This is a genomic window from Oxalobacteraceae sp. CFBP 8761 (assembly GCA_014841595.1).
Lineage (GTDB): Bacteria > Pseudomonadota > Gammaproteobacteria > Burkholderiales > Burkholderiaceae_D > Telluria.
In genome coordinates this window covers 1-230,686 of the sequence record JACYUE010000003.1, presented here as the reverse complement: position 1 = coordinate 230,686, position 230,686 = coordinate 1, and the positions used below count along the sequence as shown (strand labels likewise).

At 62.2% G+C, this 230,686-nt stretch carries 196 protein-coding genes, 5 tRNA genes, 4 pseudogenes and 1 riboswitch (1 of these 206 cut by a window edge); of the genes and pseudogenes, 112 read left to right on the top strand and 93 right to left on the bottom strand.

The window, feature by feature from the left end; genetic code table 11:
• The 6 genes from phbB to IFU00_18905 form a co-directional block, all read left to right on the top strand.
• Nucleotides 1-218, top strand: partial view of an acetoacetyl-CoA reductase gene (phbB, locus tag IFU00_18930; GenBank protein ID MBD8544354.1) — the end only. The gene continues 523 nt to the left of window position 1, outside the view; 218 of the gene's 741 nt are visible here — the last part of the coding sequence; the start codon falls outside the window, past its left edge; it ends in the stop codon at nt 216-218.
• 130 nt (nt 219-348) lie between these two features.
• Nucleotides 349-1,227 (top strand): DUF429 domain-containing protein, encoded by an 879-nt coding sequence (locus IFU00_18925; protein MBD8544353.1) that lies wholly within the window; start codon nt 349-351, stop codon nt 1,225-1,227.
• Nucleotides 1,228-1,303: 76 nt separating this feature from the next.
• The gene (pip, locus tag IFU00_18920; GenBank protein MBD8544352.1) at nt 1,304-2,260 is read left to right on the top strand and encodes a prolyl aminopeptidase; all 957 of its coding nucleotides are present in this window, start codon (nt 1,304-1,306) and stop codon (nt 2,258-2,260) included.
• 53 nt (nt 2,261-2,313) lie between these two features.
• A complete protein-coding gene (locus tag IFU00_18915; GenBank protein ID MBD8544351.1) occupies nt 2,314-2,775 on the top strand; it encodes a DUF2721 domain-containing protein in 462 nt (153 codons plus the stop codon).
• 25 nt (nt 2,776-2,800) lie between these two features.
• Nucleotides 2,801-3,256 (top strand): hypothetical protein, encoded by a 456-nt coding sequence (locus IFU00_18910; protein ID MBD8544350.1) that lies wholly within the window; start codon nt 2,801-2,803, stop codon nt 3,254-3,256.
• 56 nt (nt 3,257-3,312) lie between these two features.
• A complete protein-coding gene (locus tag IFU00_18905) occupies nt 3,313-5,352 on the top strand; it encodes an NADPH-dependent 2,4-dienoyl-CoA reductase (GenBank protein ID MBD8544349.1) in 2,040 nt (679 codons plus the stop codon).
• A 9-nt stretch (nt 5,353-5,361) separates the two neighbouring features.
• Here IFU00_18905 and IFU00_18900 read toward each other — a convergent pair whose 3' ends face one another.
• Together IFU00_18900 and IFU00_18895 are read right to left on the bottom strand one after the other, a co-directional pair.
• Entirely contained in the window at nt 5,362-6,483 is a 1,122-nt protein-coding gene (locus IFU00_18900; GenBank protein ID MBD8544348.1) for a beta-ketoacyl-ACP synthase III, read from the bottom strand.
• A 136-nt stretch (nt 6,484-6,619) separates the two neighbouring features.
• Complete coding sequence (locus IFU00_18895; protein MBD8544347.1) at nt 6,620-8,044, bottom strand: S41 family peptidase; 1,425 nt, start codon at nt 8,042-8,044, stop codon at nt 6,620-6,622.
• A 654-nt stretch (nt 8,045-8,698) separates the two neighbouring features.
• Between IFU00_18895 and IFU00_18890 the strand changes: the two genes are divergently transcribed.
• On the top strand, nt 8,699-10,654 hold the full coding sequence (locus IFU00_18890) for a M13 family peptidase (protein MBD8544346.1): 1,956 nt from the start codon (nt 8,699-8,701) through the stop codon (nt 10,652-10,654).
• Nucleotides 10,655-10,730: 76 nt separating this feature from the next.
• The gene (locus IFU00_18885; GenBank protein MBD8544345.1) at nt 10,731-12,797 is read left to right on the top strand and encodes a M13 family peptidase; all 2,067 of its coding nucleotides are present in this window, start codon (nt 10,731-10,733) and stop codon (nt 12,795-12,797) included.
• A 608-nt stretch (nt 12,798-13,405) separates the two neighbouring features.
• Here the strand turns inward: IFU00_18885 and IFU00_18880 are convergent.
• Both IFU00_18880 and IFU00_18875 read right to left on the bottom strand, forming a co-directional pair.
• Nucleotides 13,406-14,368, bottom strand: a pseudogene (locus tag IFU00_18880) (hypothetical protein).
• 1,127 nt (nt 14,369-15,495) lie between these two features.
• A complete protein-coding gene (locus IFU00_18875; GenBank protein MBD8544344.1) occupies nt 15,496-16,377 on the bottom strand; it encodes a cytochrome c5 family protein in 882 nt (293 codons plus the stop codon).
• Nucleotides 16,378-16,554: 177 nt separating this feature from the next.
• On the opposite strand from IFU00_18875, the gene IFU00_18870 reads away from it, so the two are divergent.
• The 9 genes from IFU00_18870 (at nt 16,555) to IFU00_18830 (ending at nt 29,294) form a co-directional block, all read left to right on the top strand.
• Nucleotides 16,555-16,630: transfer RNA gene (locus IFU00_18870), tRNA-Arg, on the top strand.
• A gap of 1,000 nt (nt 16,631-17,630) precedes the next feature.
• Complete coding sequence (locus IFU00_18865) at nt 17,631-19,085, top strand: UbiA family prenyltransferase (protein ID MBD8544343.1); 1,455 nt, start codon at nt 17,631-17,633, stop codon at nt 19,083-19,085.
• Between the two features lie 23 nt (nt 19,086-19,108).
• Nucleotides 19,109-19,477: an EamA family transporter gene (locus tag IFU00_18860; GenBank protein ID MBD8544342.1), complete on the top strand. Its 369-nt coding sequence runs from the start codon at nt 19,109-19,111 to the stop codon at nt 19,475-19,477.
• A 10-nt stretch (nt 19,478-19,487) separates the two neighbouring features.
• On the top strand, nt 19,488-20,858 hold the full coding sequence (locus IFU00_18855) for a hypothetical protein (GenBank protein ID MBD8544341.1): 1,371 nt from the start codon (nt 19,488-19,490) through the stop codon (nt 20,856-20,858).
• 362 nt (nt 20,859-21,220) lie between these two features.
• Nucleotides 21,221-22,300 (top strand): acyltransferase, encoded by a 1,080-nt coding sequence (locus tag IFU00_18850; protein ID MBD8544340.1) that lies wholly within the window; start codon nt 21,221-21,223, stop codon nt 22,298-22,300.
• A 570-nt stretch (nt 22,301-22,870) separates the two neighbouring features.
• On the top strand, nt 22,871-24,274 hold the full coding sequence (locus IFU00_18845) for a TIGR03013 family PEP-CTERM/XrtA system glycosyltransferase (protein ID MBD8544339.1): 1,404 nt from the start codon (nt 22,871-22,873) through the stop codon (nt 24,272-24,274).
• Between the two features lie 97 nt (nt 24,275-24,371).
• The gene (gene prsK / locus IFU00_18840; protein MBD8544338.1) at nt 24,372-26,444 is read left to right on the top strand and encodes a PEP-CTERM system histidine kinase PrsK; all 2,073 of its coding nucleotides are present in this window, start codon (nt 24,372-24,374) and stop codon (nt 26,442-26,444) included.
• A gap of 13 nt (nt 26,445-26,457) precedes the next feature.
• Nucleotides 26,458-27,822, top strand: a complete 1,365-nt coding sequence (gene prsR / locus IFU00_18835) for a PEP-CTERM-box response regulator transcription factor (GenBank protein ID MBD8544337.1) — start codon at nt 26,458-26,460, stop codon at nt 27,820-27,822.
• 134 nt (nt 27,823-27,956) lie between these two features.
• Complete coding sequence (locus IFU00_18830; protein MBD8544336.1) at nt 27,957-29,294, top strand: right-handed parallel beta-helix repeat-containing protein; 1,338 nt, start codon at nt 27,957-27,959, stop codon at nt 29,292-29,294.
• Here IFU00_18830 and IFU00_18825 read toward each other — a convergent pair.
• From IFU00_18825 to IFU00_18795, 7 genes are all read right to left on the bottom strand, one after another.
• Nucleotides 29,243-30,196: a hypothetical protein gene (locus IFU00_18825; GenBank protein ID MBD8544335.1), complete on the bottom strand. Its 954-nt coding sequence runs from the start codon at nt 30,194-30,196 to the stop codon at nt 29,243-29,245. The genes IFU00_18830 and IFU00_18825 overlap by 52 nt on opposite strands.
• 173 nt (nt 30,197-30,369) lie before the next feature.
• Nucleotides 30,370-31,221: a hydrolase 1, exosortase A system-associated gene (locus IFU00_18820; protein MBD8544334.1), complete on the bottom strand. Its 852-nt coding sequence runs from the start codon at nt 31,219-31,221 to the stop codon at nt 30,370-30,372.
• On the bottom strand, nt 31,211-32,062 hold the full coding sequence (locus IFU00_18815; protein MBD8544333.1) for a hydrolase 2, exosortase A system-associated: 852 nt from the start codon (nt 32,060-32,062) through the stop codon (nt 31,211-31,213). Before IFU00_18815 ends, IFU00_18820 begins: the two co-directional genes overlap by 11 nt.
• Nucleotides 32,059-32,307, bottom strand: a complete 249-nt coding sequence (locus IFU00_18810; protein ID MBD8544332.1) for an acyl carrier protein — start codon at nt 32,305-32,307, stop codon at nt 32,059-32,061. Before IFU00_18810 ends, IFU00_18815 begins: the two co-directional genes overlap by 4 nt.
• 58 nt (nt 32,308-32,365) lie before the next feature.
• The gene (locus IFU00_18805) at nt 32,366-33,826 is read right to left on the bottom strand and encodes an oligosaccharide flippase family protein (GenBank protein ID MBD8544331.1); all 1,461 of its coding nucleotides are present in this window, start codon (nt 33,824-33,826) and stop codon (nt 32,366-32,368) included.
• A gap of 42 nt (nt 33,827-33,868) precedes the next feature.
• Nucleotides 33,869-34,789, bottom strand: a complete 921-nt coding sequence (locus tag IFU00_18800) for a hypothetical protein (protein MBD8544330.1) — start codon at nt 34,787-34,789, stop codon at nt 33,869-33,871.
• Between the two features lie 299 nt (nt 34,790-35,088).
• The gene (locus tag IFU00_18795) at nt 35,089-37,212 is read right to left on the bottom strand and encodes a hypothetical protein (GenBank protein MBD8544329.1); all 2,124 of its coding nucleotides are present in this window, start codon (nt 37,210-37,212) and stop codon (nt 35,089-35,091) included.
• A 657-nt stretch (nt 37,213-37,869) separates the two neighbouring features.
• On the opposite strand from IFU00_18795, the gene IFU00_18790 reads away from it, so the two are divergent.
• Genes IFU00_18790 through IFU00_18775 form a run of 4 tightly spaced genes read left to right on the top strand, consistent with a single transcriptional unit; the run spans nt 37,870 to nt 42,727 of the window.
• Complete coding sequence (locus IFU00_18790; protein MBD8544328.1) at nt 37,870-38,949, top strand: glycosyltransferase family 2 protein; 1,080 nt, start codon at nt 37,870-37,872, stop codon at nt 38,947-38,949.
• On the top strand, nt 38,946-40,667 hold the full coding sequence (locus tag IFU00_18785) for a hypothetical protein (protein MBD8544327.1): 1,722 nt from the start codon (nt 38,946-38,948) through the stop codon (nt 40,665-40,667). The genes IFU00_18790 and IFU00_18785 overlap by 4 nt, the downstream gene beginning before the upstream one ends.
• Before the next feature lie 6 nt (nt 40,668-40,673).
• Nucleotides 40,674-41,717, top strand: coding sequence for a polysaccharide deacetylase family protein (locus IFU00_18780; protein MBD8544326.1), 1,044 nt, complete (start codon nt 40,674-40,676; stop codon nt 41,715-41,717).
• A gap of 50 nt (nt 41,718-41,767) precedes the next feature.
• Nucleotides 41,768-42,727, top strand: a complete 960-nt coding sequence (locus tag IFU00_18775; protein ID MBD8544325.1) for a glycosyltransferase — start codon at nt 41,768-41,770, stop codon at nt 42,725-42,727.
• Here IFU00_18775 and IFU00_18770 read toward each other — a convergent pair.
• Together IFU00_18770 and IFU00_18765 are read right to left on the bottom strand one after the other, a co-directional pair.
• Entirely contained in the window at nt 42,724-43,764 is a 1,041-nt protein-coding gene (locus IFU00_18770; GenBank protein MBD8544324.1) for a GNAT family N-acetyltransferase, read from the bottom strand. The genes IFU00_18775 and IFU00_18770 overlap by 4 nt on opposite strands.
• The gene (locus IFU00_18765) at nt 43,761-44,975 is read right to left on the bottom strand and encodes a DegT/DnrJ/EryC1/StrS aminotransferase family protein (GenBank protein MBD8544323.1); all 1,215 of its coding nucleotides are present in this window, start codon (nt 44,973-44,975) and stop codon (nt 43,761-43,763) included. The genes IFU00_18770 and IFU00_18765 overlap by 4 nt, the downstream gene beginning before the upstream one ends.
• 172 nt (nt 44,976-45,147) lie before the next feature.
• Here IFU00_18765 and IFU00_18760 point away from each other — a divergent pair, with 172 nt between their 5' ends.
• Nucleotides 45,148-46,746 carry an acyl-CoA ligase (AMP-forming), exosortase A system-associated gene (locus tag IFU00_18760; GenBank protein ID MBD8544322.1) on the top strand — a complete coding sequence of 533 codons (1,599 nt, stop codon included), beginning with the start codon at nt 45,148-45,150 and terminating at the stop codon, nt 46,744-46,746.
• A 37-nt stretch (nt 46,747-46,783) separates the two neighbouring features.
• Complete coding sequence (locus IFU00_18755) at nt 46,784-48,031, top strand: pyridoxal-dependent decarboxylase, exosortase A system-associated (protein ID MBD8544321.1); 1,248 nt, start codon at nt 46,784-46,786, stop codon at nt 48,029-48,031.
• Here the strand turns inward: IFU00_18755 and IFU00_18750 are convergent.
• From IFU00_18750 to IFU00_18740, 3 genes are read right to left on the bottom strand one after another with little or no spacing between them, the layout of a single operon-like run.
• Nucleotides 48,028-49,365: a putative O-glycosylation ligase, exosortase A system-associated gene (locus IFU00_18750; GenBank protein ID MBD8544320.1), complete on the bottom strand. Its 1,338-nt coding sequence runs from the start codon at nt 49,363-49,365 to the stop codon at nt 48,028-48,030. The two genes, IFU00_18755 and IFU00_18750, sit on opposite strands and share 4 nt — an antisense overlap.
• Nucleotides 49,358-50,515 (bottom strand): glycosyltransferase family 4 protein, encoded by a 1,158-nt coding sequence (locus IFU00_18745; GenBank protein MBD8544319.1) that lies wholly within the window; start codon nt 50,513-50,515, stop codon nt 49,358-49,360. The genes IFU00_18750 and IFU00_18745 overlap by 8 nt, the downstream gene beginning before the upstream one ends.
• Nucleotides 50,512-51,696: a glycosyltransferase family 4 protein gene (locus tag IFU00_18740; protein ID MBD8544318.1), complete on the bottom strand. Its 1,185-nt coding sequence runs from the start codon at nt 51,694-51,696 to the stop codon at nt 50,512-50,514. Before IFU00_18740 ends, IFU00_18745 begins: the two co-directional genes overlap by 4 nt.
• A gap of 275 nt (nt 51,697-51,971) precedes the next feature.
• On the opposite strand from IFU00_18740, the gene IFU00_18735 reads away from it, so the two are divergent.
• Genes IFU00_18735 through IFU00_18725 form a run of 3 tightly spaced genes read left to right on the top strand, consistent with a single transcriptional unit; the run spans nt 51,972 to nt 55,224 of the window.
• A complete protein-coding gene (locus IFU00_18735; GenBank protein ID MBD8544317.1) occupies nt 51,972-53,336 on the top strand; it encodes a UDP-glucose/GDP-mannose dehydrogenase family protein in 1,365 nt (454 codons plus the stop codon).
• Nucleotides 53,336-54,331 carry an NAD-dependent epimerase/dehydratase family protein gene (locus IFU00_18730; protein MBD8544316.1) on the top strand — a complete coding sequence of 332 codons (996 nt, stop codon included), beginning with the start codon at nt 53,336-53,338 and terminating at the stop codon, nt 54,329-54,331. The genes IFU00_18735 and IFU00_18730 overlap by 1 nt, the downstream gene beginning before the upstream one ends.
• Nucleotides 54,332-54,339: 8 nt before the next feature.
• Nucleotides 54,340-55,224, top strand: a complete 885-nt coding sequence (locus tag IFU00_18725; protein MBD8544315.1) for a hypothetical protein — start codon at nt 54,340-54,342, stop codon at nt 55,222-55,224.
• 146 nt (nt 55,225-55,370) lie between these two features.
• Here the strand turns inward: IFU00_18725 and IFU00_18720 are convergent, their stop codons facing one another.
• The 11 genes from IFU00_18720 to IFU00_18670 form a co-directional block, all read right to left on the bottom strand.
• Nucleotides 55,371-57,386, bottom strand: a complete 2,016-nt coding sequence (locus IFU00_18720; protein MBD8544314.1) for an acyltransferase — start codon at nt 57,384-57,386, stop codon at nt 55,371-55,373.
• Nucleotides 57,387-57,469: 83 nt separating this feature from the next.
• Entirely contained in the window at nt 57,470-59,365 is a 1,896-nt protein-coding gene (locus IFU00_18715) for an amidotransferase 1, exosortase A system-associated (GenBank protein ID MBD8544313.1), read from the bottom strand.
• A gap of 20 nt (nt 59,366-59,385) precedes the next feature.
• Nucleotides 59,386-60,570 carry a TIGR03088 family PEP-CTERM/XrtA system glycosyltransferase gene (locus IFU00_18710; GenBank protein ID MBD8544312.1) on the bottom strand — a complete coding sequence of 395 codons (1,185 nt, stop codon included), beginning with the start codon at nt 60,568-60,570 and terminating at the stop codon, nt 59,386-59,388.
• Between the two features lie 17 nt (nt 60,571-60,587).
• Nucleotides 60,588-62,174, bottom strand: a complete 1,587-nt coding sequence (gene xrtA, locus IFU00_18705; protein MBD8544311.1) for an exosortase A — start codon at nt 62,172-62,174, stop codon at nt 60,588-60,590.
• Nucleotides 62,165-63,367 carry a TIGR03087 family PEP-CTERM/XrtA system glycosyltransferase gene (locus IFU00_18700; protein MBD8544310.1) on the bottom strand — a complete coding sequence of 401 codons (1,203 nt, stop codon included), beginning with the start codon at nt 63,365-63,367 and terminating at the stop codon, nt 62,165-62,167. The genes xrtA and IFU00_18700 overlap by 10 nt, the downstream gene beginning before the upstream one ends.
• 4 nt (nt 63,368-63,371) lie before the next feature.
• Nucleotides 63,372-64,472 carry a FemAB family PEP-CTERM system-associated protein gene (locus IFU00_18695; protein MBD8544309.1) on the bottom strand — a complete coding sequence of 367 codons (1,101 nt, stop codon included), beginning with the start codon at nt 64,470-64,472 and terminating at the stop codon, nt 63,372-63,374.
• A complete protein-coding gene (locus tag IFU00_18690) occupies nt 64,469-65,353 on the bottom strand; it encodes a DUF3473 domain-containing protein (protein ID MBD8544308.1) in 885 nt (294 codons plus the stop codon). Before IFU00_18690 ends, IFU00_18695 begins: the two co-directional genes overlap by 4 nt.
• A gap of 6 nt (nt 65,354-65,359) precedes the next feature.
• Nucleotides 65,360-66,400 carry an AAA family ATPase gene (locus IFU00_18685; GenBank protein MBD8544307.1) on the bottom strand — a complete coding sequence of 347 codons (1,041 nt, stop codon included), beginning with the start codon at nt 66,398-66,400 and terminating at the stop codon, nt 65,360-65,362.
• 17 nt (nt 66,401-66,417) lie between these two features.
• Nucleotides 66,418-68,004, bottom strand: a complete 1,587-nt coding sequence (locus tag IFU00_18680; GenBank protein ID MBD8544306.1) for a TIGR03016 family PEP-CTERM system-associated outer membrane protein — start codon at nt 68,002-68,004, stop codon at nt 66,418-66,420.
• A 19-nt stretch (nt 68,005-68,023) separates the two neighbouring features.
• Nucleotides 68,024-68,977 (bottom strand): tyrosine-protein kinase family protein, encoded by a 954-nt coding sequence (locus tag IFU00_18675; GenBank protein ID MBD8544305.1) that lies wholly within the window; start codon nt 68,975-68,977, stop codon nt 68,024-68,026.
• A 26-nt stretch (nt 68,978-69,003) separates the two neighbouring features.
• Nucleotides 69,004-70,539 (bottom strand): chain length-determining protein, encoded by a 1,536-nt coding sequence (locus IFU00_18670; protein MBD8544304.1) that lies wholly within the window; start codon nt 70,537-70,539, stop codon nt 69,004-69,006.
• A 399-nt stretch (nt 70,540-70,938) separates the two neighbouring features.
• Here IFU00_18670 and IFU00_18665 point away from each other — a divergent pair, with 399 nt between their 5' ends.
• The 9 genes from IFU00_18665 to pepA all read left to right on the top strand — a co-directional run bounded on the left by IFU00_18665 (nt 70,939) and on the right by pepA (nt 78,215).
• Entirely contained in the window at nt 70,939-71,706 is a 768-nt protein-coding gene (locus IFU00_18665; GenBank protein ID MBD8544303.1) for a trypsin-like peptidase domain-containing protein, read from the top strand.
• A 171-nt stretch (nt 71,707-71,877) separates the two neighbouring features.
• Nucleotides 71,878-72,495 carry a polysaccharide biosynthesis/export family protein gene (locus IFU00_18660; protein ID MBD8544302.1) on the top strand — a complete coding sequence of 206 codons (618 nt, stop codon included), beginning with the start codon at nt 71,878-71,880 and terminating at the stop codon, nt 72,493-72,495.
• 171 nt (nt 72,496-72,666) lie between these two features.
• On the top strand, nt 72,667-73,260 hold the full coding sequence (locus tag IFU00_18655; protein MBD8544301.1) for a hypothetical protein: 594 nt from the start codon (nt 72,667-72,669) through the stop codon (nt 73,258-73,260).
• Between the two features lie 37 nt (nt 73,261-73,297).
• A complete protein-coding gene (locus IFU00_18650; GenBank protein MBD8544300.1) occupies nt 73,298-73,543 on the top strand; it encodes an HPr-rel-A system PqqD family peptide chaperone in 246 nt (81 codons plus the stop codon).
• Nucleotides 73,531-74,448, top strand: coding sequence for an HprK-related kinase A (locus IFU00_18645; GenBank protein MBD8544299.1), 918 nt, complete (start codon nt 73,531-73,533; stop codon nt 74,446-74,448). Before IFU00_18650 ends, IFU00_18645 begins: the two co-directional genes overlap by 13 nt.
• A complete protein-coding gene (locus tag IFU00_18640; GenBank protein MBD8544298.1) occupies nt 74,445-75,545 on the top strand; it encodes a nucleotidyltransferase family protein in 1,101 nt (366 codons plus the stop codon). Before IFU00_18645 ends, IFU00_18640 begins: the two co-directional genes overlap by 4 nt.
• 148 nt (nt 75,546-75,693) lie before the next feature.
• Nucleotides 75,694-76,428, top strand: coding sequence for a GNAT family N-acetyltransferase (locus IFU00_18635; GenBank protein MBD8544297.1), 735 nt, complete (start codon nt 75,694-75,696; stop codon nt 76,426-76,428).
• 134 nt (nt 76,429-76,562) lie between these two features.
• Entirely contained in the window at nt 76,563-77,228 is a 666-nt protein-coding gene (locus IFU00_18630; GenBank protein ID MBD8544296.1) for a class I SAM-dependent methyltransferase, read from the top strand.
• Nucleotides 77,229-77,411: 183 nt separating this feature from the next.
• Nucleotides 77,412-78,215: a flocculation-associated PEP-CTERM protein PepA gene (gene pepA, locus IFU00_18625; GenBank protein ID MBD8544295.1), complete on the top strand. Its 804-nt coding sequence runs from the start codon at nt 77,412-77,414 to the stop codon at nt 78,213-78,215.
• Between the two features lie 127 nt (nt 78,216-78,342).
• Here the strand turns inward: pepA and IFU00_18620 are convergent, their stop codons facing one another.
• The 5 genes from IFU00_18620 to IFU00_18600 all read right to left on the bottom strand — a co-directional run bounded on the left by IFU00_18620 (nt 78,343) and on the right by IFU00_18600 (nt 86,770).
• Nucleotides 78,343-79,221 carry a ThiF family adenylyltransferase gene (locus IFU00_18620; protein ID MBD8544294.1) on the bottom strand — a complete coding sequence of 293 codons (879 nt, stop codon included), beginning with the start codon at nt 79,219-79,221 and terminating at the stop codon, nt 78,343-78,345.
• Nucleotides 79,222-79,299: 78 nt separating this feature from the next.
• Nucleotides 79,300-79,977, bottom strand: coding sequence for an N-acetyltransferase (locus tag IFU00_18615; protein MBD8544293.1), 678 nt, complete (start codon nt 79,975-79,977; stop codon nt 79,300-79,302).
• 141 nt (nt 79,978-80,118) lie between these two features.
• Nucleotides 80,119-82,893 carry a PEP-CTERM system TPR-repeat protein PrsT gene (prsT, locus tag IFU00_18610; GenBank protein MBD8544292.1) on the bottom strand — a complete coding sequence of 925 codons (2,775 nt, stop codon included), beginning with the start codon at nt 82,891-82,893 and terminating at the stop codon, nt 80,119-80,121.
• Between the two features lie 190 nt (nt 82,894-83,083).
• On the bottom strand, nt 83,084-83,404 hold the full coding sequence (locus IFU00_18605) for a hypothetical protein (protein MBD8544291.1): 321 nt from the start codon (nt 83,402-83,404) through the stop codon (nt 83,084-83,086).
• A gap of 66 nt (nt 83,405-83,470) precedes the next feature.
• Complete coding sequence (locus IFU00_18600) at nt 83,471-86,770, bottom strand: cobalamin B12-binding domain-containing protein (protein MBD8544290.1); 3,300 nt, start codon at nt 86,768-86,770, stop codon at nt 83,471-83,473.
• 201 nt (nt 86,771-86,971) lie between these two features.
• Between IFU00_18600 and IFU00_18595 the strand changes: the two genes are divergently transcribed.
• The gene (locus IFU00_18595) at nt 86,972-88,189 is read left to right on the top strand and encodes an HD-GYP domain-containing protein (protein MBD8544289.1); all 1,218 of its coding nucleotides are present in this window, start codon (nt 86,972-86,974) and stop codon (nt 88,187-88,189) included.
• Nucleotides 88,190-88,202: 13 nt separating this feature from the next.
• Here the strand turns inward: IFU00_18595 and IFU00_18590 are convergent, their stop codons facing one another.
• Nucleotides 88,203-89,237 carry a GGDEF domain-containing protein gene (locus IFU00_18590; GenBank protein ID MBD8544288.1) on the bottom strand — a complete coding sequence of 345 codons (1,035 nt, stop codon included), beginning with the start codon at nt 89,235-89,237 and terminating at the stop codon, nt 88,203-88,205.
• Nucleotides 89,238-89,597: 360 nt separating this feature from the next.
• On the opposite strand from IFU00_18590, the gene IFU00_18585 reads away from it, so the two are divergent.
• From IFU00_18585 to IFU00_18535, 11 genes are all read left to right on the top strand, one after another.
• A complete protein-coding gene (locus IFU00_18585; protein MBD8544287.1) occupies nt 89,598-89,792 on the top strand; it encodes a Flp family type IVb pilin in 195 nt (64 codons plus the stop codon).
• A gap of 58 nt (nt 89,793-89,850) precedes the next feature.
• The gene (locus tag IFU00_18580; GenBank protein ID MBD8544286.1) at nt 89,851-90,402 is read left to right on the top strand and encodes a prepilin peptidase; all 552 of its coding nucleotides are present in this window, start codon (nt 89,851-89,853) and stop codon (nt 90,400-90,402) included.
• 127 nt (nt 90,403-90,529) lie between these two features.
• Nucleotides 90,530-91,867, top strand: a complete 1,338-nt coding sequence (locus tag IFU00_18575; protein MBD8544285.1) for an ATP-binding protein — start codon at nt 90,530-90,532, stop codon at nt 91,865-91,867.
• Nucleotides 91,864-92,715 (top strand): Flp pilus assembly protein CpaB, encoded by an 852-nt coding sequence (cpaB, locus tag IFU00_18570; GenBank protein MBD8544284.1) that lies wholly within the window; start codon nt 91,864-91,866, stop codon nt 92,713-92,715. The genes IFU00_18575 and cpaB overlap by 4 nt, the downstream gene beginning before the upstream one ends.
• Before the next feature lie 20 nt (nt 92,716-92,735).
• Nucleotides 92,736-94,286: a type II and III secretion system protein family protein gene (locus tag IFU00_18565; protein MBD8544283.1), complete on the top strand. Its 1,551-nt coding sequence runs from the start codon at nt 92,736-92,738 to the stop codon at nt 94,284-94,286.
• Nucleotides 94,287-94,295: 9 nt separating this feature from the next.
• The gene (locus IFU00_18560) at nt 94,296-94,568 is read left to right on the top strand and encodes a hypothetical protein (protein ID MBD8544282.1); all 273 of its coding nucleotides are present in this window, start codon (nt 94,296-94,298) and stop codon (nt 94,566-94,568) included.
• 30 nt (nt 94,569-94,598) lie between these two features.
• Nucleotides 94,599-95,774 (top strand): AAA family ATPase, encoded by a 1,176-nt coding sequence (locus IFU00_18555; protein MBD8544281.1) that lies wholly within the window; start codon nt 94,599-94,601, stop codon nt 95,772-95,774.
• A gap of 38 nt (nt 95,775-95,812) precedes the next feature.
• Nucleotides 95,813-97,159, top strand: coding sequence for a CpaF family protein (locus IFU00_18550; protein MBD8544280.1), 1,347 nt, complete (start codon nt 95,813-95,815; stop codon nt 97,157-97,159).
• A 10-nt stretch (nt 97,160-97,169) separates the two neighbouring features.
• The gene (locus tag IFU00_18545) at nt 97,170-98,150 is read left to right on the top strand and encodes a type II secretion system F family protein (GenBank protein MBD8544279.1); all 981 of its coding nucleotides are present in this window, start codon (nt 97,170-97,172) and stop codon (nt 98,148-98,150) included.
• Nucleotides 98,151-98,157: 7 nt separating this feature from the next.
• On the top strand, nt 98,158-99,102 hold the full coding sequence (locus IFU00_18540) for a type II secretion system F family protein (GenBank protein ID MBD8544278.1): 945 nt from the start codon (nt 98,158-98,160) through the stop codon (nt 99,100-99,102).
• Between the two features lie 16 nt (nt 99,103-99,118).
• Entirely contained in the window at nt 99,119-100,021 is a 903-nt protein-coding gene (locus tag IFU00_18535; GenBank protein ID MBD8544277.1) for a LytR C-terminal domain-containing protein, read from the top strand.
• Nucleotides 100,022-100,026: 5 nt separating this feature from the next.
• Here IFU00_18535 and IFU00_18530 read toward each other — a convergent pair whose 3' ends face one another.
• Both IFU00_18530 and IFU00_18525 read right to left on the bottom strand, forming a co-directional pair.
• Nucleotides 100,027-100,800: a glycoside hydrolase family 16 protein gene (locus tag IFU00_18530; protein MBD8544276.1), complete on the bottom strand. Its 774-nt coding sequence runs from the start codon at nt 100,798-100,800 to the stop codon at nt 100,027-100,029.
• A pseudogene (locus IFU00_18525) lies at nt 100,780-101,610 on the bottom strand (polysaccharide deacetylase family protein). The gene IFU00_18530 and the pseudogene IFU00_18525 overlap by 21 nt, the downstream one beginning before the upstream one ends.
• Nucleotides 101,611-102,209: 599 nt before the next feature.
• Between IFU00_18525 and IFU00_18520 the strand changes: the two are divergent.
• From IFU00_18520 to IFU00_18510, 3 genes are all read left to right on the top strand, one after another.
• Nucleotides 102,210-105,146, top strand: coding sequence for a TonB-dependent receptor (locus tag IFU00_18520; protein MBD8544275.1), 2,937 nt, complete (start codon nt 102,210-102,212; stop codon nt 105,144-105,146).
• A gap of 140 nt (nt 105,147-105,286) precedes the next feature.
• Nucleotides 105,287-105,997, top strand: a complete 711-nt coding sequence (locus IFU00_18515) for a SapC family protein (protein MBD8544274.1) — start codon at nt 105,287-105,289, stop codon at nt 105,995-105,997.
• Nucleotides 105,984-106,994, top strand: a complete 1,011-nt coding sequence (locus tag IFU00_18510) for a cupin-like domain-containing protein (protein ID MBD8544273.1) — start codon at nt 105,984-105,986, stop codon at nt 106,992-106,994. The genes IFU00_18515 and IFU00_18510 overlap by 14 nt, the downstream gene beginning before the upstream one ends.
• A gap of 267 nt (nt 106,995-107,261) precedes the next feature.
• On the opposite strand, the gene IFU00_18505 is transcribed toward IFU00_18510, so the two are convergent.
• The 9 genes from IFU00_18505 to IFU00_18465 form a co-directional block, all read right to left on the bottom strand.
• The gene (locus IFU00_18505) at nt 107,262-108,569 is read right to left on the bottom strand and encodes a sugar MFS transporter (GenBank protein MBD8544272.1); all 1,308 of its coding nucleotides are present in this window, start codon (nt 108,567-108,569) and stop codon (nt 107,262-107,264) included.
• A gap of 10 nt (nt 108,570-108,579) precedes the next feature.
• Nucleotides 108,580-109,563, bottom strand: a complete 984-nt coding sequence (locus IFU00_18500) for a glucokinase (GenBank protein MBD8544271.1) — start codon at nt 109,561-109,563, stop codon at nt 108,580-108,582.
• Nucleotides 109,560-112,079, bottom strand: a complete 2,520-nt coding sequence (locus tag IFU00_18495) for an exo 1,3/1,4-beta-D-glucan glucohydrolase (GenBank protein ID MBD8544270.1) — start codon at nt 112,077-112,079, stop codon at nt 109,560-109,562. The genes IFU00_18500 and IFU00_18495 overlap by 4 nt, the downstream gene beginning before the upstream one ends.
• Nucleotides 112,080-112,124: 45 nt before the next feature.
• Nucleotides 112,125-113,489 (bottom strand): beta-glucosidase, encoded by a 1,365-nt coding sequence (locus IFU00_18490; protein ID MBD8544269.1) that lies wholly within the window; start codon nt 113,487-113,489, stop codon nt 112,125-112,127.
• A gap of 132 nt (nt 113,490-113,621) precedes the next feature.
• Nucleotides 113,622-114,674 (bottom strand): LacI family DNA-binding transcriptional regulator, encoded by a 1,053-nt coding sequence (locus IFU00_18485; protein ID MBD8544268.1) that lies wholly within the window; start codon nt 114,672-114,674, stop codon nt 113,622-113,624.
• A gap of 60 nt (nt 114,675-114,734) precedes the next feature.
• A complete protein-coding gene (locus IFU00_18480; protein ID MBD8544267.1) occupies nt 114,735-115,796 on the bottom strand; it encodes an ABC transporter ATP-binding protein in 1,062 nt (353 codons plus the stop codon).
• A gap of 5 nt (nt 115,797-115,801) precedes the next feature.
• Nucleotides 115,802-116,632: a carbohydrate ABC transporter permease gene (locus IFU00_18475; protein ID MBD8544266.1), complete on the bottom strand. Its 831-nt coding sequence runs from the start codon at nt 116,630-116,632 to the stop codon at nt 115,802-115,804.
• Nucleotides 116,629-117,522, bottom strand: a complete 894-nt coding sequence (locus IFU00_18470; GenBank protein MBD8544265.1) for a sugar ABC transporter permease — start codon at nt 117,520-117,522, stop codon at nt 116,629-116,631. The genes IFU00_18475 and IFU00_18470 overlap by 4 nt, the downstream gene beginning before the upstream one ends.
• A 4-nt stretch (nt 117,523-117,526) precedes the next feature.
• Nucleotides 117,527-118,789 carry a carbohydrate ABC transporter substrate-binding protein gene (locus IFU00_18465; protein ID MBD8544264.1) on the bottom strand — a complete coding sequence of 421 codons (1,263 nt, stop codon included), beginning with the start codon at nt 118,787-118,789 and terminating at the stop codon, nt 117,527-117,529.
• Nucleotides 118,790-119,148: 359 nt separating this feature from the next.
• Between IFU00_18465 and IFU00_18460 the strand changes: the two genes are divergently transcribed.
• The 3 genes from IFU00_18460 to IFU00_18450 all read left to right on the top strand — a co-directional run bounded on the left by IFU00_18460 (nt 119,149) and on the right by IFU00_18450 (nt 123,005).
• Entirely contained in the window at nt 119,149-120,180 is a 1,032-nt protein-coding gene (locus IFU00_18460; protein MBD8544263.1) for a response regulator, read from the top strand.
• Between the two features lie 448 nt (nt 120,181-120,628).
• Nucleotides 120,629-122,290: an MCP four helix bundle domain-containing protein gene (locus tag IFU00_18455; protein ID MBD8544262.1), complete on the top strand. Its 1,662-nt coding sequence runs from the start codon at nt 120,629-120,631 to the stop codon at nt 122,288-122,290.
• Nucleotides 122,291-122,624: 334 nt separating this feature from the next.
• A complete protein-coding gene (locus IFU00_18450) occupies nt 122,625-123,005 on the top strand; it encodes a hypothetical protein (protein MBD8544261.1) in 381 nt (126 codons plus the stop codon).
• Between the two features lie 1,423 nt (nt 123,006-124,428).
• On the opposite strand, the gene IFU00_18445 is transcribed toward IFU00_18450, so the two are convergent.
• Genes IFU00_18445 through tssI form a run of 4 tightly spaced genes read right to left on the bottom strand, consistent with a single transcriptional unit; the run spans nt 124,429 to nt 130,283 of the window.
• Nucleotides 124,429-124,686 carry a PAAR domain-containing protein gene (locus IFU00_18445; protein MBD8544260.1) on the bottom strand — a complete coding sequence of 86 codons (258 nt, stop codon included), beginning with the start codon at nt 124,684-124,686 and terminating at the stop codon, nt 124,429-124,431.
• A 31-nt stretch (nt 124,687-124,717) separates the two neighbouring features.
• Nucleotides 124,718-125,863 (bottom strand): hypothetical protein, encoded by a 1,146-nt coding sequence (locus IFU00_18440; protein ID MBD8544259.1) that lies wholly within the window; start codon nt 125,861-125,863, stop codon nt 124,718-124,720.
• Nucleotides 125,864-125,865: 2 nt separating this feature from the next.
• Nucleotides 125,866-127,680: a hypothetical protein gene (locus IFU00_18435; protein ID MBD8544258.1), complete on the bottom strand. Its 1,815-nt coding sequence runs from the start codon at nt 127,678-127,680 to the stop codon at nt 125,866-125,868.
• Nucleotides 127,677-130,283, bottom strand: coding sequence for a type VI secretion system tip protein VgrG (tssI, locus tag IFU00_18430; GenBank protein ID MBD8544257.1), 2,607 nt, complete (start codon nt 130,281-130,283; stop codon nt 127,677-127,679). The genes IFU00_18435 and tssI overlap by 4 nt, the downstream gene beginning before the upstream one ends.
• Nucleotides 130,284-131,192: 909 nt before the next feature.
• Here tssI and IFU00_18425 point away from each other — a divergent pair.
• The 7 genes and pseudogenes from IFU00_18425 (at nt 131,193) to IFU00_18395 (ending at nt 137,119) form a co-directional block, all read left to right on the top strand.
• Nucleotides 131,193-132,149, top strand: a complete 957-nt coding sequence (locus tag IFU00_18425; protein ID MBD8544256.1) for a hypothetical protein — start codon at nt 131,193-131,195, stop codon at nt 132,147-132,149.
• Nucleotides 132,146-133,099: an RNA-directed DNA polymerase gene (locus tag IFU00_18420; GenBank protein ID MBD8544255.1), complete on the top strand. Its 954-nt coding sequence runs from the start codon at nt 132,146-132,148 to the stop codon at nt 133,097-133,099. Before IFU00_18425 ends, IFU00_18420 begins: the two co-directional genes overlap by 4 nt.
• Before the next feature lie 281 nt (nt 133,100-133,380).
• Nucleotides 133,381-134,244, top strand: coding sequence for a hypothetical protein (locus IFU00_18415; GenBank protein ID MBD8544254.1), 864 nt, complete (start codon nt 133,381-133,383; stop codon nt 134,242-134,244).
• A gap of 95 nt (nt 134,245-134,339) precedes the next feature.
• Nucleotides 134,340-134,867, top strand: coding sequence for a hypothetical protein (locus tag IFU00_18410; GenBank protein ID MBD8544253.1), 528 nt, complete (start codon nt 134,340-134,342; stop codon nt 134,865-134,867).
• A 212-nt stretch (nt 134,868-135,079) separates the two neighbouring features.
• Nucleotides 135,080-135,238: pseudogene (locus IFU00_18405) on the top strand (transposase).
• Between the two features lie 766 nt (nt 135,239-136,004).
• The gene (locus IFU00_18400) at nt 136,005-136,895 is read left to right on the top strand and encodes an integrase domain-containing protein (protein MBD8544252.1); all 891 of its coding nucleotides are present in this window, start codon (nt 136,005-136,007) and stop codon (nt 136,893-136,895) included.
• Nucleotides 136,892-137,119 (top strand): hypothetical protein, encoded by a 228-nt coding sequence (locus IFU00_18395; GenBank protein ID MBD8544251.1) that lies wholly within the window; start codon nt 136,892-136,894, stop codon nt 137,117-137,119. Before IFU00_18400 ends, IFU00_18395 begins: the two co-directional genes overlap by 4 nt.
• Before the next feature lie 649 nt (nt 137,120-137,768).
• Here the strand turns inward: IFU00_18395 and IFU00_18390 are convergent.
• From IFU00_18390 to petA, 9 genes are all read right to left on the bottom strand, one after another.
• Nucleotides 137,769-138,707, bottom strand: coding sequence for a hypothetical protein (locus IFU00_18390; GenBank protein ID MBD8544250.1), 939 nt, complete (start codon nt 138,705-138,707; stop codon nt 137,769-137,771).
• Nucleotides 138,704-138,919: a DNA-binding protein gene (locus tag IFU00_18385; protein ID MBD8544249.1), complete on the bottom strand. Its 216-nt coding sequence runs from the start codon at nt 138,917-138,919 to the stop codon at nt 138,704-138,706. The genes IFU00_18390 and IFU00_18385 overlap by 4 nt, the downstream gene beginning before the upstream one ends.
• 196 nt (nt 138,920-139,115) lie before the next feature.
• A complete protein-coding gene (locus IFU00_18380; GenBank protein MBD8544248.1) occupies nt 139,116-140,180 on the bottom strand; it encodes a site-specific integrase in 1,065 nt (354 codons plus the stop codon).
• A 108-nt stretch (nt 140,181-140,288) separates the two neighbouring features.
• Nucleotides 140,289-140,364, bottom strand: a tRNA-Thr gene (locus IFU00_18375).
• 26 nt (nt 140,365-140,390) lie between these two features.
• Nucleotides 140,391-140,897, bottom strand: coding sequence for a ClpXP protease specificity-enhancing factor (locus IFU00_18370; GenBank protein MBD8544247.1), 507 nt, complete (start codon nt 140,895-140,897; stop codon nt 140,391-140,393).
• Between the two features lie 132 nt (nt 140,898-141,029).
• On the bottom strand, nt 141,030-141,641 hold the full coding sequence (locus tag IFU00_18365) for a glutathione S-transferase N-terminal domain-containing protein (GenBank protein MBD8544246.1): 612 nt from the start codon (nt 141,639-141,641) through the stop codon (nt 141,030-141,032).
• Between the two features lie 98 nt (nt 141,642-141,739).
• A complete protein-coding gene (locus tag IFU00_18360; GenBank protein MBD8544245.1) occupies nt 141,740-142,504 on the bottom strand; it encodes a cytochrome c1 in 765 nt (254 codons plus the stop codon).
• A gap of 30 nt (nt 142,505-142,534) precedes the next feature.
• Nucleotides 142,535-143,947: a cytochrome bc complex cytochrome b subunit gene (locus IFU00_18355; protein ID MBD8544244.1), complete on the bottom strand. Its 1,413-nt coding sequence runs from the start codon at nt 143,945-143,947 to the stop codon at nt 142,535-142,537.
• A gap of 2 nt (nt 143,948-143,949) precedes the next feature.
• Entirely contained in the window at nt 143,950-144,564 is a 615-nt protein-coding gene (gene petA / locus IFU00_18350) for a ubiquinol-cytochrome c reductase iron-sulfur subunit (GenBank protein ID MBD8544243.1), read from the bottom strand.
• Between the two features lie 224 nt (nt 144,565-144,788).
• Here petA and mscL point away from each other — a divergent pair, with 224 nt between their 5' ends.
• The 4 genes from mscL to IFU00_18330 all read left to right on the top strand — a co-directional run bounded on the left by mscL (nt 144,789) and on the right by IFU00_18330 (nt 147,478).
• Nucleotides 144,789-145,202, top strand: a complete 414-nt coding sequence (gene mscL / locus IFU00_18345) for a large conductance mechanosensitive channel protein MscL (GenBank protein ID MBD8544242.1) — start codon at nt 144,789-144,791, stop codon at nt 145,200-145,202.
• 68 nt (nt 145,203-145,270) lie between these two features.
• Nucleotides 145,271-146,410, top strand: a complete 1,140-nt coding sequence (locus IFU00_18340; GenBank protein ID MBD8544241.1) for a trypsin-like peptidase domain-containing protein — start codon at nt 145,271-145,273, stop codon at nt 146,408-146,410.
• Between the two features lie 28 nt (nt 146,411-146,438).
• Nucleotides 146,439-147,125, top strand: a complete 687-nt coding sequence (locus tag IFU00_18335) for a DUF2461 domain-containing protein (GenBank protein ID MBD8544240.1) — start codon at nt 146,439-146,441, stop codon at nt 147,123-147,125.
• Between the two features lie 11 nt (nt 147,126-147,136).
• Nucleotides 147,137-147,478, top strand: a complete 342-nt coding sequence (locus tag IFU00_18330; GenBank protein MBD8544239.1) for a hypothetical protein — start codon at nt 147,137-147,139, stop codon at nt 147,476-147,478.
• Nucleotides 147,479-147,578: 100 nt separating this feature from the next.
• Here IFU00_18330 and IFU00_18325 read toward each other — a convergent pair whose 3' ends face one another.
• The 4 genes from IFU00_18325 to IFU00_18310 all read right to left on the bottom strand — a co-directional run bounded on the left by IFU00_18325 (nt 147,579) and on the right by IFU00_18310 (nt 150,168).
• Complete coding sequence (locus IFU00_18325) at nt 147,579-148,607, bottom strand: NAD(P)-dependent glycerol-3-phosphate dehydrogenase (protein MBD8544238.1); 1,029 nt, start codon at nt 148,605-148,607, stop codon at nt 147,579-147,581.
• Nucleotides 148,608-148,832: 225 nt separating this feature from the next.
• Nucleotides 148,833-149,291 (bottom strand): protein-export chaperone SecB, encoded by a 459-nt coding sequence (gene secB, locus IFU00_18320; GenBank protein MBD8544237.1) that lies wholly within the window; start codon nt 149,289-149,291, stop codon nt 148,833-148,835.
• Nucleotides 149,292-149,461: 170 nt separating this feature from the next.
• Nucleotides 149,462-149,725 carry a glutaredoxin 3 gene (gene grxC / locus IFU00_18315; protein MBD8544236.1) on the bottom strand — a complete coding sequence of 88 codons (264 nt, stop codon included), beginning with the start codon at nt 149,723-149,725 and terminating at the stop codon, nt 149,462-149,464.
• 41 nt (nt 149,726-149,766) lie between these two features.
• Nucleotides 149,767-150,168, bottom strand: a complete 402-nt coding sequence (locus IFU00_18310; GenBank protein MBD8544235.1) for a rhodanese-like domain-containing protein — start codon at nt 150,166-150,168, stop codon at nt 149,767-149,769.
• Between the two features lie 89 nt (nt 150,169-150,257).
• Between IFU00_18310 and gpmA the strand changes: the two genes are divergently transcribed.
• From gpmA to IFU00_18230, 16 genes are all read left to right on the top strand, one after another.
• The gene (gene gpmA / locus IFU00_18305) at nt 150,258-151,004 is read left to right on the top strand and encodes a 2,3-diphosphoglycerate-dependent phosphoglycerate mutase (GenBank protein MBD8544234.1); all 747 of its coding nucleotides are present in this window, start codon (nt 150,258-150,260) and stop codon (nt 151,002-151,004) included.
• Between the two features lie 19 nt (nt 151,005-151,023).
• Nucleotides 151,024-152,508, top strand: coding sequence for a peptidoglycan DD-metalloendopeptidase family protein (locus IFU00_18300; protein ID MBD8544233.1), 1,485 nt, complete (start codon nt 151,024-151,026; stop codon nt 152,506-152,508).
• Between the two features lie 17 nt (nt 152,509-152,525).
• Entirely contained in the window at nt 152,526-154,004 is a 1,479-nt protein-coding gene (locus tag IFU00_18295) for a S41 family peptidase (GenBank protein ID MBD8544232.1), read from the top strand.
• Between the two features lie 39 nt (nt 154,005-154,043).
• On the top strand, nt 154,044-154,820 hold the full coding sequence (gene moeB / locus IFU00_18290) for a molybdopterin-synthase adenylyltransferase MoeB (protein ID MBD8544231.1): 777 nt from the start codon (nt 154,044-154,046) through the stop codon (nt 154,818-154,820).
• Between the two features lie 140 nt (nt 154,821-154,960).
• A complete protein-coding gene (gene gspG, locus IFU00_18285) occupies nt 154,961-155,416 on the top strand; it encodes a type II secretion system major pseudopilin GspG (GenBank protein MBD8544230.1) in 456 nt (151 codons plus the stop codon).
• Between the two features lie 18 nt (nt 155,417-155,434).
• Nucleotides 155,435-155,902, top strand: coding sequence for a type II secretion system minor pseudopilin GspH (gene gspH, locus IFU00_18280; protein ID MBD8544229.1), 468 nt, complete (start codon nt 155,435-155,437; stop codon nt 155,900-155,902).
• Between the two features lie 14 nt (nt 155,903-155,916).
• Nucleotides 155,917-156,303, top strand: a complete 387-nt coding sequence (gene gspI / locus IFU00_18275) for a type II secretion system minor pseudopilin GspI (GenBank protein MBD8544228.1) — start codon at nt 155,917-155,919, stop codon at nt 156,301-156,303.
• Nucleotides 156,300-156,962 carry a prepilin-type N-terminal cleavage/methylation domain-containing protein gene (locus IFU00_18270; GenBank protein ID MBD8544227.1) on the top strand — a complete coding sequence of 221 codons (663 nt, stop codon included), beginning with the start codon at nt 156,300-156,302 and terminating at the stop codon, nt 156,960-156,962. The genes gspI and IFU00_18270 overlap by 4 nt, the downstream gene beginning before the upstream one ends.
• Entirely contained in the window at nt 156,962-157,933 is a 972-nt protein-coding gene (gspK, locus tag IFU00_18265) for a type II secretion system minor pseudopilin GspK (GenBank protein MBD8544226.1), read from the top strand. The genes IFU00_18270 and gspK overlap by 1 nt, the downstream gene beginning before the upstream one ends.
• Nucleotides 157,934-157,950: 17 nt before the next feature.
• Nucleotides 157,951-159,168 carry a general secretion pathway protein GspL gene (locus IFU00_18260; protein ID MBD8544225.1) on the top strand — a complete coding sequence of 406 codons (1,218 nt, stop codon included), beginning with the start codon at nt 157,951-157,953 and terminating at the stop codon, nt 159,166-159,168.
• Nucleotides 159,165-159,683, top strand: coding sequence for a type II secretion system protein M (locus tag IFU00_18255; protein MBD8544224.1), 519 nt, complete (start codon nt 159,165-159,167; stop codon nt 159,681-159,683). The genes IFU00_18260 and IFU00_18255 overlap by 4 nt, the downstream gene beginning before the upstream one ends.
• Nucleotides 159,680-160,453 carry a type II secretion system protein N gene (gspN, locus tag IFU00_18250; protein ID MBD8544223.1) on the top strand — a complete coding sequence of 258 codons (774 nt, stop codon included), beginning with the start codon at nt 159,680-159,682 and terminating at the stop codon, nt 160,451-160,453. The genes IFU00_18255 and gspN overlap by 4 nt, the downstream gene beginning before the upstream one ends.
• Nucleotides 160,453-162,852 (top strand): type II secretion system secretin GspD, encoded by a 2,400-nt coding sequence (gene gspD / locus IFU00_18245; GenBank protein ID MBD8544222.1) that lies wholly within the window; start codon nt 160,453-160,455, stop codon nt 162,850-162,852. The genes gspN and gspD overlap by 1 nt, the downstream gene beginning before the upstream one ends.
• A 4-nt stretch (nt 162,853-162,856) precedes the next feature.
• Nucleotides 162,857-164,278, top strand: a complete 1,422-nt coding sequence (gene gspE, locus IFU00_18240) for a type II secretion system ATPase GspE (GenBank protein ID MBD8544221.1) — start codon at nt 162,857-162,859, stop codon at nt 164,276-164,278.
• A gap of 3 nt (nt 164,279-164,281) precedes the next feature.
• Complete coding sequence (gene gspF, locus IFU00_18235; protein ID MBD8544220.1) at nt 164,282-165,502, top strand: type II secretion system inner membrane protein GspF; 1,221 nt, start codon at nt 164,282-164,284, stop codon at nt 165,500-165,502.
• Nucleotides 165,503-165,546: 44 nt separating this feature from the next.
• Nucleotides 165,547-166,179 (top strand): hypothetical protein, encoded by a 633-nt coding sequence (locus IFU00_18230; GenBank protein ID MBD8544219.1) that lies wholly within the window; start codon nt 165,547-165,549, stop codon nt 166,177-166,179.
• 82 nt (nt 166,180-166,261) lie between these two features.
• On the opposite strand, the gene IFU00_18225 is transcribed toward IFU00_18230, so the two are convergent.
• From IFU00_18225 to IFU00_18190, 8 genes are all read right to left on the bottom strand, one after another.
• Nucleotides 166,262-166,993: a helix-turn-helix transcriptional regulator gene (locus IFU00_18225; protein MBD8544218.1), complete on the bottom strand. Its 732-nt coding sequence runs from the start codon at nt 166,991-166,993 to the stop codon at nt 166,262-166,264.
• A gap of 147 nt (nt 166,994-167,140) precedes the next feature.
• Nucleotides 167,141-167,344, bottom strand: a complete 204-nt coding sequence (locus IFU00_18220; GenBank protein ID MBD8544217.1) for a hypothetical protein — start codon at nt 167,342-167,344, stop codon at nt 167,141-167,143.
• Nucleotides 167,345-167,364: 20 nt separating this feature from the next.
• The gene (hslU, locus tag IFU00_18215) at nt 167,365-168,702 is read right to left on the bottom strand and encodes an ATP-dependent protease ATPase subunit HslU (GenBank protein ID MBD8544216.1); all 1,338 of its coding nucleotides are present in this window, start codon (nt 168,700-168,702) and stop codon (nt 167,365-167,367) included.
• Nucleotides 168,703-168,715: 13 nt separating this feature from the next.
• Nucleotides 168,716-169,252 carry an ATP-dependent protease subunit HslV gene (hslV, locus tag IFU00_18210; GenBank protein ID MBD8544215.1) on the bottom strand — a complete coding sequence of 179 codons (537 nt, stop codon included), beginning with the start codon at nt 169,250-169,252 and terminating at the stop codon, nt 168,716-168,718.
• Nucleotides 169,253-169,634: 382 nt separating this feature from the next.
• Nucleotides 169,635-170,894: a hypothetical protein gene (locus IFU00_18205; GenBank protein ID MBD8544214.1), complete on the bottom strand. Its 1,260-nt coding sequence runs from the start codon at nt 170,892-170,894 to the stop codon at nt 169,635-169,637.
• Between the two features lie 267 nt (nt 170,895-171,161).
• The gene (gene dksA / locus IFU00_18200) at nt 171,162-171,611 is read right to left on the bottom strand and encodes an RNA polymerase-binding protein DksA (protein ID MBD8544213.1); all 450 of its coding nucleotides are present in this window, start codon (nt 171,609-171,611) and stop codon (nt 171,162-171,164) included.
• A gap of 255 nt (nt 171,612-171,866) precedes the next feature.
• A complete protein-coding gene (locus IFU00_18195) occupies nt 171,867-172,946 on the bottom strand; it encodes a GTP-binding protein (protein MBD8544212.1) in 1,080 nt (359 codons plus the stop codon).
• A 144-nt stretch (nt 172,947-173,090) separates the two neighbouring features.
• Nucleotides 173,091-173,969, bottom strand: a complete 879-nt coding sequence (locus tag IFU00_18190) for an alpha/beta fold hydrolase (GenBank protein ID MBD8544211.1) — start codon at nt 173,967-173,969, stop codon at nt 173,091-173,093.
• A gap of 153 nt (nt 173,970-174,122) precedes the next feature.
• Here IFU00_18190 and IFU00_18185 point away from each other — a divergent pair, with 153 nt between their 5' ends.
• Nucleotides 174,123-174,830, top strand: coding sequence for an autoinducer binding domain-containing protein (locus tag IFU00_18185; GenBank protein ID MBD8544210.1), 708 nt, complete (start codon nt 174,123-174,125; stop codon nt 174,828-174,830).
• 35 nt (nt 174,831-174,865) lie between these two features.
• Here IFU00_18185 and IFU00_18180 read toward each other — a convergent pair whose 3' ends face one another.
• The 4 genes from IFU00_18180 to IFU00_18165 form a co-directional block, all read right to left on the bottom strand.
• The gene (locus IFU00_18180; GenBank protein MBD8544209.1) at nt 174,866-175,816 is read right to left on the bottom strand and encodes a tyrosine recombinase XerC; all 951 of its coding nucleotides are present in this window, start codon (nt 175,814-175,816) and stop codon (nt 174,866-174,868) included.
• Between the two features lie 5 nt (nt 175,817-175,821).
• On the bottom strand, nt 175,822-176,487 hold the full coding sequence (locus IFU00_18175; protein MBD8544208.1) for a DUF484 family protein: 666 nt from the start codon (nt 176,485-176,487) through the stop codon (nt 175,822-175,824).
• Between the two features lie 107 nt (nt 176,488-176,594).
• Nucleotides 176,595-177,875 carry a porin gene (locus IFU00_18170; GenBank protein MBD8544207.1) on the bottom strand — a complete coding sequence of 427 codons (1,281 nt, stop codon included), beginning with the start codon at nt 177,873-177,875 and terminating at the stop codon, nt 176,595-176,597.
• A 206-nt stretch (nt 177,876-178,081) separates the two neighbouring features.
• Complete coding sequence (locus IFU00_18165) at nt 178,082-179,131, bottom strand: porin (GenBank protein MBD8544206.1); 1,050 nt, start codon at nt 179,129-179,131, stop codon at nt 178,082-178,084.
• Between the two features lie 483 nt (nt 179,132-179,614).
• Here IFU00_18165 and IFU00_18160 point away from each other — a divergent pair, with 483 nt between their 5' ends.
• The gene (locus IFU00_18160) at nt 179,615-181,261 is read left to right on the top strand and encodes a sel1 repeat family protein (protein MBD8544205.1); all 1,647 of its coding nucleotides are present in this window, start codon (nt 179,615-179,617) and stop codon (nt 181,259-181,261) included.
• Between the two features lie 51 nt (nt 181,262-181,312).
• On the opposite strand, the gene dapF is transcribed toward IFU00_18160, so the two are convergent.
• Genes dapF through IFU00_18145 form a run of 3 tightly spaced genes read right to left on the bottom strand, consistent with a single transcriptional unit; the run spans nt 181,313 to nt 183,880 of the window.
• The gene (gene dapF / locus IFU00_18155; GenBank protein MBD8544204.1) at nt 181,313-182,164 is read right to left on the bottom strand and encodes a diaminopimelate epimerase; all 852 of its coding nucleotides are present in this window, start codon (nt 182,162-182,164) and stop codon (nt 181,313-181,315) included.
• 4 nt (nt 182,165-182,168) lie between these two features.
• Nucleotides 182,169-183,032, bottom strand: a complete 864-nt coding sequence (locus IFU00_18150; protein ID MBD8544203.1) for a lipid A biosynthesis acyltransferase — start codon at nt 183,030-183,032, stop codon at nt 182,169-182,171.
• Nucleotides 183,029-183,880, bottom strand: coding sequence for a lysophospholipid acyltransferase family protein (locus IFU00_18145; GenBank protein MBD8544202.1), 852 nt, complete (start codon nt 183,878-183,880; stop codon nt 183,029-183,031). Before IFU00_18145 ends, IFU00_18150 begins: the two co-directional genes overlap by 4 nt.
• A 184-nt stretch (nt 183,881-184,064) precedes the next feature.
• Between IFU00_18145 and IFU00_18140 the strand changes: the two genes are divergently transcribed.
• From IFU00_18140 to metF, 6 genes are all read left to right on the top strand, one after another.
• A complete protein-coding gene (locus IFU00_18140) occupies nt 184,065-185,231 on the top strand; it encodes a methionine adenosyltransferase (protein ID MBD8544201.1) in 1,167 nt (388 codons plus the stop codon).
• Between the two features lie 95 nt (nt 185,232-185,326).
• A complete protein-coding gene (locus tag IFU00_18135; GenBank protein ID MBD8544200.1) occupies nt 185,327-186,124 on the top strand; it encodes a PhzF family phenazine biosynthesis protein in 798 nt (265 codons plus the stop codon).
• Between the two features lie 30 nt (nt 186,125-186,154).
• Nucleotides 186,155-186,778, top strand: a complete 624-nt coding sequence (locus IFU00_18130; protein ID MBD8544199.1) for a glutathione S-transferase — start codon at nt 186,155-186,157, stop codon at nt 186,776-186,778.
• Nucleotides 186,779-186,874: 96 nt separating this feature from the next.
• Nucleotides 186,875-186,947: riboswitch (S-adenosyl-L-homocysteine riboswitch) on the top strand.
• 29 nt (nt 186,948-186,976) lie between these two features.
• The gene (locus IFU00_18125; protein MBD8544198.1) at nt 186,977-188,389 is read left to right on the top strand and encodes an adenosylhomocysteinase; all 1,413 of its coding nucleotides are present in this window, start codon (nt 186,977-186,979) and stop codon (nt 188,387-188,389) included.
• Nucleotides 188,390-188,478: 89 nt separating this feature from the next.
• Entirely contained in the window at nt 188,479-188,835 is a 357-nt protein-coding gene (locus tag IFU00_18120; GenBank protein ID MBD8544197.1) for a phage holin family protein, read from the top strand.
• Complete coding sequence (gene metF / locus IFU00_18115; GenBank protein ID MBD8544196.1) at nt 188,822-189,652, top strand: methylenetetrahydrofolate reductase [NAD(P)H]; 831 nt, start codon at nt 188,822-188,824, stop codon at nt 189,650-189,652. Before IFU00_18120 ends, metF begins: the two co-directional genes overlap by 14 nt.
• A gap of 69 nt (nt 189,653-189,721) precedes the next feature.
• On the opposite strand, the gene IFU00_18110 is transcribed toward metF, so the two are convergent.
• Entirely contained in the window at nt 189,722-190,327 is a 606-nt protein-coding gene (locus IFU00_18110) for a 5-formyltetrahydrofolate cyclo-ligase (GenBank protein MBD8544195.1), read from the bottom strand.
• 32 nt (nt 190,328-190,359) lie between these two features.
• Here IFU00_18110 and IFU00_18105 point away from each other — a divergent pair, with 32 nt between their 5' ends.
• From IFU00_18105 to IFU00_18085, 5 genes are all read left to right on the top strand, one after another.
• On the top strand, nt 190,360-192,384 hold the full coding sequence (locus IFU00_18105; GenBank protein ID MBD8544194.1) for a lytic transglycosylase domain-containing protein: 2,025 nt from the start codon (nt 190,360-190,362) through the stop codon (nt 192,382-192,384).
• A 150-nt stretch (nt 192,385-192,534) separates the two neighbouring features.
• On the top strand, nt 192,535-193,251 hold the full coding sequence (locus IFU00_18100; GenBank protein MBD8544193.1) for a glutathione S-transferase family protein: 717 nt from the start codon (nt 192,535-192,537) through the stop codon (nt 193,249-193,251).
• A gap of 3 nt (nt 193,252-193,254) precedes the next feature.
• A complete protein-coding gene (locus IFU00_18095) occupies nt 193,255-194,352 on the top strand; it encodes a multifunctional CCA tRNA nucleotidyl transferase/2'3'-cyclic phosphodiesterase/2'nucleotidase/phosphatase (GenBank protein MBD8544192.1) in 1,098 nt (365 codons plus the stop codon).
• A 110-nt stretch (nt 194,353-194,462) separates the two neighbouring features.
• On the top strand, nt 194,463-196,109 hold the full coding sequence (locus tag IFU00_18090) for a diguanylate cyclase (protein MBD8544191.1): 1,647 nt from the start codon (nt 194,463-194,465) through the stop codon (nt 196,107-196,109).
• A 48-nt stretch (nt 196,110-196,157) separates the two neighbouring features.
• Complete coding sequence (locus tag IFU00_18085) at nt 196,158-196,817, top strand: GNAT family N-acetyltransferase (GenBank protein MBD8544190.1); 660 nt, start codon at nt 196,158-196,160, stop codon at nt 196,815-196,817.
• Between the two features lies 1 nt (nt 196,818).
• Here IFU00_18085 and IFU00_18080 read toward each other — a convergent pair whose 3' ends face one another.
• On the bottom strand, nt 196,819-197,328 hold the full coding sequence (locus IFU00_18080; protein ID MBD8544189.1) for an Lrp/AsnC family transcriptional regulator: 510 nt from the start codon (nt 197,326-197,328) through the stop codon (nt 196,819-196,821).
• A 189-nt stretch (nt 197,329-197,517) separates the two neighbouring features.
• Here IFU00_18080 and IFU00_18075 point away from each other — a divergent pair, with 189 nt between their 5' ends.
• The 3 genes from IFU00_18075 (at nt 197,518) to IFU00_18065 (ending at nt 204,741) form a co-directional block, all read left to right on the top strand.
• Complete coding sequence (locus IFU00_18075) at nt 197,518-201,090, top strand: indolepyruvate ferredoxin oxidoreductase family protein (protein MBD8544188.1); 3,573 nt, start codon at nt 197,518-197,520, stop codon at nt 201,088-201,090.
• A 144-nt stretch (nt 201,091-201,234) separates the two neighbouring features.
• Entirely contained in the window at nt 201,235-202,848 is a 1,614-nt protein-coding gene (locus tag IFU00_18070; protein ID MBD8544187.1) for a PDZ domain-containing protein, read from the top strand.
• A gap of 129 nt (nt 202,849-202,977) precedes the next feature.
• Nucleotides 202,978-204,741 carry a M14 family metallopeptidase gene (locus tag IFU00_18065; protein ID MBD8544186.1) on the top strand — a complete coding sequence of 588 codons (1,764 nt, stop codon included), beginning with the start codon at nt 202,978-202,980 and terminating at the stop codon, nt 204,739-204,741.
• A 25-nt stretch (nt 204,742-204,766) separates the two neighbouring features.
• Here the strand turns inward: IFU00_18065 and pqqE are convergent, their stop codons facing one another.
• From pqqE to IFU00_18025, 8 genes and pseudogenes are all read right to left on the bottom strand, one after another.
• On the bottom strand, nt 204,767-205,939 hold the full coding sequence (pqqE, locus tag IFU00_18060) for a pyrroloquinoline quinone biosynthesis protein PqqE (protein ID MBD8544185.1): 1,173 nt from the start codon (nt 205,937-205,939) through the stop codon (nt 204,767-204,769).
• A complete protein-coding gene (gene pqqD, locus IFU00_18055) occupies nt 205,936-206,205 on the bottom strand; it encodes a pyrroloquinoline quinone biosynthesis peptide chaperone PqqD (protein MBD8544184.1) in 270 nt (89 codons plus the stop codon). Before pqqD ends, pqqE begins: the two co-directional genes overlap by 4 nt.
• Nucleotides 206,202-206,930, bottom strand: a complete 729-nt coding sequence (pqqC, locus tag IFU00_18050) for a pyrroloquinoline-quinone synthase PqqC (protein MBD8544183.1) — start codon at nt 206,928-206,930, stop codon at nt 206,202-206,204. Before pqqC ends, pqqD begins: the two co-directional genes overlap by 4 nt.
• On the bottom strand, nt 206,927-207,844 hold the full coding sequence (gene pqqB / locus IFU00_18045) for a pyrroloquinoline quinone biosynthesis protein PqqB (GenBank protein ID MBD8544182.1): 918 nt from the start codon (nt 207,842-207,844) through the stop codon (nt 206,927-206,929). Before pqqB ends, pqqC begins: the two co-directional genes overlap by 4 nt.
• Nucleotides 207,845-207,935: 91 nt before the next feature.
• Nucleotides 207,936-208,010 carry a pyrroloquinoline quinone precursor peptide PqqA gene (gene pqqA, locus IFU00_18040; GenBank protein ID MBD8544181.1) on the bottom strand — a complete coding sequence of 25 codons (75 nt, stop codon included), beginning with the start codon at nt 208,008-208,010 and terminating at the stop codon, nt 207,936-207,938.
• 191 nt (nt 208,011-208,201) lie between these two features.
• A complete protein-coding gene (locus IFU00_18035) occupies nt 208,202-208,783 on the bottom strand; it encodes a polyisoprenoid-binding protein (protein MBD8544180.1) in 582 nt (193 codons plus the stop codon).
• Nucleotides 208,784-208,882: 99 nt separating this feature from the next.
• Complete coding sequence (locus tag IFU00_18030) at nt 208,883-209,494, bottom strand: NAD(P)H-dependent oxidoreductase (GenBank protein ID MBD8544179.1); 612 nt, start codon at nt 209,492-209,494, stop codon at nt 208,883-208,885.
• A 60-nt stretch (nt 209,495-209,554) separates the two neighbouring features.
• Nucleotides 209,555-210,118, bottom strand: a pseudogene (locus IFU00_18025) (cytochrome b).
• 69 nt (nt 210,119-210,187) lie between these two features.
• On the opposite strand from IFU00_18025, the gene IFU00_18020 reads away from it, so the two are divergent.
• Entirely contained in the window at nt 210,188-210,934 is a 747-nt protein-coding gene (locus IFU00_18020) for an IclR family transcriptional regulator (GenBank protein MBD8544178.1), read from the top strand.
• A 103-nt stretch (nt 210,935-211,037) separates the two neighbouring features.
• Here IFU00_18020 and IFU00_18015 read toward each other — a convergent pair whose 3' ends face one another.
• A complete protein-coding gene (locus IFU00_18015) occupies nt 211,038-211,979 on the bottom strand; it encodes a LysR family transcriptional regulator (GenBank protein ID MBD8544177.1) in 942 nt (313 codons plus the stop codon).
• A gap of 137 nt (nt 211,980-212,116) precedes the next feature.
• Between IFU00_18015 and IFU00_18010 the strand changes: the two genes are divergently transcribed.
• From IFU00_18010 to leuD, 3 genes are read left to right on the top strand one after another with little or no spacing between them, the layout of a single operon-like run.
• Complete coding sequence (locus IFU00_18010; protein ID MBD8544176.1) at nt 212,117-213,079, top strand: tripartite tricarboxylate transporter substrate binding protein; 963 nt, start codon at nt 212,117-212,119, stop codon at nt 213,077-213,079.
• Nucleotides 213,080-213,104: 25 nt separating this feature from the next.
• Entirely contained in the window at nt 213,105-214,499 is a 1,395-nt protein-coding gene (gene leuC / locus IFU00_18005; protein ID MBD8544175.1) for a 3-isopropylmalate dehydratase large subunit, read from the top strand.
• Nucleotides 214,496-215,161 (top strand): 3-isopropylmalate dehydratase small subunit, encoded by a 666-nt coding sequence (gene leuD, locus IFU00_18000; protein MBD8544174.1) that lies wholly within the window; start codon nt 214,496-214,498, stop codon nt 215,159-215,161. The genes leuC and leuD overlap by 4 nt, the downstream gene beginning before the upstream one ends.
• 46 nt (nt 215,162-215,207) lie before the next feature.
• On the opposite strand, the gene IFU00_17995 is transcribed toward leuD, so the two are convergent.
• Complete coding sequence (locus tag IFU00_17995) at nt 215,208-215,732, bottom strand: histidine phosphatase family protein (protein MBD8544173.1); 525 nt, start codon at nt 215,730-215,732, stop codon at nt 215,208-215,210.
• A 48-nt stretch (nt 215,733-215,780) separates the two neighbouring features.
• A complete protein-coding gene (locus IFU00_17990) occupies nt 215,781-216,812 on the bottom strand; it encodes a DJ-1/PfpI family protein (GenBank protein MBD8544172.1) in 1,032 nt (343 codons plus the stop codon).
• Nucleotides 216,813-216,949: 137 nt separating this feature from the next.
• Here IFU00_17990 and IFU00_17985 point away from each other — a divergent pair, with 137 nt between their 5' ends.
• The gene (locus IFU00_17985; GenBank protein MBD8544171.1) at nt 216,950-218,056 is read left to right on the top strand and encodes an S-(hydroxymethyl)glutathione dehydrogenase/class III alcohol dehydrogenase; all 1,107 of its coding nucleotides are present in this window, start codon (nt 216,950-216,952) and stop codon (nt 218,054-218,056) included.
• Between the two features lie 19 nt (nt 218,057-218,075).
• Here IFU00_17985 and IFU00_17980 read toward each other — a convergent pair whose 3' ends face one another.
• Nucleotides 218,076-218,957, bottom strand: coding sequence for a LysR family transcriptional regulator (locus IFU00_17980; protein ID MBD8544170.1), 882 nt, complete (start codon nt 218,955-218,957; stop codon nt 218,076-218,078).
• A 104-nt stretch (nt 218,958-219,061) separates the two neighbouring features.
• Between IFU00_17980 and IFU00_17975 the strand changes: the two genes are divergently transcribed.
• The 3 genes from IFU00_17975 to IFU00_17965 all read left to right on the top strand — a co-directional run bounded on the left by IFU00_17975 (nt 219,062) and on the right by IFU00_17965 (nt 221,347).
• Nucleotides 219,062-219,844, top strand: coding sequence for a dioxygenase (locus tag IFU00_17975; protein MBD8544169.1), 783 nt, complete (start codon nt 219,062-219,064; stop codon nt 219,842-219,844).
• A gap of 35 nt (nt 219,845-219,879) precedes the next feature.
• Nucleotides 219,880-220,308, top strand: coding sequence for a DoxX family protein (locus tag IFU00_17970; protein ID MBD8544168.1), 429 nt, complete (start codon nt 219,880-219,882; stop codon nt 220,306-220,308).
• 187 nt (nt 220,309-220,495) lie between these two features.
• On the top strand, nt 220,496-221,347 hold the full coding sequence (locus IFU00_17965; protein MBD8544167.1) for a transposase: 852 nt from the start codon (nt 220,496-220,498) through the stop codon (nt 221,345-221,347).
• A gap of 89 nt (nt 221,348-221,436) precedes the next feature.
• Here the strand turns inward: IFU00_17965 and ttcA are convergent, their stop codons facing one another.
• The 3 genes from ttcA to IFU00_17950 are packed head-to-tail and all read right to left on the bottom strand — an operon-like array spanning nt 221,437 to nt 223,624.
• Nucleotides 221,437-222,390 carry a tRNA 2-thiocytidine(32) synthetase TtcA gene (gene ttcA / locus IFU00_17960; protein ID MBD8544166.1) on the bottom strand — a complete coding sequence of 318 codons (954 nt, stop codon included), beginning with the start codon at nt 222,388-222,390 and terminating at the stop codon, nt 221,437-221,439.
• Complete coding sequence (locus IFU00_17955; protein MBD8544165.1) at nt 222,387-222,785, bottom strand: dihydroneopterin aldolase; 399 nt, start codon at nt 222,783-222,785, stop codon at nt 222,387-222,389. The genes ttcA and IFU00_17955 overlap by 4 nt, the downstream gene beginning before the upstream one ends.
• Nucleotides 222,786-222,787: 2 nt before the next feature.
• Entirely contained in the window at nt 222,788-223,624 is an 837-nt protein-coding gene (locus IFU00_17950) for an SDR family oxidoreductase (GenBank protein MBD8544164.1), read from the bottom strand.
• 66 nt (nt 223,625-223,690) lie between these two features.
• Here IFU00_17950 and IFU00_17945 point away from each other — a divergent pair, with 66 nt between their 5' ends.
• From IFU00_17945 to tuf, 8 genes are all read left to right on the top strand, one after another.
• The gene (locus IFU00_17945; protein MBD8544163.1) at nt 223,691-224,839 is read left to right on the top strand and encodes an SAM-dependent methyltransferase; all 1,149 of its coding nucleotides are present in this window, start codon (nt 223,691-223,693) and stop codon (nt 224,837-224,839) included.
• Nucleotides 224,840-224,972: 133 nt separating this feature from the next.
• Nucleotides 224,973-225,908 (top strand): J domain-containing protein, encoded by a 936-nt coding sequence (locus IFU00_17940; GenBank protein MBD8544162.1) that lies wholly within the window; start codon nt 224,973-224,975, stop codon nt 225,906-225,908.
• A gap of 146 nt (nt 225,909-226,054) precedes the next feature.
• Entirely contained in the window at nt 226,055-227,707 is a 1,653-nt protein-coding gene (locus IFU00_17935; GenBank protein ID MBD8544161.1) for a response regulator, read from the top strand.
• Between the two features lie 2 nt (nt 227,708-227,709).
• Complete coding sequence (locus IFU00_17930) at nt 227,710-229,245, top strand: HDOD domain-containing protein (GenBank protein MBD8544160.1); 1,536 nt, start codon at nt 227,710-227,712, stop codon at nt 229,243-229,245.
• 168 nt (nt 229,246-229,413) lie between these two features.
• A tRNA-Tyr gene (locus tag IFU00_17925) sits at nt 229,414-229,498 on the top strand.
• A gap of 36 nt (nt 229,499-229,534) precedes the next feature.
• Nucleotides 229,535-229,608: transfer RNA gene (locus tag IFU00_17920), tRNA-Gly, on the top strand.
• A 39-nt stretch (nt 229,609-229,647) separates the two neighbouring features.
• Nucleotides 229,648-229,722 (top strand) — tRNA-Thr (locus IFU00_17915).
• An 86-nt stretch (nt 229,723-229,808) separates the two neighbouring features.
• Nucleotides 229,809-230,686 (top strand): elongation factor Tu (gene tuf, locus IFU00_17910; GenBank protein MBD8544159.1); only part of this gene is annotated, 878 nt, incomplete at its 3' end.

Sequence of the window (230,686 nt, the reverse complement as noted above, 5' to 3'; positions counted from 1 at the left end):
TGACCGTCAACACCATTTCGCCAGGCTATATCGGCACCAAGATGGTGATGGACATCCCGAGCGAAGTGCTGGAAACCAAGATCATCCCGCAGATTCCGATGGGCCGCCTCGGCAAGCCCGAAGAAGTCGCCGGTCTGGTTGCGTATCTGTCGTCGGACGAAGCAGCCTTCGTCACGGGCGCGAATATCGCGATCAATGGCGGCCAGCACATGTCTTGATCGTGCCAGATAGCATTCTGAAGCCGTGGCGACACGGCTTTTTTCTTTTGGGGACGACGTGAAGCACGCATTGCCATTGCCGCGCGTGATTGCGCACTGCGACTGGAGCATCCATCCCGGCAAGCGCTGGATGGCGGTGGCGCTGCGCGATGCCGACGGCGCCGGCTGGCAGATTGGCCTGCCCGAGCCGGTCGGCGTGACCGCCACGTTCCTGGAGCGGCTGGCGGCGCGTTCAGAGGCGCCAGGCCCGGTGCTGGTGGGCGTCGATTTTCCCATTGGCGTGCCGGCAGCGTACGGCGCGGCGACGGGGCTGGAGAATTTTGCCGCGCTGCTGGCCACTGTCGGCAGCGGTGCCTGGGAGCGCTGGTTCGATGTTTGCGATGACCGCGCCGACATCGGCATCCACCGCCCGTTCTATCCGGTCCGGCCCGGTGGCCGCCGGCGTGAGCACTTGCTGACGGGTCTGGGCCACGCCGATGCCGCCGACCTGCTGCGCGCCTGTGAGCGCAAGACCAACCAGCGACCCGCCGCGTGCAGCCTGTTCTGGACACTGGGCGGCAATCAGGTCGGCAAGGCGGCGCTGGCCGGCTGGCGCGAAGTGCTGCAACCGCAGGGCGCGCGCATCGCGCTGTGGCCGTTCGACGGCGCGCTGCACGACCTGCTCGGTGGCGAGCGCACGATCGTGGCCGAGACCTACCCGGGCGATACTTACCACCGGCTCGGCATCGGCCGCCGGCCTGTGTGGAGCAAGCGCAGCCAGGCCGGGCGCGCATCCGTTGCGCCCCCATTGCTCGACTGGCTGGCGCAGCGCGGGCACGCACAGGCGCCGGGCCTCGCGGATGCGATCCGCGACGGCTTCGGTACCCATGCCAGCGGCGAAGACCAGTTCGATGCGCTGGTCGGCCTGTGCGGCATGCTCGACGTGGTCGACGGCCACCGCGCCGAAGGCCTGCCGCTTGACGCGCAGGTGGGGCGCTGGGAAGGCTGGGTGCTTGGCCAGGCGGCGTGACCATGCCGTCTGCTTCTGCATCGCATGCCCGTACGTTACAATCGATTTTCCCATTCACTGACCGTCAAAGCCCCCAATGCCAGCTACGCCGCCGTCGCTGTTCCCGCCGCTCCAGCCGCTTCGCAGCGGGATGCTGGCGGTCGACGAACTGCACACGATCTACTGGGAAGAAGTCGGTAACCCGGATGGCATTCCCGTGCTGTTCCTGCACGGCGGCCCCGGCGCCGGGCTGTCGCCGCAGCACCGCCGCTTTTTCGATCCCGCGGCCTACCGCGTGATCCTGTTCGATCAGCGCGGCGCCGGCAAATCCACGCCGCTGGGCGAGTGGCGCAACAACACGACGCAGCTGCTGATCGACGACATCGAGCGCCTGCGCGTGCTGTTCGGCATCAAGACCTGGCTGGTGTTCGGCGGTTCGTGGGGCTCGACGCTGGCGCTGGCCTACGGGCAGGCGCATCCGGAGCGCTGCCTGGGCTTCGTGCTGCGCGGGATCTTCCTGTGCACACGCGCCGAAGTCGACTGGTTCATCAACGACATGCGCTGGTTCTATCCCGAGCTGTACGACGAATTCGTCGCGCCGATCCCGCTGGCAGAACGCGATGATTTACTGGGCGCCTACGCGCGCCGCCTGCTGTGCCACGATCCCGATGTGTTCTGGCCGGCCGCGCGCGCCTGGAGCCGCTTTGAAGGCCGCCGCGTCTTTCTGCTGCCGCAGCCCGAAGAAGCCGCCAGCGACACGCTTGACCTGGGCGTGGGCCGGCTCGAGGCGCACTACATGGTCAACGGCGCGTTCCTGGACGAAGACCAGCTGGTGCGCGACGTCGGGCGCATTGCGCATCTGCCGGCCGTGATCGTGCAGGGCCGCTACGACGTGATCTGCCCGCCGCTGTCGGCCTGGCGCCTGCACCGGGCCTGGCCGGGTTCGACCTTGCAGATGATTCCCGACGCCGGCCATGGCGCACTCGAAACCGGCATCGCGCGCGCACTGGTCACGGCCACCGAACAGTTCAAGCACCACCGGTGCTTTGAATGAGCGGCGGCTGTTAAACTACGCCAGACACACAACATCAAGACCAACGCGTTCTCATGAATATCCAGATCAGCGATATCGGCCACGTCATCCAGCTGGCCATCGCACCCGTATTTTTGCTCACCGGCGTGGCCACCAAGCTGACCGTGCTGACCAACCGGCTGGCCCGCATCATCGACCGCACGCGCGTGCTCGAAGACCGGCTCAAGGTCAGCCCGAACACCGAGTTTTCCAGCGAGCTCGAACTGCTGTACCAGCGTTCGCACCTGATCAACTTCGCGATTGCTTCCAGCACCGCCTGCGGCCTGCTGGTGTGCGTCGTCATCGCGATGCTGTTCGCGGGCGACACCACCGGCATCCCGCTCGACCAGTACATCGCCGCGAGCTTCGTGCTGGCGATGCTGGCCCTGATCAGCAGCTTCGTCTATTTTTTGCGCGAGATTTTCATCTCGTCGCGTTTCATGCGCATGCAGCACCAGCAAATCATGATGCAGCAACCGCCGGCACCGCTGCCGTAAGGCGGGTGCGGCCAGAAAGAATCCCATGCACGACTACCAACGCCCCCCGACCCTGCACCGCTACGCACTGCGCACCGAACTTGAAAATTCGCTGCGCCTTGGCCAGTTCCGCCTCGAGCCCAGCGGCGGCTTTCTGAACCTGTCGTTTTCCACCGCCTGGGACAAGGCACTGTTCGACATCATCACGCCGAGCGACGCGTGCCTCGTGATCCACAATAGCGAAGAATTCGGCGAGCGCCTGCACCGCGCCGTGCAGCGCATGCTGCCCAACTGGGCCGGCATCGACGGCGCCATCGAATACGGCAGCCGTTCGCCGCTGGGGGCCGCCTTCACCAAGAGCGCGGGCCAGGCGCGCGAAAAGGAATGGCAGTTCGCATGGCGCTCGATGTCGCCGGGCGCGAGCCTGAACCCGATCGTCGTCAAGATCGGCAGCATCGAGAGCTTCGCCGAGCTGCGCGACCGCGACAGCCACCTCGCGTAACACCCGTCAGCCGTGTTTAGACGCACGGCTCGACAAAATCGCGGTGTAATGCCGCGATGACTATCTCTTCTGCCTACGCGCACCTGCTCGCGCCGCTCGACCTGGGTTTTACCACGCTGAAGAACCGCGTGATCATGGGCTCGATGCACACCGGGCTCGAAGACCGCTTCTACAACTACGGCAAGCTCGCCGCGTTCTACCGCGAACGCGCGCGCGGCGGCGTCGGTCTGATCGTCACCGGCGGCATTTCGCCCAACCGCCAGGGCTGGCTGCTGCCGTTCGGCGGCACGCTCAATTTTATTGGTGACGTGCCGAATCACCGGCGCGTCACGCGCGCCGTGCACGAAGAGGGCGGCAAGATCGTGCTGCAGATCCTGCACGCGGGGCGCTACGGCTACCAGCCGTTCGTCGTGTCGGCGTCGAACCTGAAGTCGCCGATCTCGCGCTTCAAGCCCAAGGCGCTTTCCGAATCCGGCATCGAGTCGACGATTGCCGCCTACGTGCGCTGCGCGCGGCTGGCACAAAAGGCCGGTTACGACGGCGTGGAAATCATGGGCAGCGAAGGTTACCTGCTCAACCAGTTCCTGTGCGCGCGCGCCAACCGCCGTACGGACGGGTGGGGCGGCCCGATCGAACACCGCATGCGCCTGGCCGTCGAGATCGTGCGTCGTATCCGCGCCGCGGTCGGGCCGGACTTCATTCTGATGTACCGCCATTCGGTGCTTGACCTGGTCGACGGTGGCAACACGTGGGACGAGGTGGTGCTCGTGGCCAAAGCCCTGGAGGCTGCAGGTGTGACGATCCTGAATACCGGCTACGGCTGGCACGAGGCGCGCATTCCGACCATCGTCACGTCGGTGCCGCGTGCCGCGTTCGCGCAGGTGGCAAGTCGCTTGCGCGCCGCCGTCAGCATCCCGGTGGTGGCCTCGAACCGCATCAATATGCCGCACGAGGCCGAAGCCCTGCTGGCGCGCGGCGACGCCGACCTGGTGTCGATGGCGCGGCCGTTCTTGGCCGATCCCGAATTCGTGAACAAGGCGGCGGGCGGCCGCGCGGACGAGATCAATACCTGCATCGCCTGCAACCAGGCGTGCCTGGACCACACCTTTTCGAACAAGCGCGCCACGTGCCTCGTCAATCCGCGCGCCTGTTACGAGACCGAACTGGTGATCCGACCGGCCGCGCAGCCGCGCCGGATCGCCGTGGTAGGCGCCGGCCCCGCCGGTTTGTCGGCCGCGACGGTGGCCGCTGAACGGGGGCACCGTGTGACGCTGTTCGATGGACTGGACCGCATCGGCGGCCAGTTCAATGTCGCGATGCGCGTGCCGGGCAAGGAAGAATTCGCCGAGACGATCCGTTATTTCGGGCGCCGCCTGGCGTTACTTGGCGTCGACGTGCGCCTGAATACGGTGGTCACGCGCGAAGCCTTGCTGGCTGAAGGCTTCGACGACGTCATCGTCGCCACTGGCATCCGCACCCGCAAGCCGGCCATTCCCGGCATCGACCATCCGATGGTGCTCAGTTACCTGGACGTGCTGCGCGACGGTCACCCGGTCGGCGCACGCGTGGCGATCATCGGCGCCGGCGGCATCGGGTTCGACATGGGGGAATTCCTCGTGCACGACCCGCAGGTGCCGCTGCCGATGACGCCCGCGCACTGGATGGGCGAGTGGGGCGTCGATCCGCTGGTGGCCACGGCCGGTGGTTTGACGGCACCCGTGGCGCCGCATTCGCCGCGTCAGGTCTGGCTGTTGCAGCGCAAGAGCACGCGCCCGGGCGCGGGGCTGGGCAAGACGTCGGGCTGGGTGCATCGCGCAACGCTGGTGCGCAACGGCGTGACGATGCTGGCAGGTGTGCAGTACGACCGTATCGATGATGCGGGCCTGCACATCACCGTCGGTGGGCAGGCGCGCGTGCTGGCGGTGGATAACGTTATTGTCTGCGCGGGGCAGGAGAGCCTGGCCGAGCTGATGCCGGCCGAGGCAACCGGCAGCAGCGGGCCCGGTTTCCACAAGATCGGCGGCGCCGCGCTGGCGGCGGAGCTCGATGCCAAGCGCGCGATTCGCGAAGGGTTCGTGCTGGCCGCGCGCCTGTAAGGCTGGCGCTTACAGCTTGCGCACCACCACGCAGCCGATCGAATAGCCGGCGCCGAACGAGCAGATCACGCCATTGGTGCCCGCCGCCAGATCGTCCTGGTACTTGTGGAACGCGATGATCGAGCCGGCCGACGACGTGTTGGCGTAGCTGTCCAGGATCACCGGCGCTTCGCCGGGTTCGGCGTCGCGGCCCAGCAGCATGCGCACGATCAGCAGGTTCATGTTCAGGTTCGCCTGGTGCAGCCAGTAGCGCGCGACGTCGTCGGTGCCCAGGCCGGCGGCGCTCAGGGTGTCCTTGATCGTCTCGGCCGCCATCGGGCAGACTTCCTTGAACACCTTGCGGCCCTGCTGGCGGAACAGTTTGTCCGGCAGGCCTACGCCGGCTTCGTCGAAGCGGTTCATGAAGCCGAAGTTGTTGCGGATATTGTTCGAGAAGCTGGTCTTGAGACGGCTGTCGAGGATTTCCCACTGGTGCGCGCCGGTGGCCGTGGCTTGCGCCTCGATGATGATCGCGGTGCAGGCGTCGCCAAAAATAAAATGGCTGTCGCGGTCACGGAAATTCAGGTGGCCGCTGGTGATTTCGGGGTTCAGCACCAGCACTGCGCGGGCGCGCCCGCCGCGCACCGCATCCACCGCGGTGGCGATGCCGAACGTGGCCGACGAACAGGCCACGTTCATGTCGAAGCCAAAGCCGTCGATGCCGAGCGCTTCTTGCACTTCAACGGCCATTGCCGGGTAGGCGCGCTGCATGTTGCTGCAGGCGACCAGCACCATGTCGATGTCGTGTGCCTGTTTGCCGGCGCGCTCCAGCGCTTCGCGCGCAGCAGCCACGCACATCTCGGCCTGCAGCGAAATCTGGTCGTCCGGGCGGTCGGCAATGCGCGCCGTCATGTGGGCCGGGTCGAGAATGCCGCTCTTTTCCATCACGTAGCGCGACTGGATGCCGGACGCTTTTTCGATGAAGCCGCTGCTCGACGGCTCGAGCGCCGTCACCTCGCCGGCGGCGATGGCAGTCGCGTGTTCGGCGTTGTGCAGGTCGACGTAGGCGTTGAAGGCGGTCACCAGCTCGTCGTTCGAGATGGAATGCGGTGGGGTAAACAGGCCGGTGCCGCTGATGACGACAGGTATCATGTTCGGGAAACTTTCAAGGAAAATAAGGCCGCTTGGCCGCAAGATGCGCCGATTCTACACGCTCGGCGCGAGCGTGGGAATCGGGTAGAAAGCCGGGTAGAAAGCCGGGCAGAAAGCCGGCTGCGCTGCGCTGGCGTCAGCGCCCCTGGCGCGCCAGCGTCGTACCCTTGGCGCGGCCGGACAGCACCACCGGCTGGCCCTTCAGGTGGCGCAGCGCCTGGACCAGCTGGAAGTCGTCGGCGCTGCCGTAATCGAGCGGTTTACGCTGGCGCGCTGCGTTCAGGAGGCGCATCTGCTCTTCGATGTCGTCGTCGCGCGTGGCGACTTCGGCCCCGCCGCCATTGGACAGGTGGTGCTGCAGGTCGGCTTCGCGCATGCGCAGGGCGTTCAGGCCATCGCCGTCGGGATATTCATCGACCGGGACATCGGGCAGGATGCCGCGCGCCTGGATCGAGCGCCCGGCCGGCGTGTAGTAGCGGGCCGTGGTCAGCTTGACGGCGGCATTGCCGCCGATCGGGCGGATCGTCTGCACCGAGCCTTTGCCGAAGGTCTGGCTACCGAGGATGGCCGCGCGCTTGTAATCCTGTAGTGCGCCGGCGACGATTTCGGAGGCCGAGGCTGAACCGGTATTGACCAGCACGACCATCGGCAGCTTCTTGAATGCCGATGGCAGGCTTGCCAGCGGATCGGCGCCGCTGCGCAGCATGTAGAACTCGGGCCGGCCATAGAAGCGCTGGCGCGAGTCGGCCAGCTGGCCGTTGGTCGAAACGATTTCGGCGTTGTTCGGCAAGAACGCAGCGGCCACGCCGATCGCGCCCTGCAGCAGGCCGCCGGGATCGTTGCGCAGGTCGAGCACCAGGCCTTTCAGGTCGGGGTCTTCGCGGTACAGCGCCTGCAGCTTGGCGGCCATGTCGTCCACGGTCGGCTCCTGGAACTGCGCCACGCGCAGCCAGGCGTAACCCGGTTCGACCATCCTGGCCTTGACACTTTTCTGGACGATCTCGCGCCGCTCGACGGTGACGGTGAGTGGCGCCGGCGCCGACTTGCGCACGATGGTCAGCGTCACGCGCGTGCCTGGTTCGCCGCGCATGCGCTTGATGGCGTCGTCGATCGGCGTGCCCTGCACAGGGTGACCGTCGATGCGCGTGATCAGGTCGCCCTCCTTGATGCCGGCATGGTAGGCCGGTGAATCTTCCATCGGGCTGATGATCTCGATGTAGCCGTCTTCGCTGACGCTGATCTCGATGCCCAGGCCGACGAAGCGGCCTTCGGTGCCTTCGCGCAGTTCGCGAAATGCGCGCGCGTCGAGGTAGGCCGAGTGCGGATCGAGCGACGCCACCATGCCGGTGATTGCCTGCGACAGCAGGGCCTTGTCCTGAACCGGCTCGACGTAGCTGGTCTTGATGATGCCGACGACGTCGGCCAGTTCGCGCAACTCGGCCACCGGCATGCTCGATTCGAGCGACGGTTTGAAGGAGAGGGCGGAAAACTGCATCGTCAGGCCAACGCCGGCAACGATGCCCAGGCCGATCAGGCAGCCATTCTTGAAGGTGGAACCCATGTGATCCATTGTGGCAGCGCGCGCCGATCGTGGAACCCGCGGCGCTGTGGTATGCCTGAGGTTGCGCAAGCGGAGTATAAACCGGTTCGCAGGCTGTTGTTGGCAGTCCCCTGGTCCCCGCCATATCGCATACCGTTATCCAAATACGGAACATCGAATGAATTGGCACGAATAACGATTTGTTACACGCCGTTAGCGAGGGTAAGCAAATGTAAGATTGGCGCCCGGTACAACAGTGCGCACCTATAGTCGTGACTAGTTTTTCTCTCTCTCCACTCTTGAAGTGGTCTTGTCCCGCGGCTTTACTGCCGCGGGATTTTTTTTGCCTGTGTCATCCTGTTGTCACCTTCCAACACATGCATACGCGAGATTCACCCGCCTGCGTGTATCGAAAAGTAAAAAAATCATCACGGCCAGCGCCGTTGCAAGTCCACCCGCTAGAATGTTCTTTTGCCGGCACGCAGCAGGCGCGACCGGTCAGACGTTGTTTATCCCTGCGAACACTTAGCAACCAAGGACTTACCCGTGAAGCGACTTCTCCTGAGTACCCTGACTCTGTCCCTGGCGGCAGCCTTTGCCGCACCGGCGATCGCCGCCGACGCCGCGCCTGCGGCCGCTGCAGCGCCGGCCACTGCCACCGCACCGGCCGGCGTCATCTCCGGCATCGACACCCAGTACATCGACAACAGCGTGCGTCCGCAGGACGACTTCTTCACACACCTGAACGGCAAGTGGCTGAAAGAGACCGAGATCCCGGGTGACCGCTCGAGCTGGGGCACCTTCATGAAGCTGCGCGAAGACACCACGCCGCAACTGCTGGCGATCATCGAGGCGGCGCAGAAGGACACTGGCGCCAAGGCAGGCACCGAAGCGAAGAAGATCGGCGACCTGTACGCCAGCTTCATGGATGACGCGCGCCGCGAAGCGCTCGGCTACAAGCCGCTGACGGGCGAGCTGTCGCGCATCCGCGCGCTCAAGGACAAGAAAGGCATTCCGGCGCTGGCCGCTCACCTGGGCAAGATCGGCGTGGCCAGCCCGTACGGCATCTACGTCGGCCAGGACATGCGCGAGTCGACCCGCCACGCAACCTACATCAGCCAGAGTGGCCTGGGCATGCCCGACCGTGACTACTACCTGAAGGCAGATGACGCCAAGCTGGCCGAGATTCGCGCCAAGTACCAGGTGCACGTCGAGAAGATGCTGGCGCTGGCCGGCGAAAAGAACGCCGCCGCGCAGGCCAAGGCGATCGTCGACTTCGAGACCGATCTGGCCAAGGTCCAGTGGACCAAGGTCGAGAACCGCGATCCGGTCAAGCGCTACAACAAGATGACGGTGGCCGAACTCGCCAAGCTGGCGCCGGGCTACGACTGGAAGGGCGCGCTGGCCGCCGCCGGCGTGGGCAACAAGATCGATACCATCATCGTCAACCAGCCAAGCTACTTCACGGGCTTCGATGCGCTGCTGGCCAAGACCGACCTGGCCACGCTCAAGTCGTACTTCGAATGGCAGCTGCTGCGCGAATACGCGCCGTACCTGTCGAAGGCGTTCGTCGACGAGAACTTCGCGTTCTACGGCACCGCGCTGACCGGCGTGGCCGAGCAGCGTCCGAGCTGGAAGCGCGGCGTGTCGACCGTCGAAGGCACGCTGGGCGAGGCACTGGGCAAGCTGTACGTGGCCGAGCATTTCCCGGCCGAGCGCAAAGAACGTATGGAACAGCTGGTCAAGAACCTGATCATCGCCTACGGCCAGTCGATCGACAACCTGGAGTGGATGAGCCCGGCGACCAAGAAGGAAGCACGCGCCAAGCTGGCCAAGTTCACGCCGAAGATCGGCTACCCGGACAAGTGGCGCGATTATTCGCGCCTGACGATCAAGCGCGATGACCTGGTGGCCAATGCGATGCGTGCATCGACCTTCGCCTACAACTACAACATCGACAAGCTCGGCAAGCCGATCGACCATACCGAGTGGGGCATGACGCCGCAGACGATCAACGCCTACTACCGCAGCACGATGAACGAGATCGTGTTCCCGGCCGCGATCCTGCAGCCGCCATTCTTCGACATGCGCGCCGACGACGCGGTCAACTACGGCGCCATCGGCGCCGTGATCGGCCACGAAATCGGCCACGGTTTCGACGACAAGGGCAGCCAGTCCGATGGCGACGGCAATCTGCGCGACTGGTGGACGGCCGAAGACCGCGCCGCCTTCAAGGCCCGCACCGACAAGCTGGTCAAGCAGTTCAACGGCTACGCGCCGCTGCCGGGCTACAACGTGAACGGCGAACTGACGCTGGGCGAGAACATCGGCGACAACGCCGGCCTGTCGATCGGCTACAAGGCCTATAAATTGTCGCTGGCCGGCAAGCCGGCGCCGGTGATCGATGGCCTGACGGGTGACCAGCGCTTCTTCATGGGCTTTGGCCAGGTGTGGCGCTCGAAGATGCGTGAAGCGCAGCAGATCAATCAGGTGAAGACCGATCCGCACTCGCCGGGCCAGTTCCGCGCCAACGGCACCGTGTCGAACATGCCTGAGTTCTACGAGGCGTTCAACGTGAAACCGGGCGACAAGATGTACCTGCCGCCTGAAGACCGCGTCATCATCTGGTAAGGTTCCATGACAAGGGGCCGGCGTCACGAGCGCCGGCCTTTTGCATTGCACTCACAAACTAACAAAGAGAGATAACATGCAACGAAAACTGATCAGCGCAGCAGCGCTGGTATTGACCACGTCGTTCATCGCGCCGCTGGCGCTGGCCCAGGCCACCGCCGCTACCGCTACTGCGCCAGCCGGTGCATCGTCCGGCATTGCGACGCAGTACATCGAACCGTCCGTGCGCGCCCAGGACGATTTCTTCGAACACCTCAACGGCAAGTGGCTCAAGAGCGTCGAGATCCCGGCCGACAAGTCGACCTGGGGCGCGTTCCACCAGCTGCGCGATGACACGCTGCCGCAACTGCGCGCGATCATCGAGCGCACCGCCGCTGACAAGAACGCTGCTGCCGGCAGCGAAGCGCGCAAGATCGGCGACTTCTACGCCAGCTACATGGACGAAGCGCGCCTCGAGCAGCTGGGCGCCACGCCGCTCAAGGGCGAGATGAACAAGATCGCGGCGATCAAGAGCAAGGCCGAACTGCCGGCGCTGTTCGCCAACCTGAATCGTGCCGGCGTGACCGTGCCGTTCACGTTCTTCATCCACCAGGATGCCAAGGATTCGACCAAGTATGTCGCCGACCTGTACCAGTCAGGCCTGGGCATGCCCGACCGCGACTATTACCTGAAGCAGGACGACGCCAAGCTGGCGGACGTGCGCGCCAAGTACCAGGTGCACATCGAGAAGATGCTGGCGCTGGCCGGCAGCAAGACCGCCGCCGCTGACGCGAAAGCCATCCTCGACCTGGAAACCCGACTGGCCAAGGTGCAGTGGACCAAGGTCGAGAACCGCGATCCGATCAAGACCTATAACAAGGTCGAGTTCAGCAAGCTGGCCGCAATGGCGCCGGGCTACGACTGGAACACGTGGCTGAAAGCCTCGGGCCTGCAGGGCAAGGCGACGTATCTGATCGTCAGCCAGCCGACCTACCTGAAAGGGTTCACCGACGTCCTGAACAGCGTGCCGCTGGCGACCTGGAAAGCATATCTGCAATTCCAGACCGTCAACAGCTACGCGAACTACCTGTCGAAAGCCTTCGTTGACCAGCGCTTCTCGTTCAACGGCACCACGCTGGCCGGCATTCCTGAACTGGAACCACGCTGGAAGCGCGGCGTCTCGACGCTGGAAGGCAGCCTGGGCGATGCCGTGGGCAAGCTGTACGTGAAAGACCATTTCCCGGCCGAGCGCAAGGCGCGCATGGAAGTGCTGGTCAACAACCTGCTGGCGGCCTACAAGGATTCGATCGACACGCTCGACTGGATGAGCCCGGCGACCAAGAAGGAAGCGCAAACCAAGCTGGCCAAGTTCACGCCGAAGATCGGTTACCCGAACAAGTGGAAGGAATACACGGCGCTGACCGTCAAGCGCGATGACCTGGTGGGCAACGTGATGCGCTCGCGCGACGTCGAATACAACCGCGAACTGAACAAACTGGGCAAACCGATCGACCGCGACGAGTGGGGCATGACGCCGCAAACCGTCAACGCCTACTACAACCCGGAACTGAACGAAATCGTGTTCCCGGCCGCGATCCTGCAACCGCCGTTCTTCGATGCGAAGGCCGACGACGCAGTCAACTACGGCGGCATTGGCGCCGTGATCGGCCACGAAATCAGCCACGGCTTTGATGACCAGGGTTCGCAGTACGACGGCGACGGCAATATGCGCAACTGGTGGACCGAAGAAGACGGCAAGCGTTTCGGCGAAAAGACCAAGGCCCTGATCGCTCAGTACGCTGCGTTCAGCCCGCTCGAAGGCTATAACGTGAATGGTGAACTGACGCTCGGCGAAAATATCGGCGACAACTCGGGTCTGGCGATTGCCTACAAGGCCTACAAGATCTCGCTCAAGGGCAAAACAGCGCCCGTGATCGACGGTCTCACCGGCGACCAGCGCTTCTATATGGGTTGGGGCCAGGTGTGGCGCACGAAGATGCGCGAGCCGGCGCAGATCGCGCAGATCAAGACCGACCCGCACTCGCCGGCGCAATACCGCGCCAATGGCACGCTGAAGAACCAGCCTGGTTTCTACGAAGCGTTCAAGGTCAAGGCTGGTGACAAGATGTACCTGGCGCCGAAGGATCGCGTGATTATCTGGTAAGACTGCGCAGCCGGGAGTCTCCCGGCAGCGTTGTATCTGATAATGAATGCAGGAAGGGCCGCTCGCGCGGCCCTTTTTCTATTGTGCTGCCAAGCAGGTTACCGCGCCAAGCTCGAGTAGCTGCAGGTTTTGGCTGTACTCTTTTTTGGATCGCCGAATACGGCATTGGTGCAGGCAGTGCGTGACGTCAAGGTCTTGAAGTTGTAGTAGCCCGGTGCACCATAACGTACTTCACGGGTGCCAGTGAACGAACAGGTACCACCCTCGGTCGAGCAATGGGTCCAGGTGACTGCCGGCGTCGGGGTCGGGGCAGGTGCAGGCGCCGGTGCAGGTGCAGGCGCAGGTGCCGTCGATGCGGTGCCAGCAAAGCTGCACGTTTTGTTGGTGGCCTTCTTCGGATCGCCAAATACCGCGTTGTTGCAGAGGACCGAGCCAGTAAAGACTTTTGTATTGTAATAACCGGGCAAGCCGTAACGTACTTCGCGCGTGCCGCTGAAGGTACAGGTACCCCCTTCATTCGCACAGAACGTCCAGTCCGATGGGACAGGGGTCGGTGCTGGTTCCGGGGTTGGTTCAGGCGTTGGCGTCGGGACCGTCGTGGGGATACCAGCTTCATACGCACCGATATCGAGTGCACCGGATTGCGGACGGCCTTCGCTCGATGCCGTATGCCTGTATTGGGCAATTGGCGTCAAATCGACGCCGCTGGCTGACTTACCGGGGGCAGTACCGGCGTTAATCAAAAGAACATTGGCGAGCGGGTGCAGATCAAACAGGAGACGGTTGATGAATCCAGGCGCCACGGACTGGAAGTTACTTTTTTTGATCGCGTTTTCTTGACTCGTGACCGTGCCCGTACCGCCAAAAATATTATTTTGCAGCAGTACTGGCGTGGTGATCTTGTTGTTAACAAGCACGAACGTGCCGCGCGAGCTGTTATCGTTCAGGAAAGTGTTGTTGACAACATACAGGTCCTGGCCCGGATTGGTGGCGCCTTCAAGTGCATAGGCCAGCATGCCTGGATTGCTGTAGTTGGACGGCTGGTGAATCACGTTGCCAATCACATACGACGTGCCGCCGTTTGGCAAATCGATCTCGTAGCTTGGATTGCCCGTTGTGCTTGAAAAACGGTTGTAGCTGATCGTGTTGAGCTTGGCACGCGATTTCAGATTGTGGCCGACCTTGGCATCGTGTGAATAGTTGTAACGGAAATTTAGGCTGGCAACGTTACCCACATACAGATTATGGGTCCGGCCATCGCCAATGCCATTGAAGGCGAACTCGCTGTATTCCACCACGATGTTGCTGTTCGTATTAGCGTTAGTGAGGATACCGTTTTCATTGTTGTGCAGGTACGAAGAACGCAGCGTGAAGTGGGTACCCTCCAGACGAAGTGCAGCGCCATTCTGGTCAGGAACTTTTGCACCGTACATTTCTACGTTTTCAATCTTGATATTGTTGCCTTTGACAACCCAGATTCCCTTGCCCTGCGCATTTTTTCCAGCAGCATCAATTTTTGGACGGCCATTGACGCCACGGATAGTCAGATCGTTTGCGTTGATGGCGCACACATCGCCGCTATACGTCTTGTTGCCTGCAATCTCGACGATATCGCCAGTTTGCGCCTTGGCGAAAGCAGCACATGGTGCTGCGTAAGTTTTTCCTGGACCAACTGACAAGGTGGCGGCTGAAACGCTACCAGTAACTGCCAGCGACATCAGCAGCGCAGTGTAACGGAAAGTAGAAGAATTGAACTTCACGGTGCCGAGAGATTGCATGGGAATTATCCTATAAAAATTCCATGTAGGAATTTATCCGGTGGGAAAGTTTTTAAGAATACGATGTTTCTGACGGTCAGTTTGTAACGAATTGTGACTTTATATTCTTGTAATATTTAATAATTAACAATGGAAAGGGTAAATCGGCAACTAATAAACCCTATATTTTTGGCAAGTCATATGCCGGGATGAAAACGGTTTTCGCGCTCAATTTGATTGTTGAATCGAATTGCTTGTGTCCCGTGCGCTGATTGATTCAACGATTTTTATTAGCTGTCTAATACACTATGAAGATAGGAAATATATTGAACTCGGTACATTGAGAAACTGTATGAATTTCAGGGAGTGGCAAATCTGGGCAGGCGCCTGATGCACCGTTGTTCATCTTGTGCTAACGGTGGCAATGCCCTCCGCGAAGATGGCCAAGACCGGGCACGCCGTATGGCGTTGCCTATGAAAATGACGTAGTTTTACCCATTGCTGCCGCAGCCGGAGTACCGATGGCTGGGCGTAAGGGAACTCATGTGTGATTGATTGCGCCGTCGTTTTTTAATTAAAAATCAGGCGGCTGCATGGACACGGTTGAGCTGTTAATCAGGCGTTTTTTAGTTATCTGACCAGGCAGCAAATGCTGATGCAATCAATGCGATCGATCAGCGCGGAAGTTATCCGATCTGTTCGTTAGTGCAGGGGTGTGGAGAAATACCGGCCCAGCTGACATACGTGGGCGATCTTGAGGCAGTGACAAGAAAGTTGTTACTCTAGTCAGAGCGAAATTATTTCAGTCTTCGTCTCTAAGTTGCACGCATACAACATAAGATGTATTTGAACAATAATGAACATATTCAGTTGAACGTCTTTATTGGTCTGCTGAGAAACAATTGATCGATTCTGATGCGATGTGAATATGTGATGAACACTTACTTCAAAGCAGAAACCATGTAGTCCACTGCCGCCTTGACCTCGGCGTCGGGGAGAGTGCTGCCGCCTTTAGGCGGCATGACGCCTGCTTTTCCTTGAAAACCCTTGATCGCGTGCTCGTACATGACAGCAACCCCTTGATCAACTCGCGCGCTCCATGCGGACTTGTCACCGAATTTGGGCGCACCCGCGATGCCAGCACCGTGGCAGGCGATACATGCCGTGTCGTAGGCTTTCTTGCCGCTATGCGCGCTCACCACGGCAGGTCCTGCAACCGGCGCACTCATTGTGACGAGAGCCGAATTCACTGGCGCTGGCGCTGGCGCGGAGCCACTTTTTGAATCGGCCACGCTCGCCGGTGCAACGGTGCGCGCGGGTTCGACCGGCTCCTTGAAGCTTGCGCCACTCTGATTTGTCATGAACACGACGGCGCGCGCCACTTCCAGATCGTCGAGATCGGGGTTACCGCCCTTGGCTGGCATCGCGCGGATGCCTTCGACAGCATGTTTAAACACAGTGTCATAGCCTTGAGCCAAGCGTGCCGCCCAAGCATTGTTGTCGCCAGTCTTCGGCGCGCCCGCCAGTCCCTTGTCATGGCAAGCTGCGCATGTGGCGGCATAGACCGCGCTACCTGCCAGCAGGATGCGCGGTGCGTTGGCGTCACGCAGCGTAAAGTTTGCGTCGGAGACAGGGCGGATGCGTGCGGCGATCGCCTCGACGCTCTGGCTGTCAGTGCCCGCGCCCCTGGTTGAGGAGCTCGTCACGAAGGTAACTAACAGAATGATGCCAAGGACAATGACTAAGAAAAATCCCGCGACGGCGATGACCAGCTGTTTTGGCGTGCGAATGAGGGATTCGTGGTCGTGCTGTGCGTCGCTCATGATTTCCTTAATTCAATTAAAAAAACCGGCCACTGAGGCGCTGCGATCTAGTGGCTTTTTTGCAAGTGCCGTCGAGCATCTTATTATAGTGTAAACCTGTATTGATGCCAGGGTTTTTCTGGTGCTGCCCATGGACGTACTCGACGAAAGAATGTATCCTTCGCTACGCTTGACAGTGCGGCTGTAGCTCAGTGGATAGAGTATTGGCCTCCGAAGCCAAGGGTCGCTGGTTCGATTCCAGCCAGCCGCACCATTTCAACAAGAACATCGATACCTTGCCGGGCCGTTGATGGACAGCTTGCAGCCACGTGGCCTGTCATCACACCGAGTCACTGCGTCCCACCTGGTCTACACCCACTTCGCATTCAGCTTCTCAAGCTCCAGAACGCGACTCCCGTATGCAATTTGTCCATGCAGCCCTTAACGACTGTACTGGATGCGGTTGCGCAAAGACAGGTAGACAGACCTGCCACATCAAAAGCGCGATGCCTGTGCTGACCACCGTGTCATGCTTCTCTGCGCTTCAGCTATTCGCTCTTGAACCCTGAAGTTCAAAAATTGGACATGCGTACCCTGGGTTAAGCAAGTCGCCCTTGGCTTGGACGAGCAAGCGCTTGATAGAGTGTGGCTAAGCCAGACTGTAGGAAAATTTCTTTTATTAAAATATTCAAGACTTCTTTTCCCCACCTTTTAGCGGGATGGGAGCCATCATGTCTCGTTCTCCTTCACCTGCTTTAACAGCGTCTATTATTTCTTCGCAGGGGACTAGCGCAGTCAGATCATTTTTTCAAACGAGTTGACGGCAGCAGCCTATACCGAACTGAACTGCGATAATGACATTGGCCGCGTTATTTTCTGCAAGTAGTGCTCGGAGTTCTGCGGCATGGAAGCCTTGCTGACAGCACATCTAACAGAGCTGAGAAAGCAAAATTCATCTTTCAAGAAGATGTATGCCCAGTGCACCGCAAGATCGAATTCGTTGTCTGCGTGCTGACGAAAATCGATTCTGTGGTCTTCAAGAATCGCTCAGCCGGAGGTCCGGATTTCCACCCACCTTGGAGAAGTCTCCTACGGCAGCTGTGCACTTTTAATGCGAAAAAATTAAATAGGGGTGCACAATTTTTTTCAAAATTGTATGAGCGTGCGATAATCCACGTGCTGTATCTGGCACATGTTAAATTACAACGCCGGCGAGACACGATTTCGCCGCTCATAAAAAGTCAGTCATACATATGTTTTCGGTTAATGCGGGCATGGATCGTCTTTCACTCGAACGCCAACTGACGACGGAGCCATTAATCGTCGATCTCGACGGTACGCTGGTGCGAACCGATACGCTGTTCGAGTCGTTACTGCTACTGTTTCGCAACGCGCCGTGGCGGCTATTTGGCGCAATGTCTGCATTGTTACGTGGTCGTGCTGCTTTCAAAGCTTATGTTTCACAGTTTGTTATTCTCCCGGCAGACTCTCTTCCCTACAATCATGATCTGCTCGACTACCTGCGCTCGCAGCGTGCGACCGGTCGGCATATAGTACTCGCCACGGCCGCTCATCACTCGATCGCGGGTCGCGTCAGCGATTATTTGGGATTGTTCGACCACGTCTTGGCCACTCAGGATGGCGCCAACCTCAAGGGTCATGCCAAGTTGGCCGAAATTCGCAAGTTGGTGGGTGCAAAGTTTGTCTATGCTGGAGACAGCAATGCCGACTTGCCAATCTGGTTGGAGGCCACTGGCGCTATTCTCGTCGGGGTATCCCCAGCGGTTGCCCGGCAGGTCGAAAAAACCTGCCGAATCGAACAGGTATTTGCGCGCTCGAACCTATCCATGCTGGTTTGGATGAAGGCGTTTCGTGTTCATCAATGGCTCAAGAATACCCTGATTTTCGTTCCCCTACTTACCGCCTTTTCGTTTAACAATGTATCGAAGTTGATTCCGGTAATCGCAGGATTCATTGCGTTTTCTCTGGCAGCTTCCGCTACCTACATTTGGAACGATTTGGTCGATCTTGAAAGCGACAGGCGCCATCCGCGCAAATGCAAGCGTCCAATGGCCAGCGGCGCGATCTCGATCCCAAGCGCGATCCTTGCAGCTTGTGCACTGATGAGTACTGGCCTTGTTCTTGCCTGTTTGATCTCCACACAGTTTCTGACTATCTTGGTGGCATACATTGTTCTGACTACCTCGTACAGCCTGGTTCTCAAGCATTACGTACTGATCGATGTACTTATGCTTGCTGTTCTCTACACAGTTCGTATTCTTGCCGGCGCGCTCGCGCTCGAGGAAACAGTCAGCACTTGGTTACTGGCTTTTTCCCTGCTCATCTTTTACAGTCTGGCCATTCTAAAACGTTGCGCCGAACTGATCTCCCTGCAGCAATGCAATGGCAAAGTGACGGCTGGCCGAGATTACCGTGTGACTGACCTCGCTGTCCTGTGGCCCCTCGGGATTGGCGCGTCTCTCTCGTCGGTCGTCGTATTTTGCCTGTTTATTCAGGCCGCTGATACCCAGTCAAATTACGTCAACCCCACGTTGCTTTGGGGAGTTGTTCTGGCGATGCTTTATTGGTTATCGCGTTTATGGGTAAAAACTTCACGCGCCGAAATGCACGACGACCCGTTGGTCTACGCAATCAAGGATCGGGGCTGTCGCATGACAATTGCTGCAATGGTTGCCTTTACTATCGGAGCACGCTTCGTTTCGATTTGATATTTGATTTCTCGGGGTTTTGCATGGCATTCAGTACTTTTATTCTTATCTTCAGTAGCGTGCTGATTTCAGCGCTCGCGCAGATAGCACTCAAGCAGGGTATGTCATCCTCGACAGTCTCGGCTGCATTGGGGCAGGGCACGGCATCAACGATAACTGCCATTGCAACCAATCCTTATGTGATCGGCGGCCTGTCACTTTATGCACTGGGTGCAGTGCTTTGGCTGTTCGTTTTGTCACGTGTCGATGTCAGCGTCGCTTACCCGTTTGTCGCTTTTGGTTTTATCGTCACGATGGGATTGGCGATCGTCTTGCTTGGCGAGCCGCTGCAGCCCCTCCGCGTGGCAGGTACGTTACTCGTGGTTGCCGGTGCAGTGCTTATCACCCGTTAGTTTGACAGCCATGACTACCACGCATATGCACCAATCCTGCATTGGCCCAATCAAGCCGATCGAGCGGACGCGCCAACTGCTTCTCCCTTTGGCTATTTTCCTATTTTCGTTTGTATTGATATTTTTTGCGACAGGCTATTTCTCGCCCACCCGGTTCCATCTTGGGCTTGACAATGTCTGGTTTGATGCTGACGTACCTCGGTATCTTTGTCAGATGGTTGACCGTTATGCCAACGACCACTGGCGCAACAAGGTGCATCCTTTGTTTTCATTTTTAAGTTATCCCATCCCTAATCTGCTCGCCGCCATGCAGATTGAGATTGGCATGGCAGTGCGAGTACAGGTCGCGCTAATTCCCGCAGTCGGTATGGCTTTTCTCTTCTCGGCGCTCAATCTGGTTGGTTTGAACAGGCTGAACGCGGTGTTGCTTACGGGTATTGCACTGACGAGTTCATCTTCCTTCATGTGGTTTACCATCCCGGAAAGTTATGCATATACGTTTACGGTATTTTCGATTGTGCTGTACTTGGCCGCGCGCGAAGCAAAGCAAGAAAAGGCAACGCTGACAAATTGGGTCGCTGGCACTGCACTGGCATTCTCCGTTACCGTCACCAACCTGGTGGTGGCGCTGTTCATCGCGCTCCAATCTCAGGGGATCAAGCGAACCGTGCGTATCGCGATCTTTGCGGTAGCTGTGGTTGGCATCTTGTCGGTACTGCAGCGACTTGCATTTCCCCGCTCGGGCTTGTTTTTTCTGCCTGCGGCTGTTCAGGAGGAAACCACCTTCTTCGTCGGCCTGTCCGTCGACCGCATCCGTCAGGTTCTATCGATCCTGTATCTGGGAGGTGTAGTGATGCCTGACTTCTCCCGGCATGCAATGAACGCTACTGAGACGGTACTGACCGTGCAGCAAGCCAGTTGGCGTCAGGCTGGCACGACGGCTTTTGTAGCCCTCTCACTGGTGGCTATATTTCTTTTGGCTGGGCTGGGCACCATCGTCATGGCGTGCAAGAGGACTTTACAGAGGTCTGATGATGGCGCCTTGTTCACGCGCGCTACCGGTCAGGACAGACTGCTGTTGGCGATAGCCGGGTCGTTGGCTTTCTTGACTGCACTGCATGTCATCTATGGGCAAGAGACATTTGTTTATGTTGGTAGTGCGCTGCCGTTCTTGATCGTCGTATTTGCATATGGCGCGCTGGCCATTTCCCGTTATACCCGTGCCGGGGTCTCCCTGCTGCTGATCGGGTTATTATTAACGGGGGGATATCACAATTTCGTCCATTGGAAGACTGCGATAGCTGAAATTTCCGCTCTCAGTGCGCCTCCCAGCAGCAAGGTGATGAGTCGCAACACTTGTACGTTTGTTAAAAATTACTGATCGCTCTCACTGAATTTGCGGCTTCCAGGCACCTGCTAATGTCATGCCGGCATGATTTCCCGTATTGCAGCATGGATCGTATTCCTGGTGTTGTCGTTTTGCCCGTACGGTCTGAGGCCTTGTAGCCGCACCGATGTCCGTAACGCTTCTTCTCTCGTGCCCTGACCGTGTTTTCGCGAACAGCTTGTTTGTTCGCCATTCCTGTTTATCTGTGTAAATATGCGCACAATTGACATTTAATATGTCTACAGCTATTGTGCTCTTCGCAATATCATGTCGATGTACAGGTTGTTGAGATCACCTGGATACTCGCGTCACCATGTCCGCCTTGCGGCACTCCCCTGTACCTCGAAAGGCCTTTCATGACGATTGCCCATGGCGTCCGTGACCGTATCGCGCTGCTGCGCTTTGTCATGATCTTTGGCGTCATCGTGCTGCATACACCTGCCTATGTCCCCATGGCCGAAGTCGGCCCTGGCTGGTTTGACACAGTCAAAGCATTTTTCCAGTTGGCTGTATTTCGGGCCAGCGTCCCGGTCCTAACGGTCATTTCAGGCTTTCTGCTGTTTGGTTCGGGCATCGACTGCGAACCCGCACGTTGCATCACCAAGAAAGCGCGCACTATCCTGGTACCGTTCTTGATCTTTAATTTGACCTTGCTGCCACTCGCCTTGAGCGCGGAAATGTTTGCAGGAATGGAGTTGTCAGCAAATTTGTGGCCATTCGATCCAGTGCGCTGGCTCAATGCCGCGTTTGGGCTGATGGGGTCGCCGATCAACTATCCTCTCAATTTTCTTCGTGATCTGATCGTGTTGATCCTGTTGGCACCACTGTTCGGGTGGTTGCTGCGTCGTTACATGTGGCTGGGACTGGTGCTCGTGTCGATCATCTTCATGGGCAATTTTGATGGCAATCTGCTGTTGCGTGACCTGATGGCGGTGTTGTTCTACGTGGGTGGCATGGTGGCAGTGCGTCGCTGGAATTTGTGTGCGCTCGATCGTTATGGCGCAATTTGTTTTGTTGCCTTTGTACTAGCCTGCGCCGCTGTCGTGCATTTTCGGGTTGGAAATACTACTTACCTGCGCCTGGTGGCGCCATTTCTGATCTGGCCTGCTACCGTCTGGATCGTGCGTACGCCGCTTGGCGCATGGCTGGTTGGCATGAGTAAATATAGTTTCTTTCTGTTTCTGGCGCACGCGCCGGTATTACTGCTGACTTGGGTCGTGTACGGGCGCTACGGCAGCGCTATCCCTTACCCGGTGTACTGGGTATTGGCGCCGATCGCCGTGAGCGCCTTGCTGATCGCTGTGTACAAGGTGGCCATGGCCACCATGCCGCGGGTGTTCGAGGTCATGATCGGTGGGGGCGCCAGAGCACGGACGCCTGTCTCAGGAGCGCAACGCAGCAATAGCGACGATCCTGCCACGGTTGTGAAGGTCTAAGAAATGTCTGCGGTAGAGATCAGCCTGGCGCCGGATAGCAGCGCACGATTGCATGTCTTCCAGTGCATGCTCAACAGTCAGTGCTAAAATCTTGAACTTTATTGCACTACGGAATTAAGCGAGGTAGTTGTAGTAACATCTCGTTGGTGAACGATGTGGTGATGTGTGTTGCACCAAGCTGACGCGACAGTACAGCGTCGTTGAGTAACAAGGTGTTTCCATGCTATATTGAATGTTAAAAATATGTCAAAAGAGTGAAGCGAAATCAATGTTTAAAAGAGTATGGTCTGACGATGTCGGGCCAGCCATTACATCGATCTAGTTGACCGGTTCTCTTGCCTGACGTCGTCGCGGTACTTGCCCTGCGCCTGAAATGATGGGGGCTTTGCTCGATCGTACCGGCATGGTGCCGATGCTGCGCAATGCCGTGATTAATTGCTTCAACAAACAACTCAATGCATCTTGTTACTACCGGCATCATCGACGGTAGGGAGACGGTCGTGTGGCGCATGCAAAGCAAGCGCCTGGCTTCTCAGCAGGCAAGCGTCATAAACAATTCTGGGGAATAACATGTTTCGGATCTCTAACCACTACGTGTCGAAGATCGTTTTCGTCCTGCTATTTGTGGAAATATTGATCCTGTTAGGCGCTGCCTATGCAGGCGCAGCCATGCGTTTTCTCGACATTGGCGCACCGCTCACGAGCGACCAGTTTGATCACTTCCTGGCTTCGGCCGTCGCGTTTGCCGTGGCGGTCAGCTTCAGCATGAGCGCCATGGGCATGTACCAGCTCGATTTCGACGAGGGCTTGCGCCATCCGTTCTTCATGAAGCTGATGCCGGCATTCCTGATGGGTTTCCTGATCCTGACGCTGGTGTTCTATGTGGCGCCCGACTTGTACTTTGGTCGTGGCATCCTGTTGCTGGGCTTTGGCCTTGCAGCGGCCGGGATCTTCGTCGCGCGCATCATTTTCTTCAAGACGTCTGAACTGCGCCTGATGCAGTCGCGCATCCTGTTCCTGGGCAATGGCGCGCTGGCCAAGGAATGCAGTGACCTGGCTGTCAACAAGAACAGCTACCACCGCTACAAGGTCGTCGGCTTCATTCCAGTGGGTAGCGATGACATGTGCGTGCCGGCCGCTGACGTGCTCAAGGTGCGCGAAGGCGACTCGCTCGTCAAGATGGCGACCCAATATGGCGCGCAGGAAATCGTCGTATCGGTGCAAAACAAGCGCGGCAGCTTCCCGATCAAGGAACTGCTCGATTGCAAGCTGCAAGGCGTGAAGGTCACCGATGCCGCCACGTTCTTCGAGCGCGAAACCTGCCAGATCCGGGTTGACTCGCTGCAGCCGAGCTGGCTGGTGTTCGGCGGTGGCTTTGACCAGAGTTTCATCCGCATCTTCATGAAGCGCGGGTTTGACCTGATCTGCAGCACCCTGATCATGGCCGTCACGTTCCCGATCATGCTCGGCGCAGCGCTGGCCGTGTGGCTGGAAGACCGCAACCCCGTGTTCTATTCGCAGGAGCGGGTCGGCAAGGATGGCAAGATTTTCCGTGTCCACAAGTTCCGCAGCATGCGCGCCGATGCCGAAAAAGGCGGCACGCCACAGTGGGCGGCCCAGAACGATCCGCGCGTGACGCGTGTCGGCAACTTCATGCGCAAGACCCGCATCGATGAGCTGCCGCAAATCCTGAACGTGTTCAAGGGCGACATGTCGTTCGTGGGCCCACGGCCGGAGCGCGCCTACTTCGTCCAGCAGCTGATCGAAGTGGTTCCATATTACAATGTCCGTCATAGCATCAAGCCAGGCATTACCGGTTGGGCCCAAGTGCGTTATGGCTATGGTTCGTCGGCCGAGGACGCGTTGCAGAAATTGCAGTACGATCTCTACTACGTCAAGAACAACAGCCTGTTCCTGGATGTGCTCATCCTGATCAATACGCTCAAGGTCGTGCTGTTCCGTAGCGGACGCTGATCATCCCGGATCGGCTTGCGGTGTGCGCATCGCAGGTCGATGGCTTTAACGTTTCTATCCCGAATTTTTCAATGGTCGTTTTCATGGATGGCATACGTTGACCACCATTGCCGTCTATAGCTATAGCGTCGCCGCCATCGGTTTCTTGTTGCTGATCGGCCTGCTGTTTACCATCTGGCGCGGCCGCACACAGGTTGCCGCCATTGCCATCGCGTGCGGGTTCACCGCGCTCTGGTCCGCCGCCCTGGCCGGGCAGGCTGCCACTGGCCACGAACTCTGGTCAGTCTGGACCGACACCCTCGAAATCCTGCGCAGCGCCGCCTGGTGCATCGTGCTGTTGCTCTTGCTGGGCAACTCACGCGACCCGGCCAGCCGCTGGCCGTTCAATCTGCGTACACCCATCTTCATCGGCGCGGTCTGTTATGGGATTTTGTTGCTGGTGACGGTGTTCGTGCGGACCGACCTGATGCTTAATCTGGACGGGGGCCTGCTGCCCAACGTCACGGCGCGCGTGTGCCAGGCAGTGCTCGGCATGCTGCTGGTCGAGCAGGTGTACCGCAACAAGACGATCCAGGAACGCTGGGCCATCAAGTTCGCCTGCCTCGGCATCGGCGCAATGTTTGCCTACGACTTCTACATGTACAGCCAGGCGCTGCTGTTCCACGACATGCACCCGGATACCTGGGCCGCGCGCGGCATCGTCAATGCGCTGGCCATGCCGCTGATCGGCACCGCCGTCAAGCGCAGCACGTCGCGCTCGAACGCACTGGTGGTGTCGCGCCGCGTCATGTTCCATTCGACTGCACTGTTCGGCTCGGCGATCTATCTGCTGGCCATGGGTTTCGCCGGCTACTACCTGCGCTATTTTGGCGGCAGCTGGGGCGGCGTGATGCAGGTCGCGTTCCTGTGCGGCGCCTTGCTGCTGCTGACCGGAACCCTGTTCTCGGGCACCTTCCGTGCCTGGCTCAAGGTCTTCATCAGCAAGCATTTCTACAGCTACGGCTACGATTACCGTGAAGAATGGATGCGCTTCACCCGCACCCTGTCGTCCGACAGCACGCACATCGGCGAGCGCGCGATCGAGGCGGTCGGCGCGCTGGTCGAAAGCCCGGGCGGTGTGTTGTGGCAGCGCCGCGACGGCGATGGCGGTCACTATCAACCGGTGGCGGGGTGGCAAGCCACCAGCACCGCGACCGAGCCGGCCGACTCGAATTTCTGTCACTTCCTGGAAACCACCCAATGGGTGATCGACCTGCGCGAATATGCGGCCCTGCCCGAAAAATACGGCGAGCTGGTCTTGCCAGCGTGGCTTGTCGCATTTCCACGCGGCTGGCTGGTGGTGCCCTTGATTCTGCACGGCAAGCTGTTCGGCTTCGTCGTGCTGCAAGACGCGCGCAGCGCCGTGTCCCTGAACTGGGAAGTGTTCGACCTGCTTGAAATTGCCGGCAGCCAGGCTGCCAGTTACCTGGCGCAGCAGGATGCTGCCAACGAGCTGATGGTGGCGCGCCAGTTCGAGTCGTTCAATCGCATGTCGACCTTTGTCGTGCACGACCTGAAAAACCTGGTGGCCCAGCTGTCGCTGATGAATGCGAACGCCGAGAAGCACCGTGACAATCCCGAATTCCAGCGCGATATGCTCGATACCGTGACGCACTCGGTCGACAAGATGAAAATGATGCTGCAAAAGCTTAGTCGCAACGATGCGCCGGAACGGCCGTTGCCACTGCGCGTCGAGAACGTCGTGCGCCAGGCGATTGCGCTCAAGAGCGCATTCGAGCCGCATCCGGTGCTGGACGTGATTGATGGCGGCCTCCTGGTACTGGCCGACGGCGAACGCCTCGAGCGCGTGCTGGGCCACCTGATCCAGAACGCCATCGAAGCCACGCCGCGCAACGGCCGTGTCAGCGTCTCGATTGCCCGCACGGGCGGGCAGGTCACGGTGACCGTGGCCGATACCGGCGCCGGCATGAGCGAGGAATTCATCCGCGAGCGGCTATTCAAGCCCTTCGAATCGACCAAGCCGGCCGGCATGGGCATCGGCGTGTTCGAAAGCCGGGAATACATCCACGAATTGGGCGGGGCGCTGGCGTTGAGCAGCGTACCCGCACAGGGAAGCACATTTACCGTCACGTTGCCGCTGTACCGCGAGGCTGGCGAGCGCGCTGCGTGATGAAAGGACAACTGTGAGTCAAAACAAACCGAAACTGCTGATCATCGAAGACGATCCGGGCCTGCAAAAGCAGCTGCGCTGGAGTTTCGACGCGTATGACGTGGTGGTCGCCGACGACCGCGAAAGCGCGCTGGCGCAGATCCGCCGCCATGAGCCGGCCGTGGTCACGATGGACCTGGGCCTGCCGCCCGACCCGGACGGTTCGACCGAAGGCCTGGCCACGCTGAAGCAGATCCTGGCGCTGGCGCCGGAAACGCGCGTGATCGTCCTGACCGGCAACCAGGACCGCGCCAATGCGGTCAAGGCAATCGCCATGGGCGCCTACGACTTCCACCAGAAGCCGCCCGAACCCGAGGTGCTCAACCTGGTCATCCAGCGCGCGTTCTTCCTGCACAATCTGCAGGAAGAAAACCGCCGCATGCAGTCTGGCCAGGCCGACTCGCCGATGGCCGGCGTGATCAGCCGCGATCCCGGCATGCTCAAGCTGTGCCGCAGTATCGAGAAGGTCGCCCCCACCTCGGCCTCGGTGATGCTGCTGGGTGAATCGGGCACCGGCAAGGAAGTGCTGGCGCGTGCAGTGCACGCGATCTCGCCCCGCGCCAAGGAGCGCTTCGTGGCGATCAACTGCGCCGCGATTCCCGAGAACCTGCTCGAGAGCGAATTGTTCGGCTACGAAAAAGGTGCCTTCACCGGCGCAGCCAAGCAGACCAAGGGCAAGGTCGAGCTGGCCCACGGCGGCACCTTCTTCCTTGATGAAGTGGGCGACCTGCCGATGGCGCTGCAGGCCAAGCTGCTGCGCTTCTTGCAGGAGCGCGTGATCGAGCGCATCGGCGGCCACGAAGAAATCCCCGTCGACGTGCGCATCGTCTGTGCAACGCACCAGAAGCTCAAGGAATTGTGCAGCACGGGGCGCTTCCGCGAAGACTTGTATTACCGCCTGTCCGAGATCGTCGTGACGATTCCGCCGCTGCGCAACCGCCAGGGCGATGCGGCCCTGCTGGCGCACCACTTCAAGAACAAGTTCTGCGCCCAGGAATCGCGCCCGACACTGCACTTCTCGCCGGACGCAATCGCGGCAATCGAAGCCTATGCCTGGCCGGGCAATGTGCGCGAGATGGAAAACTGCGTCAAGCGCGCCGTGATCATGGCCGACGGCCCGACCATCGTTGCCGACGACCTGGGCCTGCCCGAAGGCGACACGCCGGTCGAAGAACCGCTGAACCTGCGCCAGGTGCGCGACGAAGCGGAGCAGGGCGCCATTGTCAAGGCGCTGGCGCGCGCGGACGGCAATATCGTCAAGGCCTCGGAAATGCTGGGTATCAGCCGTCCGACCATGTATGACCTGATGAACCGCCACGGTATCCGGGGCGCCGGGTGAGCCGCAGCAGGAAGCGTCCCGCGGCCGATGGCGTCAACGGGCGCCCGCGCGCGCGCTCCCTGCTGCTGGGCGGCCTGATTACGCTGGCGCTGGGCGCCGGGGTGCTGGTCTACGCCATCGAGCAGGTCGGTGTGATGCCGCGCACGCTGGCGCCGTATATCGAACGGCGCGCCAGTGGCCATAACCCGACAATTGTACAGACCGGCAGCCTGCTCAGCCGGACCCTGCTGACGCTGGACCGCGGCCCCTACCACGGCGCAGTGGCCGGGCTGCCTTCATCCCTGGGTGTGCGCCCCGAGCCGGCCGGCGTGATCGGCGCGCCCGGCCTCACAGTCACCACGCCCGACGAATTGCGCGCCGCGCTGGCCCGGGTCGAACCCGGCACGACCGTGACACTGCTGCCGGGTACGTACCGCGTACGTGGGCGCGCGCTCGACGCTAACCGGCCCGGGCGCGCCGATGCACCGATCGTGGTCCGCGCTGTGCAGCCAGGCAGTGTAGTGCTCGAACTGGACCTCACCGAAGGTTTTCGCGTGTCCGCACCGCACTGGCGTTTCGAGAACCTGGATATTCGTGGCGTGTGCCGCGACGATCAATGGTGCGAGCACGCGTTTCACGTGGTGGGAGAGGGCAGTTATTTTACGGCGATAAACAACCGTATCAGCGATTTCAATGCCCATTTCAAGATCAACGGCCGGCGTGGACATTTCCCCGACCATGGCTTGATCGCATCAAACACATTGTTCAACACGCGCGTGCGGCGTACGTCCAATCCGGTCTCGCCGATCGACTTGGTCGCAGCAAGCGGCTGGACGATCCGGGCGAACGTCATCACGGATTTTGTCAAGGATGGCGGCGATCGGGTCAGCTATGGCGGATTTGCCAAGGGCGCTGGCAGCGACAATGTGTTCGAGCGCAATCTGGTGTGGTGTGAACAACGCCTGGCCGGTGCGCCGGGGCAGCGTGTCGGGTTGTCGCTGGGCGGCGGAGGAACCGGTGCCAGTGTCTGCCGCGATGGCAAGTGCATCGTTGAACAGGAACGGGGCACATTGCGCGCCAACCTGATCGCGGGTTGTTCCGATGTCGGCATCTACATCAATGGCGCCGCAGCGAGTCAGGTTGCCGACAACACGGTGGTCGATACGGCCGGCATCGACGTGCGCTTTCCGAACAGCAGCGCGCAGTTGGAAGGCAACCTGGTCGATGGGCCAATCCGCAGCCGCGATGGTGCCTTGCTGCATCTGGGTGAGAATCGCAGCTCGCCGTTATGGCAAGCGTTCGTTGGCATGCATCCGGTGCGCAACCTGTTTGCTGCGCCGCTCGAGGGCGATCTGCGTTGGGACGGCGTCGCGCCACGCCGCGTCGGCAAGCCGGCGCCGGGTCCGGGGTTGTGTGGCACGCCCCGGACCACCAGCGCAGCCTATGGCGCCTTTGACGACTTCAATGACTGCTTGGGATCCGCCGGTCGCTGAGCGGCATCAGTCGGCACGGGTTCTGCAGGCTTTTCACGCAAGCGTTTCAGGTAGTCAAAGCATGTCTGCATCGCGCCATACATGCGTGACATGCGTTTCTTGGCCGGGGTCAGGCGCACGATCGAGGCAGTTTGCAGGGAATAATGTCCCTTGAACACGCCGACGTGGACCTGTTCGCCATAGACAGTGTATTCCAGGCCCATGTCATTGCGTCCGTCCACCACGCGATGTGGGTGTGCATCCATGAGGCGTGAAATGGCCATCGTGTACGGCACCGGGCCGGTCACTCGCAGCACCCCCCGCTTGCCGGTCTGGTGCAGGTAGGGGTCATACGTATCAATGTTCTCGAAGACCGTTTCCAGGACCTCCTTGAGGAACGGATGGCCCGGCGAGCAGATGATGTGCCATTGCTGGTATTCGCCGCCATCGAGGTGGCGCAGGTCGTAGACCACACCGAAGTGTTCGAATTCACCGTTGACGTCACGCCATTTTGACAGGATGAAGCGATCATCGGGTTTGAGAACCGAGTCGAGTGGACGGTTGGCCGAGCTCTTGATGTCCAGATACACACCGCCGAGCTTGTACAGAAGCAGGTAGCGGAAGATATCTGCGCGCGCTGCACCGTAGACCGGATCGATGCGCTGGTAATACTCCCAGACTACGGGCGGGTAGTTACTTTTGATGAAGCTCTCGATATCGGCGTCGTCGTAAAACCGGTATTCCCACCCCGGATTGAGCTCGCGCAGCCGGTTGACGTTCGCTTGCAGCCTTTCAGGAAGATTGCGGTCGTAGAAGGTCTGATGGATGATCCTGGGAATCGTCTGCCCCACGGGCAAGGCGTCGAGCAGCTGGCGCTTCGGCGGATTATTCAGGGCAGGAATGAGCAGGGATTTAAGCGACATGGGTGACTGAACAAAAAAGACATGGACGAGGCAGGTAACAGCCCGGATGCAGTACGGTACGATCACCGTCAAGCTTGTTAAAATTTTATCATGGCTGCATTGACTGTCACGCTTATATTCAAGGGCGGCGGCCTCCGTTGCCAGCGCGTGGCGCTGCAGCCACTGCCCATGACCTACCAGGAGCGCATCCAGTCGCCAGTCCAGCGCGCTACTTGGTCGCGCCAGGCCTGGCGCGAGAACGTATGGTCCGCCTGATCCAGCTGAAAACGGGTGACGCGGCGGGCGCCAAGCAGGCGCTGCCACTTTGGCGTGGCCTGCGCCAGATCGCAAAATTCCCGAGCCGTGAGATCGGCGCCACTGAGTACGACCAGCACGGGGCCGTCGAAGGCATGCATGCCTGCATACATCCGGTCCGGAAGAGCATCCTGGTCCGATGCCTTGGCGCGCGCGCCAGACGGTGAACCGAGCGCCATGCGCGCCAGCTGCAGCATCGATTTGAGGGAACGCGTGTAACTGAGCTTGCCACGCAAGACATCGCGCCAGAAGGCCGCGTCCATCAGGCGCTCGCGGTAGTAATGCTTGAGCGTGGTGCGTGCGATGCCGTTGTCGGTGCGCACCCAGGGGTTGAGCAGCACCAGGCCGCGCACGCGCGCATCGGTGGCGGCATACGTGACCGATGCTGATGCGCCGTCACACAAGCCCCATAGCACAATGTCGCGCAAGCCCGGAACGGCGCTGGTAAACGCGTCGATGGCCGCACGCAGGTCGTCCTCGACCGACAGGAAATCGCGCGGCTCTCCCTGGCTGTCGCCCATGCCGCGGTAATCGAAGCGCATGGCTGCAATGCCGTTTTGCGCCAGGCTGCGCGCCAGCAGCGTGAACTGGCGGTGGCTGCCGGCCCGGTATTGCGGACCACCGACCACAATCAGGACCCCGCGTGTGCACTCGCCTGGTGGCAGGCTCACGACGCCATACAGCCAGTCCTCGTGGCAGCGAAACGCCAGCGCGTGTTCTTCAATCGTCATGGCGGCCCATGCGCAATGCTGCAGAAGTTGCTTCCAACCAAGCCGGGCTGATCGTAATTTCTGACGTTGACCAGAATGGCGGGCAAATCACGGCCTGAAAATGCAGGTCCACACCGGCATTGCGCCAGCTGGCTGCGGCCTGCAGCACGCGCGGCGACGGTTCCTGTCCGGCTGCTGCGATGGCCTCAAACCAGTGCACAGGACAAGACGGTGGCATTGAATAAAGGGGTGGAAGTGCATCAATGGACGCCGCCAATGCCGGCGCCAGGCGGTAACCGGCCACTTCGACAGCCTGGCCGGTTTGCAATGTCGCACGCAGGGCATTCGTGCCTTGCTGGCCCGCACCATCTTCGCCCAGCAGGGCGCCAGCCACGCGCAGGCGCAGGAACTGGGTCAGGTAAGCGTGGGCGCTCAGAATTGGCTGCCACAGGAGCATTGAGGCCACCGGATGGGGCGCTGTACGCGCGTAATCGAGGGCCAGCAGTACGCCCAGGCGTGAGCCCCACAGAATGAGTGGCTGGCCCAGGCGTTCGTGCAGCCAGGCCGCGCCAAGGGCCAGGTCGTGTTTCCAGGTGTCCCAGCGCGCATCCATGAAATCGCCGCTGCTGTCGCCGCAGCCGTGCAGATCAAGTTGCAGGACACCATAGCCAAGCTTGGCGAGTTCGCGCGCTTGCAGGGCAGCCATCCGACGCGAACGATTCATTTCTTCGGCAAAGGGTGACACATACAGCACTGCGCCAAGGCAGGCCCCGATGGGCGCGTGGAACAGGCAAAAGCGTGTCCCGCCGGCAGTCTTGAGAAAGAACGGTTCTGCGGCCGGTGCACCGCCGGAGGCGGTCATTCGGGGCGGTGTTGAGCGACGAACTCGGCCAGAGTACCCAAGGTCTCGAACGTTCGCGCGCTGATGTCGTCGTCGTTGACAGTGATGCCGAAATGCTCTTCGAGCGCAGCCAGCAGAGTCACTACCGCCATCGAGTCAAGCTCGGGAATGCTACCAAGCAATGGCGAGTTAGCATTAAGACGCTGTCCAGCGTCGCCCAGGTTGAGCACATTCGTCAGAATTGTTCTTACTTCATCGAGGTACATATGCGATTCCAGTCCAGGGGATGCATGGCGTCCGGAAAATGAGCGACACCATAGTTCATTATACATTCGGTAGGAAGCGGACAAGACGCGCCTTGACGGGCGCAGCCAGTCGATGAACTTCTTCCAGCATGGCGTGGCGCGTCAGGCGCAGACACAGGTACCAGACGGCCGCCAGTGGGACTGCCATGATCAGCAAGCGCACCATCGATGGCAGACTGGCCGGCAGCAGCCATGCCAGCAGCATGGCTGGCACGACAGTGCCGATCGTGACCACGAGGCTCGGGATCATGGAGCGCAGCATGTTGCCATTGTTGACGCCAAGATTGCGATGCTGTTGCAGGGCATTGATGGGCGCAGTAACGATCGTCGCCAGGCACAGGGCCCAGGCAAATCCGCTCAGGCTGCCGTCATACAACAGCAGGCCGAAGCCGATCCTGGCCAGCAAGGTCACCGTGGTCGGCACGGCACTGAGGTAGGGGCGACCGATGGCCATGACGCCGATCGGGACATAATGGAACATCATGCCCACCGCAGCTGCCAGTACCAGCGGCGCGATTGCCGGTACTGCGGGCAGCCAGGTCGGGCCATACAGCGCGAGGATGATGTCTTGGCCGAGTACGGCAGTGAGCGCGAGGGCAGGCCAGCCGATCCCGGTAAGCAGAGAAGTAGCGCGGGACATGATCGGGGTCAGCGATTCACCACGATAATGCGCCTGTGACAGATACGAAACAGCGCCATAGCTGACGGTCGAACCGGCTACATAGCTGAAGATGGTAACGGTGGAATTGGCGCGGCTCAGAAGGCCGACCTCGCGCGCCGAACCCAGTTTGCCCAGCAAGATGTCGGGAATGGCATTGTTGAGCGCACCGAGACAACTTGAAATAAGCGAACCCACGCCGAAGTGGGCCACGCCGCGCCAATGGTGGAAGGACGGCATCCAGGGCAGGTTTTTCGGGCGGAACGGCACCAGAGCGATCGCGCAGGCAATGATATTGACCAGGTTGCCCCAAGCCAGGCTCATGCTGCCGAAGCCGAGCTTGGCAAGTGTCAGGCAGGTAATGCAGAAGCTGATCGTGCCCACGGCCTGGACCACGGCCTGCTTTTCAGCTGCGAATTCACGCGACAGCATGGCATTGGTGACAGCCCCGAACGGAATCAGGAAAAAGCCCGCTGCCAGCACCTGCATCACGGGAATGATCTCCGGTTCGGCGAACCAGCGGCCGATCGCATTGCTGGCCAGTAGCATGCTGGTGCCTATCAGCCAAGACGTTGCAAACACGATGCCGGTGGCCGAGCGGATTTTTTCCGGTGTGAGGTCCGGTTCGCGCTTGAGATAGGTGGAGACACCAAAATCCCGGAAGACGTGGGCAAAATTGACGAATACCAGCGTCATCGAATACACGCCAATCTCGCTGGGGCTGAGCATCCGCGCCAGCAGCACGCTGACCAGGAACTGCAGCAGAGCCGCACCGGAAGACGAAAAAAAATTGATGACCAGCGAACGCCGCAAATTTACCATGATGGACTGCTCAGGTTCGGGGTCGGGGTGAAGCGGGGCGCGTCAGGCGGCGCCGGCGAGCAGGCGCAGGGCCTGGCGCGACGTCGCTGCATACTTGCCGTTAATGAAACGCATGGAACCAATAAAATGGAAAAATGCCGTCTGGTCGGTGCTGCAATCGGGCGTGCCATACTTGGGAAATGGCAGTGCCGCCGCACCGGGCATGTTCGAGGCCAGGTAGTTTGACGTGACCTGCTCCGTGCCCCAGCGGGTCCAGTCCGCGCCAAGCTTGGCTGTCATACGGCGCGAAAAATCGGCCATGGCCTCGGGCATTGCGTCAGAGCGCGGAAAACCGGTGAAACCGGAACAGCCACGGATATAGCGTGCATCCTCCGGCAGGCCGACATTGACCATCTCGGTCTCGGCGATCCCCTGGATATGCGCGCCCGGCCTGATCCACGGCAGCGCATTCTCACGCGTCTGAGCCAGTGTGCGGATTGGCGTGTCAGGCATTTCGCCCAGCACGAAACCGGTACCAGCGCGGATTGCTGCGAGCACTTCCGGAATTGGCTGCACCGTCAAGGTGTCTGCATCGAGCTGGACCACATAGGTGTCGCGCGCAAAGCCGGCGATGGCATACAAACGCTCCCAGGTGCCGCCACGCGGCATGTCGGGATGAGTGAACTCGTCTGCAGCGCGTAATTCGACATGCGGCAGGTGGTGTGTGATGAGTGCCCGATCCGCCTGGTCGATCGACGGGTCGCAAACGACCACGATACGGCTGGGATTGAGGAAGTGGCAGAACGATTTCACGGCAACCAGGTAAGAATGGACGTCACGCTGCTGAACCATCGAAAGCAGCATGAACGGCACATCGCCACGTTGGACAGGAGGTGTTGCCAGGACTCGACTGGCAATCTGGCGGTACTGACGTCGGAAATAATCCCGCTTTACGCGCTCGATTACCCTGCTGACTAGTGACATTCCCACCGACTCCCTTATATCTGCACGCTGTGTCTATTGGCTGCTGTGCACTGATTTGAACGAACGATTTGCTGGCGCAACGACGAATCCTTTGCATACCACCAACCATTATATGCTGCAACTGCGAAGGAATGCATTCCTGTAGAACATGTTTATTCGGCGTGCGATGGTTGCCGGCCCATAAATCCGTGCAGGGTAGACGTATGCCGCTTGCGGATCGAGCCTGGGCCGCAGAGTGTTGACTGCGCCAAAAAAAAGGCTCTGCCGAAAGCAGAGCCAATGTTGCAGTGCGAGATCGATCAGCGCGGTACGATCGCAAACTGCGGCGCCGTCGAATAGTCCGGCTTCATGCTGCGGTTGTTGAACACGTCCCATGCCCTGGCCGCTTCCGGAATACCGGCAGCACGGGCAACAGCCAGCGCCGGTTGCAGGTTCGCTGGGTAGCCCAGCGTTGAGCTGGCGTAACCCATCATCTGGCCGACCAGCCATTTCCTGCCATTGGCAGCGGTCAGCCAATCGGCCTGCGCCTGGCTGGCGCAGGGCTGGTCGATGAAGCGCGAGCCATCCGGATTGCGTACGTCCTTGCGTGAATCGTTCTTGATGGTGGCACCGCTGAAATTGGCCGCATACAGCTCAGCGAACGTGGCGTACGCCGGCGCCGCTGAGCTGGGACGGAAGTTCAGGTAGTATTCGGCGCCCGAAATCCAGCAATAGCCTGGTGCAGTCATGCGGCCTACCGGGTACTTTGCCTTCCATTGCAGGATTGGTGCGGCTTTTTCAAAGCCAAGTTCGGCCAGGTAGCCAAAGCTCCAGGTCAGGTAGTCATCCTGCCATGGCGCCGAGCCGTCCACCCTGAACGCGTTGCTGCCGGAACCATCGTACAAGCCGAGCTGATTCGGGTTACCTACAACATAGGTCTGGTGATAGAACGCCAGATTGTTGTCGAGCTGCTTGGTGAAGTACGCCTTCAGCGGATGTGCGTCCGGCGTGATGTAGGCAGCATGGCCCAGCGTACGCAGTGACCACGCCTGGCCGCGTACCTGCTGCCAGCGAACCAGGCCCTGGCCATCGCCGTGGCCGCCCGGGGCAGTTGCCAGCGGGTTATGCGATGCCCAGAACTGCATCTCTTCCAGATAGTAATAATCGCCAGTCAACAGATACGGTACATAGGCCAGCGATGGCTGGTGTGCGGTATCCGATGCATTGGGCGTGTCGCAATTGGCATCGGCAGCGCAGCGCGGTACCGGCAGCGGACCTTTCTTGGCCATATTGCCATGCAGCGAAATGAACTTGTTCTTGTCGTTATCCGTACGTACCGGCTGGCCGGTATTGTCGTCGCGGTAGTGGATTGACCAAGTGCCGGAGCCATCCGCGCCCGCCTTTGTAACGTCCCAGGCACGCTTGTCCATCGACAGCAAGTGCATGACGGTCCAGGTGGGCAGGGGACCGATATCGCCGCGACCGCCGGAAGTGTGCATTGCGCGGTTGGCAGGGCCGATCGTCATCGGGCCGGAGTTCGTGTCATTGAGTTGGTAGCCGGCCAGTACATTTTCTGCAGGAACGATGCTCTGGTCATAGTTCGGCACTGCCTTGGTAGAAATCAGGTAAGCCGTATTGTGGCGGAAATTGACTGCCGGTTCGCTGGCAGGATTCCACCAGGCGGTCTTGTGCCAGCGCGAGTGGTGATAATGGGTCAGGCCTGTCTTGGCATAGACCGTGCGGCCACCGACATCGACGTTGACGTCATAGGTCAGCGTGCGACCGCTCACGAAGGTTTTGGTGTTTTCCACGATGACATCTACCCGTGCCTGCTTTTCCAGGGCGGGATACCAGCGTACCGCAAAGCGCGCAGTCAATACGGGATGGGGGGCACCGCTGCTGTCCTTGAGTGGCGCATCGGCAATCCACTCGTTGGCGACATTGCCAGCCAGCCAGGTCAAGCGGGCCGGATTGGTCATGGCGTCGCCCAGCGTGGCGGTGTACCTGATATTGTGTGCAGTAACGGTGACCTGGCTGTTCAAACCCTTCTCGAGCAGGCCTTGCGGCGTCGCGGTGATTGTGTCGGCGCGTTGCGCCTTGAGCAGTTCGAGCGGCTGAGACTGGCGGACGGCCAGCGCTGGCAAGACGCCCGAGATGACGACGTGGCGTACCGAGCCGTCGGCATGGGTAGCCTTGACATCGGTCTGAAGGTTCAGCACAGTACCATCCGCAAGCTTGGCCACCAGGCCATCTTTCGGGCTCATGGCACCGGCAGCAATGACCTGGCCAAACGTGAAAGGCACGTTGGTTTGCGCCGCACCGGTATTTTGCAGCTGGATGTCGGTAATCTTCGCGCCAATTTTGATTGTGCTGCCGCTGCCTGGCAGCGGGGCAAAGCTGGGGTTGTTGTTGTTCGTCGTCGTGGATGGCATTGTGGACGACATCCCGCTGCCTGACGTACCAGATGACACTGGCGTCGCAAGCGCAGGCAACGACGCTGATGCTGGGGTTGGCGAGGTCGACGTTCCCGCAGGCGTTGCAAGTCCGTTGCTGGCAGGTGTGACGGCAGTAACGACGCCGGGAGACAAGCTGCTATTGAGGCTGCCGGCAGACGTAGAGACCAGCTCACCACCGCCTCCGCCACATGCGCTCAAGACCAGGGCGGCTGCGCCACAACCCGCATACCGCGTCAATCGATAACTTGGGACGGTTGACTTGACAGAAGTCTTTACCGAGACGAGAAGAGGAGTCATGTTCGTAGCCATAAGAAAAGTTGATCTGTGAAAATTGCCTTGCAGAACCAAACTGTACCGTGAGTAATTTTTCCCGTAACCATTAATTGCCCAAAAGAAGCTATTTATGCGAGAAAACAACGGAAATTCCTGTACAAGATTGGCTTTTGTCAAGTAAAACTAGTGGCATTTGCATAAAGAATTTCTTAGAAACAACAAATGTTAAAAATTATTAACATGCGATGTCATGTTGAGATAGCGGGTGTTGTGACCGCGGACTGCAACGCTGCGGCAACGCTGTAGGCAATCGAATGGGACTGGGTCAATGCGTTATGTTAGGATTGCAACATTTATGCAACGCAGCATCAGTTGACGCGTTCACCAGCACAGAAGGCACAGAAATTGTCATTCCCAGGCGTCGACCGCCCTCCCTCCAGCGATAGTGACCCGGGCCGCCACGACCGCGAGGCGTTCGTCATATCGATCATCGTCCCGACCCGGAACCGCCCTGTGCTGCTGACGCGGGCACTGGAATGTATCCAGTCTCAGACATTCGGATCCTTTGAAGTCATCGTCATTGACGATGGATCGAGCGCATCCACGCGCGCGGGATACACAGCGCTGTGGGAGGGCCTGGATGACCGTTTTCATCTGCACTTGCTCGGCACTCCCGATGGCCCTGCAGTCGGGCCATCGGTCTCGCGCAATACTGGCATCGAGGCCGCTCGCGGTGAAATCCTGACATTCTGTGACGATGACGATTTCTGGACCAGCAACGAGCACCTGGCAAGCATGGCAGACGTTTTTACCGCCGATTCGCGCGTCGACCTGTACATCGCCAACCAGAATGCAGTCGCTGCCAGTGGCGTCGTGGAGCGGGCCGATTGGCTACCCGCATTGATGCAGCAGGTAAGCAAGCGGACGCGCAGCCATCCCCTTGGCCATGTCATCGACCTGGACCAATTGATTGCCAGTGGAGGTTTTGCCCAACTGAACATCGTGGCGCTCCGCAAGGCAACCGCTACCGCCGTCGGCGGCTTCTGGACCCGCACCACTTATGAGGAAGACCGTGACTTCTTCTGGCGCGTGGCCGATGCTGCGCGCACGATTTTCTTCAATCCCGCCGTGGTAGCGCAGCACAACGTGCCGGATCCCACACGGCAGACCAATCTGTCGCGCAGCGTGTCCCCGGCCGAGCGCTGGTTGTTGTCGGTATTGGTGTCCCAGCACATCACGATGAGTGTACGCAGCGCTGCCATCCGCAGGCTGTGCCAGTCATATGAAGGCGATATCCTGCGCCATCTGTCGCGCTACTGGTCGAATGAAGGCAGACATGAACTTGCTCTGCACTATGCGCGCCGTGCGCTGGCTGCCCGTGCTTCGCTCAAGTGGGCCTTGTATACGGTCGCACTGGCCGGTCGTCATCTGATGCGCGGAAGGACAGCATGAGCACACGACATAAAGTTCTTGTGATCGGCGATGACACGCGCAGTTTCCTGTCGACCGTCCGTTCGCTTGGCCGCCAAGGGCTCGAAGTGCACGTGGCGCCGTTCAATTTTCGCGCCACTGCGCTCAAGTCGCGTTACATCCGCGCGGTGCACTTTCTGCCGTATTACCTCGACGGCGGGCACGAATGGCTCGCGGCGATCGGTGCGCTGCTGCGCGAGCACCGTTTTTCACTGGTGATCCCGTGCGACGAGCGCGGCCTCCTGCCGTTGTGCCTGCATCGCGATGCGCTGGCGCTGTTGAGTCCTTTGGCAATTCCGTCGCCCGATGCACTCGACATCTTCTTCGACAAGGTCGGTACGCGCGCGCTGGCTACCTCGGTCGACGTGCCGGTTGCCCCCGGGCGCATGCTCGATGCCGCCGATACGGTCGAGCAAATCGTGGCCGATATCGGTCTGCCGGTGGTGATCAAGGAGCCGATGTCGTACGCCTTGCCGGAGCTATATGTCCGCACCAGTACCCGCATCATCCAGGAGCGGACCGAATTGCAAGCCTGGCTCGCGCGCCGCGTCGCCACGGGCGAAACCGGTCCGATCCTGCTCGAACAGATGTTCCCCGGCTTTGGTTTGGGCGTCTCCGTGCTGTGCCATGAAGGCGAAATCCTGCAGGCGTTCGAGCACCACCGTGCGCATGAATTGAACGGCAGCAGCTATTACCGCAAGAGCGCACCGCTCGATCCGCAGCGCCTGGCGGCGGTGGAGCGCATGGCGCGCGCCAGCCGCTACACGGGCCTGGCCATGTTTGAATTCAAGGTCGATCCGGCCAACGGCAGCTGGATCCTGATCGAAGTCAATGCGCGTCCGTGGGGATCGCTGCCGCTGCCGGTCTCGATCGGCGTCGATTTCCCGTATCGCTTGTACCAGCTGCTGGCGCTTGGCGAAGCGACGCCCCCGCGCCCTTATCCGGCCGGGCGTTATTGCCGCAACCTGGTGCTCGATATGTGGCAGGCCAGGGTCGGTGCCGCGAACCTGGTGCGTCGGCCCGCCAGACTGGCGCTGCACTGCGCTGCCTGGGCCTGGAGTTTTCACCGCGTGCTGATCGGGCGCGAGCACAACGACACGCTGGTGCTGGACGATCCGCGGCCGGGCTTGCAGGAACTGCGCGAACTGGTCGCCAGCCGGCTCGCGTCGCGTCGCGCCCCGGCGCCGGCGCCGCTGGCGCCGCGCCTGGCCGAACTGTTCGCAGCCAAGCGTGGCCACCCGGTCAAGGTGCTGTTTGTCTGCCAGGGCAATATCAACCGCAGCAGCTATGCGGAACTGAAAAGCAGCCAACTGTTCGGCACCGTGGCGCACTTCAGCTCGGCCGGCATGCTGCCGCGCAACCAGCGGGGTTCGCCGGCAGTGGCAATCGCGGCGGCAGCGCAGCGCGGCGTCGACATGACGGCCCACCGCTCGCGTCATGCGAGCGCAGCTTTGCTGGAAAGCGCCGATCTGGTGATCGTCTTCGACCGCATCAATCTCGACAGCATCGCGGCGCGCTACCCGGACTTGAAAAACAAGGTGTACCTGCTCGGCGAAACCTGCGCTGAGGCTGGCGCCGACTGCCAGATCCTCGATCCCGAAGGTAAGGACGACCGTACTTTCCAGGCAACCTACGAGCGCATTGACACCTGCCTCGAACAACTCGCCCGGACGGCGCCTGCGCCTGCCACACCCCGGTAATTACAGATGCTCAGACAATCCCACCACCGTCCGGCGCGCCTTGCGCCGGGCACCCCGCCGGTCCTGCTGGTCATTATCGATACCGAGGAAGAATTCGACTGGGGCCAGCCGTTCGATCGCGCCAGCACCGGCACGACGTCGATCGCCGGCCAGCCGTTGATGCACGAGCGCGTGTTCGATCCGCTGGGCATCGTGCCCACCTACGTCATCGACTGGCCGGTGGCAACCACGCCGGCGTCAAGTGCGGTGCTGCGTGGCCTGATGGAAGCCGGCCGCTGCGAGATCGGTACGCACCTGCATCCGTGGGTTTCGCCGCCGCACGATGAAGAAGTCTCGCGCAGCAATTCCTACGCCGGCAACCTGCCGCGCGAACTCGAGTACGACAAGCTGCGCATGCTGACCGAGGCCATCACACGCTCGTTCGGACGCGCCCCGGTGACCTTCAAGGCCGGCCGCTACGGGCTCGGCCCGCACACTGCTGGGTCGATTGCCGCGCTGGGCTACCAGGTCGACGCCAGCGTGGTGCCGTACAGCGCCTTCCTGGACGATGGCGGCCCCGATTTTCGGGCATTCGACGAGCATCCCTACTGGTTCGAAGCCGGTGGGCGCTCGTTGCTCGAATTGCCCGTCACGACCGGCTACGCCGGCTGGATGCGCAGTCATGGACCGGCGCTGTACGAAGCCGCCCAGCAGAATTGGGCGCGCAAGGCGCGCCTGGGCGGCATCCTGTCGCGCAGCGGTGCGCTCGAGCGTATCCGGCTGAGTCCTGAAGTGGCCACCGGCGCCGAAATGCGGCGCCTGAGCCAGGCCCTCCATGGCGATGGCTGCCAGGTCTTCACGCTGACCTATCACAGCCCGTCGATGGTGGCGGGCCACACGCCCTATGTGCGTACCGCTGCCGAGCTGGAGCGCTTCATCACGACCGTGTACGATTACTGCACCTGGTTCCGTGACGAATTGGGCGGGCAGTTCCTCAGCGTCTCGGGCCTGGCCGCGCGCCTGCAGGCCGAGTCGGCCCATGCCAGCACGCCGCATCAGGCAGCTATTTGAACAACCAGCAGCCGTCAGCGGCGCGAACGACTTTCGTGGAGAGCCCGACCTTGCCGACTTTCTCGGTCATTATCGCGACCTACAATAACGCCCCGACGCTGGCGCGCGCTATCGCGTCGGTCCTGGCCCAGACGCATGCAGCGCACGAGATCATCGTCATCGACGACGGCTCTACCGACCATACTGCCGAGGTCGTGCAACCTTTCGGTGACCGTATCGTATATGTGCGCCAGCCCAATGCCGGCGTCGCCGCGGCGCGCAACAAGGGCGTGGAGATCGCCACCGGCAACTGGCTGGCCTTCCTCGATGCGGACGATGAATTCACCCCCGAGCGGCTGGCGCTGCATGCCGACTGGATCCGGGTCGAGCCGGATCTTGACTTCGTGGTCTCGGACCAGGAAGCCTGCGAGCCTGACGGCAAGTACGTATGCCTGTTCCTCGCCGGCTGCACATCGGGAGGCAAGCTGCTAGCCAAGCAGCCGGGCGCGCAGCGCATCCGGATTGAGGAAGCCGATTTCGAGGACCTGATAGGCGACGGCTTCATGGAAACGCGCACGATGAGCATGCCGCGCGCGGCGTTCCTGCGCCTGGGCGGCTTCTCGGTGGAGCACAAGGTGGGCGAAGACCTGCACCTGTTCATCCGCCTGCTGGCCGAGAGCAAGAAGGGCGGCATGGTGCCCCAGGTCGTGGCCAAATACTATATTTATCCGACCAGCACCCTGCGCAAGGACCCGGTGGTGGCCGAGGCGCGCTATGCGGCCGCGCTCGAATCGCTGGCGCCGCTGCTGCGCCGCGCGTCCACTCCGGTACGCCGGGGCTACCGCGCCAAGCGCCACGTCGTGCGCATGCGCGCGGCCATGCTTTACCTGCGCACCGGCCGGCGCCGCGAAGCGTTCAGGATGGTGCTGCCGTCGCTGTTCGATTCGTTTTCGCTGAGCACCGCGCATGACGTCATATCGATCGCGCGCGGCTGGCCGAAACCGCGCAAGGCCCCGTCGCGCTCTGTCTAGCCGGCGGCCGGCGGGTGGCGCCCGGCCACCAGTGCGCGCAGTCGGCCCAGCCAGGGCCAGCGGTACGCGTTGAGGTGATACATGATGCGCACTTCGTCGGTCCAGCGCAGGTGCCATTCCATTACCCGGCCGTAGAACTCGATGCGCGCGAAGCGCCCGGCCTCGAAGATCGCGCGCGTGGCTTCCTCGCGCATCAGAAGCGCCGGCGAGAGCCCATTGCCAATGCTCTCGTCATACGCCGTCTTGAGCACCACCACGCAGCCACCGCCTTCGATGCACAAGTCCATTGCCGCCAGCCTGTCGGCGATCCAGTAGCGCATTACGCAGGCCGCGCCATGGCCGGCGTATGCCTCCAGCATCATGCGGTAGAAGCGCCCTTGTGCATTGCCGGCCTCCACCGCGGTGCCATCCCTCGACTTCCAGCCGGCGCTTTCGAGCCGTCCGTAATCGGCCACCGCATCGGCCATCTCGTGCACGTCGCGGCTCATCTGCAGGCGCAGCAGTACGCCCTCGTCGGTCAGGCGCTTGCGCTGCTTGCGCAAGTTGGTTCGTAGGTTCTTGCCACGCGTGTTCCAGTAGTCATCGAAGCTGCCGGCCAGGGTGATCCGGGCTGTCTGGATATAGTCGAGGGTGCGCACGGCGTCGGTGTCCGCCGGCCGCGCCATCAGCATCGGATCGCACTGGGTCAGACCGAGCATGACGCCAGCGCCGGGAAGGGCGCGCAACAGGGCCGCCAGCTGCCCCGTGCGCGGCTGCGCGTCGCGCTGCAGCCACAGGCCGACCGGCGCCTGCGCCGGCTGGAAGGTCTGCCAGGCGCCGGCCCCGGCCGGGGTCAGGATCGCCATGATGTCGGTCTGGCCGTCCTGTTCGTGCCAGGCCAGCTGTTCGCGTCCGTTGCCAAAGACAGCCAGTGCGGTCGTGACGAAGTCGAGCGTGAGCAGGGGCGAGCTGCCGGCTGCGGCATGCAGGGCGCGCCAGCGTGCGCAGTGGGCGGGATCGGCATCGAAGCCCGCCGCCGGGATCACCGTCCAGCTCATGACGCCGCTGCCTGCTCGAGCGCGCGGCGCACGGTCGCCGCAAGCCAGGTGCGTTCCGCATCGTCGAGCGCCTGGTGGCAGGGCAGGCCGAACAGGCGTCGCCCCAGTTCCACGCTGTTGGCGCACACGCCGGCATCGACGCCGGGCCACAGGTGCGCGCCAAAGCGCACCATCGGTACGCCAGCAGCACGCAGGTGCTCGAACAGCGCCTCGGGGTGCTCTGCCAGCAGCGGGAATACCCAGGGACAGGCGCCGTCGGGCAGCGCGGGAAACAGAGCGCGCCAGCCGGGGGCGCCGGCCAGGGCGCGTTCCAGCGCCAGGTAGTGATGGCGTCGGCGCTGCACGAGGCGCGCGCGCGCGGCGCGGCGCAGCACGGTGCGCGAGAACCATGACGAGCGCCGGTCGATCCAGCGCGGATCGAAGTCGAAGCTGCTGTCCGACGATGCCGGGGCCAGCGTTGTCGGGGCCGGCCCGTCGGCTGTTGCTGCGCGCCGCTTGACCCGGTTCCACAGTGCGGTGCGCAGACGCAGCGGCAGGACCAGGGCGGCGTGCAATAACGGAAGGCGCCCCTGGGCAAAGCTGGCCTCGAGGGCATTGAGTGCGGCCTTGGCCTCGAAACCGGCGCCGGCGCTGCGCAATTGCCGCAACGGCAGCCGGTGCCGGTACGAGACCAGGCAACCGCCTTCGAAGATCGGAAAGAATTTCATGCTGCTGCCGATTGCATAGTCGCCGCTGCTGCCGATGTTTACGCCGCCGTGCGCGCCGAAGAAGCAGTGGGCGCAATCCTCGACCAGCCCGATGGCGTGCGTATCGCACAACGCGCGCAAGGGCGCGAGGTCTTGCGGAAAGCCGAAGAAATGGGTCGCCATGATCGCTTTGACACCCGGACCGATCTTGCGTGCGATATCGGCCAGGTCGATCGTGGTGTCGGGGTGAACGCGGTAGAACACGACTTCGGCGCCCCGCCAGTGCACCGGCGGGATCATCGACAGGCTGTGATAGGCCGGAACCAGCACCGTGTCGCCCGGGCCCACGCCCAGCGCGCGCAGCGCCATGCCGATCGCGATCCGTCCACTCGAAACCAGCTGCACCGCAGGCGCGTCGTCAAGCGCCGGCAAGGTCGGGCCATCCGACGCGAAAGTGGCCAGTGAAAGGACCGGAACGGCAGGGATGGCGCGCATGGGTGTGCTGTTGTTGTTTATTCGCTGCATGATTTCAATATAGCATGCGTTCCCGGCGTTCCAGCATACCGGCGCCCCTCCGGCCGGGCCGGCGCGCGGGTGGCGAAACGGCTGTGCAAGCGCTTGCAGTCAAGCCCGAACTGGTAAGATGGCGAATGCGCCGCGCTACTCCCACCTCAGGCGGGCACCAGATCCGAACCCGATGAATTATCTGATCCACGACAGTATTTTCGAGAGCGCAGCGCGCACCCCGGATGCCGAGGCCCTGGCCCATGGCGCTTTGCGTTGCACCTATGCCCAACTGGCGGAGCAGGTGCGCGCCGCGGCTGCCCTGTTCCTGGCGCATGGCCTGCAGCCGGGCGAGCGCGTTGCCGTGTACATGGAAAAGCGCATCGAGAACGTGGTGGCCATGTTCGGTGCCGCTGCCGCCGGCTGCGTGTTCGTGCCGGTCAATCCGCTGCTCAAGCCCGAACAGGTAGCCTACATCCTGGCCGACTGCAATGTACGCCTGCTGGCGACCACGCCCGAACGCCATGCCCAGCTGGGCACGGCGCTGGCCGGCTGCCCCGACCTGGGCGCGTTGCTGCTGACCGATGGCGCCGCAGCCGCCACGTCCACGACGTCCCCCACGGATACTCCCACGGCCCAGCCCGCGATTCTGCGCTGGGCGCAGCTTGAAGGCAGTGCCGCCGGCATGGCCGTCGCGCCCCATTCGCGCATCGATACCGACATGGCCGCTATCCTGTACACCTCGGGCAGCACCGGTGCACCCAAGGGGGTGGTCCTGTCGCACCAGAATATGGTCGCGGGTGCTGCCAGCGTTGCCAGCTATCTTGACCTGTCTGCCGCCGACCGCCTGCTGGCGGTGCTGCCACTGAGCTTTGACTATGGCCTGAGCCAGCTGACCACGGCGTTCCTGCGCGGCGCGGCAGTCGTGCTCATGAATTACCTGTTTCCGAAGGATATCGTCGCCCTTGTGCAGGCCGAGCGCATCACCGGCCTGGCTGCAGTGCCGCCATTGTGGATCGCCCTGTCGCGCCTGGCGTGGCCCGAGGCTTGCTCGCTGCGTTTCATCACCAATTCCGGCGGCGCCATGCCGGTCGTGACGGTCAGGGCACTGCAAGAGGCGTTGCCAGCGGCCGAGATCTTCCTGATGTATGGCCTGACCGAGGCGTTTCGCTCGACGTACCTGCCGCCGGCCGAGCTGGCGCGCCGCCCGGACTCGATCGGGCGCGCGATCCCCAACGCCGAGGTGCTGGTGGTGCGCCCGGACGGCAGCCTGTGCGACCCGGATGAGCCGGGTGAGCTGGTACACCGCGGCGCGCTGGTGGCGCTGGGCTACTGGAACGACGCGGCGCGCACCGCACTGCGTTTCCGGCCTTCTCCGGGCCAGCATCCGGCCCTGCCGTTGCCCGAGCTGGCCGTATGGTCGGGCGACACCGTGCGCCGCGATGCCGACGGCTTCCTGTATTTCATCGGGCGTAGCGACGACATGATCAAGGTTTCCGGCTACCGCATCAGCCCGACCGAAGTCGAGAGCGTGCTGCATGCAAGCGGCCTGGTGAGCGAAGTGGCCGTGTTCGGTGTTGACGACCAGCAGCTGGGCCAGGCCATCGTCGCCGTGGCGGTTGCCGATCCCGCAGTGATCGACCGCGCGGCCTTGCTGGCCGAATGCCGCCGCCGTCTGCCGGCCTACATGGTCCCGGCCGACATCGTGTTGCGCACCGAAGCGCTGCCGCGCAATCCGAACGGCAAGATCGACCGCAACCTGTTACGCCAAACCATCCTGCGCAGCGTGTGACGCCGCGCGCCCACCCATTCGTTTCGTTCGCACGCTCATGACCGGCACCAAGCCCCAGCACGCTCCCCAGATCCACTTTCCCGTGGTCGACGATGTCCTCCAGGTAGGCGGCATTGCGCTGCCCCGGCTGGCGCAGCGCGTCGGCCGCACGCCGTTCTATGCCATCGACCGCGCCGTCTGCAGCGCCCAGGTTGCCGGGCTGCGCGCCGTGCTGCCGCCGGCGGTCGCGCTGCATTACTCGATCAAGGCCAACCCGATGCCGGCGCTGGTGCAGCACATGGCCGGTATCGTCGATGGCCTGGACGTTGCATCCAGCAGCGAATTGAAGACCGCGCTCGATACCGGGATCGATCCGGCGCGCATCAGCTTTGCCGGCCCGGCCAAGCTGGAAGCGGAACTGAGCCAGGCGATCGCCAGCGGCGCGTGCCTGAATATCGAATCGGAACACGAACTGGCGGGTGCTGCGCGCGTCGGCGAGCGGCTCGGTATCACGCCGCGCGTGGCGCTGCGCATCAATCCCGAGTTCGAACTGAAATCGTCAGGCATGAAAATGGGCGGTGGCGCCAAGCCGTTCGGCATCGATGCCGAGCTGGCGCCGGACATGCTGCGCCAGGTCGCGGCGCTGGGCCTGGATTTCCAGGGTTTTCACATTTTCAGCGGCTCGCAGAGCCTGCGCCTGGACGCTATCATCGAGGCGCAGTCGCGCAGCATCGAGCTGGCGCTGCGCCTGGCGGGCGAGAGCCCGCTGACGGTGTACCAGGTAAACATCGGCGGGGGGCTGGGGATTCCCTACTTTCCCGGCGAAACGCGGCTCGATCCGGCCCCGATGGGCGAGCACCTGGCGCAATGGGTGCCGCGCCTGGAGCAGGCCCTGCCGCAGGCCCGTCTCGCGATCGAGCTGGGCCGCTACCTTGTCGGCGAAGCCGGTGTGTATGTGGCGCGCGTGATCGACCGCAAGGTGTCGCGCGGCGAAGTATTCCTTGTCCTCGATGGCGGCATGCACCATCATCTGGCCGCCTCCGGCAATCTGGGGCAAGTGATCCGCAAAAATTATCCGGTTGCGATCGGCAACCGCATCAACGCGCAGAATGACGCACCGGACAGCGGCCCGGCATCGGCCACGGGTCCGCTGTGCACTCCGCTCGACATCCTGGCCGAGCGTATGCCACTGGCGCATGCCCGCATTGGCGACCTGGTGGTGGTGTTCCAGTCCGGCGCGTATGGCGCCAGCGCCAGTCCGGCGGGCTTTCTCGGCCATCCGGCGGCGCTGGAAGTGCTCGTTTAACGCCGTTTCGGCGCCGCCGCAGCGCGCGCCTTGGCGCGCTCGCTGGCACGCTGCTGGTAGCGCTCCAGGAATGGCAGCCGGATCGGCGGCGTATTGTCCGGTTGCGGGTCACGGATCAATACCTTGTCGAGCGTGATCAGGATCGCGATGATGTAGTAGATCAGGTCATAGTAGGCCAGCGTCAAAAATGCGCCTGCCGTCATGTAGCCGATGATGCTGACCTGGCACATGCGCGCGAGCATGGCCGCCCAAGCCAGTTCTTCCTTGTCGCGGCAATGGCGAATCACGCGTGAGCCGGTACGCCAGGTCACGACGAACAGGGTCAGGAACAACAGCAGGCCAAAGTAACCGAGCTCTCCCAGGACCTGGAAATAGATGCTGTGGGCATCGTAGAAGCGGGTCGGGTCCGGCGCATAGAGCTGGAACATGCTCGGCGTGAAGACGTTGGGACCGCCCCCGAGCGGATGGGCATTGGCTATATTGATCGCAAAATACCAGGAGTTGATGCGGCCCGTGGCCGAGGCATCTTCGTCATAGGTCTCGATCGTGTGCATGCGCCCCATCCATTCGGGTGGCATGCTCAGCAGGACGAACGGCACTATCACGGCGAACGCCACGCCGATCCTGACCTTGTGCGCCGATTTGATCCACAAGAAGAAGCCCATGGCAAACGCGCCGAGCAAGGCACCACGCGAATACGAGCCGATCGCGGCCAGCGTGGTAAGCGCCGCCATCCCGATCACTGCGCGCTTGAGCCACTTCGATTCGACCAGGGTGATTACATAGACCAGCAACGGGGTAATGGTGACCAGCGCCAGCGCCAGGGTGTTGTTGTCGCTGATGAAGCTACTGCGCGGGCCGAGCATACCTGCGCCACCACCGCTGACGATCACGAAGATGCCGCTCTTGATGCCCCAGAAGCCGAGCGAGAGCGCGACTGCCAGCGCCAGTATCTTGACATCGTTGGCGGTGCGCACGGTCAGGAGCGTGACGAAGACCATCAGCATGATCTTGCTGGTACGGTCCCAGTCAATCCAGGCCTCGCTTGGCAGCTGGGCGAAGATGGTGGCAATCGTGATCCAGATACAGAACAGGATCAGGACCACGGTTGGCGCCGACATCGGGAGCTTCTTTTTCTCTTTCGAGATCACGACCGAGATCAGGGTCACGACGCACAGGATCAGCGCAAACTGGAACGACTGGGCAAAGCCGTACGTCAAGCGATGCGGATTCATCAGGCTGAACACCGCATAGGCGATGGCGCCCACCACCGGACGCTTGAAGATGAAAGGAATGACCGCAAGAAAAGCGGCAAACAGAATCAGGTCACGCACGGCGCTGCAGCCTCTCGAACAGTGCCACCGCGCGGCGTGCGTTGGCACGCCAGGTCAGTTGCTGCTCGTCGATGGTGGCGCGCGCATTGGCTGCCACTTTGGTGCGCAGCGCGATGTCGTCGCACAAGCGCTTGACCGCGCCAGCCAGGCCGGCCGGGGTTTCGGGATCGAACAGTACCGCGTTGTAGTCGGCGCGCAGGATTTCGCGGATATTCGGCTGGTCGGGACCAACGATGGCCTTGCCCAGTGCCAGGTACTCGAACAGCTTCAGGGGCGAGGCATACTTGACCACGGCCGGCTGCAGAGCAATGTCGAAGGCGGCCACATGGCGCGCCACGTCGTCGCGCCCGACGATGCCGGTAAACTTGACCCGATGCGCGACCCCAAGATCGCGCGCCTGCTGCTCGAGTGTGGCGCGCACCGGACCGTCGCCGACCACCAGCAGGTGGCGGTGGGCGTCAGGTGGATCCTGGGCGATCAGGTCGATCACCTTGTCCAGACCGTGCCAGTCGCGTACGAAGCCAGTAAAGCCCAGCACCAGGTATTGCTCCAGGCCGAGTGCGCGTTTGGCGGCCAGTACGTCCGGCGCATTGGCGAAGCGCTCGGGATCGATGCCGTTCGGGATCACCTCGATGCGCTGGGGATCGACGCCGTACGATTGCACGATATCGCCCAGCACCCGGGTCACCGGCAGCACCATGTCGGCATTGCGCCAGGCATACGCCTGCGACCAGCGCGCCAGTCCGGTGAGCGCCAGACCGTCGTAGCGCGCGCGTTCTTCGAGGATTGGGGCATTGACTTCGAGCAGCATTGGCAGCTTGTACTTGCGCGCCAGCCAGATACCAGCCGGCAAGAAGAGATTGTAGCGCTCGTACAGCACGTCCGGCCGATGCTGCTTGACGGCCTTCGCCAGGCGCCGGTAGGCAACCAGCGAATAGGACAGCTCCATCAGTTCATAGAACGTCTTCGGCAGATGGCGCTTGAGCCAGGCGACCGGCCCGGCGTCCGAGCCAAACGATTCGGTCTCGGCGCTCGGCGGCGCAACGATCACGACTTCGTGGCCTTCGGCACGCAGGGCGCGGATCATTTCTTCGATGTGGACGTACTGGCCGTCCTTGGAACGGGTGCGGTGATGGTAAAGGATTTTCACGCGGCTTTTCTCGCCATGATGGAGTGGAACAGGTCGATCTGGCCCTGGGTGGTCGGTTGCCAGCCGAAGTTTTCGGCATAGCGGCGGGTGGCGGCGTGTTCAGGGTAATTGGCGCGCAATTGGCCCAGGGCCTGAACCAGACCTTGCGGGGTACGCTCCGGCATCAGGACGCCCGCGTCGGGCGACGCGACAACTTCCGGCGTGCCCCACACATTGCTGGCCACCACCGGGGTGCCGCACGCCATGCTCTCGAGCAGCACATTGGCCCAGCCTTCACGGCTCGAGGCCAGCACCAGCGCGTCGGCCGCGTTGTAGTAAGTTTTCAGTTCGGTTTGCGGCACGGCGCCCAGCAGCTTGACACGCTCCTGCACGCCAAGTTCACGCGCCAGCTGCACCAGATTGTTCTTCTGCGGGCCGATACCGGCGATCAGGAGGTCGACCTCCGGCAGCAGCGGCAGCGCGCGGATGATCAGGTCGTGCGCCTTGCGCGGATCGAGCAGGCCCACCGAGAGCAGCGTGAAGCGACCCGGCGCCAGGCCGATGTTCGCTCTGGCCTGTGCACGGTCGGCCGGCATGAAGCGCTCCAGGTCGACGCCGTTGCGCAACGGCGTGATGTGGGCGGGCGCAACACCGAGCTCGACCATTTCGTCCTTGAGCGCCTGGCAGACGGTGATGACGCCGTCAGCGTCGCGCGCTGCCTGCAAGATGAGCTGGCGCGGGCGCGCGTACTGCGGAATCAGGTTGATGTCGGTACCGCGGGCGGTCACCACAACTGGTTTGTTGAAGTACTTGCCCAGCATGACGGCCGCTACGCCGTCTGGATAGAAATAATGGGCATCGATGGCATCGAAATCATAGCCTTCGTCGAGGATGCGGCCCACTTCCTTTTTCGCGGCGTGCGCCAGCGAATACGGCGTCAGGTTCATGCCAAACCGTGGCACCACCAGGTAGCGCGGGTGGGTGACGTGGATGCCGTTGCGGGTTTCCTGGCGCGGCACCTTGGCCAGTGTGCCGTAATGGCCGAAGCTTTCTCCCTTGAGCGGGAACCATGGCACCGGGGCGACCACACGTGACTCGACCTTGCCGCTCGCAATCAGGTAGCGTAAACGGGTTTCTACGAAGATGCCATGATTGGGCTGCTGCGCGTTGGGGTAGAGAGTGCTGAAGGTAAGTAACTTCATCGGGAGTGTCGAATGCCTGGTCAGTGCGCCATCCGATGTGCAATTCGGGCGGGTGATTGGGATGTGCTGTCGTGATTATGCGAAAAATTTTGCCTAGCGGCAGTACGATTGGCAGAGGACGCATAAATTTTTGACAAGCATGATACTATAATTCAAGTTCTGTTCCGCACTTGTTACGTGTGGCAAGTTTTTTACTTTATGTGGAAAAATAGCCAGCTTCGCCGCGCTGCTCTGCCGGTTCTTTTTGTTCAGTTACTCCATCTCCCTATTACATTATGAAGATTACTATCATTGGCACCGGTTATGTCGGCCTAGTTTCGGGCGCTTGCTTCGCCGACGTCGGCAATACCGTGCTGTGCCTTGACGTCAACGACGAAAAAATTGCGATGCTGAAAAACGGCGTCATTCCGATCCACGAGCCAGGCCTGGACAACATGGTCGAGCGCAACGCCAGCGCAGGTCGCCTTCTGTTTTCGACCAGCTATGACGAAGCAATTGCGCATGCCGAATGCGTATTCCTGGCAGTGGGCACCCCGCCGGATGAAGACGGCAGCGCCGACCTGACCCATATCCTGGCCGCAGCCCGCTCGATCGGCCAGCGCATCGAAAAACCAATCGTCGTGGTCGACAAGTCGACCGTGCCGGTCGGCACCGCCGACAAGGTACGGGCCGCCATCCAGGGTGAACTCGACAAGCGTGGCAGCACCGTGTCGTTCTCGGTGGTGAGCAATCCCGAATTCCTGAAAGAAGGCGCGGCCATTGACGACTTCATGCGTCCGGACCGTATCGTGGTCGGCAGCGACGACGCCGTCGCCACCAAGCTGATGCGCCAGCTGTACGCGCCGTTCAGCCGCAACCATGAAAAGCTGGTCGAGATGGACGTGCGCAGCGCTGAGCTGACCAAGTACGCCGCCAATGCGATGCTGGCTACCCGCATCAGCTTCATGAACGAGCTGGCCAACCTGGCCGAAGTGCTGGGCGCCGACATTGAAGCCGTCCGTCACGGCATGGGCCTGGACCCGCGCATCGGCTCGCAATTCCTGTACGCCGGCATGGGTTACGGCGGTTCGTGCTTCCCGAAAGACGTCAAGGCGCTGGTCAAGACCGGCGGTGACCACGGCCAGGTGCTGCACATCCTGGAAGCGACCGAACTGGTCAACGACAACCAGAAGAACGTGCTGTTCAAGAAGCTCGAGCGCTTCTACGGCGGCGTGGCTGCCCTGAAGGGCAAGACCATCGCTGTCTGGGGCCTGTCGTTCAAGCCGAATACCGACGACATGCGCGAAGCGCCAAGCCTGGTGCTGCTCAAGGAATTGTTCGACGCTGGCTGCCACGTGCGTGCCTACGACCCGGTGGCCAGCACCGAAGCGCTGCGCGTGCTCGAGCGCGAACACGGTGCTGAACGCGTGACCGAGCTGCTGACCATCGTTACTTCGGCCACCGCTGCGACCGATAATGCCGATGCACTGGTGCTGGTCACCGAATGGAAAGAGTTCCGCGCGCCGGACTTCACCGCGCTGGCTTCGATCCTGCGCGACAAGGCCATCTTCGACGGCCGCAACATCTATGATCCGCTCGAGGTCGCTGCAGCAGGCCTGTCGTACGAGGGAATCGGGCGCGTCAGCCGGACAGCTGCCTGATGCTCTCCGGTCACCATCGTATCCTGGTCACGGGCGCTGCCGGCTTTGTCGGCAGTTTCGTGGCCGCGCGCCTGGCGGCCATGGGCCATCAGGTCGTCGGCTGCGACAACTTCAACGATTACTACGATCCGCGCCTCAAGCATGATCGGGTGGCGGCGCTGCTGGCCCCGGCCGGCATCGCCTGCCATACCGTCGAACTGAGCGATGTGGCCCAGGTCGAGGCGCTGTTTGCGCGCGAACAGCCCACGCTCGTGGTGCACCTGGCCGCCCAGGCCGGCGTGCGCTACTCGCTCGAGAATCCGGCTGCCTATGTGCAGTCGAACCTGGTGGCATTCGGCAATATGCTCGAAGCATGTCGCCAGCACGCGATCGAACACCTGCTGTATGCCAGCAGCAGCAGCGTGTACGGCGCCAATGCCAAGGTGCCGTTCAGTGAAGACGACCAGGTTGATGCGCCTGTTTCACTGTACGCCGCCACCAAGAAATCGAACGAACTGATGGCGCACTCGTACAGCCACCTGTTCAAGCTGCCGGCTACCGGTTTGCGTTTCTTTACCGTCTATGGTCCATGGGGTCGGCCCGACATGGCGTACTTCAGCTTTGCTGAGAAGATGATGCGCGGTGACACGATTCCAGTGTTTGCCGAGGGCTTGCTCACGCGGGACTTCACCTATATCGACGATATCGTTGAGGGCGTGGTGCGGCTTCTGTTCAAACCGACGCCAGGTACCGCCACGTCGGCGCCGCATTCGGTGTTCAATATCGGTAACCACAATCCGGTACGGGTGCTGGAATTCATCGAGACGCTGGAAAACGTGATGGGTGTGCAGGCACGCAAGGAATTCCTGCCAATGCAACCGGGCGACGTGCCGGCCACGCATGCCTCAATCGACAAGCTCAAGGCCTGGGTGGACTTTGCCCCGACCACGTCGCTGGAGACCGGCCTGGGCCAATTCTGGGCCTGGTACCGTGAATGGGCACCGGACCGCGTCTAAGAAGCAGCATGCAAGAGCAAGAACAGATCCTGCTATTCCAGACCACTGATCCGGTCAGTGTGCGTAAGCGCTTGTTACGCTTTCGCGAAGCGTTCCTGCGCCAAGGGCCGCACTGCCGCTTTGCCGCGGTGTCGTACACCGCGTCAGCCAAGACGACCGTGAATCGGATCGTACTGGACGGTATCGAAATCGAGCACCACGTCTTTGGTCCGGACGCGATCGACACTTTGGCCTATCCGGTCAAGGGCGCTGCGCGACCGTTCAGGCTTATTCCCGGCAACTGCGATCTGGTTCCGCTTCTGTTTCGGCGCTGGCATACGCAATATGCCCAGTACTGGGTGGTGGAGGACGATGTCGAATATTCCGGCGACATCCACACCTTGTTTGCAGGCTTGGCTGACCGTGAGGGTGACCTGCTCGCTTCGCATCTCGCGCGCGGTTACGATGACTGGACGTACGCATCGATGCTGCGGGCTCCAGTCGAAGCCATGACGCCAGATCGCAGCTGGCTGGTGTTTCTGACCTTTTTCCGGATCAGCGGTGCTGCACTCGACATGATCGACGCATACTATCGCGCCGGCTGGTCCGCGCACAGTGAAAATGCCTGGGCCACTATTCTTAAACACGGTGGCATGACGGTCATCGATTTCGGTGGCAATGGCGAATTTGTAGCCGAGGAAGACCGTAACCAGCGCTATCTTGGACTGGCCAACGATGGCTTTAAAAAGCAGGGCAGTTTCGGCACGATGAATATTCGCTTGCGTCCGGGCCGCAGGCCGCACGTGCTGTGGCACCCGATCAAACCACCCAAGGCGTGGCTGCGCCAGACCCGCAAACGATGGATATCGATCGCCATGTGGCATTTTGACAAGGTCAGGCAGCGCTTCAGGTGATGTTGTTGACGTCGTTAGCCGCGTTTGCGTATAACGCGGTGACTTAAACGATGTATGTCGTTCTCGCTGACGCCGGTGAAAGTGAGTCCTGTTTGAACGGTCTACCGCTTCAAACATCGGGTACCACATCTCACGACAGCTGCCGTTCAATGAGCGTCGAAAATCTGTCGAAACATTGGAATCAAGAAGGTATTTCCATATTGATTCAGATGGCCATGATCGTAGAACAAAGGGCGACCGTTGACGCTACCCGGGCAGATGCCGTCGTGGCATAGGTAGGGGATGGGGTCCAGCAAGCGCACACCGCACCGCTTGCTGGCCTGATCCTGCGCTTCCCGAATCCAGCCGTTGCGTCGTTCATACTCGGACAGCGATATCGACACCATGGGGTCCAGTCCCAGGGCCAGTCGGCGCGACATGTGCAGTGGCACATTCACCGGCATTTCGGGCAGGGGGCGCATCATGTACACCGTGCGGGAACGCGCCAACTCGCAAGCCGAATCGATGATCGCATCGCCGAAGCGTCGCAGGAATGCCGGTGTCGTACGCGCCTCGATGTCAGTGCCAAAGTAGACTTCTGGTACACCATGTTCCACGGGCATCTCGTTGGGACCCATTGCATAGCGTGCGTAGCGTCCGATCAGGAGCACCGGAATATCCTTTGGAACCTTTTCAAGTTCTGCGTTGCGCTGCTGATTGAAGCCGAAGCAGTCACTGCCCCGGCTCAGGCGCTTGCTGTCGACGTGACGCATGCCGGGCAGGTAAATGCAGCTGTCATACGACCATTGCTGCACGCCTCGCTTGGTACCTGACGCAGCCTGGGTAATGGCCGACATCAGCACGCCGGCATGGCTGTCGCCAAGCACGATCACGCCAAGTTGCGGTGCGCCAAACAGGCATGACGGCGATGTCGTCCCTTCGCGCTGCTGGCAGCGGGCATGGTCGGGATTTCTGTCCAGGGCACCTTCCGCTGCCAGTTTGACCTCGGGACCGAAACGCTCCTCGATCCCACCCATACGCCATACGAGCATTGACGGTGCCAATACGCATAAGCATGCGAGGCATATTGTCATTGCGGCGAGAGGCTGGCGCATCCGGCTCAATGCGCGGCGTGACCGCGTTTCGACCAGTGTGTAGGAAAGCCCCCCTAGCACAACGCTGGACGCAATACCAATTCCCACTGCAAGAAGGTCAGTCGATCGCTGTGCATATTCGAGCAGGACGACAACAGGCCAATGCCACAGATAGATCGAATAAGAACGGTCACCGATCCACTGTAGCGAGGAATGATTTGTCAGTATAAAGGGGCGATTGGCAAGCAGGATGAGCATGGCGCCGCCGACCGGAAGCATTGCACGCCATCCTGGCCATGCACTGGCTTCTGTAAACAGCAAGATCGAAAGGGCGATCATGCCCAGTCCCAATCGCGCTGTTATTGCGCCATAACGCGGGCTGAGACGCTGCCGAAGTCCCAGGAAATACACCAGTCCTCCGGCGAGCATTTCCCATGCGCGTGTATGCAAAAGAAAAAATGCGGAGGAAGGATCATGCGCTGTAGTCCAGATGGAGGCGCCGAGCGACAATGCAAATGCGAACCCGCAGACGATGACGAGCGTCGAGCGGTGAGGGCGTATGCGCCACACGAACATCAGGACGATGGGCAGGATCAGATAAAACTGCCACTCTGCTGAGAGCGACCAGGTGTGCAGCAGCCACTTCTCTTGGGAAGAGGTATCGAAGTATCCGGCTTCCTTCCAAAATTTGATGTTGGTAAGGAATAACAGACTATGGATGCCGTGGGTACTGAGGACACGATAATCCGGCGGTGCCAGGAAAAAGTACCCCATCACGATCAGCGTTGCTACCAGCACGAGCAGGGCTGGCAGGATGCGCTGGGCACGGGCCAGGATGAAGGTCAGGATGGAAAAATTGCCTTGCTCGAGGCCACGCACGGCGATGCCGGTCATCAGGAAACCGGAAATGACAAAAAACACGTCAACACCGACGAAGCCGCCGCGCACTTCCAACGCCCGAAAGTGAAACAGGACAACCGCAATGACTGCCCAAGCGCGCAAGCCGTTGATGTCGAGGCGAAAAGTGCGTGCTGCGTGCTCTGGCGGCGTACTTTCTGAACTATCTTTCAGAAGCACTGTATTTTGCATGAGTCCGCATCCAGGCATGTGTTATCGGTCGATACAAGCTGCCAGCAGGGTGCGATGACTGGATCGTAAGGTAATCAGAGACGTCAGGCGTTTGCACTCACCCGCAAGAAGGTCTCGAACATCAACACTGACCACAGCGCCACGCTGTGGTCGCTCGTCCCCGCGATATGCTGGTCGACCATCTCGCGCAAGAACCTCTCGTTGAAGATGCCGGTATCGAGCAGCAGCGGCGAGAGCGCCGCTTCGCGCAGTTTGTCGCGCAGCGGCCCGCGTAGCCATGCCGCCAGCGGAATTGAGAACCCTTTTTTCGCGCGGTACAGCACATCATGCGACAGGAACGGCTCGAGCGCCTTCTTGAAGATGTACTTGCCTTCGCCACCACCGAGCTTGATGTCCGGTGGCAGGCTGGAGGCCCACTCCACGAAGGTATGGTCCAGCAGTGGCACGCGCACTTCAAGCGAGTGCGCCATGGCGGCGCGGTCGACCTTGGTGAGAATGTCGCCTGGCAACCAGGTCTTGAAGTCGAGGTACTGGAGCAGCGACAGTGGATCGTCGGTCGGCGAGCTGGCAGCATGACGGTGGAACACCTCGATCGCGCTGTAGCCCTGCAGCTCGCGCTTGAACGAATCCGAGAACAACTGCGCCCGCACGCGGTCCGGCATCTTCGACACGCCATGAAAGTAGCCCTCGACCGTGTCGCGCGCCAGTGCCTCGAAGGTGGTCTTGGCGCGGAACATGCGCGGCGCCCAGTCGGCCTTCGGATAGAGCTTGCCAAGCGTGCCGAACACAGGCTTGCGCAGGCCCGCCGGTATCTTGTCGCGCACGCGCTGCTCGGCCATCGCGAAGCGATAGCGGCGATACCCGGCAAAGCTCTCGTCGCCGCCGTCGCCCGACAGCGCCACGGTGACATGCTTGCGGGCGAGCTGGCACACGCGGTAAGTGGGGATCGCGGAGCTGTCGGCAAACGGTTCGTCGTACAGGCGGCCCAGCGTGTCGATCAGGCCGTAGTCGTCCTTGTCCACGATCTGCGCATGGTGGTTCGTGCCGTAGCGCGTGGCCACCTCGCTGGCGAACTTCGACTCGTCGTACTCCGGATCGTCAAAGCCGATCGACAGCGTGGTCACCGGATCGGGATTATTCTGCGCCATCATCGCCACGACCGCGCTCGAATCGACGCCCCCCGACAGGAAGGCGCCCAGCGGCACGTCGGCCACGGTCTGGCTCTGCACGCACTCGCGCACGCGCTCGATCAGCTCCTGCTCGATCTCCTGCATCGGCTGCTGCGGGGCGCGCTTGAACGGCACGTCCCAATACTGCTCGGGCGTGACCTCGCGTGCGCCCGCCTTGATCACGATGCGGTGGCCGGGCGCCAGCTTGTACGCATTGTGGAAGATGGTGTGCGGCTCGGGCACGTAGCCGAACGCGAAATAATCCTCGACCGCGCGCGGATTGAGTTTGCGCGACAGCTCGGGGTGGGTCATGATCGATTTCAGCTCGGAGCCGAACACGAACAAGCCATTCGGGAGCAGCGAGTAGAACATCGGCTTGACGCCGACATGGTCGCGCGCCAGGAACATCGTCTGCTTCTTGCGGTCCCAGATCGCGAACGCAAACATGCCGCGCAGGCGGTATACGCAATCCGGGCCCCAGGCCTGGTAGGCGTGCAGCAGCGATTCCGAATCCGATTTGGTGCGAAAGACAAAGCCCAGCGCCTCCAGTTCGACGCGCAGCTCGCGGTAGTTGTAGATCTCGCCGTTGAACACCATCACCACGTCGCGCTCGGCATTGACGATCGGCTGCTGGCCGCTGGCCAGGTCGATCACCGACAGGCGGCGGTGGCCCATGCCCATGCTCGGTTCCAGGTACAGCTCGCCCTCGTCGGGGCCGCGGTGGTGCTGGCTTTCGTTCATGCGGCCCAGGGCCGCGCGGTCGATCTCCCGGTTGCCGAGGGTATCAAAAATGCCGACTATTCCGCACATGCTGTCTGGTTCCGCTGAAGTTAAGAGTTGACGATGGGACGCAGCCGCGCCGGCGCCTTGCGCGCGCACAGGCCGTCGTACAGCGCGGTGTACGCGCCGAGCATGGCGGCCATGCTGTACTTGTCTTCGATGCGCGCGCGCGCGGCCGCGCCGTGGCGTGCCCGCAGGGCCGGGTCCTGGACGTAGCGCGCGAGCGCCCCGGCCAGCGCGTCGACCTCCACCGGGACCAAGATACCATGCACGTCATCGACGACGACTTCGGGGATCCCGCCCACGCGCGAGCATACTGACGGCAGGCCGCAGGCCATCGCTTCGAGCAGCGACACGGGCGTGCCTTCGGCCAGCGAGGGCAGGGCGAAGATGGTAAAGCCATGCAGCAGGTCGGCCACGTCGGCGCGCGCACCGGGCAGCCACACGACGTCCTGCAGGCCGGCGTCTGCGACCTGCGCCTGGATCTTGCCGAACAGCGGGCCGTCGCCGACGATCGACAGGCGCAGCCGGTCGCGCAGGGCCGGCAGGCGCTCGCGCAGCAGCGCAAACGCGGCCACCAGGCTGGCGTGGTTCTTGACGTCCTGCACCCGCGCCACCGCCCCGATGACGATGTCGTCGGCGCCCCACGGCGCGGCCGTCACCGCTTGCGCGCGCGGGGCATAGCGGTCGGTATCGACGCCATTCTTGATCAGATGGTTCTTGGCCGCAGGGATGCGGACAACCTCGCTGAACCAACGCTGCAGATCGTCCGACACCGGCACATAGCAGTCGATGAACGGCGCGAGATGGTGCCGCAAAAAATTGTGCTTGGGGTTCAGGCCGTGCGGATCGGAGGCATCGCGGCCATGCTCGGCGTGGATGCGCACCGGCACGCCCGCAGCGGCTGCCGTGAAGCAGTACTCCATCGCCGACAGGTTGTAGGTGTGCAGGATCGTGGGCCGCAGGCGCCGCATCAGCTTCCAGAAATCGACGTGCACGCGCAACCCGTTCCCGGGCGGCTTGTTCAGCGCATACAACGCGACGCCCGGTTGCGTGATCTTGTCCGCGAACGCGCTGTAGCGGGTCAGGCAGACTACCGCATGCCGGTATTTTTCGGCCGGCATGCGGTTGATGCAGTCGACCAGCAGCGTTTCCAGCCCGCCGACATCAAGGGAATACACCAGGTGAATAACGAGGGGTCGCTGGGCGTTCAGCACCGCCAGATCACTGTGCATGGTCCGTACGTTCCCGTTCAATGCGCGCGCGCGTGCTCGATGGCACGCTCGATCGCCTGGCCTTGCACCGTCATGAAAGCGCGCAGTGCAGCGCGCGCAGCGTCGGGATCGTCGCCCACCGGCGCCGACAGCAGCACGACGGCGCCATCGTCACCGCGGAAGCGCAGCTTGGCCTGGGCCTGCAGCAGCTTGCCGACGTAGTTGTTCGAGGTCAGGTGGCCGTCGATCGACATCCATTGCCACACCAGGAACTGGCCGCCCGGACCGGTCATCCGCGTTTCACGCAGCGCGACCGGTTTGCCGGCGATCGTTTCGCTGCGTCCCGAGCCACCCAGTGCATGCCAGGCGTCGTCGGGCGCGGCGAGCATATTGATGGAGCTGATCAGGGCCTTGCCGTTGCGCTGGTTGCGGTAGTAGATGATGTCGAGCGAGACCGGCACGCTGGCGTCGGGGTTGCGGAAGGTGGCGCGGTAAGTGGCGTCCGGCGCGACCCAGCGCGGCGTCCAGCCGGTAAATGGCGCCGCCTGCGGCCAGCCGACCGCCACGTTCGTCAGCTCTACCGGCCGGGGATTGAGATTGGCCGCATCGTTGTAGCGGGCAAAGCCTGGCCACAGCGCGGCCAGCGCCACCACGGCGGCGCACATCGCTGCCATGCGGGCCGTGCTGACCGGGGGCAAACCATCGCGGCGCGTGCGCGCCGCGACCGGCAGTTCGCTCGCCGGGAGCGGATCGTCTTCGCGCCAGAAGCTGCCGATCCAGAACATCAGCAGCATGACCAGCCCGAAGAAGACCCAGCCGTAGATCAGGTGATCCACGCCCGTGGCCAGTTCCATGCCGGACAGGTGGCCGATCATCACGATCATGTACGCGCGCAGACCATTGGCGATGACCGGCACGACGATCGATACTGCCACGAACATCAGGCGCTTCTTCGTCGACTGGTAGGTCAGGTAAGCGTACAGGCAGCCCAGCGTGACCGACGAAATCAGGTAGCGCACGCCGCTGCAGGCTTCCACCACCGACCACGAACCGGTCGGCAGCTCGAAGCGGGTGCCGTTGCGCAGCACCGGGATGCCGGTGGCCTGCACGGCCCACACGGTGAAGTCGGCAGTCAGGTTGATCAGCGGGCCGACGAACACTTCGCCGAACGGGACCGCCAGCAGCAGAAAGAGAAGCGGAAACGCGAGCGCCCCGGCCAGGCGCGGGCCGAGCATGGCCAGCGCCACGATCGGGAACATGGCGACAAACGCGTATTGCATCACGACCTGCACTTCGCCCATGCGCGCCAGCAGCCAGCCGGCCCCCAGCATCGCCAGGAGGAGCAGCGCGGGCGCCCAGGGACGCGCGGGAATCGCGTCGAACACGTCGCGCCGGCGCCAGATCAGCCACAGGCTGATCGGCAGGATGGCGTAGCCGTGGGCGAAGGTCTCGGAGCTGTTCCAGATCGCGACCAGCGATTCGGCGGTGCCCAGGTACAGGAAGAAGGGCGCGAGCAATGCCAGCGCGATCAGCATGGCGCTCGAGCGTGCCAATGGCGTAGGAGCAGAGACCAGCGCGGCGTCCAGCTTGGCGCCGGCAATGCCGGATGGGGGTGTCACGTGCATTCCAGTCGCTCCTCGATGCAGGCCAGGTTGCTTGGCCAACTATAGTGATCTTCGACCCGCGCGCGTGCGGCGCGGCCCATGCTTGCGTTCTGTTCGTGCTGGCGCGCCAGCAGCGCGCCCACGGTCTCGATCCAGGCAGGTGCGCCGTCGGCCACTGCCAGCTCGCTGCCCGGGGCCGCGTCGATGCCTTCGAGCGCCTGCGGCGAGACCACCGTCGGCGTGGCCATGGCCATCGCTTCGAGCACCTTGTTCTGGATGCCGCGCGCGATGCGCAGCGGCGCCACCGCCACGCAGCCGTGGCGGATATACGGGCGCACGTCGGGCACGGTGCCCGTTACGGTCACGCCCGGCAAGGCGCCAAGCGCCTGGACCTGGGCATTCGGGCGCGAGCCGACGATGTAGAAGGCCAGCGCCGGATCCTGCGCGCGCAGGGCAGGGAAGACCTCGTCGCAGAACCACTGCACGGCGTCGACGTTTGGCCAGTAATCCATCGCGCCCGTAAACACCAGGGCGCGTTCGCCCGCGGCGTACGGGCTGGCAAAGACATGTTCGGGCGAGAAGTATTCGGTATCGACGCCGTTGCTGAAGTGGCCGATGCGCGCGACGCTTTCCGGCGCCAGCTTGCGAAACAAATCAGCCTCGGGCGCGGAGACGAACAGCGACGCGTCGTACTGGCTGGCCACCTGGCGCTCGTAGCGCAGCAACTGGCGCGCTTCGTGCCGGTACAGCCAGCTCATGGGCGGCGACTTCTTCTCGGCATACTGGCGCCATTTATCGGAATCGACGTCGCAAAAGTCGATCACGCGGCGCGCATCGCCCAGCTTGTCGGCGTATTGCGCCATGGGTGACGAGAACACCATCACGCGCTGGATATCGTGCGTGGCGACGGCCTGGTCGACCCAGCGCGCCAGTCCGGCATCCTGGTAGTAGTCGAGCGACAGCGAGCGGTTCTTGACGAGCGCGCCCAGGCTGCGCACGCGGGCACGCAGTGGATTAAGAGGGGCGAAATGGCTGCTGGCACACAGCGCCTCCACCGCCGGCACGTGCTGCCAGTCGTCGGCATCGTCGACGAACGTGGCCAGGTGCACGCGGTAGTCGCGCGCCAGGTGCTTGAGCAGGTGGTAGGAGCGGATCTTGTCGCCCTTGTTGGGCGGGTAGGGGATGCGGTGAATCAGCAGCAGCAGGTCTTGCACGTTGTCAGCCCAGGTTGCGCACGATGTAAGGGCCCAGGAAGTTCGCCACCGGCAGCGGCAGCTTTTTCCACACCTTGATGAACAACTGGTACTTGGGGTTCAGCGGATTGTTGTCCGGCAGCGCATCGGTGGCGTACAGCTTGTACTCGTACGGCAGCGGCGTGGCAACAAAACCCCAGTTCTTCTTGAAGTCGTAGGCGCCGGTACCCAGCTTGCTGCGGCCGAAGTCGAACAGGCGGCAACCGCGCGCAGCAGCCGCCTGCATCAGGTTCCAGTACATGAAATCATTGCCCGCCACTTCGCGCGCCAGGTCCATGCCGCCGCCGTAGTACGGCACGACTTCGTCGCGCCAGTAGAACGACAGCACCGAGCCGACCAGGCGGTCGTCGCTGGTATAGATCGAGCGCACTTCGCATTCGGCGCCGAAGGTCTTCTGCAGCAGCGCAAAGTACTTCTTCGGGAACACCGGGGTACCCAGGCGCAGCACGCTGTGGGCATACGCCGTGAACATATGGTCGACGTTGTCCTCGACCACGCCTTTCAGGCCCAGCTTGATCCCCTTGCGCACCATGGCGCGCTGCTTGCGCGGGATGGCGTTGAGGTTCTCGTCATCCACCGCGCTGATCTCTTTGCGGAACGTGACGTACAGTTCCTTGGTCAGCCAGCTTGGGTCGTGCGGGTGCGCACGCTCCATGGCGCGGTATTCGAGGTGGCCCACGCCGAGCTGGCGCGCCAGCGCATCGGCCGCGCCATCGAGCAGCACGCGCGCGCCGTCGTCGATGGCCGCCACGCCGCCGTAGACGCAGAACGGCATCGCGCCGAGCGAATGGCCAAACAGGCGGCTCTTGATCTCTGCCAGCGGCAGCACGCCCTGGATCTGGCCGTCCTGCTCGACGAAGTAGAACCAGGTCTTGATGCCGAACGATTGCTCGATCACGGACTGCCAGCCGGACAGGTGGAAGAACGTCGCTTCCGGACAGGCCCGTACGAATGCATCCCAGCGCGCCGCGCTCTGCGGCGTCATCAAATGCAGCGTCTGCGGACCGGCCGCAGCGGCGACGGGCGCCGCGCGCCGGGCCTGCGCCGCTTCGATGATCGAATTCATGGCTTGTCCAGGAAGATGCGGTCCATGCGGTCCCACTTGAAATCACGCGCCAGCTGTTCGAGACGGCGCTCCATGCGGTCGATATTGACGTAGTGACGGAACTTCGCCTTGGCGCCCAGGCCGTCGGGCCGTGGCTGGTCAGTGTCGATTTCCCACGGGTGGAAGTAGAACAGGGCCGACTCGCCGTCTTCGCGGTTGACCTTTTCCATCATCCAGCGCGACAGCGCATACGGCAGCAGGCGGAAGTAACCGCCGCCGCCGGCCGGCAGGTGACGGCCAGCCATCTTCACCGTGGTGATCGGCACTTCGAGGATGCCGTCCGGGCCGTTCGGGTAGAACGCGAAACGCGGCGCGTCGGGCATGCCGTAGTGGTCGTGCGCGATCGGGTAGATGCTCGAGCTGTACTTGTAGCCCGCTTCGTGCAGTGCGTCGAGCGCCCACAGATTGCCGTGGCCGATCGAAAAACTCGGCGCGCGGTAGCCGACGACGGCCTGGCCGCCGATGTCTTCCAGCAGTGCCTTGGCCGAGCGGATATCGTTGTCGAATTCGGCGCGGCTCTGGTCCGAGGCGCGCAGATGGCCATAGCCGTGGCTGGCCAGTTCGTGGCCCGCTTCGACGATGCGGCGCACCATCGCGGGATAGCGCTCGGCGATCCAGCCCAGCGTGAAGAAGGTCGCGCGCACGCCTTCGCGCTCGTACAGCGCGAGGATGCGTTCCATATTGGCTTCGACGCGGCATTCGCGCGTCGGCCAGCTGTCGCGATCGATGTACGGGGCAAAGGCCGACACCTGGAAGTAGTCTTCCACGTCGCAGGTCATCGCATTGCGGATTTTTTCACCCGGCGCTGGACGCGGTCGGGCTGCGGGAGCGGTCATTTTCATGGCGGGTTATTCCTGGTGGTCCGGGTGGTGGGGCGCGGCGCCGGAGGCGTTGGGTGGCGTGGCGGCGATCTTTTTCAGGATCGACAGCACCGACACGATCGATTTCTCGAGGCGCATCATGCGCTCGTCGAGCTGCTCGACGCTGGCGCGGCGCTCGCCCGGGTGTGGCTCGTTGCCGTGGTCGCCGCCGATTTTCTGGTCGTTTGCATCGCCCAGGTCGTCGGTATCGGGCGCGTCGAATTCTTCCGAGATGTCGCGCACCACGTCGTTGATGTGCGCTTCGGTGAACGCCTGCAGTTCTTCCAGGTAGCCCATCAGGAGCACGCGGTCCATCAGCGTGTTGGTCTTGCGCGGGATGCCGCCGCTGTAGGCGTAGATCGCACTGTAGGCGCCGTCGTCGAACGATGGCGTGCCCTGCCAGCCGACGGTGCTCAGGCGGTGCTCGACATACGCGCGCGTCTCGGCCGCATCCATTGGGCCCAGGTGGTAGCTGGCGATGACACGCTGGCGCAGCTGCTGCATGCCGGGGCTGTGCAACGTGGCGCGAAACTCGGGCTGGCCCAGCAGGAACGTCTGCAGCAGCGAGCGTTCGTCGGTCTGGAAGTTCGACAGCATGCGCAGTTCTTCAACCGTGCGGGCGTTGAGGTTCTGGGCTTCGTCGATCACGAGCAGGGCGCGCTTGCCCTGGCGGTCGACCGTGCGCAGGAACTGTTCGAGGCGGTTGAGCAGCTCGGCCTTGCTCTGGCCTTCGTACGGCAGGCCAAAGCTCGACACCACCATGCGCAGCGTGTCTTCGGGATCGAGGCTGGTGTTGACGATGTGCGCGGCCACGATCTGGTCGAGCGGCAGTTTGCCCAGCATATTGCGCACGAGCGTGGTCTTGCCGGCGCCGACTTCGCCCGTGATGACGATGAAGCCCTCGCCTTGCGACAGGCCGTACTCGAGGTAGGCCATGGCGCGCTTGTGGCCCTTGGACCCATAGAAGAAATGCGGGTCAGGGCGGAGCTGGAAGGGCTTGGCCGACAGGCCGTAATAAGATTCGTACATCGTGATTGTCGCTGTTTTTAGAACTGCATGGACAGGGTCGCCACCATGGCGTGCTCGGTGTAGGTGCCACCGCCAATATCGCTGCGGTCGCTGTTCCAGCGTCCGACGTCGCCGCTGCGACGGCGCAGGTCGACCGCGCCGAGCAGGTCGCCGAAACGGCGTGATACGCCAAGACGAAGCGTGCTTTGCTGGTCTTCAAGACCGACCGAGCGGGATTCGCTCTGGTCGAAGTTGTAGGAGGCAGTCAAATTGGAGCGCGAACTGAGACGGTATGTATAGTTAGCGTTGAAGCCACTCTGTCGCACATTATCGTTCAGGCCGATTTGCTGGCTGCCCAGCAGCGGACTGTCGCTTTGCTGGGAAGACAGCGCATTGCGGTCGGTGGCATATACCGAGAACACGGCGTTGCTGAACCCCCTGCGGTATCCCACCGATGCGCGCAGCGATTTCTGGCGCAGGAACCGGTTACTCAGGTAGTTGACGCTCTCGGTCAGCGATGGCGGCAGACCGTTCGCCTGGATGTAGGCTGCGACGATGCGTTGGCGCTCGATCGGATCGGGATAGGCCGTGGTGAACATGCTGTCGAGCAGGCCTGCTGTATCGAAGGTCGAGGGCAGCAGGAATTGCTGGCGCGACGTGGTTACCGCATCGTCGTAGCTGATGTTCCAGGTCGTGTGACGGGACCGGTGCAGCACGGACAGCGTGCCGGTGGTGCCGTAGAAGTGACGACCCAGCGTCGCCTGGACATTGGTGCGCAGCGATGGCGACCAGGCAAAGCCCAGTGACCAGTTGGCGCCCTGGTCGCCATCGCCCAGTCCCTCGTACCGGTAACGGTCATAGCCGGCGTTGGCCAGCAGCGACAGGCGCTGGGTGAGGACGTACCGCAGATTGCCTGACAGGTTTTCGGTTGACGAATCGCCATACTCGGCGCCGCCCAGTTCCTGCTTGAGATACGAGATGCCCCAGCCAACTGTCCGGAAGCCTCGGCCGCTGTTGAGTGTGGCCTGGATGGTGTCGCCACCGGTGCCGCGATAACCGAGGGTATCGCCACCGCCGACCGAGTCACGCGTGTAGCGCAGTGTACCTGCCGCAACATTGCCGAACGTATGGGTCAGGTAGGGGCTGATACTCCAGCTGTCGATATCCGCACGGTTGCGGTTCGAGTACATGTCGTTGCCGGCGCGCGGACCGAAGGCCGAGACGCTCCGCTGCCCACGTGAGGCGCTGGCGTCGATGAAGAACAGGTCGCGCACGACTTCGCCGTTGAGCGTGCCACGGTAGGTGCGCTGCGTATTCGAGGTATTGAAGTTCTGGCCGATGACATCAGGGTCGGACCGATCGCGGTTGTCGTTGCCGTGCAGGTACGCGAACGCGTGCAACTGTGCGGTGGCCTCGACTTTCAGGCGCCGGCTGCGGTTGAGCACCGTAATGCCGGGCGATACTTGAGTGATCAGGTCGCTGTATGCGAGCGCGTCTTCGGTCAGGTTGACGTTATCCGTCCAGATCTCACTGACGAGCAGCGTCGGCGTGACTCTCCATTCGGCCTGCGCCGGGAATGCGGCCAGCAGCATCGCAGCCGCCGCCAGCGGCGCCAGGCGCGGCATGGCACGGCCAGCGCGCCCTTTAGCCATAGTGATAATCATACGTTTCTTCAATGCCAGGAATATCCCTGGTCTTGTTGTACAGGAGATTGACGTTTGCCATTCCTTCGAGCTGCTGCAGGGCTTCCTTGACTGCGTGCTGGGTCGTGGTCTGGGCTTCTACCACCACGACGATCTGGCCCATGTGGCTGGCCAGCACGCGCGATTCACTGGTGAGCATCAGGGGCGGCGAGTCGAAGATGATCACGCGGTCCGGATAGCGGTGCGCCAGCTCGTGCACCATCGCTGTCATCGTCGAGCTGGCCAGCAGTTCGGTCGCGCGCGGCGTGCTGGTGCCGGCCGGCAGAATGGACAGCGTGTCGACGTTGGTGCGCAACATGACGTCCGACAGATCGAGCGTGTCGTCCAGCAGGATGTCCATCAGGCCGCGCTGGGCGGGCAGGCCGAGCGTGCGCAACACCGAAGGGCGCGCCACGTCGGCATCGACCAGCAGGACGGTGTGATCGAGCTCCATGGCAATGCTCATGGCCAGGTTGATCGCGCTGTAGGTCTTGCCTTCGCCCGGCAGCGAGCTTGTCACCATGATCAGGTTGCCCGGATTTTCCTTGGGACCGCGTTCGGCAAAGGCGCGCTTGAGCAGCGGGCGCTTGATGATGCGGAACTCTTCCAGCAAGTTGGTGCGTCCACCCGCTGCCGTCACCATGCCCAGCTCGCGCATGCGTGCCAGGTCCAGTTCGATGCGGCGGGTGCTTTGGCGCCCGGCAAGTAGCTCCTCGCGGGGGGCATCGGACGCCGGGGCGGTGGTCAGAACCGGTTCCGCACGGACGGCATCCTGCGATGCCTGGCGCGCCGGGATGAATTCGGGATTGGTGACGATTGGATCGCTCTGATCCGCCGCGGTACTGGCAGCGGGAGTGGGAGCAGCGTTCTGGCGCTGCTGGTCAATGCGGCTGGCCGCTTTTTCGATAATGCTCACATTTGCTCCTTGATGGCCAACCGGCCTTACATCGTCGTGCGAACCAGGATGGCGGCGACGCCGGCACCATACAGGCCGAACAGCACCAGCACCGAGGCGGCCAAGGCGAGCAGGCGGCGCTTGCGCAGCACGGTCTGTTCGGCGGTCCAGTTCATGCTCACCGACCCGAGGATCGGCAGACCCGTTGCGTCACGCAGCGCAGCCTGGCTCAGGAAAGTCGGACGCAGCTGGCTCAACAGGAACGCACCGGCCAGGCCGGCGAGGAGGGCGGCGACAAAGACCAGCGAGAACAGTCGCAGACGGTTCGGGCCGCTTGGAATATTTGGTGCCGTTGGCGGGTCAATCACGCGGAAGGTGAGCATGTCGGTGGCCGACGACAGGTCCCCCGACAGCTTGGCCGACTCGCGGCGCTCGACCAGCTTCTGGTAGTTTTCGCGATTGACTTCGTAGTCGCGGTTCAGGCGTGCCAACTGGGCCTCGATCTCGGGCACCTGCTCGCCCTGGCCGCGCAGGCGACCGGAACGCGAACTGAATTCGGCCACACGCGCTTGCAGCGAAGCGACGCGCGCTTCGGCATCGGACAATTGTACAGTCAACTGCTGCAACATCGGGCTGTAGCTCGCACCCGGATCCAGGCTTGGTTTGGTGTTCTTGGCAGCCTCGGCGCGGCGTTCCAGCAACTGCTCGAGCAGGCGGCGATTGGCGACGATGTCGGGATGCTGCTCGGTGTACTGGGTGCGCAGTGTGTCGAGCGTCTTGTTGACGTTGGCGATGCGTTCGTCCATGACCGGATCGACGAAGATCGGCGCAGCACGCGTGCCGCTGCCGCCGCGGTTGTCGCCCGAAATCTGGCGGCGAATTGCATTGCGCGCCTGTTCTGCCTCAGCCAGTTCCAGACGCGCCTGGTTCAGCGCTTCATTGGTGGCCATCATGCGCGAGCCGTAGTCGGCGCCTTGGCTCGGCAACATGCCGATGTTCTTGATCTTGAATTCCTTGAGCGCGTTCTCGGCTTCGGCCAGGCGTTCTTCGTAGCTACGGATCTGGTCGTCGATGAATTCGACTGCCTTGTCGGAATCCTGCTTCTTGCCGCCAAAGCTGCCTTCGACGAAGATCGTCAGGAAAGCCTGGACCACGTCCTTACCTTCGCGCGCGCTGGTGCCCGTGTAGCTGATGGTGTAGATGTCATCGCGTTCAGTGCCGGCAATCTTGATGTTGGCCATCATGTCGTCGACCAGCTTGTTCATTTCCTTCGCGTCGCTCGCTTTGACATCCAGGTCAACCTCGCGCACGACGCGTTCCACGTTCGGACGGCTGATCAGCGTGCGGCGCATGAACAGCACCTGCTGCTCCAGGTTGGGCAGCATGGTCATGCCGGAGAGCAGTGGCTTGAGGATGCTCTGGGTATCAACGTAAACGCGAGCCGAGGCCTGGTACTGATTGGGTAGTGTATAGACGACCAGCCACCCGGCCAGCGCCACTACCCAGGCGATGATGACCGCATGCCAGCGGTACTTGCCGATGGCTTTTAATAAGTTAAGAATCTGGGAAGTAATTTCAGCCATCGTATCGGTCTCGCCGGTCAGGTCCCGGTTCCTAAAAAACCAGGCTCACAAATAAACAACGTGCATGATCGCTTGTACCCTAAGCAATTGCAATTGAGGGTTAGGAAATCCAGCGATTCTGGGTAATTGGTACCATTGTTTGCAACACATCCGCAAACAGCGGTCGGGAATCTTAAATAAATTTCATTAGTGCACGCTTAATTGTTGCATTATCGCAAACATTTGATGAACTTGCTTGGTGTATTTTTTTGAACCGTTGCTGCTGGATCGTGATGAAGCAGGAAGAAAGGCGTGTTGCTCAAATTCAAAGGTTCTTATTATAATGGCTAAATTCCGAAATGGTCCGTACGATTGCTTCCGTTGTGCAACTACACTACACAGAGAAGTCGAGAAGTCCTGATGATGCGTCGAATGATTGGAATGAAGCTGGCAGCAGGGGTGCTAGCCTGGAGCATGGGTCTGCCCGCAATCTCCGCGACTCTGGTTCAGACGGTGGCAGCGGTCAAGCCTTCGATCGTGGGCATTGGCACGCAAATGCAGACCCGCAGCCCGGCCATCGTGTTCAGCGGCACGGGGTTTGTGGTCGGCGACGGCCTGAGCGTGATCACAAATGCTCACGTCGTGCCGAATCAGCTTGATGGGGCAAGGCTCGAACAACTGGGTATTGTCATCCCTGATGGCACCGGTGTACGTTTTCGCGCGGTCCAGGTGATCGGCGTTGATCGCCAGCATGACCTGGCGCACCTGCGCTTTGAAGGGGCGCCATTGCCCGCAATGCGGCTGGGCGAGGCGAGCATGGCGGCCGAAGGGCAGGCGCTGGCATTCACCGGATTCCCGCTCGGCATGGTGCTGGGGTTGTATCCGGCGACGCACCGCGCGCTGCTGGCGGCAATCACCCCGGTCATGCAGCCATCGCTTAGTGCGCGCCGACTCGATGCACGCGCCGTGGCCCAATTACAACGCACGGCCTTCAGCATCTATCAGCTTGATGGGACTGCCTATCCGGGCAACAGTGGCAGTCCGCTATATGACCCCGACACCGGACAGGTTCTGGGGGTGATCAATATGGTGTTTGTGAAGGGCTTGAAGGAAACCGCAATCACGGCGCCGAGCGGGATCACCTATGCGATCCCCGTGCGCCATGTAAAAGAACTACTGGCACGGTAGGCAAGGCGGTCGTCTGAAAGTCGCAACACCAAAGTATTTCAACTGTGCATGGCTTGTTTCATTCGAGGTCTGCGCTACAATAGCGTAGGTCATGATGCCGAAATAACAATTATTGATGTGCGCCGTACGCCATTTAGCAAGTAGAGCACGCGGTGCAATAGGACTGAAGCGATGATGAAACTGACAAAATACCTGGTAGCCGCTGGTGCTGCTGCCTGCATGCTGATCCTTGGCGGCTGTGCCACGCCTGTGGCGCCGAGCAGTGCTGCCATGGCGCCGATCAATCCGGATTACCTGATCGGCCCTGGCGACAGCGTTAATATCATTGTCTGGCGTAACCCTGAAGTATCGATGTCGGTCCCGGTTCGTCCGGATGGAAAGATCACGACGCCATTGGTAGAAGACTTGCCGGCCGCAGGCAAGACCTCGACCCAGCTGGCGCGCGATATCGAAGGCGCCTTGGCCAAGTTCATTCAACAGCCAGTGGTCACCGTCATCGTCACCAGTTTCGTCGGTAACTTCAGTGAGCAGATCCGCGTGATCGGCCAGGCTGCACGTCCACAAGCGCTGCCGTATCGCCGCGATATGTCGGTGATGGATGTCGTGATCGCTGTCGGTGGTGTGACAGAATTTGCCTCGGGCAACAAGGCCAGTATCATTCGCAACGTCGATGGCAAGCAAGAAAAATTGATGGTCCGACTGGACGACTTGATCAAGGATGGCGATATATCAGCTAATATCATGATGCGTCCCGGCGATATCCTGGTTATCCCCGAAAGTTTCTTCTAAGCTGTTGTCGGATATTCTTACACACTGTTTCTCGTGTAGCTTGTCAATGTACTAAAGCAAGTTTGAGTATCACTTAAGTAATTGTTTTTTATAAAATATTCCCGCAGGAACTTTTTTGGGCACGAATTTTGCTCGTTCATCTGCGTGCGCAATTGAAATCGAGGACTATCCGTGGCTAATGATCAACAACAAAGCGGTAACGAGCCGCAGCAGCTACCCCCACCGGTACCGCCAGCAATGCCCAAGCACGGCGCAACGCGTCGTCGCCTGGCCAAGGCAGGCCTGGGTGCAGCTGGTGTGTTGTGGACGCTCGAGAGCCACGCGACGCTCAGCAAAACCGGTTTCGTGTGCGAGTCGCCGTCGGCGTACGAATCGGCTGGCCTGAACAGCAACATCGCCACCGAGCAGCGATGCCGTCCCTTGTCGCCAACGATGTGGTGCTTTATCCAGAGTGGCTGGCCTTGTAACAAGACAAAGCGCTTTGCCGAGGTCTTCTCCTGCAATGAGCGTCGTTTTGCAACAACGTACTACAGGGATAGCCTGCTTGCAGTGATGAAGGCAAGTTACGACAGGGATAAAATCGGCTGCCACCTGGCGGCGGCTTATCTCAATGTCATTTCCGAGCGCGTTCCGGTTCTCACCGTACCCACGCTCAAGCGCATGTGGAGCGAGCTCAAGGTAAGTGGTTACTTCAAGGTAGACGCCAATACCTACTGGTCCGTTGCCGAGGTCAGAGATTATCTTGTCTCTATCCACGGCCGGTGACCGCACCGGGTCCTGGCGCCGTCCCGGGGATGCAGGCTTGCATTTCCGTCAGTTTCAGGATGAAGTCGTATTGTTCAATTCGCTGTCCGGCGCCACCCATCTGCTGAGTCCTGAGGCGCTCGTCGTGCTTGAACAACTCGGTGCGGGCCCGCTCTCCGAATCGGCCCTGACGACGGCGCTGCGCGATCGCTTTGAAGTGGACGATGCGACCCTGTCCGACGACGTGGCCAACCTGCTCGGACAACTTGCCAGCCTGGATCTCATTGAACAATGTCCCTTGTAGCCGATCTGGGCCGTGCTGAACTGGTGCGGCGTCTTGACGGTCCCGGTCTGTTACTGCGTACTGGACCTTTTGTCAGCCGTATTCAATCAAATATTTCACTCGTCGCCGATGGGATAGGGTCTCTGTATCACGACTATCCGATCGAAGAGGAGGGGGGCTTCGCCGATTTTCAGGTGCGTCTGCGTCAGCCCACCGGCCTGCGCCGCTGGTGGCATCCCCAGGTGCGCTTCGATTACGATGGCCGCCAGCCATTCGCCCCGCTGCCGCTGGCCCAGGCTTGGCCGATGTTCGAATGGGTCATGAACTGGTGCGTCTCCAATCGTGCTCACCGCTACCTGATCGTGCATGGGGCCGTTGTCGAGCGTAACGGGTGCGCGATCGTCTTGCCAGCGCCGCCCGGTTCCGGCAAAAGCACGCTGTGCGCGGCCCTGGTCTGCCGTGGCTGGCGTTTGCTCTCGGACGAATTGACGCTGGTGCGGCGTGGCGATGGCCTGCTGGTGCCGCTGGCTCGTCCGGTCAGCCTCAAGAATGCGTCGATCGATATCATCCGCGCTTTCGCGCCCGATGCTTTCCTGGGTACGCCGGTGCCTGGCACCACAAAGGGGACAATTGCGCACCTGAAAGCGCCGCCCGACAGTGTTGTGCGGTTCAGCGAGCCAGCGCGTGCACGCCATATCGTGTTCCCCCGCTATCAAGCAGGGGCCGTCACCACGCTCACCTCCGTTTCCAAGGGCCAGCTATTCATGCAGGTGGCCGACAACGCGTTCAATTATTTCGCACTCGGGCCGGATGGCTTCGACTGTCTGGCAAATCTGGTCGATGATTGTGATGGTCACGAATTTATCTACAGCCAGCTTGATGAAGCCATCGCCCTGTTCGACCGCCTGGCGGGAGTGGGGTCATGATGTCGCCTGCCTCATCGCTGCTGGTCGAGGTCCTGGCCACGCCGGGCCGCGTCCGTTTTCTCGACCTGCCTGGCTGGGAGCGCTTGCTGCGCCAGGCCAACAGCGCCAATGTCGGCGCAATCCTTGTCTATTTGCTGGAAGACAACGGCCTGCTCAACGATGTGCCGCCCAAACCGCGTGAGCACCTGGAAGCAGCGCGTATCGTGGCCCTGCGTCACCGGCGCCTTGCCGGCTATGAGGTTGGACGAATTCGCAGCGACCTGGCCGGTCTCGGTCTGCCATTAATTTTGCTCAAGGGCGCGGCGTATGCAATGGCCGGCCTGCCATCCGGGCGTGGCCGCCTGTTCTCGGACATCGACATTCTGGTGCCGAAGGACAGCCTCGACCAGGTAGAGCGCGCGCTGATGGTTCATGGCTGGGCCAGCACCCACCATGACGCCTACGACGAACGCTATTACCGCACCTGGATGCATGAGCTGCCGCCAATGGTGCATTTGCGCCGCGGTAATGCAATTGATGTTCACCACGCGATCCTGCCCGAAACGGCCCCGGTGCGGCCCGATCCGGCACTGTTGCTTGCGGCAGCACGGGAGATTCCTAGTGAGCAGGGCGCGTTGGGTATCTACACGCTATGCCCACACGACATGTTCTTGCACAGCGCCGTGCACCTGTTCTTCGGTGGCGAATTCGACCAGGGCTTGCGCGACCTGTTCGACCTGCATCGCCTGGCGCTGCATTTTGGCACCGAGCCAGGGTTCTGGGATGGCCTCGTGGCACGCGCCGATGCGCTGGAACTGACGCGCCCGTTGTTCTACGCACTGCGTTACATCACCCGCACGTTCGGGACGCCGGTGCCAGCCGCAACGCTGGCTGCTGCCGCGCCGTTTGGCCCGACGCGCTTGTTGTTGCCACTGATGGATGCGCTCTTCCTGCGTGCGCTGTCGCCATTGCACCCGGAATGCGCTACGCGCTTCGACGGTGCAGCCCGCTTTGCCTTGTATGTGCGCGGAAACTGGTTGCGTATGCCACCAGTGTTGCTCGCGCGCCACTTGTTTCACAAGGCTTTCTTGTCGCCACGTACCGCAGAGGCCGCTTGAGCTGCTACTCTTTACTTTCTAACGAGTTTAGTAGCCCTGGTGCCAGAAAAAGTTCATTTTGGTAACCAAATTTATAAATTGTAATTATTGATGCTATGATGATCACATTTCATTAATACATCACATCGGTTTCGCCTGGAGGAAGTATATGATCGAGACATTAGCGCCAGCCGTTTCTTGCGCAGGTCTGGGCAGCGATGACTTCGCTAAGGGTGGAATGAATCCCAGCATCATCGACGTCACCATCAACGAACGCGTATTCGGCATTCGCGCGGCCGATATTGATACCCAGCGTAACTCCGCAAGCATGCTCATCAGTAAGATGTACGCCTGGCGCGGCTATAGCGGGAATCACCAGATCGGCAACGACCCGAACCGGATCACGCTGACCGCTTCGGACCACGGGCAGGTGTTCGGCACATTGAGCTTGGGCTTGGACTCCGAGATCGGCCTGATGGCCGACCAGGTGTTTTCCGACTACGTGGATACCCAGCGCAGTAGCGGCAAGGTGTGCGAAATCATCAAGCTGGCTGTCGATCCGGCGATCAAATCCAAGGCCGTGCTGGCCTCGCTGTTTCACGTGGCCCTGATCTATGCCCGTGACCTGAACGGTTGCAGCCATATCTTTATCGAGGTCAATCCACGTCACCGTCGGTTCTATGAAGCCATGTTGGGCTTCCAGACAGTGTGCGAAGCGCGGCCCAACCCGCGCGTCCAGGCGCCGGCAGTGTTGCTCAGTGCCGCTACAGCCTATGGGACCGAGCAGGTGGCCAAGTGGGGTGGCATGCAGGACAAGGCAGTGGGCGAGCGCTCGCTGTTTCCATGGTTCTTTTCGCAGCGCGAAGAGGCCGGCATCATCAACCGTTTGCGCCAACTCGGTTAATCGCTCACCCGTCTGCGGTCCATCCAGAAGGGCCCCGGCAGCCTGCCATACTTTCTCTGTTGCATTTGTTCCTTGCCTGCTTGGCAGGAACGTCCTATATTCAGCGCTCTTGTATTTGACAATGAGGGTGCGCCATGACGACAGGTAAGACCAGGGACGAAATCGCCGAAGCCTATTCCTCCGAGCCGTGGTGGTACGACCTGCGCGGTTTCTTCATTCTGACCTTCGCTTATAACAGCACCATCGGCACCCAGATGCGCTTCTTCGGACCGAACTTCGGTCCGGAACACCTGGAAGTGGCATGCGGCACCGGAACGCTGCTCGAGATGGTGCTGAACTGGCGCCGTCGCCGCAAGCTGCCGCAAGTCAAGGTGACTGGTATCGACTACGCCCCGTCGATGCTGGCCGGTGCCAAGCGCCGTTTTGCCAATAATCCCCAGGTTGTTGTCCAGCACGCCGATGCGGCACAGCTGCCGTTTGCCGACAACAGCTACGACACGGCCAATATCGCCAACTCGATCCACTGCTTCCCGACGATCGATGGCGCCTTGCGCGACATCCTGCGTGTGCTCAAGCCAGGTGGCACCATGGCGGCAAACGTGTTGTTGTATCCAACCGGATTCGCACCGCTGCGCTGGGCAGCGCAAAAAATCAATGACTGGGGAATCCGCAAGGGCATTCTTTACAGCCCATTCCATATCGAAGAACTACGCGCCAAGATGCTGGCAGCAGGGTATGAGATTCATTCGGAATTTACGTCTGGAAATACATGGAATGTAGTTGTGCGTAAGCCGGTGTAGGACTGCTCTGACAGCATGTTCGTCATACAGTAAATATGCTGTCGGTATTTTTTACACTGGTGTTTCGTGTTGATCATCAAAAAACGCTAACTGTTTGATTTAAAACAGATCTCTTTGGCTGGCACGGTGATTGCTTATATACCTCCGTGAGCAGTACCCCAGACAACCCAGGAGATCTACAAAATGAACGCCTTCAAGAAAACCATCGTCGCCGCATCGATCGCAGCTGCTTCCCTGTTCAGCATCAATGCAAATGCCGCGCTGTTCAACGAGTTCAGCGTGTCTGTCGAAGGCAAGAATTTCAAGGCTGACAAAATCGGCGGCAACTACGTCGAGCTGGCAACCTTCAACCCTGACGGCACGTTTAATGTGTCGCTGCTGTGGAACGCCGGTCAGTTCATCACCGGCGGCGGAACCCAGAACGTGCGCAACACGGGTTTGGACAATGACTACGGCATCTACGCAATCTACAAGGCATCGGGCAACTACACTACCACTGGCGGTGCAACCACCTTCAACTTCCTGCCAGGCTCGGGCGCTCTGCAGATGTTCCTGGACGTGAACAACGATACCGACCGTACTGTGCCAACGACCGGTTCGGGCAACTTCGTGTTCACCAGCTCTGGCGATGACCGCCTGCTGGCAACCGGAAATGCACTGTCTGGCGAAGGCACGTTGAACCCATCGCTGAGCACCTGCGGCGATTCGAATGGCCTGAACTGCGGTAGCTTTGGTTCGGAAACCACGTTCAGCCTGACGCCTTTCGGCAAGACCATCTTTGTCGCACCGAATCCGTTCTACAACATGTCGTTCCAGTCGGGTAACCTGAACAACTTCACGCCAACCGGTACGGTTGAAATCAACGGCGGCTTGAACGTAGTGTTCTCGCGCGCAGCTGAAGTGCCAGAGCCAGCATCGGTTGGCCTGCTGGGCCTGGGCATGCTGGGTCTGTACGCAGCACGTCGCCGCAACAAGAAAGCTGCCTAAGAATAATGGGCCTGCTGCGCAGGCCTTCTTCTTAAGCAAGAAAAAACCACTACCGGAAACGGCAGTGGTTTTTTTTCGTTGCCTGATTCGTCAGCATGATGCGCCGATGAGCCGACGCACCAATCGTTCAGCGGCCGGCAGCCGCCATGCGCGCGAATTGACGCCGGCCAATGGCAATTGCCAGACGCTGGATCGGATGCCGGTTGCCGCCCGGCCGCCACGTGCGCTTGAGCTTGTTGCGGTAGGCATCGAACTGCATGCCCCACGGCGCCGCCAGCACGTCGCCGCGGCCTAGCAGGATCTTGAGCGACTCAGTGGCAATGATGCCCGCGCACAGCTGGCAGGCCATGAAGGTCGACGGGCCGCGCCGCTCGGCGAAGTTCACCGCTCCCGGCACCATCAGGTAGTTGCGGTGCAGACCGGCCGGCGCCAGGCCGACCACGAAGCGGATCGCTTTTTCCTGCTCCGGCAAATCGCCCCAGCCAAAATACTCTTCGAACGTCATCTTGCCCGGCATGAAGTTGAGCAGAGCGGCGCCCATGCCCAGTGGCGCTGCCGTGGTGGCCGGGATACCGCGCCGTGCGCAGGCGGCAAAGGTCTGCTGGCGCGCATCGAAAGCGAAGAAGTCGAGCGCATCGACGTACAGATCGACCCCGGCCAGGAATTCATCAAGATTGTCGGCATGGACGCCTTCGGCAAAGATCCTGATGTCGATGTCGGGGTTGATGTCGCGCGCCATGCGCGCCAGCACATCGGCCTTGGGCTGGCCGACTGTCGACATCATCGCGCCGACTTGGCGGTTGAAGTTGGGAATGTCGAACGTGTCGAAGTCGGCAATGTGAAAATGCGTGACGCCCAGGCGGACCAGCGTCAGCAGGTGCACGCCACCAACCCCGCCGCCGCCCGCGATGGCAATGCGCTTGCCACGCAACTGCTGCTGTTCGGCAGGCGTGACCCAGCCAATATTGCGTGAAAACGCCTGCTCGTACTGGAACGGATTGCTCATCGGGGACATTGCGAAAAAGTAGGGACAAGCTGGTCGGCGCCGCGGGAAGAGCAGGGCGCATACCGGCGGCGCGGTCGCTTACGCCGGATGTGACTCATCCATGCGCAGCAGGCGGTTGATGATACCGCGTTCCTCGCGGGGCGAGAAGAAGTATGGGTAGAACGAGCGCTCTTCGGTTTCGCCATCGGCGGCAAAGGTGCCGCCAAAAATGCTGATCTGCTCGGTTACGTAGTTGAGGTTTACGCGCAGCAGGTAGGCTGGCGCATCCACCCGCGTGTTGATCTTGAGGTCCCCCTCTTTGCGAAACCCCAGCATCCGCTCGTAGAAGCGGCGGTGGCGGGGGTTGACCTCGATGATGATGTCGGTGCAGCCATGCATGTCGCGGGCGTAGATGACGGCCAGGTGGAACACGTTGGCCAACGCGGTTTTCGAGCGTACCGACGGATCGAAAGCAAATTTGGTGAATTCGCACAGGCGCGCGCCATTGGCGCGGTGTGCATCGAGTTCAACGCCGAAGACTTCATCGGCCATCAGCCCGACCTCGGAATCGATGCCGATGCTGAGAGTGCCGACGACGTCGCCTTTGTCGGTGGCGGTCAGCGTGATGCGATTGGGGTCGTTGCTCGGCCGGTGATCTCCGGAATAGCCACGCCAGGCGTACATCCTGTTGATCAGCATGCTGGCCGAGTTGCGACCGTCCGAAGTATCGGTAAGCCGGATTCCGTATGAATCGTCGTTCACGATAAACATCCTTATTTATGTCATGACATCTTATCTCGACATCAATAAATTGAGCGTTCGATAGGATGAATAAATATCATCGCCAGGATGCTGTATGCAACGGTAAAACAAAGCCGCCGCAAGCCATGTGATGGCGTGCGGCGGCAACATGCCACCTTACAGCGTCTTGAGCAGCGCGCGTGCCTCATCGGCTTGCGCGAATGGCGTGTTCGCTGCCAGCAGCTTGTCCAGTTCGCGCTTGGCGCCGGCCTTGTCGCCACTCTTGTTCAGCGCCTGCGCCAGGTGATAACGGATCTCCATGGCATTCGGTGCCTGGGTGCTGGCTTTTTGCAGCAGTGGCAGGCCGCGTGCGACATTGCCCTGTTCCACCAGCATCCAGCCCAACGTGTCCATCACGCCCGGATTGTCGCTGGCGACCTTGAATGCCTGCTCGGCGGTTGCCAGCGCGCGTGGATCTTTCACCTGCTGGTAAGCCCAGGCCAGGTTGTTCAGCACCATCGGGTTGTCCGGCGCCGTCTTTTGCACCGATTCCAGACGGGCGATGGCTGCCTTGTAATCCTTGCCCGCCATATTGATCTCGGAAACCATCATCGCCATGCGTGCATCGCCCGGGTTCTGTACCAGCCACTTCTCGGCGCGCGCCAGTGCCTCCTTGCTCTTGCCGCCCGCCTGCATCGCCTGCACGACCTTGGCATTCAGTTCCGACGACGGCGCCAGTGCCACGGCTTTTTCATACGCCTGCAGGGCTGGTGCGCTCTTTTGCTGGCTCATCAGGATGTCGCCCTCGAGCACGAAGCCGAGCGGCGCTTTCGGCGCGGCCTGCTGCACCTGGCGCGCCGCTGCCAGTGCGTCGTCCGGGCGCTTGGCGCGCATCGCCATGTCCACCTGCATCAGGCGCGCAGGCATGAAATCAGGTTGCAGGTCGACCGCACGCTTGATATGGCCGGCGGCTGCACTGTCATTCTTGAGCAGGCGCTGTACCTCTGCCAGGCGAATCTGGGCCGGCGCCGATTTCGGCAGCACATTGGCCAGTTTGCTGTAGGTATCGAGCGCACCGTTCAGATCCTTGCTAGCGACCTGCGACTGGCCCAGCAGTTCAAGCACGCCGGCATCGGCCGGATGCGTGGTCTGGAACTTGCGGGCCAGCGCCAGCGCTTTTGGCGCCTGGTCGGTGCGCAGGTAGTGCGCACCCAGCTTCAGTGCCGGGGTGGTTGCCTGCGGATTGGCCGTGCTGGCTTTTTCGAACCAGGTGGTGGCCTCGGCCGTGTTCTTTTGCAGCAGTGCCAGCTCACCCAATGCCGCCATCGCATCGGCATTGTCCTTGTTTTTCTCGAGGAAGGCCGTGAAGCGCGCCTTGGCAGCGTCCGGCTTTTTTTCCTGCATGTCCAGACGCGCGAGATTGGTGACGGCTGGCAGGAACGTCGGCTGCAGCTGTACGGCTTTTTCAAACGCCGTGCGCGCTGGCGCATTCTTGCCCTGGACCATGTACACGGCGCCCTTGAGCTGCTGCACCTGCGCGCTGTCAGGCTGCTGCTTTTCGAGCGATGCCACGGCGGCCTCGGCCCGGTCATAGCGCTTCATGCCCATCTCGGTCTGCACCAGAGCCATCGTCGCCTGGATCGATTTCGGATCGAGCGTGGCGGCTGCTTCGAGCTCGCTCAGACCACGGGCCTGGTCGCCCTGCGCCAGGCGCGACAGGCCAAGCGAGGTGCGCACAGCGGCAGCTTGCGGCGCCAGCGTGGCGGCCTGCTGGAGGTAGCTGCTGGCCTTGTCGAAGTCGCGCACCTGCATGTACGACTCACCCGCCAGTGCCAGCAATTGCGCATCCTGCGGCGCGTCTTTCAGGGCCGGCGCCAGGGTTGCGGCGGCATCGGCTGGCTGCGAATTGCGCAGTTGTGCCTGGGCCAGCAGCTTGCGTGCATAGACATTGTTCGGGTTACTTTGCAGGTATTTGCGCAGATGCTGCTCGGCCTGCTGGGTCCCGCCCAGGTTCAGCTCCGATGCGCCGGCCAGCAGGATGCTCGGCTGGTGATCGGGCGCGATCTTGAGGATTTTGGCCAGCGCGTCTTTCGCTGCCGAGTATTTGCCTTGCGAGAACTCGAACAGGGCGCGGGTGTACACCACCAGCAGACTGCCCGGCGAATTCTTTTCGGCTGCCTCGACTTCGATCTTGGCCGCATCGAACTTGCCGCGGGCGATCTCGACATAGGCCTTTTCAATGTGGGCGCCGCGGTGATCCGGCTTGAGCTTGAGTGCCTGGTCATACGCGGCCAGGGCTTCGTCCGGCTTGTTCATCATGCCCAGCATCGAGCCGCGCATCATGTAAACTTCGGGATTCTTCGGATCCTTGGCAACAGCGTCCTCGACATAACGCTGTGCTGCTTCGCGGTCGCCTTTGGCGGCGGCCATGCGCGCCATGCCCATCAGGGCCTCGCCCGAATTGGCATCGGCCGCCAGCGCGGCGGTGTAGGCCTGCTGCGCTTCGTCCGGCTTGCCGCTGCCCAGCAGGGCATCGGCGCGCAGGCTCAGCAGTGGTGCCGAGCCTGCCGCTGCTTCGGGCGTGATCTCGGTCAGTACTTCCTTGAACTTGCCTTGCTGTGTCAGCGCTTGGCCGAGCAGCGGCAGCACGCGCGCCGCCGGGATGTTCAGCGAACGGGCGCGGCCGAATTCTTTTTCAGCCGACACGGCATCGCCGGTCGACAATTGCAGGGTCCCCAGCGCCATGCGCGCTTCGCCATTTTCCGGGCTGTTTGCCACGGCATTCTTCAATTGGATCAGCGCCGCCTTGATATCGCCTTTTTGTTGATAGTTAGTGGCTTCGGCCAGCAGGGTCTCGGTCGACTGGGTGCGGTTGCAACCGGACAGGCCGGCAGCAAGGATGGCGCCGGACAGCAGGGCGGTAAGAGTAAGCTTGGTAGCGTGGCGCGACATGTGGGATTCCTCAGGCAGTGGAGTTCGTTGTTTCGCCAGATAGCGAAATTCCTCAACAACAAATAATACCTGAAGGAACAGCGTCGCCAACGTGCAAACGGGTGCAATTGTTGCAAATTCCAGCCATAGGTAACAGCAAAAAAGTGAGAGCAATTGTTACCGAGACAGGAGGCGACCGGCGCAGCCCTTTTCACTCCTTTTCGGTGCCGGGGCCCTTGCTCAGACGTTGCAACAAGGCATCGACATGTTCGCCCACGGGCAAGCCGTGGCGCCGCAATAACTGGACGTGGAGCACGAGGTTTTCCAGCACCAGCTTGGCCGACACGGCAAGCAGGGTCATCAGGCGATCTTCGTGGCTGAAGTTCTCCATCGCCCCCGCCATCTCACACAGGTGATTGGCGACGAGGTCGCGCAGTTCGTCTTCGGGGAAGGGGAGGTCGGCGAAGTCGATCGGGTCTTCCTGTTCGACTTCGCGCATCAAGGCGGCGAGTTGTGCGGGGCGGATCGGCATGAATGACTCCGTGGTGGTCACTATCGTAATCACTAAGCCATTCTAGGCCGTTTGCAGACGGCGTTATTACATATTGCGCCGATACTGCCCACCCACTTCAAACAGCGCCGTCGTGATCTGCCCCAGCGAGCACACGCGCACGGCGTCCATCAGGTGCGCAAACACGTTCTGGTTGTCGATTGCGGCCTGGCGCAGGGCGGCCAGAGCGGCCGGCGCGGCATCCGCATGACGCGTGTGGAAGGCATCCAGGCGCTGCAGCTGCGACTGCTTTTCGTCGTCGGTCGAACGTGCCAGTTCGATGGTCGCCGGCGCGCCCGATCCCTTCGGGTTGCGGAAGGTATTGACGCCGATGATCGGCAGCGTACCGTCGTGCTTCTGGTGCTCGTACAGCATCGACTCTTCCTGGATCTTGCCGCGCTGGTAGCCGGTTTCCATCGCGCCCAGCACGCCGCCGCGTTCGGCGATGCGCTCGAATTCCTGCAGCACCTGCTCTTCGACGAGGTCGGTCAGTTCGTCCATGATGAACGCGCCCTGGTTCGGGTTCTCGTTCTTGGCCAGGCCCCATTCGCGGTTGATGATCAGCTGGATGGCCAGCGCACGGCGCACCGATTCATCGGTCGGCGTGGTGATCGCTTCGTCGTAGGCATTGGTGTGCAGCGAGTTGCAGTTGTCGTAGATCGCGATCAGTGCCTGCAGCGTGGTGCGGATGTCATTGAAGTCGATCTCTTGCGCGTGCAGCGAACGGCCCGATGTCTGGATGTGGTACTTGAGCTTTTGCGAACGGTCGTTGGCGCCGTAGCGCTCGCGCATCGCCACGGCCCACAGGCGGCGTGCGACGCGCCCGAGCACCGTGTATTCCGGGTCCATGCCGTTCGAGAAAAAGAACGACAGGTTCGGCGCGAAGTCGTCGATGTGCATCCCGCGCGCCAGGTAGGCTTCGACGAACGTGAAGCCGTTCGACAGCGTGAAGGCCAGCTGCGAGATCGGATTGGCGCCCGCTTCGGCAATGTGATAACCCGAGATCGACACCGAGTAGAAATTGCGCACGCCGTGGCGCACGAAATATTCCTGGATGTCGCCCATGACCTTCAGCGAAAAATCGGTCGAGAAGATGCAGGTGTTCTGGCCCTGGTCTTCCTTCAGGATGTCGGCCTGCACGGTGCCGCGCACGCTGGTCAGCACCCAGGCGCGGATCTTTTCGCTTTCATCCGGCGTGGGCTGGCGGCCGTTGTCGTGCGCGAACTTGTCGATCTGCTGGTCGATTGCCGTATTCATGAACATCGCCAGGATGGTCGGCGCGGGGCCGTTGATCGTCATCGACACCGACGTCGACGGGCTGCACAGGTCGAAGCCGTCGTACAGCACCTTCATGTCGTCCAGCGTGGCAATCGACACGCCCGAGTTGCCCACTTTGCCGTAGATATCGGGCCGCAGCGCCGGGTCGGCGCCGTACAGCGTGACCGAATCGAACGCGGTCGACAGGCGCTTGGCGTCCATCCCCGTCGAGACGAGCTTGAAGCGTTTGTTGGTGCGGAAGGCGTCGCCTTCGCCGGCGAACATGCGGGTCGGGTCTTCGCCTTCGCGCTTGAACGGGAACACGCCGGCCGTGTAGGGGAACGCGCCCGGCACGTTCTCGAGCATCAGAAAGCGCAGGATTTCGCCATGGTCTTCAAAGCGTGGTAGCGCGACCTTGCGGATCGGATTGCCCGACAAGGTTTTTGTGACCAGGCGCGTGCGGATTTCCTTGTCGCGCACGTGCGTGACGTAGTCGTCGCCGGCATACGCGGCCTGCAGCGCAGGCCAGGCCGCGACGAGGTTTTTGGCTTCGCCATCCATCGCGTTGTCGCGTTCGGCCATCAGGCCGTCGAGCGCGTCGCCCGTGGCAGGGCTCTGGCCAGCGGCCAGCAGCATGCGCTTCGATTCGCCCAGTTGCTGGCGCTCGCGTGCGAGTTTCACCTGGCGTGCCACGTGGCGGTGGTAGCCGCGCACGGTGTCGGCGATCTCGGCCAGGTAGCGGCTGCGCGCCGGCGGCACGATCACGTTCTTGCCGCTCGAGTAGCGCAGCGCCGGCGCGGGCAGGCTGCTCGCATCGATCGGCAGGCCAAGCGCCGCGAGCCGGGGCAACAGGCCGTGGTACAGCGCCGTCACGCCATCGTCGTTGAAGCGCGACGCCTGGGTGCCGAACACAGGCATCTGGTCCGGACTCTGGCTCCACAATTCGCGGTTGCGCTGGTACTGCTTGGCCACGTCGCGCAGCGCGTCGAGCGCGCCCTTGCGGTCGAACTTGTTGATGGCGATGAAGTCGGCGAAATCGAGCATATCGATTTTTTCGAGCTGAGAAGCGGCGCCGAACTCCGGCGTCATCACGTACATCGACGTGTCGACGTGCGGCACGATGGCGGCGTCGCCCTGGCCGATGCCCGACGTCTCGACGATCACCAGGTCGAACCCGGTCACCTTGCAGGCCGCGATCACGTCGGGCAGCGCCTGCGAGATTTCCGAGCCGGCGTCGCGCGTGGCCAGTGAGCGCATGAAGACGCGCGTCTGCCCGTTCCACGGACTGATTGCATTCATGCGGATGCGGTCACCCAGCAGCGCGCCGCCGGACTTGCGGCGCGACGGGTCGATCGAGATCACGGCGATGTTCAGGCGGTCGCCCTGATCGAGGCGGATGCGGCGGATCAGTTCATCGGTCAGCGACGACTTGCCCGCGCCGCCGGTGCCGGTGATGCCCAGCGTCGGCACGCGCAGCGTCGCGGCGTGTTCGAGGATCTGCGCGCGCAGCGCGGCGTCGACCTTGTCGTTTTCCAGCGCCGTGATCAGCTGCGCCAGCGGGCGGTGGCGCGCGGCCAGCTCGCCCTGCTGCAGCGCCGCCAGCGTGGTCGGGGCGTACGGCGACAGGTCGACGTCGCAGGCTTGCAGCATCGCGTGGATCATGCCGACCAGGCCCATGCGCTGGCCGTCTTCCGGGCTGAAGATGCGGGTGACGCCGTAGGCATGCAATTCGTCGATCTCGTGCGCGACGATCACGCCGCCGCCGCCGCCGAACACCTTGATGTGCGCGCCGCCGCGCTCGCGCAGCAGGTCGATCATGTACTTGAAGTATTCGACGTGGCCGCCCTGGTAGCTCGAGATGGCGATGCCTTGCGCGTCTTCGGCCAGCGCCGCCGTGACGACGTCATCGACCGAGCGGTTGTGGCCCAGGTGGATGACCTCGGCGCCATTCGATTGCAGGATGCGCCGCATGATGTTGATCGAGGCGTCGTGGCCGTCGAACAGCGAAGCGGCGGTGACGAAGCGCACCTTGTTGGCCAGTTGCGGGGTGGCGGAGGCAGCCAGGTTGGCGGCAGTGGTCGTATCGTTCATGGTAGCGGTCCTTGAAGGCGTGAGGACGAGGAGTGCTGGTACGGTATCTGACGTTAACGTTAACGTCAAGCTGAAGGCGCGATGTCCCGGTATGTGTACCGTGCCTATAGGGCAACAACAGGTGATTAAAAGAAATCTCTTCGTTATACTGGTGGCATAACGACGCGCAGCGTCGGCATCTCGTAATGAAAGAGGCAGCAGATGTTAAAAAAAGTCGATGCGTCACAGCTCCGGGTGGGCATGTTCATTCATGACCTCGATTGCGGGTGGATGGAACACCCCTTCGTGCGCAGCAAGTTCCTGCTGTCCTGCGAGAGCGAAATCCAGAAGATCCGCGATGCGCGCATCCGCGGCGTCGTGATCGACTGCAGTCGCGGCATGGATGTCGACGCGCCGACGCTGGCGCAAGCGCAGGCGGCCACCGAAGCCGAAGTGACGGCGCTGGCCACCACCCTGACCAGCCGGGTACGGGTATCGGTCGGCGAAGAGCTGCGCCGCGCCGCCACGGTGCGGCGCGAGGCGGTGGGTGTGGTGCGCACGGTGATGCAGGATGCGCGCCTGGGCAAGGCCGTCGAGCTCGAGCAGGTCGGGCCGGTCGTGCAGAACATCACCGAATCGATCCTGCGCAACGCAGGCGCCTTGCTCGGCCTGTTGCAGATCAAGAACAAGGACGATTACACGTTCCTGCATTCGGTGAGCGTGTGCGCGCTGCTGGTGGCGTTCTGCCGCTCGCGCAATCTGGATGACGAGCGCATCTACCAGGCCGGCATTGGCGGACTGCTGCACGACACCGGCAAGGCGCTGGTGCCGGATGCGATTCTGAACAAGGTGGGGCGCCTCACGGACGCCGAGTTCGAGATCGTCAAGCGTCATCCGCGCGATGGCCACGACATCCTGCTGCGCACGCCAGGCATCGGCGCCATTCCACTGGACATCACGCTGCACCACCACGAACGGCGCGACGGCAGCGGTTATCCGGACCGTCAGGCCGAGGACGCGATCAGCGAACTGGCGCAGATGGCGGCCATCGTCGACGTATACGATGCGATCACGTCGGAGCGCTGCTACCACAAGGGCATGCCGGCGGCCGAAGCGCTGCGCAAGATCCACGAATGGAGCAAGTTCCACTTCAATCCGGGATTGGCGCAGGAGTTCATGCGCTGTGTCGGTATCTATCCGGTGGGCACGCTGGTGCTGCTGGAATCGGGCCGCCTGGGCGTCGTGATCGAGCCGCATGAAACAAGTCTGCTCACGCCCAAGGTCAACGTGTTCTTCCACACCAAACAGCAGCGCTACATCAAGCCCGAGACCGTCGATCTGTCACGGCCGCTGGGCTTTGGTGGCGGTGACCGCATCGTGCGTCACGAATCGGCCGAGAAGTGGCAGGTCGAACCGCTGCGCTTCATGCAGGTGGCCTGAGCGCGCAACGCGTTCAGAAGAATTCGGCGGTGTCGTTGGTGGTGACGGTCTGCAGCAGGCCGCCATCGACCAGCGCTTCGTAATGGCACACGCGGTTGCGGCCGTTGGCCTTGGCGAAATACAGCGCCTGGTCGGCGTGGCCGAGCGTGACGACCGGCGAATCGGCCGCGCTGACACCCGTGAAGCCAATGCTGACGGTGACTTGCCCCACCTGCGGGAAATGGTGGCTTTCGACATCGAGGCGAAAGCGCTCGATGATGCGGCGCGCGTTCTCGAGCGTCGTCGAGCGCAGCAGCACCACGAACTCTTCACCGCCAAAGCGAAACACCCGGTCCTGCGTACGGAATGACGACTGCAGCAGGTTGGCGATCAGGATCAGGACCTCGTCGCCGTACAGGTGACCGAAGCGGTCGTTGACGGTTTTGAAGTGGTCGACGTCGACCACGGCCAGCCACTGCGCCTCCGCCCCATGCTGTCCGCGCCGCTCGGCCAGGCCGGGCACGACGGGATCGACATCAGTGGCATGCAGCATGCGCGCCAGCTGGTCGTCGAAGGTCTTGCGGTTGAGCAGGCCCGTGAGCGAATCGCGCTCGCTGTAATCGAGCAGATTCTGGAAGTTGCGGTACACGCTGACGATGCCGCTGACCATGTACAGCGCCTCCGGCGTGAATGGGGTGTCGTGGACGATCTCGAGGCAGGTATCGGCCCGCTCGCCGAACCAGATCGGCAGCCACAGGCGGCGCAAGCCGTCCTGACCCATGCCTTCGGCGCGTGTGGCGTGCTGGCGCAGGCACGCCTCGAGTTCAGGGTAGGTGGCGATCGGCTCGCCCGGGCCGCTGTCCTGCGGTTCTTCCGGACAGGCAACGCCGCCAGCCTGGATGCAGGCGCGCGAGCGCACGAACAGCTGGTCGCCAACCGTGGAAATGCCCAGGACCCGGGTCTGGTTCGCGCCCGATAGTTCCTGGACCGCCGAGATCACCGAGATGTCCAGCATCGCATGATCGCGGTGGCCGGTCATGTCCACCATGTGTCGCAGCAGGGAATCCATGTCGTCGTCGTCAGGCCAGCCAAAGCACGAAAAAAAAGACCCTGCAGATGGCGTGGGATGACGCGCAAGAGGGCCAGAAGTGCCGCATTTTTCAGCGGCCAAGCAAAACAGCATAATGCTTTTTTGTACTAGCGGCAACTATTCTTGGCGATTTTTCTCCTGTGTCATCGGGTCGTGACCCATCGGCTCGTGAACCTTGTTTTTCCTCACGCAGAAAATATTTCCATGCGGAAATCTGTGCATCGTCAAATTGCCGTGCGGCATTAATGCCTATAGTCAACTTACTGGCACAAGTCATAGAGCAGGGGCGGCCGGGCCCGGTCGCAGCCAGTATTTTTCAACCATTAAAGGAGTTTTGTCATGAGCACGATTACCTCCGCCATCAAAGCCTTCATCGCAGACGAAAACGGTGTGACTGCCATCGAGTATGGCCTGATCGCTGCACTCATCGGCGTCGCAATGGCCACCGTGGCTGGCGAGGTCGGTACTGGCATCAAGGAAACGTTTGAGTACATCCAGGCGCAGTTGGACGGCGCTCTCCCGACCGCGCCGTAATGCGCGTGCCCCCCGGGTCGCAGTCCGGCCCCGGGGGGCATTTTTTCTGGAGCCGATCATGAATATCGCACCCTACCTCGACACACTGCTGCTGCTGCTCGTGACGGCCGCCGCGATCAAGGATCTGGAAAGTCGGCGCATTCCCAATGCATTGCTGCTCGCTGGCGTACTTGGCGCGCTGCTGCTGCACCTGCTGTCGCCCCAGCCAGTGACGGCGCTGCTATCCGCGTTGGGTGGCTGCGCGACCGGTCTGGCGGTGCTGCTGCCGTTTTATCTGCTGCGCGGCATGGCCGCCGGCGACGTCAAGATGATGGCCGCCGTTGGCGTCTTCACCGGCGCGGGCGACGCGCTGCGCATCGCCATCCTGGCCTGGTGCGCAGGCGGCGTGATGGTGCTGGTGGTTCTCATTGTCAGAGGGCGGCTGCGCCTGGCCCTCGCCAATCTGTGGGCCATGTTGCTGCCCATCCTGCTGCGCTTGCAACGTTTGCCAAGCCCGGGTCAGGACTCCGGCGGCCGGCCCAGCGCCGGCTCGATTCCGTATGGCGTGGCCATTGCTGCGGGGACCATCGTGCATCTGGTCGGCCGTTACGGCGCCACACACCTCGCTTGATCGCCGGGGCCGCTCTTGTCAGGCATCAAGTGCCCAAAATAGATGCTCGTTAGAATCAATTGAGGTTTTCCCAGAACCAACTTCCGCCGCAGGAGACGTCATGATCGGAGTGTTATCGGCCGCCGCGCTGACAGGACCGGAGGCATCGTTGTCCCTGCCTGCGCCGGGTTTTGATGCGGATGGCAATCTCGCCGCAGTGCTGCCGCGCCAGCCGCGCACGGTGCGCGATACGGGACTCGACGCGCGCCTGGTGACGGCGCTCGTGGTCAAGACCCTGCATGCCGACGGCAAGACGCCGCTATCCCAGTTGACTGGACGCCTGCGGCTGTCGGTCAGCGTGCTGCGCGAAGTGTTGCAGGCCCTGGTGGGCACCCAGCAGGCCGAAGTCGCGTATTCGGGCGACAGCGATCTCGATGTGCATTATCAGTTGACCACCCTGGGCCAGCGCGCCGCCGGCGAATACCTGGCCGAATCGCGCTATGTCGGCCCGGCGCCGGTGACGCTGGCAGCGTGGCGCGCCGTGGTCACGCGCCAGTCGCAGCGCCAGCCCGATGCCGCGCGCGTCACGCGCACCGAGCTCGATGCGGTGCTCGACGGCGACGGCCTGGCGCCGGCCATTCGCGAGCAGATCGGCGCCGCGCTGTATTCGGGCCGCCCGCTGCTGTTGTACGGTCCGTCCGGCAGCGGCAAGACGTCACTGGCGCGCAAGCTCGCGCGCCTGCGCCAGGATCCGATCGCGGTGCCGTATGCGGTGCTGGTCAACCATGAAATCATCCAGCTTCACGACCTGGTGCTGCACCCCCTCCCGTTGCACGTACGCGCCCTTGAAGAGCGCCGCAGTGGTGATGCACGCTGGGCCCTGAGCCAGCGTCCGCTGGTGCACGTAGGGCCGGAGCTGGCGCGCGACATGCTGGAGCTGCGCAGTGATCTGGGCAGCGGCGTGCTGCACGCGCCGCCCCACATCCTGGCCAACAACGGTTTACTCGTGGTGGACGATGTGGGCCGCCAGCGTGTGCCGCCGGGCGAACTGCTGCACCGCTGGCTCGGCGCGCTCGAAGCAGGCCTGGACCATGTCACGGTGCCGGGTGGCGCCACGCACGTCTTGCCGTTCGATGTGAGCCTGGTGCTGGTCACCAGCCTGACGCCGGAATCGGTGCTCGACGACGCCTGCCTGCGCCGCATCGGCTACCGGATTCCGGTCGGACCGCTGTCGGAGCAGAGCTATCGCGCACTGCTGCGGCGCCAGGCGCGGCAGCGCCGGATCGATCTCGATGACAGTGCCATCGCGTTCCTGATCGATCACCTGCACCGCCGCACCGGGCGCGCGCTGCTGGCCGCCTATCCGCATGAGCTACTGGGCCGGATCGCCGACTTCGCCGGCTTTACCGGTCAGCCGCCGTGCTGCGACGTCGATGGCCTGACGCGCGCGTGGTACAGCCTGTTCGGCGAAGGGGACGCACCATGAAAAACAAGCGCGCCGTGATCATGATGGGGCTGGCCGTGGTGCTCGGCCTGCTGGCCGTGGCGCTGGCCGCGCGCTGGTTGCTCAATGCGCCGGTGCCCGCGGCCGGCAGGATCGTCGTCGCGAACAGCGACATCGACATCGGTCAGCGCTTGACCCCCGCGCTGTTCATCGTGGTGGATTGGCCCACTGCCAGCGTACCCAAGGGCGCGTTCACCGATCCCGGGCCGCTGAACGGCCGGGTCTTGCGCAGCAGCCTGCTCGCCGGCGAGCCGGTCAGCGAAGCCAAGCTGGCCCCGGTCGGTACGCTGGGTGGCCTGTCGGCCCTGATCACCGAAGGCAAGCGCGCGATCACGGTGCGCGTCAACGACGTGATCGGCGTGGCCGGTTTCGCCCTGCCGGGCAACTATGTCGACATCATCGTCAGCACCGAAACGGCGCCCGATCCGAACGCCCCGCAGGCCCGTGCGCACAGCATCTCGAAGATCGTCCTGGAGCGCATTCTGGTGCTGGCAGTGGCCCAGGAAGTGGGCCGCGACGAGACCAAGCCCAAGGTCGTCAATGCCGTCACGCTCGAAGTCACGCCCGAACAGGCCGAAAAGCTGGACCTGGCGCGCAGCGTCGGCACGCTGTCGCTGGCGCTGCGCAACCAGATCGATCCCGCCGCCACCGCCACCACCGGTGCGACCAAGGAGAACCTGCTGCCGGCGCCACCCGCCGCGCCGGTCGTGCTGCGCGCTGTGCCACCACCGCGGGTGCAGCTGGTGCGGGCGCCGGCGCCACCGCGGGCGCCGCACCGCGAATGCATCAGCGTCATCAACGGCCTGCACGCATCGCAGGAATGCTTCTGATGTCTTTCACTGGACCGATCATGCACCGACATTCCACGATCGCACTGCGCGCCTGCCTGGCGGCTATGTTGGCAGGCCTGAGCGCACTGGCCCTGGCTGCCCCGGCAGGCAAAAAAGCTATCGTACCCGACACGGCGGCGCAGCCCGGGCTGCAACTGAACGGCAGCTGCCAGGGCGAGGCTGCGAGGCCAGCCACCATGGCACTTCAGATGGGCAAGTCGACCATGCTGCGCCTGCCCGAAGCAGTACGCCGGCGCAGCGTCGGCAACCCGGCCGTCGTGCAGGCGATGCTGGTCGCAGCGGACACGCTGTATATCGCCGCCGTCGATGTCGGCACCACCAATATGATCGTGCAGGGCCGCAGCGGCGCGTGCAGCGTGATCGACATCACGGTCGCGATGGACCCGGCCAGCCTGCAAGCGATGCTGGGCGTCGCCATGCCGTACGAGAAGGATATCCGGGTGATGGCCGCCAATGACACGCTGGTGCTGACCGGTACCGTCAGCGATGCTGCCGCCGTCAACCGCGCCGTGGAACTGGCCGGCGCCTATGTGCGCCGCCCGCTGCGCCAGTTGCCGGCGGCCGACAAGGACAACGCAACCGACGGCGTGATCCAGGTCGGCAATGGCAGCGGAGGCGGCGCCGCTGCCGGGGCAGGTGGCGCCAGCGCCCGCGTGATCAATCTGCTGGCGGTCAGCGCGCCCCAGCAGGTGCAGCTCGAGGTCAAGGTGGCCGAGGTCGCGCGCACGCTGCTCGAGCGGCTTGAAACCGGGGTGCGCCTGAGCTTCGGCTCCGGCAGCTGGACCACCACGCTGGCCACCGATTTTCTCAGCGGCCTGGCGCGCGGCGGCCTGGCCGGCCTGAAGACCAACGGTAACCGCTTCGGCATCGACACCGACAAGCTCGATGGCCTGGTGCGCATCCTGGCCGAACCGAACGTGCTGGCCATCAGCGGCCAGGAAGGCGCGTTCCTGGCCGGCGGCAAGTTCTTCATCCCGGTGGCGCAAGACAATAACAAGGTGACGCTGGAAGAGAAGGAATTCGGCGTCGGCCTGCGTTTCACCCCGACGGTGCTGGGCGGGGGCCTTATCAACCTGAAGGTCGCGCCCGAAGTATCGGAGCTGTCGCGCGAAGGGATCGGCATCAGCGCCGCCGGCATTGCCGGCACCGCGATCATGCCATTGTTGACCACGCGCCGCGCCAGCACGACGGTGCAGCTGCACGACGGCCAGAGCTTCGCCATCGGTGGCCTGGTGCGCAACAACCTGGTCGCCAACCTCAAAGGCTTACCGGGACTGAGCGACGTGCCGATACTGGGCGCGCTGTTTCGCAGCACCGATTTCCAGCAGGAGCGCACCGAACTGGTCTTCGTCATCACGGCGCGCCTGGTCAAGCCGCTGGCGGCCGGCAGCCTGAGCTTGCCGACCGATCGTTTCGACCCACCGTCGCGCGCCGGCGTGCTGCTTGGCGGCCGCCTCGAAGGCACGCCAGCCTCCAGCACGCCCGCCGCTGGCACGGCGCCTGTCCCACCCGCACCGGCGCCGGCCGCCGGTGGTCCCGAACCGGAATAGGAGAGCAGCATGGCATCCACATTCACACGCCGGGCGGCGCTGGTGCTGCTGGCCTGCGGCGCGCAGGGCTGCATCTCGACCACGCCGCAATGGGACAGCCAGTTCGGCGCGGCGACCCGTGCCAACCTGGCCGCACAGACGATCCACCCGGCAGCGGGTGCCAGCCGCAACCCCGCCGCCGGGCTCGATGGCCGGGCCGCGCGCGCGGCCATCGACAACTACGAGCGCTCGTTCGCACAACCGGACACCGGCCAGCCGGCGCCCATGATCCGTTCGCGGTAAGCGCGCGGCTTTACCCTTACCGAGGATTTCATGAGAGCGCTCCTGATCAGCCGGGACAGCCATCTGTACGCGGAACTGGCCGCCCAGGGCGCCGCGCGGGTGCCGCCCCTGCACCTGGGCGCGACCCGCGCCGGCCTGCGCGAGGCGCTCGACCGCCCCGATCCCGACGCGCCGCAACTCGTGATCGTCGATGCCAGCAACCTCGAACCGTCCGAGGCCAGCCTGCTCGAGCGCCTGGGCCGGCAGTATCCGACCGCGCAACTGATGCTGCTGACTACCCAGCACCAGCCCGACCTGTTGATTACCGCGATGCGCGCCGGCGTGCGCGAGCTGCTGCAACTGCCGCTGGTACACCGCGCCTTTCATGAGGCGATGGACCGCATCGCGAGCGCCGCCGGCATGTCGACCATGCGCGACGGGAAGGTGCTGGCCTTCATCGCCTGCAAGGGCGGCAGTGGCGCCACCTTCATCTCGACCAATTTCGGCTACGCGCTCGCCTCGCTGGCGGGCAAAAAGGTGTTGCTGATTGACCTGCACGGTCAGTTCGGCGACGCCGCCCTGTACGTGTCGGACCAGAAGCCGGCCATGACGATGTCGGACGTGTGCGCCCAGATCGCCCGCATCGACGGGCCGTTTCTCGAATCGTGCCTGGTGCACGTCACGCCGGGCTTCGGCGTGCTGGCGGCGGCCGACGATCCATCCCACGAGCGGCAGGCCAAGCCCGAACACATCGACACCATCCTGCGCGTGGCGCGTCAGCACTACGACTATGTGCTGCTCGACGTCGGGCGCCAGATCGACGCCGTGTCGCTGCGCGCGCTGGACGTGACCGACACGATCTACCCGTTGCTGCAACTGGCGTTGCCCGATATCCGCGATGCGCGCCGCCTGCTCGACATCTTCCGCTCACTCGGCTATGTGCTCGACAACATCCGCCTGATCGTCAACCGCTACGAAAAAGGCGGCAAGCTGCGCCTGCAGGACCTGCATGCGGCGTTGGGCTGCGAAGTGGTGCACACCTTCCCCAACGACTACATCGCGGTCACCGATTCGGTGAACCAGGGCGTGCCGGTGCTGCAGTTATCGCGCTCGAGCGCCGCCGCGCGCAGCCTGGCCGACCTGGTCGAGCTGGTGACCGCGCAGCGGGTCCACGAAAGCCGCGGCCTGCTGGGGCGCCTGTTCGGGCGCCAGGATCACGACGACTGACTCGTTCCCCACGCTCGAACCACGCACCGGAGACATCGATGTCCCTTCGCGAACGCCTTGCACTGTCCGACCCCGAGCGCCCGACCGGCGCCGAATCGCATGACGCCCCGAATCAGGCCTACCAGGAGCTCAAGAAGCTGATGCACCAGATGATCCTCGACCGGATCGACCTGGAACGCCTGAAGCGCCTGACCGCCGAACAGTTCAAGCACGAACTGGCGCTGCTGGTCCAGCGCATCATCGAAGACGAACGCATCGTGCTGAACCAGCACGAGCGCCACCACCTGGTGCTCGACATCCAGCACGAAATGCTGGGCTTTGGCCCGCTCGAGCCGCTGCTGGCCGATCCGACGATCTCGGACATCCTGGTCAACACCGCCAGCAAGGTCTGGGTCGAGCGGCGCGGCAAGCTCGAACTGACCGACGTCACCTTCCACGACAATGCCCACCTGATGAAGATCATCGAAAAGATCGTCTCGCGCGTCGGGCGCCGGGTCGACGAATCGAGTCCGATGGTCGATGCGCGCCTGCCGGACGGCTCGCGCGTGAATGCCATCATCCCGCCGCTGGCCGTTGACGGGCCAATCCTGTCGATCCGCCGCTTCGGCGGCAGCCCGCTGACGGTGCACAACCTGCTCGAGTACAAAAGCATGGCACCGCCGATGATCCGGGTGATCGAAAGCCTGGGCATGGCCAAGGTCAACATCCTGATCTCGGGCGGCACCGGCAGCGGCAAGACCACCTTGCTCAACTTAATTTCGGGGTTCATCCCGGCCAGCGAACGGGTGGTGACGATCGAGGACGCGGCCGAGCTGCAACTGCGCCAGCCGCACGTCGTGCGCCTGGAAACGCGCCCGCCGAATATCGAGGACAAGGGCGAAGTCACGCAGCGCGCGCTGGTACGCAACGCACTGCGCATGCGCCCCGACCGGATCATCCTGGGCGAAGTGCGCGGCGCCGAGGCGCTCGACATGCTGCAGGCGATGAACACGGGCCACGAAGGCTCGCTCGCCACGATCCACTCGAACACGCCGCGCGACGCGCTCTCGCGCCTGGAAAACATGGTCAGCATGGCCGCCGTGAACCTGACGCCGCGCGCGATCCGCCAGCAGATTGTTTCGGCGGTGACGGTGGTGCTGCAAGTCTCGCGCCTGACCGACGGCACGCGCAAGCTGGTGAGCATGCAGGAGATCACCGGCATGGAAGGCGAGGTCATTTCGATGCAGGAGATCTTCCTGTTCGAACAGCGCGGCGTCGACCCGCAGGGCAGGGTGCTCGGCCACTTCAGCGCGACCGGTGTGCGGCCGCGCTTTGCCGACCGCCTCAAGCTGTTCGGGGTGCCGGTGCCGGACGACACGTTCGATCCCGACCGCGTATTTGATTGAAGGATCGGTCATGGACATCCTGTTCTACGGTTTCGTCGTGGTGCTGTTCGCCGCCGTCATCCTGGCGGTCGAAGGCTTCTACCTGTGGTGGATGAGTACCCGCGGCGCCGCGGCGCGCCGCATTGCACGCCGCCTGCAGGTCATGTCCAGCGGCACGCAGACACGCTCGGGCGAACGCATCTCGATCCTCAAGCAGCGCCCCTACAGCCGCCGGCCTGCACTGGACCGGCTGCTGCACCGGGCGGCCCTGGCCCAGCGCATCGATGCGCTGCTGGTGCAGGCGGGGGCCCGCTGGACCGTCAGCCACTTCATTGGCGCCACCTTCGGCTGCGTGATCACGGTCCTGGTGGCGTGCACCATCTGGGCCTTGCCGCTGCCGGTGCGCCTGCTCCTGTGCGTGGCCAGTCCTGGCCTGCCCTGGTGGCTGCTGCAGCGCATGCGCAGGCGGCGCCTGATCCGCATCGAGTACCAGCTGCCGGAGGCGGCAGACTTCATCGCGCGTGCGCTGCGCGCCGGGCACTCGTTCATCAACGTGCTGCAGATCGTCGGCAATGAAATGCCCGAGCCGCTGGCCGGCGAATTTCGCATCGCGCGCGAAGAGATCAATTACGGCGTACCGATGAACGAAGCGCTGCACGGCCTGGCCGCGCGTATTCCGCTGACCGACCTGCGCTACCTGGTGATTGCGGTGCTGATCCAGCGCGATTCGGGCGGCAACCTGGCCGAAATCCTCGGCAATATCAGCGGCATCATCCGCGCCCGCCTGAAACTCGTGGCCCAGGTGCGGGTGCTGTCGGCCGAAGGCCGCATGTCGGCCTGGATTCTGGGCTTGCTGCCATTTGGCGTGATGGGCGTGATGACGCTGAGCAGCCCGCAGTATGTCAGCATGCTGTGGACCGACCCGAGTGGCCAGCGGCTGCTGTGGTACGGGCTGGGCATGATCATCTTTGGCGTACTGTGGCTGCGCCAGACTATCCGCATCCGCGTATGAGGCCGCGATGAATACCATGCAACTGTTGTTTTTGCTGATTGTCTTCGTTGTCGTGTGCGCGCTGTGCTGGGTCGCACTGGCCCTGTTCGCGCCGGTGGCCCTGCGCGAGCGTCTGCGCCGTCTTCTCGGCCAGCGCGCGGTGCCGGGCATTGGTGACGCGCCGCGCCTGCGCTGGATCGAGCGTGTCGCCAGCGTTGCCCGGCCGCTCACCCGGCTGTCGATCCCCGAAGAAGGCTGGGAAAAATCGACGCTGCGCACCCGCTTCATGAACGCCGGCTGGCGCAACCCGGCGGCGCCGACGCTGTACTTTGCGGCCAAGACGGCGCTGGCGCTGCTGGCGCCCGCCGTGCTGGTGCCCGTGATGCTGTTGCGCGGGGATATGTCGGTCCGCATGGTGCTGATGATCCTGCTGTGTGGCGCGGCGCTTGGCTACTACCTGCCCAACGCCATACTGGCGCGCCGCGTCAAGCGGCGCCGGCGCGAGATCTTCGAGACCATTCCCGATGCACTCGACCTGTTGACGGTGTGCGTCGAAGCGGGCCTGAGTCTGGAGCGCGCACTGGTCAAGGTGGCCGCCGAAATCCATATCAAGAGCGTGGTGCTGGCGCAGGAGATGCAGATCGTGCTGATGGAAATGCGCGCCGGCTTCAGCAAGGAAAAGGCGCTGCGCAATTTCGCGCTGCGCTCCGGCGTCGACGATGTCGATACGCTGGTGGCCATGCTGATCCAGTCCGAACGCTTCGGCACCAGCGTGGGCGACGCACTGCGCGTGTATGCCGACAACCTGCGCCACAAGCGGCGCATGATCGCCGAAGAAACCGCTGCGCGCATCGGCCTCAAGCTGCTGTTCCCGCTGATCTTCTGTATTTTCCCGACGCTGATGATGGTTCTTCTGGGACCGGCGGCGATCCAGATTTCCCGTGCCATGAGCGCGCTGGCCAGCGCGCGCTGAACCCAAGGAGGCTGCCATGCGCCTGACCATTCACCGGAGCACCCGATTCACCAGGCTGGCCTTGCTGTGCGCGGGCCTTGCGGCGTGCGCGCCGCTTCAGGCGCCAGTCGGCGCGGAGCCAGGATCGCTTGCTGTCTGGCGCGACCTGGCCGCGTCGCAACCGGCTGATGCCGGACCGGATACTGCCTACCGGTTCACCGATCTGGGTAGCGCGTATCTGCGCAGTGGCGATTACGACGCTGCCCGCGTGGCGCTGGAACGGGCCTGCCTGCTCGACCCGCTGGTCGCGCATTCGTGGGAGTTGCTGGGCGAAGCGCTGGCGGCGCTGGGGCAGGATGCCCGCGCGCGGCAGATGCTGCGCCAGGCTGCGTCGCTGCGCCAGCACGACTTGCGCGCCGACTTCGCTGCGACCGGTGGCCAGACGGGCGTCGCCGCGCTCGGCCAGGCCATGGAAACGCCACAGCCCGGCTGGGCGCAGGCGCAGATCCACGTCGGCGTGGACGGCATGATGGAACTGCGCCGCATACCGGCCAGCGCGCCTGTTGTGCCGTCTGCCTCGCAGTCTGCCTTGCAGCCGCTGTCACTGCCTCCGGCCGTGGCGCGCCTCGAGATCAGCAATGGCAATGGCGTGACCGGGATGGCGCGCGCACTGGCGCGCCGGATCGACGCACCTGGCCTGCGGGTCACGCGCCTGTCGAACCAGCCCGGCTTTGCGGTGCGCCACACGCGCATCGAATACGACGCAGCCCACGTCGATGCGGCCCGGCGTCTGGCGCAGCGCGTGGGCAGCGTGCATCTGCAGGAAGTCGACCACCCCGCGCCCGCCAACCTGCGCCTGGTGCTGGGCCGCGACCTGGCGCACCGCGGCGCCATGCTGCATCTGAATGCGGACGGGGCAGAGTCGCTGGCGCTGCGTTGAACCGGTCACGGCGCCGGCGCTGCATCCTTGCGGTACACCCGCACATAATCGACCAGCATCCGGCGTGGGAACGCGGTCGTGCTGTCCGGATAACCAGGCCAGTAACCGCCGACGGCAAGGTTCAGCAGCACGAAGAACGGGTGCTCGAATACCCAGTCGCCTTTCACCAGGGCCGGCGTGGCAGTGTGGTAGTGGACGCCGTCGCGGTACCAGCGGATCGCCTGCGGTTCCCACTCGACGGCGAACACGTGGAAGTCATCGCCATAGTCGGCGTCGTCCAGCGCGATCGGTTTGCTGAACGCATGCTCGCCGGAGTAGCCCGGCCCGTGCAGCGTGCCGTAGGCATTGCGCGGTTCCTTGCCGATGATTTCCATGATGTCGATCTCGCCGCTGCGCGGCCAGCCGACCTTGCCGATGTCAGCGCCCAGCATCCAGAACGCCGGCCAGATGCCCTGGTCCTTCGGTACCTTGATGCGCGCCTCGAAGCGCCCGTACTGCGTCTCTTTCAGGCCGGCTGTCTTGAGCCGCGCCGACGTGTAATCCTTGCCTTCGTAGCGTTCCTTGCGCGCCTCGATGATCAGGTGGCCATCCTCCACGCGCACGTTCTCGGGCCGCGCCGTGTAGAACTGCATCTCGTTGTTGCCCCATCCATGGCCGCCCGTCTCCAGTGTCCAGATCGTGCGGTCGAGCGTCGCGCCGCTGAATTCATCGCTCCACGCAAGCGTCCAGCCGGGCAGGCGCGCCTGCGTCTGTGTAACTTGCTGCCTGAGGTGCTGCATGATGTTGATGAACGTATCGGTCCAGACCACGTCACGGTGCGCAGCCAGGTAACGCACCAGTTCTTCATGCGCCTGGGACGACACGCTCAGGTGGTCGCCCCCGATGCCGTGGAAGGTGAAGGCGACCATCGTGCCGCGTGCGACGGCTTGCTCCACCAGCGCGATCAGTTCCGCACCGCTGGCGCCCACCGGGCCGACCGAGGCAACCTGATACGGGTCGATCGCCGCCATCGAGGCCGGCACGCCTGGCCCGTTGCCCGCCTTGATCGCGACGAATGCCGGGCGCAGTGCGGGCAGGTAGTCGCCGCCCAGCGCCTGCACGTCGCCGCAGGGCGCCGTGTAGGTGCGCTCGCGCCGGCCGTCGATCGCTTCGAGCATCGTGTTGGCCAGCAGGACCTGGTCGACCATCTGCGCGCGGCTGGTCGTTGCGAGGTCGCGATGGGGAGCGACCCAGCCGCGATCCGAGCCTTTGCTTGAGCACTGATGGAACAGGCTGTGGTTGCCCAGTTCATGACCGCGGGCAGCGGCGGCGCGCCATGCCGACAGGCGCGCCGCCACCGGCGGGCTCGATAGCTGCAGGTAGAAGGTGCCCTTGATGCCGTGGCGGTCCAGCGTGGGCAGCGCGTTGTCGAGTTGCGAGTCGAGCGCGTCGTCGTAGGCGAGGCTGACCGCAGCGCGCGCGCCGCCGGGCCAGGCAAAGGCGGGCACCGGCGCAGCAGCATGCACGGTACCGCTGAAAGCGACACAGACAGCGGCGAGCAGGGTGCTGCGGGAGACGCGTCGTGCGCAAAGGGCAAGAAAATGGTGCATGCATGCTCCAGTTTGGAAACGTTACCAAAACGTCAAGCTGACTATAGCCCGCCGAAGACATCCCGTCAATGCAGGCGGTGCGCCCGCCACGCACGTCTGGTGAGGACGGGCGGCGGTGCCTGCGCACCAAAGTGTTGCAAAACTACGTCACACCGGTTGACGAGGTAACGGAATATTCCGTTGACAATTTATTTTCATAACTCTAAGATTCAGATCACTGCATGGAAACGTTTCCATGTGACGGATAAATTCCCTTCGATCCCCGATTGGCGCAACCCGCCAAGGAGCCGAGGACACATGACACAGTGCAGCGCGCACCCGGCGATTCACGTAGCGAGGCCATCGGCACTAGCCGATCGGTCTCGCTGCACCACATGGTGGCGTGTAGCCGGGCAAGGAGGCGCCCGGGTTTGAAAGGCAGTACCCGGGGGCAGCGGCGACGCATCCGGATGGCGGAGACACCGTGTCTGAGCACGGTCATATTTATAAAAACAGGAGAAGACATGTACTACCCAAAGGCTAAACAGACCTTGATCAGTCTGGCAGTTGCCAGCGCATGCGCGGCGTTCATGCCGGCGTTTGCCCAGGAAGCGGCCAGCATGCCGCCAGCCGAAACCGCGACCAGCGCCCCCAACCAGGCAGTCGACGCGGCCAGCAATCCCACCGCATCGATCACCGGCCCGGCCCAGAACGGCACGCAGACCGTCGTCGTGACCGGCCTGCGCGCCAGTCTCGAATCGTCGATGAACCTCAAGCGCAATGCGCAGGGCTTCGTGGACGGCATCGTCGCCGAAGACATCGGCAAATTCCCCGACACGAACCTGGCCGAATCGCTGCAGCGCATCTCGGGCGTGTCGATCGACCGTGAAATCGGCGAAGGCTCGAAGATCACCGTACGCGGTGTTGGCCCCGACTTCAACCTGGTGCTGCTCAATGGCCGCCAGATGCCGGTGTCGAACCTGGGCGACCGCAATGGCCGTGCGTTTGACTTCGCCAACATCGCCTCGGAAGCCATCTCGCAGCTGCAGGTCTACAAATCGAGCCGCGCCGAAACCCCGACCGGCGGCGTGGGCGCGACCATCAACGTGATCACCGCGCGGCCGCTGTCGCGCCCTGGCATGCAGGCCAGCATCGGCATCAAGGGCGTGCATGACACGTCGGCCACCAACCTGCCGGACGGTCTCCAGCACGGCAACAAGGTCACGCCGGAAGTCTCGGGCATCTACTCGAACACCTCGGCCGACGGCCGCTTCGGCATCGGCCTGTCGGCCAGCTACCAGGAACGTAACCTGGGCTACAACCGCGCGTCGGTGGCCAATGGCTGGAAGGGCCCGTTCCGCGGCGACCAGGCAACCTACGGTGCGATCCCGCTGCCAGGCCAGCCTGGCTCGGAGCTGATCACCAACCGCCCAGGTCCGACCGACCTGTATCAGACCCCGCAGAACCTGAACTACAACCTGAGCGGCGTGCAGCGCGAGCGCACCAACGGCCAGGTCGTGTTCCAGTTCGCACCGAACAAGTCGATCACCAGCACACTCGATTACACCTATTCGGAAAACAAGATCCACACCCGCCGCAACGACATGTCGGCGTGGTTCAACTTCGGCCCGTCGTCGAGCAGCTGGACCGATGGCCCGATCGCCGGTCCGCTGACCTACACCGAGTTCATCCCGGCCGGTAACGCCGACATCGCGATGGGCGTGTCGGACTTCGCCACCCGGAGCGAAAACAAGTCGCTGGGCTTCAATACGGTCTGGCGCGTCAATCCCGACCTGCGTTTCGAGCTCGATGCGCACAGCTCGTCGGCCGAATCGACCCCGAACAGCCCATGGGGTTCGAGCAACGTGATCGGCACCGCGAGCTTCAGCCGCGGCAACACCACCGCCGACTTCTCGCAAGACTTCCCGGTCCTGAGCATCCAGGGCGCCGACTACGCGCGCGCTCCGCAGCAGGTGACCGGTTCGGTGTTCGAGAACGGCTACATGAAGACCGAAGTCGACCAGATCCAGACGCACGGCAGCTGGAAAGTGCTGGAAGCATCCGAAGTCAAGTTCGGCCTGGGCGCGACCAAGGTCGATTACCGCTCGGCGTTCTCGGTACAGCAGCGCGACACCTGGGGCGGCGCGACGCAGGCATCCGACTACCCGGCCAGCCTGTTTACCGTCGATAGCCTGAGCAAGTACTTCGACCAGGTCAACGGCAGCAACAACCCGGCCCTGTTCGACCGCTTCCACACCTTCAACTTCAGCCAGATCCGCGACATCGTGGCCCAGGCCTCGGGACTGCCGCAGCTGTACGTGCCGAAGACCACCTACGACACCGACCGCCGCACCGAAGAAAAATCGAAGAGCCTGTATCTGCAGTTCAACACCGAGTGGAACACGCGCTACCCGATCAATACCTCGCTCGGCGTGCGTTACGAGAAGACGGACGTCAGCTCCACCGCGCTGGTGCCGACCCCGATCGCGATCAGCTGGGTCTCGCAGAACGAACTGCCGGTGGTGTTCGGCCAGTCGGGCTTCACGACGCTGACGGGCAAGTACAACCACGTGCTGCCAAGCTTTGACGCCGACATCGCGCTGCGCGACGACATCAAGGGCCGCTTCAGCTACGGTCACACCATCGGCCGGCCACGCTACGACCAGATCGCCGGCGGCCAGGTGCTCGACACGCTGGCGCGCGTCGAAGGCGGTACCGGTTCGCAGGGCAATCCGGCGCTGGAGCCGGTCAAGTCGAAGAACTTCGACCTGGCGCTCGAGTGGTACTACGGTCGTCAGAGCTTCATCTCGGTCAACCACTTCCGCAAGCAGCTCGAGAACTACGCCGGCCAGTCGCAGATCATCGCCCAGCCGTTCGGCGTGCGCACGCCGGTTGGCGGCGCCTACTGGAATGCGGCGCTGGGTAGCTGCACGACCGCGGACACCACCTGCATCCGCAACTACATCTTCCGTAACTTCAACGGCCAGCCGGGCGTGGTTGCGGGACCGAACAATGCGTCGGGCGATGCCACCGGTACCATCACGGCCATCGGCACCGATCCGGTCGCGAACTTCCGCATCACGTCGTATTCGAACCAGAAGAAGGCGAACATTCGTGGCCTGGAATTCAACCTCCAGCACATGTTCGGCAACAGCGGCTTCGGCGTGCAGGCCAACTACACCTACGTCAATTCGGGCCTGAAGTACGACAACGGCAGCGTGGGCGAGCAGTTCGCACTGGTCGGCCTGGGCGACTCGGCCAACCTGGTGGGTATCTTCGAGAACGACAAGTGGAACGTGCGCGCGGCCTACAACTGGCGCGACGAGTTCCTGTCGTCGACCTTCGACGGCTCTGGCCCGAACCCGAACTACGTCGAAGCGTACGGCCAGCTCGATCTGAGCGTCGGCTACAACGTCAACAAGAACCTGTCCGTCTCGTTCGAGGGCATCAATCTGACCGACGAGATCCAGCGCACGCACGGCCGCACCAAGCAGCAGGTGCTGTTCGTGACGCAGTCGGGTCCGCGTTACATGCTGGCAGCGCGCTACAAATTCTGATCGCGCAGCATCTGGCCGGCGCCGGTATTCGGGAGTAGACTTCCCGCACACCGGCCCTGCAACCGCAGCGGCGGGTCGGCATCAGCCGGCCCGCCGCTGTCGTTTCACCGCGTGATTCCAATAACGACAACGAGACGTCCATGCCCAATATCGCCCTGCTGAACAATATCGAACACAAGGACCTGCGCATCATCGCCGGCCACCGCCCCGGCCTGGGCAGCGAAGTCGCGTGGGTGCCGACCTTCGCCGACGAATTCCGCTCCCTGCAGGGGATCTATCCGATCATCTTCCGCCAGCTCGAAGACGGCGCGAACTTCGAAGCCATCGCGTTGATGGGCTTTACCGAAGACGAAAACCTGTTCCTGCGAGACGGCCGCTGGGATGCGCCGCTCGTGCCATGGATGCACGAGCGCCAGCCGTTCTACATCGGCCGCAATGGCGACGAGCTGATGATCCAGGTCGACCTCGACCACCCACGCGTGAGCACGACCGACGGCGAGCCGGTGTTCAAGCCGCATGGCGGCAACACCGAGTACCTGGAAAAGGTCAGCACCATGCTGTCGAACATCCACAACGGCGTGCAGGCCAATATCGGTTTTCTCGAAGCGCTCAAGCGCCATGATCTGCTCGATGCGTTCGTGCTCGACATGGAATTCGACAACGGTGCGCAGAACCGCCTGGGCGGCTTCTTCACGATCCACGAAGAACGCCTGGGCGCGCTCGAGGCAGGCGCCATCGCCGAACTGCACGCCGCGGGCTACCTGGCGCCGATTTACTTCGCACTGGCCTCGCTGTCGAACTTCCGCAACCTGATCGACCGCAAGAATCACCGCGATGCTGCCGGCCGCTAACGCCATCCGCGAGCTCGCCGGTGTGACGCCGGCCGATCTCGATGCAACGATCCTGGCCTCGACCGAGCCGCTGCTGCTGCGCGGCCTGGTGGCGCACTGGCCGGTGGTCGCTGCAGGGCGCCAGTCGCAGCAGGCAGCGCTCGACTATCTGCGCCGCTGGTGCGGCGACGCCACCGTCAATGCGATGCTCGGCCCGCCCGACATCAAGGGCCGCTTCTTCTACAACGCCACGCTCGACGGCTTCAATTTCCAGTCGCTGCGGGTGCGGCTCGATGCCGTGCTCGATGAACTGGCAAAGCATCTGGCCACGCCGGCGCCGCCCGCCATCTACGTCGGCTCGACCACGATCGATGGCGCGCTGCCGGGCTTCAGAGGCGAGAACGATGTCGACCTGGGCGCGCGCGACCCGCTGGCGTCGATCTGGATCGGCAACCGCACCCGCATCGCCGCCCACTACGACCTGCCGGACAACCTGGCCTGCATCGCGGCCGGGCGACGCCGCTTCACCCTGTTCCCGCCAGGGCAGCAGCACAATCTGTACATCGGCCCAATTGACCTGACGCCCGCCGGCCAGCCTATCAGCCTGGTCGACTTCGCACAGCCCGACCTTGCGCGCTTCCCGCGCTTTGCCAACGCGCTCGCACAGGCGCAAAGCGCCGAACTGGCGCCGGGCGACGCGCTGTTCATCCCCAGCATGTGGTGGCACCACGTCGAGGCGCTGGACGACGTCAATGTGCTGGTCAATTACTGGTGGCGCCAGTCGCCGGACTGGATGGACACGCCCAACAACGCGCTGATGCACGCCCTGATGACGGTACGCGACCTGCCGCCGGCGCAGCGCACGGCCTGGGCCGAGCTCTTCCGGCACTACGTGTTCGAGGCCGATGACGAGACAGCAGCGCATATCCCGCCAGGCGCACGCGGCCTGCTCGCCCCGATGAACGACAACGCCTCGCGCATGATGCGCGCCCAACTGCTCAAGCGCCTCAACCGCTAACACCTGCTGAAAAGCCGGGGTCAGGTCTGACATTCGGACACGATCTCGACAGTAGGCTAGCAAAAGCCGGGGTCAGGTCTGACATTCGGACACGACCCCGACAGTAGGCTAATCGGAACTGGCTGGCACCGGGCTATGCCAATTCGGGCAAGGCGCCATTGGAAGTGGCTAAGGCTGAGTTCGTGTCCGAATGTCAGACCTGACCCCGGCTGTGCCCAAAAAAATGCCCGCATCGCGTGCGGGCATTTTCGTTGATGACGGCGACGTTTATTCCGTCCCCACCTTCTGCTTGTGCAGATCGGCGTACTTCACGCCGTAGTACAGGATGAACAGGTAGCAGGCCGCCGGCACCAGGAACGAGATCTGCAGGCCGATGCTGTCGGCCAGGATGCCCTGGATGAACGGGACGATCGCGCCGCCGACGATGGCCATGCACAGGATGCCCGAACCCTGGCCCGTGAACTTGCCCAGGCCGTGCAGCGCCATGCTGAAGATGGTCGGGAACATGATCGAGTTGCACAGGCCCACGGCGATGATTGCCCACATCGCCAGGCTGCCATCGGTAAAGATCGCGGTGAGCACCAGCGCCATCGAACCCAGCGCGGTCACGGCCAGCGACTTGCCAGGGCTGACGTAGCGCATCACACCAAAGCCGATGAAGCGGCCCACCAGCGCGCCGCCCCAGTACAGGCTGACGTAGCTGGCTGCGTCGGCGTGCGACAGCGCTGCGATGTGCGGCTCGCCGATGAAGTTGATCAGGAAGCTGCCGATACTGACTTCAGCGCCCACGTACAGGAAGATGCCCAGCGCGCCGAGCACCAGGTGGCGGTAGGCCATCGCGCCGCCCTTGCCGTCGACGGCAGCGGTGGTGGTGTCCTGGAACGCGATCTTCGGCAGGCGCGCCAGTGCGAACAGCACGGCCAGCAGCGCGAGCGCCGCGGCCAGGCCCAGGTACGGGCCCTGCACGGCAGCTGCTTCGGCCGCGCGGTGCGCGATCCGATCGGCTTCCGGCAGCAACGCCAGCTGGTCGGCCGACAGTGCCACCGTCGACAGGATCAGGAAGCCGCCCAGCGCCGGCGCCACCGTGGTGCCGAGCGAGTTGAAAGCCTGCGTGAGCGTCAGGCGGCTGGCGGCGGTGCGCGCAGGGCCAAGGACGGTAACGTACGGGTTGGCGGCGACCTGCAGGATCGTGATCCCGCTGGCCAGCACGAACAGCGCGAACAGGAACAGGCCGTAGCCGCCGTTCGACGCCGGATAGAACAGCGCGCAGCCGGTAGCGGCGACCAGCAGGCCGGCGACGGCGCCGTTCTGGTAGCCGAGGCGGCGGATCAGCGCGCCGGCCGGCAGCGAGACGACGACGTAGGCGCCGAAGAAGCACAGCTGCACCAGCATCGCCTGCATGTAGGTGAGGGTGTAGATCGATTTCAGGTGCGGGATCAGGACGTCGTTGAGTGACGTGATCAGGCCCCACATGAAGAACAGGATGGTGACGATGAACAGCGCCCCGGTATGCGTATTGCGTTCGCCGTCCGTCGCTGCACTGGCCACGGTCGGGGTCTGGATGGGATTCTGCATGGTCTCTCCGTTATTGGTGCAGACTAAAAATTTGATCCGACAGCATAGCCGAAACACCGCGCAAGGCGGGATATTGTTCAGTAATCAAGTAGGTCGGTATGCGCGCCAGATAATCACCCAGGCGGCCCTTGTCTTCGAAGCGCGCGCGAAACGCCGATTGCTCGAACAGCACGCCCAGGCGCGGCACGATGCCGCCGCCGATATACATGCCGCCGGTCGCCCCGAGTGTGAGCGCGACATTGCCGGCCACGCTGCCCAGGATGGCGCAGAACACCCGCACTGAGCCCTGGCACTCGAGACATGACCCATCGAGGGCCGCCGTGGTGATGTCGGCTGCCTTCATGCGCCGGCTGGTGCGCGCCCAGTGGATCAGCTCCAGTCCCATGCCCGACAACAGGCGCTCGGCCGAGACGTGGCCGTACTCGCTCCACAGCGCCTCCAGGATCGCCACCTCATCGCGGTTGACCGGCGCGAAGCTCACGTGGCCGCCTTCGCCCGACAGCGCAATCCAGCGCCCGCCGGCCGGGACGACGCCCGAGACACCCAGGCCCGTGCCCGGGCCGATCAGGCCGATGGTCCGGTTAGGCAGCTCGATGCCGCCACCGATGCGCTGGCGCCCGGCCGGCGGCAGGTGCGGCAGCGCCATCGCCAGCGCTGCGAAGTCGTTGACCATCAGGAGCGTGGTCAGTCCCAGTTCCTGTCGCAGCGCCTCGATCGAAAAGGCCCAGTGATGGTTGGTCATCCGGATCTCGTCGCCCTCGACCGGATTGGCAATCGCCAGCGCCGCATGGCGCACGCTGTCGACTGCCATCCCGCGCGCACGCGCGCCGTCGAGGTAGGCGCGGATCGCATCACCCAGCGTCGGGTAGCTGGCGCCGGTCAGCACGTCGACATCATCGAAGCCGCCAGCCGGATCGGACTGCAGCGCGAAGCGCGCATTGGTGCCGCCGATGTCGGCCAGCAGGTGCAGGCCGTGCGTCACCTCTGCCGTCATTTCAGGTCCTCGCAGCGCACGGCGTCGGCCTCTTTCGCAGCGCCACCGGCGATCTCGATGTTCGCGAAGGCAGCGGTGAACGGGCCGTCGCTGGTTACGCTGAACGGCGTATCGACCCTGGCCAGATCAATCCCCTTGGCCTGGAAGCAGGCGAGTGGGATCGAGACGGTGTGCTTGCCGCCATCGGCCAGGCGCTTGAACAGGCTCGTGGCGTCCAGCGCGGTGTCGTTCGCACCCTGGCGCATCGCGAGCATCACCTTGCCGGTGGGTGCCTTGGCGACCATGGTGTCAAAGCGCAGCGCGCCATCCTTCGCCGCCGCTGCCGGCACGACCATGGCGCGCGCACCGCGTGCTTCGAGCGTGGCTGGCCCGGTCCAGGCGCCCATCTTGGCATCCTGCTGGGTGTTGACCTGCGCGGTCGTCACGACGATGCCCGGCAGCGTGAAGCTCGCATTCAGGTCGGCGCCCAGCACCGTGGTTTGCCCGCCGCTGCGGATCGCCAGCGGGAAGCTGGTACGGTCGGCCTGGCTGAACACGGGGAAGGTATTGCCGGCGCTGCAGCCGCCTTGCGGGATCGTCTCATCGAGCTTGCCGAGCCTGGAGCGCGTGCCCGCCTTCAGGCCGTAGCCATAGGCGAACAGCGGTGCATACGCCTTGTCGCCGACATTGAGCTTGACCTGGCAGGCCGACTTGGGCCACGAGAACGGCAGCGTGCCGCGGAAGTCGTAGCGCTTGCCGCCTGCGATCAACAGGTCCGACACGCCCTTGCCCTCGGAGCCCGGCAACCAGGCCGAGATGAAGGTGTCCGACAGATTCAGCAGGTCGTTGCCGTACACCGGCCGGCCCGTGACCATCACGGTAATCACGGGTTTGCCCTTGCCGGCCACCGCCTGCAGTACCGCCAGGTCTTCCGGATAGCGGCTGCTGTGGCGCAGCGTGCCGGATGGGTGGATGTCGCCATCGCCTTCCGCATACGGACGCTCGCCGATCACGGCAATGACTGCGTCGAACTGCGTCACGTCGACGTCTTTCGCGTCAACGCTGAAGCGGACATTGTCGCTGCCTGCCGCGTCGCGAATGCCGGTCAGGATCGTGTCGGCGTTCTTGAAATCGGCATTCGTGGTGGCGGTGCCCTGCCACGTGATCGACCAGCCGCCGCTCTGGTTCGACAGCTCGTCGGCGCTCTTGCCCACGACGAGGATTTTCTGGCCGCGCTTCAGGGGCAGGGCCGGGCCTTCGTTCTTGAGCAGCACGAGCGACTCGCGCACGGCCTGGCGCGCCAGCGCGCGTGCCTGCATCGCATCGTCCTTGCCGGCATACGCATTCTGGGCCGGGCTCTTGTCGAACAGGCCGGCGCGCAGCTTGACGCGGATGATGCGGGTCACGGCGTCGTCGATGCGCGCCATCGGGATTTCGCCCGACTCGACCTGCTTGATCGTGTTGGCGATGAAGGCCTTCCAGTCGTCCGGCACCATGAACATGTCGTTGCCGGCGTTGACCGCCTGGGCGCAGCTGTCGTTGCGGCAGCCTTTCACTTCGCCGATGCCGTTCCAGTCGGTGACGACAAAGCCGTCGAAGCCCATCTTGTTCTTGAGGATGTCGGTGATCGCCACTTTGCTGCCATGCAGCTTGCCATGCTCAACGCCGGCCGCTGTGTCGGTCCAGCTGTTGAACGACGTCATGACCGTCTGGGCGCCTGCGCTCAGGGCCGGTGCATAGCCGGCGCCATGGATGTTGATCAGGTCAACGGCGCTGGCCTCGGTCACGCCACGGTCCTTGCCGTTCTTGGTGCCGCCGTCGCCGATGAAGTGCTTGGCGGTGGCGATCGTGTTGGCATCGTCCTTGAAGGCACCCTGCATGCCGCGTACGTATTCGCCCGCGTAGCTGCGCACGACTTCCGGATGCTCGGCATAGCTTTCATAGGTGCGGCCCCAGCGATCGTCGCGCACGACGGCCAGCGTCGGGCCGAACACCCAGGCGATGCCGGTCGCGCGCACGGCTTTTGCCGTGGCCGCGCCAATCTCGCGCATCAGCTTCGGATTGCGCGCCGCGCCCAGTCCGATATTGTGCGGGAACAGCGTGGCGCCCGGCACGTTGTTGTGGCCATGGACCGCGTCGGTGCCCCACACGACCGGCACCTTGATCGCCATGTCGGTCTTCATCGATGCGTCGTGGTACGCCTGCGCCAGCGCCAGCCATTCCTTCGCGCTGGCCGCCTTGTTCCCGTTCGGCCAGCTGCCGCCGCCATTGAGCACCGAGCCCAGATAGTATTTGGTCACGTCGGCTGGCGTGGCGGTCTTGATTTCGGGCTGCGTCATCTGGCCGATCTTCTGGGCCAGCGTCATCTTGCTGACGATCTCTTGGACGCGCTTCTCGAGCGCGGCATCCTTCTTGATCGCGCTGGTCACGCGCGGCCAGTCGGCCAGGTTGGTGTCGACCGGGGCGGCATGCGCGAAGGCGGGCAAGGCAAGGGCGATCGCAAGGGCGAGCAGGGAAGGGCGAAGCGTGGCTGTCATGGTTTGTCTCGTTCGTTGTCGTTGTATGGATTCATGCATAGGAATTCATGCCTGGCGCAGGAACGCGCCGTACCATTTGCCGCTGCTCTTGAGGCGGCGTTGCTGCGTAGCGTAATCGATGTGCACCAGGCCGAAACGCTTCAGATAGCCTTCGGCCCATTCGAAGTTGTCGAGCAGGCTCCAGGCGAAGTAACCCTTGACTGGCGCGCCGCCGTCGATCGCGGCCTTGAGCGAGGCCAGGTGGCGCATCAGGTAGTGGCGGCGCTGTACATCGTCGATCTCGCCGTCGGCGCCTATCACGTCGTCAAACGCCGAACCGTTTTCGGTCACGTACATCGGGCCCGGGTGGTAGTCGTTCTCGATGCGCAGCAGGAGTTCGGCCAGGCCTTCGGGCACCACGGGCCAGCCCATCGCGGTGATTTCGCCATCGGTGGGTGGCAGCACCTTGGTGTCCAGCGGCGCGTGCCCGGCGGCATGCGCGACGGTTTCAGGAAAGTAGTAATTCACGCCCATGAAATCGGTCTTGACCGCGATGGCCTCCATGTCGCCCGGCGCGACGTCGGGCGCTGCAGCGCCGACCTGCGCGAGCGTGTCTTCAGGATAGCCACGGCCGAACAGCGGATCGAGGAACCAGCGATAGCGCAGGCCGTCGTGGCGTTCCTTTGCCGCGATGTCCTCGGCGCTGTCGCTTGCCGCGCGCAGCGGGTGCAGGCTGACGGCCATGCCGACCTGCGCATCCGGCACATTCGCGCGGATCAGCGGCACCGCCTTGCCGTGCGAGACGAGCACATTGTGCGCGACCTGCAGCGCGGCCTTCAGGTCGGTCTTGCCGGGCGCATGCCAGCCTTCGAAGTTGCCGATGATCGCCGTGCACCATGGCTCGTTGTGGGTGATCCAGTGCTTGACGCGGTCGCCGAGCGTGCGCGTCATGGCGTCGGTGTAGTCAAGGAAGGCGTCGATCGTCGCCCGGTGTTCCCAGCCGCCCGCGTCCTGCAACGTTTGCGGCAAGTCCCAGTGGTACAGCGTGGCCCATGGCTGCAGGCCGCGTTCGAGCATGCCGTCGACCAGACGCGAATAGAAGTCCAGGCCCTTCTGGTTCGGCGCGCCGCCGCCTTCGCTATAGATGCGCGGCCAGGCGATCGAGAAGCGGTAGGCGTTCAGGCCCATGCCGCGCGCGATGTCGAAGTCTTCCGGCCAGCGGTGGTAATGGTCGCAGGCGACCAGGCCATTGGAGCCGTCACGGATCGTACCGGGCGTGGCGGCAAAGCGGTCCCAGATCGATTCCACGCGGCCGTCGTCGCGGCCGGCGCCTTCGATCTGGTAGGACGATGTGGCGCAGCCCCACAAAAAATCGCGGGCAAAATCGCTGCGCTGCGGCGCTTGTGGCTCGGGGCGGTTGGCAGTGGTCATGGGTTTCGCTCTATCTGGTCAATAAGGTCTGATTGAAAATTTTCAGGAAAACATCCAAGTCATTTGGAAAGCTTTCCAGTTCGTGTCCAAAAAAATGGCCGCGCGCGGCCGGTGCTGGCTGGGCCAGCGATGTCATGTTTTCTTGCCCTCGTGTTTGGCTTTGGGCTTGGCCTTGCTGCCAGCGGCCCTGGCCAGCGATGCGCGCATCGTCACGCTGACGGGAAGCGTGCGCGCCACCGGGCGGCTCAGGTCATAGCAGCGATTGAGCAGGGCGTTGATGCCGGCCAGCGTCATCTCGCGCCACGGCATGTGCACCGACGTCAGGCGCGGCGCCGCGAATTCGGCGCTGGGCGTGTCGTCGTAGCCGATCACCGACAGGTCGCGCGGCACGCTGATCCCGGCTTCCTGGAAGTACGACAGCGCGCCGACCGCCATCTCGTCGTTGGCGCAGAACAGCGCCGTGCACGGCGTTTTCGATTCGACCAGCGCCTTGGCCGCCAGCCAGCCGCCCTGCGGCGAGAAGTCGCTTTCGGCGATCCAGACCTTGTCGGTATCGAGGCCTTCGGCCAGCAGTTCGTGCATGAAGCCATCGACACGCGCCACGTTGTCGACCAGCGCATTCGGGCCGGCGATGACGGCGATGTCGCGGTGGCCATGATCGAGCAGCGCGCGCGCCGCAAGGCGCCCGCCCTGCGCGTGGTCGACCGTGAAGCACTGGCCGAGCAGGTCGGTGAAATCGTGGTTGAGCGAGACGATCGTGCGGCGTTTGGCGCCCAGCGCGGCGATGTCGTCATCGGTCAGCGCGCTGGTCATCATGATCAGGCCATCGCAGCCGCGCTCGATCAAAAATTCGATGCCTTCGATGGCCTGGTTGCGCGCGTCGCCCAGGCCCACGCCAAAGGCCACCACCATGTGCAGGCCGGCGGCGCGCAGTTCGGTATCGATGATCTGCAGGATGGGCGTGTAGAAGGTGCCCGACAACACCGGGATATACACACCGACCATCCGGCTGGTGCCCGACAGCAGGGCGCGCGCCGCGTGCGACGGGCGGAAACCCAGCTCGTCGATCGCCTTGCGCACGCGTTCGAGCGTGGCGGGCGAGACCGAGCCTTTGCCGCTGACCACGCGCGAGGCGGTGCCGAGACCGACGCCGGCCAGCCGCGCTACGTCCTTGATTGTCGCCACGTGCGATTCCTGTTCGATGAGTGGATCAAAATAGCCGCCAAGCATACTGTATTCATCTGACTATGGCATCCCTGATTGCAGCCGATTGCCGGTGGAGCCATCGAACAACGACACCCGCTGCGCATCGATCGCAAAGCGCACGGATTGACCGGCTGCCAGCGGCCGCGCATCGTGCACGATGGCGGACAAGACCTGGCCGGCGCAGTCGAGCCACACCACCTGGTGATTGCCCATCGGTTCGACCAGCGTGACGCTGGCCTGCAGCGCGCCATGCCCGTCGATCCGGAGATGTTCGGGGCGCGCGGCCAGCGTCACGGCGCCTGCCGCAACGGGGCCCGCGAGCTGCAGCCTGACGCCTCCGGCGCTGAAGCGCCCGGCCGCATCGATGCTGCCGTCAATAAAATTCATCGAGGGCGAACCGAGAAAGCCTGCCACGAAGCGGTTTGCCGGCGTGTCGTAGACCTCGGCCGGGGTACCGATCTGCTGGATGCGGCCACCCTGCATCACGACGATGCGCGTGGCCAGCGTCATCGCCTCGGCCTGGTCGTGCGTCACATAGATCATCGTTGAACCCAGGCGCTGGTGCAGCAGCTTGAGTTCGCGCCGCAGTTCGGCGCGCAGCTTGGCGTCCAGGTTCGACAGCGGCTCGTCGAACAGGTACACGCCCGCTTCGCGCACCAAGGCGCGCCCGATCGCCACACGCTGGCGCTGGCCACCCGAGAGCTGCGCCGGCTTGCGATCGAGCAGGGCGCCAAGCTGCAGCATCTCGGCCGTGTGGCGCACGCGGCGCGTCACTTCGGCCTTCGGCGTGCCGGCGATGCGCAGGCCGAACGACATGTTCTTCTCAACCGTCATCGTCGGATACAGCGCGTACGACTGGAACACCATGCCGATCCCGCGCTCGCTTGGATCGGCGTGGCTCATGTCGCGCCCGCCGATTTCGATGGCGCCGCCCGAGACATCGATCAGCCCCGCGATGCTGTGTAGCAGCGTGGACTTGCCGCAGCCCGATGGGCCGAGAAGCACGAGGAATTCGCCCGGTGCGATTTCCAGATCGAGGTCGCGGATGATCTCGTTATTGCCGCGGGTGATGCACAGTTTGCGCAGATGGACATTCGACATGAGGGTCAGCCTTTCACGGCGCCGGCGGCGATACCGCGCACGAACCAGCGTCCGGAGATGAAGTAGATCACCAGCGGCACGGCGGCCGTCAGGATGGTGGCGGCCATGTTCACGTTGTACATGCGGGTGCCGGTAGTGGTGTTGATCACGTTATTGAGCTGCACTGTCATCGGCAGGTTCTCGCGGCCAGCGAACACCAGGCCCAGGATGTAATCGTTCCAGACACCCGTGACCTGCATGATCGCAGCCACCACGATGATCGGCAGCGACATCGGCAGCATCACCTGCAGGAAGATGCGCCAGAAGCCGCCGCCATCGATGCGCGCGGCCTGGAACAACTCGTGCGGCACGGACGCATAGTAATTCCGGAACAGCAGCGTCATGAGCGGCATGCCGAAGATGACGTGCACGACGACGATCGCCGGCAGCGAGCCAAAGACGCCGGCATGCGCCATCATCCACACCAGCGGATAAATCATCACCTGCACCGGAATGAAGGCGCCGGCCAGCAGCACGCCGAACAGCAGGTTCGCGCCACGCGGGCGCCAGAACGACAGCGCGTAGCCATTGATCGCGCCGAGCAGGATCGGGATCACGGTGCTGGGGACGGCGATTGCCACCGAGTTCCAGAAACCCTGGCTGACCGCGCCCCAGGCTGCGCGCCATGGATCGAGCGTGGCCACGCCGGGCAGGGCGAACACATTGCCCATCCTGATCTCGTCCATTGGCTTGAAGGACGTGATGACCATGACGTACAGGGGCAGCAAAAAGAACAGCGCGGCGCTCAGCAAAAAAGCGTAGATGCCGATGCGGGCCGGCGAGAGTCGCGCTGTCATGCGTGCCCTCCGCTCAGGCGCGCGCGGCGGCTGCGCGCATAGGCATATGGCGCGAGCAGGGCCAGCACCGGCACCAGCAGCGTCACGGCGCCGGCCGACGCCAGGCCAATGTTCGAGCGCAGGAACAGATGGTCCATGATGAACTTGGCCGGCACTTCGCTGGCGATGCCGGGGCCGCCCTGCGTCATTGCGACGACGGCGTCGAACAGCTTGACGACCGCGGTCGAGAGCAGCAGGAATACGGTCGCCACGGTGGGGCCGAGCATCGGCAGCACGATCTGCAGGTACACGCGCCAGGCCGGAATGCCATCCAGGCGCGCAGCCTTGTAAATCTCGGGATCGATGCCGCGCAGGCCGGCCAGCATCAGCGCCATGACCAGGCCCGAAGCCTGCCATACGGTGGCGATGACGACGGTGTAGATCACCAGGTCCTGGTGCACGATCCAGTCGAACGAAAAACCGGGGAAGCCCAGCTGGCGCACGGCCCCTTCGATGCCGCTGCCGGGCGCCAGCAGCCATTGCCACACGAGGCCCGTGGCGATGAACGACATCGCATACGGGTACAGGAACACGGTGCGCAGCAGGCCTTCACCCTTGACGTTCTGGTCGATGAACACGGCCAGCAAAAAACCGATGACCATGCAGGCGACGATGAATACCGCGCCGTAGACGGCCAGGTTATGCAGCGAGAGCAGCCAGCGCTCGTTGTCGAACAGGCGCACGTACTGCGCCACGCCGATGAACTTATCGGACGGGAAGGTGCGCGAGGCGGTGAACGACGTGCGCAGGGTCCACAGCGCGCCGCCGACGTAAGCCAGCAGCACCGTCAGCGCCATTGGCAGCAGGGCGATATGGGGACTGAGGTGCCGGGAGAGTCGGGGTGCGTGCATGGCGTCAGTATTTGAGGGCGCGGGCAATGCTGCGCTGGACCTTCTCGACGCGCGTGTCCATATTCCAGTACGCGGTCAGGATGTCCTGCATTGCCCCGTTCTGGTCGGGCGTCAGATAGACCTCGGTCACGCCGACTTGGCGCGAGCGGTCCTTGATGATGGCAACGCCCTTTTGCGCGCACAGGTCGAGCTCATTGGACTGGGCATCCAGGCGCACGGGGATCGAGCCTTTCAGCTTGCTGAACGCGATCTGCAATGCGGGCTGTGAGACGACTTGCGCCAGCAGTTGCTGGGCCTTGATGGCGTCCGGCTTGTCTGTGCGCGGGAAAACGAAGACGTCGCCCTGCATCAGGTACGGCGTGTCGGGCTTGAGGCCGGCGATGCAGCCATAGTGCTTTCCGGGCAGCTGGCCGGCATTGGTAAATTCGCCCTTGGCCCAGTCGCCCATTACCTGGAAGCCCGCACGGCCACTGATGACCAGCGCGGTCGCGTCGTTCCAGTTGCGCCCCGGTGCGCCCGGATCGACGTACGACTTCATGCGCTTGAAGGCCAGCAGCACGTCGCGAAACGCGGGCGAGAGGATCGTGGCCTGGTCACGGTCACGGATCACTTTCAGGTACAGATCGCGTCCGCCGATATTGGCGAGTAATGCCGAGAACAGCACGGTTTCCTGCCACGACTGGCCGCCGTGGGCCAGCGGGATCAGACCTGCGGCCTTGAGCTTGTCGAGCGCGGTGAAGAGTTCCGGCATGCTCGCCGGTTCGCGCGTGATGCCGGCCTTCTTGAAAGCGGCTTTCGAGTACCAGATCCACGTCTGCATGTGGATATTGAGCGGTACCGCGTAGTAGTGGCCATCGTGCTTGATGACGTCGATCAGCGGCTCGGGCAGGATGCGGTCCCAGTCCTGCGCCTTGGCGACGGCGTCGACGTTGTTGAGCATATTTTGCTCGATGACGTCGGTGAACTGCCTGGAGGTGTTGAACTGCGCAGCGGTCGGCGGGTTGCCACCGATGATGCGGTTGATGGTGACGGCGCGCGACTGGTCGCCGCCCGCGATGGCGCTGTCGACCCACACGCCGCCGGCATTGCGAAACGCCTGGGCGACCTGCTTGACGGCGTTCGATTCGCCGCCGGAGGTCCACCAGTGGATGACTTCTGCTTTCGGTGCGGCCGCACTGGCTGGCGCGCTACCGAGCACGATACTCAGCGCACCTGCAGCGGCGCACAACCATGCGCAGGCTGCTGCCAGGTTGCGGAATTTGACCATCTTGTCTCCGTTCAGTGCCATGTTTTTTTGGCACGTTGGAAACGTTACCATTGGCTTTGCCCGACTATAGCATCGGGTCAATTGACGGTCAAACTAAACTTGCCGATTCAGGCAGCGATCGAAGCGGAAAAAACGCACATGGTTTTCTTCCTCGTGTAGAGTAATAGTTAATCTTTCAAGCGGCGAAAAAGGTGATTGCCGCACCTGGCGGTTGCATGACGCTTCGGAGGCATGTTGAGAAATTCGAAAATATTTCCACGTGTACGATACCTCGGGACCTATGTTGATCGGGCAGGCCTGTTTGCCTGCCACGTCCGCCCAACATCAATCGCGCTGACCATTGCGCATGGTAGCCGCCCATGAGTCGCCCGGTCATTTTACTTGTCGATGATGAGCCCGCGAACCTGGCCATGATGCGCAAGGTGCTCAGCGATGACTACACGCTGGTGTTTGCCCGCAACGGCGCCGAAACAATGGCGGCGCTCCACAAGCATCGCCCGGCCATGGTGTTGCTGGACATCGGCCTGCCAGACATCAACGGCTACGACCTCTGCCTGAAAATCAAGCAGAGCGATACCACCGGGACCATCCAGGTCATCTTCGTGACGGCATACGCCGACCCCGTGAATGAAGCCGCCGGATTCTTTGCTGGCGGGGTCGACTACATCACGAAACCCGTGTCGCCGCCGATCGTGCGTGCGCGCGTCGCCAGCCATTTATCCCAGGTGCGGGCCGAACTGCTGGCCAGGAGTTACCGCGAAGCGATCTCGATGCTGGGCCAGGCGGGGCATTTCAACGATACCGATACCGGTGCGCATATCTGGCGCATGGCTGCCTACGCAAAGGCGCTCGCCAAAGGAGCAGGGTGGAGCGCCGAAGACAGCGAGCAGCTCGAACTGGCGGCGCCGATGCATGACACCGGCAAGATAGGCATTCCCCAGGCCATCCTGCGCAAACCCGGTCCACTGGACGACGCCGAGTGGGCCATCATGAAAACCCATCCGCAGATCGGCTACGACATTCTGAGCAAAAGCGCCGCGCAGGTGTTCCAGCTCGCCGCCGAGGTGGCGTTGTATCACCACGAAAAGTGGGATGGCAGCGGCTATCCGGCCGGCCTGGCCGGCGAGGCCATCCCCCAATCAGCGCGCCTGGTGGCGCTCGCCGATGTGTTCGATGCCCTGAGCATCAAGCGCCCATACAAGGAAGCCTGGCCTGTCGACAAAATCGTGGCCTATGTGGATGGCCGCTCAGGGACGGATTTCGATCCGGCGCTGGTGGCGGTGTTTCACAGGACGCTGCCGGAGTTGCTCGACATACAGCAGACGTGGGACGCGCGCGATGGCGAACTGGACGGTGCGTCGGGGATGATCCAGAAAAAAAGCACACGCTGAAGGCTGGCTTTTTTGAACATGGTGACGAGACACATGGCGTGGTCGCTACTGAAAGCCACACGAGGATAACGTCCAACACTGAACCGCATTTGTCGGACTTTTGCTACAGCGCGCCAGGCTGATGATGTCGACGTGAAACTTTCCCGTTAGAAATTGAGATAAGCTTGGGGCATCGTCACCGCTGACATTCACGCGCTGGGACATTGATGCCACAAGTGCCTTTTCGTATCTGCTGCAATCGCAGCGTCTATCCAAAATCTGCCCCTGTTGGAAATTCATTGGGAACGCCGAGCATTTGTTTCGTGCCGGCTTTCTGATGTTTCTTTTAATTTGACAAGTTCCTAAAAACGCTCTGGTTTCACGAACATAAAATCGGCCTGTCGGTCGGTGTCATTCCTGTATGGGAATAAACGCCCGACAGCGTGGTACTTTTTAATTCGGGGTCATCATGTACTTTTTTAAGCAGCGCCTTAGTCGACAACTGACAATCGCTTTTGCGACGCTCGTCTCAATCATTGTGGCGATATCTTCGCTGGCAGTATTCAGCTTGAGTGAAGCCCAATCCAACTTTGACGGGTTTGTTGGTGATGAGTTCAATCGCGGCAGCGTTGCGCGTGATGTCAGGTCGGCAGTAAGCGCAAGGGCAATCGCAGCGCGCAACCTTATTTTATTGAATGCGCCTGCCGACATCGCTGCAGAAAAGGCTGCAGTGATGGCCGCCCATGAGCGCGTCAAAGACCGCATGGCGTTGCTCAAAAAATTGCTTGATCTGGATAAGAAAGCGACGCCAAGAGAGCATCAACTCTATGACGAATTGGTCAGTATTGAGCAGCGTTATGGCCCTATTGCGCTTGCAATTGTCGACATGGCACTGAACGGCAAGAAACCTGAAGCCATTGAAAAAATGAATGCCGAGTGCCAGCCACTGTTGAAGAAGCTGATCGCCACGGTGGGCGAATATGCGAAATTGATTGCCAGCTCAGCAGAAGCTGAAATCCAGAAATCAGCTGAAAAATTCCGCGCCAAGCGTTTGTTGTTGATCTGCGTGTCGCTGGTTGCCGTTGTCACGGCGATTGCCCTTTCACGCTTGATAAAGCGCAGCTTGCACCGCTCTTTGGGCGCCGATCCGCACGATTTGAGAAAAGCCGCGAATCAAGTCCGGTCGGGAGACCTGGGTACGTTGCCGGAAGCAGCGACCGCGCCGGCAAACAGCGTCATGGCATCACTTGGAGACATGCAGCAATCACTGGCAACCATCGTACATAGTGTTCGTCGCTCCTCCGATACGATCGAGTCTGGTTCAACGGAGATTGCTGACAGAAATAAAGATTTATCGGCACGGACTCTGGAGCAGGCAAGGCAGTTGCAGGAAAGTGCAAACGCGATGGAGAAAATCACCGGGACCATACGCGTCAATGCGGACACAGCCGCCCGTGCCAGTGATTTGGCGCTGAGCGCGCGCGCCTCTGCTGAAAACGGCGGTGCGATGGTCGACGAGGTTGTCATCACGATGCAAAAGATCACGGCAAGCTCCAGGAAGATCGAAGACATCATTTCAGTGATTGATGGGATCGCTTTCCAGACCAATATCCTTGCACTGAACGCAGCAGTTGAGGCGGCCCGTGCGGGTGAGCAGGGCAGAGGGTTTGCCGTCGTGGCGAGTGAGGTCCGCGCACTGGCGCAGCGTAGTGCGCAGGCGGCCAAGGAAATCAAAGTGCTGATTGTTGACAGCGTCGGCATGATCGGATCGGGCGCGGACATGGTGTCAAACGCTGGTCAAGCAATGACTGCGATCGTCAGCGAAGTAAAGAGCGTCGCCGAGCTGATCAGCGAAATCAGCACGGCCACCCGTGAGCAGACCATGAGCATCAGCAGCGTTGGCGAGACAGTCATGGCGCTGGATAGCGGTACCCAGCAAAATGCATCTCTGGTCGAGCAGATGGCTGATGCCGCAGATGCCCTGAATCAGCAGGCACATAGTCTGGTGTCGGCAGTGTCAGTATTCAAAGTTGCAGGTGGCAGCGATATGACGAGTGAGGCAGGCAAGCGGAGGCCCAATGGAAATTCCCCCACAAAACGAGCGCGATTAGAAGTAGAGTTTTCTTCTTGAGATACAGAACGCTTTACATGAATACATCCTGCTTTACCGACAGCCAGATCATCGCCATCCTCTAGCAGGCCGACGCCGGCAACCCGATGCCGGCGCTCTGCCACGAAAGCGGCACCAGCAACGCCACGTTCTACAAGTAGTGTTTCAAGCTTGGCGGTATGGATGCCTCGCTGATGGCCTGCACGAAGGAACTGGAAGAGAGAAGTCGGCGCCTTACGAAGATGACGTCGAGGAGCGCCTGAAGGCCGAAATCGTTGCTGAGGAGCTCACAAAAAATGGTAGTTCCATCCCAACGGCGGGAGATGGCACAGCGGCCGTGGCGGAACGGTCAACCATGGTCAAGCTGGCGTGCAAAGCATTTGGCATTAGCCAGACCTGCTGCCGATACGAAGCGAAACTGGATGCGGAATACAACGTCATTGCCGATTGGCTGCCGCGGCTGATGAACAACCAGCGCGCCGGGATTTGGGTTGTGCTTCCTGTACGTGCGCAACGTGAACCGCTTCCAATGGAATCACAAGCGCGGCTACAGAATTTGCCGCGAACTTGGGCTGTACCTGCGGATCAAACCGCGTCATCTTCTGTACGTGAGAAACCGCTACCGCTGGCAGTGCCAACTGCGATCAGCCAAGTGGTTGTAGACCTAAATCACGACCAACCCAACATGTCACCCCGCGGCATTCCACTAAAACAGCAACTTGTCCTTACCGCTTAATCCCTACTTTTAGCTCGCTTGAAAAAAGGTGGATTGCCGGGCGACCTTCTCCTTCTTCATTGACGTTTCGGCAGCTTTTGGGTTGACCACGACCTGCACTTCTGTCAGGGGAATCGCGATGAGTTGCACAGACGCAAATTGCACCCTGAACGATGCTTCGACAATGCGATATTGAAGTCGACGTTACTGCTGTTCCAAGCTCGCGCCCAGGCGCCAACCTCAGCAAACAAATACGGGCATCACCATGGCGATTGTATTTTCCAGTCAGCTGGTCGTTCCTGCATCCATCGTAGCGCTACTGAGCGCCGTCTACCTGGTTCGCCACACGGAGCGCATGGTCCGCGCCCGCTATCAGGCGACGCTTGGATCAACTGCTTTCGGCATGGTGGCGACTGCATGCCTGATTCTGCCAACGCTCTGGTATGCAGTATTCTACGAACGCTGCAACGGCCCAGGACGCGAAATGATCCATATGCTTTGTGTGGGAGGTCTCAGCGTCTCAGCGGTCATTTTTGCACTCGTCAACTTTTCAACAATGCGCCGTACCGACGCTGTTCTCTGCACAGTTGCACAGGTACTTCTGGCTGTGGCCGTTCTTGGGGTGGGATCGGTACCGCCTTTGCTGTGGGATGTGTATCAGGACGCTCGCCACTGGCGGTGGGATCCGTGCCCTTCAAGACGGCCATGATGTGCGCGCCAATCGACGGATCGTCCGTAAAGAATAAAGCCGTCTGTTAAATGGGACGCGCTGCAAGGCGTACGTGAGCAGAACTACCTCCGCCCGCCGCTTGATTCGCTGCGTGTCTGGCATATGAAGGTCGAGGCGTGGATACTCGAGCAGGCTGGGATAGTCTTAGCGCTGGCACCGGCAGATTTGCGTGTCGTCGCTCCCCAAAAGACCTGAATGCATAAGCTAGCGGAGCTATGAAATAGTTGCTGAAAGACTGCCGATCAGCTTGCATCCACATTCAGTCGTCGCAGGTCATTGTGGATGCGCTTGGACACTTCTTCGCCGCAGATGAGTGGGGCGAGATGGCAGTGGTGGCGCGCCAGATAAGTCTCGTGCTTGCTTGTCCTGATCCACCAAGGCAAGGGCAGGCATTGGTAGGTAGGGGCCTAGTGTCCGGTTGTAGTAGAGCTTTTATGTATAGAGCCCGTTCTTTTCTTCCATACCCATTCAATTACTCTCAAGCTTGTGCACTGCCAAAGATTCAACAAAAGATGAAGGGGTCTGGATTGCCTGATTACGAAGCGGCCAAGATCTTCAATATCTTACAGGCGACCGCAGTTAAACTGCCTAATACGACAACGTGCAAGACCGCTTGTATCGAGTCCACAGGCTGAGCGTGAAAAATACTTCTTTGCAGACGTGATCGTCGCAACATTTACGTTATTACCCTTTGAAATCCGCCAGAAAAATGCACTAGACGAGAGAGCTGATCAGGCGGGCGCCACACTCCGTAACGTCGCCGTCGTAAGCGTACGGCTTGCCTTTGTGCTTTGCGCCTGAATCATCTGGCTTGATCGCAAATTTTCCCTTACACGTTGGGCAGAAAGTCATGTCGTTTTGGATTGCCGCAGCCTTTCCCATGGCAATTGTTTCCGACGTGGCGCTAACGACTTGGCCACCATGATCAGTCTTGTCGTTCAGGCGAATCACTCCGCGGCCTTGGTGTTTCATACTCACTCCTAATTGAGATTCTGCTTTCTCGTTACTCAGCGTTAGTTGTGCTTGATTTATGCTCGGGGAGGTAGTACGAACCCTCAGGTGCGCCGGGCACCTTGACCCTAAATTTTAGGCCAGAGAGGAGCCTGTCCCAGAGTGCAACTGCCTCGTCGTCGGTGACCGATGCTTTTTTAGCGGCACCAACCAAGTTATGTTCTACTTTGGTGTACATATTGACAATAAATTCAGATGGGTTTGCGACGTCCTTTGGGGTTCCCACGAAGCCCCACTCAAAATCATGTACGCCATCCAGTCGTTTAATAAGCGACTCCTCGCCGTGCCAATGCTGAACAGCACGCTTTCCTTCACGGAGGACTATTCGCTGCGGATACATAGTTCCCTGTTCTTCTTGGGCCTTGCGGATACGTGTTAATAAAGATAATTCTTCTCTTTTTTCTTTCTCAAATTCTTCATTTGGATAATCAGCATATGCGTCCTTGTTTGAACTGATCGAAAAAGTCACATCGGGCAGGCTTGGAAGATAAATTCCAATTTCTACCATTTCTTGATCCCCGTAGAACGAACTCGCCATGAAGGCGTGCTCGATACAATATCCTTCGGTAGGCGATATAATACCGTCGTCTAAACGCAAGTGTAAGCTTTTTGACCGGCTTTCCTCCACTGCAGCGATCTGCTCTTCAGACTGCCCTTCGTCGACAGCGTTCCCAAGGCGAAAAATGATGTTGCCTTTACTAACGTAGGTGTTGAAAAAAAGAAGATTAAGCTGTTTTGCTGCTTTGCTATCAAAATAACGAATTTGCCAGCTCAATTCGATAGGCCCTGACTTGTCGTAGGTAATCTCAGCACCCTTATCGTCGTATTTTATTTTTTCAATATCTTCTTCTGCTTTTTCCCTCAAAGTCTCTACGCTACCAAGAAATGAAGAAATTTTGGATGGAAAATATGTGCCACCCCAGACAATTTGTGCCTCCTTTGGTACTGCCAGTGCGTATCGCCCAAAACAAACAAGCTTGGTAACTTGGAATAATTTTTTTAGTCGGAGAGTTAGGGAAATCTGTTCTGGCACAGCATCCTCCTTGTAAGAATATTTTTTTGAGCAAGCAATTAGTGGTGCTGCGAGAGCAAGCGTGAAGAAGATTCTGAATAGTAATTGCCGGCTGTTTATAGGCATATTCACTCCCATTCTGCAGAACCAGCTATTTTCACAATAGAATACAACATGGATGCTAAGACATTGGGATTCGAGTAACTATTTTGATGTTCATAGCCAGTACCCTTGGTTTTTCCATGAGTGAATAAAGTGCCTGCTATTTTAGAGGCTGAACGCTCCGCCGGAACGGTTTCGTCACCGACCGCTTCGACAGGTTGTAATTTAAGAGTCAATACTTTTTTACCTGCTTGAACTGTTAATGTTCCCTTCTTATCATCAGTCAAAAGTTTCCATGTGTCCGCACTTGGGAGGGAACTTTGACGCGCATCCCAAACCTCCGGATTCATCACTTTGAAGACCAGGATTCCATAGCTCTTGTGTTCCTCTGATGAGCAAAAACTAGCGTAGCAATTTGTAGGATGAAAAGTTTTTTCAATAGAATCGAGAAATAAATTTGCCTTGATCAAGCGTTTTTTTACATTGGCCAACCCCGCGCCATCCTTATTTTTCCCATTAGCTGGATTTACCCAACTAGGGTTAACGAGACGCCACCAATTCATCTCGGGTTGAAGATAAATGCTGTCAAGCGCATTTTGGTTTCCTTGCGGCCAACTTAGGATGGTCTTCCCGGAACCATCGACGACTTTTAGCCAATCCTTACCATATCCCTCGGCTGGTAGCATCTCTAGCGGCGCCGGCGTGTTTGCCAAAATAGCGGTAGCATGTTCTCCATCAATCCCTAAAATTTCAGCACCGATCTCATCCTTTAAACCTTCTTTTTCTAGAAAACCAAAACGCATACGTTTATAAGCTGCTGCCGCCCCGAGCGTTGGCATTGCGTTATGGTATATTCCTAAAACTTTTACATCTGGATCGCTCAACAAGTTCCCATAATCTGGATGTATTAGAGCACGCCCCACAAGCCCTCCCATGCTATGTGTAATGATAATCACTTCTTTGCAGCTGAATCCACGTTTTTGGTAACCCTGTACGAGGCCTCTGATACGATTAGCTATAACTTTGGCGGAGTCCCCATTGCTCTTTAGGAAGTTATATCCCATTGCGTGTACTGGATACCAGCAGTTTGCAATTTTCTTCAGGTCATCCATCTTTAAATCTAAACCAGATAATGGGCCAAAGAGCGACATTTGGTATTTCGTATTCCAAATCCCGTATGGATCTAGTCGTCCCCCGCGCGAAATATTGTTGAGATATTTTTCAGCGATTTTCAACATTCCGCCATATGCGCCGGCAAAAAGTACCTCGCTCCAGCCTCGCCAACGCGCAATTTGAGCAGCAGTCGTATACTTGCGAGAAAGTTTCGGTCCGCTAGGAGGGCGAAAATGATTTTTGATCAAGGGTGGAATAGAGTTTAAGGAATCGGGGACATTTCGATGGCGTGCATCAGCTGCAAGGGTTTCCTTACCCTCGGGGTCAAATCTTCCTTGGTCCTCGGTATAGTGGTAATACTCGACTTCGGTCTCATTGGGGTCAAATACGAGCTGACGTTGAGCTGGCGAGGCCTTCCGAAAAAAGCCACCCATTCCCTGTTTAGTCGCAACTGATATTGTGCTGGAAACAAGGTCATCTGGGCGCCAAGCGCGATTATCTTCTCGTTCTAATTTTTCCTGCCGAGTCTTGCTCATGCGAAGGTTGCTACCCATTACTCCTGGAAGGAAAATGACCGGAATAACTTTTCCTGGAGGAACCTTAACGTCATGTCTGACCATATCGCTCGTGTCGGTCATGTGTACGGTGTACTCGGCCCAGCCGCCAACACCTTGGCCAAATTCTCGGTCATAGTTTCCGCGGTCGTTCAAGTTATTTGTATCGCTCATGGAAGTTCGCCTTTCCAACGGATCGTGTAGCTGTCTATTCCTGGCCCTTTTTGAACACTGGTACTTCCGTCGACGCTAGTCGTTCCTGCGATAACCGTTGCATCGTCGCGTATCAGCTCGTAAGCAACATTGTTCTCGGGTTTTGTGTCGGCATTGACGAAGTTTACTTCTTGGTCGAATTGATAATCGGACGAGCGTTCGTTAAATTCCTGCGACATACTCTTTGATGGGAGCGTCTCCAGGTTGCCGTGAAATAGCACAGGCGACAAAGTGAAAAACTGCACTTTCTCTCCGATCTCGACCATGTTATTAACGCCATGTAGTCGCACGCCTTTCTTGCCGCGGACGTTTACCCAGTCTGTCTCGCTAAGCAGTTCGAGCACTTTGTTGGCAATGACTTCGACGTTATCGCTTTGCGCCTGCACGGACACTTTGCCACTTGCGGCTACAAGCTTCATTCCCGCTTTATGCACGAAGAGCCTGAAGGTCTCTCCGACACTAGCGAACAAGCTATCGACGCTTCCGATCGACAAGCTTTTTCCGCTGGTGATGGCGGTGTGGCGACCGCTGGCAATATGTGTCGACTGAGCGGTTGTAAGCTCGATCCCGGCAGGGCTTGCCATGACGAGGTGCGGTTCGGCGAGCTCAGGAAATGCCCCTTTCACTGCGCCACGAATGTCCGAGTGCTGGGCTTTGACGTCCTCGGCGGCTTCGTCCTGCTGGCCCTTTTCCTGGGCATCGTGGTCGACCGCCATCGACGCCAGCTGCTCCTGGATCTGCGCCGCCGATGCCAGTCGCTGCACGGTTTCGCCCATGTCTTTGATGTGGGATGCCGCATTCTGTCGCGCTTCAGTTGTGATGAGCATGCCTTGGGCGGCTCGAGCGACGCCCCACGCGTCGGTCGCCAGCTCCCATCCTTCACCCCGAGCATCCTTGCGGCCGGTAGGGTCTTCAATGCGGGTAATGTGGCCTAGCGATAGTTGACTGCACTGGTGGTCGCTCTTCAACTGTGCCTGTATTTTCCCCGCAGTGTCATCAAGGACCAAGTGATTGCCGCGCTGGCTACCTTCCAACTCCCGGCTTCGCAGACCGGTGAGCGCAGACTGCTCAGGCAAGTTCCACGGTGGCATATGCCTGCCGTTGTAGAGCGCCCCCAGGATGAGCGGATGATCGATATTCCCGTTCGCATAAACAACCGCCACTTCCTCGCCAACACGCGGCAAACGGATCTGCCCGAACTCGTCGCCGGCAGCCGGTGTCATCACCCGGATCCACGGCGAGCTGTTCTCGTCGTACTTGTCCAGCCGGTTCCAGTGAAACTGCAGCTTGACCCGCCCGTAGTCGTCCGTATGAATGTCAGCGCCGGCCGGGCCAACCACGATCGCCGTATGCAGCCCCATGTAGGTACCGGGCTCGCTGTTGTAGTTGCGGCCCGGGCGCCAGCGGATATCCTTGCGAATGCAGGTCAGCCGGTTTTCGTAATGCGACGGTGCGCCTGGCCCGGCCTGGTAGTTGTTCGCCACCTCATGGTCGACAGAAAGGATGAGGTAGAAGCGGTCGTCGATGCTGCGGCGCGGTTCCGGATCGTATTCGGGTGATCGTGGTTCGGCACTGAAGTGTCCGCCGAGCTTGAAGGTACGCCCCGGCAGCACGCTCCGTTCATTGCCTTTTGCCTCGAAGTACTGCGTGTCCTTGTCCGCCTCCTCCATGCGCCGCGTTGCCAGCTGCTCGCCATCGTCGCGTATGCGAAAGCCGTAAGAACCTGTGTCTTCGTAGACTTCGTAGCGAAAGATATCGCCTTGCCGGTTGGCTGAAATGCCTTTGGCGCGCTGCGCGCTAGGGCTCTTGTAATCGAACGTTGCCAGCGTTGTCTGGCCCGAGCCGAGGCGTCGCACCGCCGTCCACTCGTGAATGCCGTCGTCCTCGAGCGATCCACTCTTCTTGTGGAACGGGATCACGTACGCTTCCTCATCGATCCGCTCGGACAAGAAGCTGTTGTCAGAGATCATGAGCCGGTGGCGGCCAAATTCGTGCTCGTACCAGTAATGCAAGCCGAGCGCTTCCCAGCGCCGGTGCAGGTGGTTGTAATCGGTCTCGTTATGCTGGTTGGCGACGGTCAGCTTTGCCTCGTCGATTGGGTACATATGCCAATCGGCCTGGCGATAGTGCTTCAGCGTTTCTTCGGTGATCTCCCGTACGCTTTTACCGTGAAACGACACGTTATCCTTGCGCAGCCGCGCGAACGCAAGCCACGGTTCGAGCACCATCTGGTAGAAGGCGAATCCGCCATCGGTGCGCAGGAAACGGAACTCGGTGATATGGCCGTTGAAGTAGCGCAGCGATCCGTCTTCGCGCACCAGGGAGATCACTACCATCCGGCCCATCAGCATTTTCAGGGGGATGCGTGCCTCGTCCGACAATACTTCGACGATAAAGCGGAACCCCCGCGAGACTTCTTCCCGGGCGACGAGCGTGTTTGGCAGCAGGATGGCGGGCGGCCCATCCTCGAACGGAAAATCCAGCCGCATCAGGCGCTTGTGTTGCGAGTTTCCGCTGAACGCCGACAGTGCGGCACCGGCCGCAATTACCTGGCTTAAGCCCATTGACTGCCTCCGGTAGCCGCTCGGCATCGCCGTAGCGCAAGTGGAAATTGTCCAGCGGCTACGTTACCTCGGTGTCGCCAAAGCGAAATTGATAGCAATCAATACGCTTCCCAGAGCCATTTTCTGATTTGGCCAGTCACCAGGCTCGAAGAGGCTAATTCAGCTAGTTGGGGGGCAGCTGTTACACGCGCCCAGATAGCAAAAAGCCCAATCCTGAGAATTGGGCTTTTTGCTTGACTAACTGGTGCCGGCTGCCGGTTTCGAACTGGCCACCTGATGATTACAAATTAGCAGAGGAAACAGTATGTCTTTGATTATTAAAGGAATTTAGTCGAACTATAGCGAAGATAAAAGTACTTTAGTTTCAGTAACTTAGCGTAATTTGTCGGGCAGAGCAATAACTGATTGATGTACCGCAGCTGTACCTGATTAGCTAAACCATACATCCATATATGCACCATGACGTATGAACAAATGCTAAGCAGAGAACTTCATGCCCCAGTTGCCGTCAATGGCGCACAACGCGCTAGTTCAGAGCGGACCCTCACGTTCGACCTGCGCATGCAACGGCCTCATTCCAAGCTAACGCTAATGCAAAATGCAAAATGCAAAATGCAATAGGGCAACGTGCGATGACCTCTTCAACGGCTTGTTGCAAACGAGCTTCAGGCAGGGTATGCTTTCCTTACCTTACGCGTAGGGCAGATTCGTAGTTGGTTGCATTTGTCCTTGTCGGGCGATTAGCCAGACACAAATTTATTGAGGATATTTAGGTTGCGTCAAGAGCTCGCCTAACGATCCTTCGAAACCCCACCTCAGGAGCGTTAGTCAATCTCTTAACGCATCCTTTAGGTAAGGAAACACTAAGACGGCCTCCTCGCGAGGCCGTCTTTTTTACTACTTCGCTCGATGAAGAAGTTTGAAGACCAGCTAATTGTCGAGTTCCAAGGCTTCGAACACGCCAAGTTCAATGTCTCATTTTTGCCGCCCCGTGTGTTTCTGTGTGGCGGAGAAGTTGATATAAAGGCAACTTTTCCGCGCAGTGCTCGTCAGCGTTTAATCGAATACTTTGCGGCCAGCGAACCTGATCTTCACAATGCATGCATCCAGGCCGAGGACTTCAAGGATTACTTCAAGGAAGGGGCCTATTCCGACCTGCTTGAGTTTGAGTCCGACATTGCCAGTGTCGCGACTTTAATCGTTGTATGCCTTGAGAGCCCAGGTTCGATGGTTGAGCTCGGCCTGTTCTGTATGGACCCCAAAGCTACAGGTAAACTACTTGTTTTCGCTCCGCATGAAAAAGTAGCCGCGGAGGATTCGTTTATCTATCTAGGGCCGCTGGCATATATCAAACGCCAAGATGCTGACTCAGTTTTTATTTACCCTTGGCCAAACGATAGCGAAAGCGAGTATGAGCACCTGAAGTTAATGGTCGGGGACATCAAGCAAAAACTTGAAAAAACGCAAAAAACTCAAAAATTTTCGGCTTCCAACCGGGCGCATATTGCATTGCTCATTCATGATATTGTGATGCTGGCGCATCCCATTACGGTGACAGAAATTGAATACGCCTTGTTGGCATTTAAGGTCGATCAAGAGCTAAAAACTGTTACACGTTTGCTATATCTGCTTGAAAAACTAGGCTTGGTGGGGCACGTTGTGTACAGCGGCGTTACCTATTATTTTGATAGGCCTGGAAGTGTGCGTAGAATCAAATTTGGCACGGATATTAAAGGGAAAACTCGCGATACCCAAGCGATTTCAATGGCATTTAGATCTGTCTATATCTTGGGTGATGACGAGCTGTCGAAGAAACGTACATTGGCATTAAAGCAGATTAACAAGCTGAAGGCGGAGATGAAATGAGCATATTTTCCACATTGGCTGACAAACTTCTGATGTCTGAGGAAGAATTGCTTCGATTCGCCTTAACGATGCCACGCCGGTATAAAAAATACGAAATTCTTAAGCGGAACGGCATTGACACGCGGCAGATTGCCCAGCCATCCAGAGAATCAAAATTCATTCAACGAATGATAATTGATGAACTTAGAGGTGTTCTGCGAGTACATAAAGCAGCAACCGCCTATGAAAAGGAAACGGGCATACGCTTAAATGCACTCCGGCATTTGAATAGTCGTTATCTGCTAAAGATGGATTTTAAGAATTTTTTTCCTAGCATTACCCCAGAACTTTTTTTCGCTGTTGCAGAGTCCTCGGGCGTTGATTTCGAACAAGCTGACAAAGTGTTCTTAGAGCATGCCCTGTTTTTTCGAGCAACACGGCGATCACGGTTGCGAATGAGTATTGGCGCACCAAGTTCGCCATTCATTTCAAATTTCGTAATGAACACCTTTGATCATGCGATGATGAAATTTTGTGTTGAAAGGAATATTTCTTATACACGATATGCCGATGATCTGACGTTTACGACTAATGAGAAAAACATACTTTTCGATCTCCCCAAAATGGTCGCGACTCTTCTTGCTGAATATTGCTTTAAAAAGATAAGGATAAACAGTAGCAAAACGGTTTTTTCGTCGAAACGATTCAATCGCCATGTGACCGGTATTGTTCTAACCAACAATAATGAGCTTTCGATTGGGCGAGCACGCAAACGTGAGATCGCATCACTCATAAATTCGTTCAGATATGGAGCCCTTTCTGAGGATGCTACATTGAAGCTAAAGGGTTTGATGGCTCACGCATATCACATTGAACCAGATTTTATCGCAAGAATGAAGCTGAAGTATTCATATGAAGTAGTGAATGCAATTCTACGATATCCATTAGCTATACAAACGTTAGAGCAATAGCCTTCCATTCTTGAGAATGAGCATTATCTTGGATCCGGACTGGCGGCGGACTTGCTTTAATGATGAGATGGCACAAGACTCAAATCGGCCTGCGTGACCGTCTGCTTCAGGTCGTAGGTGGACGCTACAATAGGTCCGCGGTTGGCCAAAGCAGAAACATGGCTTAACGTTCCGAGATAAATATTGGCAGACGAACCCTATGCATCTAACCTATGATTATCTTAAATTTCGAGGTCGAGCTAGTTTTGAAGCGGCTGATCCTGTGATCTAAGGATAAAAAATTGATTACCGAAGGCGATGTTTTTATGGATGCGAAAACGTACAATAACATCAGGCGCATAATTTTTTCGACTGCTAACAACCCGAAGAAGGGGTTTGGTTTAGCTCGGCAATATTTAGAAAAAACGTACCGCGCGAAGTTGGGTCAACGAAGTTATGTTGGCCTGTTGGCAGAACTCAAGTTCTACGAACGACACAGAAAAGAATTCGGTCTTACGGTTGCAGGCGATATGGGCGAGCACGCTGATTTTGCTGGCGTCTACGACAAAGGCGCTACTCGCTTCGACGTGACAACAAATTTAGAATTCAAGCGGTTCAGCACGTATGAACCTTTTATTGGCGAAGGCATGCGCTATCAGATCGCATTGTTAGATAGTACTAATTTCGAAATCATCGACATAATCGACCTGGCATTTAACCGGTGTAAATGTGGCGGATATCTTCTCCCGTTCGTTACGGTTTTCGACCTAGGAGGTCAATCGGATAATGGGTATGTTATGAATGTATGCTCAGGATGTAAATCGGTGGTTGAATTGGATGACAATGTTCGTCGTACAAATATGAGCTTAGCAGAATATGCTAAGAGTTCCTTATCTACTGGCTTTTCTAGCAATAAGCAGTCATATGATACCTACAGCGTAGATCAATATAAGTATCTTCGTAACCAACATCCCGAAGATAACTTGATGGGCATCGCCTTTCCCCATTATTTGGCAGGAGACCCCTATGCTGTAGAGTTAACCTTCTGCAACAAAGTTATTGACATCGATTTGTCAGGCGAACTGGTGATCGATAATTGGGTGGATGATATCGCTAACAAAGAAGAGAATGCAAATCTTTGGGTTGATGATTTCATGCAACCTTAAATTAGATTTTTTACGGGATGGATGAGTCCCGCACGGTTGGCATCTTTCGGCTGATGGTTGCAAGTGCGTCTGCGCTTGTACTATAACAAGCAACTGTGACAACCTCTTTTAAGCCGCAGGCTGCCGACACTTTTATGAAGCAAGTTTCTTTGCCCGATTGGGCTGATTTTGAGGATTCGCTGCGCGCTGAACTGACTGCTCTCGGATACACGGGAAAGGTGGTGGCGCGAAACTTTTCTTTGACTACATTCGACGCAGATCACACCGAAATCGACAGGCTCGCTATGGTCATCAATACAGGAACTGACCGCAGCCCGGACAGCCCTTTTTGGAACGAGCCGGGATTTGACCATGATCATGATGACGATCCCAGAGGCAAACAAGCCAATGAGATCATCTACGCCTTTACCCTCGACTTGCAGGTCAAGCCTTATCTGGTTCTCCATGACGTCAATCCCACATCGTTTGACATCACCGAAGGATTGAGTCCATACGACGGCATCGTGATCTATGACCATTGCAGCCTAGACCGGGTATCTAAGAACGAATATTGGTTCAACTGCAAGCCGTTGAACGCGGCTCTACTGGCGTTTACGCTGGCCAATGTAGACGGCGAGGCCTAACGTCCGCTGGCACTTCGTGTCGATTCGGTTTATTAAATTAACTATACAACGATAAACCCGACTAGCCGCAGGTATAGTTCTGCAATTCTGCTGAAGTAGACCGCTCAAGTAAACTTCGGCTTCCGGCCAGGAGCCGACGCTCACAGAGACTTTACAGCGGTAGACGCGCACCGCCCAAACAAGCGCGCTACGGCGTGGAGTCGCGCGAAAGGCTTGGCCGATGGCGTTGGGTCGTCGAGCGTACCTTGGATTGGCTACTCCGCTTCCGCAGATTGCGTATTCGACATGAGCAGCGAGCAGACATCCACCAGGCGTTCCTTTCGCTTGCCTGTTCGCTCATCTGTTGGCGGTATGTCGAACGGTTTTGTTAGGCGTTCTTAGTAGCACGGCTGCACGATGCGCGGTTGCCTGTTTCGCTGGCAAAAGCGATACCCTGTTGCCCGAAGACCGCACATCCATAGTAAGCGGCGTGCAGACATTCAGAAACGTTCTTACGCCTGTTTTCTCAGTAGGGGTTTCCATCAAGGAATATTTTCTATACAATTCCTTGTCGGTATCCGGCAACTTCTCCTCACAAACTCTTCCATCGGATGTTTCCGTTGAAAGAGCATCACCGCTAAGATTTCTTAACGCTTTTGCGGCACAAATCTGAATAGCCTCATGGCTTTCGCAATCTCCGGCGCTCGGCCGCCAAATGTAATCCCGACGTAGTCTCCATCGCCCGATCTTGTGCTGACAAGCTCGCTTGCGATCTTCCACGTCTTCCTTCTTAACGCGTCACTACCTGGTAGTGACGCGCGTCCCGATACCTCCGCAAACCTAGTGTCTATGCGGGTTCCAACAGGCGAACCCGAAGTGACAACCTAAAAATGTCATTTTATGAAACCCAAAACGGCTGAAAAATTCAGATTCTGAACTTTTTTACACGTCAGAAAATCCAAAAAAGCAATCCAGAAAGGAGTCTTCGCAAGAGCCCCGCGCGGCGCATAGCGCACCTGTTCAGCATGTTTTACCAGGCCGAAGTACCCCCGTCTGCATGACGGCAGCCGCTCCCATCTAAACGACGTAGGACCACCTTGCATGCAGTGCGGTGTTGTAGTACTAGGATTTTTTGTCACGAACTCGTGAGACTTTTTTATGGCTAAGACGTACAAGCAAGGCGATTCCACAACTGCGAAGTTCATGAAGGCGGCCTTGGTCGACAAAGGCGCAGCGACGCTAACGAAGACCAGGATGCAGACCACGTTTAAGGCGATTGAGGTCTTTGGAAAGCAGCAGCGGTGGGGATCGGTCGATCCGGCTTCGCTTACGGCTAAGCAGCTCAAGGGTTTTGTGGCGGCTCGCATCGAAAAAGGTATCAGCGCCCGATCGATCCAAAACGAGATGAGCCATGTGCGGCGCGCCCTGGAGGGAGTTGGGCGCGCTGAGTTCGCCCAAGACGTTTGCTCGAACAAGGAGCTCGGGGTACCGTCTGGGAGCCGGATCGGATCCGGCAAAGTGGTTGAGCCTGAACTGCTGCAGCACGCGTTAGAGCGAGCGCCGGCGGATACTAAAGCGCTCATCGAGCTGAGCCGTAGTCTAGGCCTGCGAGAGCGCGAAGCAATCCAGTCAGCCAACTCCTTACGGGAGTGGGGGCGGGCTCTATCTCAAGGACAGCCCATCATTGTTAGGGATGGGACGAAGGGTGGACGAGCGAGATCCGTCGTAGTGGCCCCAGGAGGGCTAGAAAGGGCCGTAGAAGCCGTTAAAGCGGCGCAGACCGTGTTGGGGCAGCAAAAGCAATTGGTGATCAGCAGGAGCCTAAAAGCGGCCATAGAGCAGCATTCTGATCGACTGGCCAAGCTCGGCCTGAAAGGCGAGAACTCATGCCACGCTCTGCGGCGCGCCTTCGCCATGGACCAGTACAAGCACTATCTGGCTGCTGGCAGTAGTCAGAAGGTCGCTTTGTCCAGGACGTCGAATGACCTGGGTCATGGCGACGGCCGCGGGCGGTGGGTCTTCAACAACTACATCAGGAATTCGCTGTGAACGAGGTCTACACCACGCACAAGATGCCAGTTGGCACCTTCTGGAAGGCAGCGGAAGAGACTTGCGGTGGAACGATGCTGCAGCAGCTCGAGCCGCCGAATGAGGATCTGGCCAAGGTCAGGTTTGCGCACTCGGTCTTCGAGGTGTTGAAGACCAAGCGGAAGAGAGGAGAGACAGTACGCCAGACGCTCGAGCGAATCATTCTCGCAGCGTCACCTAGTTGAAAGGTGTCCTTTTTTGATAGGCAAAACGTCGAAAACGACAGAAAGATGCTCGTTCGTACTAGTAGGTGACTGTAAATTCCCGCACATTGCTAAGAAAATCGAATTTGAAGAACAGTTAAGCACCGAAAAGGCAGGGAAAATCCCACTTCTTGAAAAGCCACTAAGAAGCCTATCAAAAACGTACACCTTTCGTGTTTGCGTTCCGGCGCCGGTTCTGTCAATTCTTCCTATGAAGTTCAGTACGAAATTCCTGAACTGCACAGCTAAAGGGCACCAAGGAGTCGATGAAGTCTTGGCGAAGCAATTGTCGAGTATGAGCCCAGAAGCTCGGCGCCAGAGGCTGAGGCTCGCGACTCCGGAGAACCTGCCACGAAGTGACAAAGAAGCCCCTGAACGGGGCAGTGGCTAAGCGCCCAACGCGCTTGAGTCGAGAGGACACAGACATGATTCTCCCTGATTACCAGTGTGGAAAGCGGCTAAGTACCAGATGCACGAGCGCCTTATAGCAGACCTTTGTGTGCTCAGTATATCGTCGTTCTTGAGTTGGTGGGTGCGCGCTTGTTGGGCGCTGAGGGGACTGTCATTCCGTTATACGGACGAGTGAGCGACGTCTCGTATGAAAGGAAATGGGGGCCACGTGGCCCCCAAACTAGCTCATACCAGGACTTTCCTTCAGTCCATCGCGCATCTGCTGCGCCCGTTTGGGAAAGAGCTTTTCTATAAGCTCTGCAGAGGGTTCTGATGTCACCAAAGTGACCTTTGACCGTGCCACGGCCGCTTCGTTCTGCTGTCGCCTTGCACGCTCAGCCTGAACAGCATGTCCTTTTACAAGCGAAAAGCCTCCTTCGTTGGCCTTTGCGACAAGTGTCCGTGCTAAACCTACAATTCCACTTCTCAGCTTTCCGGATCGCCTGTAGCCCTCCAGCTCATCCAGGACGTCCTGCCGTGCGTGAGCGTTGCAATCAAGAATTAATCGCTGTAGCTCGACCATTTCAGCCGCAGTCACATCTGGGTATGTGAGCAGTTCGCATCGATCATTAAGCTCGACGTTCTGGCGGCGTCCGGCTTCGTCTGGTCGCTGGATGGTGTCTTTGGTTGTGGTTATATTTTTTGTTGATTGTTTTCTCCTTGGTACTACGTTATGTACGTGTCCACCAGACACGGCAGAACCGTCTGCGGCGCGACCGGGGGTGGCTGAACCGTGGGTGGAAAACCCGTCCATGGTGAGTGACCGTGAAACTGGCGTAAAAATGATCTCCCAAGTCCACAGACCTCCTGCGCCGTTTATCTTTCTGCGTGATAAATACTCAGCTGCTTCCAGCTGTTCGGCAATGCGTTTCCAGCGTTCCTTACTAAGGATCTTGCCCTGTTGGGCGAGTCGATTGCGAAGCACACTTATGCTGATCTGCCAGCCATCTTGCTTGATGGCAAGCCAGGCAGCCACAGCTCGGGTATCGAGGTCGAGGCGCGGATCTTCAAGTAGCGCTTCAGGTACTATGCCGAAACGATATGTGTGATGGATCTGTACAACTCCGCCGCTATGGTGCTTGAATTTGTTGTCGCTCTTCGGCGCTGCGGCGTTGCTCATGCTTGATCAATGATCCTGGCGATCTGGACGGTTTTGAAGAACACACGTCGGCCGATCTTCACGCGAGCGGCATTCAACTCTAAGGACCCGGGTGACTTGTTGCTGAGAGAAATTCGTAGCCCATCTGGGCTACGGTTGAGGATTTGAGCGAGTTGCGTCAGCGTGAGCAACGGTGAGCGGTACTGGTTGAGCAAAATTTCTTCTGTGGTCACTTCTGATCCTTTCGTTACGGTGGGTATCGAAAGAATACGAAGCTTTTATGCTGGCGCAACTTCAAATCCTGCTGCATTTTGTGAAGAATTCGCTTGAAGCGATAAATTTTGTCCGCCATCGCTGTGGCGCGGGCACGTTTGACTGAGCCCACGCGTGGGAGCGCAATTTTGTGCAAAATCAAGGTAGAGTCTGGCGCTAAAGGTCTTGCGGAGCCGGAGGATTTTTTTTCAAACGATCAAGCTTTGTGACCAGGTCCTCGGCTCGAAGGTGCGTATATCGTCGAAGCATCTGCATGGACTTGTGCCCACTAATCGAAGCCACCTCCTGATCACTGAGCCCTCCTTCAACAAGGCGGCTTACTGCTTCATGGCGCAGGTCATGGAAGTGGAGGTCAGCGATCCCGAGAGCGTCTTTGATTTCGGCCCAGACCTTCGTGAACTGATAGGGGCGGCGCTTCCCGTCTTTGCCTGGCTCTCCGAAGAACACGAGCTCGCTATCCTTCGGTCGCAAGGGATTTTCGAGTGCTGCCTTGAAGGCTGCTGTGGCGGAGATCGTCAGCGGGACTGTACGCGCTGAATCGTTCTTGGTGTCCGAGAGCCGGACAACACGAGCAGTCAAGTCCAGCTGCGGTTTCCGTAGGTTCAGGATTTCAGACTGACGCATGCCTGTCTCGATCGCAATGCGGACGATCCAGCCAAGCATGGGATTACTGTACTGGTCGACCGCGTTCAATAAACGCTGTTCCTCGGTTGCATTCAAGCGACGGTCACGTCCTTTGCCAGGACTGGGCTTTCGGATTGCAGCGACTGGGTTGTGAGAAAGCCCAAGGCCCCACTCCTGAATCGCGATCGTGAACAGATTGCTTAGCAAGGCCAACTCTATACGCACGGTGTTGTTCGACTTGCCGGCGCCAATACGATGATCACGATAGGACGCGACCAGGTCGCTCGAGAGGGCAGCCATTGAGTACTTGCCCAGAAAGCCGGTCAGGTGCTCGGCTGTGATTTTCTCACTGCGCTGAGTAGTCGGCTTCTTGGTAGGCGTGACCTCCAACAAGTACCTTTGCAAAGCGTCTTTGACTGTCAGACGCTCTGCACCGGTCCTCGAGATATAGACACCGCGTACCATGCCATCTTCGGTGTTGCGCGCCCAGTCTGTGGCGTCTCGTTTGGTACGAAAAGTTTTTGAAGTAATGGGCCATCCTTGCTTGCGGATGATGGCTTTCCATGTACCTGAGTCGGTCTTGACGAACGTTGCCATTGAACCTCTGTGATCTGTAGCTGTACCTAAAGTGTACCTGTTGAAGATTCACAAAGACAAATGCCTTAGGTGAAAATCACCTAAGGCATTGTTTTCAAAGCTAAATTTTGGTGCCGGCTGCCGGTTTCGAACTGGCCACCTGATGATTACAAATCAACTGCTCTACCAAATGAGCTAAGCCGGCGTGATCTTTAGAGCAAGAATTATACGCTATTTGATCCGCGTGAGGGTCGGTCGTCCACCCTTCTTCGGTGGCTCGTCATCGCCACCCGATGGCGGGGCAGACACTTCCGTATCCGGCACCACCGGCGAATCCACGCCCTTTGATGGCACCGCCGACAGCGATGGCCCCGCAGGCGCCGTACCCACTTCAGGCGACGACCCATCCGACGACGCAGCAGGCAATGCACCCACTTCAAACGCCATCCCCTGGCCATTCTCGTTGGCATAAATCGCCAGCACATTGTGCACAGGGATATAGATCTCGCGCGACACGCCGTTGAAGCGTGCACGGAAGTGAACAGCGTCGTTATCCATCTTCAGTGCCGAGGTGGCGCCGAAGCTGATGTTCAGGATGATCTCGCCCTTGCGGACGTATTCCATCGGCACCGTCGTCGATCCATCGACCTTGACTGCGAGGTAAGGCGTAAAGCCACTGTCGGTGCACCATTCGTAGATGGCGCGCAGCAGGTAGGGTTTGGTGGAGATCTCTGACATGGTGGTATGGGCTAGCAATACAGGCAAAACGGGCGTTCGCGCCAGTCTATCGGATTCGCCCGAAGAACGTCCGATTCCGGCGCGTACGGTGCGGCTGAGGACAGGGGCGGCAACAAGTCCGCCCCAGGTCCATCAACGACGCATCACTTTCTCGGACGGGGTCAGCGCCTCGATGTAGGCAGGGCGCGAGAAGATGCGCTCGGCGTACTTCATCAGCGGTGCAGCCGTCTTCGACAGTTCGATGCCGTAGTGGTCCAGGCGCCAGAGCAGCGGTGCGATGGCCACGTCGAGCATCGAGAACTCGTCACCCAGCATGTACTTGTTCTTCAGGAACAGCGGTGCCAGCGTGGTCAGGCGGTCGCGGATTTCGGTGCGGGCCTTGTCGTGGATCTTGTCGTTCGACTTGTTGCGCTCGCTTTCCAGCGTGTGCACGTGGACGAACAGCTCTTTTTCAAAGTTGAACAGCATCAGGCGGGCACGGGCGCGCATCAGCGGGTCGGCCGGCATCAGTTGCGGATGCGGGAAGCGCTCGTCGATGTACTCGTTGATGATGTTCGATTCGTACAGGATCAGTTCGCGCTCGACCAGGATTGGGACCTGGCCGTACGGGTTCATCGTCGAAATATCTTCCGGCTTGTTGAACAGGTCGACGTCGCGCACTTCGAAGTCCATGCCCTTTTCGAACAGGACGAGGCGGCAGCGTTGGGAGAACGGGCACGTGGTGCCGGAGTAGAGAACCATCATGGTTTATAGTTCCTTAAGAAACAAAGGGGTGCAGCGCCGAGCACTCACCCCAGAGAAATGATTGCCCGTATTATAGCCAACCGGACAACGAAAGCGAATTACTTCACTTCTTTCCAGTACGATTCATTCAATCGCCAGGCCAAAAAGGCGAAAATCGTCAGGAACAGGAGCACGAATGCCCCCAATCGCTTGCGTGTTGCCTGCGCCGGCTCGGCCATCCAGACCATGTAGGCAACCAGGTCGGCGGTGGCGGTGTTGAACTCCTGCTGGGTCATGGTGCCGGGGTTCACTTGCTCGAAGCCGGCGAAGGTGTGGACCATCTTGCCGGGCTCATGCGGATCGGGCTGGTTCGTGAACTTTGCCGTGCGGATCCCCTGCTGCAGCCACATCGCGTGCGGCATCGCGACATTCGGCACCACCATATTGTTCCAGCCGGTCGGGCGCGTCTCGTCCTGGTAGAACGTGCGCAGATAGGTGTACAGGTAGTCGGCGCCCGAGCCGCCCGGCGACGCCTTGGCCCGCGCAATGACCGACAAATCCGGTGGCACCGCGCCGAACCAGGCCTTGGCATCGTTCGGGCGCATGGCCGTGGTCATCATGTCGCCGACCTTGTCGGCAGAAAACAACAAATTTTGCCGGATCTGGTCGTCTGTCAGGCCCAGGTCGCGCAGGCGGTTGTAGCGCATCGACGCAGCCGAGTGGCAATTCAGGCAGTGGTTGACGAACAGCTTGGCGCCGTTTTGCAGCGATGCCAGGTCGGCGCGGTCCGGGGCGCGGTCGAGCGGGAAGCTGCCTTCGGCGGCGAATGCCAGGCCGGGCGCCAGGGCCAGGATGGCGAGCAGTTTTTTCACAAGCAATGTCATGGGATGTCCTTGTGCGCGGGTCCGAAGGCGTCAGTGCGGGGTGAAGGTGACACGGGTCGGCACCGGCTTGAAGGTGCCCATCGTGCTCCACCACGGCATCAGGAGGAAGAACCCGAAGTACGCCAGCGTGCACACTTGCGAGATCAGCGTGAACGCGGCCGTCGGCAATTGCGTGCCCAGGTAGCCCAGCGTCACGAACACCACGGCAAACACCGCATACACCCACTTGTGCCAGTCGGGACGGTAGCGCAGCGAGCGGGCCGGCGAGTGATCCAGCCATGGCATGCCGGCAATGATCATCACCGACGAGCCGAACAGCACCACGCCCCAGAACTTGGCGTCGAGCACTTGCGGCAGCATGCCGATGACCAGCAGCAGGCCGACCACGGCGATGATTGCCTTGGTCGTGAAGGCCAGGCGCGACTTGAACCAGATGAAGACGACGTAGGCCGCGACCGCTGCCATCAGCACGTACATGAAGTCGGCCGTCGTGGCGCGCAGCACCGAGTAGAACGGCGTGAAGTACCAGGTCGGCGCGATGTGCGACGGGGTTTTCATCGAGTCGGCCGGCAGGAAGTTGTTGTACTCGAGGAAGTAGCCGCCCATCTCTGGGGCGAAGAACACGACCGCCGAGAACAGCAGCAGGAACACGCTGACGCCGAACAGATCCTTGGTGGTGTAGTACGGGTGCGACGGGATCGTGTCGAGCGGGTAGCCGTCCGGGCCGATGTGGTCCTTGACTTCGATGCCGTCCGGATTGTTCGAACCCACCTCGTGCAGCGCCGTCAGGTGGGCCACGACCAGGCCGATGATGACCAGGGGCAGGGCGATCACGTGGAAGGCGAAGAAGCGGTTCAGCGTGGCGTCCGACACCACGTAATCGCCGCGGATCCACAGCGACAAATCGCTGCCGATGACGGGAATCGCGCCGAACAGGTTGACGATCACCTGCGCGCCCCAGTACGACATCTGGCCCCACGGCAGCAGGTAGCCGAAGAACGCCTCGGCCATCAGGCATAAAAAGATGCCGAAGCCGAACAGCCAGACCAGCTCGCGCGGTTTGCGGTACGAGCCGTACATGAGGCCGCGCGCCATGTGCAGGTAGACGACGATGAAGAAGGCCGACGCGCCGGTCGAGTGCATGTAGCGCACCAGCCAGCCCCACGGCACTTCGCGCATGATGTACTCGACCGAGCCGAAGGCCAGCGTCGCGTCGGGCTTGTAGTGCATCGTCAGGAAAATGCCGGTGACGATCTGCAGCACCAGGACCAAGGCCGAGAGCGAACCGAACAGATACCAGACGTTGAAATTCTTGGGCGCGTGGTACTTGCCCCACTGATCGTTCCACAGCTTGGTGGCCGGAAAGCGGTCGTCGACCCAGGCCAGTGCCTTCCGGGCCGCCGGTGCATCGGCGGGCAGCTTTGTCTCCTTGAACGCGCCCATGGTTATGCCTCGCCTTTCTCGTCTTTGCCGATCACGATCCTGCTATCGGAGAGATACATGTACGGGGGAACGTCCATATTCGTCGGCGCCGGCTTGTTCTTGAAGACGCGTGCGGACAGATCGAAGGTCGAGCCATGGCACGGGCACAGGAAGCCGCCCGGCCAGTCGTTGGGCAGGTTCGGCTGCGGGCCGGCGGCCAGGCGCGACGAGGGCGAACAGCCCAGGTGCGAGCAGATGCCCACGGTGACCAGCACTTCCTTGTGTTCGACGCGCGAGCGGTGGGGGTTCTTGCAGTATTCCGGCATCTCGAGCTGGAATATCTTTTCGGAGGCGGGGTCGGCCAGTTCGTCCTGGTCTTTGTCGAGCGTGGCCATCATGGCCGGGGTACGGCGCAGAATCCAGACCGGCTTGCCGCGCCATTCGACGACTTTCATTTCGCCGGGGGCGACGTCGCCGATATCGACTTCAACCGGTGCGCCTGCGGCCTTGGCGCGCTCGGATGGCTGGAAGGTGCTGACCAGGGCTCCCGCCGTGGCCACGCCGACGACGCCGCCTGCGGCGCATGTCGCGACCAGCAAGCCCCGTCGACCAGGATCGACCTGCTTTTGAGTACTCATACCAACCCCACTCCGTGAATATACGAATTATAAGAATTAAGTCCGAGCTTCCAGCTTGCAAAATTATATGTGAACGGCAACACCTATAGAAAAAATATTGTCTTGCCTACACGCCTTGCAAAAATGGTCTTTTGCACCACACTTGTGCCTCGGTTGACGCCGCCACCGAAAGGCATCGGTTATCATGCAACGACTTATTTCAACAACAATGAGAGGGGTTAGTCATGGCAATGATGGACGAATTCAAGAAGTTTGCGATGCGCGGCAATGTGATGGACCTGGCCGTCGGCGTGATCATCGGTGGGGCCTTCGGCCGTATCGTCGATTCGCTGGTCAAGGACGTCATCATGCCGCCGATCGGCGCGATGTTCGGTGGTCTTGATTTCGCCAATTATTACATCCCCCTCAATGGCCAGGGCTATAACCTACCACTTGCCGAGGCGCAAAAGGCAGGGGCCGTGCTGGCGTACGGTAATTTCTTGACGATCATGCTGAACTTTATCCTTCTTGCATTTGTCATCTTCCAGATGGTGCGCCTGATGAACCGCCTGCGTGGCCCCGTCGAAGCACCGACACCGGCCGCCACGCCTGAAGACGTACTGCTGCTGCGCGAGATCCGGGACGCCCTCAAAAAGTGAAAGATGACATCGTCCGCGACATAAGGCCCCCGCATCCGTTGCGGCGTTTCTGGGTCCGTTCCTGGCTGCTGTTTGCGCAAACGGTTACGGTAGCGCTGGCCATCTGGTTTGTCGTGGCCGCGTTGCGGCCGGGCTGGCTCGAATCGACGCCGGCACCGAAGCAAGTGCAGGTGGGTACCCCGGGCAAACCGGTGCCCATGCTGCAGGCGCCACCCCGGCCCGCCACCGGCAGCTACCGCGACGCTGCCGCCAAGGCGATGTCGTCGGTAGTCAATATCTACACGAGCAAGGCGTCGCGCGAGGCGCATCCGCTGCTGAAAGACCCGCTGTTTCGCCGGTTCTTCGGCGGCGACCGCGCGCCGCAGGCCGAGCAGCTGGCCAGCCTCGGCTCGGGCGTCATCGTCAGCAGCGACGGGTACATCGTCACCAATTTCCATGTGATCGATGGCGCCGATGCGATCGAGGTGGGCCTGGCCGATGGCCGCAAGGCAGCGGCAACGCTGGTCGGCACCGATCCGGAAACCGACCTGGCCGTGATCCGCATCAAGGAGCGCAACTTGCCGGTGATGGTGCTGGGCGACCCGGAACTGGCGCGCGTGGGCGACGTGGTACTGGCCATCGGCAACCCATTCGGTGTCGGCCAGACGGTCACGATGGGGATCATCTCGGCGCTGGGGCGTAACAACCTGCACATCAACCACGTCGAGAATTTCATCCAGACCGATGCCGCGATCAACTTCGGCAACTCGGGCGGGGCGCTGGTCGATACCAATGGCCACCTGCTTGGCATCAACTCGGCGATTTATTCGCAGAGCGGCGGCTCGGTGGGCATCGGGTTTGCCATTCCCGTGTCCACCGCCAAGAGCGTGCTGGACGCCATCGTCAAGAACGGTGAGGTAGTGCGCGGCTGGATCGGCATCGAGTCACAGGACATCACGCCCGAAATGGTCGAGAGCTTTGGCTTGTCCAAACGCAGCGGCGCCATGATTGCCGGCGTGGTGCGCGGCGGGCCGGCCGAGCGCGCCGGGATTCAGCCGGGCGACATCCTGGTGGCAGTTGCTGGTAAAAAAGTGGCTGACACGAGCGAGATGCTCAAGCTGGTGGCCCAGCTCGAGCCGGGCGCGTCCGTACCAATGACGATTGTGCGCCAGGGGCGTGAAACAGCGATCGCCGTCAAGGTCGGCCGCCGTCCACGCCAGACGCCCTGAACTTCTTGAATTTTATTTTCGGACCCACATGCACCTGCGCGACCTGACGCAATACTTGAACGAACTGACCGAGAGCAATAACCGCCCCTGGTTCATCATGAACAAGCCGCGCTACGATATCCTGCGCGAAGAATTCCAGGAGGTTGTCACTGAACTGATCCGGGCCATCACGGCCTTCGACAAGCAGGTCGCGGCCTGCAACCCGAAGAAGGCGATGTTCCGCATCAACCGCGACATTCGCTTTTCAAAGAACAAAACGCCGTACAAGACGCGCTTCTCGGCCGGTATCACGCCGAACGACAAGCGCCGGCCCAGTGCAGGCGGTGGCTCGACCTATTATTTCCAGATCGATGCCAGCGGCAAGCTCGGTTTTGGCGTCGGCGAATACCTGCCGCCACCCCCGCGCCTGAAGGCCATTCGTGAGCACGTGGTCAACGATGCGACGGGTTTTGGCAAAATGTTGAAGAATAAGCATCTCCGCGCCACCTATGGTGACCTCCTGGACGAGGACAAGTTGCAGCGTCCACCAAAGGGTTTCGATGCGGATCATCCGCATGTCGAGTACCTGAAGCTGAAAAGCTTTTTCGTGTGGACCGAAGTCGATCTGGCGCTCAATGCGCCGGAAAAACTGGTGCCGCAACTGGCGCAGGGATTCAAGGACGCGTTTGCGCTGGTCACCTGGCTGCGCAGCGTTCCAGAACAACACGACGAATAGAGGAGGGCGACATGGCCTTGCATCACGCTACATCCGGCGAGAAAATCGCATTGCAACGCGGCGATAACGATATCGCCCATTTCACCTCGGTGGCCCTGGTCAAGACCGAGCATATGGAACTGATCCGGCTGGTACTGCCGGTGGAACGCCCCATTCCCGAGCACCGGGTCGATGGCGAAGTGACGGTACTGTGCCTGGAAGGCGAAATCGCCGTCGATGCGCATGGAGCAACGACGTCGCTGCTGCCCAACGAAATGGTGTATCTGAGCGGTGGTGTGCCGCACACGGTCCGCGCCGTGAAGGACGCAGTGGCGCTCATGACCATTCTGATCGGGCCGCAGCAAGCTGCCTGATACGCGGCTCCGACAAATTGCTTGATACGTAGGGTGGACGGCTATGCCGTCCACGCGGTGATGGTTGGCGGCGAGATCATCCGGCACGCCACGCCACGCTTTACGCGACTTCGATCCGCGGATCCCTTGCCAGCAAACCCGCCGCCGTTCGCGCTGCATCCACCCCATCAAACAGCACGCCAGCCACCGCCTCGGTGATCGGCATATCTACACCCAGCTTGTGCGCCAGTTCGCGCACGGCTTTTGCACATGGCACGCCTTCGGCCACATGGCCCAGCTCGGCCACGATGGTCGCCAGCGCCTTGCCTTCTGCCAGCGCCAGGCCCACGCGCCGGTTACGCGACAGATCGCCCGTACACGTCAGGATCAGGTCGCCCATGCCACTGAGGCCCATGAACGTGCCCGGCTGCGCGCCCAGCGCCAGTCCCAGGCGCGTGATCTCGGCCAGTCCGCGCGTGATCAGGGCGGCGCGGGCATTCAGGCCCAGGCCCAGGCCGTCCGATGTGCCAGTGGCAATGGCCATCACGTTCTTGACGGCGCCGCCGACTTCCACGCCGACCAGGTCGTCGCACGAATACACGCGCAGGTTGTCGCCGTGCGCCAGCGCGACGACGCGTTCACGTAAAGCGCGCGAGCTCGATGCGACGGTCAGCGCGCACGGCAGGCCGCGCGCCACTTCCTGGGCGAACGACGGGCCGGACAGCGCTGCGCCCGGCACGGCGTCGCCCAGGACTTGCGCGACCACCTGGTGCGGCAGCAGGGCGGTGCCGGCCTCGAAGCCCTTGCACAGCCAGACGACGTTGGGAATCGAGCGACCGCGCAATTGTTCGAGCAGGGGGCGCAGGCCGGCCACCGGGCAGGCCAGGATCAGGAGCGGCGTCTCGTCCGGCGCGCTCGTGGCGACATGGGCCAGCGCCGCGTCGAAGTCGGCGCTCACGCGCAGGGATGCCGGCAGCGGATGGCCTGGCAGGTAGGCGCGGTTGTCGCGCGCGGCGTCGATGTCCTGCATCTGCTGGGGATTGCGGCCCCACAGCAGCACGTCGTGGCGCGCCGCCAGGGCGATGGCCACGGCGGTGCCCCAGGCGCCGGCGCCCAGGACAGTGATTTTGGTGAGCTTATTCTGTTGCATGGAACTCCTGCAGAGGATTACAGGCCCCAGACATCCGAGACCTTGATGTGATCAAAGGCGAATGCGCGCGGGGCGACCGGCAATGCGGCGCATGAGGCAATCAATGGGGAGCGGGCAAGACGGCGGGCGGAGAACATGGCGGGCCTGGATGGTGGTTGAAACCGGGACACCGGACATCTGGCACGAACGCGGCGTGGCGCCGCGTTCGTCGGGTACGACTGCTGCTTAGTTCGACGGCGCTGCTGCGGCTTCGGCCATGGCCTGGGCGCGCTGCTGGTAGAAGGCTTCGAAGTTGATCTCGGCCAGGTGCACTGGCGGGAAGCCGGCACGGCTGATCACGTCAGCGATGTTCGCGCGCAGGTATGGATAGATGATGTTCGGGCAGCCGATGCCCAGCAGTGGATCCATCTGGTCAGCCGGGATGTTACGGGCTTCGAAGATGCCTGCCTGCTTGCCTTCGACCAGGAACGCAACCTTGTCCTTGACCTTGGCGGTGACGGTGATCGTCACGGTCGACTCGTAGATGCCTTCGGCGATGCTTTCAGCACCCACGTCGAGCGACACTTCGATCGCTGGCGCTTCTTGCTCCAGGAAGATCGATGGCGAGTTCGGTTGCTCCAGCGACATGTCTTTCAGGTAGACGCGTTGGATTTGGAATACTGGTTGCAGAGTTTCGTCGGACATGGAACGCTTTCTAATAATAGTGGGAAGTGGCGGGCCACTCCGGTTGCCTGGTCGAGCGCGACGTCGTGAACGGGCCGTCGGATCGAACACGACGGCAATTGTAGCAAAATCAACTTGCTTGCAATAGCAGTCTTGCCGCCGACGGCCGCGCTACGCAGCGCGCATGCAGCTTACTCGCCCTTGAGCAGCGGGTCCAGGCGGCCTGCCTGGTCCAGCGCATACAGTTCGTCAAAGCCGCCGACGTGCGTATCGCCAATATAAATCTGTGGGACCGTGCGGCGACCGGTGCGCTGCATCATGACCTGGCGCTGCTCGGGATCCAGGTCGACACGGATGCCTTCGATCTCGGTGACACCCTTGGCTTCGAGCAGGCGCTCGGCGCGGACGCAGTAAGGGCAAGATGCGGTGTGGTACAAAACGACGTGAGCTGCCATGATGAATCCTTTCGTGTGCCCGATCGACTCGATGGGGCGGTTTATTTGGTGAGCGGCAAGCCTGCAGCCTTCCAGGCCGCCAGGCCGCCTTCCAGGCTGTGGACGTCCTCGAAACCGGCCGCCTGCAACTGGCGCGCTGCCTTGTCGCTGCGTGCGCCGGTCTGGCAGACCATGACGACGGTCCGGGTTTTCGACTTGTCCAGTTCGCCAACGCGAGCACCCAAGTCTGCCAGCGGGATGTGTTTCGCGTCGCGCAGGTGACCGGCGGCGAATTCTTCGCTGCTGCGCACGTCGACGATCGTGGTCTTGCCGCGGTTGATCATCTGCGTCAGCTGCAGCGGCGATGCGCGTTTTCCGCGCGGCGCCAGGGCTGGCCACAACAGCGCGCCGCCAGCGAGAACGGCGATCGCTACGAGGAAAATGTTATCGATAATGAATTTCACAAGGGTTCCGATTGGTTGAACTGAATCGGGGCATTATAAAATAGATGCTGGACCGGACATCAACCAGAAATTTTGCGAAAAGAGCTTTCATGTACAAAATCGTATTCATGCGCCATGGCGAATCCACCTGGAACCTGGAAAACCGCTTCACCGGCTGGGTCGACGTCGACCTGACCGCCAAGGGTGTGGCTGAAGCAAAGGCCGCTGGCCGCGCGCTCAAGGAGGCCGGTTTCACGTTCGACCTCACGTATACCTCGGTGCTCAAGCGCGCGATCCGCACGCTGTGGCTGGCGCTGGACGAGATGGATGCGATGTATCTGCCGGTCAAGAACGACTGGCGCCTGAACGAGCGTCACTACGGCGCGCTGCAGGGCCTCGACAAGGGCGAGACCGCCGCCAAATTCGGCGACGAGCAGGTGCTGGTCTGGCGCCGCAGCTACGACACGCCGCCGCCGGCGCTCGAGAAGGACGATTCGCGCACGTCGTTCAATGACCCGCGCTATGCCAGCCTGGACGAGAGCCAGATTCCGCTGACCGAATGCCTGAAAGACACCGTGGCGCGCGTGATGCCAGCCTGGAACGACGAGATCGCCCCGGCGATCCGCGCCGGCAAGAACATCCTGATTTCGGCCCACGGCAACAGCCTGCGCGCCATCATCAAGATGCTCGACAACATCAGCGATGCCGACATTGTGGGCCTGAACATCCCGAACGGCCAGCCGCTCGTGTACGAACTCGACGCCGACCTCAAGCCGATCAAGCACTACTACCTGGGCGACCAGGCGGCGATTGCCGCTGCCATGGCCGCGGTCGCAAACCAAGGGAAGGCGAAGTAATCTTTTGCGTTTGCCAACCATGAAGGACGCCGGCAGCAAGCTGTTGTGCACACTGCTGGCGGTCGCGGTGTCCGGCGCGTTCGCGTCGGACGCGTGGGCGCAGCGCCAGACCGAGCGCAGCCGCCAGAAAGCGGCGGCCGAGAAGCAGCGCGCCGGCATCCAGCAACAGCTGGCGGCCATCAAGCGCGACATCAACCAGACCGAAAACGCCAAGGAAGACGCGGCCGACACGCTGGCCGAGTCCGAGGCCGCCATTTCCGACGCCAACCGCGCGCTGCGCGATCTGGCCGAGGAACAGGATACGACGGCAACTCGCCTGCAAGCGCTGGCGAATCAGCAAGCCCAGCTGGCGCAGACTATCGGCGCCCAGCAACAGCAGCTGGCCAAGCTGCTGCGCGAGCACTATGTGGCTGGCAACGAAGACCGCATCAAGCTGCTGCTCTCGGGGGATAACCCGAACCGCATCAGCCGCGACCTGCAACTGATGGCCTACGTGTCGCAGGCCCAGGCGCGCCTGCTGGACTCGGTGCGCAGCAACCTGGCGCAGGTCGAAGTCAACCGCGACAAGGTTGAAAACGCCCAGCAAGAGCTGGAAGAAATCGCCCAGGAACAACTCGATCAGAAAGCCATGCTCGAGAAGGAAAAGGCACGCCGCGCGGCGCTGCTGGGCACGCTGTCGAGCAAGCTGGCCGACCAGCGCAAGCAGGCCGACCGCCTGAAGGGCGACGAAGAGCGCATGTCCGGCCTCGTCGACCGGCTGGCGCGCCTGATCCGCGAACAGGCCGAAGCCGAGCGCAAGCGCCAGGTGGCGGCTGCAGCTGCGGCCGCTGCGAAGGCCAAAGCCAAGGCCGAGGCCGATGAAAAAGCCCGCCTGCTGGCGCAGGCGCGCGCCAAGGCGGCGGCCGACCGGCGCGCCGAGCGCGAACGTGAGCGTGAACGCATCGCGCGCCAGAACGCCAACGCCAAGCCGGGCGTCAAGCCCGAGCCGCTGCCGGCGCCGCTCCCCGCACCGGTCAAGGAAGCGCCGGTCGTGGCTGAACAGCCGCGGCCAGCGCCAACCCGGCCCGAACCGGCGCCCGAGGTTGCGCTGGGTCCGGCAGCGCCGTCCGGCTCGTTTGCCTCGCTCAAGGGCCGCATGAGCAGCCCGATCAATGGCAGTGTCGTGGCACGTTTCGGCACCCGCCGCGGCGATGGTCCAAACTGGAAAGGCACCTTCTTCAAGGCGCCCGAAGGCACGGAAGTGCGCGCCGTGGCCCCGGGCCGCGTCGTGCACGCCGACTGGATGCGCGGCTTCGGCAACCTGATCATCATCGACCATGGCGGCGAGTACCTGTCGATCTATGGCTACAACCAGGCGCTGCTCAAACGCCCCGGGGACAGCGTGCGCGCGGGCGAGGCGGTGGCCAGCGCGGGCAACACCGGTGGCAACGAAGAATCGGGGCTATACTTTGAGCTCAGGCGTAACGGCAAGGCGTTCGACCCGGCAGGCTGGGTCCGGTTCTAGGTCACCACAGGGTACACATGGGCATGAAAGCAAAGGGGTTCGGGCTGGTTGGCGTGGGGATGGTGTTGGGTGTGGCGGCGTCGTTCCAGTTGTCTGCTTATGCACAAAAAACCGGCACGGCCACGTCACTGCCACTGGACGAGCTGCGCCAGTTGGCCGATGTGTATGGCCTGATCAAGACCGACTACGTCGAGCCGGTCGAAGACAAGAAATTGCTCACCGAAGCCATCGGCGGCATGGTGGCGTCGCTCGACCCGCACTCCGTGTACCTCGACCAGAAAGCGTTTCGCGACATGCGCGAAGCGGTGCAGGGCAAGTTCGTCGGCGTGGGCGTTGAAATCTCGAATGAAGACGGGTATATCAAGGTCGTCTCGCCGATCGAGGACACGCCCGCGTTCAGGGCCGGCATCAAGTCGGGCGACCTGATCACCCGGATCGACAATGTCCCGGTGCGCAATATGTCGTCCGACGACGCCATCAAGCGCATGCGCGGCAAGGTCGGCAGCAAGGTCACGCTGACTATTGCCCGGCCCGGCGACGACAAGCCGTGGGTCGTGCCGCTGGACCGCCGCGAAATCAAGGTCGTCAGCGTCAAGGCGAAAGTGGTCGAACCCGGCTACGCGTGGCTGCGCATCAGCCAGTTCCAGGAAAACACCCTCGACGAGCTGGCCAAAAAGACCAAAGAACTGTACGCCGAACAACCGGACATCAAGGGCCTGGTGCTCGACCTGCGCAACGACCCGGGCGGCCTGCTGCCGGGCGCCATCGGCGTGACGGCGGCATTTTTGCCCAAGGCCAATCAGATCATCGTCAGTACCAAAGGCCAATTGCCTGATTCGAACCAGTCGTTCTACGGCCGGCGCGAATTCTATGCCCAGCGCGGCGACCCGCTGGCCGGGTTGCCGGCAGGGCTCAAGACCGTGCCGATGGTGGTGCTGGTCAATGGCGGCTCGGCATCGGCCTCGGAAATCGTTGCCGGTGCGCTGCAGGATTACCAGCGTGCGATCGTGATGGGCAGCCGCACGTTCGGCAAGGGCTCGGTGCAGACGCTGCGCCAGTTGTCGCCCGACACCGCGATCAAGCTGACCACGGCGCGCTATTACACGCCGAAAGGGCGGCCGATCCAGGCGACGGGCGTGCAGCCCGATCTGCGGGTGGACGAAACGGCGGACGGCGACCTGCTCAATGCGCTGCGCGTGCGCGAATCGGATCTCCAGCGGCATCTGGTGGCCGAAGGCGAGCAGCCTGCAACTGCTGGCAAGGACCAGTCGGCAAGCCTGGCCCAGCAACAACGCGCCCTGGCACTGATGAAAGACCGCAAGCCGCTCGAGTTCGGCAGCAAGGACGATTTCCAGCTGGCCCAGGCCATCAATCACTTCAAGGGCCTGAAGGTGGTGCTGGCAAAAGGCGAGCCGGTCGAAGAAAAACCGGCGCCGGCGCCATTGCCGGGTGCGGAAAACAAACCGCCCGAGCTGCATGCGCCAGCCAAAAAGTAACGTCTGGTGGAGGAGCGCGTCCTCCACCGCGCTTTCCCCATGAACGACAACCAACTCCTGCGCTACTCGCGCCACATCCTGCTCGACGACATCGGCATCGAAGGCCAGCAACGCCTGCTGGACGCCCACGTCGTCATCATCGGCGCCGGCGGCCTGGGTTCGCCTGCGGCGCTGTACCTGGCCTCCGGCGGCATCGGCCACATCACGCTGGTCGATGACGACACCGTCGACCTGACCAATCTGCAGCGCCAGGTCATGCACACGACCGGGCGCATCGGTGAGCCGAAAGTCGAGTCCGGCCGCGCTGCGCTGCTGGCGATCAATCCCGACATCGAAGTCACCGCCCTGCGCGAACGCGCCGGTCCCGAGCGGCTGCTGGAACTCGCGGGCGCTGCCACGGTCGTACTCGATTGCAGCGACAACTTCGCCACCCGCCACGCCGTCAACCGGGCCTGCGTGGCGGCCGGCACGCCGCTCGTGTCGGGCGCCGTGATCCGCTTCGACGGCCAGCTGGCCGTGTTCGACGCGCGTCGCCCCGCGGCGCCGTGCTACGCCTGCTTGTTCCCCGAAGACACTGGCTTCGAGGATGTGGCGTGCAGCACGATGGGCGTGTTCGCGCCGCTGGTCGGCGTCGTCGGCGCGGTCCAGGCTGCCGAGGCGATGAAACTCATCATGGCTATCGGCGAACCGCTGGTCGGCCGCCTCTTGATGCTCGACGGCAAGTACATGGAATGGACCGCGATCGGTGTGGCGCGCAACCCGGCGTGTCCCGTGTGTGCGGCGCGCCATGGTGAGAGCGGCAACACTGTTGATTAGTGGTGTCTTAACGGGCATGGCGAAACGTGGTGTGCAGGTGAACGTGACATACAATTGCGTACTTTTCGCAGGTACGCTTGTCATATTTCGGGCTTATACTGTGCCGGTTCCATCGATTCCCTTGTCATCACACAGAGCTTATGAATTTTCAACGTACTCAGCGCAACACGCGCAGCACAGGTCGTGCACGCGGTTTTACCCTGGTCGAGATCATGGTTGTCGTGGTCATCATCGGCATCCTTGGCGCGCTGGTCGTGCCCAAATTGCTGGGCCGCACGGGTGAATCGCGCGTCACGGCTGCCAAGGTCGACATCGCCACGATGATGCAGGCGCTCAAGCTCTACAAGCTCGACAACCAGCGCTACCCAACCACCGAGCAGGGCCTGGTCGCACTGACTACCAAGCCGACCTCGGGTCCGTCGGCCAATGGCTGGAAAGAGGGCGGTTACATCGAGAAACTGCCGAAAGACCCATGGGGTAACGCTTACCAATACCTGTCGCCGGGCGTCAAGGGCGAAGTCGACGTGTTCTCGTACGGCGCCGACGGGCAGCCGGGCGGTACTGGCGAAGACACCGACGTCGGTTCCTGGGACTAAGTTATTTCCATGCCGGCCATGCGCACAGCGCGCACACGCGGCTTCACCCTGGTGGAGCTGCTGGTCGTGATGGTCATCATCGGCCTCACGCTGGGCATGGCCACGCTCAACGCCATCCCGAGTCCGCGCCAGGATCTCGATAAAGAAGCGCAGCGCCTGGCGCTGCTGCTGCAACTGGCGCGCGACGAAGCGATCGTGCGCAACCGCCTGGTCGCGTTCGAGGCCAATGGCGACCGCTACCGCTTCATGGTGCGCGGCGACGCCGGCTGGGAGCCGGTCACGCGCGACGACCTGCTGCGCGAGCGTGAGTTCAAGAATTCACCCCTGCAGTTGATTCTGGAACCATCTGGTACCGGCAACCCCGACATGCTGCGCATCACGTTCGGGCGCGAGCCGGTCGACCGGCCATTCGTGCTGACGATGGCCAAGGGCGGCAACACGGTCGCCATCCGCGCCGACGGCGTCGGCCACTTCACTGTCGAATGACATCCCCCGCCACCATGCGCCCCGTTTCCCGACCTGCTGCCGGTTTTACGCTGCTCGAAGTGCTGGTGGCGCTCGTCATCGTCGGCACGGCGCTGGCCGCCGGCCTGCGCGCGGTCGGCAGTCTGACCTCGAACAGCCAGGGCTTGCGCGCATCGATGATGGCGACCTGGTCGGCCGAGAACCGGCTCGTGCAAATCCGTCTGGGGCGCGAGTTCCCTGAAGTGGGCAAGCGCAGCTTCCCGTGCCCGCAAGGCGGCCTGAACCTGATGTGCGAAGAAGAAGTCCTGACCAGCCCGAACCCGCTGTTGCGCAGGATCGAAGTCTCCGTGTTTGACGTCGACAAGCCTGGCCGCCGCATTGTCAAACTGATCCAACTGGTTCTGAGGCCTTCCCCGGTATGACGCGGATCCCGAGCAGCAGGCGCCCTGCAGGCTTTACCCTGGTCGAGCTCCTGGTGGCGATCGCCATCCTCGCCATGGTTGCCGTGCTCGGCTGGCGCGGCCTGGACGGCATCGTCCGCGCGCGCGTGGCGCTGACTGCCGACATGGAAACCACGCGCGGCATGCAGCTCGCCTTTGCCCAGATGGAAAACGATTGCGAGCACGCGGCCGGCAACGACATCATGGCCGGTCGTCCCGCGCTGCTGTGGGATACCGACCGCCTGATCCTCGTGCGCAAGGTGTTTGTCGAGAACGAACCGTCGCGCCTGCAAGTGGTGAGCTACCGCGTCGTCGAAGGAAAATTGGTGCGGCGCGAGTCGCCCGGCACGCGCGACCTGATCCAGATCGAGCAGCTGTGGCAAGCCATCGCATCCGATGCAGCGGCCGAGAATGCGCCGTCCGTCGTGCTGCAGGTTGGCGTGGTCGGCATGCAGGTGCAGGGCTGGCAGAACAATGCCTGGCGCAACGAACCCACGGCCGTGGGCGGCGGGGCGCCGGATCCCGCCTTGAACGAGTCGCCTGCCAAAAACGCGCAAGACCCGACCGGCGTGCAGGTGGCGCTGACCGTGCAGGGCCTGGCCCAGCCGATGGTCAAGGCATTCCTGCTGGGAGGCACCTGATGCATCGCCACCTCACACGCCAGCGGGGCGTTGCCGTCGTGACTGCCATGCTGCTGACCACGCTGGCCATCTCCATTGTTGCCAGCCTGTTCTGGCAGCAGCAGGTGCAGGTGCGCTCGATGGAAAACCAGCGCCTGCAGTCGCAGACCAAGTGGATCCAGCGCGGCGCGCTCGACTGGGCCAGCGTGATTTTGCGCGTCAATAACAATAGCAACTACACCTCGCTTGATCAGGTCTGGGCCACGCCGCTGGCCGAAACCCGGCTCGACCAGTACATCGAGCGTGAGCGGATCCAGGGCGAAAACTTCGATGCGTCGCTGTCCGGGCAGGTTCTGGACGCCACGGCGCGTTACAATCTGAACAATCTGGCCAAGGGCGGCACGCCCGACAAGGCAGAGATCGAAGTCATGCGCAGGCTGCTGACCAATCTGCGCCTCGAAGCGCGGCTGGCGCAGCCGATTGCCGAGTTTGTTGCTGCCGGTCAGCCCCTGGTCGCCGAGCCGCCGCCAGACGGTACACCCCCGGTGGCGCAGAAGCCGCGCACGGGAGCGCCAATGCGGCTGGAGCGGGTCGATGATTTGCTGATGGTGTCAGGTCTCAAGCCCGAAGCGGTCGAGCGGCTGCGGCCGTTCGTCATCGTGCTGCCGGCATCGAATACGGATGTGAATGTCAATACTGCGGCGCCTGAGGTACTGGCCGCCGTGCTGCCGGGAAGTTCGATGGCCGAAGCCAATTCGATCGTCGCGCAGCGCCAGCGCGTGCCGTGGGCCGATGTCGAGAAGTTCAAGACCTCGTTGCAGAATCCGCAGCCCGAGGTCCAGCCGAAGATCACCGTCAAGAGCACATATTTCCTGGTGCAGAGCCGGATCCGGCTCGACCGGGCCGCATTGGATGCCGAGTCGCTGGTGCGAGTCGGTGGCAATCTGGTCAATTCCGGTAGTGTGAACGTGATCTGGACCCGCCAGAACTGAGAAGAAAGCGAGACAGTTTGAGTACTCTTTATATCCGGCATCCGGCACGCAGCCAGGGCGAAGGCGCCCTGTGCCGCTTTGCGCTGGTCGGCGACAACGGCGCCATCGGCCAGCAGGGCGAGGGCGTGCTGCGCAATCTGGGCGACGTCGTTGCCGCCAGCCGGCGCGTGGTGCTGGTGCTGGCCGCCAGCGACGTCACGCTGCTGTCCGTACAGGCCCCGCCGCTGGCCGGCGCCCGCCTGCGCGCGGCGCTGCCGGCGCTCGTCGAAGAACACATCCTGGGCGACCCGCTCGATTGCGTGCTGGTGGCCGGTCCCGTGCAGCCCGATGGCCGCCGGCCGGTGGCCGTGGTGCAGCAGGCCTGGCTCGAGCCACTCGTGCGGGCACTGCTCGCACTCGGTGCGCGCCAGATCGCGGCCATCCCCGAGCAATTGTGCCTGCCGCTGCATCCGGGCAGCGTCAGCGCCGCCGTCGGCAACGGCGAACTGATCCTGCGCCAAAGCCAATATGACGGACTGGGCCTGGCGCTCGACGGCAGCCCGGTGATGGCCTTGCAAACGGCGCGCGCGCTGTCGGGCGATGCACCGCTGGTGCTGTACGTCGACCGTGAACAGCTGGGTGAATACAATGCGCTGGTGGCTGAAGCCGGTCCCGGCATCACGCTGGAAAGCGATGACTGGGCGCACTGGATCGCCGGCGCCAGGGGCAGCACCGGCCCCGTGCTCGACCTGGTGCCAGGCCTGGGCACGGCCGGCGTCGCGCAGCGCGACTGGCGCCGCTGGCGCTGGCCGATCCGCCTGGCGCTGGCGGCCGTGGCAATCAACCTGATCGGCCTGAATATCGAATGGCTGGGCCTGAAGCGCGAAGCCGATGCCGTGCGCCTGCAGATGAGTCAAACGTTCCGCTCGGTGTATCCGAACCAGCCGGCCATCGATCCGGTCGCGCAGATGCGCCAGAACATCGACCGTGCCAAGGCCGGCAGCGGCCAGGTGGCCGGCAACGAGTTCAACTGGATGGCCGCCGCCTTCGGCGAAGCGACACGCACGCTGGGCGTGCCGCCTGCGATTGCATCAATCGACTACCGCGAACGGACCCTCACCGTGCGCGTCAAACCAGAGTCCACCAACCCCGGCATGGCCGACCAGCTCCGCGCGTCCCTGTCGTCACGTAACCTCAGCCTGGAGTCGCCCGACGCGACCACCTGGCTGATCCGCAGCACAGGAGCCAAGCCATGAGCGCCATCGGCAAACTGAGCGGCCTGCGCGAACGCGTGGGCGGCTACTGGAGCGCGCGCACCGCGCAAGAACGCAAGTTCCTGCTCGTCGGCGGCGGCGTGGTGGCGCTGACGCTGCTGTACCTGGTGCTGCTCGAGCCGGCGCTGACCGGCCGCGAACAATTGCGCCGCGCGCTGCCCGAGCTGCGTCAGCAAGCCGCGCAGCTCGATGCGCTGGCGGCCGAAGCACGCGCCGTCGCGGCCCAGCCGGCGCCGGCCGTCGCACCCGTCACGCGCGAGGAGCTGGCCGCCAGCATGACGGCCAGCGGCCTGAATCCCGCGTCGCTGTCGGTCAGTGGCGAATACACCAAGGTACAACTCAATGGCGTTTCGTTCGCCAACCTGATGGCCTGGCTCGACGCGCAACGCCGCGACAGCCGCCTGCTGGTGCAGGACGCGCAATTTACCGCCAAGGATGCCCTTGGCCAGGTCGATGCCACGCTCACGCTGCGTCAAAGCACCGAGCCGGCTGCATGAGGCGGGCGCTGACGTGGGGCCTGCTGGTGGCGCTGGCCGTGGTGGCAACGGTGCTGGCATTCCTGCCGGCGGCCTGGCTGGGCCCCATGGTCGAACGCCAGACCGGCGGTCGATTGACGCTGGGGGATGCGCAGGGTACGCTTTGGCGCGGCTCGGCCTTTATTGGCGGGGCGCCGGGCCAGGGCGGTGCGGTGACGCCATTGCTGCCAGGCCGTTTTGCCTGGACCCTGTCGCCACTGGTGGTGCTGGGCAATGTGAACATGACGCTCGAGAATCCGCAGGCGCTGACCAGCCCGGTACGCGTGCAGGGCAGCTGGTCGCAGTGGCAGGTCAATGCCGGCGAACTCCTGCTGCCAGCCGAGGGGTTGTCTGGCCTGGGCGCGCCGCTCAATACGCTCGCGCCGAGTGGGCGCATCCGGCTTTCCTGGAATACGCTTGACCTGCTGCGCCAGCAAAACATCGTGACGCTGCAGGGTCGTACCACGCTGTCGATGAGCGACATGGGTTCGCGCATGTCGCCCATCAAGCCGCTGGGCAGCTACGAAATGATCATGGACTGGCGCGGACCGCAGGCCGATCTGACGCTGCGTACCGTGCGCGGCGCCCTGCTGCTGTCGGGCGCGGGCACATTGCAGAACGGCCGCCTGCGCTTTTCAGGCCAGGCAGCGGCCGCCGATGGCTATGAAGACACTCTGGGAACCATGTTGAATCTGCTGGGACAGCGCCGGATGGTGAACGGCAAAAACGTAATCGCACTCGAGTTCAGATAATGAAGAAAACAGACCACACCACCTTCGCGCACCTTGAACTTCCGGCCCTGCGCCGTCTTGCCGCCGGCGCCATGCTGTGCTGCGCCGCCTCCGCCGTCACGACCCTGGCGCTGCCATTGTCCGCCTCCGCGCAAGAGACTGCGAATGCCGCAGCGCTCAGCTTCGTGAATGCCGACATCGAATCGGTGATCAAGGCGATCGGCCACTACACCGGCATGACCTTCATCATCGACCCGCGCGTGAAAGGCACGCTGACGCTGGTGTCCGAAAAGTCGCTCAGCAAGAGCGAAGCCTTTGGCCTGCTCACGTCGACGCTGCGCCTGCAGGGCTTCGCAGTGGTCACCAGCGGCGACGGTTATGCCAAGGTGGTGCCCGAGGCCGAAGCCAAGCTGCAATCGTCACCCACGCAAGTGGGCGGCGTGCGCTCGAGCAAGGCCACCGGCGACCAGATCGCCACGCAGGTGTTCTACCTGTCGTACGAATCGGCTGCCAACCTCACCGCCGTGCTGCGGCCGCTGATTTCGCCGAACAACTCGATCATGGCCAACCCGGGCAACAACACCCTGGTCGTGACCGATTACGCCGACAATCTGCGCCGCCTGGCGCGCATCATCGCCGCGCTCGACGCGCCGGTGGCGGCCGAGCTCGACGTGATCCCGATCCGCAACGCCATCGCCAGCGATATCGCGCAACTCGTCACGCGCCTGATGGAACCGGCTGCGGGCGGCGACTCGGGCCGCGTCACGGTGCTGGCCGATCCGCGCACCAATGCGGTCATCGTGCGCGCGCCGTCGCAGGCCCGCGCCAACCTGGCCAAGAGCCTGATCGCGCGCCTGGATCAGGAAAGCTCCAGCCGCGGCAATATCCACGTCGTCTACCTGAAAAACGCCGACGCCAGCCGCGTCGCGCAGACGCTGCGCGCTGTTGTCTCGCAAGACGCGTCGGCCGTGCCGGTGCAGCAGCAGGGCACGTCGGGCAGCTCGATCACGTCGGGCACCGGCAGCGGGCAGGGCGGCAGCGGCGCCGGCGGGCTGGGCGGCCAGCAAGGCCAGCAGAGCAGCACCGGCATGGGCGGCACCGGCAACACGTTCGGCCAGCAAAGCCAGCTCACCGCCAATGCCGGCGGCGCCGGCGGCGGCCAGGGTTCCGGCTTCATCCAGGCCGATGCCTCGACCAACAGCCTGATCATCACCGCGCCCGACGCCGTCTACCGCAATCTGCGCTCGGTCATCGACCAGCTCGACGTGCGCCGGGCCCAGGTGTACATCGAGGCACTGGTGGTCGAAGTCACGTCCAACAAGGCATCCGAATTCGGCGTGCAGTGGGTTGGCGCGACGGGCGACTCCGACAGCAAATACCGCTTCGGCGGCTTGCAGAACTACACCGGCGGCGGCTCGAGCAGCAGCATCGTCAACCTGGCGCTGGCCGCCAGCCAGGGCACCAGCGCGACGACCACGCCAAGCGTGCCGTCGGGCCTGACCTTCGGCCTGTTCCGCCAGATCGGCGGCGAGCTCGGCCTGGGCGCCGTGGCCCGCGCACTGGAAAACGATGGCAACGCCAACATCCTGTCGACGCCAAACCTGATCACGCTCGACAACGAACTGGCCACCATCAAGGTCGGCCAGAACGTCCCGATCATCACCGGTTCGTACACCACGTCGGGCAACAACAGCGGCAACCCGTTCCAGACGGTCGAACGGCAAGACGTGGGCCTGCTGCTGAAGGTGCGCCCGCAGATCTCGGAAGGCGGCACCATCAAGATGGCCATCTACCACGAGAATTCGAGCGTCGATGCGTCCACCCGCAACCTGGCCTCGGGCCTGACGACCAATGTGCGCGCCATCGAAAGCAATGTGCTGGCCGACGATGGCCAGATCATCGTGCTGGGCGGCCTGATCGAAGACACCGAGGGCGACGGCGAAGAAAAAGTGCGCGGCCTGGGCGACATCCCGGTGCTGGGCAACCTGTTCAAGTACCGTACCCGCACGCGCAACAAGACCAACCTGATGGTGTTCCTGCGTCCGGTCGTGGTGCGCAGCAAGGATGCGTCGAACTCGATCGCGATGGACCGCTACGAATTCATGCGCGCCGCTGGCGCTGCCGGCCGCCCAGAGGCTTCGCCGCTGCTGCGCGACCTGGGCGCGCCGCTGCTGCCGCCGCTGGTCAGTGGTCAGCCGCCGGCAGGTGGCAGCATGGCCACCGTGCCGGTCCAGGCGCCGCCACCGGCCAACGCCGCGCCGGGCGCGTCGAACGATGGCGCCGCCAATCGTCCGGGCGCCTCGCGTTCAAGCTCTGCGAACCCGGCGAGCAATGCTGCAGAAACTGCACCGGGCGCAGCATCCGGCGCCGCCGTGCCCGCCTCGCAGTTTCGCCCGGTGACGCCACCGAACCGGGAGTAATCAGATGACCAATCTCTTGCCCTACGCGTTCGCCCGTGACCACGTCGTCCTGGCGCGCGGCACTGGCGAACCGGGCCAGAGCGTCGAAGTGCTGGTCTCCAGCGCGACCGCGCCGGCCGCCATCGCCGAGGTGTCGCGCCGCTTCGGCCGCATCCAGCTGCGCCGGATGGACAAGGACGAGCTCGACACAGTCATCGCCGGCGCGTATGCCGGCGGCGGCAACGACGCGTCGCAGGTCGTCGACGAGTTCGACGCCGATCTCGACCTCACCAAGCTGCTGCAGGACGTCCCGGCGATCGAAGACCTGCTCGAATCGTCCGACGACGCGCCGGTGATCCGCATGATCAATGCGCTGCTCACGCAATCGCTGCGCGAAGGCGCGTCCGATATCCACATCGAGCCGTTCGAGCAGACGTCGGTCGTGCGCTTTCGCATCGACGGCGCGCTGCGCGATATCGTGCGCCCCAAAAAGGCCATCCACGCGTCGCTGATCTCGCGTATCAAGATCATGTCGCAGCTCGACATCGCCGAAAAACGCCTGCCGCAGGATGGCCGCATCACGCTGCGCGTGGGTGGTAAACCAGTCGACGTGCGCGTCTCGACGCTGCCGACCGGCCACGGCGAGCGCGCCGTGCTGCGTCTGCTCGACAAAGAGGCAGGGCGCCTCGACCTGTCGCACCTGGGCATGGCCAGCGACCTGCTGCCGCAGTTCGACCGCCTGATCAACCAGCCGCACGGCATCGTGCTGGTCACGGGCCCGACCGGCTCGGGCAAGACCACGACGCTGTATGCGGCGCTGTCGCGCCTGAACGCGGCGACGGCCAACATCATGACGGTCGAAGACCCGATCGAGTACGACCTGAACGGCGTCGGCCAGACCCAGGTCAATGCCCGTATCGACATGACGTTCGCAAAAGCGCTGCGTGCCATCCTGCGCCAGGATCCTGACATCATCATGATCGGCGAGATCCGCGACCTGGAAACGGCGCAGATCGCCGTGCAGGCGTCGCTGACGGGTCACCTGGTATTGGCCACGCTGCACACCAACGATGCGGCCTCGGCCGTAACGCGCCTGCTCGACATGGGCATCGAACCGTTCCTGCTGTCCTCGTCGCTGCTGGGCGTGATGGCCCAGCGCCTCGTGCGTAAGCTCTGCTCGCAGTGCAAGACCTTCGACGGCACGACCTGGCACGCGGTCGGCTGCGAACGCTGCGGCCATACCGGTTACCACGGCCGCGTCGGCGTCTACGAGCTGCTCGAGACCACCGACCAGATCCGCGCCCAGATCCACAACCGGGCATCCGAAGCCGACATCCGCGTTGCGGCGCTGGGCGTGGGCATGAAGACCATGCGCGAGGACGGCGAACGCTGGCTGCTCGACGGCACCACCACACGGGCCGAAATCGTGCGCGTGACCAAGGACTAACCGATGCCGGCATTTCGTTACGAGGCCGTCGACAACGGGGGCGCCACCCGCAAGGGCGTGGTCAACGCCGACAGTCCGCGCGCCGCGCGCGCCGACCTGCGCGCGCAGGGCCTGACGCCGCTGAGCGTTGAAGCCATCGCGGCCCAGCTCGACGCCGCCGGCGTGGCGCGCTCGCGCGGCATCGGCGAGCGCCTGTCGCAAAACGAACTGGCGCTGTTCACGCGCCAGCTGGCCAGCCTGCTGGAAGCTGGCCTGCCGCTCGAGCAAGCCTTTACCGCCTTGCTCGAACAGGCCGAGCGCCCGTACGTGCGCGACCTGGTCGCGTCGATTCGCGCCGAAGTCATCGGCGGCTCGGCCTTCTCCACCGCCCTGACGCACCACCCGCGCGACTTCGCCGAGATTTACCGGGCGCTGGTCGGTTCGGGCGAGCAGATCGGTCAACTGTCGCGCGTGCTCTCGCGCCTGGCCGACTACATCGAGCGCCGCAACGCCCTCGTGCAGAAGGTGCGCCTGGCCTTCACGTATCCGGCGATCGTCACCGTGGTCGCGTTCGCGATCGTGATTTTCCTGCTCACCTACGTGGTGCCGCAGATCGTCTCGGTGTTTGCCAACACCAAGCAAAAGCTGCCATTTCTCACGGTCGTCATGCTGGCCGTGTCCGACTTCGTGCGCGCGTATGGCATCTATGTCGGCATCCTGATTGCCGGCGCGTTCTGGCTGTGGCGGCGCGCGCTGCGCAATCCGGTGCTCAAGCGCCGCTGGCACACGTGGCTGCTGACCGCGCCCATCTACGGCAAGTTCGAGCGCAGCCTGAACACCGCGCGCTTTGCCAGCACGCTGGCGATCACCACCGGCTCGGGCGTGCCGATCCTGCGCGCGCTCGACACCAGCCGCGAGACGCTGTCGAACGTGGCGATGGCCGAACTGGTCGAGCAGGCCACGGCCAGCGTGCGCGAAGGCGTGAGCCTGGCGCGCGCGCTGTCGGCGCAAAAGCTGTTTCCACCGATGCTCGTGCACATGATCCGCGCCGGCGAAATCACCGGCGAATTGCCGGCCATGCTCGAGCGCGCCGCCAATTCGCAGCAGGCCGATCTCGAGCGCCGCACGCTGACCATCGCCGGCCTGCTCGAGCCTGTGCTGATCCTGGCGATGGGCCTGGTCGTGCTGCTGATCGTGCTGGCCGTCCTGATGCCGATCATCGAAATCAATCAGCTGGTGCAATAAGACAATCGCGTAGCGATGCCAATGACCGAGATGCGAAAGACACCATGAACAAGCGTTTGCCCCTTCTTTTGAGCCTGCTGGCCCTGATCGTGCTGGCCGCTTCCAGCACCTATTGGGTGCTGCAGCTGTACAAGCCCGAGCAGCGCCCGCTGGCTGCAGCGCCGCTGGCGACCCAGCCAGAGCCGAGTCCGGAAGCCGCGGCCACGCTGTTTGGCGGGCAGCCGACAGTGGCAATTTCCAGTTTCCAGTTGACTGGCGTGGTCTCGGCCGGCGCCAACAGCGCCGTGATCCTGGTGGCCGACGGGTCGCTGCCGAAAGCAGTGCGCATCGGCCGCGAGATCGCGCCCGGCGTCGTGGTGGCAGAAGTGCATCGGCGTTATGTGATGTTGTCCGATAACGGTGTCATGAAGCGCGTCGAACTGGCGCCCGATGCCGGCCAGTCGAGTGCGATCAGCCAGCCAGTACCGCGCGCGATGCCGCCGCAGCCGGTGATGGAGCCGCAAATGGCGCCGGGTGTGGTCAGCGCGCCGCCGATGGTGCAGAGCGCACCACCGGACGCCAATCAACAAGGCATGCAGGGTCAGCCCCGCGATCCACCACCGGAGCAGGACAACCCGGGCCAGCCGCAGATGCCACAGAACGCGCAGCCAATGAACGGAGAGCGGCCGGTGATGTGATCGGGCTGGTGTCGGCCTGATGCCGGCGGCATGGCCGCGCATCAGCAGCCGCAGCAGCCGCAGCAGCTTCAGTAGTAGCCGCTTAGCGCCGCAATGCCGTAAACGCCGCCAGTTCCCATGACCGGAAGCCCAGTAGCAGCGTATGCCCCTTGCGCTCGTCGGCTGGCAGACGCCGGTCGTTGCGGTGCAGCCGCGCCAGTTCGGCCGCCAGTTGATCAATCTTCAGCGACAGTTCGAGCGCACTGGCCGGCGACAGCCGCGCCGGCAGGCATAGCAGTGCTTCGCCAGCCCCATCGAAGCGGCCCGAGAAGTAATCGTTCACCACGTTCTCGCGGAAAAAATGCTGCACCGGACCATCCGGCAGCCAGCGGAATGCATTCGACACCCGCAGCAGATAGCGGTTCAGCGGTTTCAGTTCAATCAGGCCCAGCCGGTCGAGCTCGGCGAGCAGCGTGATGCACTCGGCCTCGGTCAGGTCGTAGGTCTCGATGATCTGTTCGATGCTCCAGTGGCCCAGGCAGCAGATCGCCATCAACAGCAGGCGCGGGTTGGCAACAATGGAGCGTTCCTGCGTCAGGCTCAGCGCATCGAGCTGGGGCCGCGCCTCGATCGCCCCGCGCAGCAGGTCTTCCAGGCCAATGCCGGTGGCCTGACAAATCTCCGCCAGGCGCGACAGCGCCATATCCTTTTGCCCGAACATGCGCTTGACGCTCGACTCGCTCACGCCAATGCGCTCGGACAGCGTTTTATACGTGATGCCGGCCGCGCGCAAGCGTATGCGCAGCGCGTCCAGGATCAGATCGGGTGAACTCATTGGCGATCCAGAGAAAATGACAACGGCTGACTTTAACGTTGAATCACGGTGCGGACAAGGCACGTACACCGGAATGGACGCCGCGGGCTAAAAAAACGGACACCGAGGTGTCCGCAAAGAGTGTATGCACTGCAGAACCGGCGCCGGTCAGTCGTCGTCGCCCGCCACCAGCCTGACCTTCCTGAGCGCCTGCTTGGCGGCAGTGCGCTCGCTCGAGAGCGGCTTGGCATGCGGGCCGGCGGCGCGCGCCTTGGCCAGCGCGGCGATGGGATTGCGCGGCTTGCCCGCCTGCTGCGACGGTTCGATCCGCAACCGCATTTTCTGCCGCGTCGCCAATGCCTTGTTTGCCATGCCGGCCTCCCGCAAGAAAATTACAGCACGTAGCGTGACAGGTCTTCGTTGACCGCCAGCGCGTCGAGCCGTTCGTTGACAAAGGCTGCGTCGATGCGCACCACCTGGTCTTTTTCCGACCCGGCAGTAAACGAGATTTCCTCGAGCAGCTTTTCCATCACCGTGTACAGGCGGCGCGCCCCGATGTTCTCGGTGCGCTCGTTGACCGAGAACGCGATCTCGGCCAGACGATGGTTGCCTTCGTCCAGGAACTCGACCTGCACGCCTTCGGTGGCCAGCAGCGCCTGGTATTGCTTGGTCAGGCTGGCGTGGGTCGACGTCAGGATGCTCTTGAAGTCTTCGATCGACAGCGATTCGAGCTCGACGCGGATCGGGAAGCGGCCCTGCAGCTCGGGGATCAGGTCCGATGGCTTGGACAGGTGGAACGCGCCCGACGCGATGAACAGGATGTGGTCGGTCTTGATCATCCCGTACTTGGTGTTCACGGTCGTGCCCTCGACCAGCGGCAGCAGGTCGCGTTGCACGCCGGCGCGCGAGACATCGGCGCCGCCGTGCTCGGAGCGGGTCGCGATCTTGTCAATTTCGTCGAGGAACACGATGCCATTCTGCTCGACGTTGGCGATGGCCTTTTGCTTGAGTTCGTCTTCGTTGAGGAGCTTGCCGGCTTCTTCGTCGATCAGGATCTTCATGGCTTCCTGGATCTTGAGCTTACGCGGCTTCTTGCGTGCACCGTTGGCGCCGGCAAACATCGACTTGATCTGCTCGGTCATTTCTTCCATGCCCGGCGGCGCCATGATTTCCATCTGCGGCGCCGCGTCGGAGACTTCGATCTCGATTTCGCGATCGTCGAGCGCGCCTTCGCGCAGGCGCTTGCGGAAGGTCTGGCGCGTGGCGTCACCTTCCTTGCTGTCCGGCGTATTGGCGGTGTTGAAGCCAAAGTCGCGTGCCGGCGGCACCAGGATGTCGATGATGCGGTCTTCGGCCGCGTCTTCGGCGCGCTGGCGCACTTTCTTTGCTTCGCTGGCGCGGGTCTGCTTGATGCCGATATCGATCAGGTCGCGGATGATGGTGTCGACGTCGCGCCCGACATAGCCGACCTCGGTAAACTTGGTCGCTTCGATCTTGATGAACGGCGCATCGGCCAGCTTGGCCAGGCGGCGCGCGATCTCGGTCTTCCCGACGCCCGTCGGGCCGATCATCAGGATGTTCTTCGGCGTGATTTCGTAGCGCAGCGATTCGTCGACCTGCTGGCGGCGCCAGCGGTTACGCAGCGCGATCGCGACGGCCTTCTTGGCCTTGCCCTGGCCGACGACGTGCTTGTCCAGCTCGGAGACGATTTCGGGTGGGGTCATGTTCATGAAGCTGTTCATATCAATCCAGGGTCTCGATGATGTGGGACATATTCGTGTAGATGCACAGTTCGCCCGCGATGGTCAGCGCCTTCTTGACCACTTCGGCAGGCGCCATGTCGGTGTTCTCGTACAGGGCCTTGGCGGCCGACTGGGCATAGATGCCGCCGGAGCCGATCGCGCCGATGCCGTCTTCCGGCTCGAGCACGTCGCCGTTGCCGGTGATGATCAGGGTGGACTCGCGGTCGGCCACGAGCAGCATGGCTTCCAGGCGGCGCAGCACGCGGTCGGTGCGCCAGTCCTTGGCCAGCTCGACCGAGGCGCGCAGCAGGTTGCCCTGGTGCTTTTCAAGTTTGCCCTCGAAGCGATCGAGCAGCGTGAAGGCGTCGGCGGTGCCGCCGGCAAAACCGCACAGGACCTTGCCCTGATACAGCTTGCGCACCTTGCGGGCCGAGCCCTTCATGACGACGTTGCCGAGCGTGACCTGCCCATCGCCGCCGAGCGCGACCTGATTGCCGCGGCGTACGCTGACGATGGTTGTACCGTGAAATTGTTCCATTTTTACCTCGTGATTGTCTGGCTACCAGCAGGTGGGGACCGTGCGCAGGATTGCAAGATTATCCGAACGGGAAATACCAATGCGCTGCCACAGCCGGCACAGCCGGGGTCAGGTCTGACATTCGGACACGACCTCAGCTTTATACAGCCACACAGCCGGGGTCAGGTCTGACATTCAGACACGACCTCGGCCTTCGCCACTTCCAACAGTGTTTTGCCCAGTATCCGAATGGCCCAGTGCCAACTAGTGCCGGCTACCTAACTGTCGAGATCGTGTCCGAATGTCAGACCTGACCCCGGCTTTTCGGTAGAGCTCGTGTCCGAATGTCAGACCTGACCCCGGCTTTTAAGATCGTGACCCGGGTTTTCGGTGTGCTGTAGCGTCAGTAGCGGTGTGGATACAGCCGCACGCTATCGCCGGCGCCCAGCAGCCGCAGCAGGGCGGCCACGAGATGGTTCAGTTCGCGCAGCTCGACCGTGCGGCCGGTTGCTGCCTGTCCAGCGAGCCGCGCCAGCAGGCTGACGGCGCCGACGTAGTCGATGCGCGCCAGCCGTGAGCAGTCGAGCACGAGTGTTTCGCGCTCTGCGGCGTAGGCGTCGATGGCCGCCAGCAGCGCTGGCTCGGGGCTGGTGATCATGGCAGGCAACATGAAGCGGTCGCCGTGACTTGGGGCCGGTGCGGCAGTCGAGACGTGGCGGGGCGCTTCGAATGAGGGCGGCGAGACTTCGTAGGTGACGCAGTAATCCATTGCCGCTTCTTCGAAATCCTTTTCGCGGTTGGTCAGCAGCAGCAGTTCGAGCAGCAGCAGCCACGGCGCCGGGCTGGCCCCGCGCTTGCCGATGACGAGCATCGGGCGCAGCGTCGTGATCAGGGTGTCGGCCCCGGCCAATACCAGGCCGCGGTCGCTCGCGCGCAGCGTTTGCAGGGCGGTCAGCAGGCAGTCGGCGCCGTCTGTGTCGATGCTGCGCACCTTGCCGAAGTCGAGCCGCACGTTGGGCGCCTGCGCGTCGAGCACGCGGCGCAGGCGGGGCGCGACGGTTGCATCGAGCAGCGTGTCGAAGGTTTCGGTGGCGGCCAGTCCCTGTGCCGGCTGGCTCGCCACCGAGGCGGGCGCGAGCGGCTTCCAGGTGGGCGGCGAGGTTTCGAAGTGGCTGGCGTAATCGATGGCGATGCTCTCGAATAGTTCTTCGCGGCCACCGGCCTGATACAGATCGAACAGCATCCACCATGGCAGGCGTTCGTGGCGGCCCAGCGTCGCTAGCGACTCGCGCAGCAAGTGTTCGGCCGCGGCGCTCTGGCCGTTGGCGTACAGGATGGCGCTTTCGTCGACCGCCGGAGCGCTCGCGGGCGCAGCGGCCTGGTCGGGAATGTCGTCGGGATCGGGCACGGCGGCCGCCGTGACGCCGTTGGCGGGACGGCGGCCACTGTCCCAGGCCGGCTCGTCATCGAACATGTCGGACGCAAATTCGAGTTCGATTTCGTCGATCTTGGCAGCGGTGGCGCGGGCGATTTCACGCTGGCGTTCGCGCTCGGCGTCGGACGCCAGGCGTGACGGTTCGCCGCGCAGGCGCGACTCGGGGGGCGGCCAGCTGGGCGCGGCCACCGCATCGTTCTTTTTCTTCAGGAAGGAAAAAAGCCCCATGCTCACCGTTGTCTCGATAACGTGTCCACCATGACCTTAGCACGGACCCCGGCGACGGATGCTGAGCACACGTGGCCGGGCGTCAGTGTAGCCGAAGGGCAATGTTGGTAGGATATTGAGCAATTGTAGCGTGTACGCATGGCCAGGACGGCAGCTGTCATGCGTCGTTACAAACATCAAGAAATGGTGTCTGCAAACAAAAAAAGCATGCGACGAGGTCGCATGCTTTCTGGTCGGTGCTGAATCGCTGTTCAGCACGCACGCCAATCAGTCGCCGTACAGCTTCTGCTTGAGTTCGCGACGCTGCTGGGCTTCCAGCGACAGCGTGGCGGTCGGACGGGCGATCAGGCGCGGGATGCCGATCGGCTCGCCGGTTTCTTCGCACCAGCCGTATTCGCCGCCGTCGATCGACTGGATCGATTGCTGGACTTTCTTGAGCAATTTGCGCTCACGGTCGCGGGTGCGCAGTTCGAGCGCATGTTCTTCTTCGATGGTTGCGCGGTCGGCCGGATCGGGAACCAGCACGGTTTCGCGCAGGTGTTCCGTGGTTTCGCCAGCGTTCTTGAGCAGTTCGCGCTCGAGTTCCTGCAGACGATTCTTGAAGAATGCGAGCTGGGCCGCATTCATGTAGTCGCCCTCGCTCATCGCGCGAATCTCGTCTTCCGTCAGGAGGCGTTCGTCGGACTGGGCGGTATTCGGTTTCGTTGTTTTAGTCATGATGCCTTCGATACGACAGAGGTTTGCATTTTATCAGCTTGCCAATCAGCAACACCGCACAAATGGGTGCATGCCGGGCAGGCTGCCTTGATGACGACGGTACGCCATCCTATCTCCGTCCGCGCCGCATGGGCGGCAAGGGCGGTTCACCACTGGCTGTTTGAAGCGCGTCGTGGCGGTCCGTGCGGCCCGGCCTGGCAAACTGTCGACGCATGGCGCCGGACATGCCTGCATGGCCAGTCAAACTGATGCAGTTTATACCAAACACTGTTCCAGTCCGCGGATAAATACGTCTTTTGGTAAATTTTTACCAATAAAGACCATCTTGGTGGCGGGCGTTTCATTCTCCCCCCATTTCGGTCCCACGTCGCTGCCCATGATCTGGTGCACGCCCTGGAACACGACCTTGCGATCGACGCCATCCATCCGCAATACACCCTTGTAGCGCAGCATTTGCGGGCCAAAGACCTGGACCAGGCTGCCAAGGAATTGTTCCAGGCGCTCCGGATCGAATGCACGCTCGCTCTTGAACACGAACGCGGCGATGTCGTCGCTGTGGTGGCTGTGATGATGATCGTGGCTGCACGACGCATCGTGCACGTGGTCGTGACCGTGGCCACAATCGGCGCCATGCTCATGCTCGTGATCATGGTCGTGATCGTGCCCGTCTTCACCATCGACACGCAGGAAATCGGGGTCGATGTCCAGCTTGTCGTTCAGATTGAAGCCGCGCAGGTCGAGCACGTCGGCAATCGGCGCGCGGCCGAAGTCGCTCGTGGCGATCGGCGCGCGCGGGTTGATGCGCTGCAGGCGCGCCTTGAGCGCATCGACGGCGGCAGCATCGACCAGGTCGGTCTTGGACAGCAGGATCTTGTCGGCAAAGCCCACCTGGCGCTGGGCTTCTTCGTGCGCCGTCAATTGTTCCATCGCGTGGCGGGCATCGACCACGGTCACGACGGCGTCGAGCAGGTAGTGGGCGCCAACTTCTTCGTCGACGAAGAAGGTCTGCGCCACCGGGCCCGGATTGGCCAGGCCCGTCGTTTCGATGACGACGCGGTCGAAACTGATCTCGCCAGCGGCGCGTTTCTTTGCCAGGCTGTTGAGTGCCTCGATCAGGTCGCCACGCACGGTGCAGCAGATGCAGCCGTTGTTCATCTCGATGATCTGCTCGCCGGAGTCCTGCACCAGGATTTCGTTGTCGATGTTTTCTTCACCGAATTCGTTCTCGATGACGGCGATGCGCATGCCGTGGTCTTCCTGCAGGATGCGGTTGAGCAGGGTGGTCTTGCCCGCGCCGAGAAAGCCGGTGAGGATGGTGCTGGGGATCAGGTCCATTGGTTCGCTACTCGTGGTTGACATCAGGGTTGGACAAAAGAACCGGGGGATTATGCCGCAATTCTTGCAACCTCACCATCTGGCGTGTGGCGCGCAGATCGTGTTCAAACCATGGAGTAACTTCTCGCCGGATTGGCAGGGTGGCTACTTCTTGCCGGCCGCTTCGTCAGCGCGTGCAGTGTCGGCCGCTGCAATGACCTGGGCAATTGCGGCAACCACGAGCTGCGGTTCTTCCTGGTGGATGTTGTGGCCGCTATCGGGCGTCACCACGTGGCTGCCGCGCCTGAAGCCGCGAAAGAAGCGTGCATGCAGATCGCGCCAGACGTCGACGGCTGCCGGGGTTTCCAAAAAGAGCTGGGGCTGCTCGCGGCGCTGGACGGATGTGAGCACCACGACCGGCACATCCGGCAAGGGCCCGGCCAGGGGCAGGTTGCCGCTGTCGAGAATGGCCTGTACCTGGGCCAGTTCGGGCTGGAACTTGGGCGGCATGTATTGCACCAGCAGGCGGGCGTCGCTGTCGACCGCGGCCGCATCGAGCTTGCGCAGCTCGGTGTTCTGGTGCTCGTCGCTGGGGTCGACAAACACCATGCCGGCAATCTCGGCCGGATGGCGTGCGGCGTAGCTGCGAATCAGGAAGCCGCCGTAGGAATGGCCAACCAGCACGAAGGGCGGGCGCAAGTCTGCAGCGGCGATCATTTGTTCCAGTTCATCGGTACGGCTGGCCACGGTGGGCGTCCCGGGGCGTGCCTCCGAGCGGCCATGGCCGGCGCGCGAGTACGTGATCACCTTGTTCGACCTGGCCACCTGCGGCGCGACATCGCGCCACACGTTCAGGTCGCGCCCGAAGCCTGACTCGAAGATGACGGTATAGGGACCGGTGCCCAGGCTGGTCAGCTGCACCCGGTACGGGCCCACGTCCAGCAGTTCGGGTGCGTCCTTTGGCATGGCAGCAGGTGTTTGGGCACTGGCAAACGTGCTCAGTGCCAGCAGGACGGCACCGGCAGTGCGGGACAGGTAGACCATATTGACTCCATCAAATGCGTTGTCATCCTGTCTGCATGCGGCGACAATTGGATGTGAAGCAATAGTCTAAGAAACACGGCAAGACACCGGTACTGTCAAATATGTCAGTCGGGCAGCGGGCTGGGGATGGGGGAAGCGGTGACAAACGAATCGATGGCGCAATGGCGTGCCCGTCATCTGGACGCAATGGGCCGGGCCGTGGATGCGGATGGGCTGTTTGCGGTCGTCGCCGGCGCCGCGCGCGAACTGGGTTTCGACTATTGCGCCTACGGCATGCGCAAGCCAATGCCGCTGTCGAAACCGTCGACCGTGATGCTGAACAATTACCCGGATGTATGGCAGGCGCGCTATGCGGACCAAGGTTATCTGGGGCAGGATCCCACGGTCCGGCATGGCGCCGCATCGCTGTTGCCGCTGTTGTGGAGCGAGCCGGTATTCGCGCAGGCGCGCCCGCTGTGGGAAGACGCGCGTGGCCATGGTTTGCAGGTGGGCTGGGCGCAGGCGTCGCGTACGCCAGACGGTTGCGTCGGCATGCTGACGCTGGCGCGCTCGCACGATGCCCTGTCCGAGACCGAGCTGGACCAGAGCGAAGCCAATATGTCGTGGCTGGCGCATGCGGCGCATCAGGGATTGGCCCGCCTGCAGCGGCCGGCGCCAGGTGCGCCGTTGCTGGCGCTCAGCGCGCGGGAAGCCGAAGTCTTGCGCTGGATGGCTGACGGCAAGACCTCAAGCGAGGCCGGCACCATCCTCAGCCTGTCCGAGCGGACCGTCAACTTTCACGTTGCCAATGCCCTGCTCAAGCTGGGTGCGGCCAACAAGACTGCCGCCGTGGTCAAGGCCGCGTTGTTCGGCCTGCTTTAAGAGGCTGGGTCGAGACGCTGGTTCAAGACGCCGGCTCAGGACTCCGGCTTGGCTTTCGCCCGCGGGTGCGCCGCGTCATACACTTTGGACAGGTGCTGAAAGTCCAGTGCCGTATAGATTTGCGTGGACGTGATGCTGGCGTGGCCCAGCAGTTCCTGCACTGCGCGCAGGTCGCCCGACGATTGCAGCAGGTGCGACGCAAACGAATGGCGCAGCACGTGCGGGTGCACGTGCACCGGCGTGCCGGCGCGCAGCGCGTGCTGTTTCAGACGGGTTTGCACGACGCGCGGCGTGATGCGGGTGTCGCGCGCCGACAGGAACAGCGCAGCGCCCCCGTCGCGGGCGGCAGGGCGCACCGCGAGCCAGCGCACCAGCGCCTCGCGCGCCGGGCCGCCGACCGGCACCCGGCGCATCTTGTTACCTTTGCCGGTCACCACCACTTCGCCCGCCTGCAGGTCGAGCCAGCCCAGTGAGCCCGGCTGGCCGCCGCGTGCATCTTGCCAGGCCACGTCCAGGCCCGCCAGTTCCGACACACGCAGCCCGCTCGAATACAGCAGCTCGAACATCGCGTGATTGCACAATTCGAACGGCTCGAGATGGCCGCGCTGGTTGGCTTCCATCAATTGCACGGCGTCGTCGACCGCGAGCGCTTTCGGCAAGCTCTGCGCGCGCTTGGGGGCGCGCACGCCGTCGACCGGATTGGCGGCAAGGGTCGTCTGGTGCGACAGCCATTCATAGAAGCCGCGCCAGCCAGAGAGCTTGCGTGCAATGGAGCGCGCGGACTGGCCGCCGGCATGCAGCTTGCCGGCAAAACGGCGGATGTCGGCGTGCACCAGCCGGGCCCAGTCGCTGTGGCCGGCCAGCGCCGCGAGCTCGGCCAGGTCGCGCCGGTAGGCCGCGATCGTGTGCGGTGACAACTGGCGCTGGGTGGCCAGTTCGCCGAGATAGCGCGCGGCCCAGTCGGTTGGCGGCTCGCGCGTGTCCATGCCCGTCAAGCGCGCAGCGGCGCCAGGGCGGTGGTGGCGGTGGCAGCGATGTGGACCAGGAAATCGGTCGCCATCGCGGTGGTGAAGCGCGCCGGATCGGGCGAGCCGAGCACCAGCAGGCCAAAGCTCTGGCCCGGCGCGCCGAGCGGCAGCATCACCGTCGAGCGGATCGCGTCGGCATCGTCCAGCCAGCGCACCGCTTCGAAATCATTGTTCGGGCCGCAGTACGGCGCGCGCAGGCTGTTGGCGAAGATGCGTGCGTCGTCCGAGACATTGCTGGCAAACCAGGCGTCGGCATGTTCCGGCGCCACATGCCACAGGCGCAAGGTCACTTGCGGGACGGTGAAGTGGGTGCGCAAGCCCTCGGTCAGGTCACGCGCCATCGCGGCGCCGCCTTTCGACACCAGCAGGGACTGGGTCCAGGCGTGGAAGCGGTTGGCGATGCCGGCGTTTTCTTCGGCGCGGCGCGACAGGTCGGACAGGCGCAGTTCGAGCGCGCGGTATTTGTCGCGCATGACTTCCATCTGGCGTTCCTGGAGCGACACGGTGCGACCGGTCAGCGGACTCGACAGTTTCACTTCACCCAGCAAGCCGGCTTGCTCCTGGAAGAATTCCGGGTGATCGGTCAGGTATTGCGCAACAGTGCTGGCGTCCAGTGGTGCAGTGCTCATGGCGGAATGAATGTTGGGATGAATCGGGTCATTTTAACCGACGCTGGGCGTTGCACCGGAGAACAAAAAAGACGCCCGCAGGCGTCTTGTGATGAATGGGGATTCGCTCAGAAGCGGTGACGGATACCCAGTTGCAAGGCGCGGCCATCGGCGCCCGGCGCTTCGGTAAAGCCGCCCGGATTGCCCGAGGTACCCGGCGAATACTGGGCTTCGTTGTCGTTCTTGATGAACGCCAGCGCCGTGTACAGGTCGGTACGCTTGGACAGGTAGTAGTTGTAGCCCAGCGCATACAGATTGGCATCGCTGTTGGACGCGGTGCGGTCGTTCTGGTGCGCGTACGACGCGACGATGCGGCCATTGCCGATCTTGTAGTGGACACCGACCTGATAGCTGTTGGCGTCCTGCTTGGTGTTGGCCGAAATCGCACTGGCGAAGATCCCGCGCAGGGCCTGCTGGGTCGGGAGCGGGATGCCTTGCGCGGTCAGTGCCGGGCCCACGGCCGTGTCCCAGCCATTCAGGTAGTCGGGGATCAGCGCCGAATTCTCGTTGCGCTGGCTGTGGAAGCCGGCGAAGAATTTCCAGCTTTCGCCCAGTGCGTAAGAGCCGCCAACGGTCAGCGTGCGCAGGCTCGGCCGGTTCTGCTGGTCGTAGCCATGGTTGTAGCCAACGCCGACGTCGAAACCGTTGGCTTTGTACGTCACCGCGCCGGCGCGGAACTTGTTATAGCGGCCGAGGTAACCGGAATTGCGCGCGCCATACATTACCGAACCGCCCAGGCCGTTTGGCAACGCGATGCGGTACTGGATGGCTTCCTGCGAGCGGATGTCCGCGCCCAGTGCGGTAAAGCCGGCAGTGCCGCCCGTGACGTGGCCCCAGGTGCCGGCCGTGCCCGACTCAAACGCATCGGCCATATTGAACACTTCGTAGCCAGGCGTGTACATGCGGCCCAGCAGCACGGCGCCGATCGGGGTGATCAGGCCGACCATCGAGGTGCGGTCGAACAGGGCTTTTTCCTGATTGACGGCAGGGCCGCCCGGCGGCTGGATGGCCGCTTGCAGACGGTCGCGGATGGCGACCGGGATGCGTTCCATGCCGCGCAGCAGGTAGCGGCCCGGATTGTCGTTCATCAGCGTCGGCTGCTGCGAACCGGTGTCGAGTTCGACGCGGGCTTCGAGATTGAAAATCGCCTTGTAGCCATTGCCCAGGTCTTCGGAGCCACGCAGGCCGAGGCGTGAGCCATCGGCGCCGCCGCTGTAGATCTTGGTCGGGCCGCCTTTTTGCCACATTACGCCGGCGTCGGCAATGCCGTAGATCTGGACACTGGTCTGGGCCAGGGCGGTGCTTGCGAAGGTCGCGCCGAGCAGGGCGGCGATAAGGCATTTTTTCATGGTGTCTCCATATTATTTTCTTGTCGCGTGGCATGGGCCCGCTACGCAAATATGCCATTGCCTTGCTGCACTGTACAGAACGCTCGTTCGGAAAGGCCCTGGTAGCGCATCCTCGTTGTGAAAAGGCTACAGACCGTTGCAAACGACGAGGGCGGACACCGTTGCCGATGCCCGCCCTCGAGAAGTTGTGGTCCGCTACAGTCGGTTCAGAACGTGTGGTGAATGCCGATGTCGTACTGGTTGATCGTGCCCGGGGCGGTCGGGACGCCTTTTTTGCGCGACACGTCAAAATACAGGTAGGTACGCTTGGACAGGCTGTATTCATAGCCCAGCGACAGTTGCTTGACCTTTTCCAGGCCATCGGTGTCCTTCTGACCATAGCCAGCGAGGAATTTCCCGGGGCCGACCGTGTAATTCGCGCCCACGACCCACGAACTGGTATCGGTATTGAACGGGCGCGTATTGTCTTCGTCGAGCCGTGTGAACGTGCCCATCAGCTTGAGTTCGGGCGTCGGGCTGACCGAGGCGCCGATCGACCAGACCTTCGATTCGACGGCGTTGCGCTCGTAGGCGGCCATCAGCGCAGCCGGGCCGTTGTTGTAGGTGCCGGAGATGGAGAACGGATTGGTCGAGGCTTCAGTACCGGCCGCATACTGCGGCGCCGCTGCACTGCCACGACCGATGATGGCGACGGCGCCATTGTTTTCTTTGGTGGCGATGGCCGTGTTGAGCTGGAAGCCGTTCACGACCGGCGAGTTGTACCAGACCGCGTTCGACCAGCGGTTGGCGGTCGAACCGACCGGGTCGAGGGGCTGCGAGCTGTAGCCGGCCACGCTCAGGTCGGTATAAAAGCCGCCTGCGGTTTCGATCGCGTGGAATGGTTCGAAGGCACCGATGGTTTCGTGGAACGGGGTCAGGCCGCGGCCGATGCGCAGCATGCCGAAGTCACCCTGCAGGCCGACGCGGCTCTGGCCCTGGAACAACCGGCGTCCATTGCCATCGGGGCCGATTTCGGCGCTGCCGGTGTCCGGCTCATAGCGCGTTTCAAGTTGGAACAGGGCTTTGAGGCCATTGCCCAGTTCTTCGGTGCCCTTGAAACCGAGGGTGTTGGCCGAGCGCTTGCCGATGCTGACATTCTGGCTGCTGCGCTTGACGATGCCGGCATCGAGGTTGCCGTAGACCTGTACTGACGTCTGCGCATGGGCCGCACCGGCGCAAGCGCCAAGCAGTGCGACAGCCAGGAGAGAGGTCTTCATCGGGGTAATCCTGTCAATAAAGTGAACACGTACATCTGGAGCGTTGAGACCTGGCTGAACGCGCGATACGTGCACCTTAAATCTTTCAAACGTCAAGACTAGCTAATCCGTCAATTATCGGGGGGCTGCCGCGCTCCTTGCCAATAAATCGAACCGTGCTGTTGTATTTTTGAAACGAGCGTCATCAATCAGGGTAATGCGGTGCCTTTCAACGGGGCAACCCGACGTTACCGGCCTCGGCCTGACTGTTTGTCTTGCGAATATCCGGAACAGTTTCATCGGATTCGTGCTGTTTTGTGACCTCTCAATCCGCTCTGGAATCCAATCGAATCGCCATCTGCCACGGCGTAGACTTTGGCCTCGTTCGCACAGCAGCGCCGCGTGGTGCCGATAGCTTGTATATTTGCAACTTCCACGTTGCCGCTGTGTGTCGCAGGCACACTTTCCATGGCGTTCACGTCATGTCTCTCACGTATTCCAACGATGGCTAACCGCGAAGAACTGGCGATCATCCGCAATGCCCGTGCCGGCCAGGTGGCAGCCCAGCTCGCGCTGGGCAAGCTGTACTTGTTTGGCAGCAGCAGCTTGCCGCAAAGCCTTCCTACCGCGCTGCACTGGCTGGAGCGCGCGGCGCGGCAAGATTGTCCGCCAGCCTGGCAATTAATCGGCAACCATATCCCGCTTGAATTAGCGCAGCGCGACGCAGCAGGTGTGTCGCAGTGGTACGAACGCGCGTATGACGATGGCAGCGTGCATGCCGGCCTCGTGTTTGCGCAACTGGTGCTCGATCCCCTGGCGCCGGCCGCGCAACAGCAGCAGCCCAAAGCCGTGCGTGCGCTCGAAGACGCCGCGCGGGCCGGGTTTTCGCATGCCCAGGTGCTATTAACCCGGCAACACGAGCAGGCCGCCAGCAGGGCGACAGTCAAGCCGGCCATGGCGGCGCGTACGTCGGCGGCGCAGGGGGCGCTGCATGGCGCGCGGCCCGCGCCGGCGCAGTACGCCGCCATGGCGCAGCATGCAGGCCTCGACGCCCTGTGGTTCGCGCGGCGCTGGGCCGATTATTTGCAACTGGCGTTACCGCAGGCGCGGGCGCTGGTCGATGAGCACGGCGAGCGCGGCCAGCCCGGCGAACTGCGCCGGTTGGCGCCGGACGAAATCGCGCTGCTGTCGCGTTGCGCGCGTCTGATGGATCCCGCGCTCGATGGGGTCCATGGCGTCGATGGTGTTGGTGATGTAGGGGGGGCCGGCGCTGCGCCGGTGCCCTGCGATCCCGGTGAGCTGGCCATCTTCTGGGAACTGGCTGCCGCCGAACACGATCCCCACGCGCAACTGGCGCTGGGCCTGCGTTCTGCCCGCATGCGGGTGGATGGCCGGCGCATTGGCAGTGGCGATGCGCGTGCTGCGCACGTGGCCAATTTCAAACGGGCAATCCGTTGGCTGACACTGGCGGGCGAGCAGGGGCTGGCCGAGGCGTGGTACGCGCTGTCGCGCATCTGTATCAAGCCAGAATTCTCACAACGTAACGTGGCCGATGCCCAGCGCTACCTCGAACGCGCGGCCGAGATGGGGTATCGCGATGCCCAGCTCGAATGCGGCCACATCGCCTGGCGCGCGCGCCGCGAAAACGAAAACAACGATGTGCGGGCCGTGTACTGGCTGCAAAAGGCGGCGCAGCAAGATGCGCCGGACGCGGCCGGTCTGCTGCACAAGATCGCGCCGCGCCTGACCACCACACCATACACCGACACGGGTGCCTTGCTGGCGCTGCACGCCGGGGCGCTGGCGGGGCATCCGCTGCTGGCGGCGCGCCTCGAACTGGCGCAGCTGTTCAACCTGTCGCGCCCCGAAGCCCTGCTGCTCGATGTGGTGGCCGCCGACCAGGGCCACTGCCTGGTCATCGATATCCGCGCCAGTTACGGCCGCAGCAAGCGGCGGTTGGTGATGGTGGCGCCGGGGCCCGAGCGCCAGGCGCTCGACCGCATCGTGCGCCTGTTCGAGCCGGTCGATTGTGGCCCGGCCGGGCCGGAAGGTAACTACCGCCAGCGCCTGTACCGATTGCGCACGCTGCTCAACATTGCGCAGCCTGGCAGCGACGACGGGGCCGGGACCGACGTCGGATTGGCGGCCTGACGCGCGTGTCGTTCAATCAAGGCACGGCCGCCTGACTTGGCGGCATCAGGCTCAGATCTCGACTTCGCCTTCAAACACCGACACGGCCGGGCCGCTCAGATACACCGGCTGATCCGGGCCGGCCCAGGCGATGCTCAGCTCGCCACCACGGGCCGAGACGCGCACGGGCGAATCGAGCAGGCCGCGCCGGATGCCGGCCACGACCGCGGCGCAGGCGCCGGTGCCACAGGCCAGCGTCTCGCCCGCGCCGCGCTCGAACACGCGCAAGCGGATATGGTGCCGGTCGATCACTTGCAAGTAGCCGGCATTGACGCGTTTTGGAAAGCGCACGTGGCGCTCGATCAGCGGACCCGTCTCTTCCACTGGCGCCGCATCGACATCGTCGACCACCTGCACCGCATGCGGATTGCCCATCGACACGACCGACACGAAGACGGTCTCATCGCCGACCGGCAATGGCCAAAGTGTGTCGTCGCCCTGGACCATGCCGGCCAGGCCGGCCTCGTCGAACGGCACGTCGGCCGGCACGAGGCGCGGCGCCCCCATGTCGACCGTGACGCTGCCATCGTCTTCCAGGCGCGGATTGATGATGCCCGACATGGTCTGGACGCGAATGCTGCGCGCCTGTGTCAGCCCCTTGTCGACGACAAAGCGCACGAAGGCGCGCGAGCCGTTGCCGCACTGTTCGACCTCGCCGCCATCGTTGTTGAAGATGCGATAGCGAAAGTCCACGCCAGCGTCGGTCGGGCGTTCCACGACCAGGATCTGGTCGGCGCCGATGCCGAAGCGGCGGTCGGCCAGACGGCGCCATTGCGCAACGCTCAAGTCGACTTGCTGGTTGATTGCATCGACGACGATGAAGTCGTTGCCGGCGCCGTGCATCTTGGTAAATTTCAGTTTCATGGCTTCAATCGTACAGCGAAGGTTCACCCGGCGGCCGGGTTTTAAAGCGTTTGTGGGTCCAGAAATATTGTTCCGGCGCCTCGCGCACGCGCTCTTCAATGAAAGCGTTCATGCGGCGGGTCGCTTCGACCATATCGTCACCCGGGTAGTTGTCCCAGGCCGGATAAAAGCGCACGCGCCAGCCCTGGTAGTTCGGCAGGTAGGTGGCGATCACGGGGATGACCTTGGCGCCGGTCGTGCCGGCAATGCGGCCCAGCGCGGTCAACGTCGCGGCCGGCACGCCGAAGAACGGCACGAACTCGGCATCCTTTTCGCCGAAGTCCATGTCGGGCAGCATGAAGTAGGGCAGGCCGTCGCGCAGTGCGCGCAGGATCGGCTTGATGCCTTCCTTGCGCGTGACCAGGCGTACCGGGCCGTAGCGTTCGCGGCCGTGACGCAGCAGGCGGTCGAAATCGGCATTCTTTTGCGGCACGTACATGCTGCACACCGGAATCACACGGGCACCGATGCCGGCCACGTCGAGGCACACGAAGTGCGGACACAGCAGGATCGTCGGGCCGTCCTGCATGGCGGCCAGCGGTACCGACGGTTCGATCTGGATCAGGCTGCGCACGCGTTCTTCCGGCGCCCACCACAGGATCGAGCGCTCGAAGATGCTGCGGGCGTAGGCGCGGAAATGCTGCTTGGCGATCGTACGGCGTGCCCGTTCATCGAGCTCGGGCAGGCACAGGCGCAGATTGGTCAGCGCGATCTTGCGGCGCTTGCCCAGGATCACGAACATCAGGCTGCCGACCGCTTCGCCGAAGCGCCCCAAGATGGGCAATGGCATGAAATGCAGCAACCACATAAATCCCAGCAAGATCTTCATGGTGCGACCTCGGTGTCAGGGCCCGCCACGCCGTCCGGCTGCTTGTAGCGGTTATAGCTCCAGAAATACTGGGCCGGCGCACGGGCGATCAGTTGCTCCATCGCGCGGTTGATGGCGGCTGCCTGCTCGGCACCCGTGCCCGACAGGTCACCATCGAATTCGACGAAGCGCACGATGTAGCCGGCGCCATGCGCACGGCGCTCGGCATACACCAGCAGAATGTCGGCCTTGCCGAGCTGGGCCAGCTTGGCCGGCAGCGTCATCGTGTAGGCATTGCGGCCGAAAAATGGCGCCCAGACGCCTTCGCCTTCTTGTGGCACCTGGTCTGGCAGCAAGCCGATCGGCTGGCCGCCCTTGAGGGTCTTGGCCAGGATGCGCACGCCGGACAGATTGGCCGGCGCCAGATGCAGGTTGTGACGCGCACGGGCGCCTTCGACCAGTGGCTTCAATGCGCTCTTGCGCGGCGGGCGATACATGACCGTCAACGCCGTGCGCAGCGCGATTTGCTGCGCCGTCATTTCAAAGCAGCCCAGGTGTGGCGTAAGAAAGACAATCCCGCGACCGGCGTCGAGCCGCGCCTGGACCAGGTCCCAATTCTCTACTGTGGCATGCCTGGCAACCCGCTCCGGGTTGGCGCACCAGACGAACGCAAGCTCGATGGCGGCCTTGCCGGCCTCGGCCACGGCCGCGCGCCAGTGGGCGTCATAGCCGGCCTGAACCAGGTTGGCGCGCAGGCGCTTGCGATACGATGGCGACAGGCCATACACCAGCCAACCCATCGCTGCGCCCAGGGCGTGCAGGAGTGGCAAGGGAAAAACGGAGAGTATCCGGAAAAGTACAACTAGCATGTCGATTGTTGGGTAGCGGACGCCACGCGCGTTTCCACACCAAAATTCCAAGGAAGCGTAAAATACCACTTTATGCAGGATCCGCCGAGTTAACAGACAACTTGCGAAGCGGAATATAAATGTCGCTAAAGCGTCGCAGGCTCAGTTTGCTGCGGCAGAATTATGACCCGTAACAGGAGCCTTCATGTCGAACGACTACCTCTTTACCTCTGAATCCGTTTCCGAAGGCCACCCAGACAAGGTGGCTGACCAGATTTCCGACGCCATCCTCGATGCGATCCTGACCGAGGATCCAACCGCCCGCGTCGCTGCAGAAACGCTGTGCAATACCGGCCTCGTCGTTCTCGCCGGTGAAATCACCACCCACGCCAACGTCGACTACATCAAGGTCGCACGTGACACCATCAAGCGCATCGGCTACGACAATACCGATTTCGGCATCGACTACAAAGGTTGCGCTGTCATGGTCTGCTATGACAAGCAGTCGCCGGACATCGCCCAGGGTGTCGACGAAGGCAAGGGCATCGATCTCGACCAGGGCGCCGGTGACCAGGGCCTGATGTTCGGCTATGCCTGCGATGAAACGCCAGAGCTGATGCCAGCTGCCATTTACTACGCGCACCGCCTGGTCGAGCGCCAGTCGCAGCTGCGCAAGGATGGCCGCCTGCCATGGCTGCGTCCGGATGCCAAGTCGCAAGTCACGCTGCGCTACGTCGATGGCCGCCCGGTGGCCGTCGACACCGTCGTGCTCTCGACCCAGCACCATCCTGACGTGACGCACGCGCAGATCGAAGAAGCCGTCATCGAAGAAATCATCAAGACCACGCTGCCGCGAGAGTGGCTCAAGGACACCCGCTTCCTGGTCAACCCGACCGGCCGCTTCGTCATCGGCGGTCCGCAGGGCGATTGCGGCCTGACCGGCCGCAAGATCATCGTCGACACCTACGGCGGCGCAGCCCCGCACGGCGGCGGCGCATTCTCGGGCAAGGATCCTACCAAGGTCGACCGTTCGGCTGCCTACGCGGCCCGCTACGTGGCGAAGAACATCGTCGCCGCCGGTCTGGCGCGTCAGTGCCAGGTGCAGGTCAGCTACGCCATCGGCGTGGCGCGTCCGATCAATATCACCGTGTACACCGAAGGCACCGGCGTGATCCCGGACGACAAGATCGCAGCGCTCGTCAACGCGCACTTCGACCTGCGTCCGAAAGGCATCGTTCAGATGCTCGACCTGCTGCGTCCGATCTACACCAAGACCGCCGCCTACGGCCACTTCGGTCGCGAAGAGCCGGAATTCACGTGGGAACGCACCGACAAGGCAGCCGAACTGCGCGCAGCGGCCGGCATCGCCTGAGTTCCTGACGCGCACACCGCGACCGCACAGCGAACCCCAAAAATTGCCCTGCAGTTTTTGGGGTTTTTTCTTGCCCATTGCACTAGAAGGACGCCATGCAGGTACTACCCATCTATCAAGTCGATGCCTTCACAGACCGGCTGTTTGGCGGCAATCCGGCCGCCGTCGTCGTGCTGGACGCGTTTCCCGACACGGCGCTGATGCATGCGATCGCTGCCGAAAACAACCTGTCCGAGACGGCGTTCCTGGTACCGCATGACGGGCAGTACCGGCTGCGCTGGTTCACCCCGCTGGTTGAAATGCCGCTGTGTGGCCATGCGACGCTGGCGAGCGCGGCGGTTGTCATGGAACGGCTCGAGCCCGGTCGTACCGAGGTCGTGTTCGACACGGCGAGCGGTCCGTTGCCGGTGCGGCGTTCAGCAACCGGCTATGTACTGAATTTCCCTGCTCGCACACTCGTGCCGGTGGCGGCACCGCCCGGCCTGGCGGCGGCCCTGGGTTGCCATCCGCACGAACTGCTCGACGTCCTCGACGATGGATTCGGCTATACGGTGGTGCTGGCAGACGCACGGGCCGTGCGCGAACTGGCGCCGGACTTCAACGCCATCGGGCGCCTGCCACGGCCTGGTCTGGCCGTGACGGCGCCCGGCGATGGCGACTACGATTGCGTCAGCCGCTACTTTGCCCCGGCCAAGGGCGTGCCGGAAGATCCCGTCACGGGCAGCGCTCATTGCGCGCTTGCGCCATACTGGGGCGAGCGGCTGGGCAAGACGACACTGCGCGCCTTCCAGGCATCGCGCCGCGGCGGCGAACTGGCGTGCCGGCTGGTCGACGGCCGCGTCGAGCTCGAAGGTGGATGCGTGTTGTATCTCGAAGGCCGCATTACCGTCTGAATTACCCGCTTTCATTTCACAGGAACCCCCATGCTCAAAATTCTCGGAAAAGCTGCCTCGCTCAACGTGCGCAAGGTCTTGTGGACCTGCAGCGAACTGGATATCCCGTTCAAGCGCGAAGACTGGGGAACTGGCTTCCAGCCTCCCCAGCAGGAAGCCTTCCTTGCGCTCAACCCGAACGCGACGGTGCCGGTCATCGTCGATGGCGACTTCGTGCTGTGGGAATCGAACGCGATTTGCCGCTACCTGTGCGCCAACAGCGCCGAACAACACCTGTTGCCGCCCACGCCCCGCGCCCGCGCACTGGTCGAGCAATGGATGGACTGGCAAGCCACCGAACTGAACAATGCCTGGCGCTATGCGTTCATGGGACTGGTGCGGGGCAGCCCGGCGCACCGCGATCCGGGTCAGATCGCGGCCAGCATTGCGAGCTGGCACCGGCATATCGGCATCCTCGAACGCCAGCTGGCCACCACTGGCGCCTACGTCACGGGTGCGCAATTCTCGCTGGCGGACGTCGTGATCGGCCTGTCGGTCAACCGCTGGCTGCTCACGCCGATGGAGCGGCCACACTATCCGGCCGTGCTCGCTTACATGGAACGCCTGAATGAACGTTCAGGATTTCGCACGTTCGGCGCTAACGGCGAGCCGTGAAGCCCGAACCGCCGGCCGCCGGTGTCGGGTCACGCCGTGTACCGGTGCTCGTCCAGGCAAGCATATCCATTGCGGATCAGGCGTGCTAAACTACTTCGTTCCGAGGAGCGTTGCGACTGAAAGACTCCTTTCAGCCAGGCTCGGATATCAGCAACTGCGCTCACGTTACTTTTTTCTAATCATTGAAAGGAGGGCGTGATGAACGCCGTACTCAAAGAAACTGCCGACTATCTGGTCGCCGACATTTCCCTGGCCGCCTGGGGCGAAAAAGAAATCCGCATCGCTGAAACCGAGATGCCGGGTCTCATGGCCATCCAGGAAGAATACGCTGCCACGCAACCGCTCAAGGGCGCGCGCATTGCCGGCTCGCTGCACATGACGATCCAGACCGCCGTGCTGATCCGCACGCTGGAAGCACTGGGCGCCACCGTGCGCTGGGCATCGTGCAATATCTACTCGACGCAAGACCATGCTGCCGCGGCCATCGCCTCGGTCGGCACGCCAGTGTTCGCCGTCAAGGGCGAAACCCTGGACGAATACTGGGAATACACCCATCGCATCTTCGAATGGCCAGGCGACAGCCACGCCAACATGATCCTGGACGATGGCGGCGATGCAACCCTGCTGCTGCACCTGGGCGTGCGCGCTGAAACCGATATCTCGGTGCTCGACAAGCCGGGTTCGGAAGAAGAAATCTGCCTGTTCAACGCAATCAAGGGCCGTCTGGCACGTGATCCGAAGTGGTACTCGAAGCGTCTGCCAGAAATCAAGGGCGTGACCGAAGAAACCACGACCGGCGTACACCGCCTGTACCAGATGCACCAAGAGGGCAAGCTGGCCTTCCCGGCCATCAACGTCAATGACTCGGTCACCAAGTCGAAGTTCGACAACCTGTATGGTTGCCGCGAATCGCTGGTCGACGGCATCAAGCGCGCGACTGACGTCATGATCGCCGGTAAAGTGGCTGTCATCGCCGGTTACGGTGACGTCGGCAAGGGCTCGGCCCAGGCCATGCGCGCATTGTCGGCGCAGGTGTGGGTCACTGAAATCGATCCGATCTGCGCACTGCAGGCGGCGATGGAAGGCTACCGCGTCGTGACGATGGATTACGCGTGCGAACACGGCGACATCTTCGTTACCTGCACCGGCAACTACCACGTCATCACCGAGCAGCACATGCTCAAGATGAAAGACCAGGCCATCGTCTGCAATATCGGTCACTTCGACAACGAAATCGAAGTTGCCGCGCTCAAGAAATATGAGTGGGACAACATCAAGCCGCAGGTCGATCACGTCATCTTCCCTGATGGCAAGCGCATCATCCTGCTGGCCGAAGGCCGCCTGGTGAACCTCGGTTGCGGTACGGGTCACCCGTCGTACGTGATGAGCTCGTCGTTTGCCAACCAGACGATCGCCCAGATCGAACTGTTCATGAACACCGAGCAGTATCCGGTGGGCGTGTACACGCTGCCGAAGAAACTGGACGAAAAAGTCGCGCGCCTGCAACTGCGCAAGCTGAACGCCCAGCTGACCACGCTGACCGACGAGCAAGCCAAGTACATCACGGTGAGCCAGGACGGTCCGTACAAGCCGGAACACTACCGCTATTGATCAGTCCCTGACTGTGCAGTAGTCTCTGTTGTCATGTGAAACGCCTTTCGGGGCGTTTCGTTTATCCAATTCCACGAAAGTCTGTAACGATGCGCCTGTTAATCACCTGGCTGATCAATGCCGCGGCCCTGATGGCCCTGCCTTACCTGATGCACTCCGTCGAAGTCTCGAGCGTCGGCACCGCCCTGATCGCGGCGCTGGTGCTGGGCCTGGTCAATACGCTGATCCGGCCCGTGCTGGTGCTGTTGACGCTGCCAGTAACGCTGCTCTCGATGGGCCTGTTCATCCTGGTCATCAATGCTGTGCTGTTCTGGCTGGTGGCGAACGTGGTGGGTGGTTTTGAAGTTGCCGGTTTCTGGTCGGCCTTCCTGGCAGCCATCCTGTACAGCATCATTTCGTGGGCGCTTTCTTCCTTGCTTCTCTCCGACAAAGATGGAAACTCCTGATTTCAGTATCGAGTTCTTCCCGCCCAAGACGCCGGAAGGTGCCGAGAAACTGCGCGTGACGCGGGCCAAGCTGGCCGAGTTGCAGCCGAAGTATTTCTCGGTGACGTTCGGTGCCGGCGGCAGTACCCAGCAGGGTACGCTGCAGACGGTGCAGGAAATCCAGGCCGCCGGCCATGAAGCTGCGCCGCATCTGTCGTGCGTGGGCGCCACGCGCGAGTCGATCCGCGCCGTCCTCAAGCAGTACCAGGACAGCGGTATCCGGCGCATCGTGGCGCTGCGCGGCGACTTGCCGAGCGGTTACGGCGGCGCCGGTGAATTGCGCTATGCCAGCGACCTGGTCGAATTCATTCGCCAGGAAACCGGCGACTGGTTCCGCATCGAAGTGGCGGCCTATCCCGAAATGCACCCGCAGGCACGTTCGCCGCAGGACGACCTGCAAGCGTTCGCGCGCAAGGTGAGCGCCGGGGCCGACGCCGCCATTACCCAGTACTTCTACAATGCCGATGCGTATTTTTCGTTCGTCGACAATGTGCGCAAGCTGGGCGTGACGGTGCCGATCGTGGCCGGCATCATGCCGATCACGAACTACATGCAGCTGATGCGGTTCTCGGACATGTGCGGCGCGGAGATCCCGCGCTGGGTGCGTCTCAAACTGGCCAGCTTTGGCGACGACAGCGCGTCGATCAAGGCCTTTGGCCTGGATGTCGTCACTGGCTTGTGCGAAAAGCTGCTGGCCGGCGGTGCGCCGGGTCTGCATTTCTACAGCATGAACCAGGCAGTGCCGACGACGGCGATCTGGCAGCGGCTCAGGCCTTGAGCTGCTGAAGGTAGCGTGGACGGCGGAGCCGTCCACGCGTTCAACCGATGTTCGATACGTTAGTGCACATCACGCTTCGGTAATCACCCGATCGAGCGGCACATCGTGCGCGTCGCCGACAAACTCGACCAACTGGCACGCATACGCGATGCCCACCGTGCTCGGGCGCGGCTCGGGCGCCAGCGTCCGGTCATAAAACCCGCCGCCATACCCCACGCGATACCCCAAAGTATTAAACCCCAGGCACGGCACCAGCAATGCCGGCGGCCGCGCCACCATGCGTAACTCGGCTGGCACCGCCACGCCCATCCGGTCGGCCACGGTCGGCTCGCCCGGCTGCCACTCGGCAAATTCCAGCGCCGCATGGCGCGCCACGACCACGGGTAGCGCCAGTCGTACGCCTGCCGCCGCCATTTCCGCGTACGCTGCGCTCAGGTCCGGCTCGCCCGCGAGCGGCAAGTAGACGGCCAGCGAGGCGTGGGGATTGGCTTGCCACCACGCCAGCACCCGCGCGCCAATGCGCTGGTCCCATGCGGCTTTCTGTTCAGGATCAAGCGCACGCCGGCGTGCCTTGAGTGTGTCGCGCAACAACGCCTTGTCTTGATGTGGTTGCTGTAGAGCACTTGTGTCTGGGTGCGGCACGGAGGCGCGTGGTATTCTTGGTTCGCCGGTCATGGTTTCAATGCAGCGTATTGTGAGAGTGGTGGATGTTTCAATCGAAATTGCCTGTCGGCGTGTTGCCGGCTGCTATTGCCCTTGTTCTGAGTCTGGCGTTTGCGCCAGGCGCAGCGGCCCAGGAAGACCCGGAAGCACCCGCGCCCGAGGTAGCACTGTCCCCCGTTCCGGCGGGTGCGCCTACCGTGGCGGGCGCCGCCAGCCGCGCCGACGACGACAACTTCATGTTGCTGCGCGAAGCGGCGCGCCAGAGCGACGAAGCGCGGGCCAACGCCATTGCGTCGCGCCTGCCGGTGACCAATTACCTGCTGGCGTCCTACGTTGACTATTATCGTCTGAAACCGCGCCTGCGCGATGCCATCCAGGACGAGGTGCTGCAAGTGCTGCGGCGCCACGAAGGCACGGCGGTGGCTGAACAGCTGCGCGCCGAATGGCTGATGGAGCTGGGCAAGCGCCGCGAATGGAACACCTTTGAACGCGAAGCGGGCACGCTGGCCCAGTCCGGCAGCCTGCCGATCCGCTGCTACGCGCTGCTGGCCAGGGCCGAGCGCGGCGAGCGCGTCGCCGACGAAGCGCGCGTACTCCTGAAAACCCCTGCCGGCTATGGTGACGCCTGCGGCGCCCTGATTGCGCAGCTGGTGGCCAATGGCCAGTTCACCGAAGCCGATCTGCTCACGCAGCTGCGTCTGGCGGGCCTGGACAATGCCAGCGGCCCGGCGCGCCGCGCTGCCGTCTTGCTCGGTTTACCCGAAACCCGGGCCACCCAGGCGGTCGACCTGCCCGCCGTGGCGATGGCGCGCGGGATCGGCAACAGCCGCGCCGAGCGCGAGCTGTACCTGGTTGCCGTGGGCCGCATGGCGCGCACCACGCTGCGCCTGGCCGTGGCTGGGCTCGAAAAGAACAGCGCCCAATTGACGCCCGAAGAACGCGCGATCGGCTGGGCCAATGTGGCGCTGGCCGCCTCGATCGTGCTGGCGCCCGAAGCGCACGCGTATTGGGAACGGGCGAATGGCGCGCCCCTGAGCGACTTCCAGATGCAGTGGAAGACGCGCATGGCGCTGCGCCGCGGCGACTGGAAAACCGTGCGCACCACGATCGAAACGATGCCGCCGGCCCTGCGCGCCGACTCGACCTGGGTCTACTGGCTCGGGCGCGCGCACCAGGGCGAAGGGCGTCCGGCCGAGGCGCGCGCGCAGTGGCAGAGCATCGCCGGCCAGACCACCTTCTATACCCAGCTGGCCCAGGAAGAGCTGGGCAACCAGGTCGTCGCGCCGCCCCCGATCGCGCCGATCACGGCCGCCGAACTGGCCCAGGCCACGGCGAATCAGAGTCTGCAACGGGCCATCAAATTCTACGATCTGCGTCTGCGCGCCGAAGGCAACCGCGAATGGAGCTGGGGTCTGCGCAATCTGTCCGAACGCCAGTTGCTGGCCGCTGCCGAGCTGGCGCGCCGCAACGAGCTGCTCGACCGCATGGTCGAGACATCGCTGCGCACGCGCACCGAGTTCAGCTATGACCAGCGCTTCCCGGCGCCGCACCTCGACGTATTGCGGCCCACGGCCCAGGGCCTGAGTCTCGACAAGGCCTGGGTGTATGGCCTGATCCGGCAAGAGTCGCGCTTCATCCGCGATGCACGGTCGGGCGTGGGCGCATCGGGCCTGATGCAGGTGATGCCAGCCACCGGCAAGTGGGTGGCGGCCAAGATTGGCCTGAACAACTTTGTCACGAGCATGCTCAACGACCTGCACGTGAACATCACGCTCGGCGCCAACTACATGACGATGGTGCTCAACAATTTTGAAGGCTCGCAAGTGCTGGCCACGGCCGCCTACAACGCCGGCCCGAGCCGCTCGCGCACCTGGCGCAGCCGGCTCGACGCGCCAATGGAAGGGGCGATCTTCGTCGAAACCATCCCGTTCACCGAAACGCGCGGCTACGTGCGCAACGTGATGGCCAACGCCACCAATTATGCGTCGATCTTCGAAGGCAAGCCGCAGTCGCTCAAGGCGCGCCTGGGCACGATCACGCCGCGGCCATCCACGTCCGTGCTGGATTGACAGGCTGACCAGGCCGCGGTTCGCCCGGTCGCCGGGCGAGCGCCTTGACAGCCGTGGCATTGGGCCGCAAGCTGATGTCGATTACCGCAGCCGTCCCGGGCTTTCATGCGCCGCCCGGGACGCCCTTCGCCACGTACCCGACGAGACCCCATGCAGACCATCGAACGCGACCCGATTCTCACGCACACCCTGGACCAGACCCGCAGCCCCGGCTTGACGCTCATCATCGGCAACAAGAACCTGTCGTCATGGTCGATGCGCCCCTGGGTCGCGGCCATGGCGTTCGGGATTCCGTTCACTGAAATCAAGGTCTTGCTCGACCAGCCCGATACGTCCAACGAGATTGCCCGCTACTCGCACGCGGGCCGCGTCCCGGTGCTGCTGGCCGGCGAAATGACGGTGTGGGACAGCTTGGCGATCACCGAATACCTGGCCGAGCAATTTCCTGACAAGCATATGTGGCCGCAGGACGTGGCGGCGCGCGCGCTGGCGCGCTCGATCGTGGCCGAGATGCACGCCGGCTTCGGCGAACTGCGCAGCGCCATGCCAATGAATATCCAGGCCCGCCTGCCGGGCCGCGGTCGCACGCACGGCGCGCAGGCCGACATTGGCCGCGTCTGCGAAATCTGGGAAGACTGCCTGTCGCGCTTCGGCCATCACCAGTTCCTGTTCGGCGCGTTCTCGGTTGCCGACGCTTTCTATGCGCCGATCGTGCTGCGTTTCCAGACCTATGGCGTGATGCTGGCCCCGGCGCTGCAAGCGTATTGCGAGCGCGTGCTGGCCCATCCGGCCGTGGCGCGCTGGGTGAACGAAGCGATGCTGGAAAACCACCCGACGCCGTTGCACGACGCCGATTTGCCGGAGTAAACAATGCGCAGTTATGTTGTCGGCGGCGCCGTGCGCGATGCGCTGCTCGGGCTGCCGGTCAAGGACCACGACCACGTGGTCGTGGGCGCCACGCCCGAACAGATGATCGAGGCCGGCTTTCGCGCCGTGGGCAAGGATTTTCCGGTCTTTCTGCACCCGAAAACGCACGAGGAATACGCGCTGGCGCGCACCGAGCGCAAGACCGCGCCCGGCTATCACGGCTTCGTGTTCCATGCGGCGCCCGATGTCACGCTCGAACAGGATCTGGTGCGGCGCGACCTGACCATCAATGCGATGGCGCAGGGCGAGGATGGCGTGATCGTCGACCCGCTGGGCGGCCGCAATGACCTGGAAGCACGCCTGTTCCGCCACGTGTCCGACGCCTTTGCCGAAGACCCGGTGCGCATCCTGCGCGTCGCGCGCTTTGCCGCGCGCCTGCCCGAATTTAAGGTGGCTAACGACACCAATGTCCTGATGCGCAAGATGGTCGAGGCGGGGGAGGTCGACGCCCTCGTGCCCGAGCGCGTCTGGCAAGAGCTGGCGCGCGGCCTGATGGAACGCCAGCCGTCGCGCATGCTGGTCGTGCTGGACGAGTGCGGCGCACTGGCGCGCCTGTTGCCCGAGCTCGATACGCAAGAGCGCACGCTGCGCGTCATCGACACCGCCGCGCAGCAGGATCACCCGCTGGAGATCCGTTTCGCGGCCCTGATGCGCGACGTTGGCACGGCGGCCGTCGAGGCGGTGTCCAAGCGCTTGAAGGTACCCAATGAATGCCGCGACCTGGCCCTGATGACGGCGCGCGAGCATGGCGTGCTTGCGCAGGCACGCGAACTCGATGCCGACGCGCTCGTCACGCTGTTCGAGCGCAGCGATGCCTTCCGCAAGAGCGCGCGCTTTGTCCAGATGCTGCTGGCCACGCGTTGTCACGCCAAAAATACTGAACACGACCCGGCAGGGGACTGGCTGCTGCAAGCCCTTGGCGCGGCGCGTGGCGTGGACGCCGGTGCCGTGGCGGCGCGCTGCGACCAGCGCGACCGAATTGCCCAGGCCGTACACCAGGCGCGCGTGGAGGCAGTGGCTGCCATTTGTAATAAAGTGTGAAAAACCGCTCTGTAGAGCGTCACAGTTACATGTAGTTACACCCTGCGTACAGTGTGGGCCAGCGGTTTGTTATTCTTCCACATGGTCAATTGTTGCGTTGGAGAAAAACGATGTTCAGGATGCTGGTACGGCGGGTAGGGAGCTGGCTACGGCGCCGCCGCCTGTTATTGGCGAGCCTGGCCGTCGTATTGATGAGCGCACTGCTGGTCTTTCTGTACACCCGCACCGAGGTGATCGACCCCGAAGTGCGCAGCAACGTCCTGCTCAACCTGCGCGAATTCGAAAAGCTCGACGCCGAATGGGACGCCAACCTGCTGCGCGCCCACACCGGCCGCGCCAGCGTCCGGCCCGACCTGAGTTCGCAACTGCCGCGCATGCGCATCCTGATGGCGCGTCTGGAGCAAGCCGCGCCACTGACCGGCAGCCGCGCCGCCACCGAGGCCTGCGCCGATCTGCGCACGGCGCTGCGCAACAAGGAAATGCTGGTGGCCGAGTTCGCGCGGCACAATCCGCGCCTGCGCGCAGCGCTGCTGCACATGCCACCGGCGGTGGCCGACCTCAAGACCGAAATTTCCGGCATCGAAGGCGCGCTGGCACCGGCCCAGTTCGTCGTGCGGCTCGATACGACCCTCAATGCGCTGCTGACCGACATCCTGCGCTACAACATCGCCCCATCGCCCGCGCTGGCCAGCCGTATCGAAGAAATCCTGGGCAATGTCGCCGCCCAGGAGATCGCCTTTTCGCCCGCCGTCGTCGACAAGATGGACGCCGTGATCCTGAGCAGCCGCGTGATCCTCGAAAAGCGGCCGCTGGAAAACCTGCTCGAAGCGCAGATTGCTGCCGTCGGCAGCGACATCGTGCTCGACCGCCTGGAGCAGGAATTCGAGCGTTCGTTCACCACCGTGCTGCTCGAGCGCCAGCGTTTTCGCGGTTACCTGGCGGCGTATTCGGGCCTGTTGCTGGTGCTGCTGGCCTATGCCGGTGTGCGCCTGCGCCGCAGCTACCGTATCATCGGCGTCGTCAACCGCCGCCTGCAGGCGGCCAACGAAACGCTCGAGCAGCGCGTGGCCGAGCGCACCGCCGAGCTGCAGGCGCAGTCGGTCCAGCTCGAGCGCCTGGCCCAGCACGACAGCCTGACCGGCCTGATCAACTACCGGCAACTGACCCGCCTGCTCGAACGGGCGCTGGCCCGGGCCGACCGTCGCGACAGCGTCGTGGTGCTGATGTTCATCGACCTGGACGGCTTCAAGGCAGTCAACGATACCTGGGGCCATGCGACCGGCGACCTGGTGCTCAAGACCGTGGCGCGCCGCGTGCAGGCCAGGCTGCGCGCCGAAGATGCGCTGGCGCGCCTGGGCGGCGATGAATTCGTTATCCTGCTCGAAGACGTGACGTCGCGCGACGGCGCGCTGCGCGTGGCGCGCCTAGTGCTGGCCGAAATCGAATCGATCACCGAGGCCGATGGTCATGCCATCAGGATCTCGGCCAGTATCGGCATCGCCAGCGCGCGCGGCCAGATGGGCGCGGCGCGCGGACAGGAAGCGTTGCTGGCCGAGGCCGACCAGGCCATGTACGCCGCCAAGCAGGCTGGCAAGGGCCGCTTCGTCGTCAGCGAGCAGGCGCAGTGGCGCGACGAAGACGAGCCGGCAGGGCCAGCGCCGGAGCAGGCGCGGCGCGAGCGTCCGAAGGAGGGCGCCGTCGGCAGCACTGGTACGGGCACAGGGACAAGCAAGGCAGACGCCGACCGGATCGGCTAAGATTTACGGGCGACATCGACTGGTTGTCGCGCACGGGAAGGTGGGAACATGCTGGACAATCCATTACGCCGCTGGTTACAGGGCTTGCGCGGAAAAAAGGGGCAGCCGCCGGTCCTGGTCAAGGAATTGCACGAGCGCGACCGCCGCCGCGTGCTGCGCCATCTGCTCGCGCTCGACAAGGATGACCGCCTGCTGCGCTTTGGCAGCATGATGTCCGACGACGGCATCACGGCCTATGTCGGCAAGCTCGATTTCGAGCGCGACATCGTCTTTGGTGTCGTGAGCAATGTGTTCCAGCTGGTGGGCATGGGGCACCTGGCGTTCGCGCCGACCGAAGGGCGCACCGGCACGGCCAAGGCGCAGGTGGCCGAGTTTGGCGTCTCGGTGTCGGCCTCGGCGCGCGGGCAGGGCGTGGGCACGCGCCTCTTCCAGCGCGCGGCGATCCACTGCCGCAATTCGGACGTCGACACGCTCTATATGCAGTGCCTGACGTCCAACAAGACGATGATGCATATTGCAAAGAAAGCCGGGATGGTCGTCACGCGCGAATACGGCGAGGCCGACGCCCACCTCGAATTGCCGCCGCCCAGCCCGGGCAGCGTGATGGCCGAGGCGTTGGAGGAACAGTTCGCGGCGATCGATTACACGGTCAAGGCCAACACGCGGGCCGCGGTGAAGTTTTTCACGCCACGAAAGCCGCGGCAGTAACTCACACCAGCGGCATCGCCGTTGTTTCCTTGATCCGCTGCAGCGCAAAGCTCGACTTCACGTCCAGCACGGCCGGATGCTTGAGCAGCGTGCCCATCATGAAGCGCGAGAAGTGGTCCATGTCGCCCACATGCACGCGCAGCAAAAAGTCCATGTCGCCCGTCATCGCATAGCAGGCGACGACTTCGGGCCAGCTGCCCACCGACACCGCGAAATCGTTGCGGGGCGACGTTGCGGGCAAGCCCGGCTGGCGCGTGGTACTGGCCACTTCGCTGTGCTTTTCCAGGCGCACGTTGACGTAGGCCAGCAAGCCCAGCCCGATCTTGTCCGAATCGAGCAGCGCCACGTACTGGCGGATCACGCCCGCTTCTTCCAGCCGCTTGATGCGGCGCAGGCATGGCGACGGCGACAGGTTCACGCGCTCGGCCACATCCTGGTTCGACAACCGGCCATCGTTCTGCAAAATCTCCAGGATTTTACGATCTGTTTTATCCAGCTCAATCTTTGACATACCATCCCCACGTCCGTCTTTTGTATGGCAATTTTATTGCGCAATTCAAGAAGGAGGGGGAATTGTTTGGAATTTAATGCTGGGGGGGCAGGTCTATACTGGCGCAAGACGGGAGACCACTCCCGCCAAGAAGCGAGATGCAGGAAATGCACCGCTTCCGGCAACCGCCACCAGTTTCTTGGAGACACAATGAACGCACCCCTGGACCGCGCCCACCTGGCGTCGCCGTCGCCCGCATCCGCACCTGCACAAGACATCACGCTCGACGACAAATGGACGCTCGAGCGCGGCCGCGCCTTCATGACCGGCACGCAGGCGCTGATCCGCCTGCCGATGCTGCAGCGCGAGCGCGACGTCAAGGCCGGCCTGAACACGGCCGGCTACATCACCGGCTACCGCGGCTCGCCCGTCACCTCGGTCGACCAGACCGCGATGAAGGCCAAGGCGCACCTCGACGCGCACCACGTCAAGTTCCATCCCGGCATGAACGAAGACCTGGCGGCGACCGCTGTCTGGGGCACCCAGCAAACCAATCTGTACAAGGACGCGAAGTACGACGGCGTGTTTTCGATGTGGTACGGCAAGGGCCCGGGCGTCGACCGCTGCGGCGACGTGTTCAAGCACGGCAACAACGCCGGCTCGTCGCAATACGGCGGCGTGCTGGTGCTGGCCGGCGACGACCACGCGGCCAAATCGTCGTCCACCGCGCACCAGTCCGACCACATCCTGACCCACTGCGGGATCCCGGTGCTGTATCCGTCGTCGGTGCAGGAATACATCGATTTCGGCCTGCACGCCTGGGCCATGAGCCGCTACACGGGCCTGTGGGTATCGATGAAATGCGTCACCGACATCATCGAGTCGGGTGCTGTCGTCGATCTCGATCCGGACCGCGTGCAGACCGTGATCCCGACCGACTTCCAGCTGCCCGAGGGCGGCCTGAACATCCGCTGGCCGGACGCCGTGCTGGATCAGGAAGTTCGGATGAGCAATCACAAATGGTATGCCGCGCTGGCCTATGCGCGCGCCAATAAGCTCAACCGTATCATCTGGGACAGCCCGCAGCCGAAGATCGGCATCATCACCGCCGGCAAGAGCTATCTGGACACGCGCCAGGCGCTGGCCGACCTCGGCATCGACGAGCAGGCCGCGCAGGACATCGGCCTGCGCCTGTACAAGGTCGGCATGACCTGGCCGCTCGAAGCCGAAGGCGTGCACGAATTTGCACGGGGCCTCGATGAAATCCTGGTGGTCGAAGAAAAGCGCCAGGTCATGGAATACGCGCTCAAGGAAGAGCTGTACAACCTGCCCGACGGCGAGCGTCCGCGCGTGGTCGGCAAGTTCGACGACACGGGCGAGTGGAGTAACAAGAACCGCATGGGCCACGGCGACTGGCTGCTGCCGGCCACGTACGAGCTGAACCCGGCGCAGATCGCGCGCGCGATCGCCTCGCGCATCGGCCACTACTGCGCCGGCCACCCGGTCGCCGAGCGCGTCGCGCAGCGCATCGCCTTCCTCGAAGCCAAAGAGCTGGTGCTGCGTAACATTCCGGCCAAGCCGAACCCGGAAACCGACCGCATCCCGTATTTCTGCTCGGGCTGCCCGCACAACAGCTCGACCAAGGTGCCGGAAGGCTCGCGCGCGATGGCCGGTATCGGCTGCCACTACATGGTGCTGTGGATGGACCGTGAAACGTCGACCTTCACGCACATGGGCGCCGAAGGCACGACCTGGATTGGCCAGTCGCCGTTCACCGACGAGAAGCACGTGTTCGTCAATCTGGGCGACGGCACCTACTTCCACTCGGGCATCCTGGCGATCCGCGCCGCGGTGGCGGCCAAGGTCAACATCACCTACAAGATCCTGTACAACGACGCGGTCGCGATGACGGGCGGCCAGAACGTCGACGGCCCGCTCGACCCGGGCATGATCAGCCGCCAGATCGCAGCCGAAGGCGTCACGCCCATCATCGTCGTCACCGACGAGCCGGACAAATACCCGAGCGACTACGCCTGGGCGCCCGGCACCACGGTGCGTCACCGCTCCGAACTGATGGACGTGCAGCGCGAACTGCGCGAGATGCCGGGCGTGTCGGCCGTGATCTATGACCAGACCTGCGCCTCCGAAAAACGCCGGCGCCGGAAGAAAGGCGAATTCCCCGACCCGGCCAAGCGCGCCGTGATCAACGAAGCCGTCTGCGAAGGCTGCGGCGACTGCTCGGTGCAGTCCAACTGCCTGTCGGTCGAGCCACTCGAAACCGAACTGGGCCGCAAGCGCCAGATCAACCAGTCCTCGTGCAACAAGGATTATTCGTGCGTGTCGGGCTTCTGCCCGAGCTTCGTCACCGTCGAAGGCGGCGGTCTGAAAAAGCCGAAAAAAGCTGCAGCGTCCGACGCGGCGCCACCCGAGCTGCCGGAACCCGTCATTCCATCGGTCGCCACGCCATTCGGCATCCTCGTGGCCGGCGTGGGCGGCACCGGTGTTGTGACGGTCGGCCAGATCCTGGCGGTGGCGGCGCACGTCGAAGGCAAGGGCGCGATCGTGCTCGACCAGAGCGGCCTGGCCCAGAAGGGCGGCCCCGTGATGTCGCACGTGCGCCTGGCCGAACACCAGGCCGATCTGCATTCGACCCGCGTGGGCACCGGCAGCGCCGACCTCGTGATCGGCTGCGATCAGATCGTCACGGCCAGCCGCGATGCCTTGTCGCGCATGGGTGAAGGCCGCACCTGGGCCGCCGTCAATTCGAGCACCGCCACCACGGCCGCGTTCGTGAAGAACCCGGACTGGCAATTCCCGGCCGAAGGTTCGCGCGGCGCGATCGAGCAAGCCTGCGGCAAGGCCAACGTCGAATTCCTCGACGCTGGCAGCATCGCCACGGCGCTGCTGGGCGACGCGATCGCCACCAATATGTTCATGCTCGGCTACGCGTTCCAGAAGGGCCGCGTGCCGCTGCGCGAAGCCTCGCTGCTCAAGGCCATCGAGCTCAATGGCGTGTCGGTCGCGTTCAACAAGGCGGCCTTCAACTGGGGCCGCAGCGCGGGACATGACCTGGCAGCTGTCAGCAAGTCGGCGATGCCGGCCAAGGTGATCGAGTTCAAGCGCATGCAGACGCTCGACGATGTCGTCAAGCGCCGGGTCGAGCTGCTCACGGCGTACCAGGACGCGGCGTATGCGGGCCAGTATACGGCCTTCGTCGAGCAGGTCAGGGCGCAGGAAGCGCGCCTGGGCAAGGGCACCCGCCTGTCGGAAGCCGTGGCGAAGTACCTGTACAAACTGATGGCGTACAAGGACGAGTACGAAGTCGCGCGGCTGCACACCGATCCGGCGTTCCGTGAAAAAATCGCCAACATGTTCGAAGGCGATATCACGCTCAAGTTCCACCTGGCGCCGCCGCTGCTGGCCAAGCATGACAAGGAAGGCCGCGCCATCAAGCAGGAGTTTGGCCCGTGGATGATGCGCGCGTTTGGCGTGCTGGCGAAGTTCAAGGGCCTGCGCGGCACCGCGTTCGACGTGTTCGGCTACACCGCCGAGCGCCGCGTCGAACGCGCCCTGATCGGCGAATACCGCGCGACGGTGGCGGCGCTGCTGCCCAAGCTCACGGAGGACAACCTGGCGCAGGCCGTGGCGGTGGCCAGCATTCCGGAAGATATCCGTGGTTACGGGCATGTGAAGGAACGGCACCTGAAAGCGGCGAAGGCAAAAGAAGCGGCGCTGCTGGCGGCATTCCATGCGCCGGTGGGCGCGGCGCCGCGCGCGGCCTGATGGTGTTTTGATCACGCCGGCGCGGCATACGCGCCGGCGTTGTCTGATGGATGCTTGTCGGCTTGGCATGCTTCGTTGTCGCCTGGCCTCACCTGTGACAGTTGGTGGTGTTGTGCACGAAAACCGCCGTCTATAATCATCTGCATGAGCCCGACATTCTCTCTCCCGCACAAGGCAGTTTCCGTCCGTCTGATTTCCGGCGCGCTCGCTGCGCTGTTCGCTCTCGCCGGCTGCGGCGGCGGTGGGGGCTCGCCCGGTGTCGGCGCCCGTCCACCCGTGGCGGACACGGCGCCGGTGACGCCGGCCCCGACCCCAACCCCGACCACCAGTGGCGCCACGCCGGAAGACCTCAATCCCAACCTGCTCGGCGACGCCTACGGCACTTACTGGAACAAGTGCGCGGTGCCGCGCACGGGCTTTGACGCCAGCGGCAAGGCATATCCCGATGTGCAGGGCACGCTGCTGGACGAACTCAAATTTTTGCGTGCCTGGACCAACCAGTACTACCTCTGGTACAACGAAGTCCCGAACACCTACAAGATGGCCGACTTCAAGAGCGCCATTGCCTATTTCGACGTGCTCAAGACGCCGGCCGTGACGGCCACCGGGCAAGCCAAGGACCGCTACCACTTCACCTATCCGACCGCCGAATGGGAAGCGATGCAGACCCAGGGCATCGATCTGGGCTATGGCATCACGTGGTCGCGCAACGCGAACGGCACGGCGCCGCGCACCTGGCTGATCACGGCCGTGGAACCGGGTTCGCCGGGCGCGGCCGCGGGCCTTCTGCGCGGTGACCAGCTGACGAAGATCGATGGCATCGACTTCATCAACACGACCGACGCGGCATCGATCGCGCGCATCAACGAGGCCCTGTTCCCTGAGACGGCCGGCAGCGCGCACCGCTTCACGCTGCAGCGCGGCGGCGTGCCGTTCGAGGCGACGATGACGGGCGCCGACGTGCGCATCGCACCGGTCAAGAACGTCAAGGTCATCGAAACCGCGAGCGGCAAGGTCGGTTACCTGACCTTCGACACCTTCAACGCGGTTTCCGAAAAACAGCTGATCGATGCGTTCACCACGTTCCGCCAGGCCGGCGTGAACGACCTGGTGCTCGATATCCGCTACAACGGTGGGGGCCTGCTGTACCTGGCCAGCCAGCTGGCGTATATGGTCTCGGGGCCGGAGTCGACCAATGGCAAGGTGTTCGAGCAATCGCAGTACAACGACAAGTTGCCGCGCGAAGCGCCACTGCCGTTCCGCTCGACTGCGTGGGGCTTCGCTTCGAGCAACCCGGTGCGCACCGGCACGCCGCTGCCGACGCTGGGCCTGAAACGCGTGACGGTGCTGAGCACGGCCGGCACCTGCTCGGCCAGCGAATCGGTGATCAATGGCTTGCGCGGCGCCGATGTCGAGGTCATCCAGATCGGCGGCACCACCTGCGGTAAACCGTATGGCTTCACACCGGTGCCGAACTGCGGCACGACGTATTTCTCGATCGAGTTCAAGGGCGTCAACAACAAGGGCTTTGGTGACTTCACCGATGGCTTTGCGCCGACCTGCCAGGTCAGCGACGACCTGACGCGGCCGGTGGGCGACGAGAGCGAAGGCTTGCTGGCTGCTGCGCTGACCTACCGCGCCACGCAGGCGTGCCCGGTCTCGACCACAAGCCGCGCCCGCGTCGTGCCGATGGAAATCGTGCGGCCTCAGGTGAAGGAAATCGCAATCAGGCCAACGCCCGGCGCACCGCCGCGCTGAGCAGAACGGCCGTATTGACGGGCGGCGTGGCTAATTCGGCGCGCCGCCCTTTGTGTTTCCAGAACTTAACTTTGCGTCAAGAACACGTCTATAATCGTCGGCTTTCCTGTCACCTGCCGGAGCTTCTCGATGATTCGTTCTGCGTTACTGCTGGCCCTGCTGTCTGCATTCCCTCTGGCGCACGCCGCTACCCCCGACCTGACGACGATTTCGGAACGCTCCGGCTTCCAGGCCACCGGCCGCTACGATGAAACGATCGCGCTGTGCGCCGCGTTTGCGCAGGCGTATCCGAAGCAGGTGCAGTGCATCGACTTCGGCATCACGCCGGAAGGGCGCCCGATGAAGGCGCTGGTGGCCAACAACAACGGCGTGTTCACGCCCGCGGCCGCCAAAAAGGCGGGCTTGCCTGTCACGCTGATTCAGGGCGGTATCCACGCCGGCGAGATCGACGGCAAGGATGCGGGTTTCCTGGCGCTGCGCGAGATCCTCGAAGGCCGCGCGGGCAAGGGCGCGCTCGACAAGCAGGTGCTGCTGTTCGTGCCGGTGTTTAACGTCGACGGGCACGAGCGCTTCGGCAAATGGAACCGCCCGAACCAGCGCGGTCCGGTGGAAATGGGCTGGCGCACCACCGCCCAGAACCTGAACCTGAACCGCGACTACCTGAAGGCCGATGCGCCGGAAATGCAGGCGATGCTGGGCCTGGTGAACGCGTGGGATCCGCTGACGTATGTCGATCTGCACGCGACCAACGGCGCCAAGTTCCAGCACGATATCTCGATCCAGGTCGAGCCGGTGTACTCGGGTGACCCGGAATTCCGCAAGGCCGGCCTGGCGCTGCGCACCAATGTCATCAAGGACATCGCGAAAGAAGGCTCGACGCCGCAGTCGTACTACATGTCGTTCGTGAAGCAGGACGATCCGATGTCGGGCTTCGAGGACAGCGTGTCGGATCCGCGGTTTTCAACCGGCTACTTCCAGCTGCGTAACCGCATGGCGATGCTGGTGGAAACGCACTCGTGGAAAGAATACCCGGTGCGTGTGCGCATCACCCGCAACACCGTGGTCTCGGTGCTGAACCAGGTCGCAAAGCACGGCGCGGACTGGCAAAAGGCGGCCTACGCGGCCGACGCGCGCGCCGCAAAACTGGGCAACAAGAAGGTGGCGCTGAACTACCGCACCACCGACAAGACCGAGATGGTCAATTTCAATGGCTACGAATACACGCGCAAGCCATCGGAAATTTCGGGCGGCCTGATGACGCGCTACGATGAAACCAGGCCGCAAGTGTGGCGCGTGCCGCTGCGCGACGAGGTCGTCGCCGATGTGGAAGTGACCGCACCGGGCGCCGGCTACATCGTGCCGGCGGCGCAGGCCGCCATCGTCGGCGAGAAGCTGCGCCAGCACGGCGTCGTGTTCCGCAAGCTGGACCAGGGCGTTGCGCGCGCCAACGTCGAGACTTTCCGCGCCGACAAGGCCACGCTGGACGCGGCCTCGGTCGAAGGGCACCAGCGCCTGACGGTCACGGGCAAGTGGATGGCGGAGCCGCGCGCGGTAACGGCCGGCTCGCTGTTCGTGCCGATCGCGCAGCCGAAGGCGCGGCTGGTGGTGGCCATGTTCGAGCCGCAGGCGCCCGATTCGCTGCTGGCCTGGGGCACGTTCAACACGGCCTTCGAGCGCAAGGAATACATGGAAGACTACGTGGCCGAGGACGTGGCGCGCGAGCAGATGGCAGCCGACCCGAAAGTGGCCGCCGAATTTGCGCAGCGCCTGGCGTCGGACCCGGCGTTTGCCAAGGATCCGCAGGCGCGCCTGGCGTTCTTCGCCAAGCGGCATTCATCGTATGACGAGCGGTTGAATCTGTATCCGGTGCTGCGCACGGATACGGCGCTGTAACCTGGTCCCTGCGGACCGACCCGCCTTACGTGTCGGTCTGCAGGAGATTGCGTGAATTCGCATTCGTGCGAAACACGATCGGCTGCTCGATCACGTGGCCGTTGTCCAGTCCTGCCGGGCGCTGGCTCGCAAAGCGGATCACCTTGTCGACTTCGCCGCGCTTGGGCGACTTGCTGCAGACCGGGTCGGTCGCTGCCGCGTCACCGGCGAGCATGAATGCCTGGCAGCGGCAGCCGCCCAGATCACGTCCCTTTTCGTCGCAACTGCGGCATGGCTCCTGCATCCAGTCATTGCCACGGTACGCGTTGAACGCGGTGCTGGTGCGCCAGATGTCGGCCAGGCCCACGTCGCGCACGTTCGGCAAATTCAAGCCGGGCAGGTCGCGCGCATTGTGGCAGGGCAGCGCCACGCCGTCCGGCGCCACGCCGAGAAACACCGCGCCCCAGCCATTCATGCAGGCCTTGGGGCGGTCCTCGAAGTAATCGGGCACCACGAACAGCAGCTTGCAGGCGTCGCCAATCCGCTCGCGATATTCCGCCACCACGCGTTCGGCATCGCGTACCTGTTCGAGCGTCGGCATCAGCTGGTTGCGGTTCTTCATGGCCCAGCCGTAGTACTGGGTATTGGCCAGTTCCAGGTATTCGGCGCCCAGCGCCAGCGCCATCTCGATGATCTTGCCGACATGCGGCAGGTTATAGCGGTGCAGCACGCAATTCATCACCATCGGATAATCGTATTGCTTGATCAGCTTGGCGACTTTGAGCTTGAGGTCGAAGGTCTTGGTGCTGCTCAGGAAATCGTTGAGCTCACGGGTGGAATCCTGGAACGACAACTGGATATGATCCAGCCCGGCGTTCTTGAGCGCCGCGATGCGGGTTTCATTCAGGCCGACACCCGACGTGATCAGGTTGCTGTAAAAGCCCAGGCGGCGCGCTTCGGCGACCAGTTCTTCGAGGTCGTCGCGCATCAGCGGTTCGCCCCCCGAAAAGCCCAGCTGCACGGCGCCCAATGCGCGCGCCTCGCGCATGACCCGCACCCATTCGCCCGTCGTCAATTCATTGCGCACCGCATCGTAGTTGAGCGGGTTATAGCAAAACGCGCAGTGCAGCGGGCACTGGTAGGTCAGTTCGGCCAGCAGCCAGAATGGCGGCGACACGGTCGGCGCGCCGCTGTTGGCAACATCGGTGGGCAGCATCATTCGATCCACTTGTGCTGATGGGCATGGGCCAGCAGGCCCTCGATATCGGTGCGCAGGCCGGTGGCCTGGAATTTGGTTTCCAGGTCGTGCACGATCTGGTCGACCGTGGTCTTGCCGTCGCAGCATTTCAGGATTTCACCAGCGCTGCCATTTAGTTTGACCATGCCTTCCGGGTACAGCAGCACGTAGGCCTGCTGGGCGTCTTCCCATTGCAGGCGAAAGCGCCGGTTCAGGGCCGGTGTGGCGGGGATGAGGGAATCGTTCATGTCGGGTAGGCTTTTTCGATGGCGTCCAGCATGGCCCACAGGATGTCCAGTTTGAACTTGAGGATCTCGAGTGCGCGCTGCTGCTGTGGCCTGGTCGTGAAATAGTCGAGCGTCACGGCCAGGCCATGGTCGACATCGCGCTGGGCCAGCGGAATCCGGCTGCGGAAATAATGCAGGCCGGCCGGTTCCACCCACGGATACTGGGTGGGCCAGCCGGCCAGCCGGTCCTTGTGGATCTGCGGCGCGAACATCTCGGTCAGCGACGAGCACACCGCCTCTTGCCACGGCGAGCGGCGCGCGAAGTCGACATACGCGTCGCAGGCAAAGCGCACCGCCGGCACCACGTGCTGGAGCGACCACAGTTCGGCGCGGGGAATGCCGGCCGCCTCGCCCAGCTGGGTCCAGGCTTCCATGCCACCCTGGGCGTCGCCCTGGTAATCGTCGTAGCCGTCGTGGTCCAGGATGCGGGCGATCCATAAACGGCGGGTCGCGCGATCGTCGCAATTGGACAGGATCGCGGCATCCTTTTTCGGGATGATGAACTGGTAATAGAAACGGTTGGCGATCCAGCCGCGCAGCTGTTCGGGCGAGCATTGTCCGGCATTCATGCGCAGGTTGAACGGATGATGGATATGGTAGCTCTTGCCCATCGCCCGCAACTGCTGTTCGAATTCGGCGCGCGACCAAGGCGCCAACTGGTCGCTGCTATCGGGGGAGGGCGTCATACGGTGATGTCCATGCCGTCGAACGCGACCTCGATGCCGTGCGTGGCCAGCTCGGCACGCTCGGGCGAGTCTTCGCGCAGGATCGGATTGCTGTTGTTGATGTGAATGAGGATCTTGAGGCGCGCCGGCATGCGCGCCAGCACCTCGATCATGCCGCCCGGGCCGGATTGCGGCAGATGACCCATCATGTGGGCCGTCTTTTTCGACAGGCCGAGCGTGATCATTTCGTCGTCGCTCCAGCAGGTGCCATCGACCAGCAGCACATCGGCCTGGCGCATCGCCGCTTCCACCGCATCGGTCATCTGGCCCAGCCCGGGGGCGTAGAACACGCGCGCACCGCTGGCGCTGTCGTGCAGCATCAGGCCGATATTGTCGCCCGGGTGCGGGTCGTTGCGGTGCGACGAATAAGGCGGCGCCTTGCTCGACAGCGGAACCGGCAGGAACGTCGTGTCGCGCAGTGGCGCAATCGAGAACGACTGGCCGTCAATGGCCAGCGTGTGCGATTCGACGCCGCAATAATGGCCAAGCACGCGCGTGAGCGGCAGCGCGTGCGACAGGTCGGCCAATACCTCGGCGGTCGCATACAGGGGCAGAGGCGTGCCGCGTTCGCGCAGCATCAGCAAGCCGGTCACGTGGTCGATCTGGGCATCCATCAGCAGCACGGCCGCAATACCGGTGTCGCGCACGGCGCGGGCAGGTTGCAGGGCAGGTGTAGCGCGGATTTGCACCAGGATGTCGGGGGATGCATTGACGAGGACCCAGTCGATGCCATCGTCGCTCACGGCGATCGAAGATTGGGTGCGGCTTACAGCCTGGATGGTGCCGTTGCGGATGCCATCACAGTTCAGACAATTACAATTCCACTGCGGAAAACCACCTCCCGCTGCCGAACCAAGAATGCGGATTTTCAACAGCGTATCCAACCTTTCACATGGTTATCGCTGATAACCGGAGTGGCAGGTATCGATGACAGGATCGTTCATCGGTACCTGCCGGAATTAAACATCAACGGTTCAGCACGTACATGGTGATTTCAAAACCCCAACGGAAATCAATTGCTTCAGGTGTTTCCCAGCGCATGGTAAGCCTCCTAGTGAATGCATGATGGTATGTTGCGAGTGATGGTCGTCGGCTACGCGACGACATCTGATTGTGACGCAATCTTGTCGATTCTGCACGACGGCGGGCGCTGCCGTGCGGGGGTATGTACGACGGGGCCGGCGATCGCGCCGGGCTGCCACATTCATCATGCAGTGCACTGCAACGCGGTGTTATTGCTTGACGCCCTCGGCCTGGATGCGCAACGTGACCGGCATCGTGAAGCCATAATCCTTACCGTAATTGATACCAAAGTCGGCACGATTGAATGTGGTAACGGCGTCCGTGCCACACACTTCTTTCTTGAGCATGGGATTGGTAAAGCACTTGTACGAAAGGATCTTCAAGTTGACCGGCTTGGTGACGCCATGCAGCGTCAGTTCGCCGATGACGTCGGTGGGCTTGCCAGCGCCGTTGAACTTGACCGACGTGCCCTTGTAGACGGCGGTAGGGAACTTGGCGGTATCGAAGAATATGTCGCTTTTGAGTTCGGCATCCAGTGCATCGTTACCAATGGCAACTGAGGTCATGTCAATCGTGACATCCAGCGTGCCTTTTTTGGCGGCCGTGTCGATCGTAAAGCTACCGCTGCTTTTGTTGAACTTGCCGCGCCAGATCGAGATGCCGCCGAAGTGATCGGTCTCGAAACTCGGGTAGGTATGGGTCGGGTCGAGCTGGTAGGTGGACGGTGCGGCGATGGCGCCCGAGATGCTGCCAACACCCAGCATGACTGCGGCCAGTAATTTATTGTTCATTCGTGTCTTTCATTGCGTAGATGCCTTGCGGCGTGGAATATAACGGGATGGGTCCGCACGCGACTCGACCGATACGGCCCCGTGTCCAGGTACAACTGCTCAGGTCTGTGTCACTGCAAGGGCAGCGTCAATCTGCGCCTCGGCGCTGGCCCGTGCTTTTTCGACAGCCTCCGGGCCATAGCCCATACCCTCGACGTAGATGAACTGCACATCGGTCATGCCCAGGAATCCCAGCATGGTCTTCAGGTAAGGAACCTGCGTGTCGGTTGGTCCGTCTTGATGCAGGCCACCCCGTGCCAGGGTGACATAGACTTTTTTACCTTTCAGCAGTCCTTCCGGCCCGCTCTCGGTATAGCGGAAGGTAACCTGCGCTCGGGCAATGGCATCGAACCAGCTTTTAAGCTGAATGGTGACGCCGAAGTTGTACATCGGTGCACCGATCACGATCACGTCTGCAGCCTGGACTTCGGCAATCAGGGCATCATCGACAGCAACGCGTGCCGCCTGTTCGCCAGTGCGTTGGTCGGCGGGTGTAAACAGCGCTTTCAAGGCTTGCTCGTCGATCTGGAGCAGGGGATTGGTTGCCAGGTCGTGGCGGATGACCTGGGCGCCAGCGTTCTTTGCGGCAATACCTTTGACAATCAGGTCGGCCAGGCGGGTCGATTCAGAACCAATGCTGCGTGCACTGGAATTGATTTGCAAAATCTTCATTGGATCCTTGTGTGGTTGGTGAAGGGGAATTGTTGAGTGACTGTGTCGGGGCGATGCCGGCTGACCGGGCAGCATGCTCTGAAGAACGCCATCCCGATCGACAAAATGGTGTTTCAAGGCGGCGCCGATGTGCCCGAGAACGACGACGCCGAAGCTCCAGGCAAGGCACTGATGGACAAGTTTTGCCGTGTCATAATATTCAGGTGCCGGTGCAACCAGCATTGGCAGATGAATGAAGCCAAGCATCATGATTGGCTTGTCCGCGACGGAACTCCACATCCACCCGGACAGCGGCAAGGCGATCAACGCCACGGCATACAGTGCGTAATGGCCAAGATGCGCCGCTTTTTTCATCAGCGGCGACATCGTGTCTGGCAACGCCGGCGTTGGATGAATCAAGCGCCAGACAATGCGAAGCGCTGTCAGAAAAATGACCGTGCTGGCGATCGCCTTGTGCAAAAAAGTCAACTGGTGATGGGCGTTAAGTTCATCCCGAAAGTGAACCGCGATGAATCCGATGACCCAGGCAAATATCCAGATCAGCGCCATCAGCCAATGTTGCAACTTCGATATTGGGTTGTAGGCAGTGGCTGTGCTGGTTGTAGTTGCAATGTCAGTGTTCATCATCGGCTCAGGTAGGATAAAATTTAAATCGGTACAGAACTGTACCACCATACGGTACATAAGGTAAAAGTGGACAAAGAAATTGGCGGGATTCAGGTCATTGCACGCGCTGCAGCGATTTTGCGTGCGCTGGGACGCGAAGGAACGAGCTTGGGCAACCTTGCGCGGGCAACTGGCTTGCCACGATCCACGGTACAACGCATCGTTGACGCGCTGGCAATGGAAAATCTGGTGGAGGCCGGTGACGCCGGCGTGCGGCTTGGCTGGGGCCTGGGCCAGCTTGCACAGCTGACCCAATCCGATGTCGTAACGAAGGCGCGGCCAAGCCTCGAAATGCTGTTCGAACTGACCCGTGAAAGCGTTGATATCTCTGCGCGGCAAGGGCACGAGGTCGCCTTTTTGGACCGTATCGTGTCGGACCAGGAGTTGCGCGTCGTTCCGCTTCCCAACAAACCGCGTCCGTTGTACGCGATGGCAAATGGCAAGGCGCTTCTGGCCGGCATGCCAGACAGCGACGTGATCCGTCTGCTGCAAGACAGGATGGTTCCCCTGACGGCCCAGACGCTGACGACGTTGCCGGCGCTTCTGGCGGAACTCGCAATAGCGCGCAACGAAGGTTTTACCTACGATCGGGAAGAACACGCGGCCGGCGTGTGCGCCCTGGGCGCAACCATTTGCATTCCTGGAATGCCGCCGCATGCGATCTCCGTGGCCGTACCAGTTTCACGCTTTGACAGCAAATTGCCGGCACTACGACAAGCATTGCAGCAGGCACGGCTCGCTATCCAGCTTAGTTTGAACGCCGCACGCTTGTAGCAGCGTCGCGTTCCGCAAGCCAGGCCAGGGCGTTTCACGCGCCAGCGGCGAAGCTGCATAGCCGGGCGCGCCAACGGCCGCTTTGTTGTGCTTCCCTAGCGCATCACCAGCGCAGTGCAGCGTCGTCGCCCTCGCCGGCGCTGCGACCGACCCGCCGCTTGTCCGAAAACGCGTCGAGCATGAAGTCGACCATTGCCCTGGTCTTGGCCTGCAGATGGCTTTTGGTTGGAAACAGCATGTAGATATCGGCCGGCGGCGGCGCCCACTGCGCAAGCAGCACGCGCAGCCGGCCGTCGCGCAGGAACGGCGTGACGTCCCATTCCGAGCGCAGGACGACGCCGTGGCCATCCAGCGCCCAGGCCAGCGCGGCCTCGCCGTCGTTGGTGCTCAGGGACCCACGTACCTTGACGGTTTCCTGCTTTGCGCCTTGGCGAAAATGCCAGCTACCGAACGTTTCGTCGCTTTCGCGCAGGACGATACAGCGATGCGACTGCAAATCGCGCGGCGATGTTGGCTCACCGCGTGCGGCCAGATACGCGGGAGAGGCGCACAGGAAACGCCGGTTGCTGGCCAGCTTGCGCGCGGTAATGCGGGCATCGGGCTGTTCACCGAACCGGATCGCCACGTCGAAGCCTTGTTCGACCAGGTTGACAGGACGGTCGGTCAGATGCAGCTGGACTTCGACTTCGGGATAGCGCACTGCAAAGCGTGACAACTGGGGTGTGATATGTCGGCGGCCGAATCCGAGCGTCGCGCTCACTTTCAACAAACCTTGCGGCACCACGCTGCCCCCCGAGATTTTTCGTTCGAGCGCCTCGAGCCCCGCCACCAGCAGTTCGCCCTCGGTCAGATAGGTTTCTCCCTCGGGCGTGAGGCTCATCCGGCGCGTGGTGCGGTTCAGCAAGCGTACGCGCAGGCGCAATTCGATCGCGGCGAGTCGCTTGCTGACTGCGGGTGGCGTCACCCCGAGTTCTTGCGCCGCCGCCGCCATGGTCCCGCGTTTCATCAGCAGCGTAAAAAATGACAGGTCCGATAGTCCGTCCATTATTAACCTTGAAGACCGAATGAAGTGCCGAAAGATAAATTATATGCCTTGGTTTGTTGAATATGATGGTGATATTGCGTAAGCCTCCCAGATTGGCGGCGCAATAGCGAGCTACCCACCAAATTTTCGGAGGAGACATGAAAGTGAAGAACCTTGCCTTGCTGGCCGCGCTGGTGTGTGCAATGAGCGCCGCAGCGGCACAAAACTATCCGGCGCGTCCGATTAGACTGATTGTTCCGTACGCCCCGGCCGGCAGCGCCGATATCGTCGCGCGGCGGATTGCCAGCGAGTGGGCCAAAGAAATCGGCGGCAGCATCTATATTGAAAACAAGGCCGGTGCCGGCGGCAATATCGGCGTCGATGCCGTCGCCAAGGCCGATCCGGATGGCTATACGATCGGCCTGCAGACGGTCTCGCTGGCCATCAATCCTTCGCTCTTCGCCAAACTTCCCTACGACACGCTCAAGGATTTGGCGCCGATCGGGATGGTGGCCACGTCGCAGCATGTGCTGGTTGTCAAACCCGCATTCCCTGCCAGGGACACCCGGCAATTTCTGGCTGCAGTGCGGGCCAGTCCCGGCAAGTTCAACTATGGCTCGGCGGGGCCAGGCAGCACGTTCCACATGGCCGCCGAATTGTTCAAGGACGTCACCAAGACCGACATCGTCCACGTGCCCTACAAGGGCGGCGGTCCGGCGCTGGTCGACACGATGGCCGGGATGGTGGACATGAGCTTTCCCGTTCTGTCCGCTGCGGTCCCGCACGTGCGCGCTGGCAAGCTGCGCGCGATCGGCGTGACCGGCCCAAAACGCTCACCGCTGCTGCCGGACGTGCCGACGCTGCAAGAGTCGGGCGCTACGGGTTATGCGTTTGATACCTGGTTCATCGTGTTCGCTCCGGTTAACACGCCCAAGCCGGTCATCGACAAGCTCAATGCTGCGCTCAACAAGGCGATCGGGTCGCCGGCCCTGAAGGACAAACTGCTCAAGGACGGTTTCGACACCATTCCTTCGACGCCGGCCCAGGCCCAGGCACGTCTCGGGCAGGAGTTGACGATGTGGGGCAAGCTGATCAAAGACCGCGGCATCAGCACCGATTAATCTTTCGCGTCACCACGCACGGACCATGAGCCAAACACTTTACCAAAAACTGGTCGCCTCGCACACGGTCGTGCAACTCGACGATGACAACGTCCTGTTGTATGCCGACCTGCATCTGATGAATGAATATACCAGTCCGCAAGCCTTCGCCGGCCTTCACGAGCGCGGCCTGCAGACCCTGTATCCGGGCCAGAACGTGGCTACCGTCAGCCACATTATTCCAACCCATCCGGACAAATTCCGGATCATTGGCGATGTCGATTCGGCGCGCCAGGCGAGTAATCTCAAGAGCAACTGCGACCGGCATGCGATTCCGCTGTTCGACACCAACGATCGTTTTCAGGGCATCGAGCATGTCATCGCGCCCGAACACGGCATGATTCGACCGGGAATGGTGGTCATCTGCGGCGACAGCCACACCACCACCTACGGCGCGCTGGGCGCACTGGGCTTTGGCATTGGCACCACCGAAGTCGAACATCTGCTGGCGACCCAGACCCTGGTCTATCGTCTGGCGCAGGACATGCGGATCCGGATCGACGGTGCGCTGCCGCCAGGAACCACGGCCAAGGACCTGGTGCTGATGGTCATTGCGCACATCGGTGCCCAGGGCGCGCGCGGCTATGTCGTCGAGTTCTGCGGCTCCACCATTGCGGCGCTGAGCACCGAAGCGCGTTTCACGCTGTGTAATATGGCAGTCGAAGCCGGGGCCCGTGGCGCCTTGATCGCGCCCGACGAGACAGCCATCCGGTACGTGCTGGCGCACTGTCCGGATCTGGCAGGCGATGCTGCCATGCAGGCGCGTGCACGGGCGCACTGGGTGACGCTTCACAGCGACCCCGACGCCCGGTTCGACGTCGAACATCGTTTCGATGCATCGGGTCTGGCCCCGACCGTCACCTGGGGAACCAGTCCCGACCAGGCGGTGCCGGTCACGGGGCGGATCCCGGCTGCGCAGAATGCCTCCGATACCAAGGCCCTCGATTACACGGGCTTGCGCAGCGGCATGTCGCTCGAAGGCGTGGCGATCCAGCACGTGTTCATTGGCTCATGCACGAACGGGCGAATCGAAGATTTGCGCGCAGTCGTCGCCACGATTGGCACGCGCCGCGTGGCACCGGGTGTCAGAGCGATGGTCGTGCCGGGTTCAGGTGCGGTGCGTGACCAGGCTGAGCAGGAAGGCATTGCCGACACGCTGATTGCTGCAGGCTTCGAATGGCGCAAGCCGGGCTGCTCGATGTGCCTGGCCATGAACGACGATGTACTGGCGCCCGGCACGCGCTGCGCTTCCACCACGAACCGCAATTTCGAAGGCCGCCAGGGACGTGGCGCCATCACCCATTTGATGAGTCCGGCCATGGCCGCGGCAGCGGCCGTGACGGGTCACATCACCGACGTGCGAAAGTTGACTGCATCATGAACGACCAATTCATCATCGAAGGCATCGCAGCCCCGCTACCCATTGCCAATCTCGACACAGACCAGATCATGCCGAAACAGTTCTTGCGCGGTATCGACAAGGTGGGGCTGGACCGTGGCGTCCTGCATGATTTGCGTTTTGACGGCAACGGGCAGCCACGCGCGGACTTCGTGTTGCAGCAGCCGGCCTATGCCGGGGCGCCGATCCTGCTTGGCGGGCAGAACTTCGGGTGCGGCTCGAGTCGTGAGCATGCGGTGTGGGGTCTGCTGCAATTTGGCGTGCGTGCGATTGTCGCGTCCAGCTTCGGCGAGATTTTTTACTCGAATGCGATGAACAATGGCCTGATGCTGGCGACCGTGCCGGAAGACGACATGCAGCAGCTGCTCGCGGCAGCAACGGCATGTGCTGCGCCGATGCACGTCCGCATCGATGTCGACCGGCTCGAAGTCGTCAGTTCGTTGGGGGCGATCGGTTTTACGCTGAGTGAACGCCATCGCCGGATGTTCATGGATGGCCTCGACATGCTCGGTGCATCGCTCGTCCACCTGCAGGCGATCGAGGCATTTGCACAACGGTGGCACGTAGCCCATCCCTGGCTCAAGGACGTCGCCCGGGGTGCCAGGACCAGGCTTGACGGGCAAGCCGTGACGCCGCTGCGCTAGCCAACGCCGATCCGGCGGGTGCGGTGGCTGCAGTTTGACGGTGGTGTTATGGCGAGGCCGGCAACGACGTCAACAACACCGTCGTCACTTTGCCATCGGCACCATTGACCAGCTGATACACCCGGTCATACTCGTTGTCCCCAATCTCTGTCCCCGGCGCACCGCCGAACAGGCGTACCAGTTGCGGCAGCGTATTCGAGTGCCCCACCACCAGCACCGGCCCTTGCAGCGCCTTGACCTTGTCCACCAGCGCCTCTGGCCTGCCTGCGTCGTATTGCTGCACGGGCAGGCTGAGTGATGCGGACAGCGGTTTCGCCGTCTCGAGCGTGCGGGCGGTGGCGCTGCTGAAGATGGCCGTGATGCCGGCACGGTGCAGCATCGTTGCGATATTCTGCGCGCGTTGCCGGCCTTGCGGCGTGAGCGACGGGTCGTTGCCGTCGGCGGCTTTTTCGCCGTGGCGCACGAGGTAGATCATGTCTGGCTCAGCCATGGCAGCGCAGGGTGCGAGCAGGGCAGCGACCAGTGCCATTTGTCCCAACAGTTGCAAGGGTCGTGTCAGGGAAAATTGCATCGCAGTCTTTCAGCATGTGGTGGTTAAAAGCAGCGTAGCACGGGGCGGTCAGTTGTCGTGCACGTTGGCGGCGCGATCGGCCGCGACACCCGTGGTGGCGAAGCGTTCGCGATACACTTTCGGCGCAATCCCCAGCTTTTTCAGGAATACGCGGCGCATCTGCGCCTCGTCGCTGAAGCAGGCACGCGCCGCGACCGTCTTCAGCGGCAGCGTCACGTCGGCCAGCAACTGCGTGGCGCGCTCGAAGCGACAGGTTTCGATGAATTCCTGGGTGCTCATGCCCACCTCCTGCTGGAACACGCGGGCGACATGGCGCTCGCTCATCATTGCCTTGTCCGCCAATTGGGCGACCGACAAACGCTCGTGCAGGTTGTCCAGGATCCAGGCCTGCAGCTCGCGGATCGTCGGTTTCGCCGTGCGCTCGCTGAGCAGGTGGGCGCTGAACTGTGACTGGCCGCCCGGACGCTTCAGGTAGACGACCATCTCGGTGGCCACGTCCAGCGCCAGTGCACGGCCGAAGTCCTGTTCGACCAGCGCCAACGCCAGGTCCATGCCGGCCGTGACGCCGGCCGACGTCCAGACATTGCCGGAGCGGATGAAGATGGCGTCGGCATCGATGTCGATGGCCGGGAAATCGGCGTGCAGGCGATCGGCCACGCCCCAGTGCGTGGTGGCGCGTTTGCCGTCGAGCACGCCGGCGGCGGCCAGGAAGAACGCGCCCGAGCACAGGGCGCTCAAGCGCGTCAGGCGCGGGGCGGCATCGCGGATCCAGTCGATTAGGGCGGCGCTTTCGACCAGCGCCGCCTGGATGTGGCGCGCACCGACCACCATCGCGGTGTGGGGCAGGGCCAGCGTGTTGACTACCTTGGTGGCTTCGAGCGACATCAGGGTATCCGAGCGGATCGGCCCGGTCTTGAAGGACGCCACGCGCACATCGTAGCCGGCCGCCTTGCCTTGCCGCGCCAGGTGCAGATTGGCGTATTCGAACACCGACATGGGGCCGATTGCTTCCATCGCCTTGAAGCCGGGGTAGACGACGATGTCGACGGTGATGGTGTCCAGAGGTGGCGCAGAAGGCATCGGCAGGGCGGTCAGTGGCGAAGATCCGGTCATTATTGCACCAAATCCTGCCATTTCCGCCCGGGCGGCGCCGGTGGCCATGGCCGCGCCTGCAGAATGGCGGCATTCCATTTTTTACTCAGCCAGAGACCATCACCATGAAAACCAAAGCAGCCATTGCCTGGCGCGCCGGCGCGCCCTTGACCATCGAAGAAGTCGACCTGGAAGGCCCGCGCGAGGGCGAAGTACTGATTGAACTGAAAGCGACCGGCATTTGTCATACTGATTACTACACGCTGTCGGGCGCCGATCCCGAAGGCCTGTTCCCGGCGATCCTGGGCCATGAAGGCGCGGGCATCGTGGTCGATGTGGGCCCCGGTGTGACGACGTTGAAAAAGGACGATCACGTCATCCCGCTGTACACGCCGGAATGCCGCCAGTGCAAATTCTGCCTGTCGCAAAAGACGAACCTGTGCCAGGCGATCCGCAGTACGCAGGGCCGCGGCCTGATGCCGGATGCGACCAGCCGCTTTTCGCTCGATGGCAAGCCGCTGTTTCACTACATGGGCACGTCGACCTTCTCGAATTACATCGTGGTGCCGGAAATCGCACTGGCGAAAATCCGTGAAGATGCCCCGTTCGACAAGGTCTGCTACATCGGTTGCGGCGTGACGACCGGCGTGGGCGCGGTGCTGTTTTCGGCCAAGGTCGAAGCGGGCGCCAATGTGGTCGTGTTCGGCCTGGGCGGCATCGGCCTGAACGTGATCCAGGCGGCGAGAATGGTGGGCGCCGACAAGATCATCGGTGTCGACATCAACCCGGCGCGCCAGGCCATGGCGCGCAAGTTCGGCATGACCCATTTCGTCAATCCGAAAGAGGTCGAGAATGTCGTCGATGCGATCGTGCAGATTACCGATGGCGGCGCCGACTACAGTTTCGAGTGTGTCGGCAACGTCAACACGATGCGCCAGGCACTTGAATGCACGCACAAGGGCTGGGGCAAGTCGTTCATCATCGGCGTGGCGGCTGCCGGCGAAGAAATCGCCACCCGCCCATTCCAACTGGTGACGGGCCGCGAGTGGCGCGGTTCGGCCTTCGGCGGCGCGCGCGGCCGCACCGATGTGCCGAAGATCGTCGACTGGTATATGGAAGGCAAACTCAATATCGACGACCTGATCACGCACCGCCTGCCCCTCGAGCGCATCAACGAAGGATTCGACCTGATGAAGAGCGGCGAATCGATTCGCTCGGTGGTGCTGTACTGATGCCGTCGGCCGCGGCGGTTCAGGCCAGCGCGGCCACGACAAAGTCGACGAAGGTGCGCACCTTGGCCGACAGGTGCTTGCGGCTTGGATAGAGCGCATGGATGCCCAGCTCGGCTGACTCCCAGCCGGGCAGCACCTGCACGAGCCGCCCGGCCGCCAGATCCTCGCCCACGATAAAGTGCGGCTGGAACACGATGCCGGCCCCGGCGAGCGCCGCCAGGCGGATCATGTCACCATTGTCGGCTTTCATCGGGCCAGTCACCGGCACGGTAACCTGTTCGCCTGCGGACTCGAGGCGCCAGTCGGCGCCACCCCCGCTCAATGAGTAGCTCAGGCACGTATGCCGGCTCAGATCGTGCGGCGTCTGCGGCGTGCCGTGCGCGGCCAGATAGGCTGGCGAGGCGCACACGATGCTGCGCGCGACGCCCAGCTTGCGTGCAATCAGATCCGACTGGGGCAGGGCGCCGATCCGGATCGCCACATCGAAGCCTTCTTCGACCAGGTCGACCTTGCGGTCGGACAGCGCAATATCGAGCTGCACCTGCGGATAGGCCTGGGTGTACGCACCGATGATGCTGCCCAGGCGATGCTGCGCGTAGGACAGCGGGATCGTCACGCGCAGCACGCCGCGCGGCAGCGTCGTCATCTGGCCGGCAATCTGCTCGGCCTCGTTCACATCCCCCAGAATCTGCACGCTGCGCTCGTGGAAGGCGCGGCCCGTTTCCGTCAGGCTCAGGCGCCGCGTGGTGCGGTTCAGCAGGCGCGTGCCCAAGTGCTCTTCCAGCTTTTGTACCTGCTTGGACACCATGGCGCGTGAGACGTCCAGCCGGAGCGCGGCAGCGGCGAAGCTGCCGCTATCGACCACGGCAACATAGGTTTTCATCGAGCCGAGCAAGTCCATTGGTCGGGATTGTCAATCAAAAGGAAATAGTCTAACCACGTTCCCCTGCTTTATCAACGACAGGGACATAGGTACCATGCATGCATCACTTAACGAGGTGCACCATGAATTTGCCCACGATCTTTGTCTCACACGGCTCGCCGATGCTTGCCCTGCAAGACAGCCCGGCACGCCGCTTCCTGCAGGGGCTGGGCCAGACATTGCCACGGCCGAGCGCGATTGCGGTCGTCTCGGCGCACTGGGAAACCGCTGGCGGCCCGGCCGTCTCGCTGGCCACCCAGCCGGAGACGATCCACGACTTTGGCGGCTTTCCGCAAACGCTGTTCGACATGCGCTATCCGGCGCCGGGTGCGCCTGCTGCCGCCGAACGCACGGCGGCGCTGTTCGACGCGGCCGGTATCCCGGTCGGGCGCAGTGCGACACGGGGCCTGGACCATGGCGCGTGGGTTCCGCTCAGCCTGATGTATCCGGCCGCCGACGTGCCAGTGATGCAGATCTCGATCGTCCATGGCGCCAGCCCCGCGCTGCATCAGCAACTGGGCCTGGCGCTGCAGGCCTTGCGCCAGGAGGGCGTGCTGGTCATCGGCTCGGGTTCGCTGACCCACAACCTGTATGAAATCCGCGGCCACAGCGCCGATGCGCCGCCGCCAGCCTGGGTCAGCGACTTCGGCACATGGATGCGCGAGCGGCTGACGGCGAATGACCGCGCAGCCTTGCTGGACTACCGCCAGCTGGCGCCAATGGCTGCAAAAAACCATCCGACCGAAGAACATCTGCTGCCGCTGTTCGTGGCAATGGGCGCGGCCGGGCCCGATGCCAGAGCGTCCGTGCTGCACACGAGTGTCGAACATGGCGTGCTCGCCATGGATGCCTACGCGTTCAATTAATCATTTACCTTGTTTTCATTTACGAAAGAACGATCATGCAAACCACTTCCACACAACTGAATAACAATACCAACGACGCCGGCAAGCTGGTGCTGCGCGTCGCCCTGGCCGCGATGCTGCTGTTCCACGGCGTTGCCAAACTGAGCGGCGGCATTGGTTTTGTTGCCGACATGCTGGCCAAAGCCGGCTTGCCTGCGGTGTTTGGTTACGGGGTATACATCGGCGAAGTCGTCGCGCCGCTGCTCATCCTGGTCGGCCTGTTCACGCGTCCTGCAGCGCTGATCGTGGCCATCAACATGATCGTCGCCGTGCTGCTGGCACACACGAGCCAGTTCTTCACGCTCAACGAAACCGGTGGCTGGGCGCTGGAATTGCAGGGGATGTTCTTCTTTGCCGCAGTGGCGGTCGCACTGCTGGGGGCGGGGCGTTACAGCATCGGTGGCGCCAACGGCCGCTGGAACTGAATCGAGCTGTTTCCAAAGCCGGGGTCAGGTCTGACATTCGGACACGACCTCGGCTTTACTCGGATAAAAGCCGGGGTCAGGTCTGACATTTGGACACGACCTCAGCGCTAGTCAAATGACCTCCCTGGCGTCCTCGAATGCTGAGCAATCTCAGCGCCAGCGATCCCGCATCCGGTAGCGTGGCCGGATGACACGACCACTCAGACTCGACTTTCCCGGTGCGCTGTACCACGTGACGTCGCGCGGTAATCGGCGTAACACGATCTATCGCGATGAAGCCGATCGCCGAATTTGGTTGGAGGTTCTTGCGAAGGTGTGTGAACGCCACCACTGCGTGATCCATAGCTTTTGCCAGATGACCAATCACTACCATCTACTGATCGAAACGGCTGAAGCAAATCTTCCGCAATGCATACGTCAACTCAACGGGTCGTATTCGCAGCATGTCAACAGACGGCATCATCTCGTTGGCCACCTGTTTCAAGGGCGCTACAAGGCGATCCTGGTGCAGAAGGAAAGTTATCTTCTGGAAGTGTCCCGGTACATCGTGTTGAATCCACTACGTGCACATGTTGTTGAAGCGCTGGATCAATGGCGATGGAGCAGTCATCGTTATTTTGTCGGAGATGAAACGCCGCCTGAATGGTTGGCGCGAGATCGGCTCCTGGAGCGCTTCGGTGACACACGCACCAGCGCCATTGAGGCATATCAGGCGTTTGTACTGGCAGGTGTCGGACAAGCAAATCCGCTGGACGCCACCCGCCATCAAATCCTTCTGGGGGATGAAGTTTTCGTATCGGCGCACCAGCAGATGCAGCGATCTGAGGCGCTCATGGAAACCAAGCGGGCGACGCGGCGCGCAGTGGCGCTTCCCTTGGCTGACTATCAGAACACCTATCCCGCCAGGGATGAGGCGATGGCACGCGCCTATCGATCGACCGCCTATACCATGCCGCAGATTGCGATCGCTTTTGGCGTCTCGACCAAAACGGTCAGCCGGGCGGTTGCTGCTTTCGAGAAAGCGAAACCGCATGCTTAGTGCTGAGGCCGTGTCCGAATGTCAGACCTGACCCCGGCTTTGACGTTGAGGCCGTGTCCGAATGTCAGACCTGACCCCGGCTTTGACAATTACAGCTGCGTCAACGAAATCGTCCCCGTTACCGGCGTCGAACACGGCTCTTCATCAAACGCGATATCTCCCAGCGGATTGGCCACGCCATCCGTCTTCAGATCCGCGAAGCCAAACATATTGCGGTCCATCAGATGCGATGGCACCACGGTCGACAGTGACGAGAAGATGCTTTCCACGCGCCCCGGATGTTTCTTCTCCCACTCGCGCAGCATGTTCTTGATCTGCTTGCGCTGCAGGTTCTCTTGCGAGCCGCACAGGTCGCACGGGATGATCGGGAAGCCTTTTACCTCAGCATAGCGCTCCGTATCAGCCTCTTTCACATATGCCATTGGGCGGATCACCATGTGCTTGCCATCGTCCGACACCAGCTTGGCCGGCATCCCCTTCAGCTTCCCGCCGAAGAACATGTTCAGGAAGAAGGTTTCGAGGATGTCGTCGCGGTGGTGGCCCAGCGCGATCTTGTTGCAGCCCAGCTCATCGGCCACGCGGTACAGGATGCCGCGCCGCAGCCGGGAGCACAGCGAGCAGGTGGTCTTGCCTTCCGGGATCAGGCGCTTGACGATGCTGTAGGTGTCCTGGTTTTCGATGTGGTAGTCCACGCCGAGCTTGTCCAGGTAGGCCGGCAGGATGTCGGCCGGGAAGTTCGGCTGCTTCTGGTCGAGGTTGACCGCGACGATGTCGAAGTGGATCGGCGCGCGTTCGCGCAGCGTCAGGAGGATGTCCAGCAGCGCGTAGCTGTCCTTGCCACCCGACAGGCACACCATCACCTTGTCGCCGTCTTCGATCATGTTGAAGTCGCCGATGGCCTGGCCGACCTGGCGGCACAGGCGCTTGTGCAGCTTGTGGTTTTCGTGGGCGATCTTTTCCTGCTTTTTGGCGTCGATCACGGGGGCGGCCTCGCCCAGCGGAAAATCGGCCTCGGTCAGGCGCTCGATAACGGTTTCGTTCATGCTTCGTCCTTGACACGGAATACTTCGACACCGACGCCTTCGCAGTCGGCATACACGTCGGGTTTCATCGTCGACACGCCCGCCGCGCGCACGCGCGGATGGGCCAGCATGGCCTCGACCATGTCGTCGCACAGTGTTTCTTGCAGATGGATATGGCCTTTGGCGATGCGCTGGGCCACCGTCTCGCGCATGAAGTCGTAGTCGACCACTTCAGCCAATTGATCGGCCTTCGGCGTCGACATCTCAAGCGGAATGTACAGCTCAACATTGATCAGCACACGTTGCTCGCCCTTCTTTTCGAAATCGTGCACGCCGATATTGATCATCACTTCGTAATTGCGCAGGAACAGCCGGCGGCAATCGCGCAAGCTCGGGTGGGACAGGGCGGACAACATGGTTAAGCCTTTTGGATAGATGATTCGGTGCTGCGGTTGTTGGGGTCGTCGCTGCGCGGTTCGGTCAGAAACATGACGTCGCGCGTCGATGGCATCAGGTGCTGGCCGCCATCGACCAGCAGGGTCGTGCCCGTCAGCGCGCGGGCGCTGGCGGCGTACACGACCGCGTCGGCAATGTCCTGCGGTGTCGAGGAGCGCCCCAGCGGCGTGGCGCGGTGCGCCTGCGTAAAACCTTCCTCGCTCTGCTCGCCCGAGACCAGCGTGATGCCGGGCGCCACGCCCACCACGCGCACGGTCGGCGCCAGCGCTTGCGCCAGCATCGTGGTAGCTGCGTGCAGCGCTGCCTTGGACAAGGTGTACGACAGAAAATCCGGGTTGAGATTGTACAGTTTCTGGTCGAGCAGGTTGATGATCACGGCTTGCTCGCCCTGCGGCGTGGCCGCATGCAGCGCCTGCGCCAGCAGCAGTGGCGCTGTGACATTCGCGGCCATATGCGCGTTCAACAGAGTCGGCGAAAAGTCGGTGGCGCTGTCGTATTCGAACAACGACGCGTTGTTCACGATGCACGTCAACGTGCCGAGCGCGTCGATGGCGCGGCCCGCCAGCAGGCGCACGGCGGCATCGTCGGCCAGGTCGCACTGCAGCAGCACGGCGCGCCGGCCCAGCGCCACGATGGCGTCGCGGGTGGCGATCGCATCCTGTTCGGAATGGCGGTAGTGCAGCGCGAGATCCCAGCCGGCCCTGGCCAGGCCCAGCGCAATGGCGCGCCCGAGACGGCGGCCGGCGCCGGTCACCAGCGCGACCCGGGGCAGGGCGGTTGGAGCTGTGTCGGTCATCATGGGTGATCAAGCCTGAACATCAGGCAGTAAATTGTTGATAAAAGCGAATCTGGCTACAATGCCGGCATGTCCCTGCCCGCCCCCGACCACGACGCCCTGGCCGCGTCCCACGCCCTGCAACAACTCATCGCTGACGAGATCGAACAATCCGGTGGGCAGATCGCGTTTTCGCGGTTCATGGAACTGGCCCTGTACGCGCCGCGCCTCGGGTATTACAGCGGCGGCGCCGCCAAGCTCGGCGCCGAGGGCGATTTCATCACCGCGCCCGAGATGACGCCGCTGTTCGGGGCAACGGTGGCGCGCGTGGCAGCCGCTATTATCGCCCAAAGCGCGCCCGACATCATCGAGTTCGGCGCCGGCACCGGTCGCCTGGCGCGCGATGTGCTGGCTGCGCTGGCGCGCCAGGGCGTCGCCGTCAACTCGTACACGATCATCGAATTGTCGGGCGAACTGCGTGCGCGCCAGCAGGCCAACCTGGCCGATCTGCCGCAGGTACGCTGGCAGGACGCCATGCCGGAGCACTTCAGCGGCGCGGTGCTGGCCAATGAAGTGCTCGATGCGATGCCGGTCGAGCTGGTGATCCGCACCCGGGACGGCTGGCGCCGCCAGATGGTCACGATCGAGGACGGCGCATTCGCGTTTGTCCAGGCGCCGCTTGATGCCGCCCTGCACGAGCAGCTGGTGCGCCAGGTGCCCGACCATGAACAGATGATCGAAGGCTATGTCACCGAGCTGCACCCGGTCGGCGCCGGCTTCATGGGCTCGCTGGCAACGATGTTCGCGGGTGGCCGCGGCGCGGCAATCCTGTTCGACTACGGTTTCCCGGCCCACGAGTACTACCTCGACCAGCGCATCGGCGGCACCCTGATGTGCCACTACCGCCATCACGCGCACCCCGATCCGTTCTATCTGCCGGGCCTGCAGGACATTACGGCCCACGTCGATTTCACGGCGATGGCGCTGGCGGCCCAGGATGCGGGCCTGCCGGTGCTGGCCTACATGAGCCAGGCCGCGTTCCTGATCGGTGGCGGGATTGGTGAATTGTTGCTTGAAAACAACCCCGAGGATGCACTGCGCTTCCTGCCACAGTCGCGCGCCGTGCAAAAGCTCGTCTCACCAGCGGAAATGGGCGAATTATTCAAGGTGCTGGTGGTCGGGCAGGCTGTAACATTGCCCCATGCAATCGTCCAGGCCGACCGCAGTCATCGCCTGTGACAATTGTGATATCTTGCACAACGGACACAATTGCGTCTAAGCTGTACGACATTCCAGTGCCAGGGTCCGGCCATCCGCCTCGGCCGAGGACGTAGCATCAATGGCAGGCATCAGCGGGCAGATTTGACACACCATGGCCAAGATTCACACACACTATGACAACCTGAAGGTGTCGCGTCACGCGCCCCAGGAAGTCATTCGTGCATCGTACAAGGCGCTGAGCCAGAAATACCATCCCGACAAGAATCCGGGCGACGAAAAGGCCGCCCGCATCATGGCCGTCGTCAATTCGGCCTACAACGTCCTGGCCGATCCGGTGCGCCGCAAGGAGCATGACGAGTGGATTGCATCCGAAGAATGGGAAGTCGAGTGGCTGGAAAGCTCGAACGCCAAGGATGGCCAGCTGCGCAAGGGCGGCGACGCGGGTGACGCCCCGTCAGCCCACAAGCCGCGCCGCGCACGCCTGATGCGCGATCCGCGCTGGTGGCTGGGGCTGACCATCTGCTTCGTGGCCGGCGCCGCCACTGCCGTCCTGCTCATCGGGCAACCGGGCATGATGCCCGGCGCGCTGGCCTGGAGCGGTGTGCAAAAGCCCGTGAGCGTGCTGGCCAGCACGCCGCCGGCTGCAGCGACGCCTGCAATTGCAGCCGCCGAGCCCGCGCCCGCGCCGGATACCTGGGCCGGCCGTGGTACGCCTGCCGTTCGCACACTCGGCATCGCCCAGCTGGTGGTGCCTGACCGCGTGCCCGATTGCAGCACCGACCTGCAAACCCTGACGGCGCCAGGCGGCGAGCCGTGGCCAGCCGAGTCGGCCTATCTGCCGGGCTACCCGGTGGGGAATGAGGGCGCCGGGATGCAGGTGACGATCGACAATAGCGCGAACGCGTCGCCGGTGTTCGTCAAGCTGTACGACCTGGAGCGCCGCGCAAACGTGCGCCACGCCTTCGTGCAGCCGCGTGCGACGTTCACGCTCGACAGGCTGACGCCCGGCAAGTACGAGGTGCACTACCAGAACGTCGTCGTCGGCGCCGGCAAGGGCGAGTGCGACAGCCGCCAGCCCGCTCCGTAAGTTGTCGTTTTTTATGTGCCGTGCCTGCTTGCGGCACAGCGCATCATGCCAATTTCATTTAATTCGTTCTGCGCCGTAATATACTGGGTCGATACTGCGTGCCCATGCAGCCGCCCCACGCCCAACGCAGGCCAACACGGACCACAATGAACGAACTGGAAGGCCTGACGGCCCTGATCATCGAGCCACACGCAGGGATGCGCGCCAGCATCCACAGCATGCTCACGCTGTGCGGCCTGAACCGGATCGAGCACGCCAGCACGTCCAACCAGGCGATCAAGCACCTGGGCCTGCGCCAGTTCGACCTCGTCCTTTGCGAATACGACCTCGAAGGCGGCCAGGATGGCCAGCAGTTGCTCGAAGACCTGCGCCACCACAAGCTGATGCGCCTGGCCACGATGTTCTTCATGGTCACCGCAGAAGGCAACCACAGCAAGGTGGTTAGCGCGGCCGAGCTCGCGCCGACCGACTACGTCCTCAAGCCGTTCACTGCCGATCGCCTGCTCGAGCGCATCGGGCGCGCACTCGAAAAGCGCAATGCCTTCCTTCCCGTGTACACGCTGATGGAGGCGGGCGACCAGGTGGAGGCGGTTGCTGCCTGCATCGAGGGCCAGCGCCTGCACACGCGCTATGCCATCGACTTTTTGCGCCTGCGCGCCGAGCTGCACATGTTCCTGGGGCAGGCCGAGCTGGCCGAGCCGATTTATCGGCACCTGGTCGAGATCAAGGCGATTGCCTGGGCCCGGCTTGGGCTGGCCAAGACGCTGTTCGTGCGCAAGCGCCTGGCCGAAGCCAAGGAAATCCTCGAAGAGCTGGTCGACACCAACCGCAATTTCGTCGACGCCTTCGACTGGCTGGCGCGTACCCACGCCGCGGCTGGCGAGCTCGACAAGGCGCAGGCCGTGCTTGCCGATGCCGTGGCCGTCTCGCCCCACGCGGTGCGGCGCCTGCGTACGCTGGCCGACATCGCCTTCGACGCAGGCGACATCGACACCGCCGAAAAGTCGCTGCGCCAGGTGGTGGGCAAGGCCAAGTATTCCGAGTTCCGCGATCCCGAAGACCACGTCAAGCTGGTGCGCACGCTGGTGGGCAAGGGCGATCCGGTGGGCGCAGCGGCGGTGGTGCGCGATCTCGACCGCACGATGGGCGGGCGCGCCACGACGGTCCTGTGCAGCGCGGTAGCCTCGGCCCTGGTGCACGAATACACCGGCAACGACGTGCGCCTGGGCGAATCATTGACCACGGCGGTGGCGGCTTGCCAGGATGCGCCGGGCGTGTCGGTCGACATCAAGCTCGAGCTCGCCCGCACGTGCCTCGACCATGGTATGGAAGAGGGCGCCTGCTCGGTCGTGCGCGACGTGATGCGCAATGCCGGCGACGAGGCCGTGATGGCGCGCGCGGTGGGCGTGATGGAAAGCGCGGGCAAGGGCGAACTGGCCCGCTCGATGGTCAAGGAAAGCCGCCAGCACGTGGTCGACCTGGTCGCCAGCGGCGCCGCGCGCGCCAAGAGCGGCGATTACCGGGGCGCGGTCACGCTGATGCTCGAGGCGGCGCACAAACTGCCGAACAATCCGTCGGTGGCGTTCAATGCTGCGCTCGCGGTGCTGCGCTGCCTGGAAGCAGGCGGCTGGGACGAGCGGCTTGGTGGCCAGGTACCGACCCTGATCGCCAATGTGCGCAAGCTCGACCCGCTCAATCCCAAGCTGCCGGCGCTGGCCGCGCTGTTCCAGCAAGTGCTCAAGCAGTACGACCAGGGCGTGCGCCAGGGGCTGCGCATGCCCGCGCCCAAGGCGGACTGACGATGGCCGACCTTCCCCACGGCGCCCGGAGTCACCCCGCGTCGGGCCGGGTGCGCGATGCGCTGATGCGCAAGCTGAGCGGCACCGAGCGCATGTTCAGTCTTGGCGGCACCATGACACGCGTGATCAGCATGGGCTACAGCGTCGACGAGGGCTCGGCCGACCTCGCGTATTACGTGATGGCCGACGTGGCGCTGACCCAGCGCATCCTGCGCCTGTCGAACACGGTGGCGTACCGCACGCAGCTGGGCGCGCCGGTGACGACGATCTCGCGCGCCATCTCCCTGCTCGGCTTTGACAATGTGCGCGCCGCCGCGCTGGCGATGCTGCTGGTCGACGCGCTCGACGTGGCCGAGCACGGCGTGCGGGTCGAACTCCAGGCGGCGTTGTGCGCCAGCCTGGTGGGCCAGGAAATGGCGCACCGCAGCCTCCATCCGGGCGCCGAAGAAGCGGGGATCTGCGCGCTGTTCAAGAATCTGGGGCCGATGCTGCTGGCCAGCCACGAGCCGGAGCGCTACCGCGAGATCGCGGCTCTGGTCGCCACTGGCAAGCACACCCATGCGCAGGCGTCGCGCCTGATCCTGGGCTGCACCTTCGAGATCCTGTCCGAGGCCGTGCTGCGCGAATGGCAATTGCCCGCGCTGATTATCGACGCCCAGGCCCCGCCGGCACCCGGCACGCTCGCGGTCGCGCCGGAGCGCGCCGAGTGGATGCGCCAGGTGGCCGCATTCAGCCAGGACGTGGCGCGCTTGATGGGCCATCACCATGATCCGGCCAATTCGCCCGAAGCCGGGGCGCTGCTGGCACGCTACGGCGTGGCGCTCGGGCTCGACATGCCCGGGCTGGCAGCGCTGTTCGACACCGTCCAGGAAAGCATGAACGGCATGCTGCAGAGCATGAACATGGAGCGCGCGCCCAAGACCGATCCGAAGGCCGGCAGCAGCCTGCCGAATGTGCTGGCGCTGGCGATGCTGGACGCAGGCGAGGCCGACGACGGCGAGTTCTACCCCAGTGGCAAGCCGAAGAATGCGCGCGACCTGCTGCTGGCCGGTGTGCAGGATGTGTCGGTGCTGGGGGGATCTGCCACGAGCGCCAATGACGTCATCATGGCCGTGCTCGAAACGCTGTACGGCGCGCTGGGCTTTCGCTTTGCCACCATCTGCCTGCGCGACGGCCGGACCGGCACCTTCCGGGCGCGGGCGTCGCTGGGGGAGAACAAGGCCGAGCTGCAGGCCGGCTTCACGTTCCCGTGCGCATTCACACGCGACCTGTTCCACCTGGCGCTGGAAAACAATGCCGACATGATGATCCCGGACGCCTTCAGCCCCAAGATCCGCGACCTGCTGCCGGCCTGGTACAAGACGCTGCTGCCGGACGCCGAGAGTTTCATCGTGCTGCCGCTGGTGGTGGGCAAGGCGCAGCTGGGGCTGTTCTACGCGGACCGCATCTTTACGGCGCCCGAAGGCGTGCCGCCGGACGAGACGGCGCTGATCAAGGCGCTCAAGGCGCAAGTGCTGGCCGCACTGGCGCCGGCTTGACGAACAAACCAAGTTTTTTTCACGCTGCGCAAAATGACCCTTGCGGCTTTAGAGTCGGACCGTTACAATCACGCCCCGAAGCAACGCTGTCAGGCGAAGTGGAAAAACCTTCTACCCAAACCTGATTGACAGTACGTTGAGCTTGCTTCATACTCTGCGGTTCTTCGCGGTGGGGTGGCCGAGTGGTTAAAGGCAGCAGACTGTAAATCTGCCCTCTCTGAGTACGCTGGTTCGAATCCAGCCCCCACCACCAAAAGAAGATCGTGAAGTCGAATTGAAGTTGTACCTCGCGGGTGTAGCTCAATGGTAGAGCAGAAGCCTTCCAAGCTTACGACGAGGGTTCGATTCCCTTCACCCGCTCCAGTGTTTTGCGGTGTGCAAGTTGAACATCGCACCAAATCAGCCCTTGTAGCTCAGTGGTAGAGCACTCCCTTGGTAAGGGAGAGGCCACGTGTTCAATCCACGTCAAGGGCACCAGAATTTTGTACGGCAGTCGCGTTGCACTCGTCCGTCAGGTGTGCCTGGTAATTCTCAAAAATATCGTTAGATCTTAGGAGTCTGAAATGGCAAAAGGTAAATTCGAACGGACCAAGCCGCACGTAAACGTCGGCACTATCGGTCACGTTGACCACGGCAAAACCACGCTGACGGCTGCAATCGCGACCGTCCTGTCGAAGAAATTCGGCGGCGAAGCCAAGGCCTACGACCAGATCGACGCGGCACCAGAAGAAAAAGCACGCGGCATCACCATCAACACCGCGCACGTCGAGTACGAGACCGAAAACCGTCACTACGCTCACGTTGACTGCCCAGGCCACGCCGACTACATCAAGAACATGATTACCGGTGCTGCGCAGATGGACGGCGCGATCCTGGTGTGCTCGGCCGCTGACGGCCCAATGCCACAGACCCGCGAGCACATCCTGCTGGCCCGTCAGGTTGGCGTTCCATACATCATCGTGTTCCTGAACAAGTGCGACCTGGTCGACGACGCAGAGCTGCTGGAACTGGTCGAAATGGAAGTGCGTGAGCTTCTGTCGAAGTACGAGTTCCCAGGCGACGACGTCCCAATCATCAAGGGTTCGGCACGTATGGCCCTCGAAGGCAAGCCGGGCGAAATGGGTGAAGAATGCATCACCCGTCTGGCCGAAGCCCTCGACACCTACATCCCAACGCCAGAGCGCGCTGTTGACGGTGCGTTCCTGATGCCAGTGGAAGACGTGTTCTCGATCTCGGGTCGCGGTACCGTTGTGACCGGTCGTGTCGAGCGCGGCGTTGTCAAAGTCGGCGAAGAAATCGAAATCGTCGGCATCATCGACACCGTCAAGACCACTTGCACCGGCGTGGAAATGTTCCGCAAGCTGCTGGACCAGGGTCAAGCTGGCGACAACGTCGGCCTGCTGCTGCGCGGTACCAAGCGTGAAGATGTCCAGCGTGGTCA

Excerpts from the sequence above, each read along its gene's own strand:
- IFU00_18605 (MBD8544291.1), bottom strand. The coding sequence starts at position 83,404 with ATGCCGATCCGCCCCGCACAACTCGCCGCCTTGATGCGCGAAGTCGAA.
- IFU00_17970 (MBD8544168.1), top strand. The coding sequence starts at position 219,880 with ATGCAAACCACTTCCACACAACTGAATAACAATACCAACGACGCCGGC.
- mscL (MBD8544242.1), top strand. The coding sequence starts at position 144,789 with ATGGCAATGATGGACGAATTCAAGAAGTTTGCGATGCGCGGCAATGTG.
- pqqE (MBD8544185.1), bottom strand. The coding sequence starts at position 205,939 with ATGATGCTGCCCACCGATGTTGCCAACAGCGGCGCGCCGACCGTGTCG.
- IFU00_18825 (MBD8544335.1), bottom strand. The coding sequence starts at position 30,196 with ATGTCGCTTAAATCCCTGCTCATTCCTGCCCTGAATAATCCGCCGAAG.
- gspD (MBD8544222.1), top strand. The coding sequence starts at position 160,453 with ATGAAGAAAACAGACCACACCACCTTCGCGCACCTTGAACTTCCGGCC.
- IFU00_18095 (MBD8544192.1), top strand. The coding sequence starts at position 193,255 with ATGCGCAGTTATGTTGTCGGCGGCGCCGTGCGCGATGCGCTGCTCGGG.
- IFU00_17935 (MBD8544161.1), top strand. The coding sequence starts at position 226,055 with ATGAACGAACTGGAAGGCCTGACGGCCCTGATCATCGAGCCACACGCA.
- IFU00_18800 (MBD8544330.1), bottom strand. The coding sequence starts at position 34,789 with ATGTCACTAGTCAGCAGGGTAATCGAGCGCGTAAAGCGGGATTATTTC.
- IFU00_18915 (MBD8544351.1), top strand. The coding sequence starts at position 2,314 with ATGAATATCCAGATCAGCGATATCGGCCACGTCATCCAGCTGGCCATC.
- IFU00_18330 (MBD8544239.1), top strand. The coding sequence starts at position 147,137 with ATGGCCTTGCATCACGCTACATCCGGCGAGAAAATCGCATTGCAACGC.
- gspE (MBD8544221.1), top strand. The coding sequence starts at position 162,857 with ATGACCAATCTCTTGCCCTACGCGTTCGCCCGTGACCACGTCGTCCTG.
- IFU00_18535 (MBD8544277.1), top strand. The coding sequence starts at position 99,119 with ATGCGCCTGACCATTCACCGGAGCACCCGATTCACCAGGCTGGCCTTG.
- IFU00_18075 (MBD8544188.1), top strand. The coding sequence starts at position 197,518 with ATGAACGCACCCCTGGACCGCGCCCACCTGGCGTCGCCGTCGCCCGCA.
- IFU00_17965 (MBD8544167.1), top strand. The coding sequence starts at position 220,496 with ATGACACGACCACTCAGACTCGACTTTCCCGGTGCGCTGTACCACGTG.
- IFU00_18090 (MBD8544191.1), top strand. The coding sequence starts at position 194,463 with ATGTTCAGGATGCTGGTACGGCGGGTAGGGAGCTGGCTACGGCGCCGC.
- IFU00_17975 (MBD8544169.1), top strand. The coding sequence starts at position 219,062 with ATGAATTTGCCCACGATCTTTGTCTCACACGGCTCGCCGATGCTTGCC.
- IFU00_18865 (MBD8544343.1), top strand. The coding sequence starts at position 17,631 with ATGGATCGTCTTTCACTCGAACGCCAACTGACGACGGAGCCATTAATC.
- IFU00_18080 (MBD8544189.1), bottom strand. The coding sequence starts at position 197,328 with ATGTCAAAGATTGAGCTGGATAAAACAGATCGTAAAATCCTGGAGATT.
- IFU00_18295 (MBD8544232.1), top strand. The coding sequence starts at position 152,526 with ATGGGCATGAAAGCAAAGGGGTTCGGGCTGGTTGGCGTGGGGATGGTG.
- IFU00_17930 (MBD8544160.1), top strand. The coding sequence starts at position 227,710 with ATGGCCGACCTTCCCCACGGCGCCCGGAGTCACCCCGCGTCGGGCCGG.
- grxC (MBD8544236.1), bottom strand. The coding sequence starts at position 149,725 with ATGGCAGCTCACGTCGTTTTGTACCACACCGCATCTTGCCCTTACTGC.
- pqqC (MBD8544183.1), bottom strand. The coding sequence starts at position 206,930 with ATGACGCCCTCCCCCGATAGCAGCGACCAGTTGGCGCCTTGGTCGCGC.
- gspI (MBD8544228.1), top strand. The coding sequence starts at position 155,917 with ATGCGCCCCGTTTCCCGACCTGCTGCCGGTTTTACGCTGCTCGAAGTG.
- IFU00_18360 (MBD8544245.1), bottom strand. The coding sequence starts at position 142,504 with ATGACATTGCTTGTGAAAAAACTGCTCGCCATCCTGGCCCTGGCGCCC.
- IFU00_18440 (MBD8544259.1), bottom strand. The coding sequence starts at position 125,863 with ATGCCTATAAACAGCCGGCAATTACTATTCAGAATCTTCTTCACGCTT.
- IFU00_18585 (MBD8544287.1), top strand. The coding sequence starts at position 89,598 with ATGAGCACGATTACCTCCGCCATCAAAGCCTTCATCGCAGACGAAAAC.
- IFU00_18730 (MBD8544316.1), top strand. The coding sequence starts at position 53,336 with ATGCTCTCCGGTCACCATCGTATCCTGGTCACGGGCGCTGCCGGCTTT.
- IFU00_18480 (MBD8544267.1), bottom strand. The coding sequence starts at position 115,796 with ATGTCGAATGTCCATCTGCGCAAACTGTGCATCACCCGCGGCAATAAC.
- IFU00_18160 (MBD8544205.1), top strand. The coding sequence starts at position 179,615 with ATGGCTAACCGCGAAGAACTGGCGATCATCCGCAATGCCCGTGCCGGC.
- IFU00_18595 (MBD8544289.1), top strand. The coding sequence starts at position 86,972 with ATGTTAAAAAAAGTCGATGCGTCACAGCTCCGGGTGGGCATGTTCATT.
- IFU00_18135 (MBD8544200.1), top strand. The coding sequence starts at position 185,327 with ATGCAGGTACTACCCATCTATCAAGTCGATGCCTTCACAGACCGGCTG.
- IFU00_18600 (MBD8544290.1), bottom strand. The coding sequence starts at position 86,770 with ATGAACGATACGACCACTGCCGCCAACCTGGCTGCCTCCGCCACCCCG.
- dksA (MBD8544213.1), bottom strand. The coding sequence starts at position 171,611 with ATGACTAAAACAACGAAACCGAATACCGCCCAGTCCGACGAACGCCTC.
- IFU00_18120 (MBD8544197.1), top strand. The coding sequence starts at position 188,479 with ATGCGCCTGTTAATCACCTGGCTGATCAATGCCGCGGCCCTGATGGCC.
- IFU00_18365 (MBD8544246.1), bottom strand. The coding sequence starts at position 141,641 with ATGATGGTTCTCTACTCCGGCACCACGTGCCCGTTCTCCCAACGCTGC.
- IFU00_18820 (MBD8544334.1), bottom strand. The coding sequence starts at position 31,221 with ATGACGATTGAAGAACACGCGCTGGCGTTTCGCTGCCACGAGGACTGG.
- IFU00_18035 (MBD8544180.1), bottom strand. The coding sequence starts at position 208,783 with ATGAACAATAAATTACTGGCCGCAGTCATGCTGGGTGTTGGCAGCATC.
- IFU00_17995 (MBD8544173.1), bottom strand. The coding sequence starts at position 215,732 with ATGCAATTTTCCCTGACACGACCCTTGCAACTGTTGGGACAAATGGCA.
- IFU00_18110 (MBD8544195.1), bottom strand. The coding sequence starts at position 190,327 with ATGACCGGCGAACCAAGAATACCACGCGCCTCCGTGCCGCACCCAGAC.
- IFU00_18455 (MBD8544262.1), top strand. The coding sequence starts at position 120,629 with ATGTACTTTTTTAAGCAGCGCCTTAGTCGACAACTGACAATCGCTTTT.
- IFU00_18630 (MBD8544296.1), top strand. The coding sequence starts at position 76,563 with ATGACGACAGGTAAGACCAGGGACGAAATCGCCGAAGCCTATTCCTCC.
- IFU00_18805 (MBD8544331.1), bottom strand. The coding sequence starts at position 33,826 with ATGGTAAATTTGCGGCGTTCGCTGGTCATCAATTTTTTTTCGTCTTCC.
- IFU00_17980 (MBD8544170.1), bottom strand. The coding sequence starts at position 218,957 with ATGGACTTGCTCGGCTCGATGAAAACCTATGTTGCCGTGGTCGATAGC.
- IFU00_18465 (MBD8544264.1), bottom strand. The coding sequence starts at position 118,789 with ATGGTCAAATTCCGCAACCTGGCAGCAGCCTGCGCATGGTTGTGCGCC.
- IFU00_18740 (MBD8544318.1), bottom strand. The coding sequence starts at position 51,696 with ATGAAGTTACTTACCTTCAGCACTCTCTACCCCAACGCGCAGCAGCCC.
- IFU00_18580 (MBD8544286.1), top strand. The coding sequence starts at position 89,851 with ATGAATATCGCACCCTACCTCGACACACTGCTGCTGCTGCTCGTGACG.
- IFU00_18560 (MBD8544282.1), top strand. The coding sequence starts at position 94,296 with ATGGCATCCACATTCACACGCCGGGCGGCGCTGGTGCTGCTGGCCTGC.
- IFU00_18855 (MBD8544341.1), top strand. The coding sequence starts at position 19,488 with ATGACTACCACGCATATGCACCAATCCTGCATTGGCCCAATCAAGCCG.
- IFU00_18905 (MBD8544349.1), top strand. The coding sequence starts at position 3,313 with ATGACTATCTCTTCTGCCTACGCGCACCTGCTCGCGCCGCTCGACCTG.
- IFU00_18895 (MBD8544347.1), bottom strand. The coding sequence starts at position 8,044 with ATGGGTTCCACCTTCAAGAATGGCTGCCTGATCGGCCTGGGCATCGTT.
- IFU00_18755 (MBD8544321.1), top strand. The coding sequence starts at position 46,784 with ATGACCGGCACCAAGCCCCAGCACGCTCCCCAGATCCACTTTCCCGTG.
- IFU00_18015 (MBD8544177.1), bottom strand. The coding sequence starts at position 211,979 with ATGGACGGACTATCGGACCTGTCATTTTTTACGCTGCTGATGAAACGC.
- gspK (MBD8544226.1), top strand. The coding sequence starts at position 156,962 with ATGCATCGCCACCTCACACGCCAGCGGGGCGTTGCCGTCGTGACTGCC.
- hslU (MBD8544216.1), bottom strand. The coding sequence starts at position 168,702 with ATGAACATGACCCCACCCGAAATCGTCTCCGAGCTGGACAAGCACGTC.
- IFU00_17985 (MBD8544171.1), top strand. The coding sequence starts at position 216,950 with ATGAAAACCAAAGCAGCCATTGCCTGGCGCGCCGGCGCGCCCTTGACC.
- IFU00_18180 (MBD8544209.1), bottom strand. The coding sequence starts at position 175,816 with ATGGACACGCGCGAGCCGCCAACCGACTGGGCCGCGCGCTATCTCGGC.
- gspH (MBD8544229.1), top strand. The coding sequence starts at position 155,435 with ATGCGCACAGCGCGCACACGCGGCTTCACCCTGGTGGAGCTGCTGGTC.
- xrtA (MBD8544311.1), bottom strand. The coding sequence starts at position 62,174 with ATGCACGTGACACCCCCATCCGGCATTGCCGGCGCCAAGCTGGACGCC.
- IFU00_18695 (MBD8544309.1), bottom strand. The coding sequence starts at position 64,472 with ATGAATTCGATCATCGAAGCGGCGCAGGCCCGGCGCGCGGCGCCCGTC.
- IFU00_18185 (MBD8544210.1), top strand. The coding sequence starts at position 174,123 with ATGGCGCAATGGCGTGCCCGTCATCTGGACGCAATGGGCCGGGCCGTG.
- IFU00_18555 (MBD8544281.1), top strand. The coding sequence starts at position 94,599 with ATGAGAGCGCTCCTGATCAGCCGGGACAGCCATCTGTACGCGGAACTG.
- IFU00_18065 (MBD8544186.1), top strand. The coding sequence starts at position 202,978 with ATGATTCGTTCTGCGTTACTGCTGGCCCTGCTGTCTGCATTCCCTCTG.
- leuC (MBD8544175.1), top strand. The coding sequence starts at position 213,105 with ATGAGCCAAACACTTTACCAAAAACTGGTCGCCTCGCACACGGTCGTG.
- IFU00_18085 (MBD8544190.1), top strand. The coding sequence starts at position 196,158 with ATGCTGGACAATCCATTACGCCGCTGGTTACAGGGCTTGCGCGGAAAA.
- IFU00_18845 (MBD8544339.1), top strand. The coding sequence starts at position 22,871 with ATGTTTCGGATCTCTAACCACTACGTGTCGAAGATCGTTTTCGTCCTG.
- IFU00_18500 (MBD8544271.1), bottom strand. The coding sequence starts at position 109,563 with ATGACGGCAGAGGTGACGCACGGCCTGCACCTGCTGGCCGACATCGGC.
- IFU00_18205 (MBD8544214.1), bottom strand. The coding sequence starts at position 170,894 with ATGGGGCTTTTTTCCTTCCTGAAGAAAAAGAACGATGCGGTGGCCGCG.
- IFU00_18140 (MBD8544201.1), top strand. The coding sequence starts at position 184,065 with ATGTCGAACGACTACCTCTTTACCTCTGAATCCGTTTCCGAAGGCCAC.
- IFU00_18390 (MBD8544250.1), bottom strand. The coding sequence starts at position 138,707 with ATGAGCAACGCCGCAGCGCCGAAGAGCGACAACAAATTCAAGCACCAT.
- IFU00_18720 (MBD8544314.1), bottom strand. The coding sequence starts at position 57,386 with ATGCAAAATACAGTGCTTCTGAAAGATAGTTCAGAAAGTACGCCGCCA.
- IFU00_18325 (MBD8544238.1), bottom strand. The coding sequence starts at position 148,607 with ATGCAACAGAATAAGCTCACCAAAATCACTGTCCTGGGCGCCGGCGCC.
- gspN (MBD8544223.1), top strand. The coding sequence starts at position 159,680 with ATGAGGCGGGCGCTGACGTGGGGCCTGCTGGTGGCGCTGGCCGTGGTG.
- IFU00_18785 (MBD8544327.1), top strand. The coding sequence starts at position 38,946 with ATGAGCACACGACATAAAGTTCTTGTGATCGGCGATGACACGCGCAGT.
- IFU00_18190 (MBD8544211.1), bottom strand. The coding sequence starts at position 173,969 with ATGGTCTACCTGTCCCGCACTGCCGGTGCCGTCCTGCTGGCACTGAGC.
- IFU00_18125 (MBD8544198.1), top strand. The coding sequence starts at position 186,977 with ATGAACGCCGTACTCAAAGAAACTGCCGACTATCTGGTCGCCGACATT.
- IFU00_18690 (MBD8544308.1), bottom strand. The coding sequence starts at position 65,353 with ATGAAAATGACCGCTCCCGCAGCCCGACCGCGTCCAGCGCCGGGTGAA.
- IFU00_18475 (MBD8544266.1), bottom strand. The coding sequence starts at position 116,632 with ATGACAGCGCGACTCTCGCCGGCCCGCATCGGCATCTACGCTTTTTTG.
- IFU00_18670 (MBD8544304.1), bottom strand. The coding sequence starts at position 70,539 with ATGGCTGAAATTACTTCCCAGATTCTTAACTTATTAAAAGCCATCGGC.
- IFU00_18150 (MBD8544203.1), bottom strand. The coding sequence starts at position 183,032 with ATGAAGATCTTGCTGGGATTTATGTGGTTGCTGCATTTCATGCCATTG.
- IFU00_18165 (MBD8544206.1), bottom strand. The coding sequence starts at position 179,131 with ATGAAGACCTCTCTCCTGGCTGTCGCACTGCTTGGCGCTTGCGCCGGT.
- IFU00_18445 (MBD8544260.1), bottom strand. The coding sequence starts at position 124,686 with ATGAAACACCAAGGCCGCGGAGTGATTCGCCTGAACGACAAGACTGAT.
- IFU00_18530 (MBD8544276.1), bottom strand. The coding sequence starts at position 100,800 with ATGCAGCACCTCAGGCAGCAAGTTACACAGACGCAGGCGCGCCTGCCC.
- IFU00_18515 (MBD8544274.1), top strand. The coding sequence starts at position 105,287 with ATGCCCAATATCGCCCTGCTGAACAATATCGAACACAAGGACCTGCGC.
- IFU00_18175 (MBD8544208.1), bottom strand. The coding sequence starts at position 176,487 with ATGAGCACTGCACCACTGGACGCCAGCACTGTTGCGCAATACCTGACC.
- IFU00_18255 (MBD8544224.1), top strand. The coding sequence starts at position 159,165 with ATGAGCGCCATCGGCAAACTGAGCGGCCTGCGCGAACGCGTGGGCGGC.
- IFU00_18380 (MBD8544248.1), bottom strand. The coding sequence starts at position 140,180 with ATGGCAACGTTCGTCAAGACCGACTCAGGTACATGGAAAGCCATCATC.
- IFU00_18735 (MBD8544317.1), top strand. The coding sequence starts at position 51,972 with ATGAAGATTACTATCATTGGCACCGGTTATGTCGGCCTAGTTTCGGGC.
- IFU00_18420 (MBD8544255.1), top strand. The coding sequence starts at position 132,146 with ATGAGCATATTTTCCACATTGGCTGACAAACTTCTGATGTCTGAGGAA.
- prsT (MBD8544292.1), bottom strand. The coding sequence starts at position 82,893 with ATGTCGCGCCACGCTACCAAGCTTACTCTTACCGCCCTGCTGTCCGGC.
- IFU00_18810 (MBD8544332.1), bottom strand. The coding sequence starts at position 32,307 with ATGTACCTCGATGAAGTAAGAACAATTCTGACGAATGTGCTCAACCTG.
- IFU00_18505 (MBD8544272.1), bottom strand. The coding sequence starts at position 108,569 with ATGCAGAATCCCATCCAGACCCCGACCGTGGCCAGTGCAGCGACGGAC.
- moeB (MBD8544231.1), top strand. The coding sequence starts at position 154,044 with ATGAACGACAACCAACTCCTGCGCTACTCGCGCCACATCCTGCTCGAC.
- leuD (MBD8544174.1), top strand. The coding sequence starts at position 214,496 with ATGAACGACCAATTCATCATCGAAGGCATCGCAGCCCCGCTACCCATT.
- IFU00_18540 (MBD8544278.1), top strand. The coding sequence starts at position 98,158 with ATGAATACCATGCAACTGTTGTTTTTGCTGATTGTCTTCGTTGTCGTG.
- IFU00_18860 (MBD8544342.1), top strand. The coding sequence starts at position 19,109 with ATGGCATTCAGTACTTTTATTCTTATCTTCAGTAGCGTGCTGATTTCA.
- IFU00_18490 (MBD8544269.1), bottom strand. The coding sequence starts at position 113,489 with ATGACCACTGCCAACCGCCCCGAGCCACAAGCGCCGCAGCGCAGCGAT.
- IFU00_18830 (MBD8544336.1), top strand. The coding sequence starts at position 27,957 with ATGCCGCGCACGCTGGCGCCGTATATCGAACGGCGCGCCAGTGGCCAT.
- IFU00_18545 (MBD8544279.1), top strand. The coding sequence starts at position 97,170 with ATGGACATCCTGTTCTACGGTTTCGTCGTGGTGCTGTTCGCCGCCGTC.
- IFU00_18685 (MBD8544307.1), bottom strand. The coding sequence starts at position 66,400 with ATGTACGAATCTTATTACGGCCTGTCGGCCAAGCCCTTCCAGCTCCGC.
- IFU00_18645 (MBD8544299.1), top strand. The coding sequence starts at position 73,531 with ATGTCCCTTGTAGCCGATCTGGGCCGTGCTGAACTGGTGCGGCGTCTT.
- IFU00_18795 (MBD8544329.1), bottom strand. The coding sequence starts at position 37,212 with ATGTCGTCCACAATGCCATCCACGACGACGAACAACAACAACCCCAGC.
- IFU00_18710 (MBD8544312.1), bottom strand. The coding sequence starts at position 60,570 with ATGCACAGTGATCTGGCGGTGCTGAACGCCCAGCGACCCCTCGTTATT.
- IFU00_18925 (MBD8544353.1), top strand. The coding sequence starts at position 349 with ATGGCGGTGGCGCTGCGCGATGCCGACGGCGCCGGCTGGCAGATTGGC.
- IFU00_18495 (MBD8544270.1), bottom strand. The coding sequence starts at position 112,079 with ATGACAGCCACGCTTCGCCCTTCCCTGCTCGCCCTTGCGATCGCCCTT.
- IFU00_18815 (MBD8544333.1), bottom strand. The coding sequence starts at position 32,062 with ATGACCGCCTCCGGCGGTGCACCGGCCGCAGAACCGTTCTTTCTCAAG.
- IFU00_18170 (MBD8544207.1), bottom strand. The coding sequence starts at position 177,875 with ATGAAAAAATGCCTTATCGCCGCCCTGCTCGGCGCGACCTTCGCAAGC.
- IFU00_18435 (MBD8544258.1), bottom strand. The coding sequence starts at position 127,680 with ATGAGCGATACAAATAACTTGAACGACCGCGGAAACTATGACCGAGAA.
- IFU00_18425 (MBD8544256.1), top strand. The coding sequence starts at position 131,193 with ATGAAGAAGTTTGAAGACCAGCTAATTGTCGAGTTCCAAGGCTTCGAA.
- IFU00_18030 (MBD8544179.1), bottom strand. The coding sequence starts at position 209,494 with ATGAAGATTTTGCAAATCAATTCCAGTGCACGCAGCATTGGTTCTGAA.
- IFU00_18105 (MBD8544194.1), top strand. The coding sequence starts at position 190,360 with ATGTTTCAATCGAAATTGCCTGTCGGCGTGTTGCCGGCTGCTATTGCC.
- IFU00_18470 (MBD8544265.1), bottom strand. The coding sequence starts at position 117,522 with ATGCACGCACCCCGACTCTCCCGGCACCTCAGTCCCCATATCGCCCTG.
- IFU00_18900 (MBD8544348.1), bottom strand. The coding sequence starts at position 6,483 with ATGATACCTGTCGTCATCAGCGGCACCGGCCTGTTTACCCCACCGCAT.
- IFU00_18715 (MBD8544313.1), bottom strand. The coding sequence starts at position 59,365 with ATGTGCGGAATAGTCGGCATTTTTGATACCCTCGGCAACCGGGAGATC.
- IFU00_18460 (MBD8544263.1), top strand. The coding sequence starts at position 119,149 with ATGAGTCGCCCGGTCATTTTACTTGTCGATGATGAGCCCGCGAACCTG.
- gpmA (MBD8544234.1), top strand. The coding sequence starts at position 150,258 with ATGTACAAAATCGTATTCATGCGCCATGGCGAATCCACCTGGAACCTG.
- IFU00_18355 (MBD8544244.1), bottom strand. The coding sequence starts at position 143,947 with ATGGGCGCGTTCAAGGAGACAAAGCTGCCCGCCGATGCACCGGCGGCC.
- dapF (MBD8544204.1), bottom strand. The coding sequence starts at position 182,164 with ATGAAACTGAAATTTACCAAGATGCACGGCGCCGGCAACGACTTCATC.
- petA (MBD8544243.1), bottom strand. The coding sequence starts at position 144,564 with ATGAGTACTCAAAAGCAGGTCGATCCTGGTCGACGGGGCTTGCTGGTC.
- IFU00_18765 (MBD8544323.1), bottom strand. The coding sequence starts at position 44,975 with ATGCAGCGAATAAACAACAACAGCACACCCATGCGCGCCATCCCTGCC.
- IFU00_18400 (MBD8544252.1), top strand. The coding sequence starts at position 136,005 with ATGGCTAAGACGTACAAGCAAGGCGATTCCACAACTGCGAAGTTCATG.
- IFU00_17950 (MBD8544164.1), bottom strand. The coding sequence starts at position 223,624 with ATGATGACCGACACAGCTCCAACCGCCCTGCCCCGGGTCGCGCTGGTG.
- IFU00_18130 (MBD8544199.1), top strand. The coding sequence starts at position 186,155 with ATGCTCAAAATTCTCGGAAAAGCTGCCTCGCTCAACGTGCGCAAGGTC.
- IFU00_18270 (MBD8544227.1), top strand. The coding sequence starts at position 156,300 with ATGACGCGGATCCCGAGCAGCAGGCGCCCTGCAGGCTTTACCCTGGTC.
- IFU00_18770 (MBD8544324.1), bottom strand. The coding sequence starts at position 43,764 with ATGAGCTGGACGGTGATCCCGGCGGCGGGCTTCGATGCCGATCCCGCC.
- IFU00_18070 (MBD8544187.1), top strand. The coding sequence starts at position 201,235 with ATGAGCCCGACATTCTCTCTCCCGCACAAGGCAGTTTCCGTCCGTCTG.
- IFU00_17940 (MBD8544162.1), top strand. The coding sequence starts at position 224,973 with ATGGCCAAGATTCACACACACTATGACAACCTGAAGGTGTCGCGTCAC.
- IFU00_18680 (MBD8544306.1), bottom strand. The coding sequence starts at position 68,004 with ATGCCGCGCCTGGCGCCGCTGGCGGCGGCTGCGATGCTGCTGGCCGCA.
- cpaB (MBD8544284.1), top strand. The coding sequence starts at position 91,864 with ATGAAAAACAAGCGCGCCGTGATCATGATGGGGCTGGCCGTGGTGCTC.
- secB (MBD8544237.1), bottom strand. The coding sequence starts at position 149,291 with ATGTCCGACGAAACTCTGCAACCAGTATTCCAAATCCAACGCGTCTAC.
- IFU00_18195 (MBD8544212.1), bottom strand. The coding sequence starts at position 172,946 with ATGGACCTGATCCCCAGCACCATCCTCACCGGCTTTCTCGGCGCGGGC.
- pip (MBD8544352.1), top strand. The coding sequence starts at position 1,304 with ATGCCAGCTACGCCGCCGTCGCTGTTCCCGCCGCTCCAGCCGCTTCGC.
- pqqD (MBD8544184.1), bottom strand. The coding sequence starts at position 206,205 with ATGAACGATTCCCTCATCCCCGCCACACCGGCCCTGAACCGGCGCTTT.
- IFU00_18225 (MBD8544218.1), bottom strand. The coding sequence starts at position 166,993 with ATGAGTTCACCCGATCTGATCCTGGACGCGCTGCGCATACGCTTGCGC.
- IFU00_17955 (MBD8544165.1), bottom strand. The coding sequence starts at position 222,785 with ATGTTGTCCGCCCTGTCCCACCCGAGCTTGCGCGATTGCCGCCGGCTG.
- IFU00_18635 (MBD8544297.1), top strand. The coding sequence starts at position 75,694 with ATGATCGAGACATTAGCGCCAGCCGTTTCTTGCGCAGGTCTGGGCAGC.
- IFU00_18850 (MBD8544340.1), top strand. The coding sequence starts at position 21,221 with ATGACGATTGCCCATGGCGTCCGTGACCGTATCGCGCTGCTGCGCTTT.
- IFU00_18550 (MBD8544280.1), top strand. The coding sequence starts at position 95,813 with ATGTCCCTTCGCGAACGCCTTGCACTGTCCGACCCCGAGCGCCCGACC.
- IFU00_18370 (MBD8544247.1), bottom strand. The coding sequence starts at position 140,897 with ATGTCAGAGATCTCCACCAAACCCTACCTGCTGCGCGCCATCTACGAA.
- IFU00_17990 (MBD8544172.1), bottom strand. The coding sequence starts at position 216,812 with ATGCCTTCTGCGCCACCTCTGGACACCATCACCGTCGACATCGTCGTC.
- IFU00_18450 (MBD8544261.1), top strand. The coding sequence starts at position 122,625 with ATGGTCAAGCTGGCGTGCAAAGCATTTGGCATTAGCCAGACCTGCTGC.
- IFU00_18660 (MBD8544302.1), top strand. The coding sequence starts at position 71,878 with ATGATGAAACTGACAAAATACCTGGTAGCCGCTGGTGCTGCTGCCTGC.
- IFU00_18565 (MBD8544283.1), top strand. The coding sequence starts at position 92,736 with ATGCACCGACATTCCACGATCGCACTGCGCGCCTGCCTGGCGGCTATG.
- IFU00_18885 (MBD8544345.1), top strand. The coding sequence starts at position 10,731 with ATGCAACGAAAACTGATCAGCGCAGCAGCGCTGGTATTGACCACGTCG.
- IFU00_18010 (MBD8544176.1), top strand. The coding sequence starts at position 212,117 with ATGAAAGTGAAGAACCTTGCCTTGCTGGCCGCGCTGGTGTGTGCAATG.
- IFU00_18910 (MBD8544350.1), top strand. The coding sequence starts at position 2,801 with ATGCACGACTACCAACGCCCCCCGACCCTGCACCGCTACGCACTGCGC.
- IFU00_18230 (MBD8544219.1), top strand. The coding sequence starts at position 165,547 with ATGAACAAGCGTTTGCCCCTTCTTTTGAGCCTGCTGGCCCTGATCGTG.
- ttcA (MBD8544166.1), bottom strand. The coding sequence starts at position 222,390 with ATGAACGAAACCGTTATCGAGCGCCTGACCGAGGCCGATTTTCCGCTG.
- gspF (MBD8544220.1), top strand. The coding sequence starts at position 164,282 with ATGCCGGCATTTCGTTACGAGGCCGTCGACAACGGGGGCGCCACCCGC.
- IFU00_18640 (MBD8544298.1), top strand. The coding sequence starts at position 74,445 with ATGATGTCGCCTGCCTCATCGCTGCTGGTCGAGGTCCTGGCCACGCCG.
- tssI (MBD8544257.1), bottom strand. The coding sequence starts at position 130,283 with ATGGGCTTAAGCCAGGTAATTGCGGCCGGTGCCGCACTGTCGGCGTTC.
- IFU00_18145 (MBD8544202.1), bottom strand. The coding sequence starts at position 183,880 with ATGCTAGTTGTACTTTTCCGGATACTCTCCGTTTTTCCCTTGCCACTC.
- IFU00_18875 (MBD8544344.1), bottom strand. The coding sequence starts at position 16,377 with ATGAGCGACGCACAGCACGACCACGAATCCCTCATTCGCACGCCAAAA.
- IFU00_18335 (MBD8544240.1), top strand. The coding sequence starts at position 146,439 with ATGCACCTGCGCGACCTGACGCAATACTTGAACGAACTGACCGAGAGC.
- IFU00_18725 (MBD8544315.1), top strand. The coding sequence starts at position 54,340 with ATGCAAGAGCAAGAACAGATCCTGCTATTCCAGACCACTGATCCGGTC.
- hslV (MBD8544215.1), bottom strand. The coding sequence starts at position 169,252 with ATGGAACAATTTCACGGTACAACCATCGTCAGCGTACGCCGCGGCAAT.
- IFU00_18620 (MBD8544294.1), bottom strand. The coding sequence starts at position 79,221 with ATGAGCAATCCGTTCCAGTACGAGCAGGCGTTTTCACGCAATATTGGC.
- pepA (MBD8544295.1), top strand. The coding sequence starts at position 77,412 with ATGAACGCCTTCAAGAAAACCATCGTCGCCGCATCGATCGCAGCTGCT.
- IFU00_17945 (MBD8544163.1), top strand. The coding sequence starts at position 223,691 with ATGTCCCTGCCCGCCCCCGACCACGACGCCCTGGCCGCGTCCCACGCC.
- IFU00_18590 (MBD8544288.1), bottom strand. The coding sequence starts at position 89,237 with ATGGATTCCCTGCTGCGACACATGGTGGACATGACCGGCCACCGCGAT.
- IFU00_18100 (MBD8544193.1), top strand. The coding sequence starts at position 192,535 with ATGCAGACCATCGAACGCGACCCGATTCTCACGCACACCCTGGACCAG.
- IFU00_18780 (MBD8544326.1), top strand. The coding sequence starts at position 40,674 with ATGCTCAGACAATCCCACCACCGTCCGGCGCGCCTTGCGCCGGGCACC.
- IFU00_18520 (MBD8544275.1), top strand. The coding sequence starts at position 102,210 with ATGCCGCCAGCCGAAACCGCGACCAGCGCCCCCAACCAGGCAGTCGAC.
- gspG (MBD8544230.1), top strand. The coding sequence starts at position 154,961 with ATGAATTTTCAACGTACTCAGCGCAACACGCGCAGCACAGGTCGTGCA.
- IFU00_18760 (MBD8544322.1), top strand. The coding sequence starts at position 45,148 with ATGAATTATCTGATCCACGACAGTATTTTCGAGAGCGCAGCGCGCACC.
- metF (MBD8544196.1), top strand. The coding sequence starts at position 188,822 with ATGGAAACTCCTGATTTCAGTATCGAGTTCTTCCCGCCCAAGACGCCG.
- IFU00_18220 (MBD8544217.1), bottom strand. The coding sequence starts at position 167,344 with ATGGCAAACAAGGCATTGGCGACGCGGCAGAAAATGCGGTTGCGGATC.
- IFU00_18665 (MBD8544303.1), top strand. The coding sequence starts at position 70,939 with ATGATGCGTCGAATGATTGGAATGAAGCTGGCAGCAGGGGTGCTAGCC.
- IFU00_18300 (MBD8544233.1), top strand. The coding sequence starts at position 151,024 with ATGAAGGACGCCGGCAGCAAGCTGTTGTGCACACTGCTGGCGGTCGCG.